We start from the raw sequence: 225181 nt of genomic DNA, 5'->3' as shown, positions 1-225181 counted from the left end.
GGTGTTCGTCTGGAAGAAGCTGGCGGGACGCAGGTGTAGGACGCGGTCGCCGAGGCGCATGGACAGGGATTCGCCGCCGCTGAGGGAGATCTCTTCGTTGCCTTCAAGGACTGCCTTGTGTTCGGGTAGAATGTTGGCGGTGACGACGGCAGCCTGCGGCAGATCACTCAGCAGGCCGGGCAGATGCTTTTGCATGCGACCGAGGGCTTCGGTTGAGCGCAGCACGAAGCGCAGCATCAGTTCGCCATCGGCGGATTCGGTCAGCAACACATATTTGAGTTCGCCGCGGCGGCTGGGAATGTCGTAGGGCGTGATGCGGGCGCGGGAGATGAAAGCCTTGATGGGCTCGAAGGCAGCGCGCAGGCCGGGGGCAAGAATACCGCAGCCGGTGAGATCGACGCCGTGCTGGGTTGTGTCGAGAATACCGAGGGTGGGTGCATCGGGCGTGCCGCCGGCCACCATTTTCGCCTTGTTGCGAAAGCTGTCGGGGCGGCTTGCCATGGGTGGGAGCCAGACTGCTTCCGGCCACGCGGCGAGCAGGTCTTGGGCGTGCGCCATCTTGCGCTCAAGCTGGGCATTGTAGGGCGTGCCCATGAGAGTGCACGAGCGGCAGACGCCTCTATCGTAGTAGCCGCATTGCATTGCGGCGCTCAGATCTGCGTCCACGCTTTTATCCCAGAGGTGTCGAGGAGGCGGGTGCCGCCCCCTCGAAACGCAAACTACTTCGTTGCGGTGGCGAGCGGAACGATATTGCTCTGGTCGCCCTTGCCGCCGAGCAGCTTCTTGATGTTGCGGGCGGCCTGGCGGATGCGCTGTTCGTTTTCGACGAAGGCGAGGCGAATGTACTGGTCGCCATATTCGCCGAAGCCGACGCCCGGAGCGACGCCGACGCCGGTTTCCTTGATCAGGAGCTTGGCGAATTCGAGTGAGCCCAAATGGGCGAACTGAGCCGGAATCGGCGCCCAGGCGAACATGGTGGCCTTTGGCACTGGAATGTCCCAGCCGGAACGGGCAAAGCTCTCGACCATGACGTCGCGGCGGTGCTTGTAGATCTTGCGCACTTCCTCGATCACGTCGTCGGAGCCGTTAAGAGCTGCAGTGGCGGCGACCTGAATGGGCGTGAATGCACCATAATCTAGGTAGGATTTTACGCGGGCCAAGGCAGCGATCAGGCGCTCGTTGCCGACGGCAAAGCCGACGCGCCAGCCGGGCATGGAATAAGTCTTCGACATCGAGGTGAATTCCACCGTGATATCGATGGCGCCCGGAACCTGCAGAACGGATGGCGGCGGCGCATCTTCATCGAAGTAGATCTCGGAATAGGCGAGATCGGAGAGGATGAAGATGTCGTTGGCTTTGCAGTACTTGACCACCTCGGTGTAAAAATCGAGGTCAGCCGTGTAGGCGGTCGGGTTGGCCGGGTAGTTGAGAACGATGGCGATCGGCTTGGGGATCGAGTGGCGCACGGCGCGGTCGAGCGAGCGCAGGAAATCCTCGTTGGGATCGGCAGGCATCGAACGCACGACGCCGCCAGCCATCAGGAAGCCGAAAGAGTGAATAGGATAGGTCGGGTTGGGCACGAGCACCACATCGCCGGGCGCCGTGATGGCCGAAGCCATATTGGCAAAACCTTCCTTGGAGCCGAGGGTCGCGACGATCTGCGTATCGGGATTGAGTTTTACGCCAAATCGGCGGCCATAATAGCTCGCCTGTGCCTTGCGCAGGCCCGGAATGCCGCGCGAGGTGGAATAGCGATGTGTGCGCGGGTCCTTCACCGTCTCCTGAAGCTTGGCCACGATGTGCTCGGGCGTCGGCATATCAGGATTGCCCATGCCCAGATCGATAATATCGACGCCCTCAGCGCGAGCCTTGGCTTTCAGCGGATCGATATGCGCAAAAACATAGGGGGGAAGGCGGCGGATTTTGTGGAAGTCGGCGCTCATTTTTTCCTCGGAAGGTCTTTTTGAGACCCTGAACTGTCGCGACGCGCGGGGAGCGCTGCGCCATGATGCGGCGTGGATTATCGCGGAATTATGGTTTTGAAGGGGTTAAAAGGACCCTTTTGGGGCCGTAACGATCTATTCGGCTCTTCCCGGCCACGCCGTGGCCATGCGGGAAGAGCTATCGGGCGCTTGCCGCCGCGAAGGCATTGGCAGCGGCAATAGCAGTCACCTTGCCGGCGAGCGAAGCTCCAACCCATGCAACAGTGAATGGAGACACCATGTCTCTTGCCCTTCGAAGGTCGTTTTTGTAAGAAATGCAACAATCGACAGGCCGTTCATAATTCCTCCGCAAGGTCTTGTAAATGGCCCGAAGCGGAACAACCTTCGGGCATAGCGGCGTATGATGAGGTTCCACACTTGAAGCGCATTGCCCTGGTGACGATCGGCACGCAAGGCGACGTCCAACCCTATATCGGGCTTGCGCTGGCTCTGCAGGAGCGCGGCTATGCCGTTGCCTTGGGCGCCACCGAAGAGTTTGAGGACCTCGTCGGCAATTACGGCCTCGAATTTCATTCGCTTGGACCCTCGATCCAGTCGTTCCTCAAGGAATCGCGCTTCGAGAATGCGATGAGCACGTCCATGCTCATCAATGGCCCTTCCCTCTTGCGGCAGGGCCAGCAAATCGTCGACACGGCGGCGCGGGCCGCATGGCGCATGTGCCAGGGTGCCGAAGCGATCGTGGTCAATATGAACACGAGCTTTGGCATCGATATCGCCGAGGCGCTGAAAGTGCCGGCGATCATGACGGCATTGCAGCCGCTCAACTCGACAAGCGAATTCCCGCTTTCGATGTATTACGTCGCCGACGATCTCGGGCCGACGCTCAACAAGCTCTCCTATACCGCGGCGACCATGCAGCAGGCCTATTGGAACCTGCCGCGCAATCGGTTGCGGCGCGAGCTGATGGGGCTTGAGGCGCGGAATATGGGTGGTGTCTTCACCAATACCGATGGTTCGCCGCTGACGACGCTTTATGCCTATTCGACGGCAGTCAGCCCGCGTCCGCGCGATTGGCCGCGCACGGCGCTGGTGACGGGCTACTGGAACCTGAGGGATCGCAGCCATTGGGAGCCGACGCCGGAATTCGAGGCGTTTTTGTCGGCGGGCGAGGCGCCGGTCTATATCGGCTTTGGCTCGATGCCGTTTGGCGCGGAGCGCAATACGCGCATCCTCAAGGAAGCCGTGGAGCTTTGGGGCGGACGCGCTGTGGTGGCGCGCGGCTGGGGCGGGATCGATCCGCGCGACCTGCCGGATACGATTTTTCCGATCGAGAAAGCGCCGCATGATCGGCTGTTCCGTTATGTGAGTGCGGTGGTGCACCATGGCGGGGCGGGCACGACGTCGGCGGGTCTGCATCTTGGGCGCCCGAGTTTTGTCGTGCCGCAGGCCATGGACCAGCCCTATTGGGGGCGGCGCGTTTATGAACTCGGGTGCGGGCCGAAGCCGATCCGGTTGCGCAAATTGACGGCGGAACTGCTGGCCGAGGCGCTCGCGGACCTCAACAGCAACGAATCCTATCGGCGCAATGCCGCTCTGGTGGCTGAAAAGCTCCGCAGCGAGGACGGCACCGACAAGGCGATCAAGGTGATCGAGCGCGTGATGGACAATTTCGTGCCGAAGGCCGCCAAAGTCGCGCGGAAGTCGAAGGCCAAGAAGCTTTCGCTCAAGAAAGCCGTCTAGCGAGAGGCATCAGCTGCGCGGGCGCAGGTCTGCCAAATCGGCTTCGATCTGTTCCAGGCGGCCGACCAGACCCGAACTCCGCGCGGACAGACGGTTTTCGAGCGCGGTCAGGCGTTGCTGCAGCTCGAGCACGCCATCCTGTGGCGCGTAGGGGCGGCTCTCCGCGATGGCCAGGATGACCGTGCCCTTGGCGACGAAGACACCACCGATGCCGGCCAGGATCAGTGCCCATTGCGTCAGGTCCGACTGACCCGTGGTGGTGAGCCAGGCCGCGATGGCTGCGCCGGCGGCAGCAAGGGCGCCGATCACGTTGGAGATCATGCCCAAGGCGAGCGCCCTGCGCCGACCGTCCCAGCCACCCGGCGATTGAGCCATTTTCGTTCCTTGGTTTGCTCGCACGCCTAGCGAGCGAGGAGGCCTCAAAGAGGCCGTGCCGCACTTTCGCGCCGGGCGAAACGGTAGCTGTAAATGATGCCGCTCAGACTCGGCGCGGCGGTGCATAGCACGATGACTGCCAAGAGCCAAAGCGGCTCCGCGATAAGCAAAGCAGCGATAGTGAGAATGATGCCGCCGAGCATCATGAGCGCCCCGGCAAAGCGGTTGGTGGCAACCCAGTTGGCCGGGCTTTCGAGCGTCCAGCGCAGGCGGAAACCGGCATAGCTGTTGGGTTGGGACTTTGGCATGACATTGCCCAAGCCGATGAACAAAAGGCCGATGCAGACGGCGATGACGCGGATCATATCCACGGGATAGCCGAGGGCTATGGCGATGGTGGCGATCTGGATGGCCGCCATCAGCATGCCGATGCCGGCAAAGGCGGCGCGAAGCCCCTGGCGGGCGCGGTCCACCTCCCCTCCCCGCTTCAAGACCAAGGCGAAGGTCAGCCAGAGTGCAGCCAGGATTGCCGGCGGCATGAGCAATGCGATGTTGCGCGGCCAGAAGGCGTCGGCCGTGCCATCCGGACCCCAATGGACCGGCATGAGAGTTTCGGGCGGCACCATGAGGTAGCCGACTATGGTCGCGGCAGCGAGGGCTGCGACGGAGACGAGAGCAAAGGGACCGACGAGACGCAACTGGTTCATTTTTCTTCTCGCAGCGAAAGGACATCGGCGAGCGCCTGCTCGAGAACCGATGTGTTGAGGTGATAGATGAGACTGGTGCCCTGGCGCTCGACGGCGACAAGGTCGGCCTCTTTCAACTTGGCGAAGTGAACCGAGAGCGTGGGGCGGCTGAGCGCGAAATGATCGGCCAGCTCGCCGGCACTTTTGGGCCCCGATTTCAGCAGCGCCAAAACCTTGCGCCGCACCGGATGCGACAAAGCTTCAAAGACAGCATTGATGCCCACGGCGTTCTCCTTCGATGTTTTTCTAATTAGTGTTTTCGCTAATTAGAGTCAAGACGAAGGATTGTGCGCCGGAAAACAAAAGGGGGAGGCATTGCCTCCCCCTTTCGACATTCGTGTTGCGACGTTTACTGAGCCGGGACGGCCTGGGCGTCGTCGAGAGCGTCGATGCTTTCGCCGCGGTCGTAGGTGGCCTGATCCAGAATGCCTTCGCGCTTGGCGACGATGGTGGGGATCAGGGCCTGGCCGGCGACGTTGACGGCGGTGCGGCCCATGTCGAGGATCGGATCGACGGCGAGGAGGAGACCAACACCTTCGAGCGGCAGGCCGAGCGTGGACAGGGTCAGGGTCAGCATGACGGTGGCACCGGTGAGACCAGCCGTGGCGGCGGAACCGATGACGGCCACGAAGGCGATGAGCAGGTAGTGCTCGATGCCGAGGGAGATGCCGAAGAACTGGGCGACAAAGATGGCCGAGATTGCCGGGTAGATCGAGGCGCAACCGTCCATCTTGGTGGTGGCCCCGAGCGGCACGGCGAAGGCAGCGTATTCACGCGGCACGCCGAGGTCCTGCTCGGTGATGCGTTCGGTGACCGGCAGGGTGCCGATGGAGGAACGCGACACGAAAGCGAGCTGGATGGCCGGCCATGCGCTCTGGAAGTACCGGATCGGGTTGAGGCCGTGGACCTGGAGCAGCACCGGGTAGACGACGAACAGCACGATGGCGAGGCCGATATAGATGGCGGCCGAGTACCAGCCGAGCTGGGCCAGCGCGTCCCAGCCATAGACGGCGACGGCATTGCCGAGGAGGCCAATGGTGCCGATGGGCGTCAGACGGATCACCCACCACAGGACCTTGTGGATGACCTTGAGGAACGAGCGGGTGAAGGCGATGAAGGGATCGGCGGCGGGGCCGACGCGCAGGGCGGCGATGCCGACAACGATGGAGATCACGAGGATCTGCAGCACGTTGAAGGAGAGGCTGGTGGTCGCGCCGCTATCGTTGACGCGGGTGGAGGCCTGGAGGCCGAGGATGTTGGAGGGGATCAGGCCCTTGAGGAAATCGAGCCAGGAACCGGTCGAAGATGGCGCCTTGGCGGCTTCCGCGGCGACTTCGGTGTTGAGGCCGGGCTGGATGATGAGGCCCAGGGCGATGCCGATGACGACGGCGATCAGCGCGGTGATGGCGAACCAGAGAAGGGTCTGCCAGACCAGCTTGGCGGCATTGTTGAGTTCACGCAGGTTGGCGATGGAAGCGACGATGGCGGTGAAGACCAGAACCGGCACCAGCGCGCGCAGCAGCGACACGAAGGACGAGCCGACGGTGGCAAGGGTCTGGGTCAGCCAATTGGCATTGCCAGCGGCATCGGGACCCATATTGCGGGCGATGAAGCCGAGGAAAAGGCCAATGACCATGGCCGCGAGGACCTGGAAGCCGAAATTGGCGTAAAACGGCTTAGGCGCCTTGGGAGCGCGCGCCGCAGCGACGGAAGTGGGAGACATTAGATGACCTTTCGGCTGGCGGCTTCATTGCCCATCGCTTGAGCATTGTGCCTGCAGATTGACCAGACCATACGCCCGCCACAGTTTTGCCGCAGCGCATGCCGTTCCATTTCTTTCCGGGTTAGAAGAATTTTCTCATTCGAAGGGCCGAAAGAGAGAATAGAAGTTGTCAGGCGCGACTTACGGCCAGACTCACCAGGGCCGCAAAGAGCGGGAGACCGAAGAGACTCGCGGCGAAGGCGACGGCGAGCACGCCAGGGCCAGCATCGATCCACGACAAGGTAGCCAGGCCTGCTCCGGCCAGCCCCGCCGCGATGCCGCTCACACGATGCACGATGATCCAGGCGCGATCGGAGCGGATGGGCCAGGGCATGCGCAGGCCGCCATAGCTGTGGCGCTCGGCGTGGAAGAGGACGAGTCCCAGGAGGATCAGGACGGCGGCGAAGAGGAAGCCGAGGCCGCGAATGAGGTCCAGGTCCGAACCTATGCCCATGAACAAGAGGCCGAACTGGTAGGCAGCCGGCACGGCCAGGGCGAGGCTGAGGGCAGGATCGAGAATGTGGCGGACCTTGGCCATGTGATTGCGTGTGAGGGCGCGGCCGAGGACGAAGAAGGCCAGCAGCAACGCGGCCTGAACGATCGGCGCGACGGCCAGAGCGGTATCGCGGGGCCACAGCCAATCGGCGCTGGAGCCATGCCAGTGGGCCGGAAAGAGAAAGTCGGCTGGCACGCGCAAGACGGCGACGGCCGTGATGGACAGCGTCACCGAAAAAATCAGCAGATGAAAGCGGGTGACGAGGCTGGGCATGGCGGGGTGGATGTAGGTCGGTCCGAGCAAAAGAAAAGGGCCGGTTGCCCGGCCCTTTCCAAGAATTTTTTGTGTGAAGCTTAGCGCTTCGAGAACTGGAAGGAGCGGCGAGCCTTGGCCTTACCGTACTTCTTACGTTCAACAACACGGCTGTCGCGGGTCAGGAAGCCACCCTTCTTGAGGATCGGGCGCAGGCCCGGCTCGAAGTAGTTCAGCGCCTTGGAGATGCCGTGACGAACGGCACCGGCCTGACCGGAGAGACCACCACCGGCAACGGTGACGTTGACGTCGTACTGGTCGAGACGGTCGGTAGCAACGATCGGCTGCTTGACGATTAGCTGAAGAACCGGGCGAGCGAAGTAGGCAGCGAATTCGCGGCCGTTCACGGTCACCTTGCCCTTGCCCGGCTTGATCCAGACGCGAGCGACGGCGTTCTTGCGCTTGCCGGTGGCATAGGCGCGGCCAAGGGAGTCAAGCTTCTGCACGTGAACCGGAGCCGAGGAGGCAACGGGAGCAGCAGCGGAAGTTCCCAGAGCTTCGAGAGAGTTGATGGTTTCAGCCATATTACTTCACCCGGACGTTCTTGGTGTTCATAGCGCCGACGTCGAGCGTGCTCGGGTTCTGCGCTGTGTGGGGGTGCTCGGAACCGGCGTAAACGCGGAGGTTCTTGAGCTGGGCGCGGGTCAGCGGGCCGCCCGGCATCATGCGGCGAACGGCATTTTCCAGAACGCGGTTCGGGAAGCGGCCTTCGAGGATCTCGCGAGCGGTGCGGTCCTTGATGCCACCGGGATAGCCGGTGTGCCAGTAAAAGCGGTGCTGATCGAGCTTGCGGCCGGTCAGCTTCACCTTGTCGGCATTGATGACGATGATGTTGTCACCCATGTCCATGTGAGGCGTGAAGGTGGCCTTGTGCTTGCCGCGCAGACGCGAAGCAATGATCGAAGCGAGACGACCCACGACCAGCCCTTCGGCGTCGATGAGGATCCACTGCTTTTCGATCTCGCTCGGTTTTGCCGAGTAAGTGGTCATTGTTGAAATCCCTAGAAAACTCTGGTTTGTGACCTCATCCAGAGGACGGATCACAGGTTTCGGAGGGGTCTCTAAGGGGGATTCTGGAAGCCGTCAAGCGCCTTTAAATAGCTCTGTAATTTCAATGACTTGTGAATGCGGTATTATATTACCGCACTCTGCGCATGTCAGCGATATAGGCGGCCGTGGCGCCGGCGAGCATGAAGGCCAGGGACTGGTGGCCGACAGCCAGCGAGATAGGAACGCTGGCGAGCAGGGTCGCAATGCCAAGGCCGACCTGGAGCAGAACCAGGATGCCGATGCGTGGCAGCCAGCCATGGACGCCGCCAAAACCGCCATCCTTGCTGCGGCGCCAGATCAGGTAGGCGATATAGGCGACAATAACATAGGCGATGCCACGGTGGATAAATTGCACCGTGAGGGCGTTTTCGAAGAGGTTGCGCCAGGCCGGGTCCATGACGAACAGGCCCTTGGGGATGATGGCGCCATCCATGAGCGGCCAGGTGTTGTAGCCCATGCCGGCATCGAGACCGGCGACGAAGGCCCCTGCCCCGATCTGTAAAATCAATAGCACGCCCAAGATGATAGCGGTGGTGAGATGCCATGGATTGACGCGACCGAGGACGCGGCCAGGTTCGATGCTGCGCGCTACATAGATGAGCGCGACGAAGAGCAGCGAGGCGGCGCAGAGGTGGGCGGCAAGTCTATATTGAGAAACCGAGGTCAATTCGGAAAGACCTGACGAGACCATCCACCAACCAAGGAAACCCTGGAAGCCGCCGAGGATGAACAGGGTGAACAGAGGCAAAGCAAGGTTGCGCGAGAGACGCTTCTGGAACAGGAAAATAACGAATGGGATGATGAAGATCAGCCCGAGTGCACGCGCCAGGAGCCGGTGGAACCATTCCCAGAAGAAGATGTATTTGAAGTCGTTGATGTCCATCCAGGAATGGACGATCGAATATTGCGGAATCTGCTGATAGGCTTCGAACTCGGCCTGCCACTGGGCGTCGTTGAGCGGGGGAATCGTGCCGGAAATCGGCTTCCAGCTGGTGATGGAAAGACCCGATTCCGTTAACCGCGTGATACCGCCGACCACAACGATCAGCAGGACAAAGCTAGCAAGGGCGTAGAGCCAGATGCGGACCGGCCGGAGAAGGTCGCTCGCATAGCTGATTTGTCCTGGTGCGGCATTGTGCTGGGTGGTCACGGCAACATTCCGGTATCGATGGGGCTGGCGGAGTGGTAATGCCACCCTCGCCCAGTCGCAACAGTCCAGATGCCGCACATGACCCAACGCAACCGCAAATTGATCGGCGCGCTTTTGTGCGTGTTCTCCATCGTCGTCTGGGCGAGCCTCGCCACCTCGGTCTATCTGGCGTTTCCGCCGGAACTGCCCTGGTATGTGCTTATCGTGTATTTCATCGTGGCGGGCATGGGCTGGCTGTTGCCGGCCATGGCGATCATTCGCTGGATGGCGAAGCCGGACGTGCAGGCTTAGCGGCACACTCTCGTGATCATCGTCACCACCGGGCTTGTCCCGGTGGTCCATGCGGAGGCGAGATGGATTGCCGGGACAAGCCCGGCAATGACGACAGAGTCAGAGCATAGAGCGCCGAACGTCAGCCGGTCAGTTTGCCTAGCACCGTAAAAATGCCGCCGCTGGCGAAGACGTCCACGTAACGTTCGGACTGGAAGTAGCCGTTGAGCGAGACGCGGGGGAGCGCGGTCAGGGTTTCGAGGTGGTGCGGGTAGAGGCCGCCGGGGCGGGTGGTGACGGCGGTTTTGAAGCCGAGGTCCTTTGCCAGCGCGAATTCCCTGGGACCGCAGGAGAGCGGGCCGCCGAGGGGATAGGAAAAGTGCTCGGGGCGAATGCCGAACTGAGCCTGGATGACTTCCACTGATTGCAGCATTTCCTGACGGGCTTCGTCTTCGGGGAGCTTTGCCAGCTCGTAGTGGTGCACGGTGTGGGCGCCGATGGTGCAGAGCCGCTCGCCGGCAAACAGGCGCAGTTCCTGCCAGCTCATGATCAGGTCGCGGCACTGCTTTTCGAGATCGTAGCCGTAGTTGTGGCAGAACTCGGCGAGGAAGGCGCGGCGCTCGGGTTCGGGCAATTTGCGCAGGTGCCAGTAGAGGCGGTTGAAGGCGTCCTTCTTCTGGGCCGTGGTGGCGGTGTCGACATATTCGACCTCGCCGTTTTCGGTGAAGGCGACGGCTTCCTGGCGGGCGATGATGTCTTCAATGGCCTGCCACCAGAGCTCACCCACGCCGTCGACGAATGCAGTGGGCACATAGAGCGTGAAGGGCGCTTCGTGACGGAGCAGGATCGGCAGGGCGTATTCGAGATTGTCGCGATAGCCATCGTCGAAGGTGAGGACGACGAAGGGCTTTCCCTTTTTGGGGGCTGCGAGGCGCTCGACGGCTTCATCGAGGGTGATGATGTCGATGCCCAGATCGCGCACGCGCTCGATGACATAATCGAGGAAATCGGGGCGGATTTGCAGGATGGCGTTGGGGGAGAACGCGGGTGGGTTTTCGGGCAGGACGCGATGCAGGGTGAAGATGACGCCGCGCGACGCGGAGAGTGCGCGCGACAAAGCCGGCAGGCGGGAGAGCCAGAGCAGTTCGAAGGCGGCGCGGATGGCGGCGTATTTCATGGGAGGCAACCTCGCGCCTTATTGGAAACGTGGCGTGATGTCCTCACACCCACCGGTGTCATCCCGGCCTTGAGCCGGGATCCATCTTGAGATCTCGGGATAGGCCCCGGCCTTCGCCGGGGTGACAATCGCGTTTGGTAAAAGGACAGTGCGACAGCTAGGCCGCAACGGCGTCTTCCAGAGCCGAGATTTCCACGCGTGGCAGGCCGGCGTCGAGAAGCTGTTTGCGCAGGGTTTCGGCGGTGTCGGCGTCTTCGTCTTCGCTGGTGACGAGCACGACGCGACCATCGAGATCGGCGAAGACCGGCAGGGTCGAGCGGGCGCCGACTCGGCCGGTCAGGACGATGACGACTTCATAGATGTCGCCAAGGGCTTCAATGAGAATGGAGGGCTTTGCGGAGGTGCGGTCTACGGTGTCGCCCTGCCCCCAGGCCACTTCGGCAAAGCTCTGGTCGGCGGATTTTTGCACGACATCGCCGAAACCGGCCTGGCCGGTGCTGAGGTCGGAAAGGCCGGGCGCGTCGCTGGTGCGGCCGCTGCCGGCATCGACGAGCACAACGCTGAGGCCCTTGGCCAGACCATCGGCGGCAAGGGCATCGGCCATGCGGCGAGAGGGTTCGCGACTGCCGTGATCGGCGAGGAGCAAGAGGTGGGTCTTGCCCAGAACGAGATCGGCCGCGAGGTCGGCATAGCGGATCATGCCGGTGATCTGGCGCGGTGCCTGAGGACGAATGGGTGTGACGGTGACAGGATTTGGTGCCGGGGCCGATTCCATGGCGGCACGGGCGGCGTCGCGCTGGTTGCGGCGGTCGGCCAGTTCCTGCAGGAGGCGACGGGCGCTTTCCGAGGCGGCCTGCGCCGGATCGGGCTCGACATAGGCGAAGGCTGCAGGTCGGGCCGGCTCCTCGTAGACAGGCTCGGTCTCAACCGCGTCGACTTCAGCGACGGGCTCTTCATAGGCTGGTTCTTCGTAGAGTGGCTCTTCCTCGTCGGACGGCGCGACTTGCTCCGGCTGTGCGTTGACAGCTGGCTCTTCGCGGCCGGCGCGTTCCCAGGCATAGGGCTCGATGGGGCGCAGGGCGCGGCCGGACATCAGCTCGCCGAAGACGACGGCGCCGAACTGCACGGCAAAGGTGACGATGCCAACACCGGCAAGGATCAGCGCGGTCTTGGGGAAAGCTGGGGTGACGGAGGGCGCGGCTTCCGTGACGACGCGCACGTCGGGCAAGGCGGAACCGGAATCGGCACGGGACGATGCTTCGTTGTAGCGCATAAGGTAGGCCTCGAGCAGGTCGCGCTGGGCCTTGGCCTCGCGCTGCAAGCTATCGAGGGCGACGGTGTCTTGCGTTGCCGTGGAGGCGGTCTGCTTGAAGCGGCTGAGGTCGGCCTGGAGCGAGGCTTCCAAATCGGCTTCGACCTGGGCTTCGGCTTCGAGGGCGGCGGCGACGCGATAGCCTTCCTGGTTGATGCGATTGTCGAGCTCGGCGATCTGGGCGTTGAGGGCCCGGATATTGGGGTGGTTGGAGAGGAGCGTCGCCGAAAGCTGGGCGAGCTGACCCTGAAGGCGGGCTTTTTCCTGGCTCAGCTGCTGCACGACTGCAGAATTGCGCGCGTCGGCGACGCTTTCGATAGGCTGACCGCGTTCCAGGAGACCGCGAATGACGGCAGCACGCGACTGCGCCGTGTTCTTGCGCTCCTGGGCGGAGGTGATCTGGGTGGTGATGGTGGAGAGCTGCTGATCGAGCAGGCTGGTATTGTTGGTGCCGATGAAGAGGTCGTTATCGACACGATATTGGGCAACGGCGGCTTCGGCATCGCCGACGACGGTGCGGAGACGCTCGATTTCCTGGCGCAGCCAATCGGAGGCTTCGGCAGTGTCGGAGAGCGAGAGCTGGGCGCGGCGAGCGACGTGGGCTTCGGCCACGGCGTTGGCGATATCGGCGGCAAGCTGCGGATCGGTCGAACGCACCAGGATAGAAATGATGCGCGAGTCGCGCTGCTGGATGACCGTCATGCGATCATAGAGCGTATTGATGACGCGCTCATCGACGCTGATGGGCGTCGAGCCACGACCGATGAGCTGCATGACGACGCCGAGCGGAGAGAAGCCGGATTGGCTGCCGTTGAATTCGGGTTTGGAACGCAGGTCGAGTTGGTCGATGACGCCAAGGAGCGTATCGCGCGACTTTATCAGTTCGATCTGGCTGGAGACGACGCTGGTATCGCCAGAACCACTGGCGGGCGCCTGCTCATTGGCAGAGCGCGTATAAACATTGGAGCGCGGCTCAACGAGAATCGAGGCCGAGGATTCATAGAGCCGCGGCAGCATTGTGAGGACGAGAAACGCAGCGGCCAGAACCAGCAGCGTGACGATAATGATGCGCGGCAAACGCTTGCCAACCGCGGCGAGAACCGCAGTCACGTCAATTCGCGCATCGCGCATTGTCGGGGCATATTCGCTCACGGCAGATCCTCAGCATGCAGCGGCACTATCGGGCTTCGTGGTCAAAAATCGGTTAATCGCAGCGGCAAATTCGGAGCAAGCTTGTCCGGCATAAGGAAAATCTTAACCATGACAGGGAATGCTAAGGGCCACTCGAAACGCGCGGATTGACCATGCGCTGGCTTCCCATTCTCGCCTTGACATTGATGATGCCGCTCGCGGGCTGCGCAACGACGCGCCCCGGAAGCTATTTCGTCGAGCCAAACGGCCCCTATACGCTCGATACGGGCGATGTGGTGCGCGTTTCGGTTTATGGCGATCAGGAGCTGAGCAATACCTACCGCGTGAGCGATAGCGGGGCGATTGCCTTCCCGCTCGTGGGACAGGTGCAGGTGCGCGGGCAGACGACGAGTGTTGCGGCATCGCGCATCGCCGGGGCCCTGGCCAATGGCTATCTGCGCAACCCGAATGTGGCGATGGAAGTGGCGGAATATCGTCCCTTCTTTATCCAGGGTGCAGTGCGGACTTCGGGGCAGTTCTCCTATGTGCCGAACATGACCGTACGCGCGGCCATCAGCACGGCTGGCGGCTATACGGAAACGGCGGACCGCAACCAGGTGACGGTCTATCGTCGCCAGGGCAATGAAATGGTTCGCGGCCCGGCGGACCTCGACTTCCCCATTTATCCCGGTGACACGATCGTCATTTCCGAACGCTGGTTCTAAGCGGGATGGAACGACCCCTGCGCATCTTGCAGGTTATGCGCGCGCCCGTGGGCGGGCTGTTTCGGCATGTCGCGGATTTGACGCGCGGGCTCAAGGCGCGCGGGCATAGTGTCGGGCTGATCGTTGATTCCCTCGCCAGCGATGCGCAGACCGAACGGCGACTGGATGCGCTGAGGGATTTTGCCGATCTTGGTGTGCATGCCATGCCTATGCCGCGTCTACTCGGGCGGGGCGATCTTTCGACGCCCTTTGCCGTGCGGAAACTGGCGCGGAATCTTTCCGTAGATATTCTCCATGGCCATGGGGCCAAGGGGGGCTTTTATGCCCGGCTCGCGCATATCGGGCGCAAGCGGCCCGTGGCGCTCTACACGCCGCATGGCGGGGTGCTGCACTTTTCAGCGCGCTCGAAGAGCGGACAGGCGTTTCACTGGCTGGAGCGGCGCCTGCTCGGGGAGACCGGGGCGATCATTTTCGAAAGCAACTTTGCTCGGGAAACCTATGGAAGGTTGATCACGCCGCCGACCTGCCGGACGGAGATCATTTACAACGGGCTTGATGCCGGTGAGTTCGAGCCGGTGACGATTGCCGAGGATGCGGCGGATTTCGTGTTTGTCGGCGAGTTGCGCGAGCTCAAGGGGATTTTTCCGCTGGTCGAGGCCATGGTGGGACTCAGGCGGCAGGGTGGAACCCCGGCCACTCTGGTGATGGCGGGGGATGGGCCGCAGCGGGCGGAGCTGGAAGAACGGATCGTGGCGCTGTCGCTCGGAGAGCGCGTGAAACTGGTTGGGTCGCAGCCGGCCCGGACGGTGTTTACGCAAGGGCGTGTTGCGGTGCTGCCGTCGCTGGCGGAGTCCCTGCCCTATGTGGTGCTGGAGGCAACGGCGGCGCAATTGCCGGTGGTGACGACAAGCGTTGGGGGCATTCCCGAGATTTTTGCCGGGACGGCGGAGACGCTGGTGCCGCCGGGCGATGCCGAGGCGCTGGCGGCGGCGATGCAGGCTGTGCTTGACCGACCAGAGGCCGGGCGGGCAGAGATGCAGGTGCGGCTCAAGCGCGTGGCCGGCGAATTCTCGCTCGAGACCATGGTGGGGCGAATCGAAGCGCTCTACCGGGACGTGCAGGAAAAAGGCTAAGAACCCGCTTCACCTGATATAAACGCATTGCGCGCATCATGCCGGCCCAGCGTGAGTGAGTTTTTGCGGTAGCGTGTGATGTTTCGTGTCGATCCTAAGCAGGCCATTGAGGACCATGCCGCGCGTCGGCCCGATGGGGATGGGGCCGGACCTGTTCTTTCCGCTGCGGCCACGGAAATCGCCAGCCGGCCGGTAGAGCGCACCTATTCGGGCAATATTATCGTTGGCGTCGCGCAGGTTGTCGAAGCCTTGCTGCTGGGCATTCTCGGCTATGGCATTCATGCCGCCTATGTCGAATCCGGGCAGGAAGGCTTTTATCTGCTCGTGACGCTGGGCGTGTGCCTGGCGACCAATATCGGGCTCAACCTGCTGCGGGCGCATCGCATCACCACCTATCGGCGCGTCGTCGGGCAATTTGGCCGCGTGCTAGCCGTGTGGCTCACGGTTATGGCCGTGGTGACGGCCGCAATCTTCTTTTTCAAGGCGGGCGATATGGTTTCGCGCGTCTGGCTTTTCAGCTGGTTCCTGTCGGGAGCGGCGCTGCTGATCGTCTATCGGTTGGCGCTGCGTTTTCTGGTGCAGCGCTGGACTGATCTTGGGCGCCTCAAGCGCCGCACCGTCATTGTCGGTGGCGGGCGCGATGCAGAAGTGCTGATCGAGCAGATCAAGAATGGCGCGGACAAGGATATCGAACTGCTGGGCATGTTCGATGATCGCTATGACGAGCGTTCGCCGGATTCGGTGGCGGGGCTGGCAAAGCTCGGAAAGGTGTCGAGCCTGATCGAATTTGCGCGGGTGACGCCGGTCGATCTCGTCATCGTTTCGATGCCGCTTTCGGCGGAAAAGCGCGTGCTGGATATGCTGACCCAGCTCTGGGTGCTGCCGGTAGATATTCGCCTCTCGGCGCATATGAGCAAGCTCAAGTTTACCGACCGGGCCTATTCCTATGTCGGCGGCGTGCCTGTGCTCGACATGGCCGACCGGCCGATTTCGGACTGGAACCTCGTCTTCAAGTGGGTGTTCGACAAGCTGGTGGCGATTACGGCGCTGATCCTCTTGTCGCCGATCATGATTGCGACGGCCATTGCCATCAAACTTGAGAGCAAGGGGCCGGTGTTCTTCGTGCAGAACCGGCACGGCTTTAACAACCAGCTGATCCGCATCTACAAGTTCCGCTCGATGCGCACCGACATGCTCGATGCGGGTGCGGCCAAGCTTGTGACCAAGGGCGACCCGCGCGTGACGCGCGTCGGTAAGTTTATCCGCAAGACGTCCATTGATGAATTGCCGCAGCTTTTCAATGTGTTGAAGGGCGAGCTTTCGGTGGTGGGGCCACGCCCCCATGCGCTGCAGGCCAAGGCCGATAACAAGCTCTATTATGAGGCCGTGGAAGGCTATTTTGCGCGGCACCGCGTAAAACCGGGCATGACGGGCTGGGCCCAGATTCATGGCTGGCGCGGCGAGACCGATACGATCGACAAGATCATGCAGCGCGTGAACCACGATCTCTATTACATCGAGAACTGGAGCCTGCTGCTCGATCTTTACATCGTGCTGATGACGCCCGTTTCCCTCGTTGCCAAGAGCGAGAACGCCTATTGACGGTCTCCGGCACATTCGATGCCGCGCTGGGATCGAGATGGGCCGGCGCTGACTTCATGCGCCAGAAGGCGCTGAAGCTGCTCGATGGTGTCGTGGCACTGTGGATCTTTGCCGGCGGCATCGTGCTCATCGAGCCATCGCCCTATGAAGTGATGTTTCTGGCTGTTCTGCCAGTGGCGATCATGGCCGGTATCGGACTCTATCGCTCGACCTTCGGGCTCTTGGCGATCATGCTGTGCTTCATCCCCTTTGCACTGATCGCCGCCATCCAGGTGCGGTTCACGCCGGTCAGCGAGGCGCTGATCTTCACCGCGGTGACGATCTTCCTGATGCTGACGAGCTATTTCGTCGCCAATTATCTGGCCCAATCCACCGAGAAGCGCATGCGCGTGATCATGCGCGCCTATACGGTGATTGCGGTGATCCTGGCTATTATCGGCACGCTGGCCTATCTGCGGCTGATGCCGGGTGCCGACCTCTTCCTGCGTTATGATCGCGCCAAGGCGACATTCAAGGACCCGAACGTCTATGCGCCCTTCCTGGTGCTGCCGGCGATGTTTGCGCTGCAGCGCGTGTTGCTGGGGCGTGGCTGGCAGTCATTTATCGCGGCCGGGGTCTATTTCGTGCTGTTTGTCGGGGTTTTCGTCAGCTTCTCGCGCGGCGGCTGGGGGCATTTTGCGGCCTCTTCGTTGATCACGCTGGTTCTGGTTTTCCTGCTGGAGGCCGGGGCGCGGGACAAGGTGCGCATCCTGCTCATGACGCTCATCGGGGCCGGCATGCTGATCGTGGCGCTGGGCGGGCTGCTCTCGGTGCCTGCGGTTGCCAATTTCTTTGAGCTGCGGGCGTCGTCTCAAAACTATGACACGGGCGAGACGGGCCGGTTTGGGCGGCAGGGCTATGCGCTGGAACTGGCGCTCGACAATCCGTGGGGTATCGGCCCCGGCGAGTTCCGAAACCTGCGCATCATCGAAGAGCCGCACAACGTCTACATCACCGTGATTCACGTCTATGGCTGGGGCGGCGGGCTGCTCTACTACCTGATGATCATCGCAACGCTCTGGAAAGGCACAGTCATGCTGCTGCGCCCTTCCCCGTATCGGCTCATGGCTATTCCGGTGATGGCGACATTTACGATGGTCGTTGCCGAGTCGGCGATCATCGACTCCGACCACTGGCGGCACTTCTTCCTGCTGATCGGGCTGATCTGGGGGCTCTCGACGGCGATCGCCAATGAGCAACGGGTTTCCGCGCGCCGCGAGCAGATGCTGGTCTAGAAAAGCGAAAGGCCGCGAGTTGATCGCGGCCAGCAGGCATTTCAGCTGATTTGGTGAAATGGTCGGAGCGGCCGGATTTGAACCGACGACCCTTTGTCCCCCAGACAAATGCGCTACCAGGCTGCGCTACGCCCCGACTGCGCGGAGACATAGACAAACAGGTGTTTTGACGCAACCCTGATTTTTCCGAGAATGGAAACAAAGGGCAATTTGCGTGTGGAAGCGCACAGTTTGGTGTGCTGGTTCCCTCAGTTCACAGCGATGAAGCTGCCGTTGAGCTGGAAATAGCAATTGAAGAAGGTCGTATCGCCGTCGCGATCGAAATAGCCCTGTGAGACGTACATGTTGCCCGTCTGGAAGGCCATGTTGGCGGTGATGTCCTGCGGGCGCACGCCGAACTGCGCGGAGGCTTCGCCGACGCAGAAGCGGGGCATGTTCGCGGTGGAAACGCTATCCACCGGCACGACTGGAAGGGGTGCAGGAAGAACTGACGGAACCGGAGCCGGCAAGGTCGTGGGACGTTGCGGAGCAGGACGCTGCGGCGCCTGGTTCATCGACTCGTGCAGATATCGCCCTGCCACCCAGCCGCTAAGGCCCCTGTTGCTCTCAATGCTGCACCAGCGGGTGCTGCCATTCATCTGGCAGCCCAGATTGCGGACGATGTCACCTTCGACGAGCCGCCCGAGGACGCTGCTGCCAGTGGAGGGAGCGGAGCGCACGTTGAGAGTGTCGCCGCCGGACAGGCCATGCACCTGCCAGAAGTCGGGCCCGCCCGCCAGGCCGTCGGCAAAATCGTTCTGGACCGAGGCTGGTGCTGCGGCGGTTGGCCTGCCTTCGACATAGATCGTCAGGTCGTAATCTGCGGTCTCGCCGCGACGCGCGGCATTGCGCATCAGGTACACGCTGATGGTGTAATTGCCGCTTGAGGGAATATCGAACGATGTGGACGTACCCGAAATCGACCCGTTGAAAAGGGCTTCGGATGCGCCCGGCGCGGTGATGTTGAAATAGTTGCTCGGGTTGTCGGTATCGAGCTGCACGTTCATGCGCTGGCCGGCGGACACGCCAAGCACGTAGTTGAACGACTGATAACCGGAGATGCTTTGCGAAACGGTGGTTCCGCTCTGGCCACGCGGAAAGCGGATCTCCACGGTGCGTGCATCCTGGGCGGCAGCCAGCTGCGCCGACCCGAGGAACAGAGCCAAGGTGGCCATAGACAAGAAGCGTCGGAAAATCGGGAACATTTGTCTATTCCTTTCTACGATCTCGGAATTCTCAGAATTTTACACGGAAGGCGAGGCGGCGCGATGACAAATGCAACGGACCTGAATGCAATTTTTTGGTTGAGCTGAGTGTCTTGCAGGCGTGATAGTGGCGCGGTTGCAGAAAGGAGCCACCGATGAAACGGATTGCTACGACCGCCTTCGCCTTTATGCTGCTCGGCGCGCCTGCATGGGCCGCCATTCCACTTGTGAACGCCACCTGCCCCGGGGACATCGAGGTTCACGCCGATGAAGGCGGGCCCATCTATATCAACGGGACGGAAGCCAAGCTTCAGGTCTTCAACGAGAATTACTACGAGGCCAAGCACAACCACACGACGATCTCGCTGACCATCAATCCGGATGGTACGCCCGACGTCTCCTATACCGGCCAGCACGGGGCCAACGGCGTCTGCCAAATTGCCGACGACTATGCTCCGCCCGCCGATGGTGAGTGCCCCGTCGATGTCAGCGAAGCGGATCGGGCCAAGTATCCGGCATGCAAATAGGGAGCCGGTAGCCGGAGTGCGGTACGTCGTTTTGTTGGCGTCACCGCTGCGTCCGCACTCCAGATCCTACCGGGCCGCCATCGTGACCAGGAGATACGAATGCTCAAAGCGTCTTGTCTTTCGCTGCTGATCGCTGTTGCCGTGCCGGGTTTGTGTGCTGCGCAGGGCGCTGACAACGGGGCCGCCGGTCCGGACTTCTGGGCCGTGAGCGGGGTGAGCGAAACAGGCAGTCTCAACGTTCGATCAGAAGCGTCGGCATCGGCACCAGTGGTGATCCAGATCGCCAACGGAACGGTTTTGCGGAATCTTGGCTGCGAGGGCCAGGGCGATGCCCGATGGTGCCGGGTCGAATCGCCCGACGGCATCACCGTCAAAGGGTGGGTGGCAGGACGCTTCCTTGTCGAGAACGCCCCACCGACGGAGGGGGACGCCCTCGTGGAGGGCACGCCTTACCATGCGACCGGCGATCTCCCCTGTGTTCTCAAGAGTTTTCCAGACGCCACGTCCTGCCCATTCGGCGTCATCCGGGTGCCCGAGAAAAGTCTCGCCAGCATTTTCATAACGCTGCCGGACGGTGGACAGCGATTGCTGGAATTCCGGGATGGCGAGCCGGTTGAGCCGGCGGGCACCACGATGACGTCGAGCCAGGTGGAGGACGTAACCGAGGTCGATCTGGACGACGGCCAGGAGCGCTATTCGATTTTTGACATAGTCTATGCCGGGGACTGAGCTTTCGTGCCAAAGGGAGTGTTCGAAAAGCCCGTCTTGCCCGCCCGACTCGTCCGAGTGATGGGGCGCCACGTTGCGCCACCGCGCTTCGTCCTGTTTGCTGCAACCCTGGTTGGCCTGCTCTTGCTGGCAGTATTGGCCGGGATTGAACTGCAGATCGGTGTTCTTGCCAGTTTCGACGTTGCTACGCTCGTCTTCCTCGTGTCGGCGCTTCCGCTGCTCAACGACGACGTTGCGACGATGCGTTCGACTTCGGCGGCCAACGATGCCAATCGCGCGGGCCTGCTGGCGATCACCGTGCTGGTTCTGCTCATCGTGCTGATTGCCGTGGGAGCGTTGATCGCACATCCGGACGCAAATTGGATTGAGGTGCCGCTGATCCTGGGCTCGCTGGCGCTCGCCTGGGTGTTCGCCAACACGGTTTTCGCCTTCCACTACGCCCATCTCTACTATCAGCAGCGCGATGGACGAGACCGGGCGGGCCTGAATTTTCCTGGTGGCGGCACGCCCGACTATTCGGACTTTTTCTATTTCAGCTTCACGCTGGGAATGACCTTTCAGACCTCGGATGTGACCATAGAGGGCACCCATATGCGCCGGATCGCGCTGGCCCAGGGAGGCGCAGCTTTCCTGTTCAACCTCGGCATCCTGGCCTTCGCGATCAACACAGTGGGCAGCCTCTATAGCTAGGGGCAAGCTGGCTCACCGCGTCAGCGCCTGCGTCAACTGCGGGACGATGTCGAAGAGGTCGCCCACAAGGCCATAGTCCGCGATTTCGAAGATGGGGGCGGACGCATCCTTGTTGATGGCAATGATGATGCGGGCGCCCTTCATGCCGGCGACGTGCTGGACGGCGCCGGAAATGCCGATGGCGAGGTAGATGTCGGGCGCCACGACCTTGCCCGTCTGGCCCACCTGAAGATCGTTGGGGGCGTAGCCGGAATCGACGGCGGCGCGGCTGGCGCCGATGGCGGCGCCCAGTTGCTCGGCCAGGGGAGCCAGCAGGGAGTCGAACGCGTCGCGCGAGGCAAAGGCTCGACCGCCCGAAACCACAACCCGCGCTGTGCCGAGATCAGGGCGGTCCGAGGCGGTCACCGTCTCGGCCAGCACACGCGGCGCATCGGCGAGCGGCGTAAAGGCGACGGGCACGATCGGCGCGTTCGCGTTGCCGACCTCGGCGGGCGCAAAGGCCGAGGCTCGAATGGTCAGGATCAGCCGCGGCTCGGAGACCGAGACGGTCTCGATGGCCGCGCCGGCATAGACCGGGTGCTCGAAGGTATTGCGGTCGATGATGGCGGTGACTTCGGATATCTGCGACACGTCGAGCAGGGCTGCGAGGCGCGGCATCACGCTTTTGCCCACGGCGTTTGCGGGCGCGAGGAAGGCGTCATAGTCGCCCGACAATTGCTGTAGCAGCGCCGCCAGAGGCTCGGACACCGAGCCGGACAATTGCGGGTGTTCGGCAACGAGTACCTTGCGTACTCCCGTGAGCACTGCCGCTGCAGCGGCCTTGGCGGCCTCTGCGCCGGCGACCAGAACATCTACGGGTGCGCCCAATTGGGCGGCGGCGGACACGACGCGGGCAACGCTCGGCCCCAGGTCGCCGGACTGTACTTCTGCCAAAACCAGACTGGCCATTTTTCTCACCCGCGATTGAGTTGTGTCTTGAGCACGCCGGCGAGTTCGCCGGCCGTTTCGAGCATGGTTCCACGCTGCCGCCGGGGCGGTTCGCGGGTTGAGAGGACTTTTAGCCGCGACGAGAGATCGACGCCGAAACTGTCTGCGGGAACGACGGCGAGCGGCTTGCTGCGTGCCTTCATGATATTGGGCAGGGAAGCAAAGCGCGGCTCGTTGAGCCTGAGATCAGTGGTGATCACCGCGGGAAGCGGCAGATCGAGGGTCTGGAGCCCAGCGTCGACTTCGCGGACTGCCACCGCCCTGCCCGAAGCAAGGGTGAGTTCGGAAATGAAGGTGGCCTGCAGCCAATTGAGGAGCGCCGCCAGCATCGAACCCGTTTGCGAGGCATCGCTGTCGATGGACTGCTTGCCCATGAGCACGAGGCCCGGCTGTTCCTGTTCCACGACGGCGCGCAGGAGCTTGGCGACGGCGAGCTGTTCGAGCCGGTCGTTGCTTTCGATGAGAATGGCGCGGTCGGCGCCCATGGCGAGGCCGGTGCGCAGGATGTCCTGTGAAACGGAGGGGCCGATCGTCACGAGAACAACTTCGCTCGCTTGACCCTTTTCCTTGAGCCGCAAGGCTTCTTCGAGCGCGATCTGGTCGAAGGGGTTGATGATCATCCGGGCGCCCGTGGTTTCGATGCCGGAGCCATCGGACCGCACTTGAATGCGCATGACAGGGTCGATGACGCGCTTGGCAGTGACGAGCACTTTCATGAGGAGGTCTCGCGATTGGAGGTGGATTGGGCCAGGGCAACAAGGCTTGCGGCAGGCTGGAAGATCGCCTTGCCGGTCTCGTCATGCCAGGCTGAGAGGGAGGCGACTATGGCGCCTAGATCCTGCCGGTGCGCCCAATGGAGCGGGCCGCCCAGCGCGCGAGGAAAGCCGTAGCCATGGACCCAGACAAGGTCGATGTCGGAGGCGCGCGCCGCAATGCCCTCTTCGAGGATTCTGAAACCCTCGTTGATCATGGGGTAGAGCGTGCGTTCGATGATCTCGCGATCGGATATGGAGCGGACGACAATGCCCCGTTCGGCGGCAATGCGGCCGATCAGTGCCGCGACTTCGGGATCGGGCATGGGTGTGCGCGAGCCGGTTTCGTAGCGGTAGTACCCTGCCCCGGTTTTTTGTCCGAAGCGCCCGGCGGCGCAGAGATCGTCGGCGACAGGAAGGCTTTCACCCTTGGCGCGGCGGTTGCGCCAGGAAATATCGAGGCCCGCCATATCCTGCATGACGAAGGGGCCCATGGCCCAGCCGAAGGCGGTGAAGGCGGCATCGACCTGCATAGGCGGTGCACCGGCCAGAAGCAGGTCGACAAGCTCGGCGTTGCGGGCACCCAGCATTCGATTGCCGACAAAGCCGGGGCAGACGCCGACGACAACTGGCACTTTGCCGAGGCGTTTGGCGAGCGCCACAGCGGTCTGGACGACGTCGGGCGCGGTTGATGCGCCACGGACCACTTCGACGAGCTTCATCACCTGCGCTGGGGAGAAGAAATGCAGCCCGAGCACGGCTTCGGGTCGGCGTATGGCCGAGGCAATGGCGTCTATGTCGAGGTAGGAGGTATTGCTGGCGAGGATGGCGCCAGGGCGCATGATGGCGTCGAGCGCGGCAAAGATGCTTTGCTTGACCGCAAGGTCTTCGAAGGCGGCTTCGACGACGAGATCGCAATCGGCCAGCTGTGGGAGTTCGGATAGAGGCCGGATGGCCGAGCGAGCTTGGTCCGCCATTTGCGCCGACAGACTGCCGCGTTTTACCGCGCTGGCATAGGTGGCGGTGATGCTGTCGAGGCCGCGCGTGAGGGCCTCGGGGTCGGCGTCGAAGAGGTGGACGGCCAGACCGGCATTGGCGAAGGCCATGGCGATGCCGCGGCCCATGGTGCCGGCGCCGATGACGCCGACGGTCTTGATGTCAGTGGCGCCCGTTGACCGATCGACCTTGGCAGCGACACGCTCGGCAAAGAAGAGATGGCGGAGTGCTGCGGATTCAGGACTGGTGCGCAGGATCGCGAAGGACTGGCGCTCGCGCTCCAGAGCCTCCGGCGGGGACAGGGTTGCGGCATTGCGCAAGGCATCGACCACAGCCAGCGGGGCCGCCTGCCCCTTGTGTCGGGCGAGAAAGGAATCGGCCGCGGCTTCGAAAGCAGCGAGATCGTCGGGCGATTCCTGAACAAGTTGCTGGGGCGGATTAGCGAGCAAGACCCGGGCAGCTTCCAGAGCATCGGCGTCCGCGGGGACCATGGCGTCGACGAGACCGAGGTCGAACGCGGGGGTGGCGGTGACCGCTTCTCCGTCTCCGATCAGGGCAAGTGCTCGGACGAGGCCGATGCGCTTTGGCAGTCGCACCGTGCCACCCGCGCCCGGAATGAGGCCGAGCTTGACTTCAGGCAGGCCGAGGCTTGCTTGCGGCGACGCCAGAATATGGCGGCAGGCCAGAGCCAGTTCGAGTCCGCCTCCGAGCGCCACACCGGCGATGAGGGCTACCGTGGGCTTGGTGCAGGCGGCGAGACGGGTGTTGAGGTCAGCAAGGCTGGGAGCCTGTGGCGGGGCGGAGAATTCGGCGATGTCGGCGCCCGCGGAAAAGGCCCGGGCGGAACCTTCGAGAATGAGCGCGGTCACCTCGGGGTCGGCTTCGGCGGCCTCGATGGCGGCGAGAATGCCAGCGCGGGTTGCGTGGTTGAGGGCATTGACCGGCGGATTGTCGAGCGTTGCTACCGCCAGCGTACCCTCGCGACGATAGCGGACCGGTCTGTCGAGGACGATCTGCACCTAGAAAAACGCCTGCAGGCCGGTCTGGGCGCGACCCAGGATCAGCGCGTGGATGTCGTGTGTGCCTTCGTAGGTGTTCACCGTTTCCAGATTTTGCGCGTGACGCATGACCTGGTAGCCGGCCTGAATGCCGTTGCCGCCGTGCATGTCGCGGGCGAGGCGCGCGATATCGAGCGCCTTGCCGCAATTGTTGCGCTTGATCAGGGAGACCATTTCATGGGCCATTTCGCCCTCGTCCATCAGCCGACCGACGCGCAGGGCGCCCTGCAGGCCGAAGGCGATGTCGGTCTGCATGTCGGCGAGCTTCTTCTGGTAGAGCTGCATGCCGGCCAGAGGCTTGCCGAACTGTTCGCGATCGAGCCCATATTGGCGGGAGCGGAACCAGCAATCCTCGGCCGCGCCCATGACGCCCCAGGCAATGCCATAGCGGGCGCGATTGAGGCAGCCGAAGGGGCCGGAGAGCCCAGAGGCATGTGGCAGCAGGGCGTCCTCGCCCACTTCCACATTTTCGAGGATGACTTCACCGGTCACCGAAGCGCGCAGTGACAGTTTGCCATCGATGCGGGGAGCGGAGAGGCCGGGATATCCCTTTTCGAGGACGAAGCCGCGGATGGCGCCATCATGGGCATCGGACTTGGCCCAGATGACGAAGACATCGGCAATGGGCGAATTGGAAATCCAGGTTTTCGCGCCATTGAGGAGATAGCCGTTGGCGGTGCGGGTGGCGCGGGTGCGCATGGAGCCCGGGTCGGAGCCAGCACCGGGTTCGGTCAGGCCAAAGCAGCCGATCCATTCCCCCGAGGTCAGGCGCGGCACGAAGTGCTGCTTTTGCGCCTCGCTGCCATAAGCAAGGATGGGATGGATCACGAGCGAGGACTGCACGCTCATCATCGAGCGATAGCCCGAATCCACGCGTTCGATTTCGCGGGCCACGAGGCCATAGGCGACATAGCTGGCGCCGAGGCCGCCATATTGTTCGGGAACCGTGGTGCCGAGGAGACCGGCCGCGCCCATTTCGGCGAAGATGCCGGCGTCGACGGTTTCGTCGAGATAGGCCTGTTCTATGCGCGGCTGGAGACGTTCGGCCGCGAAACGGGCAGCGGCGTCGCGCAGCAGGCGCTCCAGTTCCGTTAGCTGGTCCTCAAGGCGCAGGGGGTCATGCCAGGCAAAGGCAGCGGTGGAGGTCATTCGTCTTCCTCAAGCAGGCTCGCCGGACTGAGCGAAAGTTCGTGCAGGCATTGGGTGCGGTCGCACAGCTGCATCTGAGTGGTGGAGAGGCGCCGGAACAGGCGACCGGCCGGGCTTTCCAGCGTCATGCCGATGGCGCCATGAAGCTGAACGGCGGTTTCGCCAAGAAGCCGTGCCGCGCCATCGACATAAGCCTTGGCGGCGAGAACGGCGCGGCGGCGGATAGCGGGGTCTGCATCGAGGGCAGCTGTGGCGTGGTCGCGCATGGAACGGGCCTGTTCGAGCTCGATCAGCATGTCGACGGCGCGATGCTGCAGGGCCTGAAAGCTGCCGATGGCGACGCCGAACTGCTTTCGCGTCTTGAGGTAGTCGATCGTCAGGTGGTGGAGTTGCTCCATGGCGCCCACGGCGCCAGCGACGAGGCCGGCAAGGCCGTGGTCGAGGGCAGCGGCAAGGAAAGCTGCGGCGTCCGGGCCGTCCAGCAGGTTGGACGAAGAGAGTTCTGCGCCTGTCAGGGTCAGTTCTGCGCCATCGCCAAGCCAATGTGGCGACATGGTTACGCCGGCTGCGTCGGCGGGAACCAGAAAGACGTTGAGACCGGAAGGCCCGGTGGCGCTGACGAGGAAATGGGTGGCGTGCTTTCCGCCCAGGACCATGGTTTTTTGGCCGGTCAGCGAAAAGCCGGAGGCAGTCGGCTCGGCAATGGTGCCGACGGGGGCGGCGTCGAAATGCTGTCCCGGCTCGGCATGAGCCAGGGCGAGGACCATCGTGCCCGCGGTGATTTTCGGCGCCCAATGGAGACGCTGAGCGGGGCTCGCCAGATTGCGCACCAGCCGGGAGCCGATGATGGCGCTGGCGAGGAATGGCACGTCGACGTCGGCGCGGCCCAGCGCGCCCATGACCAGCGAGAGATCAGCGGCCGATGAATCGAGGCCCCCTTCCCCGGTCGCGAAGGGCATGGCGAGAAGGCCCTGTTCGGCAAAGTTGGACCAGGCATGGTCTTCGGCCACCAGCAGGCCATCGACCATGTCGACCAGCATGCGCTGTTCATCGGACTGCGTCAGCATCGCGTTCATAGCCCCAGCACCTGCTTGGCGATAATGTTGCGCTGGATCTCGTTGGCGCCGCCATAGATCGAGACTTTGCGTGCGTTGAGATAGGTTGCGAGCGCCAGGCTTGGCGCATCGTCCTCGATGTCACCGGTCATGGCGCGCAGCCCGGCAGGGCCGGCTACGTCCATCAACAGTTCGGCAGCGCGCTGCTGCAATTGCGAACCCTTGAGCTTGACGATGGAGGCCGCCGGATCGCCCTCGCCTCCGCCAGCGCGTGACGCGAGGCGCACCAGGGTGATTTCAAGGGCCTTGAGGTCGAGTTCGAGTTCGATCAGGCGCTGGTGGAAGGGCGCGTGGTCGAGCAGCGTGCCGGAGCCGAAGGGCGTGGTGGCGGCCAGCCGGCGTGCGCGAGCCGCCCGCTCCTTGGTCAGGCCAATGCGGGCAATGCCGGAGCGCTCGTTGGTGAGCAGGTATTTGGCATAGTCCCAGCCCCGATTTTCTTCGCCGACACGCTGATCGAAGGGCACCAGAACGTCGTCGAAGAAGACCTCGTTGACCTCGTGGTGGCCTTCGACGGTGATGATCGGGCGGACGGTGATGCCGGGGGAGCGCATGTCGATGAGCAGGAACGAAATCCCGGCCTGCTTGCGGACATCGGGATCGGTCCGCACCAGGCAGAAAATCCAGTCGGCATATTGGGCATAGGTGGTCCAGGTCTTCTGGCCTGTGACGCGATAACCTTGGGGCGTGCGTACGGCCCTTGTTTGCAGGCTTGCGAGATCAGACCCGGCCTCGGGCTCGGAAAAGCCCTGGCACCACCAGTCGTCCAGATTGGCCGCGCGCGGTAGAAAGCGCTGCTTCTGTTCCTCGGAGCCGAAGGCAGCGAGGACGGGGCCAAGCATGTTGCAGTTGAACTGCAGGGGCAGTGGCACGGCGGCGCGCTGCAATTCCTCGGTGAAGATATGGAGGCGCACCCGGTCCCAATCGCGGCCGCCCCAGGCGGCGGGCCAATGGGGCACCGCGAGGCCGTTCGCATTGAGGATACGCTGCGATTCCACGAAATCGGCGCGGGCCAGGGGTTGGCCGGCGCTGATCTTGGCGCGGATGCGCTCCGGGATCTGGCTGGTGAAGAAGGCCCGTAATTCCTGACGGAACGCCTTGAGCTCAGCAGAGTAAAGCGCGCTCATTTGGAAAATGCTCCATCCGGATGCAGGAGATCGGCATTGTGTTCGCCTAGCGTGGGCGGCCGGCGCACCGGCAGGCGCTCGCCATCGAAGCGCCAGGGCGAGGAGAGGACGGAGACCGGTTCGCCCGCCGGATGCTCGTAGCTGCCCACCATGCCGGATTGCTGTGTACGCGCACCGCTGAGGGCCTCGTGGAGGCCCTTGACCTCGCCGGCCGGAATGCCGGCCTGGGCCAGCGCCGGCAGAAGGTCGGCGCGCTGGTGGCGGGCGATTTCGGGCTCAAGTGCGGCCAGCAATACCGCGCGATTGGCGGCGCGCTGCACATTGGTGGCGAAACGCGGATCATCGGCGAGATCTGGGCGCTTGAGCACCTTCAGGCAGAAATTGCGATATTGCTCGTTGTTGCCCACGGTGATGACCAGCGGGCCATCGGCTGCCTCGAAGACGCCATAGGGCACGATGGAGGGATGGGCACTGCCGACCCGCGGCGGGTCGGCCTGGCGCAAAAGCGCCTCCAAACCGTAGTAGGAACTCAGCGCAATGCCGTGATCGTGGAGGGCGACATCGACGCGCCTCCCCTTCCCCGTGCGTTGCGCCTGGAAAAGGGCCGCCAGCATGGCCTGGGCCGCGGACATGCCGGTAAAAAGATCCACCGCGGCGATCCCGAGCTTGAGCGGGGGACCATCGGCTTCGCCATTGATCGACATCAGCCCGCTTTCGCCCTGGATCACCAGGTCGTAGCCCGGTCGCGCCGCTTCAGGACCCTGGCGGTCATAGCCGGCGACGGCGCAATAGATGAGGCGTGGATTGATCGTGCTGAGATGATCGTAGCCGAGGCCGAAGCGCTCCATGTCGCCAGCCTTGAAATTCTCCACCAGCACATCGGCCTCTTTGACCAGTTGCAACAGCGACTGGCGATCGCTCTCACTGGCAAGGTCGAGCGTGATCGAGCGCTTGTTGCGGTTGAAGCCGTAAAAATAGGTGGTGTCGCCGGCAGCAAGCGGCAGGCCCCAATCGCGGGTGTCGTCGCCCCGGCCGGGGCGCTCGACCTTAATCACGTCTGCGCCAAGGTCGCCCAGCACCATTGCCGACAATGGGCCCGCAAGCACCCTCGACAGATCCAGAACCTTGACACCCAGCAGCGGCAGGTCGGCCATTTGCACACCCGATTGCGTCGTTATACACCAGTCATGTAACAATAACGGTTTATTGACCGGCTGGCCGGTAATACGACACTGGATCAGCACCCGTCAATCGCGAGGATCGAATTATATGGAAAAAACCGGGAAACGCGCCCTCGGACGTCCGGCAACCATCACGGCGCCTCGCGAGACCATTCTCGCACATGCGGCGCGGCTTTTTGCCGAAAAGGGATTCGAAGGGGCTTCCCTGCAGGATGTGGCCAAGGCCGTCGGCATTTCGAAGGCCGCGGTCTATCACTATTTTCCGACCAAGCAGGTCATCTACGACGAGATCGTCATCGACCTGCTGAGTCGCCTGCGCGAGCATGTGCAGGCCGAAATCGAAGGCACGGCGCCGTTCAACGATCGGCTGCGGCAGATGATGGTGGCTCATGCCAGCTTCTTCGAGGCCAATTACGAATCCTTCGTCACGCTGCTGCACGGCTTTGGCGGCCTCAGCCGCACGCTGGCGCCGGGCCAGGTGTCGGTGCGCGACGAATATGAAACCATGATCCGCGGGCTGATGACCGATGCCAGCGCCAGCGGCGAGCTGGTGATGGCGGACCCGGCCATCGCCGCCCGTGCGGTGCTTTCAATGCTCAACTGGATGGCGCGCTGGTATCGGCCCGGTGGGCGGCTGGCAGCGCGCGACTTCGCCGAGGAATATTTCCAGCTGATCTACAACGGCCTCAGGCCACGGTGACGAGGCGCGTATCGAGATAGGCTTCGAGCGCCTCGGAGCCGCCTTCCGAGCCATAGCCGGAATCCTTGATGCCACCGAAAGGCAATTCGGGGCTGCCCAGCCCCTGATGGTTGATCGAGAGCATGCCGGCCTCGATATCGCGCGACAGGGAGCCAATCGTCGACTGCCGGGCGGCAAAGGCATAGGCGGCAAGCCCGTAAGGCAGTCGGTTGGCCTCGGCGACGGCGTCCTCGTAGCGTGAGAATGGCGCAAGGAGGGCAACGGGGCCGAACGGCTCGGTGGTCATGACCAGGGCATCGGGCGGTATGTCTTCGAGCACGGTGGGCGCGAAGAAGTTGCCGGCATTGCCGATGCGGTGGCCACCCAGGGTCAGACGGGCGCCGCGGTCGACGGCATCGGCGACCAGGGCCTCCATGTGCTCGACGCGGCGAGCATTGGCCAATGGCCCCATCGTCGTGCCGGGCTCAGCGCCATCGCCGACGACAATGCGTTGCGCGCGCTCGAGAAAGCTGTCGCGGAAACGGTCGTAGATGCTTTCGTGCAGCAGAAAGCGCGTGGGCGCGATGCAGACCTGTCCGGCATTGCGGAATTTGGCGGCGGCCAGAACCGTGGCTGCCTGTTCGATATCGGCGTCGTCCATGACGATGGCGGGCGCGTGGCCGCCCAATTCCATGGTCACCCGCTTCATATGGAGGCCGGCAAGGCTCGCCAGCTGCTTGCCAACGGCGGTCGAGCCGGTGAACGAGATTTTGCGGATCACTGGGTGCGGGATCAGGTAGGCGGAGATTTCAGACGGCACGCCATAGACGAGATTGAGCACGCCTGCCGGCAGGCCGGCATCGGCCAGGGCAGCAACGAGGGCAGCGCAACTGGCGGGCGCCTCTTCGGGGCCCTTGACGATCATGGTGCAGCCCGCTGCCAGCGCCGCAGCAATCTTGCGTGTGGCCTGGTTGATCGGGAAATTCCACGGCGTGAAGGCCGCGACAGGGCCGACCGGGGTTTTGAGCACTTGCTGCATGACTCTGGGATCGCGGCTGGGGACGATGCGGCCATAGGCGCGACGGCCCTCTTCGGCGAACCATTCTATGGTGCCGGCGGCGGCCAGAACCTCTGCCCGTGCTTCGGCAAGAGGTTTGCCTTGCTCCGCCGTCATTGTCGCGGCGACCTGTTCGGCCCGGTCGCGCAACAGGCCTGCCGCGCGCCGCATCAGGTCGGAACGGGCCATTGGGCCAAGGTCGCGCCAAGCGGGAAAGGCTCGGGCGGCGGCGGCCAGAGCCAGATCGAGATCGGCGCGACCGGCCAGAGCTAGCTGGCCGATGACGCCGCCATGGACGGGATTGACGACGTCCTGCCGGGCACCATCGATTGCCGGACGCCAGGCGCCGTCGATGAAGAGCGCGGTATCGGGATAGGTCACAGGCGCCGCCCCGTCATCGTGTCGAAGCGGTGGATATGGGCTGGATCAGCGCCGAGATGCACAACCGCGCCCGGCTTGAGATCGGTGCGGCCTCGGATGAGCACGCGGATGACCTGATTGCCCAGGCGCGTCATGATCTGCGTTTCAGAGCCGGTCGGTTCGACCACCGACACCGTTGCGGGCCAGCCGGTCTCGGCCAGTTCGAGGTGTTCCGGACGCACGCCCACAGTCAGGCGCTGGCCGGGCCGCAACCCACCGCCGGGGATGGCGAGGGAGAGGCCGTCTTCGACCTGCAATTGGCCCTGCTCATTGACGGTGCCGGCGAGAAAATTCATCGGCGGGGAGCCAATGAAGGCAGCGACGAACAGGCTGCCCGGCCGGTCGTAGAGATCGAGCGGCGCGCCGATCTGCTCAACGCGACCGGCATTCATGACGACGACGCGATCCGCCAGCGTCATGGCTTCGATCTGGTCATGCGTCACGTAGACGGTGGTGGTGCCGAGGCGCTGGTGCAATTCCTTGAGTTCGCTGCGCATCTGCACGCGCAGTTTCGCATCGAGATTCGAGAGCGGCTCATCGAAGAGGAAAACGTTGGGATGCCGGACGATGGCGCGCCCCATGGCGACGCGCTGGCGCTGGCCGCCCGACAATTGGCGCGGCTTTCGCGCCAGGAGGCTTTCGAGGCCCAGAATGCGGGCGGCATCGGCCACGCGCTCCTTGATGACCTCGCGCGAAAACCCGCGCTGCTTGAGGGCAAAACCCATATTGTCCGCGACATTCATATGCGGATAGAGCGCGTAATTCTGGAACACCATGGCGATGTCCCGATCCTTGGGCGCAAAGTCGTTCATGACCTTGCCGCCAATGGCGATCTCGCCGGCCGTGATATCTTCGAGGCCCGCGATCATGCGGAGCAAGGTAGACTTGCCGCAGCCGGACGGGCCGACAAGGGCGACGAATTCCCCGTCGGGAATATCAACGGAAACGCCATGCAGGACCGGATGGCCGCCATAGGATTTTTGAACGTCGCGGATTTCAACTGCGCTCATTAGGGATCTCCCGGTCTGTTCGTATCGCTCTGTCTACCACCGCCGCGCCACTTCCTCGGCCCAGCCATAGACATCGGCAACGCGATAGCGTTTGCCGTCATTGTCCGTCACCGTGCCGGCAAAGGTGCCGAAACACTGGTGTTCCTTGCTGCGCACGATCAGTCGGTCGAAATTGGAATAGCGGTCATATTCGGGGGTGAAGGTCAGATCGACCTGATCCCCCAGGATTTGCCATGGCTTCATGAAATCGGCGCGATCATAGCGCCATTCCAGTTCCTGGCTGATCTTGTGCAAGCGCCCGTCGATCTTGAGGGCGTTTTCGGTCGAGGGTGTGCCCTCGGTCCACTTGCCGCCGAACTGCAGGCCCAGTTCGCGGCCGTCGCTGCGGCCACTGCCCGATGCCCAATTCCAGACGATAGAATAGGGCCAGCGGCCGCGCCCATGATCGAGCGTCGCATAGGCGGAACCAACATCGAGCGTGTAGCGGCGGCCATCGAGCTCGACCCAACCGGAGGCCGGCAGGCAATTGTCCTTGCGGGTGAACTGGAAACGCTTGCTATCCCAGGGCACCAGCACGTTGAGGCTTTCGTGGCCTGGCGCTTCGTGTACCTGAATATCGGCCTTGAGCCGGCTGGTCTCGCCGGTAAGGCGGGTGCCGGTCTTGTTGATGCGCATGGCGATCTGCATGCGCTCGCCCTTGCCCACGGCGTCGTCGCGACCGGTCTGCCCGGGCATGCTGGCGCGGTCATTGTTCGGCAGCCAATGGATCTCGGCTTCCGGCACGGCCTCGCCGGTCGCACGATCATAGAAGAACGAGGCCAGCGTGACGCGATAGTCGCCATGTGAAATGTTTAGGGCGACGATCAGGTCGGGACTGGTGATGCACCAATATTCGAAGCGCTTGTTGCGGCCCCAGCCTTTGAGGTTGATGCCCTGCACGGGGTGCCGGCTCCAGCCTACAGCGGCGGGATTGAGCCGCCCATTCGGCAAAGCAATGTCGACGGGCTGATCGAGCTCGCGCTCGGGTTGAACGGGACCAGCTACCACTTGCGATGTACCTCTTCGACCAAACCATAAATATTGCGGACGGGAACGACCTTCCCGCCATCGGCGACCACCTCGCCGTCGAAATGACCGAAGCATTGATCGCCCTGGGCGGAGATGATCATCCGGTCGAACTTGTGATGGTGGTAGATCTGCGGGGTGAAGACGATGTCTACCCGCTCACCCTTGATGCGCCAGGGCGCCGTCCAGTTGTCCCGGTCATAGGTCCAGCGCAGATCTTCGCTGATCTTGTGCACGCGCCCATCGAGACGGAGGCTGTTTTCGGTCGATGGCGTGCCATCGGTCCATTTTGCCCCAAAATTGAGACCGATCTCGTGCCCGTCGGTGGTGCCGCTGCCGGCGCCCCAATTCCAGCGGGTGTCGTAGGGCCAACGGCCGCGCCCATGGTCATGAATGCCAAGGGTTGTTTCGGGCGAGACGCGCTTCTCGACGCCGTCGACGACCACTACCCCTTCTACCGGGATGCAGTTGTCTTTCCTGGTGTATTGGAAGCGCTTGTTATCCCATGGCACGAGCACGCCCATGGACTCCCGATCGGGCGCCTCAAAGGCCTGCAGCTCTGCCTGCAGGCGCTCCGCCTCGACCAGAATGCGGGTGCCCACTGCATTGGGTTCGAGCACGACGGTCAGGCCCCTGGCCTTGCCGGCCACGCGCTCGCGGCTCAGCGGATCGCTCATGGTGTCTCTCGGCGGTAGCCAGACATTTTGGCGATGGGCGAGCTTTGCGTGGCTGTTCCGGTCGATATAGGTCGAGGCCACATTGGCCCGATAATCGTGATGGGAAACATTGGCGGTGATCAGGAAATCCGGCGCGACAATGCACCAGTATTCGAACCGCTTGTTGCGCCCCCAGCCCCTCAGATTTGCACGATGCAAAGCCTTGCGGCTCCAACCAACGGCTTCCGGGTTCAGCCGGCCATCGGGGCGGCACATGTCGACCGGCTGCGTGATTTCACGCTCGATGCGATGAATGGCGTTCATCCCTTGGTCGCCCCATCGGCAAGACCCTGAACAAGCCACTTCTGCACCAGAAGGGCAAAGATGACGACCGGCACGACCATGAGCGTACCCACCGCTGTCAAGGCGCCCCAATTGGCGCCGTTGACCGTATCGCCGGCAATGCCGGCCATGGCGACGGGGACGGTGGAGGCGTTGCGGTTGGTGAGGACCAGCGCGAAGAGCAGTTCTTCCCAGGCCAGAATGACGCTGAAGATCAGGGTGGAGAGAATGCCCGGCATGGCGATGGGCACGATGATCTTGATGAAGGCGCCGAAGCGGGAGCAGCCATCGATCATGGCAGATTCTTCGAGCTCTTTGGGCAGAGCCAGGAAAAAGCCGCGCATCAGCCACATGACGTAGGGAATGAGGAAGGTGCAATAGGCCAAGATCAGCGTGATGTGCTTGTCGGTCAGCCCGAATTTGCGCGCTACGAGGAACATCGGCACGGCCAGCGCGATGGGCGGAACGCCGCGCGACAGCAGCAGCAGCGTCCCCAAAAATCCGGCGCCGCGAATGCGCAACCGCGCCAGGGCGTAGCCGGCCATGCCGCCGGCGACGATGGAAATCAGCGCCGAGCCAAAGGAGACGATCACCGTATTGAGCAGCCGCCGGGGAATATCGGCGCGCCAGATATATTCGACATAGGTGTCGATGGTGGGCTGGAAGAAGAACGTCGGCGGGGTGGTGAAGATGTCCTTGGGCATCTTGAACGAGGTCAGCACCATCCAGAAGATCGGGAAGAGGAAGACCAGCGCAATGGCCACCCCGCTCCAGATGCGGAGCTGGCGGGCGAGATTGCGGCGGAAACGATGCGTGGAGGCCGGGGTTGCGTCGAGGGTCACTGCACGTCCTCCAGCTTGCGAATGCCAAACAGGAAAGCGCCTGTCAGAACCATGGTGATGAGCAGAACGATGACGGCCATGGCCGATGATTCAGCAAAGCGCAGCGTTCGGAAGGCCTGCTCGTAGATGAAGAGATTGATGACATTGGTAGCCCCGCCAGGCCCACCCAAGGTGGCGGCGAGGACGATGTCGAACATTTTTACCGCCCCGAGCCAGCGCACGACGAAGGTGGCCGCAATGATCGGCAGCAGGAGCGGCAAGGCGATCGACCAGAGCTTGGTCCACCAGTTGGCGCCGTCGATATCGGCGGCCTCGAACACATCCTTGGGCAGGGACAGCAGGGCGGCCGTGGCGATCAGGATGACAAAGGGGGTCCAGCGCCAGGTATCGATTATGACGATGGTCGCCATGGCAAGGCTGGGCGTGCCCAACCAGTCGATGGGCCCGATACCGATCTGGCCGAGCCAATAATTCATCAGGCCCCAGAGGGGATCGAGAATCATGCGCCAGACGCCGCCGGCCACGACCGGGGCGACGACCATGGGGATGATGAAGAGCGCGCGAACCACGTCCCGCCCCTTCCAGGGCGCGTTGATGAGGTAGGCAATACCAAAACCCAGGACCATCTGAATGGGCAGGGCGAACAGCAGGTAGATGCCGGTCACCTGCATCGATTGCCAGAAGCGGTCATCGCGCAGGACCGTGCTGTAATTGTCCCAACCGACCCATTGCGAGGCCGTGAAGGAGGCGAGATCGAGCCGCGAGAAGCTGATCTGCAGGGTATAGAAGATCGGGTACACCAGAACCGCGAAGAGAATGATCGCCGCCGGCAGCATGAAGGACCAGCGGCTGGAAAAATCCGCCAGGCGAGCCCTTGTGCGACTACGCCGATGCGTAGTCTGATTGTCCATGGCTGTGATGGCCACCCGGCACCCTCCCCTCATAATGTAGGTATTGCCGGGCGCCATTCTGGGGCGCAAAATCCTTGGCAATCCGCAACAGGTCTGTTGTTGGGCATTTACTTACCGAACGGCCGGTAAAGTGTCAATGCGCCAAAACGGCGCCTACCAACGGCGCTCCACTTCCTCGATCATGCCGAAGATTTCGCGGACCGGCACGGTGGTCCCGTCGTCAGCAACAACCGTGCCGTTGAAGTGGCCGAAGCAATGGTCGGCGCGGGCCATGATCACCCAACGATCGAACAGGTAGAGTTGGTGGTGATTTGGCGTGAAGGTCAGGTCGACGCGCGCTCCAGTGACCCGCCATGGTGCTAGCCAGTCTTTGGGATCGTAGTGCCAGGTCAGATGCTCGCTGATCTTGTTGACCCGGCCATCGATGCGCACGAAATTCTCGCTCGATGGCGTGCCGTCGGTCCATTTGCCGCCGATATTGATGCCAAGCTGCCGGCCATCGCAGTAGCCGCTGCCGGCGCCCCAATTCCAGCGCGTGTGGTAGGGCCAGCGGCCGCGGCCGTGATCGTAAAGAGCCAGGGTGGTGTCGGCGCTGAGCCGGTATTGCCGGCCGGGCGTCTCGACCAAGCCCTCGACCGGAATGCAATTGTCCTTGCGGGTGTATTGGAAGCGGCTCGATGACCAGGGGACCAATACCCCCATGCTTTCGTGGCCCGGCGGCGTGTGCGCCTGCAGGTCGAAGCGCATATCGGCGGTTTCCGCTATGAGGCGCGTACCCGCAGAATTGGGTTCGAGGCGCAGGGTAAGGCCGGGGGCATCCGCTCGCATCGAGACGCCGTAAGTCGGGTCGCTGAGCATGTTAGCGCGCGGCAGCCAGACATTGGCGCCCTTCCCCGCCTTGGCTCCAGTTTCCCGATCCACCGCTGTGGCTGAAACATTTGCCCGGTAGTCGTGGTGCGAAATATTGGCCGAGACGATGAGATCCGGCGCGATGATGCACCAATATTCAAAACGCTTGTTGCGGCCCCAACCGCTGAGATTTGAGCGGTGTTGCGGGAAACGACTCCAGCCGACCGCCTCCGGATTAAGCCGGCCATCGGGGAGGCAGATATCGACACGCGCGGTAATTTCACGTTCTACGAGCTGATCGGACATCACGGGTTCCACTATGCCGGACAAAGATAAGGGCGCGCCGACTGGCACGCCCTTGCTCATTGGCTCAGGAGATGGGGTTAGTTGCCCATGATCTCGTTGATCTTCTGCTCGGCGCTGGCCAGGGCTCCAGCAACGTCCACCTGACCGGAGATGGCGCGCGAGGTTTCGTCGGCCAGGACCTGCTGCACAGCGTCGGACTTGGGATCACGCGGGCGCCACATATGGCCCGTGTCGACCATTTCATAGCCCATCTGCAGCGCGGCGAAGACCGGCTTCAGCCATTCCTGCTCAGGCGTGCTGGCCAGGGTCGACTTGCGGGCCGGGAACACGCCCAGCGTGTTGGAATGCCAGACTTCGCCTTCCTTCGAGCTCAGCCACTGCAGCAGTGCCCAGGCAGCAGCCGGATTGCGGCTCTTGTTGTTGACGGCACCGCTCCAGATGCCGCGGTGCGCGCCGGCGCTCTCGGAGCCGACCGGCATGACCTGAATGCCAACCTGATCGGTCGTCAGCGTCGTTGTCTTGGGATCGACGGCCGTGCCCTTGAACACGCTGCCCCACATGAACATGGTGGCAACCTGGCCCTGGCGGAACGCCTGCAGGGACTCGTTGAAGCTGTGGCTGGAGCCACCGGTCGGGGCAAACTTGAGCAGGTCGATATGGGTCTGCAGCGCTGCCTTGCCCAGGTCGTTGTTGAAGGCCGCCTTGTTGTTCTCATCGAGCAACTGGCCGCCATTGGAGTTGAGAATGGTCTGCCAGATGGTGGGGGTCAGTACGTCGCGGTTGAAATAGGTATCGACGCCCCAGGCATCGATCTGGCCGTCGCCGTTGGTGTCCTGCACCAACTTTTCGCCCTGCGCCATATAGTCGGTCCAGGTCAGCTCAGGGGTCGGCTGCGGCACCCCGGCCTTGTCGTAAAGCGACTTGTTGTAGAACATCAGCAGGAGATTGGAGCGTAGCGGCACGCCATATTGCACGCCGTTCCATTCGCTGGCCGCGAGCGGGGCAGCGTTGAAATCGTCCCAGTCATAGCCGGCATCGGTCCACTCTGCGGCGTCCTTTTTCAGGTCGAGCAGCACGCCCGCCTCTGCGAGCTGGGGAATCCAGGGATCGTCGGCAATGATGATGTCGTAGGTCGGCTCAGGGCCGGTCGCATCGAGCATGCTCTTGGCGAGCAGTTCGGGATAGGGCACGCCGTCAATGACAACCTTGATGCCGGGATAGTGCTTGTTGAACTCGGTGACCATCGCATCCTGCCACTGGCCGGCGAATGCTTCATTGGCGATCATGCGGATTTCAACGGGGGCTTCCGCCGTTCCGTAGAGATTGTCCTGCGCCAGAACGGCACCAACGCTGCCCGAAACCATCAGACCGAGGCTGGCCGCGAGCAGTGCCCGCCGTCCAATCACTGTGCAGACTGTCATTATTTCCTCCCAGTTGCAAAAGCATGCCCGCTCGCTCCTCGCCGGGCGGATATTTACTTACTGGTCGGCCGGTAAAGAGTCAATCGGCGACATTTCCTTAAGTGAGGAGGATGAGTGCGAAGATTTTTGGGGGCCAGCGTCGCCGCGTCACGGGGACGTCTCCCCGTCATGCGGCGGCTACGGGCATCCCGGCGAGGGCCACCAGGTGCTTGGCGGAACTATGATTTTCGGAACTTCGACTAGCTGCGCTTGATCTTTTCCATCGCCTTGCCCTTGGCGAGTTCGTCGATGATTTTGTCGAGGTAGCGGAGTTCGCGCATCATCGGGTCTTCGATCTCTTCCACGCGAATGCCGCAGACGACGCCCTTGATCAGCGAGCGTGCCGGGTTCAACTGCGGGGCGTGGTTGAAGAAGTCCTCGAAGGTGGTTTTCTTATCCAGTTCCGCCTCGAGGGTCTGCTGGCTGTGGCCGGTCAGCCAGCAGATGAGTTCGTCGACCTCGGCCTTGGTCCGCCCCTTCTTCTCCGCCTTGGTGATGTAGTGCGGATAGACGCTCGCGACGCTGATGGAGAAGACGCGGTGGCCGGCCATGGTCGTTTTCCTTTCTAGTCGAAGAGCGGCGCCAGGGTCATTTCCGGCACCTTTACCAGACCCTTGTCGGTGATGCGGATTTCCGGGATCACCGAGAGCGGGATGAGGTTGAAGCCCATATAGGGAATGGTGCAGCCGACCTGTTGCCAGGCCTTTTTGAGGGCCTGGTTTTCGGCGGCGACTTCGTGGACGCGCTTGTCGACATGAGGCCGGCGACCGGGAGGGCGACGAAGGCGAGCACCTTGCCGTCCTCGACCACGACAATGCCGCCATTGGCCGCCTCGATGGTCTTGAGGGCCAGTTGCATGTCGGCTTCGTTGGTGCCGGCGAGGATGATGTTGTGGCTATCGTGGCCGACGCTGGAGCCGACGGCGCCGTTCTTGATGCCGAAATCATGCAGGAGACCGTAGGCGATGCCACCATCGGACTTGCCATGGCGCTCGATGACGGTGACGAAGCTGAGATTGTCGCGTTCGAGGATGGTTTCCCAGTCATTGGCCGGGGCGATGTCCACCTTGCGATGCGGCAGGATGATGCCGGGCATTTCGATGCCGATGGCATTGGCCGTGACCGCGCCGCTCGGCAGGTCGGGCACGAGTTTTAGCGACTTGGGCAGGTGGACGGTGTTGTAGGCCGCATCGGAGTAGCGGTAGCGCTGGTTGAGCGTGTCTTCCAACAAGGGCGTGACCTTGCGGTCTTCGACCATCAAGGCGCCGCCATACCAGGTATTGACGGGCTTCAGGTCGTCGTCGAGGAGGACGAGATCGGCGCGGCGGCCGCCGCCGAGACCGCCGATTTCATCACCCATGCCGAAGCGGGTGGCGCCGTGGAGCGAGCCCATGGACCACGCCTGTTCAGGTTTTACGCCGCAGCGGATGGCTTCACGCACGACCCAATCGAGGCCGAAGCTGAGGAGGTCGTCGGCGTCACGATCATCAGTGCAGACGCAGTAGCGCTTGTGGCTGGCGCCGAGTTCGGTGATCGGCTTGATGGCTTCGACGATGGAATTCCATGGTGTGGCCGGGTTGCCGCCGCGGAGGAAAACCCAGATGCCGGCATCGACGAAATCGTCGGAGATGTCGCGGTCGATGGCTTCGTGCGTGTCGGTGACACCGGCCGCGGCATAGGGCGCGACGAATTCGCGGCCGTAGATGTGGCCGGAGACCGGGCGGCCGCGCTTGAGGGCCTCGGCGATGATGGCGTGGCTGCGCGGATCGCCCATGGCGACGGGCACGAAGTCCATCTTTTCGCCGAGGGCCACCGCTTCGGGCCACTTGTCGAAGAGAGCGCCGATCTTTTCGGGGGCCAGGTCACCGCCGGCGGTTTCGAGATCGGGCGAGGTGGCGGGGACGGTCGAGGGGACGGTGAGGAAGATCGAGAGCGGGGCGAGGCGTGCGTCTTCGAGCATGGCTTCGACGCCGGCTACGTCCATGACATTGCCGATCTCGTGGCTGTCGCAGAAGATCGTCGTTGTGCCGTTGAGTAGGGCCGCCTCGGCATAGGCGCAGGCGGTGACCATCGAGCTTTCGATGTGGATATGGGGATCGACGAGACCGGGCGCGATAATGCCGCCCTTGGCGTCGTAGAGGGCCTTGGGGGCGGGGCCGAGCTTGTAGGAACCGGCGGGCTTGACGGCGGCGATACGGCCGCCGGAGAGCCAGATTTCCTTATCTGTCGCGATGCGCTCGGAATAGGTCGAGAGCATGCGGGCGCCGGTGATGACGAGATCGGCAGGCGCCCTGCCCCCGGCGACGGCGGCGAGGGTCGTGATCTGGCTATGAAGCGGGGCTACGGAGAAGCGGGTAATCGCCATGGTTCAGGCCTCGGAGAAAGCGTGGAGGATGCGCACCCAGGAGCGAATGCCCTTGTGGAAGCTCGATAGGTCGTATTTTTCGTTGGGGCTATGGATGCGGTTGTCGAACCGGGCAAAGCCGATGAGCAAGCTGTCCATGCCGAGGCGTTCCTTGAATTCGCCGAGGATCGGGATTGAGCCGCCGGTGCCGGCAAGCGCGGTTTCGCGTTGCCATTCTTCGGTCAGGGCCTCTTTGGCCTTGGTGAGCAGGACGCCATCGAGCGGCATGGAGCGGGCGGCCGCGGTGCCATAGGCCTTGAAGGTGACCGAGCAATCGGCCGGGATACGGGCGCGGACGAAGTCGCGGAAAATCTCGCGGATGCGATTGGGGTCCTGACCGTCAACGAGGCGGAAGGAGATCTTTGCGCCGGCCTTGGCGGGGATGACGGTCTTGAAGCCGTCGCCGGAATAGCCGCCCCAGACGCCGTGGACTTCAGCCGTCGGACGAGCCCAGACCTGTTCGAGGACGGAGCGGCCCTGTTCGCCGGCGGGGATGGAGAGGCCGATATCGCCGAGGAATTTTTCGGCGTCGAAGGGGAGACGTTCCCACTCGGCCTTGTTGGCGGCGGGGAGTTCGGCGACGCCATCGTAGAAGCCGGGGATGGCGACGCTGCCGTCTTCGCTGCGGAGCTGGCCGAGAATGGTGGAGATGAGCTGCACGGCATTGCGGGCGGCGCTGCCGAACATGCCGGAATGGAGATCGCGGTCGGCGGTGGTTATCTCGAATTCTTCGGAGACGAAGCCGCGCCACATGGTGGTGATGGCGGGGGTTTCGCGGTCCCACATGTCGGTGTCGCAGACGAGGATGGTATCGGCGCGGAGGTCATTGGCATTGGCGGCGAGGAATGGCCCGAGCGAGGGTGAGCCGGCTTCCTCTTCGCCTTCGAAGAGCATGGAAATGCGGATGGGGAGGCTGCCGGTGACGGCCTTCCAGGCGCGACAGGCTTCGATGAAGGTCAGCAACTGCCCCTTGTCGTCGGAGGCGCCGCGGCCGGTGATGAAGGTTTCGCCATCGGGCTGGGGAACCAGCGTCGGCTCGAAGGGCGGCGTATTCCAGAGGGCCAGCGGATCGACTGGCTGAACGTCGTAGTGGCCGTAGAAGAGGACGTGTGGGCCGGGCGTGGCTGGGCCGTGGCCGACGACCATGGGGTGACCTGCCGTGTCGCGGACCGTCGCATCGAAGCCGAGGGCGGAGAGTTCATCGCGCAGCCATTCGGCGGCGCGGCGGCAATCGGCGGCGTATTGGGGTTCGGTCGAAACGGAGGGAATGCGGATCAGCTCGAAGAGCCGCTCAAGGCTCATATCGAGTTGCTGATCGGCTTGGGCAAGAACGGCATCAAGTGTGGTCATGGATGAAATCGGCTTGGTGTTTTCGCGGCATCGGCGAAGGCGGATCGAGCGAAGAATAAGAGCGAGCGGCGCCTTGGAACGGGCTCAGGGAACCAAGCCAGATTGGGAGAAGACCCAAGCGTTTGCAACGACAAACGTCCGTTATGGACAGGCGATGACGATGATCATTGATGAATTTTGCTCACAAGGGCTCGCAAATTTTTGCGGATTATCGCGAGACGCGGATGGCCTAGAGTGCTGATGGAAGGTGGTGAGCGATAAGCGAGCCGCCGATATGGCGCATGGCCTTTTGGAGGAACCAAAATGAAGAAGCGTATTCTTGGCAAAGGTGGGCTGGAAGTTTCAGCGATCGGCCTTGGTTGCATGGGCATCAGCCAGTCCTATGGCGTGCCGCTGGAGACGGCCGAGGGCGTGAAGCTGATCCGGGGCGCTTTCGAGCGCGGGATCACCTTTTTCGATACCGCCGAAGTCTATGGGCCGTACAAGAACGAGGAAGTCGTTGGCGAGGCGCTGGAGCCGATCCGGGATCAGGTGGTGATTGCTACCAAGTTCGGTTTCGATATCGATGGCAGCGGCGTGCCGGACAGCCGGCCCGAGCGTATCCGCAAGGCTGTGGAAGGCTCGCTTCGGCGGCTGCGGACCGACTATATCGACCTGCTCTATCAGCACCGGGTGGACCGCAACGTGCCGATGGAGGACGTGGCCGGGACGGTGAAGGAGTTGGTTGCCGAGGGCAAGGTGAAGCACTTCGGCATGTCGGAAGCTGGCGTCGCCAATATCCGCCGGGCCAATGCAGTGCTGCCGGTTGCGGCGCTGCAGAGCGAATACTCGCTGATGTGGCGGGAGCCGGAGGAGCAGATCATTCCCGTGCTTGAGGAACTCGGGATCGGCTTCGTGCCCTTCAGCCCGCTCGGCAAGGGATTTCTCACCGGCACCATCGACGCCAATACCACCTTCGTCGAGAAGGATTTCCGCAATACGGTGCCGCGCTTTGATCTTGAGAGCCGCAAGGCCAACCAGGTGTTGGCCGACACTGTGACCCGCATCGCCGGGGACAAGAACATCACCCCGGCGCAACTGGCGCTGGCCTGGGTGCTGGCCCAGAAGCCGTGGATGGCGCCTATTCCTGGCACGACCAAGCTGAGCCGGATTGAGGAAAATATCGGCGCCACAGACGTCGAACTCAGCGCACAGGAATTGGCAGAGATCGAGGCGGCGGTTTCGGGGATCGTCATTCAGGGCGACCGATACGCACCGATCCATCAGGCGCGCATCGATCGCTAAGAAGAAATCGAAGTGTTGCCGGGGCCGTCTGGCCCCGGCTAGAGGCGGCTGACACCCTTGGTCATGCCGTCCATGAGAGCCTGTTCGAGGTCCATCTGTTCGAGGACTTCGCGCAGGACCATATCGTCCAGCTCCCGCGCATCACGGGCGGCGATCAGGCGCTTGCGGCGCGCGTCGAGCAAAAGCCGGCCGAGCTGATAGGCTTCGTCGGGATCAAAACCCCAGCCCCGCTCCTGTGCTTCCTCCTCCTCTTCCTCCTCGGAGGCGCGATCGGCGCGCCTGGCCATGGCTTCGGCGAGGCGTTGTGATCGGGGTGAAGTGTGGGTGAGACGGAATTCTGCCAGGGCATCGGCATTGGCCTCGTGCGCCAGGCGACGGGCCAACTGGTGCTGCTCTTCGGCATAGGCCTTGTCGTCGCCGTCTTCGAGACTGAGGCGCTCGATGAGCCAGGGCAAGGAGATCCCCTGGACAAGCAGCGTCGCTATGGTGACGAGGAAAGCCAGGGCGACGATGGCTTCCCTATAGGGGAAGGATTCGCCTGATACCGTCATGAAGGGAATACCGGCGGCAGCCGCAAGCGTGACGACACCGCGCATGCCGGTCCAAGAGAGGACGGCATTTTCTTTCCACGTCAGCGGTGTTTCCGGCGTCGGAGGCGGTCGGCGCTCGGGGCGTCTACGTGGTTCGGTCAGCCTTTGCATGACGGCACGGTGACGTCGACGGGCCATGACTGCCGTGACGAAGACCCAGGCGAAACGCACCAAAACCGTGGTGACGAAAATGGCGATTCCAGCGAGTAGCAGGTCGCTGATATCGAGCCCGGCGTCGAATGCATCGTCGATGACGAAGCGCAGTTGCAGGCCGATATAGGCAAAAACGAAGGTTTCGAGCAGCGTGTCGATGGTGCGCCAGAACTGGCGTTCCTGCATGCGCTCTTCGTAGCCGGACTGCGTGCCGTGATGCCCGAGGGCAAAGCCGGCGGCGACCACTGCGAGTACGCCCGAGGCATGCAGCTCTTCGGCGACGAGATAGGCCGCGAAGGGCACGATGACCGAGACGACAGTGGCGAGGGACGGATTGGCGAGGCGCCGGCGGGCAAATTGCGCGCCGTGGCCGATGACGAGGCCCAGTATCACCCCCACCACCGATGCGTAGAGGAAATAGAGAGCCGTGTTGTCGATGAAGGCATGCGTGCCAGCCGTGGTTGCCACCGCCACGGCGAGAAGGGTCAGCGCGGCCGCGTCGTTGATGAGGCTCTCGCCTTTCAGCACGGTCATGAGACCCGATGGCAGGCCGGCCTTGCTACCAATAGCAATGGCGGTGACCGCGTCGGGCGGAGCGACGATGGCACCGAGCACGAGCGCTGCGGTGATGGGCATGCCAGGGACTGTCCAGGTGGCGACGACGGCCACTGCGACGGCGGAGGCAAAGACCAGAAACACGCCGAGATTGACGATTGAGCCGAGGCGCTTGGCAAAACTGGTGAAGGAGAAATCGGACGCGGCGGAAAAGAGCAGAGGCGGCAAAACGATGCCGAGGATGATCTCGGGCTCGAGTTCGAGGCGATGGAGACCGGGAATGAACGAGGCGCCGAGCCCGACGATGGCAACCAGCAACGCCGGCTGAAAATTGCTGCGCTCGGCGAAGGCGGAGATGCCGATGGCGACGATGATGACGACGAGGGTTTCGGCGAACATGATGGCTCCCGGAAGCGAACCCGTCTCTCGCGGCAGCGGGGCGGTGAGCCCCACTAAAGCAAATAGATCACGGTTGCATCTAGGCCATAAGCAAATCCGGCAAATTTGGCGGCGTCAGGGTGAGACGTGTGGCGGTAGGCGCCATCTCCGACAAAGGTCGCATTTCACATTCTGTCAGCAGAATTAAGAATGTTGACGCCCATTCTCCAATGTGGTGAGGTTTATGGGCAAAATCTGTCGACAGTTTTGAGCGCAACCGGAGGAGACGGCATGATGCCGCAAAACGGGCGCTCGGGAGGATCAGAATGAAGTTTTCGAAGACGCTCGCCGCGCTGGCCATGACGGCGGTGCTGGGAACTGGCGCAGCCAGCGCCCAGGTCAATGTCATGCTGCCCGCCAATCCCGGCGGTGGCTGGGATGGCACGGGTCGTCAGGCGTTCCAGGCGCTCAATGATGCCGGCATCTATACCGGTGGCGTCAATTTCACCAATACCGGTGGTGCCGGTGGTACGGTTGGTCTCGCCGAATTCCTCGGTACCTCGACGGGCCAGCCCGATGCGCTGGCTGTGTTCGGCGCCATCACCGTGGGCGCGATCAAGCTCAACAATTCGCCGATCAATCTTGCCGAGTTCCGGCCGGTTGCTCGCCTGACCGCTGAATATCTGGTGATCGCCGTTGCGGCGGATTCGCCGTACAACACGCTGGCCGACCTCGTTGCCGGCATCAAGGCTGATCCGGGTGCGGCAGCTCTCGGCGGCGGTTCTGCCGGTGGCGTCGACCACATCTCGCTCGCACTGCTGGCGCAGGCCGGCGACATTCCGGTGGCCGACCTCAACTACATTCCGCAGACCTCGGGCGCTGAAACCGTGACGGCCATCGTCAATGGCACCCTGACTGCCGGTGTTTCGGGCACTTCGGAATTTGCCCAGTTCGCTGAACAGGGTCGCATCAAGATCCTGGGCGTGACCTCTGCCGAACGTCGCCCGAACCTGCCTGACGTGCCGACCTTCCACGAAGCCGGCTATGACGTCGAGATGGCCAACTGGCGCGGTATTCTGGCCGCTCCGGGCGCTCCGGACGACAACTATGCCGTCTGGGTCGAGAACTTCACCAAGCTCTCGCAGAGCGATGCGTGGAAGGCCGTTCTCGAAGCGCAGGGCTGGGAAGACTACTTCCTCGCCGGTGACGAATTCGGCGCCTTCATTGCCGAAGAAACCGAGCGTCAGGGCCAGATCCTGAAGGACGCCGGCCTTGTCAACTGACGAGCGCAACACGACTGAAGGGGGCAGCCCAGCGGCTGCCCCCGCTTCTCCCAAACCCTATTGGATCGGCATCGGCCTGATGGCGATGGGCGCGGTGTGGCTCTATGCCGGTTTCGGACTGCCGCAGGGCGCGCGCTATGCTGCCGTGGGGCCGGGCCTGTTCGTGACGCTTGCCGGCGGGGGCTTGCTTATTCTCGGCGCCATTTTGGTGCTGCAAATCTGGCGCGGTGAGACGTTTGAGGCGCAGGACGCTGAAGATGCCGACGGCTCGACCAAGATGGACAAGCGGGCTTTTCTGACGGCCCTCGTCGCCGTCGCCTTGCCGATCGTCACCATGGGGCCGCTGGGCATGCCATTTACCGCGACGCTTTCTTTCGTGCTGGTTGCCAATGCTTTTGGCTCGCGCCGCTGGTGGCTCGACCTCATCTGCGGCGCCATACTGGCTTGCGCTGCCTGGTTCCTCTTCAACCAGCTCGGGCTGCAACTGGGCCGGTTCTTCCCGCCTCTGGGAGTGTAGGACGTGGAAACTTTCGAGCTTCTGCTGCATGGCTTCAGCGTTGCGCTGCAGCCGACAAATCTCATGTGGGCGCTGGTCGGCTCGGTGCTCGGCACCGCTATCGGCATTCTGCCCGGCATCGGCCCGGCGCTGACCATTGCGCTGCTGCTGCCGGTGACGACCGCGCTGGCACCGACTTCCGCTTTCATCATGTTTGCCGGCATTCTTTATGGCGCGATGTATGGCGGGTCGACGACGTCCATCCTGCTCAATACGCCGGGCGAAGCGGGGTCGATGATGACCGCGCTCGAGGGCAACAAGATGGCTCGGGCCGGGCGTGGCGCGGCGGCGTTGGCGACGGCGGCTATCGGATCGTTTGTGGCCGGTACAATCGCGACGCTGGCACTGACATTTGCCGCACCGGCTGTGGCTGAGCTAGCCTTCTATTTCAAGCCAACCGACTATTTTGCCATTACGGCGCTGGCCTTCTGTTCGGTGGCCGTGGTGATGGGCACGTCGCGCACGCGTGGGTTCGTGTCCCTGTTCCTCGGCATCGCCATTGGTGTCATCGGCATCGATGCGATGACGGGGCAGCCGCGTCTGACGTTTGGCAATATGCAGCTTTTGCGCGGCATTGCGCTGACGGTGGTGCTGGTATCGCTCTTTGCGGTCGGTGAAATTCTCTATGTCGCGAGCCGCTATCGCTCGACGCCGGGCGTGATGGCCCCGATCAAGGGGCAGCTCTGGATGACCAAGCAGGATTTTGCGCGGTCTTGGAAGCCATGGCTGCGCGGTACGGCGATCGGCTTCCCCATGGGCGCCCTGCCCGGCAGCGGCTCGGAAATCCCGACCATGCTGTCCTATACGCTGGAGCGGAAGCTCACCAAGTATCCCGAAGAATTCGGCAAGGGCGCCATCGAGGGCGTGGCCGGGCCGGAAGCGGCGAACAATGCTGCGGCGGCTGGCATTCTGGTGCCGCTGCTGACGCTGGGGCTGCCGACTTCGGCGACGGCGGCAGTGCTCTTGGCGGCGTTCCAGAACTATGGACTCCAGCCCGGACCGTTCCTCTTCACGTCCAACCCGGCGCTGATCTGGGGGCTGATCGCCTCGCTCTATGTGGGCAATGTGATGCTGCTGGTACTCAACCTGCCGCTGGTGGGCATCTGGGTGCAGCTGCTGCGCATTCCGCGGCCACAGCTCTATGCCGGTATTCTGGTCTTTGCCATGATCGGCGTCTGGGGGCTCGCGGGATCATGGATGGATCTGACCATCATGCTGGTCGTCGGTCTCGCCGGCTATGTGATGCGGGTTTATGACTTCCCCATCGCGCCGGTGCTGATCGGGCTCATTCTCGGGCCGATGGCGGAGACGCAGCTGCGGACGGCTCTCGCCGCCGGCCAGGGCAACCCGCTGGTTCTCGTTTCAACGCCGCTCTCGGCAATTTTCATCACCCTGGCCGTGCTGCTCCTCGCACTGCCAATTCTCCTCAAGCGCCTGCGCGCCAACGCCTAAAAGCCTGAATAGGGAAATCTTCCGACCATGAAGACCTACGACGTAAAAGTTCATCCATCCGCCGCCAACCTGCCGCGCGAGAGCCAGCTTGCCTGGCACATTGCCGAGTTTGCTGCCAATTGCGGCCCGCTCGATGCCGACGTGATCGAGATGATCGCCTGCCGTATCGTCGACAACGCCAGCGTTGGCCTTGCGGCCATCAACCGCGCACCGGTCGCTGCGGCGCGTGCCATGGCGCTGGCGCATCCGCGCAAGGGCGGTGCGACGGTTTATGGTCTTGGCAGCGGCGTGCGCGTCGATGCGGAATGGGCCGCTTGGGCCAATGCTACGGCCGTGCGCGAGCTTGATTTCCACGACACGTTCCTTGCGGCCGACTATTCACACCCGGGCGATGCGATCTCGCCGCTGATCGCCGTGGCGCAGCAGATGGGGATCGGTGGCGCTGACCTCGCCCGTGGCATTGCCGTGACCTATGAAGTGCATGTGGCGCTGGTGAAGGCGATTTCGCTGCACAAGTACAAGAAGGACCACGTGGCGCATCTGGCACCGGCGACCACTGCCGCCATCGGCGCCATGCTGGGGCTGTCGACGGAAGTGATCTTCCAGGCGGTCAACCAGGCGGTGCACCTGAGTTTCTCGACGCGCCAGTCGCGCAAGGGCGAGATCAGCTCTTGGAAGGCCTATGTTCCGGGATTCTCGGGCAAGCTTGCCATTGAATGTATCGACCGCGCCATGCGTGGCGAGGCTTCGCCTTCGCCGATCTACGAGGGCGAAGATTCGGTGATCGCCTGGATGCTCGGCGGCAAGAACGAGGCCTATAAGGTGTCCTTGCCCGCCCCCGGCGAAAGCCCGCGCGGCATCATGGAGACCTATACCAAGGCGCATTCGGCCGAGTATCAGGCACAGGCGCTGATCGACCTTGCGATCGACCTTTCGGGTCAGATCGGTGACCTTTCGAAGGTGAAGGATATCCTGCTCGAGACCAGCCACCACACGCATAATGTGATCGGCACCGGGGCCAACGACCCGCAGAAGATGGACCCGGAAGCATCACGCGAAACGCTTGATCACTCGATCATGTATATCCTCGCGGTCGCGCTCGAAGACCGCAAATGGCACCATGTCGACTCCTATACGCGCGAGCGCGCCCGCACGCCGTCGACGGTGGCGCTGTGGCACAAGATCCGCACGGTGGAAGAGCCGTCCTGGACGGTGCGTTATCTCGATCCGAATCCCGACAAGCGCGCCTTTGGTGGCAAGATCATCGTTACGCTCGATGATGGCCGCGTGATCACCGGCGAGCGTGGCGTGGCCGATGCTCATCCCAATGGCAACCATCCCTGGACCTGGCCGGACTATGCCGGCAAGTTCGAAACGCTGACCAAGGGCGAACTCGCCGATGCCGAGCGCAAGGCTTTCCTTGAAGCGGCCAAGGGTTTTGCCGGTCTCGCTGCTGGCAAGCTCGATGTGCTTATTCCCGCTCTGCCACAGGGCAACGTGACCCCGTCGAAGCCCACCGGGCAGGGCATTTTCGATCACGGTCTCTAAGGGACACAAGCCGGATCGCGCTGCTTTGCGTGGCGCGATCCATGCGCTATGGAGGCCCGCCTTTGGACTATAGCGACGCTGGAGCATGATGGATCAGGACGCCGAGACAATCGAGTTACCAGACGACCGGCTGCTGACCGATCAGTTGTTCGAGCAACTCAGCGAGGCCATTGTCATTGGCACTCTCGCGCCCGGCACCAAGCTCAGCGAACCGCGGCTTGCTGCGCAATATGGCGTCAGCCGTGGGCCACTGCGCGAGGCCATAAGGCGGCTTGAGGAGCGCAAGCTCGTTACCCGTGCGCCTCGTCAGGGTGCACGCGTAGTCGTGCCGACCCCCGGCGATGCGCTGGAGCTTTTCACCATCCGTGAGGTGCTGGAAGGGCTGGCCGCGCGGCATGCGGCGGAGAATGCGACCGAGGCGGAGATTGACCAGCTGCGCGCCATGTTGGCGCACCACCGCGATGCGCTCTCCAAGCCCGATGCCATGGTCTATTGGCAGGCCACCGCCAATTCGGACTTTCACTTCATGATCGCGCGTATCGGGAGGAACCAGCACCTGTTCGACCTGCTATGCGGCGAATATTACACGCTGTTCCGGCTCTATCGCATGCAGCATCGCATCGTGCCGGGCCGGGCGCAACGCGCGCTGGCGGAGCATGAGCGGATCGTCGAGGCGATTGCTGACCGGGATGCGGAACTATCGGAAATCCTGATGCGCCGGCACATTGCCTCGGCTCGCCACGGGCTCATCGCCCAGGCGAATGGCTGAGGGCATGTCCGGCTCGTCTGCCGGAAAGTCTGCGAGGCGAGAGGGCAACGCGGCGTAAAACTGGACCAGTTCCGGTTCGACCTTTTCGGCCAGAGCCTCGCAGCGCTTCAGCAGGCTTGCGTCGAGAGTGCCGCGCGTGAGGGCGGAGACGAGTTCCGCGTGGAGCGTCGCCAATTCTTCGAAGGCTGGGTTCGCTTTGACCGTTTCATCGCCGACGAGCAATTTGACCGGCTCACGGCCGGACATGCCTTTGAGCTCCACTTGCCCCGCATCAAGGAAGGCCAGGCCTGGGGTTTCCGCTGCCATGCCTAATGTCGCGAGGATGCTGTAGCCGACCGGCTTGCAGGCGCCTTCGATGCGGCTCGCGACATTGACGGTGTCGCCGACGCAGGAATAGTCGAAGCGTTTCTCAAAGCCCATATTGCCGACGAGCGCCGGACCCGTGGCGATGCCGATGCCGATATGGATGGGGTCGTCGCTGCCGCGATTGAGATCGCGTAGGGCATTGCGCATGGCGAGGGCGGCACGGCCGGCGAGGAGGGCATGTTCCTTCTCTTCGGCCGGGGCGTTCCAGAAGGCCATGACCGAGTCGCCCATGAATTTGTCGATGGTGCCGCGATGGTGGATGATCGCGCCGCCCAGGGCACCGAAGAGGCTGTTGAGAATCCTGACCAATTGCTCGGGTGTCGTCCGTTCGGCGAGAGCCGAAAAATTGCGGACGTCGGAGAACATCACGGTCAATTCGCGCACGTTACCCCCGAGGCGCAGCAGGCTCTGGTCGGCTTCGATCTGGGTAAGAACCGAAGGCTCGACATAGTAGCCGAAGGCGCGGCGGATGCGGCGACGGTCGAAATCGGTGACCGTGAAGCGCAGGAAGGCCATTGTGGCGTAGCTGACGAGGGCGGCAAAGAGCGGATAGCTCGGGTCGATGAGGAGGCCGGGACTCGAAAAGCTCCACCAGCTGAAGGAGACCGAGGCTGCGGCGACGGCGAGTGACACGCCGAGGCCCACGAGGGGGCCGGAAACGACGACGGCCAGAACGATGACGAAGCAGGAGGCGGCGAGAAGCAGCAGTTCGAGCCCGGATACCCAGTCCGCACGGTCAAGGAAGGTCTGGGTCAGGATCTGTTCAAGCGCCTGGAGGTGAATGGACACGCCGGGAACGGGGACGCCGAGGGGGCTGATCCGGATGTCGTTGAGGCCGCTGGCGGAACTGCCGATGAAGACGATGTGGCCGGCGATGAGCGGAGCAAGCGCGACGTAGTCATCGTCAAGGACATCGGTGGCCGGAATGTAGGTCTCGGGCGGCAGCTCGCGATAGTAGAGCCGAAGGTCGCCGGTTGGGCCGGTGGGGATGGAGAAGTCTCCTACCCTGACGGCATCAACAGTGCGGCCATCGACATTGTCGCCCATGACGACCAGTGTAGGTACGCTCATGGCGACGCGCAGGGCTTCGACGGAGAGCGTCGGAATGGCGCCGGAATCGATGCGCCAAAGGAGCGGCAGGCGGCGGGCTACCCCTGCCCCCTGGCGGTCCAAGCTGGCGATGCCGAGACCGCTTGCGGCTTCGGCGAGGATGGGAAGGGGTTGGGCCGCGCCGCCGAGTTCGGGCACGGCGGAGAGCGGATCGCTGCCGGTGGTGGCAAGGCCGGCCTTGGCCGGGGTGGTGACGGGGAGCGCGCTGCCGTTTTGGGCGAGACCCAGAATGGTGGGGCCGGCTGCCAGGGTTTTGGCGAAATTCTCGTCAGCGTCGGAACCGCGCTCAGCCTCGCTGAAGAGGATATCGAAGGCTATGGCGGCGGCGCCGAGTTCGGTCAAGCGCTCGGAGAGGCGCGCCAGGGTTTCGCGGGGCCAGGGCCATTGGCCGACTTCGGCCATGGATGTTTCATCGATATCGATGATGCGGACCGGCAGGCCGTCCGGCGCAGTGCGGGGCTTTAGCTGCTGGAAGACGTCAAAACTGGTCTCGCGCGCTACCTGGACCGGATAGGGATCGGTCACCCGGAGCGCGACGAGACCGAGAATGACGAGAAGGCCCAGAGTAAGCGCCGCAAGCCGCCTGCCCATGGCCCCTGCCCTCAATTGTAGGGCGTGCAGGCCGCGACACGCTGCGGCAGGACCGAGCTCGGGCGAGAGCGCAGATCGCGGCGGAAATCGCTGGGCGACATGCCGGCGATCTTGCGGAAGAGCTTGTTGAAGGCGCTGAGCGAGCCAAAACCGCTATCCATGGCAACCTGCAACACATTGGCATCGTCGCGCATCAAGAGGGCTTGGGCGTAGGAGAGGCGCATGAGGCTGACATAGTCGTTGAGCGTCATGCCGGTGCATTTCTTGAAGACCGTCATGGCGTATTTGGGATGCACGTCGGCGGCGACGGCGATGTCGACGGAGTCGATGTCTTCGCGGAAATTGTCGGCGATATAGTCGCAGATGCGAACGACGATGGGCGAAATGTGCTGGTCGGTCGACTGGCTGTTCGACCCGGCATGGTGGCCAGAGGACAGCTCGTAGGGCGCGAAGCGAATGCGTTCGATCCGCAGCAGCAACTCGTCCACAGCCATGCTGATTTTCAGCGGATCACCGGAACGGACATAATCGTTCCAGCGGACGAAATTGATTGGGTCGGAGGCGTCAGTGGCGCGGGTAACGAGGGCTGCGCCCTGCATCAGACCGGCCTGCACGCCCTGTGGCAGGCGCAGCCGGAAGAAGTGCACGAGCGGCAGGTGGCCGCCGGCATAGACGAGGTCTTCGGAGGCGTCGTCGAGGCGATGCGGCTGGCCGCCCCAGAAGAGGGCGAGATCGCCGGCGCCGAAACGCACCTCGTAGCCGCTCATGGCATAGTGGGCCCACCCGCGAATGATATAGTTCACCTCGACCTGCGCATGCCAATGCGCCGAGCGCATCAGCAGGGGCGAGGCATGGAACATGTTGAGTTCGGTGGGAAGGTTCTCCACGCCGTCGAGGGCCGGCTCGTAATAGCCGCGCTCCACCATCTTACTATCCGCCAATTTGAAATACCCGATAAGAGCGACGGCTCATGAGGAGTGGATAGCTTAGGTATCGCTCGGCACAAGAGCAAGGGAGGAGAATGCGCGGGGTTTTGAAACCTGCCGCGCCGCCTGTCTTGGCCGATGGATATTTGAGGAGCAGACCATGACCGACAAGAAGATTCGCTGGGGCATTATCGGGCCCGGCAGCATTGCCAAGGCATTCCGCGGCGGGGTCAACGGCTCCAAGCACGGCGTCCTGGCGGCCATTGCCACGCGCGACCCCAGCAAGCCGAACCTTGCCACGGATTTTCCGGGCGTGCGCGTGGTCAATGGCTATGACGCGCTGCTGGCCGACAAGGAGATCGACGCCGTCTATATCGCCGTACCGCATACCGGCCACGCCGAATGGGCGATCAAGGCGGCAGAAGCGGGCAAGCATGTGCTGGTGGAAAAGCCGCTGGCGCTTTCGGCACATGAAATCGACGCCGTGTTCCATGCGCACAAGAAGGCCGGCACTTTTGCCGGTGAAGCCTTCATGTATCGCCTGCACCCGCAGGTGAAGCAGTTGCTCGACCTGGTCAAATCCGGCGCCATTGGCGAAGTGCGGATGATCCAGTCGAGCTTTGGTTTCTCGATGGGCAAGTTCCAGCCGCAGCACCGTCTGTTCGCCTCGGCGCTGGCCGGCGGCGGCATTCTGGACGTGGGCGGTTATCCGGTTTCGATGGCGCGGCTGATTGCCGGCGCGACGCTGGGAAAACCGTTTGCCGATCCGGTGAAGGTTTCGGGCACTGCCAAGCTTAACGAGGAAGGCACCGACGACTGGGCGGCCGCCATCCTGACGTTCGAGAATGGCATTGTGGCGCAGGTTTCCTGTGCGGTGATGGCGAACCTCGACAATGTGCTGCGCATCCATGGTTCGGAAGGCCGGATCGAAGTGCCGGATTTTTGGTTTGCCAATGGCAATCGCGATCAGGGCCTTGGCCGCATCGACATCATCAAGGGTGGCAAGACCGAGACGGTGAGCGTCAACGAGACGGCGCATGTCTATTCCTTTGAAGCCGATGCCGCCTCGCTCGCCATTATCGAAGGCAAGCAGGAGTTTCCGGCGCCGGGCATGAGCTGGGCGGATAGCCTTGGCAATGCGCGCGTGCTCGACCAGTGGCGCCGCGATGCGGGCATCGAATATTCGGTCGAAAAATACACCAACCGCGTCAAGACCTTGGACAATCGCAAGCTTGGTCCGAATACCGGCGTCATTCCGAAGCGTTCCATTCCGGGTCTCAAGAAGCAGGCTTCGGCGGTTGCGCTGGGCTTTGAGGATTTCAAGACTTTTTCCTCGGGCGCGATCCTGCTCGATGCCTTCTGGGAACGCGGCGGCAATATTTTCGATACCGCCTTCATCTATGGCGGCGGCTATACCGAAAAGCTCTTTGGCGAATGGCAGAAGAGCCGTGGTGTACGCGAAGACGCCGTGGTGATCGGCAAGGGCGCGCATTCGCCGCTCGTCTATCCCGATGTCATCGCCAAGCAGCTGACCCAGACGCTGGATCGCCTGCAGACGGATTATGTCGACGTCTATTTCATGCACCGCGACAATCTTGATGTGCCGGTGGGTGAGTTCGTCGATGCCATGGATGCCGAGGTGAAAGCCGGGCGGATTCGCGGGCCCTTCGGCGGGTCGAACTGGACCAAGGAGCGCATGGACGAGGCGATTGCCTATGCCGAGCGCACCGGCAAGGCCAAGCCGCAGGCGCTGAGCAACAACTTTGCGCTGGCCGAAATGCTCGACCCGATCTGGGGCGGCTGCGTCACCTCGTCGACGCCGGAATACAAGCAGTGGTTGATCGACCGTCAGGTGACCAACTTCTCCTGGTCGAGCCAGGCTCGTGGCTTCTTCACCGACCTTGCCGGACGGGACAAGACCGACAACGAGGAACTGGTAAGGGTCTGGTACAACGAGCAGAACTTTGGTCGCCGCGATCGGGCCATCGAGCTTGCCAAGCAGATTGGCCACAATCCGATCCATGTGGCGCTGGCCTATGTGCTGGCCCAGCCCTTCCCCAGCGTGCCGCTGATCGGGCCGCGCCGTCTGGTCGAACTCGAAGACAGCCTCAAGGCTTTCGAGATCAAGCTGACGCCGGAACAGGTGCAGTGGCTCGAAGGCTAAATCGCGAAAAAGCTAGATAGATCAAGGGGCCCGGCGACGGGCCCCTTTTTCGTTGCGGGAGAATGACTGGCATATTCGTTTCGACTGTTCACCCTGGGAAGACAGTTTGTACCCTCTGGCCGAGTTGCCAGGGCAACGTCCCTGCCCTATGTTATCCATCGTGGGATTACGATCTCATGCAATTCTCAGGGCGGGGTGAAACTCCCCACCGGCGGTAAGGCGGAAACGCCAAGCCCGCGAGCGCTTTTGGCCGAAAGGTCGAAAGGTCAGCAGATCCGGTGTGATTCCGGAGCCGACGGTCATAGTCCGGATGAAAGAGAATGGGTTGGCCTCAAGCGCCTGACTATGCTCGCGTTTTTGCGCGGGCAGAGTTCTGCGTCGCCTTCCCGTAACCCTGGGGAAACTGGTTACGGAAAGGACGACATATGAACCAGATTTCCTCTTCTTCACATGCCAGCGCCACTTCGGGCGCCATTTTCATGCTGGCCGCAAGCCTGGCTTTTGCCGGCTCCAACACGCTGCAATCGGTTCTGCCGACGCCGATCGAATATGGCGGGTTTGGCATGAGTTCGACCGGCATGGCCTTCTGGCAATATGTCATTGCCTCCATCCTGGCGCTGCCGATCATCCTTCGCATCGGCTTCAAGAACCTGCGCACCAGTCATCCCCTCGCCCATGAAATCCGCGCCTTTGCCTCGGCATTGGGCGTGCATGTTTTCGTCTATGGTTTTGCCTCGGGCGTTCCGATCTGGCAGATGGTGACGCTGCTTGCCACCGGGCCGCTGTTCATCATTCTCGGCTCAACGCTGTTCCTGGGCGAAAAAGCCTCTACGGCCCGGATCGGGGCTGCACTGATGGGCTTTGCCGGCGCAATCATCGTCTCGGGCGTTGGTGCGGACGGGGTTACGTGGCAAACTTTCGTGCCGATCCTTGCGGCAGCACTATGGGCAACGACCGACATTCTCACCAAGTACCTGACGCAGAAGGGTGAAAGCCCTGAGACGCTGACCATCTCGCTGCTGGTGCTGATCACCCCGAACCATCTGGCCATTCTATTGCTGGTCACCCTCTTTTCGTGGGTGTTGCCGGCTGGCGCGGCCCCCGGCTTTCCGTTGGCCCTGCCCTCCGGTACCGGCCTGCTGCTGCTCCTGCTGCTCGGCGCCCTGACGGCTGCGGCACAATATCTGCTGAGCTTTGCCTACCGCGCGGCCGATGCGACCTTCCTGCAGCCATTCGGCGACCTGAAGGTGCCGCTCGGGGCGATCGTGGGCTGGGTTGTGCTCGGCCAGGTGCCGTCGATCTGGTTCTGGCCGGGTGCCGCGCTGATCATCCTTGCTTCGCTGTTCCTCTATCTCGTGGAGGGTCGCGACCGGCCCTCCAACTTCGCGGCGGCGTAGCGTTCCAAGCGTAGAATAATCCTTCCAAATCTGACGCCGGCAATGCGATATTGCCGGCGTTGGCATTTTAGGGGACTCGCATGGACCGGGGAGAGAATCAGGGCGCGCCGAAGAATTTCGAGGCGCTGCGGACGCTTATCCTGGAAAGGCGACGCGAATTGCCCAAGCGCCTGGCGCAGGTGGCGGCCTTTGCGCTGGATAACCCCGACGAGATCGCTTTTGGCACGGCGGCGAGTATTGCGACGGATGCCGAGGTGCAGCCTTCGACACTGGTCAGGTTTGCACAAACCTTTGGTTTTGATGGATTTTCGGCGCTGCAGGCGGTGTTTCGCGCGCGGCTACGCGAGCGAAATTCCAGCTATGAAGACCGGCTGGCCGAGCTTGAGGGCGGAGATGCAGTGGCTGCCGGATCGGCGGCGATTCTCAACTCGTTTGTCGGTGCGGCGCATCGCAGCCTCGATAATTTGAGTGCCGCAATCGACCCGCAAAAGTTCGAATCCGCTAGCAGACTGTTAGCATCGGCAGGCACCATTCACCTGATTGCGCGACGGAGAAGCTACCCGATTGCGACTTACATGGCCTATGCGCTCTCCCAGCTCAAAATCCGCTGCCAGATCGCCGGGACAGCGTCAGGGATCGATGACGATCTGCTCGCGCTCGCCGACGAGGGTGACGCGGCTTTCGCGGTGAGCTTTTCGGGCTATGCGCCGGAGACGGTAGCGCAGGCCTCGGCGCTGGCGGCGCGGGGTATTCCTGTGGTGTCGCTGACCGACTCGGCGTTTTCACCGCTGGCGGAATGTTCGACCATCTGGTTCGAACTGGTCGAGGCTGATCATGCGGGGTTCCGCTCGCTTTCGGCCAGCATGGCCTTTGCCATGGCGCTGGCTGTGGCCATTGCCGAAGAGCGTCGGCGGGGGTGATTTTTCTGATGGAACAGAAATTCTATATTTGAACTGATTTGGAAGATGTGTTTCAATTCCTCCCAGAGAGAAGGCCAATAATCGGCCTTCCAGTTACCGTCACCACCGGGCTTGTCCCGGTGGTCCATGCCTCCCCAAGATGGATTGCCGGGACAAGCCCGGCAATGACGACGGAGGGGAGAGCCGACCCGGGAGGAAATTGGTGAATTCTGACAAGACGCTCGATGTGATCACCATTGGCCGGGCCTCGGTGGACCTTTATGGCCAGCAGATCGGCACGCGGCTCGAAGATATCGGCAGCTTTGCGAAATCGGTGGGCGGGTGCCCGACCAATATTTCGGTTGGCACGGCGCGGCTGGGGCTGAAGTCGGCGCTGATCACGCGCGTCGGCAATGAGCAGATGGGGCGCTTCATTCGCGAGCAGTTGCAGCGAGAAGGCGTCGAGACCAAGGGGGTTGTGACCGACCCTGAACGGTTAACGGCGCTGGTGCTGCTGTCGGTCGAGAATGACAAATCGTTTCCGCTGATTTTCTATCGCGACAATTGCGCCGATGCGGCGCTGGACGAAGGCGATATCGACGAGGATTTCGTGCGGTCGGCCAAGGCGGTGCTGGTAACCGGCACGCACTTTGCCAAACCTAATAGCGATGCGGCGCAGCGCAAGGCGATGCGGATCGCCAAGGCGAATGGCTCAAGGATCGTGTTCGATATCGACTATCGACCGAACCTTTGGGGGCTGGCGGGGCACGATGCGGGCGACAGCCGCTATATCGCTTCGGATGAGGTTTCCAAGCACCTGCAGACGGTTCTGGCTGACTGCGACCTGATTGTTGGGACCGAGGAAGAGGTTCTTATTGCTTCGGGCGAGAGCGACCTTACGGCGGCGCTGAAGACCATCCGCAGCTTTTCGAATGGGACCATTGTGCTCAAGCGTGGGCCGATGGGGTGCATCGTTTATGACGGACCTATTCCTGATGATCTCGAGGATGGGATTGTCGGCAAGGGATTTCCGATTGAGGTCTACAATGTGTTGGGGGCCGGCGACGCTTTTATGAGCGGATTCCTGCGTGGCTGGTTGCGCGGGGAGCCGCATGCGACGAGCGCGACCTGGGCCAATGCCTGCGGGGCTTTTGCGGTGAGCCGGCTGCTCTGCGCGCCGGAGATTCCGACATGGACGGAGCTTTCCTATTTCCTTGAGCATGGCAGCAAGGAACGGGCGCTGCGCAAGGATGCCGAAATCAACCATGTGCATTGGGCGACCACCCGGCGGCGCGAAATCCCCAGCATGAAGGCGCTGGCGATCGATCATCGGTCGCAGCTTGAGGATATGGCCGGGGGCGATGCGCAGAAGCTGGCGCGGATACCGGATCTTAAAGTGCTGGCGGTGAAGGCGGCGGTGCAGGTGGCTGATGGTCGCGACGGGTTTGGGATGCTGCTGGACGACAAGTATGGGCGCGATGCGCTTTATGCGGCGAGCGCGATCCCGAATTTCTGGGTGGCGAAGCCGATTGAATTGCCGGGCTCGCGGCCTTTGCAGTTCGAGTTTTCGCAGGATCTGGGATCGCGGCTGGTGGAGTGGCCGGTGGATCACTGCATCAAGGTGCTGTGCTTTTACCATCCGGACGATGCGGCAGATTTGCGCGAGGTGCAGATTGCCAAGCTACGGGCCGCTTATGACGCGGCGCGCAAGGTGGGCCGTGAATTGCTGGTGGAGATCATTTCCAGCAAGCATGGCGCGCTGAAGGACGATACGGCGGCGCGGGCGCTGACGGATGTCTATGCGGCCGGGATCAAGCCGGATTGGTGGAAGCTCGAGACGCAGCCGGGGGTTGAGGCCTGGCGGCAGATTGATGCCGTTATTGAGGCCAATGATCCGTTCTGCCGGGGTGTTGTGCTCCTGGGGCTCGATGCGCCACAGTCGGAACTGGTGGCGGGATTTGCGGCGGCAAAGACGGCCAGGTCGGTGAAGGGTTTTGCCGTGGGGCGGACGATCTTTGGCGATGCGGCGCGGGCCTGGCTTGATGGGCGGATTGGCGATGATGAGGCCGTGGCGATGATGGCGCAGCGGTTTGCGGGATTGGTGGCGGCCTGGGATGGGGCTTAGCCGATAGATTTGTGGGCGCCGTCACCCCCTCCCTCCTCCCCCATCAAGGGGAAGTGTTGAGCCCGTGGGTGTGGAGGGACGGAGCCAAACACACGATGCAGCACCTCCCCCTTGATGGGGGAGGATGGGAGGGGGTGAACCCAGCCCAAAAGATAAAACGGAGGTTCCCGCTTTCGCGGGAATGACACCGAGGAATACGAGGAGTGGCCATGAGCCAGAAAACTGTTCGATTGACCATGGCGCAGGCTGTTGCGCGCTTCCTTACGGCGCAGAAGACGGTCATTGCTGGCGAAACCGTGCCGATCTTTGGCGGGGTTTTTGCCATTTTCGGGCATGGCAATGTGGCCGGGGTGGGCGAGGCGCTTTATGGCGTTAGGGATACCCTGCCGACCTATCGCGGGCAGAACGAACAGGGCATGGCGCATGCGGCAATTGCCTATGCGAAAGCCAGTTTTCGGCGGCGGTTCATGGCGGTGACCAGCTCCATCGGGCCGGGGGCGCTGAACATGGTGACGGCGGCGGCGCTGGCGCATGTGAACCGGCTGCCCGTGCTGCTGCTGCCGGGCGATGTCTTTGCCAATCGGTTGCCCGATCCTGTCTTGCAGCAGGTGGAAGACTGGGGCGACGGCACGGTTTCGGCCAATGATTGTTTCAGGCCGATCAGCCGCTATTTCGATCGGATTACGCGGCCGGAGCAGATCATTCCGGCGCTGCGGCGGGCCATGCAGGTGCTTACCGATCCGGCAGAATGCGGGCCGGTGACGCTGAGCCTTTGCCAGGATGTGCAGGCGGAAGCCTATGACTATCCCGAGAGCTTCTTTGCCGAAAAGGTTTGGGTACCGCGGCGGATCATGCCGGATGCCGATGAATTTGCGACGGCAGCGGCGGCGATCAAGCTTTCCAAGAAGCCCGTCATTATTGCGGGCGGCGGCGTGCTGTATTCCGAGGCGAGCGAGAGCCTTGCGGCCTTTGCCGAGGAGCATGGCATTCCGGTGATGGAGACGCAAGCGGGCAAGAGCGCCCTGCCCCATGGGCATGAGCTGAATATGGGTAGCGTCGGGGTTACCGGTTCGTCGGCATCGAATGTGCTGGCGGAAGAGGCCGATGTGGTGATCGCGGTCGGCACGCGGCTGCAGGATTTTACCACCGGCTCGTGGTCGCTGTTCAAGAACGAGGCGGTGAAGATCGTCGGGCTCAATGTGCAGCCTTTCGATGCAGGCAAGCATGAGGCGCTCCCGCTGGTATCGGATGCTCGCGTGGGACTTGAAGCGCTGGATGCGGCGCTGATGGGTTGGCAGGTTGATTCCGATTGGACCCATAAGGCCATGCGGGAAAAGGATAAATGGCTGCTGGACGCCGATGCTGCGACCGCGCCGACCAATGTGGAATTGCCATCTGATGCGCAGGTGATCGGGGCGGTGCAGCGGGCGCGGCAGAAGGCGACGCTGGTGTGCGCCGCAGGCGGTTTGCCGGGCGAATTGCACAAGCTCTGGAAGGCGGATGCGCCGGGGAGCTACCATCTCGAATATGGTTTTTCGACCATGGGCTACGAAATTGCCGGCGGGCTGGGTGTGAAGCTGGCGCGGCCGGAGGACGACGTGGTCGTGATGGTCGGGGACGGCAGCTATATGATGCTGAACTCGGAGATCGTTTCGTCGATCATGCTGGGGGCGAAGCTCACCATCGTGCTGCTGGATAATGCGGGCTATGGCTGCATCAACCGGCTGCAGATGGCGACCGGCGGAGCGAATTTCAACAATCTGCTGAAGGACACACAGCACGTGACGCTGCCGAACATCGACTTTGCCGCGCACGCGGCGGCGATGGGGGCGGTGAGCCGCAAGGTCGGGTCGATTGCCGAGCTTGAGGCGGCGTTGGCCGAGACGGCGGATGCGGATCGGACGACGGTGATTGTGATTGATACCGATCCGCTGGTGACGACCGTTGCCGGTGGGACCTGGTGGGATGTGGCGGTGCCGGAGGTCAGTGAGCGAGCCCAAGTGAATGCGGCGCGCGAGGGGTATTTGAAGGCGTTGCAGGCGCAGCGGATTGGGTGAGGGCCCCCTCACCCGTCTCGCGCTTTGCGCGATCCACCCTCTCCCCGAGAGGGAGAGGAATAAGAGGTGAGCGCCGATCTGTTCTTCTCCCCATCGGGGAGAAGGTGGCGCGTAGCGCCGGATGAGGGGAACGCTTTGACGAAGACGAATTCCTCTGCGGAGGAGAGATACCCCTCACCCTGACTTTTCGCTGAACGCGAAAAGTCGGTCCCTCTCCCGCAAGGGGCGAGGGAAGGTGCGGTGGACGAGGAGAGACCAAAAGAATGAAAGCCAAACTTGGGATGTCGCCCATTGCGTGGTGGAACGACGATCTGGTGGAGCTGAGCGATGATGTGTCGCTCGAAGAGTGCCTCAGGCAATCGCGGTCGGCCGGGTTTACCGGGATGGAAAAGGGGCGGCGGTTTCCGGATGATCCGGAGGTTATGCTGCCGATCCTGCGTGCCGCTGACGTGACGCTATGTGGCGGGTGGTTTTCGGGGACGCTGGTCGAGGAAGATCTCTCTGCCAATAAGGACCGCATTCTGCCGATGATCGAGCTGTTCAAGGCGGTCAACGCGCCTTGCATCGTCTATGGCGAAGTGGGTCGATCGATCCAGGGCAAGCGGGAGATTCCGCTGGCGCAAAAGCCGAAGCTTTCCGACGACGAGATGAAGGCTTATGGGCGGAAGGTCACCGCGTTTGGCGAATGGTGCGCCGAGCAGGGCATGCCGCTGAGCTATCACCACCATATGGCGGCTGTGGTTGAGACCGAGGCGGAGCTGGATGCGTTTATGGCGGCTTCGGGCGCAGGCATTCCACTGCTGCTTGATGCGGGACATCTCGCCTTTGCTGGTGGTGATCCGCTGCGGGCGATCGACAAGCACCATGGGCGGATCAACCATGTGCATGTGAAGGACATCAGACGGTCGGTTGTCGATGGACTGGATCGGACGAAGCAGAGTTTTCTGGATGCCGTGGCGCTGGGCGCCTTTACGGTGCCGGGGGATGGCTCGCTCGACTTTGGCGCCATCGTGCAGCGGTTGGCGGATCATGGCTATGAGGGCTGGTTCGTTGTCGAGGCCGAGCAGGATCCGACGGCTAATCCGCCGCTGAAAATGGCGCAGGTGGGCCACAAGGAACTGATGCGGGTGATGACGGCGGCTGGGTATACCGTCGAGACGCAAGGTTTTCCGAGCGCTTAAGTTTTGAACGGTAGTGCGCATCGGATTCGTCCGAAAACCGCTGCGCACTTTTCGGTCCAATGCTAGAGCTTGCGGCAACTGAGAAGGATTGGTGCATGGCTCTGAAAGAAAACGATCTCAACTGGTTTCGGCCGCTGTGGCGGCGGGTTGCCGTCGTGGTGTTTCTGACCGTCTGGCTCGCCTGGGAGGCGATATGGACCAAGGAGACGCTGTGGATCGTGTTGGTCGGCGCGGCGCTGGCCTATGCGCTCTATAATTTCTTCTATGCCTTCCCCAAGGAGGAGCCCAAGAATGACGAAGTCCCACCTGCTGGTCCGACCGACAGCGAAGACCGGTCGGATTCATGACGTAACGCCCGCTTCGGCGGGGTGGGGCCATGTCGGCTTCGGGTTACATCGGCTCGCGGCCGGAGAGGCTTATGGCGAGGAGACGGGCGAGCGCGAGGTTTGCCTCGTCATCGTCGGCGGCAAGGGGCGCTTTGCCGTGGACGGCGAGGACTTTGGCGAGCTTGGGGAGCGCATGACGCCCTTCGAGGGGGCGCCCTGGGCGCTCTATGTGCCGGCGGGGCGCAACTGGGCTGTGGATGCCACGACGGACCTGGAGCTGGCTGTGTGCTCGGCGCCAGGCGGCGGGGATTTCCATGCCAAGGTCATTCCGCCGGGGACGCATCCGCGGATCACGCGCGGCAAGGGCGCCAATATCAGGCATGTCTACAATATCATGCCCGAGGATGATGGCTCGGCGAACGCGCTGCTGGTGGTGGAGGTGATCACGCCCCAGGGCAATACGTCGTCCTATCCGCCGCACAAGCATGACCAGGACAATCTTCCGCACGAGAGTTTTCTGGAAGAGACCTATTATCACCGGTTCAACCCGTCGCAGGGCTTTGCGTTTCAGCGGGTGTTTACGGACGACCGGAGCCTTGATGAGGCAATGGCGGTTGAGGATGGCGATGTGACGCTGGTGCCGCGGGGCTATCATCCGGTGGCGACGACGGCGGGGTATGACCTCTACTATCTCAACGTCATGGCCGGGCCCAAGCGGGTTTGGAAGTTCCACAATGCGTCGGAACATGAGTGGATGCTGAAATGAAAAAGGGCGCCTCACGGCGCCCTTTCTGTTTCTAGCGGCCCTGGAAGACCGAGCTGTCGGCCATTGGCCCGGTGATTTCGCTGACTTTTACCGTGCGGCCTTCCCTAGCGGATTTCAGGGCGGCGTCGGCAAGGGCGAGGGCGATGAGGCCGTCGGTGCCGCTGGGCGAGGCCGGGGATTTTGATTCAACGAAATCGATGAAGCTGCTGATTTCTCTCGCGTAAGCTTCGGTGTAGCGGGTCATGAAGAAGTCGTGCAGCGGCGGGCGGGTGTAGCCGGTGGCGTTGGCGATTTCGATGGAGACCGGGCGCTGGTTTTCGGCGGCGACGGCGCCCTTAGAGCCGTGGACTTCGATGCGCTGATCGTAGCCATAGGTGGCGCGGCGGGAATTCGAAATCGTGGCGTGTTTTCCCGTGGCCGTGGAGAGCATGACCGAGACGCTGTCGAAGTCGCCGGCGGTGCCGATGGCGGGGTCGACGAGGACGGAGGCCTGGGCGGTCACGGCGTCGATCTCTTCGCCGAGGAGGAAGCGCGCCATGTCGAAGTCATGGATCGTCATGTCGCGGAAAATGCCGCCGGAGCGCTTGATGTAGTCGACCGGCGGGGCGCCGGGGTCGCGCGAGATGATGGTGACCATTTCGACGTCGCCGATCTGGCCGGTGCTGATCGCTTCCTTGACGGCCTGGAAGTGTGGGTCGAAGCGGCGGTTGAAGCCGACCATGAGGGTGGCGGCGGTTTCGTCGACGACGCGGATGCAGGCTTTTACGCGCTCGATGTCGAGGTCGACGGGCTTTTCGCAGAAGATGGCTTTGCCGGCGCGGGCGAAGCGCTCGATGAGGTCGGCGTGCGTGTCTGTGGGGGTGCAGATGACGACGGCGTCGATGTCGGCAGAGGCGAGGATGGTGTCGATGGTGCGGACTTCGGCGCCGTATTGGGTGGCGATGGCGTTCGCTGCATCGGCCATGGGATCGGCGACGGCGACGAGTTTCGCCTTGGCATTGGAGCCGATGGCCTTAGCGTGAACTTTGCCAATGCGGCCGGCGCCGAGCAGGCCAAAACGAACGGTCATAGCGGGGTTCCTCCACCCGAAAATTGGTATGGAATGAATAGGCGATTTTTGGGTCGGATGGAATGAGAATTCTAGCAGGAGTGATGGGATTCGGGCTTGCCTAACCCCCACCCTTGATCCCCCACAAAGGGGAGGGAGGCGCGGGCTGAGGCACCGCGGTTCCATCGTGGGGGCCACGCCCTCGTGGTTCGAGGTACGCTGCGCTTCGCACCTCACCATGAGGTCTACTGGGAGAGGTGAAGGGTCAGTGTTCGCGGGCGCGTTCGAGGATGCGTTTGCACTCGAGAAGCTCGCGAAGGACTTCGGAGAGTTTTTCGCGCGATTCTTCGTCTAGGCTGGGGTCGGCGGTAAGAACGGCCTCTTCGATCTCGGCCTCGTCGGCTGCAGCCTGGGCTTCCTCGATGAGAGGGATGATCTCGTCCAGGCCCTTGCCTTCGCCGACGGCGATGACATAGCGCGGACCCTGGTCCTTGAGGATCTTTTGGACGCCCTTGATCGTAAAACCTTGATCGTAGAGCAGGTGACGGATGCCGCGGAGCAGCAGGACGTCTTCGGGGCGGTAGTAGCGGCGGCCGCCGCCGCGCTTCAGGGGCTTGATGGTGGCGAAGCGGGTTTCCCAGAATCGGAGGACGTGCTGAGGAAGATCGAGCTCTTCCGCGGCCTCTGAGATTGTCCGGAATGCGTCTGGAGACTTGTCCAAACCGCCTGCCCCTCCAGTAAGAAAGCCTTACTTTTCAGAGGCGACCATAGACTTGTTGATTTTGGACTTCAACACGTTGCTGGGTTTGAACACAAGAACCTGCCGGGGGAGGATGGGCACCTCTTCGCCGGTCTTGGGATTGCGGCCGATCCGCTCGTTCTTCGAGCGCACCTGGAAGGAGCCGAATGAAGAGAGTTTCACATTGGCGCCGGTGATCAAGGCGTCGGTGATGAGTTCGAGAACACGTTCGACCAGTTCGGCCGACTCGGTTCGCGACAGGCCGACAGAGCCATAAACAGCTTCCGCCAGGTCTGCCCGCGTTACCGTCTTCTGCGTCATTCGCACCCCCGTGGTTCAGGACTGGCTTCCCGGGCCAGCGTGATATTTTTTCTTCCGCTGTCGCCAATCAGCCTCCGCAGATTGGCAGGAAAACCTTCCTTTGATCGACGCGGCCAATCGTCAATTCGCCTAGCCTTAACGTCAGGCTCCTCCACCCGGCAGGACACTAACGCCTTGAAACGCTTGAGGTCAATCGGCTCAATGCCCGACTACCAGCGAATGAGCGAGGCCCCCCAGGTGAATCCGCCGCCCATGGCTTCAAGCATGACGAGATCACCCTGCTTGATGCGTCCATCGGCCACAGCAACGCTCAGAGCGAGCGGCACGGAGGCGGCGGAGGTATTGGCGTGGATGTCGACGGTGGTCACGACCTTTTCGGGCGGCAGGCCGAGCTTGGCCCCTGCCCCGTCGATGATGCGTTTGTTGGCCTGGTGCGGCACGAACCAGTCGAGATCGTCGACCGTGTAGCCGCCCTGCTCCAGCGCCTTGTAGACGACGTCGGTGATCTTGCCGACGGCGTGCCGGAAGACTTCCGCGCCAGCCATGTGCACGTGGCCTGTGGTGCCGGTGGTGGACGGGCCGCCATCGACATAGAGCTTCTGCCAATGGTGACCATCGGAGCGCAGAGCGGACGAGAGGACGCCGCGCTCAGGCTCGCCATCGGCCAATTCGACGCGTTCGAGAATCATGGCGCCGGCGCCATCGCCGAACAGCACGCAGGTGGTGCGGTCGGTCCAGTCGAGGAGACGCGTAAAAGTCTCGGCGCCGATGACGAGGACGCGGTTGGCGAGGCCATTCTTGATGTAGCTGTCGGCCGTGGTGACGGCATAGACAAAGCCCGAGCAGACGGCCTGCAGGTCGAAGGCGAACCCGTGGTGGATGCCGAGCTTCATCTGCACGAGGGTCGCGGCGGCCGGGAAGGTATAGTCCGGGGTCGTGGTGGCGACGATGATGAGGTCGATGTCTTCCGGCGTCATGCCGGCATTGTCGAGTGCGGCCCGGGCGGCGGCGACGGCGAGGTCGGAGGTGAACTCGCCTTCGGCGGCGACATGGCGCTCCTTGATTCCGACGCGCTGCTGGATCCACTCGTCGGACGTGTCGACGGTCTTGGCCAACTCTTCATTGGTCAGGATTTTTTGGGGCAGGTAGCTACCGACCCCGCGGACAATTGAACGAACTCTGGTCACGCCGACTTGGCCTCGGAATCAGAAGGCAGCTCGGAAGCTGCAACATGGACGGGGAAGCGCTTCACGCTGTCGCTGATCTTTTCGATCAGGTTGCTGCGCGCCATTTCATAGGCAAGGCCCAGGGCGCTTTTGTAGCCGACTTCGTCGGTACCGCCATGGGATTTGATGACAACGCCATTGAGGCCCATGAACACGCCGCCATTGACGGCGCGCGGGTCCATCTTGCGGCGCAGGGCCGTCAGGGCGGAGGAGGCGAAGAAGGCGCCGAGCATGCTGATCCAGTTGGATTTGAGCGCGGTGCGGAGATATGTGGCGACCTGGCGGGCAGTGCCTTCGGCGGTCTTGAGGGCCACATTGCCGACAAAGCCTTCGGTGACGACGACGTCGACCGTGCCCTTGCCGATATCGTCGCCCTCGACAAAGCCATGATAGGTGAAGCCGGCGCCGGAGGCCTGCTGCAGGATCTTGCTGGCTTCCTTGATGTAATCGAGGCCCTTCACCTCTTCGGTGCCGATATTGAGCAGACCGACGGTGGGCTTTTCGGAATCAAAGAGCGAACGGGCCAGGGCGGAGCCCAGAATGGCGTAGTCGACAAGCTGGCGGGCGTCCGCGCCGATGGTCGCGCCCATATCCAGCACGATGATGTCGGAGCGGACGGTGGGCCAGATGGCGGCGATGCCGGGGCGAGAAATGCCTTCCATGGGGCGGAGGCAGAAGGTGGCCATGGCCATCAGGGCGCCAGTATTGCCGCCGGATATGGCGACATCGGCTTCCTTGTCCTTCACGGCCTGGATCGCCATCCACATGGAGGAGACGTTTCGGCCCTTTCGAAGGGCCTGGCTGGGCTTTTCGTCCATGGCGATCACTTCTTCGCAGTGACGCACCTGGCTCGCGGCCTTGAGCCGGGGAAATTCTTCAAGGAGCGGGTCAATCTGCTCCTTGCGGCCATGGAAGATGAAACGGGTGTTCTTACGCTCGCGCAAGGCCAGATCGGCGCCATGGATAACCGCGCGCGGGGCGTGGTCGCCCCCCATGGCATCCACGGAAATCGTTATATATTCGGTCATTTCAGCCCGTTTTTCGGCCCGCTTGGGCAGGCATTCCAACATATCCCATAGGGAAGTGGGTGCAAGCCCCGCCCAGGAAGGTTCAAGTTTCGCCCTTGTCCTTGAGCTGACGCAGGGCCGCAAAAGGACCGCTATCGTCTTCGGTGGCATCGATCCCCAGCGTCGAGAGGTCTTCGCCCTCGCGCCGCGGGTAGGGATCGATGGCCAGAGCCAGGGTTTCGATCAAGAGAGCGCTCAGGTCGACCTCCGGACCGTCGATATGATCGGGAAAATCGTCATCTTCAAGGTCGATGAAAATTTCCGTGCCGGGCGCGGGCGCATGCGCCGTCTGACCGACGGGCAGGAAGACGCGGTCGACTTCCTCATCGATATTCTGCGTGACCGGTTCGAAGCTGACGACGGAGGGCTGGACGATGCGCGCCTTGAGGCGCCCCTGTGCCCTCAGGCCGCCGCGCAGCGGGGCGACGGTGAGTTCGGCGACGAAGCGCTCGACTGCGATCAGCTTCATTTCCTCGGCGATGCGGGCGCGGGTCGCTTCATCGGCATCGACACTGACGGATCGCCCGGCTGTGGGCAGTTTGTCGATGCGAACGATCGCGTCGAAAAGGGGCTCAGGCTGGTCTTTCATGCGGCATTTCCGAATGTCACTGTGCCGCCGGTGATGGTCTCAACCGGCAGGTCGGCCAGGGCCTTGTCCTGCGCCATGAAGTAGTCAGCGAGGGTGCGGGCATGGTCCATGCCGGCGCCACCATAGATATTGCGCGAGAACACGGTGGCCAAGGCTTCCTTGTCGTCGCGATCCATAGCTTCATTGATGGCAGCAAGAAGGCCGAAAAAGAGATTGCCCATCTTCTGGATTTTCTTGGGGACACCGAGGTCCCCTGCCCCCATTTCGCGCAGGGAGCGGTCCATATCCTTGAAGAAGAGGTCGAAGACGGCCTGGCTGAAATTCTTGGTAGCCTCGGCACCGCGCAGGCGCCGGAAGAGCAGCGCCATATGGAGGCTGATCATGTCGAAGCGGCCGGTGACCGTATCGGGCACGCCCCATTCGGCATAGAAGACAGGTTGCCGGGATTGCGCCACAATGGCCCGATAGACGCCATAAACAGCGTCGGTGGCCGTGTTTTTGCGGAACAGAGACAGGATCATGGGATTGCGCTCAGCCTCGGGATGGGTCAAACACATGCAAAGTCAGCCGACCCAATGTCAGCTTGCCAAAAAGCCAGGTTGACAGCTACACATTCCGGCGACCAAAGGGCACGCGCCTTGTTGTCACGCCTATAGTCGAGAGCCATCGGGAAAGTCAAATTCATGCCCATGCGTATTGCTTCCGCTCCCTTCGCACCGATCGCCGCTGCAGCCTTGCTGGCTGTTGCGCTGGCCGCCTGCACGAGCAGCACGTCGCTCGTCACCAAGAGGACGCAGGGCTACGAAATTTCCGATAGCGCGATGCAGCAGATTCGCGTGGGCCAGAGCCAGGATCTGGTGACGCTGGTGCTCGGCTCGCCGCAGTCGACCAATACCTTTGGCGACCAGACCGCCTGGTACTATGTGCAGACCAAGGTGGCGCAGACCTCGTTCGGCATGAACACCGCGCTCGAGCGCACCGTGCTCGCGATCTATTTCGACAAGAACAAGAAGGTCGTGGACAAGGCTGTCTACACTGCTGCGGATGGCAAGGTCGTCGCGGTGGAAAGCCGACGTACCCCGTCTTATGGCGAAGACCGCACGTTTATCGACCAGATCTTGCAGTCGTTCTGACGTTTTCGGAACGCAGAGAATTAGAAAGGCCCCGGTTTTGCCGGGGCTTTTTTTGTTTTTGGGGGACGGCTCTCCCCTTATCCCTGCGTCATTCCAGCGAAAGCGGGAATCTCCACGCACAGAAACAGAGATTCCCGCTTTCGCGGGAATGACACGGTGAAAGGTCGAATGGTGTAGTGAGAGGGGTAGTACCCTCAGCTCTTCTTTTCCAGATCCACGCCGGCCGAGCGGGCGATGGAATCAAGCGCGGCGTTGACCATGCCGGAGGCGTCTTCTTCGAAGAAGGCGCGGGCGACGTCGACATATTCGGTGATGACGACGCGGGCCGGGATATCTCTACGGCGCAGGAGTTCGAAGGCGGCGGCGCGGAGGATGGCGCGGAGGGTGGAATCGATGCGATCGATCGGCCAGTCTTCGGCCAGCGCCTTGTCGATGGCGGGGTCGATCTCGAGCTGGTTCTTGGTGACGCCACGCACGATCTGGCCGAAGAAATCGGCATCCGCCGGCAGGTATTGTTCGCCCTCGACTTCGCGGCCGAGATGGAAGGCACTGAACTGGGCCAGCGTGTCTTCCAGCGTCGCGCGGCCCACATCCATCTGGTAGAGCGCCTGGACAGCCGCGAGGCGGGCAGCGCCGCGCTGGTTGGCTGGACGCGAATTGTTCGGGATGGGGGGCGTATCAGTCATTTATGCGTTCAACTTTGCCTTGAGAGCGGCGAGAGCAAGGGCGGCGCGGGCGGCATCGCCACCGCGATCGCCATCGGCGACGCGGGCGCGGGTCCAAGCCTGGCCTTCATTCTCGACCGTAAGAATGCCGATGCCAAGCGGCAGGGCATCCACCACCGCCAATTCGGCAAGGGCGCGGATGCTTTCGCTGGCGACGGACACGTAGTGATTGGACTGGCCGCGGATAACGCAGCCGAGGGCGACGTAGCCGTCGTAGTTGTCGGTTTCGAGGGCCATGGCGACGCCGACGGGCACTTCCATGGCGCCGGGGACGGCGATGACGTCAAAGGTGGCGCCGGCGGCCTTGAGGGCGGCGCTGGCGCCAGCCTTCATCTCATCGGCAATGCCGGGATAGGCCCGACCCTCGACGATGAGGAAATGGAGCCCCTCAGCCGAATTGGGCTCGATCGAAAAGCGTTCGCCGTAAGAATCCATAGCAGACATCCTTGCCTTTGCTACCCAACCCCATAGTCCGGCCCGCAACGGCGAGCAAGGCGAGACTAGATCAATCGTCCTCGGGAAGGGGCGTATTCGCGTCGGAATCAAGCTCGGCGAGGAAATCGCGGAAATCGTCGGGACCGGCGAAATTCTTGTAGACCGAGGCGAAGCGCACGAAGGCCACGTGGTCGAGGCCCTTAAGGCCGACCATGACATATTCGCCGATCTGATCAGAGGTAATTTCAACGTCGCCAAGGCTTTCGAGCTGGCGGACGATGCCCGAAATCATGCGCTCGACGCGCTCGGGATCGACCGAGCGCTTGCGCAGCGCCGTGTTGACCGAGCGGGTGAGTTTTTCGCGGTCGAAGGGGACTTTTCTGCCGGTTTTCTTGACCACCGTGAGATCGCGCAACTGTACGCGCTCAAAGGTAGTGAAGCGGCCGCCGCAGGCATTGCACACGCGGCGGCGGCGGATAGCGCCCGAATCTTCGGTCGGGCGGCTATCCTTCACCTGGGTATCGTCATTGCCACAATAGGGGCAGCGCATCCTTATGTGGCCCTTTCAGATCAGCCGTAGATCGGGAAGCGGTCGGTCAGCGTCTTAACCTTGGCGCGGACTTCGGCTTCGACGGCGCCGTTATTGTCATCGCCATTGGTCTTGAGGCCATCGAGCACTTCGATGATGTATTCGCCGACAAGCTTGAATTCGGCCGTGCCGAAGCCGCGCGACGTGCCGGCCGGGGTGCCGAGACGCACGCCCGAGGTGATCGCGGGCTTTTCCGGATCGAAGGGCACGGCGTTCTTGTTGCAGGTGATGTGGGCGCGGCCGAGGGCGTTTTCAGTCGCCTTGCCGGTGAGGCCCTTAGGACGGAGGTCAACCAGCATCAGGTGGTTGTCGGTGCCGCCCGAGACGATGTCGACGCCGCCCTTGATGAGGGTTTCGGCGAGCACCTGGGCATTGGCCACGACCTGCTGGGCGTAGAGCTTGAATTCGGGCTGCAGCGCTTCCTTGAAGGCCACGGCCTTGGCGGCGATGACGTGCATCAGCGGGCCGCCCTGGATGCCCGGGAAAATGGCCGAATTGATCTTCTTGGCGATGTCTTCATCGTTGGTGAGGATCAGGCCGCCGCGCGGGCCGCGCAGGGTTTTGTGGGTGGTCGTGGTCGCAACGTGGGCGTGCGGGAATGGGCTCGGATAGACACCGCCAGCGACGAGACCGGCAACGTGGGCCATGTCCACGAAAAGGATGGCGCCGACTTCATCGGCGATGGCGCGGAATTCGGCCCAGTCCATGATGCGCGAATAGGCCGAGAAACCGGCAACGATCATCTTGGGCTTGTGCTCGCGGGCGAGCTGACGGACCTGGTCCATGTCGACGCGGCCGTCCTGCTTGCGCAGGCCATACTGGATGGCGTTGAACCACTTGCCCGACTGGTTGGGCTTGGCGCCATGGGTCAGGTGACCACCGGCATCGAGCGACATGCCGAGGATGGTGTCGCCGGGCTGGATCAGGGCCTGGTAGACGCCCTGGTTGGCCTGCGAACCGGAATTGGGCTGGACGTTGGCAAAGGCAGTGCCGAAGAGCTGCTTGGCGCGCTCGATGGCAAGGGATTCAGCAACGTCGACATATTGGCAGCCGCCATAGTAGCGCTTGCCGGGATAGCCTTCGGCATATTTGTTGGTCAGCACCGAGCCTTGGGCTTCGAGCACGGCCTGGGAAACGATGTTTTCCGAGGCGATCAGCTCGATTTCGCTCTGCTGGCGACCGAGTTCGTCCTGAATTGCCTTGGCGATTTCCGGGTCGGTTTGAGCAACCGAGGCGGAAAAGAAATGGGGAAAGAGCGGGGTAGAAGTGGCAGCGCTCATGCGACGATTTCCTCACAAAGGATCAGGGTGACCGGCATGGCGGTGCCTTTATCACGGCGAGTAGCGCGAATCCAAGACCGATACATCTGTACTGGATCCATGGGGCTCCCCCTGATCGTGGATGGGTTGCCCAGGCGAGCGGCTCTATGAAGTTCGCGTTTCCCGATGGTTGCCCATCTCTTTCTCGCCAGTCGCGCGAACGCGGTGAATATGGCTGAAAGCGGCAGCCGTGTGAAGGCCCCAAGAGCGACATGCCATCCTACTATCAACACTCAAAATATTGAATTTTACCGAGTTCTGGCGCGGTACTTTCACCACGCCAGCGAACCCTTTCTAGAGAAGCTCTGTCCATTCTCTTGCCAACAGAGTGCGCTCATCCAGGAGGGATCAATGAAACCGCTCGTGACCAAATTGACCGCCATTGCCATGACCGGCCTATTGTCCATTTCGAGCTTTGCGCCGGTGCAGGCGCAGGACAACTCATTGAACTTCAGCCAGCGGCAGCAGGTTGTCCAAGGCTATTGCCAGCGCTTCCCGCAGGACCCCGATTGCAACGGCTGGTGGTTCTGGAGCGCGCGGGACTATGACGCGTTCTACTATCGTAACCGCAGCGACCTCGATCCGCTGGTGGCCGGTATTCTGGGCCTTGCGATCGGCGCGATCATCGGCGGCGCCATTGCCAACAGCAACAAGAGCCACAATACGAGCCCGCCTCCGACCTTTACCAGGCGCGACAGCGGCCACGTGGCGCGCTGCTACCAGCGCTACAAGTCCTATGACGAGCGGACCGATACGTTCCTTGGCTATGACGGCATTCGCCACCCCTGCACGCTCTAGTGTTTGGCGCGCCGGGGCTTCACAGGCCCCGGCCTGCGCAGGGGCGGCAGACATTCGATAGTTTGCAACCACCTGCCCTGCCCGGACATTGACTCCACAATCAGCATTGGCGGGCTTCGGCCCGGGAGTGGAGAAATGAGAAAGCTAGCTGGCCTTGCGAGTGGTCTTGCAATGAGCGGTATTTTGGCATTGAGCGCTGTCGTTCCGGCGCAGGCCCAATCGGTGACGATGAGCTTTGGTCAACGGTACCAGGTGATCGAAACCTATTGCGACCGGAACCCATGGGACCCTGACTGCCAAGGCTTTTACGGTGGCGGCTGGGACGATCGCGACTATAACAACTTCTATTACTCGCGCCGGTCTTCCATCGACAATATTGCGTCGGGGATTCTCGGTTTCACCTTTGGCGCTGCGATCGGATCGATCATTGCCAATGGCAATAACAACACGCGTGGCGGCGTCGTGGTCTATGGTGGCAACAATTACGACGCCCATGTGCAGGCCTGCTACAACCGCTACAGGTCCTATGACGAAGAAACCGACTCTTTCCTGGGCTATGACGGTATTCGTCACCGCTGCAATCTCTAGGCGTAGCGGCCTGTCGGTGGTGGCGGAGGAGGTTCGGGTTCGCCCAGCTTGCGCCTGAGCTTGGCAAGGGCAACGCGCTCCATTTGCAGGCGCGTTGCGCTGACGGGGGTGATGACAAAGACTTCGGTGCCCGTCACCTCGTCTATCGCGGCGACGCGCATGACCTGACCCATCTGCACGAATTCAAAAAGAACCCCGCCCGACATGGGACCTCCATCATTGTGAGGAGTTTAGCAGGGATTCGGGACGGCGCGGAGTCGGAATTATGCGGATGTCCCTTCCGCTGGGCGTCGCTTCCTGATGTCACCGCGGCTAGGCCCCAACGCACGATGGGCTTGAACAAGAACATCTCAGGATGGGCCCCGGCTTTCGCCGGGGTGACATCGAGTTGGATGTAAGTCTCCGCTAGTCCCTACCCTGCAAACAAAAATCCCCGCTTTCGCGGGGATTTTTGTTTAGCATTGTCGCCATTCGAGCTTAGCCCTCAAGCGTCAAACGACACCTTACCCTGTTCGTCGAACTTGTAGACGTCGTCGCGGAAGCTGACGGTGCCCTGGCGGTTGGCCCAAGCGGTAATGTAGGTCGTGTGGATCGGCACGCGGGCCTTGCACTCGACGTCAAGGCGCTGGAGCGAGTCGAAGGTCGAGTCGACCTTCTGCTGATCCCAATCGCCATTGTCGCGCAGCAGCCAGTTGACCAACTGGTTGACGCCATCAACGCGGACGCAGCCCGAGGAGTGGAAGCGGGCGTTCTCGTTGAAGAGTGCCTTGGTCGGGGTGTCGTGCAGGTAGCAGTCGTAGGGGTTGTAGAAGTTGATCTTGCAGTGGCCCATGGAGTTGGCGGCGCCGGGCTCCTGGCGATACATGTAGTTCACTTGCGCATCGGTGATGGCAGCCCAATTGATCGACTGCGGATCGACCTTGTTGCCCGCGCCGTCGTAGATGAAAATGTTCTGCTCGGTCAGGTAATTTGGGTTTTCGAGCATGTACTTGGTAAGGTCCTGGCGGACCAGCGACTTGGGCACGTGCCAATAGGGGTTGAAATTGATCTGGCTGATATTGCTGGCCATGATCGGGGTGGCGCGTTCAACGCGGCCGACGACCGCCGTGTGACGCTGCTCGACCATGCCGTCATTGACCGCCTCGATGGTGGCGGCAGGGATGTTCACCACCACATAGCGCGGGTTGAGCTTGGCGGCCATGTTCTGGACGCGCGTGTAATTGAGGTAGAGCTGCTGCAGGCGCTGCTGGGCCGGAACGGCCATGGCGTACCAGGTGGCTTCGTCGACCTGGCCATTGACCACGAGGCCATGGCGGGCCTGGAAGGCGCGGACGCCGGCATCGGTCGGGGCGTCGAACAGCTCGTTGACGTTCTCGACCATTCCCATGTCGCCGGAGGAAATCAGGCGGCGCTTGAGATTGACGACGTGGCGAGCGGACTTGCCGAGATTGAGGCCATAGGCCTCCTGCGGGATTTCTTCCCAGCCGCCGGCAGCCACGAAAGGCTCGTACTGCGAGATGGCGAGCTGCAGGTTATAGACCGTGTCGAAGGACAGGATCGGCTCATTGGTGGAGATCAGCGCTTCGGCCGCGGCAGTGGCGCCGCCCTGATCTGCATCCTTCAGCACGCGATTGCGGGCGAACATGTCCCAGATCGACTCGCCTTCCTGTGCCGTTGCCAAGCTTGGCAGCAGCGCCGTGCTGGCGCCGGCAATGGCCATGGTCTGCAGAAAGGAACGTCGATTAACCCGCATATCGTCACCCGAAGGAATCTGTCGCCACATAGGCGCGATTATCATTGCCGGCACCTGTTCCACAACGGCTGTCAACGCCTTGTGAACCATGAGGGCAGCCCCATCCATAGTCGAGGAATGGTTTAAAAACCACGTAATCGGGTGCCTTGGATTTGCGGCACAAATAAGAAAACGCCGGCCAGGGGCCGGCGTCTCCGCAGAGAGTGTGGCGTGGAGGCAACACAAGCCTACACCCGCATGCTGTTTCAATTGACGCGGAGCCCTGCCCCGCATGCAATCAGAGCTTGTAGAGAATCTGGTCGACCCAGAAGCGTTCGAGACGGGCCAGAGCCTTGTTCAGGTTGTCGAACTCTTCGTCGCCGAGGCCGCCGACCTTGTCGATGGACTTGAGGTGACGATCATAGAGTTCGTCGATCACTTCCGCGACTTCCTCGCCCTTGGGGGTGAGGCGGATGCGGACCGAGCGACGGTCGGTGCGCGAACGCTCCTGGAAGATGTAACCGGTCTCGACCAGCTTCTTGAGATTGTAAGAAACGTTCGAGCCGAGATAGTAGCCACGCGAGCGCAGCTCGCCGGCGGTCAGTTCGCTGTCGCCGATGTTGAACATCAGCAGCGCCTGGACCGGGTTGATATCGTCCCAACCCATGCGATCGAACTCGTCCTTGATCAGGTCGAGAAGACGACGGTGGAGACGTTCCACACGGGAGACGGCTTCGAGATAGAGGGGCTTGAGACCTTCCGGACGGTTCGGGATCAGGGCCTCAGCTGCGTTCGACTTGGTTGCCATTTTTGCCTCACTGTTTTTTCTCTGCGTGCGATTTTTCGCATCTCATGAGGCCAAACTACGACGGCCGAACTAAGATCGCCCTAAACAGCACGCTTAATGGCATCTTACTGGAAAGCAATGAGAATTTGGCTTAACGCTTCGTCACACCGGTGCATAAAGTTGTAACCTTTCCGAGGCGTAAACGGCTCTCGGACCAGCTTTCGGCGGGCGGCCCGTGCGACCGCCCGCATATGTGATGTCAGGCTCGCAGGGTCTTGAGGCCGGCCAGCTTGATGGCGAAAATGACCGATACGGCCAGCGCCTGGGCGATGATGAAGGTTACTCCGATCGCGGTCATTTGAGCCGAATAAAGTACAAGAAGCAAAACACTCAGCAGGACCCAAAGGCCGTCACCGAGGAGGTTGCCGAGGAGGGAAATCCTGTCGGGGCCCGTGGCGGCGCCGATGGTCCAGTTAAAGAGGGCCCAGGGCAGGAGGAAAATACCGACGCCGAGAAGGACTGTGTGCATGGGGGCCCAGCCAATGAGAGTGGTGAGTGGGGCCGCGAGGACGACAAGGCCTATGCACATGGTGAGGGAGAGCACGGCGTCGAAGCGATAGATGAGGCCGGGATCGCGGAGGATGAGGGGCTGGGTGGCGGTCGCCATGGTGGTTCTCCAAGGAACGGGTTGTCGATGGCTGGAGGGTGGCGCGCGGGAGGTCATGAAGACAATTACCTCCGGGGTAATGGAATTGCGGCGGCTCATGCGGCAGGTTGGGGTCAAGGAGACAAGCCATGTTTGAGACGGCCCTGCGCGATTGGCGCAATCAACGAGGAATGAGCCAGATGGCGCTGGCCATGGCGGCGGAAGTATCGCCGCGGCATCTGTCATTTCTGGAGTCCGCGCGGGCGCGGCCGAGCGCGGCCATGGTGCTGCGGCTCTCGGAAGCGCTCGACCTGCCGCTGCGGGAACGCAATGGCCTGCTCGTGGCGGCCGGGTTTGCGCCGCACTATGGGGACAATGACTGGCTTAGTCCTCAGATGACCGAACTTAGGCAGGCGGCGCAGCTATTGCTGAAGGCGCATGGGCCCTACCCTGCCATCGTGCTCGATGCGGCCTTTGATATTCTGGAAGCCAATGGGGCGGCGCTGGTGCTGATCGGGGTGGAGACGCTGCCGGAGGAGAGGCTTAACCTGGCCGATCTCGTGTTTGAGCCGGGCGCGGTGCGCGAGGCCATCGTCAACTGGGCGGAGGTCGCGGCCTATCTGATGCATCGCTTGCGCGAAGGCGTAAGGCGGCATGGGCCGAGCGCACCAGTGGCGCGGGTGCTCATGCGGGTGCGAAGGCATGAGGGCGTCGATGGCTTGAGCCTGCGGCCGGAAGGTATGCTTGGGCAGGTGCTGCTACCGCTGGAATTCCGGATGGGCGATCAGGTGACGCGCTGGTTCACGACGGTCACGAGTTTTGGTGCGCCGCAGGATGCGCTGGCCGAGGAGATCACCATCGAGCAGTTTCATCCTGCTTAGTCAGCTGCCTGGGCGCGTGTGAAGCGGAAGCTGAGGGCGAAGATGACAGATATGGCGACGAGCAGCACGATGCGGACGGCGAAGCCGAAGGCGGACATGCGGATGTCGGGGCTGCCGGCGAGATAGAGCGCCAGCTCGGCAGTGGTGGAGCCGACCAGGAGAACGGCGCCCCAGCTTGCCTTGAGCCACAGGCCGACACCGGCAAAGAGGCGCGCGAGCGAGAAGATGCCGAGGAGCACAAAGCCCACGGGGCCGAGAACGGCGACCGGGCTGGTGGCGCCGAGATTGACGCCGAGCAGGCGGCCGGCATCGCTGAGGCCGAGAGCCAGGCTCAGCAGAGCGACGACGCGGATATAGAGGCCGAGCTGGGGTGATTTGAACGACATGGCTCTTTAGTAGCGAGCGCGAGGGGCTGCGACAAGCGGCGGCTTGGAGGCAAGCGACGCGGCTGGTATGAGGCGAGGACACAGAGCGCGGTGTGTGGCCCCACCCCCTCCCATCCTCCCCCATCAAGGGGGAGGTGTTTGGCCGGTGGATGCCGGGGCCATGCGGCAAGGAACAGAAGAATGACGCAGAACTGGCCCAAGCATGACATGTCTTTTCTCGATGGCCGTCGGCAGCGGCGGTTGCGGCGGACGGCGTGGAGCCGGGATATGGTGCGCGAAACCGAACTGCTGCCGCGCGATCTGATCTGGCCGCTCTTCGTAATTGAAGGACAGAACGAGAAGACGCAGATCAAGACCATGCCGGGGGTGGAACGGCTGTCCGTCGACCTGATGGTGGAAGCGGCCAAGGCGGCGCGGGATGCGGGGATTCCGGCGCTGGCGATTTTTCCCAATACGCCGGACCATCTGCGGTCGGAAAGCGGCGCCGAGGCTTACAATCCGGACAATCTGATGTGCAGGGCACTGAGCGCGATCAAGTCGGCAGTGCCGGATATCGGGCTGATTGCCGACGTGGCGCTCGATGAATATTCGAGCGATGGGCAGGACGGGCTCGTGCGTGATGGGGAAATCCTCAACGACGAAACCGTGGCGGCGATGGTGAAGTCGGCGCTGGTGCAGGCCAAGGCGGGCGCGGATATCATTGCGCCTTCGGACATGATGGATGGGCGCGTGGCGGCCATTCGGGCGGCGCTCGATGCCGAAGGCTTTGAGCACGTGCAGATCATGTCTTATGCGGCGAAATATGCGTCGTGCTTTTACGGGCCGTTCCGCGAGGCCGTCGGCTCGGGCAGCCGGCTCAAGGGCGATAAGCGCACCTATCAGATGGATTATGCCAATTCCGACGAGGCTTTGCGCGAGATAGCGCAGGATATCGAGGAAGGCGCGGATAGCGTGATGGTCAAGCCGGGCATGCCCTATCTCGATATCATCCGCCGGGCCAAGGACGCCTTCAACGTGCCGATCTACGCCTATCAGGTGAGCGGCGAATACGCGATGATCGAGCTGGCTGGGGCGGCCGGGGCGATCAATCGCGATGCGGCGGTGCTTGAAAGCCTCTGGGCCTTCAAGCGTGCCGGGGTGAATGGCATTCTCACCTATTACGCGCTGGAAATGGCGCGGAAGCTGGGGCGCTAAAGGCGCCCTAGCCTGCCCGTTCTGTCGTGCCGTCTTCGGCGGCCAATTGGGCTGGACGTTCGCCGCGGCGCGGGCGGAAGGCGCTGACGATACCGGCGAGAGCCACGAGCGTCATACCGCCAAGCGCGATTGGCTCGGGGGCGTGGCCGAAGACCAGCCAGCCTAAAATGCCGGCCCAGACCAGGTGCATATAGGTCATGGGCGCGACGAGGGCCGCGGGGGCATAGCGATAGGACTGGGTGAAGAGGTAATGCCCGAGCCAGGCGGAGACACCGAGGCCGATGAAGAGGAACACTTGTAGCGGCGTGGGGGCGACGCCGTGCATGGTCCAGGGCAGGAAGATGCCGAAGCCGATGGCGCCGACCAGAGCGGAATAGAACAGCATGGCCATGGTGCGCTCAGTGCGCGCGAGAACGCGCGAGAGCAGATTGTAGGTCAGGGATACGACCACGTTGCCCAGCACGAAGATCACGCCCAGCGGATCGAGCCCGCCACCTGGGCGAGCGATGAGCAGGACGCCGGCAAAGCCGATGACCGCCGCCACCCAGGCCATGGGGCCGACCTTCTCCTTGAGCAGCGGGCCGGACAGCAAAACGACGAGAACCGGGCAGAGATAGACGATGGCCGTGGTTTCGGCGACGGGCATGCGCTGGAGTGCCAGGCTGACGAGCAGGGAGCCGATGGCGAGACTGCCGGCGCGGATGAGCACGAGGCCGGTGCGCTGGGTGCGAACCATTTCGCGGCCATGGAGCGGCGCAACAATCGCCAGCATGAGCAGGCAATGGCCGATATAGCGGATGGCCGCCACCATGGGCACATTGTACTCGGTGATGAGCAACTTGTTGGTCGTGTCGTTATAGGCAAAGAGCAGAGTTGCCCCGATGATGAGGGCAAGGCCGCGCAATGGCTGATCGGTCAGCGGCGCGGGGGCGGAAGTCGTCGACATGTGAGGTTCCGAAGGAGCGAGTGCGGCAGGGCAAGCGACTCGCGAGGGGCAGGATTGGGTCAAGGATAGGCCGGTCACGGGCCGAAGCACAGGAGAATTGCGCAGGAGGTCTTGCATTGCGGCGAGGTCGTGACAATTTCAGCATCATGACCCAGGAATATGCTCAACCCCGCCCCTACCTGCCCGACCCTGCCACCGCGCCGGAGCTGTTCGACGGCCTGCTGACGCGACGGGTGATGGCTTATTTCATTGACCTTGCCATCATGGGCGGGCTGGTCTTGGCCGCGACCATTGTCGGCGGCATATTGGGCTTTCTGACCTTTGGGCTTGCCTGGGCGGCGCTGGTCTTTGTCGTGCCGGCGGTGATCGTCCTCTATTATGCGGCGACGCTTGGCTCACCGCGGCGCGCCACGATTGGCATGCAGATGATGGATATCGTGCTGACCCCGACACGCGGGCAGCCGCTTGATGGCTGGATGGCGATCCTCCACGCGCTGGTCTTCTGGCTGACGTTCTGGATCTGCTGGCCGATCTCGCTGCTCTTCGCGCTGTTCACCCCGCGCCGGCAGATGATCCACGATTTTGTGGTCGGCACGCTGATGGTGCGGCGATCGCCGATGATCCGGCACTGGCAGAACGCCCGTAGCAGCGCATTTTACTGAAATATTGCAGGCGGGTGACGGGAGGGGTACAATCGCCGGATTGTAGCCATGGGTCGTAGATGACCGACCAGTCGCCAGAAACCACCCAACTCTTTCTTACAGCGGCCATGCCGTGCCCCTATTTGCCGGGCCACATGGAGCGTAAACTGTTCACGCACCTCAGCGGGCGCCGGGCGTCGGCGCTGCATCATGTGCTGAGCGACAATGGTTTCCGCCGCAGCCAGAACCTGATTTATCGCCCGGCCTGCGAGGGCTGCAATGCCTGCCAGTCGGTGCGAATCGTGGCGGGGGAATTTGCGGCTTCCGGGCGGTTCCGGCGCGTGTTGCGCGCCAATGCCGATATTTCCATCACCGTACGGCCGACGACGGCGACGGTGGAGCAATACGAACTGTTCAAGCGCTATCTCGACTCCCGCCATGCGGGCGGCGGCATGACGCAAATGTCGTATCAGGACTATGAATACATGGTCGAGGATACGCCGGTGCAGTCGGTGCTGGTGGAATATCGGCTGCGCGATCATCCCGAACAGACGCTGGTGGCCGTGGCGCTAACCGATGTGATGCCCGATGGGCTGTCCATGGTCTATTCGTTCTACGATCCCGATCTGGCGCATCGCAGCCTCGGGACGTTTCTCATTCTCGACCACATTGCGCAGGTGCGCTCGGCGCGGCTGAACTATGTGTATCTCGGCTACTGGGTGAAGGACTCGCCCAAGATGGCCTACAAGGCACAGTATCGCCCGCTGGAAGTGCAGCGCGGGCATGCCGGATGGTGCCGGGTCGAGGACTGAGGCATAGCGACACCGCGCTAGCGTTTCTAATAGGTCCACATTTCAGAGATTTTTCGTTGGTCGTCACCGCCGGGCTTGTCCCGGTGGTCCATGCGGAGGCGAGATGGATTGCCGGGACAAGCCCGGCAATGACGACGGGGAGGAAGCTGTCCTGAAACAGAGATCCGCGCTTTCGTGGGGATGACGCTGTGGGTGTGGGGGCGCTGATCGACGAGGGCTTAGGCTCTCAAACCACCATATCAAACACGATCAAACCGTCCCGACCGCCTTCCAAGGCGGCGACCAGTTTTGCGCCGGCGGCTTTGTGGTCGGGGTGGATGAGGTAGGCGTCGCGGGCGGCTTCGTCGGCAAAATCCATGGTGAAGCCGTCGACGAAGCCTTTGTGGAGGCCTTCGGGCGACACGTTGGGGCCGGCGCTCATGCCGAGGAAGCCCGGGACGACTTCACGCAGTGATTCAAGTTCGGCGTAGATCGCGACGCGATCTTGCTGCGTTACTTCAGGACGGAAACGGACGAGGACGCAATGGCGGATCATTTTTGTTGAGTCCTCTGAATCGGTTGGGACCGGAAGTTCATTCGGTGAGGCCCCCCTCACCGCGTCACCCCTCGGGTCAAGCCCGAGGGGTGACGAACTGCGAGCGCGTCCGGCCCTCACCCGACGAATTTGTTATTCTTCGGGAAGCCCGTCGGTGGCTGGCGGCCGGCGGTGGCGCGGTCGGCGAGCCAGTCGGTGAGTTCTTCTGTGGGCTTGGAATAGGTGCGGCCCGAACTATCAGTCCAGGTGAGACCGTCGGCGGCGTAGAAGGTCTTGATGTCGGAAATGCCGCCATCCTTGTAGCGCTGCAGGCGCACGCCCTTGCCGCGGGACATGGTGGCGAGCTGCGCAATCGGGAAGACCAGCAGCTTGCGGTTTTCGCCGATAACGGCGACGCGGTCGCCATCGCAAGGGACCATCAGGCGCGCTTCTTCTGGCAGCGAGACGTTGAGGATCTGCTTGCCCTTGCGGGTATTGGCGATCAGGTCGTCTTCGGGGACGATGAAGCCATAGCCGGCCGACGAGGCGACGATGCGCTTGGTGCCGGGGCGATAGACGAAGAGGTCGACAATGTCCTGCCCCTCTTCCATATCGACCATGATGCGAACGGGTTCGCCCTGACCGCGTCCGCCGGGGAGCTTGTCGGCGCCGAGGGTATAGACCTTGCCGCCGGTGGTGAGCATCAGCAGCTTGTCGGTGGTTTCGCAATTGAGCGCCAGTTTCAGGCGGTCACCGGTCTTGAAACCCTTTTCGTCGACCGGGGCATTGTGACCCTTGGGCGCGCGGATCCAGCCCTTTTCCGAGAGGATGACGGTGATCGGCTCGCGCTCGATGAAGGCTTCGGTGATTTCGGCGGCGTCGGCAGTCGGAGCATCGAAATAGACGGTGCGGCGGGCGCCAAGCGGATGCGGAGTTACGCCATCGGCTTCGAAGAGCGGATAGGCCTTTTTCAGCGCTTCGACCTGGCGCGAGATTTCGCCCCACTGCTTCTTGTCGGAAGCCAGAAGCGCTTCGAGCTTGCCCTTTTCGGCCGTCAGGTTCTCGTGCTCCTTGCGCAGTTCGAGCTCTTCGAGCTTGCGCAGCGAACGGAGCCGCATGTTGAGGATGGCTTCGGCCTGATTGTCCGTCAGGTCGAAGGTCGCCATCAGGCTCTTTTTGGCATCGTCCTCCTCGCGGATGATGCGGATCACCTCGTCGAGATTGAGATAGGCGACGATATAGCCTTCGAGCACTTCGAGGCGGTTGGCGATCTGTTCGAGGCGGTGTTCGGAGCGGCGGACGAGAACGATCTTGCGGTGGTCGAGCCAGGCGCGCAGGGCATCGGCAAGGCTCATGACGCGGGGCGTCGTGCCCTTGTCGAGGACGTTCAAGTTCAGCGGGAAGCGCAGTTCAAGCTCGGTGAGCTTGAAGAGCTGTTCCATGAGGATGACGGCATCCACCGTACCGGCGCGCGGCTCGAGGACGAGGCGGATGTCGTCGGCGCTTTCGTCGCGGACGTCTTTCAGCAGCGGCAGCTTCTTGGCGAGGAGCAGCTCGGCGATCTTTTCGACGAGACGCGATTTCTGCACGCCATAGGGAATCTGGGTGACGACGATCTGATAGACACCCCTGCCCTTTTCTTCCTTGCTCCAGACGGCGCGATGGCGGAAGGCGCCGCGGCCGGTTTCGTAGGACTGGACGATGGAGGAGCGGGATTCGACCAGGTGGCCGCCCGTCGGGAAATCGGGGCCGCGGACGAGGTCGTCCATGCTGGGCGGGGCGGAGAGATCGGCGTGGATCAGGTCTTCCGTCGTCGCTTCGGGATTGTAGATCAGTTTTAGCGCGGCGTTGCAGAGCTCGACGATGTTGTGCGGCGGCACGGAAGTGGCCATGCCCACGGCGATGCCGGTGGAGCCATTGGCCAGCAGGTTCGGGAAGTTGGACGGGAGCACGACGGGCTCTTCGTCTTCACCGTCATAGGTGGGGCGGAAGTCGATGGCGTTCTCGGTGATGCCTTCGAGGAGGCGCATCGAGACTTCGGTCATGCGCGATTCCGTGTATCGCATGGCCGCGGCGCTATCGCCGTCGATGTTACCAAAATTGCCCTGGCCATCGACGAGGGGATAGCGGAGGGCGAAATCCTGCGCGAGGCGGACCAGGGCGTCGTAGATCGACTGGTCGCCATGCGGGTGGAACTTACCGATCACGTCGCCGACGATACGGGCGGACTTCTTGTAGCCCTGACCGGGATCAAGCCGCAGCAGGCGCATGGCGTGGATGATGCGGCGATGAACGGGCTTCAGGCCGTCGCGGGCGTCGGGCAGCGCGCGCTGGGTGATGGTCGAGAGGGCATAGCTCAGATACCGCTCTTCAAGCGCCTGCTTGAGATCAACGATGCGCTGATCGTCGGCGGGCGGCAAGGTATCGGCGTCGGACATGCGTGGCTCAATCTGCAAGAGAACGAATCAGGAGCAGAGTATAGTCCAGCCGGCTCGGAAAGGCAGGTTTTGCGGGGTTTTACCCCGGTTTCCGCAGGTTTGGCCGGGGCAAAAATGCCCCGACCGGTGCATGCGGTCAGTTTTGGGCAAATGGGACGAATTCGCGGCCGGCAATATGGGTCAGCACGGAGTCGTTGGCGATTTCGAGCGAACGGAACGACGAAGCGTAGATCGGCGAGCGGGGCAGGATAACGAGCTGATGGTTGCGGCAGAAGTGTACGATGTCGCAGAAACCGGGGATCAGCGCCTCGAAAGCCTCGCGGATCAGCTGAGGGCTCGCCTGCTCGCTTGAGGCGATCTCATAGGTGCTGAAGGCGAAATCTGCGTCGAGTTCGGGGAGAAATTCGGGGCTGAACTCGGCGTCGCCGCTCGCGTCGGTGATGTCAGCGATGACCTTGGGCTTGGCAAAGCCGATATCGTCCAGCACCTGCGAGAGGGCGTAGTAGGTGCGCGAGCCGTTGATATAGCCGTCCTTGGGCCAGGGCTGGATGATGGAGACCGAGATGTCGGCGGCGTTGGGGACGAGACGGCGGGATTCGGCGATCTGCTCCTGATAGAGCGCCAGGCGGCGATCGTATTCGTCGGTGAGATTGGCGGCGTCGGCGACGGCGTGCATGCGGCCGAAATAATCGAGGCCGACGACGTCGATCAGTACCGTCGGGGCAATCTTGTTGAGGTTTTCGAGCAGTTTGTCGTCGTTGCCGGCGCGACCGATGATGAGGTCGGGCTCAAGCAGCGCAATCTTTTCGAGGTCGATCTCGTTGAAGATGCCGACGAATTCGATGTCCGAATTGTCGTAGTCGACGCCGTAGAGCGTGTTGACGGTGCGGATATAGGGCTCGCCGGCGTCGTCGACGCGGCCATGGCTGCCGGCGATCTTGTCGACGCCACCAAACTCGACGAGCGGCAGGGTGATACTGAGATCGTGCAGCGAGACGATGCGCTGCGGATCGGCGGGGATTTCCACGGCGCCGTTGGCGGCCTCGAAGGTGCGCGTTTCAGCAGCGGCAAGCGGCAAGGCCATCAAAACAAGCGCCACCATGGCGCCAGCAAACCTGATCATCGTCAGCTCCGGTATTGGTCGATATAAAGCTGACTAATCAAATCATATTTATACGTCAATGGTCTCTGCTGAGGATATCGATCAACGCTTCGCGGACGGATGGATGGTCGATCTGGCGCGCCGACCAGATGTGGCGATCGAGGAAATGGCCCGTAAGCTTGAAGGCATCGCGGATGTCGTCGGGCGAGGCATTGCCGCGTTCGTGGAGGAAACTGGGGAGCGGCAACAAACGATCGAGATAGGGGGCGGCGGCGGCGCGGGAGACGGCTCGACCGGTTTTGGGAGAGACGTGGGTGAGATCGGTCGTGGCGCCGGTGGCGGCGCAGCTAAAGAGGTCGAGGCCGAAGCCGAGTTCGTCGAGGAGAGCGAGTTCAAAGCGTGCCAGTGCGGGGCCGTCGGGTGGGTTGTCGATGAGCGACAGGGCCTGGCCGAGGAGGCGGTCGTGGGGATCGCGCTCGGGCAGCAGGCGCAGGTGATCGCAGACGAGTTGGGTCAGGTAGAGCTTTGTGCGGTCGGCCATGAGGTCGGCAGCGCGGCTCTGCATGAGTTCGACGGTAAAGGTGCCGAGATGATCTTCGAGGCGGGCGCGCCATGTCAGCTGGATGGTGTTGCCGACCTGCAGGGCGGGCGCGAGTTTTGACGATCGGCCGCCGCGGACGAGGCCCATGCAGCGCCCGCGGCCTGCCACCATGGCCTCGGCGATGAGGCTGGTTTCGCCGTGGCGGCGGACGCCAATAAGCAGGGCTTCACCGGTCCATTCCACGTCAGGCCGTCACGCCCGCAGGATTTGCACCTGCACCAATCCGGCGATCGACCCAGACGACGCCGAGGCCGACAATGAGGAACAGTGCGGTGATGATGAGGACGGTGACGGCGACCTGGGCCGTACCGTTGGTGCCGACATCGATGAAGGGATAGGCGAAGTGCCCTTCGGAGAAGCCGCGGGCCAGGGCATAGACGAGATAGACCAGCGGATAGATGGCCCAGAGCGTTGGATCGGTCCAGCGAAGCGTGAGCTTGGGGGTGAAGAAGAACCAGTAGATCGGGACCAACAGGGGGATCAACTGGTGGAGGAGCATGTTGGAGATGAGCTCGACGCCCGTCAGCTCCTGCAGGCCGCGCAAGAGGACGCCATAGACGACGCCGACAAGCACGATGGCCAGCATGACGCCAGCGAGGAAGCGCGGATGGATGCTGTGGCGACCGCCCAGCGCGAGGACGGTGAAGACCACGGCCACGAGGAAATTGGTGAGGATGGTGAAATAGCCGGAGAGCACCCAGAGCGAGACGAAGAACGAGCCGAACTTGACCACTTGCCCTTCGAGGGTGATGCCAAGGCCGACCCATGCGCCCAGGGCGATCGCAAGGGCGATGAGGCGGCTCAGCCAATCAGTCTGCGTCTGGGTCATTCGCGCTCACTCCGCCTGATCGCCAAGTTGCTGCTCCAGTCTTGCGCGCAAGCTCTGTAACACCTCGGCCGCGATGGCTATTTTTTCCGTTTCGAGCCCTTCCGCAAGCCCATCGACCCAGGGGCGCTGCAATTTATGGATCGCGTCGAACGAGCGGCGGCCTGCCTCGCTGAGGCAAACGAGCTTGGCGCGCTTGTGGTGCGGATTGTCCTTGAGATCGACGAGACCTGCATCGGCCAATTCGTTGACGAGACGCTGGACGCTCTGGCGGGCGAGGCCCATGTCGCGGGCGATGTGGGCGACGGGCTGCGGTGTCGGCGCCATGGCAACCGTGCCCAGCACCTGCCAGCGGGCGCTGGTGAGGCCCAACGGCGCGACGAGGTCATCGCCGGACGCCACGAGCAGGGCATTGGCGCGGAAAATATCGAGGAACAGGGCGCTCAGTGCCATGGATGATTTCATATTGACAGCACAATACCGTTTTGACAGCATACTGTCAATTCAACGGATCGGTTGAATGACTTCAGCATGGAGACCAGAGATGAACGCCCCAACGCAAGCCAAGAATGCTTCCGTTTTTCGTATCGATAGCTTTGCCGTGCCGGCGGAGGCCCGCGAAGCCTTCATGGCGCAGGTACGGGACACCAAGGATTTTCTCGACCAGCAGAAGGGCTGCCTGCAGAACCTGGTGCTGGAACACCATTCCGGCGCGCAGCGCTTCAATGTGGTGACGGTGGTGGAATGGGAAAGCGAGGCGGCCTTTGCCAATGCCAAGACCGCCATGATGGAAAAGCGGGGGATGAGTGGTTTTGATCCCGCCCAGTTCCTCAGCGCCCTTGGCATCGAGGCCAATATGTCGAACTACGCGGCCGTGCCCTGAGGGGCGCGGCTACTTCTTGTTCTGCGGAAATTCGAGGCCCATTTCCTGATAGCGCTCGGGATCATCAGCCCACTTTTCGCGGACTTTGACGAACAGGAAGAGGTGGATCGGCACCTCGTACATTTCCATCAGTTCCTTGCGGGCTTCCGCGCCGATGGACTTGATGGTCTGGCCGCCGGCGCCGAGCACGATCTTCTTGTGGCTGTCGCGGGTGACGTAGACGACCTGGTCGATCTTGTAGGAGCCGTCCTTCTGGATCTTGAAGGATTCCGTTTCGACCGTGGAGTTGTAGGGGATCTCGTCGTGCACACGCAGGAAGAGCTTTTCGCGCGTGATCTCGGCGGCGGTAATGGCCATGGTGAGATCGGTAAGGTGATCTTCCGGGAAGTGCCAGGGGCCGGGCGGGATGTGCTTGACGCACCAGTCGATGAAATCCTGCACGCCGTGACCTTTCAGGGCCGAGAGCATGAAGGTGGCTTCAAACCGCAGGCGCTCGTTGAGCGTTTGCGACAGGGTGAGCAGGCGTTCGTTTTTGACCGTGTCGATCTTGTTGAGGATCAGCACGCGCGGCTGCTTGATGTTTTCGAGACCCTCAAGGAGGATTTCGATATCGGGGGTGATGCCGCGATCGACATCGATGATGAAGGCGACGAGATCGGCATCCCCCGCCCCGCCCCAGGCGCTATCGACCATGGCGCGCTCAAGCCGGCGTTTTGGCGCAAAAATACCGGGGGTGTCGATGAAGACGAGCTGAGCCTGATCCAGCGTCAGGACGCCGCGAACCTGGCTACGCGTCGTCTGCGCCTTGTGGGTGACGATGGAAACCTTGGTGCCGACGAGGGAATTGAGCAGGGTCGACTTGCCGGCGTTCGGGGCACCGACAAGAGCGATGAAGCCGCAGGAGGTGTTGGTGAGATCGGCGGGTTCGGTCATCAGCTTTCCTTCCAAACCTTCTGGCGCTTGAGGAAGTCCTCGGCAGCCTTGTGTTCGGCAATTTTCTTCGAGGGGCCGGTCGCCGAGATGCGGTCAAAGCCCGCGAGATCGATGGCGATGGTGAATTCGGGGGCGTGGTCGGGGCCGGTGCGCTCGACCAGCGCATAGGTCGGCGGCTCAAGGCCGCGGGCCTGGGCCCATTCCTGAAGTGTTGTCTTGGCATCGGCGCGATGGGTCTGGCCGTCGGCGATGAATTCTTCGAAATAACGCTCGATGAAGGTGCGTGCTTCTTCGAGGCCGCCATCGAGATAGATGGCGCCGATGATGGCTTCAGTGACGTCGCCCAGAATGGCTTCCTTTTCTGCGCCGCCGGTGCGGGCTTCGCTGTCGCCCAGGATCAGTTCGGGGCCGACTTCGAGCTGGCGGGCGATGACGGCGCAGGTTTCCTTGCGCACGAGCGTATTGAGCGTGCGGCTCAATTCGCCCTCGTTCGCCTTGGGGAAGCGCTGATAAAGCATGTCGGCAACGACGAGCCCAAGCACGCGGTCACCGAGGAATTCGAGGCGCTGATAAGAGCGTTCGACGCGCTTGCCGGGCGAAACGGCGCTCGAATGGGTCAGCGCACGAGCGAGAAGGTCCGGATCGGCAAAATTGTAGCCGATCCGGACCTGAAGCTTTTCGTGGCTTTTGTCGCGCCGGCTCACAGCGCTTCCGTGGTGAAGAACGGCTTGTCGCTATCGACGCCCTGCATCATGCGGTCCCAACGAACGTTGGCGGGCCACTGCCAGATCTGCCAGGGCGGAATATTGTTCTTGATGGAGAAGAAGCGCGCTTCGGCCTTGGCGATCAGGTTGACGGCGGGCACATAGCCGACCTGGCTCAGGACGCGGCTATCGGCGGAGCGGTCGCGGTTGTCACCCATCATGAAGAAGTGGCCGGCGGGCACGACATATTCAGGCGTGTTGTCGAGCGGCGCGCTGTCGGAAATTTCCTGGATGATGTGCGTCGTGCCTTCCGGGAAGGTCTCGCGATAGACGGTCACTTCGCGGGCATCGCCATTGCTGTCGGTATCGATGGTTTTGCCAAGCTCTTCGCGCTCGACCATGGTGCCGTTGATATAGAGGCGACCTTCGATCATCTGGATGCGGTCGCCCGGCAGGCCGACGACGCGCTTGATGTATTCCATGTTCTGCGGAACCGGACGGAACACGGCGATGTCGCCGCGGTTGGGGTCGCGGCCCATGATCCGGTTGGAAATCGGCAGCTCGAAATCGAGCAGAGCGAAATCGCCATAGCGGCCGAGCGAGAAGGAATGCTTGCCATAGCCCCAGACGAATTTGTTGGCGACGAAGTAGTCGCCAATCATCAGCGTCTGCTGCATGGACGCAGTGGGGATGGAGAAGGGCTGATAAAGGAAGAAGCGCAGCACGATGGCGATCAGCAGCGCTTCGACAATGACCACGAAAGTATCCCACCACTCGTTGGCGGCGGATTTCTTGGCAGGTTTTTGGGCGGATTGGGTCATTGCAATTCCAGGATCAGCGCTGACGAGAGCGTTAGACGCTTGCCCTTGCAGGGTCAACCGGCAGCGCTTCGATGATGACGAAAGCCTGCGCCAGGCCCGCGTCGTCGGTAATTGTGATGTGGATATGGGGCTCGTGGCCCGCCGGGACAAGGCGCATGAGGGCGCGCAGGGCGCCATTGGTGAGTTTCATCGTGGGCTTGCCCGAGGGCAGGTTCACAACGCCCATGTCGCGCCAATAAACGCCGAAACTAAGGCCGGTGCCGAGGGCCTTCGAACACGCTTCCTTGGCTGCGAAGCGCTTGGCGTAGGACGCGGCGCGCTGGGCACGGCGGTCGGATTTCGCGCGTTCGAGTTCGGTGAAGCAGCGGTGGGTGAAGCGCTCGCCATGGCGGTCGAGCGCAGCGCCAATGCGGTGGATCTCGATGAGGTCGGAGCCGAGGCCGATGATCATTTTCTTGCTCCTCGTTCGCGGCTCCGGGCCACTATTTCACGCCCTGAATACCGCGGCTGCCGGGCTTGATGGCCGGGATGGCGGCGAGTTCGGGGGGCAATTGATCGGCCGGGTAAGCCGGGACCTTGAATTCAATCAGCGAGACCAGCGGCACGCCGACATCGGCTTCGCCGGCCGAGCGGTCAATAAGGCAGGCGGCGGCCACGACATTGGCGCCGATACCGCGGAGGGCAGCGACGCATTCGCGGATGGAGAGGCCGGTCGAGACGATGTCTTCGACGACGATCACCTTGTCGTCAGGCGAAATCTCGAAGCCGCGGCGCAGCTCGAACTGGCCTTCGACGCGCTCGGTGTAAAGCGCCGGCAGACCGAGCTGGCGGGCGGTTTCGTAGCCGGGGATGATGCCGCCGATGGCCGGCGAGACGACCTTGGTGACGCCGGGCACTTCGGCCTTGATCTTCTCGGCCAGTGCCTTGCAGAGCTTTTCGGTCTCGGCGGCGTATTGGAACACCTTTGCCTTCTGCAGGAACAGGGGCGAGCGCAGGCCCGATGACAGGATGAAGTGGCCCTCGAGCAGCGCGCCACACTTGCGGAAAATATCCAGCACTTCATCTTTCGTCACGGCGCGCACTCCTATCAATCTTGCCGTCCCATTCGAGGGTCGAGATCATGCTCGCTTCCCTCAGGCCAGCCCGCTGGACGGCGGAAAGGCCGGGACTGCGCTTGAGCGTTGCCAGAACATCGGTCAATTGCGCAAGGTCGCGGACCTCGATTTCAAAAATCATCTGGTGGAAGTCGGGCGAAATCATCCGCATGACCAGATTGTTGATGTTGGCTTCGCACGAAGCAATGGCCGCGGAAATCTGTGCGAGCGAGCCCGGGCGGTTGACCGATTCCATCGAGATGACGGTTGCGTAGAGCTTGTCTTCAGTCGCCGCGACGTCCCAGCGGACATCCACCCAGGCAACATCGCCGTCGTGCTTTTCGATCAGCGCGTCAGAATGGATGGGATAGACGGTGAGCGGCGCATTGGGTTCGAGGATGCCGACGAGCCGATCGCCGGGCACGACCCCCTCCCCCGACATGGTGACGGGGGTGTGAAAATCGAGCTGGGCGAGAGCCGCCTTGGCATTGGGGCCGGCATGCTGGCCACCGGGCACCCGGAACTTGAACTGATCGGTGGCGCGGAGAGCAAACCAGCCATCGGCCGTGTCAGCAACCGGCAGGTCGAGCTTGCGGCGGCGCTTGCGGATGCCCTTCACCTTGGCGAGGGCATTGCCGAGATCTTCGCTGCCGATCTTGCCTTCGCCCACGGCGACCAGGAATTCGCGCTTGCCGACCTGGCCGAGTTCTTCGGCGAGGGTCTTGCTCTCGCTATCGTCGAGCATGACGCCCTCGCGCTCGAGCATCATGTTGAGGACGTGTTCGCCCAGAGCATAGGCCCGCTGCATGGTCGACTGGCGCACGGCGCGGCGAATGGCGGCGCGGGCCTTGCCGGTGGCGGCAATGCCGATCCAGTTGCTTGGCGGGCGATGGTTCTGATCGCGCAGAATTTCGACTTCGTCGCCCGAGCGGAGCTGGGTGACGAGCGGCAGGATCAGGCCATTGATCTTGGCGCCGACGCAGGTGTCACCGATGTCCGTGTGCAGGGCATAGGCAAAGTCGATGGGCGTCGCGCCGCGTGGCAGGGCGATGAGGCGCCCGCGCGGGGTGAAGCAGAAGACCTGGTCCTGGAAGAGTTCGAGCTTGGTGTATTCAAGGAAATCTTCGGCGGATATGCCGGAGGTCAGGTGGCTGATCGACTGGCGCAGCGAGCCATAGGCCTGGGACTCATTCTCGATGCGGCCGAGATTGGCCGAGGAGCCGTCCTTGTAAAGAGCATGAGCCGCGATGCCGAATTCGGCAATGCGGTCCATTTCCTCAGTGCGGATCTGCAGCTCCACGCGCTGGCGGCTGGGGCCGACGATTGTCGTGTGGATCGAGCGGTAGTCGTTGTGCTTGGGGACGGAGATGTAGTCCTTGAAGCGGCCGGGCACGACTTTCCAGGTGGTGTGAATGAAACCGACAGTGCGGTAGCACTCTTCGGTCGAGCCGACGATGACGCGGAAACCGATCATGTCGGAGAGCTGTTCGAGCGCGATCGACTTGCGCTGGATTTTCGAAAAGATCGAATAGGGCGACTTTACTCGCGCTTTTACGCGCGGGGTGATGCCCTCGGCCGAAAGGCGCTCGGTCAGTTCGCGCGTGATGGTGTCGATGGTTTCCTTGTTCTCGGCCTGGAGATGCTCAAGGCGTTCGATGATCGCCTTGTAGTGATCGGGCTGGAGAATGCGGAAGGAGAGGTCTTCGAGCTCGTTGCGCATGTCCTGCATACCCATGCGGCCGGCGAGCGGGGCATAGATATCCATGGTTTCCTGCGCGATGCGCTGCTGCTTGTCGGCGCGCATATATTGCAGGGTGCGCATATTGTGCAGGCGATCGGCGAGCTTCACCAGGAGGACGCGCACGTCCTGGCTGATGGCGAGCAAGAGCTTGCGCAGGTTTTCGGCCTGGGCTTCCTCGCGGCTGACGAGATTGAGGCGCTCGATCTTGGTCAGGCCATCGACGATGGTGGCGATCTCGGCGCCAAAAATCTGGTCGATTTCAGCGCGGGTCGCGTCGGTGTCTTCCACGGTGTCGTGGAGAAGGCCAACGGCGATGGAGGCGTCGTCGAGTTTCAGCTCAGTGAGAATGGCTGCGACTTCGAGCGGATGGTTGAAATAGGGGTCGCCGGAGGCGCGCTTTTGCGAGCCATGCTTCTGCATGGCGTAGACATAGGCCTTATTCAACAACTGCTCGTCGGCGTTCGGGTTATAGGCCTGAACACGTTCGACGAGCTCATACTGACGCATCATGGAAGTCGCCGCTCTCGGAAGATTCCATACTTAGCGCGTTGAATGAAAATAGGAAGAGACGGAAGGACAGTTTCGAAGTGCAGTAAACGAAACACCCCCGGACAAGCCGAGGGTGCTTTGTAGATTTTCGCTGCGAGCGAGGAGACGACTTAGTCGTCCCGACGTTCCGGCGGAGCGAGGCTCTCGATGCCGCGCAGCAGTTCTTCTTCGCTGATCGTATCGAAGTTGATCGAGTCGTCGTCGCCGGCGCTTTCGATGAGCGGAGCAGCATGGCTCTCGGGCTCGTCGACCTCGACATACTTCTGCAGCGAGTGGATCAGGTCTTCATGCAGGTCATCGGGCGAAATGGTGCCATCGCCGATTTCACGCAGGGCAACGACGGGGTTCTTGTCGTTGTCGCGCGATACGGTGATCTGGGCGCCTGAGGAAATCATGCGCGCACGATGAGCGGCCATGAGCACGAGGTCGAAGCGATTGTCGACCTTTTCGATGCAGTCTTCAACGGTGACGCGTGCCACGAACGTCTCCAAAATTGTGGGGAGAAAGTCTCCGCATACACCACGTTAACCGGGATGGCAAGCTTGACCCCAAAAGCGACTCCTCTTGCACTGCCGATCCCGAGAAAATATACGGATAGAGAACTTAAGATAAGCGTCAGGGCGAGATTGCCTCGCCGCGCCCCGGGGCAGATGGGCGCAGTGTGATTGCAACCAACTCATTTCATTAAGGAAATTTGAAAAGCATGGCCGTAGATCCACGGGAGAAGATTGCGCTCTTCATCGATGGCGCCAATCTTTATGCCACGTCGAAGGCGATTGGCGTCGACATCGACTATCGCAAGCTGCTCAGCGAATTCAGCAGCAAGGCCTATCTTTTGCGGGCCAATTATTACACCGCGCTGATCGAGGATCAGGAATATTCCTCGATCCGGCCCCTGATCGACTGGCTCGATTATAATGGCTATACGGTCGTCACCAAGCCGGCCAAGGAATTCACCGACGCTCTCGGGCGCCGGAAGGTGAAGGGCAATATGGACATCGAGCTTTGCGTCGATGCGCTGGAGCTCTCCCCCTATTTCGACCACCTCATTCTCTTTTCCGGCGACGGCGATTTTACCGCACTGGTCGCGGCGCTGCAGCGCAAGGGCAAGCGCGTGACGGTGGTTTCGACGCTGACCACCTCGACGCCGATGATCTCGGACGATCTCCGACGCCAAGCGGACTTTTTCCTCGATGTGGCGGAACTGGCAAAGACCGTCGGCCGTCCGCAGGTGCAGAGGCCGGTCGAGGCCTAAAGCTCCGTATGCGCCTTAGTCAAAGCATCGCCGAGCGTGGTCGCGTCATCTCCGAATTTCTCGGCCCGCTCAACCATACGTTTCAGTGCATCTAGCTCTTTGTGTTCCGGAAGGGCGCGTCGTTCTATGCGCTGTATTTCCTCACGCATCTGCCCGATTGTCACGTCGCGGATGTTCCGGTTTTTCTTAACAACCTTGCCGGAAGCATCTCTGGCCTCAATCAGACGTTGGCCCTTCACTGAAAACTCTGCGAACAGATCGAAACCATCGTTCAGGACCACTGTGGCACGTCGGCGGCGACTACGCTCGACGATGGTCGCCAGTGATTTGTCGATCAGATAGTCAGTCACTTTCGCGAGCTCTTTTGAGTATTTTTCGCGAACGTGCTGTATTACTTCGTAGGTAGATTTGCCGTCCGAGCAGTTGGCGACAATTCCACGCAGCTTAACTACATCCAACTCACTCATCGAATCAGTCTCCATGCAGCATCAAGCTGCAATACTGATTCCGAGACACGGACATATCAAGAACAAACAGACGGAGCCGTGGGTTATCCCCGCCCACCCTCTTTCATGATGCGCGCCTTGTCGCGGTTCCAGTCGCGGTCGCGGCTGGTGGCGCGCTTGTCAAAATTCTTCTTGCCCTTGCCGATACCGATGAGCAGCTTGGCGCGGCCCTGATCGTTGAAATAAAGCTTTAGGGGCACGATCGTGTGGCCGGCGCGGGCAACTTCCTGATCGAGGCGGGCCAATTGCTTCTTGCTCACGAGGAGTTTGCGCGGGCGCTTTTCCTGGTGGTTGAAGCGATTGCCTTGCAGGTATTCCTGGACGTGGGAATTGATCAGCCAGAGTTCGCCCTTTTCAGGTGAGGCATAGGACTCGGCGATCTGCGCCTTGCCCATGCGCAGCGACTTAACCTCGGTGCCAGTCAGCTCGATGCCGGCCTCGAGGGTATCGCCGATTTCATAATCAAAGCGCGCACGACGGTTTTCAGCCACGAGGCCGTGGCTGATCCATCCGTTCTTGTTCTTGTCGTTTTTGGGTGTAGCCATAAAGCTTAGATAAGCCCTGCATGGCTCATTGCAAAGTCCATGGCGTCCTGGGTCGGCTTGCTGATCGGGGTCAGCGGCAGGCGCATTTCATTGGCGCAGAGATTCAAGCGGTTCGCCACATACTTGGCCGGAGCCGGATTGGGCTCCATGAACAGGTCCTTGTGGAGGAAAGCCAGCTTGTCGTTGATGTCGCGGGCGCCGGCGAAATCACCGGCCAGCGAGAGTTCCTGCATCTGCGAGCAAAGACGCGGAGCGACGTTGGCCGTCACCGAAATGCAGCCGTGGCCGCCATGGGCGTTGAAGCCCAATGCGGTGCTATCGTCGCCCGAGAGCAGGATAAAATCCTTGCCGAGCTTGACGCGCTGCATGGTGGCGCGTTCGAGATTGCCGGTCGCGTCCTTGACGCCGATGATGTTGGAATGCGCGTCGCGCAGCCGCGCGATGGTGTCGACGGTGAGATCGACAATAGTGCGGCCGGGCACGGAGTAGAGAATGACCGGGATACCCACAGCCTTGGCGACAGCCGAAAAATGCTGGAAGAGGCCTTCCTGGTTCGGCTTGTTGTAGTAGGGCACAACGGAAAGCACGGCATCCGCACCAGTTTCTTCGGCGAACTTGGCGAGCGAAACGGCTTCGGCGGTCGAATTGGAGCCCGCGCCGGCAATGATCGGCACGCGCTTGTTGGTCACTTCGACACAGATTTCGACGACGCGGCGGTGTTCTTCGTGGCTCACGGTCGGGCTTTCGCCCGTGGTGCCGACGGGAACGAGGCCATGCGAGCCTTGCTCGATCTGCCACTCGACAAAGCTTGCGAAGGCTTTCTCATCCACTGCCCCATCGCGCATGGGAGTGATGAGTGCCGTGATCGAACCTCGCAACATTTTGTCGGTATTCCTCAATTGGCCCGGAAAACCGGGCTGCGCATGATCGGGATTGTGGCCGAAGGGGCCTTCGGAGACGCGCACCATACTTTCAAGTTCAATCTGTCACAAGACGAATGGCGCGCTTGAGCCGCTCTGCGCAAAAAGCTGCGGCGCAAAAACATCAGGGGCTTGATCGTCATGCCTTCGGGCGGGCACAACAGAGCCGAGCCCGAGGGCCCGGGGATAAATCCATGTTGCGCAAACGCCGCGTCGTTCCGCCCGATCACAAGCCTTTTGCTGCTTTTCCGGTGCAATTCATCGAAACGCGCGACGCCACAGTGCGGGCGGCAGTGCATGTCACCGCGCCCCTGAGCCGGGGGAAAATACCGCTCGTATGCCTTGCGGGCCTGCAGCGGAACATGAGCGATTTTGCTGATTTCATCAGCTATTTCCGGCGTTTGGGGACGGGCAATTGGCCCGTGGTACTGATTGACCTGCCGGGTCGGGGCCGCGCCGATGACCGGACGAAGGCCGAAGACTACACCTCGCTTAGCGATGCGCGCGATGTCGCCGATATTCTGGCAGCCTTGGGCATAGGGCGAGCGATCGTTCTGGGTCAGGGCCATGGTGGGCAGGTTGCCATGGCGCTGGCCGCTGCGCATCCATTGCTGGTGGCGGGCACGATCCTGCTCGACGCCGGGCCGATGGTCGATTCGCGCGGTATTGTGCGATTACGTAACAATCATAGGCATATCGACGGGCTGAGGGGCGCCAAGCGCGTCGCGGCGGGATTCCGCCGCATGCTGGCGGGCGACTATCCTGAACTCTCGGAGGAGGCGCTCGACGCCCTGGCGCAGCGTAGCCACACCATCGACAAGCGTGGACGAGCGCTGCCGCTATTCGATGAGCGCTTGCTGGCGCCTTTGGAGGCCATCAGTTTCAACGATGTACTGACGCCGCAATGGCCACTCTTCGATGCGTTGAACGGCGTTCCGCTGATGATCCTGCGCACGCAACTGACGGACCAATTGCGGCGCGAGACCTATGAGGAAATGGTCCGGCGGCGGCCGGATGCGTTGGCGCTGACCATTGCAGGACAGGGCTCCCCTGCCCTTTTCGACCAGCACGATGAAATCGAAGCCGTTGCCGGCTTCGTTTTCAAGGTGGGTGGGCAAGTTCGGAGCAAGGCAGCCTGAACCTCAGGCGCCTTGGCGCACCGAAACGACGATGCGACGGTTTTGTGCCTTGCCGGCGGCCGTTGCGTTGTCGGCAACTGGCTGGGATTCGCCATAACCGATGGCGTAGAGGCGTTCTGGGCCGACACCCAGACCGATCAGTGCCGTGATCACAGCTTCGGCCCGCGCGACGGACAGCGCCAAGTTCGCGGCGGCTTCACCGTCAGAATCGGTGTGGCCGGCAACATCGATTGCGGCGCCCGGGCAGTGGTTGATCGCGTCCGCCATGGACGCGAGGATCGCCTCCGTCCCCTCGGCAAGAACGGCAGCGCCTGAGCGGAAGAGAATGCCGTTTTGAGCGGAGAGCGCTGCGAGCGTGGTTCGGCACTGCTCCAGGGTTTCGGGCGAGCCAGACGGTGCAGGAGCGACTTGAGCTTGCGGCGCAGCTTCGAACACGGGGGGCTCGACGGGCTCAGCTGCAGGTTGAGCCACTTCCTCGGCCGACGCTGGCTCGGCCACAACGGGTTCTGGCGCGGTCGATGCAACCTGCGTCTGCTCCGGGGCGGCCGGAGCGCTTGGCGCGGGCGCGGCAAGGGCAAGCCCCCAGCCCGCTTCGCTCAGGTGATCACGAGCGAAGGTCGCACGGATGGACTCGGCATCGGCAGCAGTTAGCGGCGTGCCTGAAAAGAGCCAAGCACCGTCAGCGAGCTTGATTTCTCCCTCTTTCAGCAGAGCGAAGAGCGGCAGGATCTTGTCGATGCTGGCTTCAAAATTCAGAGGTTCGCCCGAACCGAAGCGCAGGGTGGAACTGGCGCGCGCGCCCACTGCCAGAAGAAGGCGCTGCTCGAGCTCGGGCTTGGGGACAAAACCGGAGAGCAGCACATTGCCATTTGGTTGGCGGCGAAGCGAAAAGGCATACGATTCGACATGCGGCGCGGAAATTTCGGCCATGGCGAGGATGAGCCCCGGCGGAACCTGATCTGCCAGCGTCTGATGCAGGGCGATGAAATCTGCCTGGGTTGCCGCGACGCCGCTCACCGACAGGACGGAACCGCGCAGGGCAAAACGGCCTTCCGACAAACGGCCGAGCACATCAAGGCCGAAGGCTGTCGCGGTATCATAGCCCGAGGGCGCCCCAGAGCCGAGCTTGAGCCAGGAAATGTCGGCACCGGCATGGAGGCCAAGGGCATCACGCACAGCGACACTGGGCGCATAACCGTCGAAGACCAGCGTGCCGCCCGGCTGGCGCGAAATGCTGACCCAATAGTCGGCAACTTGCGGCGGCGGCACAGCAACGACGGAGGATTGCGCAAGGGATGAAGGGCCAGAGGCCAAAGCCAGGCCAAGCGCGATCATGCCTGATGTCACGAGGTGACGAAGGTGCCTCTTCATATCGATTCCATTAAGTGCCGCATTGCCGGGACGTTAGATGATTTGCCGCGAGGGCAAAAGCGGCGCGGCGGAGAAAGCAAGAGTTGCTCCCAAAAGCAGAAAGGCCCGGCGTGAGCCGGGCCTTTCCGTTCGGAAACCGAAGCTTCGAATTATTCGAAGGACTTGGCAGCCTTGAAGGTGACCTTGTAGGCGGATTCGGAGTTGATTTCGCCCTTGACGGACGAGGTGAAACCACCACCCGGAGCCCAAGCCAGTTCGGCAGCGCCGTAGACGATGGAGTCGTTGGCGAAGTTCACGTTTTCAGCGATGGCGTTACCGAAGTAACCGCCGAGTTCACCGGTGACCTTGATGGTTTCGGTGACGGCAGCAACGATCTGAGCAGCAACCTGAACGGTCGAAGCGTCGTCAACCGGACCACCAACGTCGTCGAAGAAGTAGCGAGCGCCGAGGTTGATCGACACGCCTTCGGTGACGGTCACGCCAACCGAACCGCCGAAGCCGTAGTCGGTGTAGTTGACCGGAACGTCGGTCACGTTGGCAACTTCACCCGAGAGGGCGATCTTGAACAGGTCGAAGGAACCTTCGGCGCTGACGAGAGCGTTCAGAACGTCAGCAGTGCCGAACTTGTGGTTGTTCAAGTAGGAAACCGCACCGCGAACCTTGAAGGCATCGAAGGTGCCGGTGGCGCCGGAGTGGATAGCCCACGATTCGACGTTACCGTCGAGGATACCGAAAGCAGCACCAGTGACGTGGGCAGTGATGCCTTCACCGGCGTAGGAGAGAACACCAACAAGGGTGCCCTGCTGGTGAGCTGGGACAGCAGTAGCGGTCGAGCCAGCTGCAGTGCTGCCAAGGCTGAAGTTGCCATCAAGGTTTTCGAGACCAACGCCGACGTTTACGCCGTTGCCAAGGTCAGAAACAACCTGGATCACAGTGTTGCCGAGGTAGTCGCTGTCACCGTCGATGCCAACACCCTTGCCATCGATGGCGTCGGAGTTGAAGAGACCGAGGAAGTTGAACGGTTCGTCATCGCCAAGGTTGGCGATCGAACCCTTCTTACCAGCCATGATCACGGTGGTGTCACCAATGGAGACATAGGCTTCATCGATTTCGAAACCAACGGTGGTATCACCGTTAACAACCGAACCCGGGAAAACAGCGACAGAGCCATTGGCCAGCACAGCGTTACGGTCGGTCTGCGCACCTTCGTTCCAAGTCTGGAGACGCTCAACAGACTTCAGCTTGATGACAGCCTTGGCAGGACCGAAGTCGGAATCAGCGGTACCAACAGCCTTGAGCCAGGCTTCAACCTTCGATTCCCAGTCCTGGTCGTAAACGCGACCGGTGGCATCGGTGTAGGAACCACCCTTGGTGATGTTGCGAGCGCCATCGAAGGTGCCAGCAACTGCGATTTCGCGGTTGAAGTCGCCCCACTGGAATTCATAGGTCACGCCGCCCGAGAGCTGCAGGCAGTTGGTGTCGGACGAGATGGTCAGGCCGGAGAGACCGAGCGCATCGCAAACGTCCAGCGAGGTGAGAACGCCAAGATCGGCAGCAAAGCCGGCGGTCGAGAGACCAGCAGCGGCAACAGAACCGAGGATAAGGCTCTTGAGTTTCATTAGTTGACCTCCAAAGTCAGTCATTTGGTGCCGGTTACCCAGCGGTTTGTCGTAACGCGACCACACTATTCGTGGTGCAGTGTGTTGCCGTCGCGTTGCGACCGACAAACGATCCCATGCATGGATTCGCAAGACCCACTCTACGCATGCAAACATCGGACGCAATCGAACAAAGCTGGATTCACCCTCGCCACAATATGGTTGCGATCCGGATGTTGCAGATTCAGCACACAGATCGAAACCACCTGTTAAGACTTCTGAAGAGGCTCTTAAAAGAGGCCTGAATTCAGGGGTTTCCGCCGTCACAATGGCGCGAGGGGCCCGTCGCAGGCAGGGATTTGACACACGTACCCCACTGCCCGACACATGGCACAACCGTGACCGACTTGTGGAGGAGTGACTATGACATCGAACGGATTCGCCCTTGTAACCGGGGGCACATCGGGCATCGGCAAGGCCGTCGCGCTGGGACTGGCGAAGGCCGGATGGACGGTGACCATTTGCGGACGGCGTGCAGAGCTCCTCGACGAAATCACCCGCGATGGACAGGTCGATGGAGCTGTTTGCGATGTGACTCGGCCTGAAGAGGTCGCGAATCTCTTTGCAGGGATTCGGGAAAAGCAGGGCCGCCTTGACCTCGTGTTCAACAATGCCGGGCGTTTTGCGCCGGCAAAGCCGTTTGGCGATCTGGACGTCGCGACCTGGCGCGAGATGATCGATACGAATCTCAACGGCGCCTTCTATGTGGCCCGTGAAGCTTTCCGGCTGATGCGCGAACAAGACCCGCAGGGCGGGCGCATCATCAACAATGGCTCGATCTCGGCCTATGTGCCGCGGCCGCAGGCGGCGTCCTATACAACCTCGAAGCACGCCATCACCGGACTGACCAAGGCGATCTCGCTCGATGGGCGCTCCTACAATATCGCCTGTGGGCAGATCGATATTGGCAATGCGGCGACGGATATGACGAGCCAGATGAACTCGGGCTCGCTGCAGGCCAATGGCTCGATGATGCCGGAGCCGACCTTTGATGTGACGCATGTCGTGGAGGCCATAACCTATATGGCCGGGCTGCCGCTCAGCGCCAATGTGCAGTTCATGACGGTGATGGCAACGAACATGCCCTATGTGGGAAGGGGATAGCTCGCCGCACACAAGGCAGCTACCATTCGAGCACAGCTCTCATGGCCTTCTCACCTCAAATCGCTCCACCGGAGCGATTTGCCCTGCGGGACGGGTCGAAGTGTGCAGTTCATGACGGGTGATGGCGACGAACATGCCCTATATCGGGCGGGGTTGATCCCCGCCCAAAGGGTTCTGCCTCAGGCGTGAAAAACTTCTACGCCGTCGATCCAGGTTGCCTTGACCTGTCTGTCATCGGACAGGTGTGCAAAGCTGCCTACGGCGCCACGCTGTAGCGTGCCATAGGTGGCTTCGATGCCCATGGCTTCGGCGGGATAGAGCGAGGCCATGCGGAGGACTTCGTCGAAATCGAGCCCGATGGTGTCGACCATGAAGTTGACGGCATCGATCATGTCGAGATCGGCGCCGGCCAGTGTGCCATCGGCGAGACGCAAGGCGCCGTCGGCGCGGGTGATGGTCCGGCCATTGAGCGTCAGGGTCTGGATGTCGGTGCCGGTCTGCGACATGGCGTCGGTGACAAGGAAGATCTTGCCTGGGCCGCGCTTGGCGCGAAGGGCCGCCCCGATGCTGGCGGGGTGCACATGGATGCCGTCGGCGATGAGGCCGGCAAAAGCTTTGGGGTTGTCGAGCGTAGCGCCGACAACGCCGGGCTCGCGATTGCCCATCTGGCTCATGGCATTGAAGAGATGCGTCGACATGGTGGCGCCGGCTTCGAAAGCCGCCATGGCGGTCGTGTAGTCGGCGTCGGAATGGCCGATGCTGACCACGGCGCCAGCTTCGGAGAGAACAGCAATCTGCTGCGGGGTCGCCGTTTCGGCGGCGACGGTGCAGATGAGATTGGGCAGCGTTTCAGCGGCGCGCTTGAGACGGGCGAGATCGGAATCGTCAATGGGGCGGATCAGGGCCGGATCGTGCGTACCCTTGCGCGCCAGCGACAAGTGCGGGCCCTCGAGGTGCAGTCCGATGAAGCCCGGCACGCGAGCCTGTTCGGCTGCGAGGCCTGCGGCGATGGCCTTCTCGTTAACCTCGGCCGTATCGGTGATCAGCGTCGGCAGGAGCGCCGTGGTGCCGAACTGGGCGTGGGCCGCGCAGATGGTGCGGATGGCGTCGAGCGAAGTGTCGTTGTTGAAGAGGATGCCGCCGCCGCCATTGACCTGCAGGTCGATGAAGCCGGGCACGATCATGCCGCCGTCGAGGGTGACGCGCTCGGCATTGGCCGGAATTTCGCTCGCCGGGGCGATGCCGGCGACATAGCCGAACTCGATCAGCAGGGCAGCATCGTCATGCCAAGTGGCGCTGTCGAAAATGCGGGCGCCAGTGATGGCGAGAAGGTCGCTCATACCGTTTCCGTGACTTTCTTGAGGGCCGGTGGCACGTCGGGATTGAGACCGCGATGGCGGGAAAGCGCCTCGACGAAGCCATAGAAGGAGACGATCAGCGCCAGCGGGTCGGTGATCGGGTGGCCGGTGGTCGCAAACGGAAGCGGCTTGGCAGCGCCCGGACGGGTGCTGGTGAGGAAGGCGAGAGCGCCCTGCCCTGCGAGCTTGTGGGCCATGTCGGCAACCGAGGCTTCGGCGGCGTCGCGCGCGGCGAGGCCGAGCACCGGATAGCCCGGGGTCACGATCGCGACGGGGCCGTGCATGACTTCGGCAGCGCTATAGGACTCGGCCTGGATATTGCAGGTTTCCTTGAATTTCAGCGCGGCTTCGTTGGCGATGGCAAAGCCCGGGCCGCGGCCCAGAACATAGAGCGCATTGTGGCCATCGAGGGCGGTGATCAGTTCGGACCAATCGCAGGTAACGGCCTTGGCGAGGCTTTCCGGCAGGGCGGCAACGGCGCGGGCGAGATCAGCATCGCCGCTCCAGCGCGCCAGCAGCGCAAGGCCAGCGACCACGGAGGTCACAAAGCTCTTGGTGGCCGCGACGCTCTTTTCGAGGCCGGCATGCAGATCAATGGTGAAATCGCTGGCTTCGGCAATGGGCGAGCCGGCGGTATTGGTGATGGCGATAGTGGTCGCGCCGCTGCGACGGGCCGACTGGGCCATGCCGACAATGTCGGGGCTCTTGCCGGACTGGGAAATGGCGATGGCCACGGCGTTGGAAAGGCGCAGATCCTTGCCGTAGATCGAGGCGATGGACGGACCGATGGACGCAACCGGCAGGCCGAGCGTCAGCTCGATGGCATATTTCAGATAGGCCGAAGCGTGGTCGGACGAGCCGCGGGCCACGGTGACGACAACGGACGGATCGACTTCGCGCAGGCGAGCGGCGGCGGCGTCGAGGGTCGGAGCAGCTTCGGTGAGGAAGCGGGACACAACCTGTGGGATTTCATCCACTTCGCGGCGCATATGCGTTTGGTTGGTCGTCATTTGATCGCTCCATTGACAGGTGCTTCGCCCAACCGGAGCTCGGCGACGAAGTCGTACGTATCGCCCCGATAGATGGAGCGGGTGAATTCGATAACGCGGCCCGAAGCCAGGTAGGACGTGCGCTCGATATGAAGGCCCGCGGACCCGACCGGCACCTGCAGCAAGTGCGCATCATCGTCGTTGAGATGGGCAGCGCGGATGCGCTGGATGGCGCGGACTGGGCGATTGCCTGAGAGATCGAGGTGCCTGTAGAGCGAATCCCCGATTGCTGCTGGATCAGGCAGGATCGAACCGGAAAGGCTGGCGCGCTCTATGGCAAGCGGCATGTCGCCAGTGAGACGCAGGCGCGAAATGCGCGCGACCTTTTCGCCCGAGGAAAGGCCGAGAATGACCGTCTCTTCCGGCGACGGAACATAGAGGCCACGATCGAGCCATTCGGCGCGCACGGCCATGCCGCGGCGGGCCATGTCTTCGGTGAAGGAGGTCAGCTGCGACAGCGACTGCTCGACGCGTTGCGTGGCGGGGGCAACAAAAGTACCCGAGCCATGGCGCTGCACGAGCACGCCTTCCTGCACCAGATGCGACACGGCCTTGCGCACGGTGACGCGCGACACGTCGACTTTTAGCGCCAGATCGCGCTCGGACGGCAGGGCATCGCCGGGATTGAGGGCGCCACTCTTGATGGCTTCTTCTACCCAGCGCTTGAGCTGGAGATAAAGCGGGCCACCCTGCGGCAGGGTAACAGGGCGATCGGAAAAGAAGGTTTCATATGTCTCGGACATGTTTTTCCTCCTGTTCTCTGTCATAGTCGGGGCTCAGACTTCGGGCGGGACCTCCCCGCGCACATGCTCAACCACAATACCAATAAAATACCATTCGCACGATCCGGTTTCCAGAGTGCTCAGTCCAAAGCGCAGGCGCGCTGGACATTTCTCAACAAAAACTTGGGTCCGACGACAAGCGGGTTATGGCCTGAGGCGTCCGGCTGGACAAGTGGTATTTTTTTGGCATTATCCGGCCAAGGAGTTTCTTATGGCCGAAAGACAAACCGAAAAGCGCCACGCGGCAGCCCAGGGACTGGAATTGCGGTCGCCGACCGAGATTCTGACGCTGTTGGCGGCTGGCCAGGCAGACGCGGCAAAAAGCGTTGCGACGGCCGTCGATGCCTTGGCCGATGGCGCTGTGCTTGCGGCCGCCAGTATCGAGGCTGGCGGGCGTCTGATCTATGTCGCAGCGGGCAGTTCGGGGCTGATGGCGCTGGCCGATGCGCTGGAATTGCCGGGAACCTATGGCATTGCTCGCGAACAGATCGTGGTGTTGCTGGCCGGCGGGCTCGACTCGCTGGTGAATATGCTCGGTGGGCCGGAAGACGATGGCGACGCGGCGAAGAAGGCCATTGAGGACCTCTATCTTGATGCCCGGGACTGCGTGATCGCGCTGACGGCGAGCGGGCAGACGCCTTTCCCGGTTTCGGCTGTTCTCGCGGCCAAGGCGGCAGGGGCGAAGACCATCGGGTTTTCGAATAATGCCGGCGCGCTGATCCTCGATATCGCCGATGTTGGCGTTTGCTTGCCGACGCCGCCGGAAGTGATTGCCGGCTCAACCCGCATGGGTGCCGGCACGGCGCAGAAGATCGCGCTCAATATGCTGTCGACGCTGATGGCCATTCACCTTGGTCACGTGCATGACGGGTTCATGGTCAACGTCATCGCGGACAATATCAAGCTGCGCGAACGGGCGCGGGGTATCGTCGCGTCGATCTCGGGGGCCAGCGAAGACCGCGCGGCGGCAGCGCTCGAAACGAGCGAAGGTGCGGTGAAGCCGGCAGTGTTGCTGGCGGCGGGGGCTGAAGACCTTGGCGCGGCAGAGGCGATGCTGGCCGAGCACAAGGGACGGTTGCGGCTGGCGCTCGCGGCGCTGCGGAGCTAACTCAGAAGACTCCGCCAGGACCACCGCATTATCCTGGATCGTCACCACCGGGCGTGTCCCGGTGGTCCATGCGGAGGCGAGGTGGATTGCCGGGACAAGCCCGGCAATGACGACGATCAAGAGAGCGGCGCCTGGGGCGGGAATACGGACGACTACTGAACCAGCTGATTGGCGCAGCGGAAAACCGGCGCGCTCGACAGCGTTTTCGCGTCCAGCTCCACCGGCGATTGCACAACGAATGTCTTGCTCTGCCCTGGCAGCAGGGTCACCAACATGTCGTCGACCGTCGCGTCTGGATGGATGCGGTCGACGAAAAAGCAGAGGTCCTTGATCAAGGTCTTGGCTGTCACTGTGACCCTGTAGCCATCCGAAGCCTTCTCAACCTTCAGGTCGAATTGCGGCTGCGGCAGGTTCAGGGCGATGTCTTCGGCAAAGTAATGAAATGCCGTGCTGTCGTGCATGGTGGCGACGAGCAGTTCGTTGGCATTGTCGCCCACCGCTGCGACGTCGGCCGGAATCGCGAGTTCGGCTGCCGAGAGCCTGTCGGCGCAGAGGCGCCAATGGGTCCATTCGGCCAGAACCGTGCCATCGAAGCGCAGGCGCTTTATTGTGACGGGTCCACGCCAGAACAGGGTGCGTTCGTTGACCGCCACGACGCTGAGACCCTCGCCGCGTGGCTGGATAGTAAGCAGATGCGGGTGATAGACGGCGCGCAGGGCGTACCAAAGCGGCTTTAGCCGCCCATAGCCGTCGATGGCGGCCCATGAGGTGACGGGCCAGCAATCGTTCAATTGCCAGACGATGGTGCCCATGTTGCGACCACGATGGCTGCGCATGTGCTCGATGCCGAATTTGATGGCGCGAGCCTGGTTGAGCTGGGTGACGAAATGCCAGTCGTCCATATTCTTGGGTTCGGGCAGATGGCCTTTCAGGCCGCGCAGCAGCTTGTCGTTGCCGATGGTCGCCTTCTGGTGGTGCCAGACGCCCGGCGAGGTCGGGGTGAGCGGATTGTCGTGCACCGATTGGGTGAGCGTCGCCCAGGTTGGCGGCGCCTGCCAGCCGAATTCGGAGCAGAAGCGCGGGACGCTATCTGCATAGTGCTCGTAGCCGATTTCGTTCCAGACGTCCCAGAGATGGGTGCAGCCATGAGCGGGATCGTTGGGGTGAATGTCCATCGAGCCCGAATAGGGGCTACCGGCCCAATAGGGGCGCGTGGAGTCCAGTTCGGCGACGAGGCGCGGCAGGAGATCGAGATAGTAGCCGAGGCCCCAGGTGCGATTCTTGAGCACGTCCTGCCAGCCCCAATCGAACCAGCCCCAGATGTTTTCATTGTTGCCGTTCCAGAGGACCAGCGAAGGATGCGGCATGAGGCGGACGATGTTTTCGCGCGCTTCGGCTTCGATCTCGGCAGGCAGATCGCCCTCTTCGGGATAGGCGGCGCAGGCGAAGAGAAAATCCTGCCAGACGAGCATGCCCTGCCGGTCGCATTCTTGGTAGAAGGCTTCGGTTTCGTAGATGCCGCCGCCCCAGACGCGGAGCATGTTGATGTTCGCGGCCTTGGCCTGGGCGATGCGGGCGGCATAGCGCTCGGGCGTGACGCGCGGCAGGAAGCAGTCGTCGGGAATCCAATTGGCGCCGCAGATATAGACCGGTACGTCGTTGATGATGAAGGCGAAGGGCGTGCCTTCTTCATCCGGGGTCGTATCGAGGCGCAGGGAGTGGAAGCCGATGTCGCGCTGCCAGGTGTCGAGCACGGTTTCGGCATCGAGCAGTTCGACGGCCAGCGCATAGAGCGGCTGATTGCCGAGACCGGTGGGCCACCAAAGTTCGGGTTTTTCGACGGTGATTTCGGCCGAACCGACGGGGGCCGTTATGGTCTCGCCGGCGACGCTGATGCGGAGGCTCAGATTGGCCGCGTCGCCCTCGACTTCGGCGTGGATGCAGACATGTCCGTCGGCGCCCGCGAGGGTGACTTCGGGACGGATCGAGCGCAGGCGAGCTTTTGACCACGATTGCAGCGAGACGCCCTGCCAGAGGCCCGATGTGACGACCGTCGGACCCCAATCCCAGCCGAAATTGCAGGCCATCTTGCGCATCAGATTGGCCGGACCGGGATAGTTGTTGGGGCGCGGCTCGTAGATTTTGTCGAGGGCTTCGCCGCGCTTCCAGGCGGATTCGAAGCTGACCGCGAGGTGGTTTTCGCCGGGGCGCAGGTGTTCGCGGACCAAGAAGCGGTAGCTCCGGTTCATACTGGCGGTTTCGCCGAGGAGCACGCCGTTGAGCGTGATAGTCGCGAAGGTGTCGAGACCAGCAAAGACGAGGTCTATGTTTTCTGCGCCGTCATCGGACCAGTCGAAGGTCGTCTCGTAGCGCCAGTCGCAGCGGCCGACCCAATCGACTGATATTTCGTTGAGGTCGAGATAGGGATCGGGGATCAGTCCGGCGGCGAGAAGATCGGTGTGGACGGTGCCGGGCACCGTGGCCGGAATGGCCTCGGGAAGGCCGGGGCGAGCTCCCTGCCCGCCAAGACAGGTCAGCGTCCAGTTGCCATCGAGCGCTCGATCTATGCGCGACATCCCCAACTCCTCCAGAGAACGGCGCTTCCATACAACAGAAGTTTCGTGCCGCGAGAAATTTTCATCGCAAAATGTCGAATGCACGTTGGGCGCTTCGTCGTTTGGGCATATCAATCTTAAATGCCTGGGAGCAAAAGATGAGCACCGACAACACTATCGATGGGGAACGCGACCTCGTTCTCACCCGCCTGATCGACGCGCCGCCATCGGCCGTCTATCGCTGCTGGACCGATCCGGCGCTGATGGTGCAGTGGTTTGCGCCAAAGCCCTGGAGCACGCCGCGGGCGACGGTCGATCTGCGCGCTGGCGGCGCCACCGAAGTGGTGATGGCCGACGAGGCGGGCAACGAATATCCCAATCCCGGCCAGTATCTCGAAGTCGTGCCGAACAAGAAGCTGGTCTTCACCGATGCCTATGTCGGCGACTGGAAACCGTCGGGAAAACCGTTCTTCACCTGCACGCTGACCTTTGACGATGAAGGCGGCAAGACGCGCTATACCGCAGTCGCCCGGCACTGGGCCAAGGAAGACAAGGAAGCCCACGAGAAGATGGGTTTTCACGAAGGCTGGGGGCTGTGTGCCGCGCAGCTTGAGGAAGTCGCGAAGACGCTTTGAGGTCAGTTCATCTTCCGCGGCGTCATTCCCGCGAAAGCGGGAATCCCTGTTCCAAAACGGAGATCCCCGCTTTCGCGGGGATGACACTGTGGGGTGGAGAGATTGTTAGGAGCGAAGGCCGAAGCACCGCGCCTAGCCGCGAACCAGCAAAATCGACGGCTTGTCGTGGTAGGAGACGGTCTTCCCCTCCACATAGCCCAAGCGCTGCGCCAGCCGGAGCGAGGGCGTGTTTTCCGGGTCGATGAGGCAGCAGGTGCGCCTCATGTTTTGGGCATCTGCCCAAATTAGCAGTGCCGTGAGCGCCTCGGCGGCAAAGCCTTTGCCGTGATGGTCGGGATGGAGCACCCAGCCCGCTTCAGGGTCCATCAGTGGCGGGTCGATGGATCGGTGAAAGTCGGCGAGGCCGAATTCGCCGATCATGGCGCCGGACTGTTTTTCGACAACGGCAAAATAGCCGTAGCCGAGCAGGTCCCAGTGGCCAGCATAACGCAGAAGCCGCGACCACACCTCTTCCGGCGTGCTGGGGCGACCGCCGATATAGCGGGTGACCTCGTCATTGCCCCAGAGCCAGCAGCTCGCCTCGAAATCGGAGACCTGATGGCGGCGAAGCAGCAGGCGCTCCGTTTCGATAACGGGTGACATCAGCCGGCGGCGACGGCCGTACGCGGCATTTCCGAGAAAATCTCGGCCTTGCCATTGCGGATGATGACGATTTCTTCGAGGCGCAGGCCAAACTTGCCCTGCAGGTAAATGCCCGGCTCGATGGAGAAGACCATTCCTTCGTCGAGCACGGTTTCGCTGGTGCCAGTGATATAGGGCGCCTCGTGCACGTCGATGCCGAGGCCGTGGCCGGTGCGGTGCAGGAAGTTGGGGCCGTAGCCGGCGGCGGTGATGACATCGCGTGCGGCCTTGTCGACGTCGCTGGCGACGGCACCGGGCTTGGCTGCGGCGATGGCGGCTTCCACGGCGCGGTCGATGATCGAGTGGATCTGGCCATAGCCTTCGGGCGCCGACTGGAAATAGCCCATGCGGGTCATGTCGGACGGGTAGCCGTCGAGGCGGCAGCCGGTGTCGATCAGCACGGCATCGCCGGCCTTGAGCTGCGTCGAGCCGGTGTGGTGGTGCGGGAAGGCGCCATTGGGACCGAAGCAGACCGAGCAGAATTCGGTGGTGGCGCCATTGGCCTTGTAGAATTCGCCGATGAACTCAGCGACTTCCACCTCGGTCATGCCAGGCTTCAGCGCGGCGAAGGCAGCGGTTACGGCGCGGTCGTTGAGGAGGTGAGCCGCCTTGATGAGCTTATATTCTGCTTCGTCCTTGCGCGAACGCAGGTAGCCGACCGTGTCCTGGGTGAAGCGGCGCTTTGCACCCGGCAGTGCGTCGAGCAGCAGTAGGGCGAAATCGGCGCGCATGGTTTCGTCGAGCACGACCGACGGGTTTTCGCGGGAAATCCCGGTTGCTTCGATCAGTTGTTCGAGCGCGGCGCTCGGACCCTCGGCATCGGCCCAGGGGAAGAAGGGCAGATCAGTGTGCTGGCGCGAGGAATCGACATTGAGCGCAGGCATCAGGAAGCCGGCATAGGTCTGGCTGACCAGCAGCATGACGGGACGCTCATCGCCATGGGGAGAGAGATCGGCCAGCCAGCGCATATGGCTCGAAGGGCCGATGGCGACGAGATCGGTGGAGGTCTCGGCCATGCGGCGACGGAGATTGGCCATGCGGGTGGTGAGCGTGGAGTTCATTGTCGGTCTCAAACTGGTTTTGGGCTTTGAAGCCCTTCACCCTAACCCTCGTCATTGAGGGCTAGGGTGAAGGGCCGGAGGAAAGAGCGGAGCCGAGCGGGAGGAGGATGCCCGGCTCCGCAAGCGGCGACCGAGGGACAATCGCCGCCGTGGGTGACCGCAGGCTTTGGCCCCGCGGTCGTGTTTGGAAAGACTACTGCTTGGTCACGAGACGGTAGTAGACGAAGTCCGAGTTCGAACCGTTCACATAGCCTTCGACATTGTTGGCCATGGCGATCTGGAGAGCCGCCTGGAACATGATGACGATCGGGCTTTCGGCCTGAACCTTCTTCTGCAGGTCGACATACAGCTCGTTACGCTTGGCCTGGTCGGCTTCAGCAAGAGCGGCGTTGACTTCGTCGTTCATCTCGGCCGGCACGGCCCAGGCGTTACGCCAGGTCGTGGTGGCGGTGTAGTTGTCGTCCGCATTGTTCGAATTGTAGGCGAAAGCCTTGGCATTCGAGTGCGGGTCCATGAAGTCCGGGCCCCAATAGAGCAGCATGGCCTGGTGGGTGCGTTCACGGTACTTCGTGATCACCTGAGCACCGGTGCCGGGCAGGATTTCGAAGTTGATGCCGGCTTCGGCAAAGCCAGCCTGCAGCGACTGGGCAATGTCGGTGAACGGGGTCGAGTTGATCACGTCGAGGGTGACGTTGATCGGCGTGGTGATGCCGGCGTCAGCCAGGATCTGCTTGGCCTTTTCGACGTCGTAGGAATACGGCGTCTCGTCATAGGAGCCGGGGAAGCCCTTGGGCCAGAAGGCCTGGTGCTTTTCCATCTGGCCCTTGAGGAAGGTCTCGGTCATCCCGTCATAGTCGACGAGGTAACGCGCAGCTTCCCAGACCGCCGGCGGGGTCAGCGATTCCGTCTTCTGGTTGAACGACAGGAAGTGGACGGCAGCCTGCGGGTAGGATTCGACCTTCACCGTGTCAGCCGGCAGACCCGAGATCTGGTCCGGGGTCAGGTTCTTGGCCATGTCGACGTCGCCCGAGGTCAGCAGCAGCTGCTGGGTCGCGGCTTCGGCAACGTGACGGATGAGAACCTGCTTCATGGCCGGAGCGCCATCGAAATAGGTTTCGTTGGCGGTGAGGCGAACGAGTTCAGCCGGACGGTAGTCGGTCAAGACGAACGGGCCGGAACCAGCCGAGTTGGTGTTGAGCCAGGCATTGCCCCAGTCTTCGCCGGTCACATGCTGGGAAACCAGCACTTCGTCGACGATGGCGGCCGGACGGGCAGCGAGTACGTTCAGCACGAAGGCCGAAGCGAAGTCGCCGGTCCACTTCACGGTGACAGTGTTGCCGTCAACGGTGACCATCTCGTCGATGTTTTCCGGGGTCCAGCCGAGCTGGGTCAGGATGAAGGCCGGGGTCAGGTTCAGCGCAATGACGCGCTTGAAGGAATAGTGCACGTCTTCGGCGCGGACCGGGTTGCCCGAGGCGAAGGTGGCGCCTTCGCGCATGGTGAAGGTCAGCGACTTGGCGGCTTCGTCGGCAGTCCATTCCGAAGCAAGGCCGGGCGCGAGAACGGTGGTGTCCTCGGCAGCATACTGCACCAGGTGGTCATAGAGGTTGGCGTTGATTTCGCCGGCCGAGAATTCATAGGCCTGTGCGGGATCAAGCGCGACGATGTCGTCGATGTTCTGGGCAATGACCAGGGCATCGGCCGGGGTCGCGGCGTAGACGGCGCCAGCTGCCAGCGGCAGGCTGAGCGCGGACGCCAGAAGGGCGGCGCGGAAGAGTTTCATGTGCGTTTCTCCTTTGAAGTGACTTTTTTTCGAACCGGCTTGTTGATGCCGGGTTTTGCTTTCGCAACCACCTGGCGCGACGGACGCGCCGTGGAGCGGAAGAGTGCGAGCGTGCCGGTCCAGAGGAGCTTGGCAGGCTGATCGGTGTGATTGGCCCAGGAATGGGGGCGGTTGCCGCGGAAATGGAGGCTATCGCCCGCGTTCATCACCATCTCCTCGCCATCGAGGCGCTGGGTGATGGCCCCTTCGAGCACGTAGAGGATTTCCTCGCCCTCATGCGACACCGTTTCCGACCGATAGCCGGGCGGCACGAGCATGATGAAGCTTGAAAGCTGGTTGCCGGGGAAGTCGGCGCCGAGACGCTCGTAAACGATGGACGAGCCATCGAGCGAGAAGCGATTGCGATCCCCTGCCCGCGTCAGCGCATTGTGCGGCGCCGGGGCGGAAACGAAATATTCAATGGAAACGCCGAGGGCCCGCGCGATCTGGGCGAGCGTGCCCAGCGAGGGTGTGGCATGATCGCGCTCGACCTGGCTGAGATAGCCCACCGAAACCTCGGCCACGGCACCCAAATCCATCAGCGTCATATGCTGCTGTCGGCGGCGCGCACGGATGAGCGCACCCACCTTCGGGTGCCCCTGCTCCACTTCTGCGAGAGCGCTCTGTGCCATCCATCCCACCAAAATTTTTTTGATATAAGCAAAGTTTCTTGTATGGTGAAAGGGAAATGTGAAGGTTTTGCAACCTGCAGGTAACTGATCCTGCGGCGATAAAACCCTGTTATTACAAGAGGATTTCGTGTGACGACTGAACAGCCGGCGCTGACCTCGCCACCGCCAGAAAAACTATCGGGCAAGCGTACAAGACGGCAGATCGGGGCCGTCGCGACCTTTCTCGTCACGCTTTTCCTCACTTTTCTGGGCCTGCTGGCGATCACATTTTTCATCGGGCGCGTGATCCCGATCGATCCAGTGCTCGCCGTGGTGGGCGACCGCGCGACGCAGGCGCAGTATGACGCGGCCAAGATTGCCATGGGGCTCGATCAGCCGCTCTACATGCAGTTCGTCACCTATGTGGGCAATGTCTTCACCGGCAATCTCGGCATGTCTGTGTCCACTGGCCGTGCCGTCGCCGACGATCTCAGCCGCTTCTTCCCGGCTACGTTCGAAATGGCGACGCTGGGCATTCTCATCGGTGTTGCCATCGGCGTGCCGCTTGGGGTGACCGCTGCGGCGCGGCAGGGAACGTGGCTCGATCAGGCCATCCGCGTCGTGGGCCTGCTTGGCTATTCCGTGCCGGCCTTCTGGCTTGGGCTTGTCGGTCTCGCAATCTTCTACGCCCGACTGCGCTGGGTTGGCGGACCGGGTCGTCTCGACATCTTTTACGACGGGCTCGTTACGCCCATCACCGGCATGATCCTGATCGACAGTCTCGTGCAGGGCGAGATCGACATTTTCTGGAACGCGGTCTGGCACATCGTGCTGCCGGCGTCGGTGCTGGGCTTTTTCAGCCTCGCCTATATCGCCCGCATGACGCGCAGCTTCATGCTCGATCAGTTGAGCCAGGAATTCGTCACTACGGCGCGCGTCAAAGGCGTGCCCGAGCGGATCGTCATCTGGCGCCACGCCTTCAATCCGATCCGCGTGCCGCTGATCACCGTTATCGGCCTTTCCTATGCGGGCCTGCTTGAAGGTTCGGTGATGATCGAGACTGTCTTTTCCTGGCCCGGCATTGGCAATTATCTGACAACGGCGCTGCTCAATGCCGACATGAATGCCGTGCTCGGCTCGACTCTGGTCATCGGCGCCGTCTTCATCGTCATCAATAAAGTTTCGGACGTGCTCTACCGCGTCCTCGATCCGAGGGCTCGCTGATGACCTCGATTTTTCAACAACCTCAGGTCGTCACCCTCGGGCTTGACCCGAGGGCTCTGCACTTTGCTGTGCTCAATCAAGTACAGTCCCCTCGGGTCAAGCCCGAGGGTGACGCGCGGTGTGAGAATCTGGAGCACGCACTATGACCACCCGTGACTGGCTTCTCGCCGACTCCCCCACTTCGCGCTGGCAGGCCAATGCCGGCCGCGCTTATCGGGTGTTCACCGCCCTCCTCCGCAATCCGCTTTCGGTGCTGGGTGGGGTCATCATCCTCGTCCTGCTGCTGACGGCCCTCTTTGCGCCGTGGATCGCGCCGTTTTCGCCTACCGGGCAGAACCTGAGCCAGCGCCTGTTGCCCCCCTCGGGCGTCAACTGGATGGGCACGGATGAGCTTGGCCGCGACATTTTTTCACGTGTGGTCTGGGGTTCGCAGATCACCCTGACCATCGTGTTGCTGGTGGCGCTGATCTCTGCTCCGCTGGGCCTCCTCATCGGCGCCATCTCCGGCTATTTCGGTGGTTGGGTCGATCGCGTGCTGATGGGCTTTACCGACATCTTCCTATCGCTGCCAAAACTGATCCTGGCGCTGGCCTTCGTGGCGGCCCTCGGGCCCGGCATCAACAATGCCATCATCGCCATCGCCATTACCTCCTGGCCGGCCTATGCGCGTATTGCCCGCGCTGAAACACTGACCATTCGCAATGCCGAATACATCTCGGCCGTGCAGCTGGCCGGTGGCGGGCCGATCCGCGTGATCGTGCAGCACATCCTGCCGCTTTGTACCTCGTCGATGATCGTGCGCGTGACGCTCGACATGGCGGGCGTGATCCTGACTGCGGCGGGCCTCGGCTTTATCGGCCTTGGCGCACAGCCGCCGCTGCCCGAATGGGGCGCGATGATTTCGCGCGGCCGTACCTTCATTCTCGATCAGTGGTGGGTCGCGACCATGCCCGGCTTTGCCATCATCATCGTCTCGCTCGGCTTCTGCTTCCTCGGCGATGGCCTGCGCGACGTGCTTGATCCCAAGAGCGAGGGCAAATCATGAGCACCCTCCTCGAAGTCGAAAATCTTCGCGTTTCGTTTCCGACCCATTCCGGTCGCGTCGAAGTGGTGAAGGGCCTGTCCTTCACCCTCGGCCGCGAGCGGCTGGGCATTGTGGGCGAGAGCGGTTCGGGCAAGTCGATGACTGGACGCTCGATCCTCAGACTCATCCGCAAGCCGGGCGAAGTGACCGCCGACAAGCTGCGTTTCGAGGGGATCGACATCCTCGACCAGAACGAAAAGCAGATGCGCGCCATTCGTGGCGCCCGCATTTCCATGGTTATGCAGGACCCGAAATTCTCGCTCAATCCGGTGATGACCGTGGGCGAGCAGATCGCCGAAGCGCTGGTGACGCACCAGAAGCTGGGCCGCAAAGAAGTGCAGCAGCGCATCATAGACATGCTTGTTGCCGTGCGCATCAACGATCCCGAGCGCGTGGCAAAGCTTTATCCGCACGAGGTTTCGGGCGGCATGGGCCAGCGCATCATGATCGCCATGATGCTAATCCCCGAGCCGGAACTGCTCATCGCCGACGAGCCGACTTCGGCGCTCGACGTTTCCGTGCAGGCGCAGGTGCTCGACATCATCGACGACCTCGTGACCCGCAAGGGCATGGGCCTGATCCTGATCAGCCACGACCTGGCGCTGGTGAGCCGCTATTGCGACCGCATCCTCGTGATGAATGCCGGCCGCGTGGTGGAAGAATGCGCCGCGGGGCAACTCGACAAGGCACAGCACCCCTATACGCGGGGCCTGCTGGCGGCCATGCCGGTGATTGACGAAACACGCGACGAATTGCCGGTGCTCGACCGGACACAATGGGCGGGCACATGAGCGCACTTACCCTCAAAAACCTCGACATTTCCTATGGCGACACCAAGGTCGTGCACGGGGTAAACCTCGACGTACCGGAAGGCGAAAGCTTTGCCCTGGTGGGTGAAAGCGGCTCGGGCAAATCGACGATCTTGCGCGCCATTGCCGGGCTCGCGCCCGAATGGACCGGCGAGATTTCGGTGCTGGGCAAGCCGCGCACCCATGGCGTTGATCGCAACGTGTCGCGCACCGTGCAGATGGTGTTCCAGGACCCCTATGGGTCGCTACACCCGCGCAAGACCATCGACTCCGCCCTCTCCGAACCGCTGGCCATTCACGGCATCGGCAATCGTGGTGAGCGGGTTGAAGCGGTGCTGAAGCAGGTCGGTCTCGACCAGCGTTTTCGCTTCCGCTTCCCGCACCAGCTTTCGGGCGGCCAGCGCCAGCGTGTCGCCATTGCGCGGGCGTTGATGCTCGAACCCAAGGTTTTGCTGCTCGATGAGCCGACCTCCGCGCTCGACGTTTCGGTGCAGGCAGAAATCCTGAACCTCCTCAAGCGCCTGCGTCGGGAACAGAACCTCACCTTCCTGATGGTGACGCATAACCTGCCCGTCGTGAGCTTCCTCTGCGACCGCCTCGCCGTGATGCGGCACGGGAAAATCGTCGAGATTGCCGACGTCGCCCAGCTCAAGCAGGGCGACCTCAAGGAGCCTTACTCGCGCGAATTGCTCGCCGCGACGGCCGCCTGATATTTCATACTAAGGACTATTCGAATGCCTGACCATTCCGCCGCCCTCGCTGCTTTTGACGCAGCCATTGCCGAGGCCAAGGGTGTCGAGGCGGCTTTCGCCGCGCTGCAGACGCTGACCGAAGCCACCGTAGGCGTGAAGCTTTTTACCTACATGACCGTCGACATGGCCAATGAACTGGCCCGCCGCGCCTATACGAGCGATGCCGTCAGCTACCCCACTTCGGGCACCAAGCCGATCCATTACGACGCCTGGTTCGACATCGTGCACAAGCAGCACGCCTATTTCGTCGCCAACACCATCGAAGACATCGCCAAGGTGTTTCCCGACTATGAGCTGATCAACTCGCTCGGCTGCCAGTCGGTGGTGAACATGCCCGTCATCCTCGGCGGCGAACTCGTTGGCACGGTCAACATGCTGCACGAGACGGATTTTTACACGCCGGAACGTGTTGCCGAGATTAAGGCCGTGCTGTCGATCCCGGCGAAGCTCGCTGCGGCGGTTGCTGCGCGCTGAAGCCGACGTTCACATAGAAGAGATAAAAGGGCCCGTGGTGATTACCACGGGCCCTTTTTTGTTTTGAGCTTCACACTAGGCTACCCCACCCCACGGTGTCATTCCCGCGAAAGCGGGAACCCCTGTTTTAGGAAACGGAGGTCCCCGCTTTCGCGGGGATGACACAGTGGAAGAGAGGAAAGCCCTCAGCTCGCCGTGGCGATCAGGGTCGCGTTGCCACCGGCCGCCGTGGTGTCGATGCAGACGTGACGTTCGTGCTGCAGGCGGGCGACGTCCTCGGTTGAGGTCAGCACCGGCAGGATCGGGCCATCGCGACCCGCAAGCGTCTTGCGAATTGTCGACAGCGTCGCGTCATCGCCGAACCAGGCGACGGCGTCGAAGGTGGTGGCGACAGCAAGCATATCCTTGTCGAGCGAGGCGACCAGCGGCACGCAGCCGGCCTGTCCGGCCATGACCTTCTGGGCCGAGATGTCGGCTTCGGTCGGGCCAAGGCACAACAGGGTGCCGCGGGGGGAAACGTGCAGCACATTGCTTTCGCCCGTTGGGCCGGGCAGCGTTTCGGCAGCTGGCTGCAGGCCGGAATGGCCCTTGGTGAAACGCGCCACATAGTGCGGGCCACCGGCCTTGGGGCCCGTGCCGGAGAGACCTTCTCCACCAAAGGGCTGGGAGCCGACGACGGCGCCGATCTGGTTGCGGTTGACGTAGATATTGCCGGCGTGAACAGCGGCCGAAACCTTCTTCACGCGGCTCGAAATGCGGGTGTGCATGCCGAAGGTGAGGCCATAGCCGGAGGCGTTGATGGCGTCGATGACGCTGTCCAATTCGTCAGCCTTGAAGGTCGCGACGTGCAGCACGGGCCCGAAGATTTCTTCCGGAATTTCCCCGATGCCACCGACCTTTACGACCGTGGGCGCAACGAAGGTGCCAGCGGCGGGCGCCTTCATGGCGTGAATCACCTTTGCCTTGTTAACATCCACATAGGACTGGATTTTCTTGCGCGCGGGCTCGTCGATGATCGGGCCGATATCGGTGGCAAGATCCCAGGGATTGCCGAGGGTCAGTTCGTCCATCGCGCCCTTGAGCATTTCAATGGTCCGCTCGGCGGCATCTTCCTGCACATAGAGAACACGCAGCGCCGAACAGCGCTGGCCGGCCGACTGGAAGGCGGAGGCGAGGATATCGCGCACTGCCTGTTCGGGCAGCGCGGTCGAGTCGACGATCATGGCGTTGAGACCGCCGGTTTCGGCGATCAGCGGCGCCTTGGCGTCGACATGTTCGGCCATGGCGCGATCGATGCGATGGGCGGTCGGCAGCGAGCCGGTGAAGGCGACGCCGGCGATACGCGCATCCGAAGTCAGCGCGGTGCCGACGTCGGGACCGCCCGGCATGAGCTGGATGGCGTCGGTCGGGATACCGGCTTCGTGCATCAGCTGCAAGGCGCGGAAGGCGATGAGCGGGGTCTGCGGCGCCGGCTTTGCCACCACCGGGTTACCGGCGACGAGCGCCGCAGCGATCTGGCCGGAGAAGATGGCGAGCGGAAAATTCCACGGCGAGATGGCGACAAAGGGACCGCGGGCGGCGGCGAGCGGCTTGGTCTCGGCTTCGGCTGCGTAGTAGCGCAGGAAGTCGACGGCTTCGCGGACTTCGGCGATAGCGTCCGCCCACGACTTGCCGGCTTCGCGGGCCAGCAGAGCGAAGAGTTCGGCGCGGTTGGCTTCGTAGAGGTCGGCCGTCTTGCGCAGGAGTTCGGCGCGGGTGCCCACGGCCGTCTGCGACCACTTGCTGGCGATGGCGGCAGAGATCGCTGCAGTCACGCCCTTGGCTGAGGCGGAAACGACCTGGCCAACAATGTCAGTGGGGTCAGCCGGGTTGATGACCGGGGTGGTCTCGTTCGAAGCCTCGGCGACCGGCAACGGCGTTGCCAGCCACTGGGTCTTGCAGAAGCTTTCGCGGGCAGCTTTGACGGCGCCAAAGGCAACCGGGTCGGTCAGGTCGAGACCAGCCGAATTGCGGCGCGCACCGAAGACAGCGTCGGGCAACGGGATGTTCGGGTTGGCAAAGCCATCGAGCGCCAGGAGCTTGGTGATCGGGTCTTCGGCGACCTTGGCGGCCGGAATGTCCTCGTCAGCGATCTGATAGACGAAGGAGCCATTGGCGCCGTTTTCGAGCAGGCGACGCACGAGATAGGCCAGCAGATCCTTGTGCGGACCGACCGGCGCATAAATGCGCGTGGTGGTGCCATGATTGGTGCGCAGCACTTCGTGCAGGCGCTCGCCCATGCCGTGGAGGCGCTGGAACTCATAGGTGTCGTTGAGGCGGCCGGCCTCAGCGGCGAGATGCAGCACGGCAGCGGCCGTGTGTGCATTGTGCGAGGCGAACTGGGGGTAGATGCGCTTCTTGGAGAACAGTTTTCGTGCCGCAGCGATGTAGCTGACGTCGGTGATGGCCTTGCGGGTGTAGACCGGGAAGCCCGGCAGGCCGAGAACCTGGGCGCGCTTGATTTCGGCGTCCCAATAGGCGCCCTTCACGAGACGCACCATGATCTTGCGATCGTACTTTTCGGCCGTCGCTTCGAGCCAGGCGATCAGCGGCAGCACACGCTTGCCATAGGCCTGCACGACGACGCCAAAGCCTTCCCAGCCGGCGAGCTCGGGCGTTGCCAGCACGGCCTCGATGATTTCCATCGAGAGATCGAGACGGTCGGCTTCTTCGGCGTCGATATTGAAGCCCATATTGGCTTCACGGGCGGCAATGGCCAGTTTCCGAGTCGCATCAACGAGTTCGGTAAGAACGCGCTCGCGCTGCGCGAACTCGTAGCGCGGATGCAGCGCCGACAGTTTTACGGAAATACCGGGATTGTCGCGCACGGCCGAGGAGTTGCAGTGCGGGGCCAGGGTCGCGATGGCGTCGGAGTAAGCCTTGAAATAGCGCTCAGCGTCTTCGGCGGTGCGGGCGGCTTCGCCCAGCATGTCGTAGGAATAGCGATAGCCCAATGACTCCGGCTTCTTCGCATTGGCGACGGCTTCATCGATAGTGCGGCCGAAGACGAACTGGCTGCCGAGGAGGCGCATGGCTTGGCCGACCGCGGTACGGATAACCGGTTCGCCCAGGCGCGCAATGGCGCGGTGCAGCGCGTTCTTGGGGCCGACTTCAGGATCGCCCAGCACGTCGGCGGTCAGGTTCAGCGCCCAGGACGAAAAATTGACCAGCGTGTTCGACGAGGAGCCAAAGTGGCTGGCCCAGTCGGAACCGCCGACCTTGTCGTGGATCAGCGCATCGACGGTTTCAGCGTCAGGCACGCGCAGCAGCGCTTCGGCCAGCGACATCAGCGCCACGCCTTCGTCGGTGGCAAGACCATATTCGGCGAGGAAGCTCTCCATCAGCCCGAGCTTGTTGCCCGTGCGGACTGATGTCACCAGCTTCTCGGCATGGCCCGAGATGGACTGGCGTTGGGCCGCGTCGAGGCCGGTGGCTTCGATCAGCTGGGGCACAAGGATGTTTTCATCCGCATAAATGCGGTTGCGCATGGTGTCGCGGAAGGCGGTCGTGTCGGTCATGGAAGAGCACTCAAAAGCGTTGCCTTAAAATGCCAGAAGCCGGGAAGTCGTTTCGCCTATTTGTATGGCCGTCTCGCGACGGCAGTGGTAATTTCAGCCCATCAAGTAGGCGAAGTGACCATGAAAACAGTCGTTCTCGAAACTTTAGACCAGATCGACCGGAAGATTCTGGATGAGCTGGCGCGCGATGGGCGGTTGAGCGTCGCTGAACTGAGCCGCAGGGTCAATCTTTCCAAGACGCCGTGCCAAGCCCGGATCAAGCGTTTGGAGGCCGAAGGCTATATCCTCGGCTATCGCGCCGTCATCGATCCCAAGCGCCTGGGCCTGCCTCACGTAGCCTTCGTGGAGGTAAAGCTTTCGGACACGCGCAAGGCAGCGTTGGCGGCCTTCAACAAGGCGGTTCGGTCCCTGCCCGAGGTCGAACAAGCGCATATGATCGCCTCAAGCTTCGACTATCTCCTGAAGGTGCGCACCAAGGACATCGCGGCCTATCGCGAGGTTCTGGGCGAGAAAATCTCCGCTCTGCCCCATGTGGCCCATACCAGCACGCATGTCTCGATGGAGGCCGTTAAGGACGACGCCGAATAGTTCTGCGATTTCATGCGGATTGCGACGGAAAGCCCAGAAATTAGTCTTGTGTTAACTCGGGCGCAAAAATAGGCTGAATTTCCGAGGGAGCACACTCAAACGCCAGCGGTCCCAAGCCTGCTGGAACAGGGAACAAGACATGTCACGTATCGTCGCAACCACTCTCGCGCTTGGCCTTGCCGCCACCGCGGCTTTTGCCACGCCTGCCTTCGCGCAGACCAAGACGCTCACCATTTCCTGGTGGGGTTTTAACGGCGAAAAGCTCGAATCCATCATCCTGGCCCCCTTCCGCGAAAAGTGCGGCTGCGAAATCCAGTTTGAAACCGGCAACAATGGCGAGCGCCTGAACAAGCTGCAGATCCGCAACGGTGCCGGCGTCGACGTGGCCTATTTCACCGACGCTTTCAGCCAGCAGGGCATCGAGCTGGGCCTGTTCCAGGAACTCGACCGCTCCAAGCTCCCGAACATTGAAGGTCTCTATGACCTCGCCAAGGACCCGCAGGGCGGTTACGGCCCGGCTTACTCCATCGGCCGCGTCGGCGTCGTCTATGACAGCGCCAAGGTGACGACCCCGATCACCTCGTGGAACGACCTGTGGCGCGAAGACCTCGCCTCCTCGCTGTCGCTGCCCGGCATCACCACCACGGCCGGCCCGATGGTCGTGGTCAAGGCCGGCGAACATCAGGGCGTCGACGCCTTCGCAGACGCCGATGGCGCCTTTGCCGGCGTCGAGGCCCTCAAGCCGAACGTCGTGAAGAACTACAACACCGGCTCGGAGATGATTAACCTCTTCTCGACCGGCGAAGTGACCGCTGCCATCGCGCAGGATTTTACCCTGGCTCAGATCCAGGCCGCCGTTCCGACCGTCGTCTGGGCCGACCTCTCGGAAGGTTCGATCGCGACGCTGAACACGGTCAATATTCCGAAGGGCGCTGCCGAGCCGGAACTGGCCTACGAGTTCATCAACTTCATCCTGTCGCCGGAAATCCAGCAGCAGCTGGCCGAGCAGGGCGTTGACGCTCCGGTCAATACCGCCGTCACGCTGACCCCGGAACAGGCTGCGCTCTGGACCTATGGTGCAGACGTGATCGCCGGCCTCCAGAACATCGACTCGGCCGCGCTCAATGCTGCCAAGGGCGGCTGGGTTGATCGCTGGAACGAAATCTTCGGCATGTAAGATTTTCGGGTGGGGGAAACGCGAGTTTTCCCCACCTCTACTTTGAGGTCATTCCCGCAACCCCGGGAATCCCGTATTGCACTGAATGAGAGATTCCCGCTACCCGCGGGAATGACGGCGGTGGTTGAGGGGCTACCAAAGAAAAAGGCCATAGGCGATGAAACGCTTTGCAGGCTGGACGCTGGCTTCGCCGGCAACCCTGCTGGTGCTGCTGGGGCTAGTCGCCCCCGTTGCAGCCACGATCTACACGACGTTCGGAACGCCGGGCGGACCATTTGCTACCTACCAGGCCTTCTTCGGCAGCGGCTTCCGTCGCACGGTGCTGCTGCGGACCATCAATGTCTCGTTGATCGTCACGGTCATCGCGCTGGTGATCGGCTTCATCACTGCCTATGTGGTGTCGCGCGCGCCCGGTTGGCTCAAATCCATCCTGATCATCGCTGCAGTCTTTCCGCTGCTCACCGGCGTGGTCGTGCGCTCCTTCGCCTGGCTGATTATCCTGGGCAAGAATGGCATTCTCAATTCGACGCTGCTCAATCTCGGCCTCATCGGCGAGCCGCTCTCCATGCTCTACACGCAGGGATCGGTGATCGTTGCCATGGTCTATCTCTTCGTGCCGCTGATGGTCCTCACCCTTGTCGGTGTGCTGGAAGCCATTCCCGATGACCTGATCCAGGCCTCGGCCTCGCTCGGCGCCAATTCCTGGGCGACCTTTACCCAGGTCATCCTGCCGCTCGCCGTGCCGGGCCTGATCGTCGGCGCCGTGCTGGTCTTTACCGGCAGCTTCACCTCCTATGCCACGCCCCAGCTACTCGGCGGCGAGCAGGTGATGATGATGGGGACGCTGATGTATCAGCAGGCCATGGTCACCTTTGACTGGGTGAGCGCCTCCACCATCGCCGCCATCATGGTGGTGATCACCATTGCCATCGTCATGGCGATGAATGCCGCGGCCCGCCGCCTCAACCCGATGACCGTCTGATGCCGACAAAGATCCATCCAGCCCTGATCGGCTTCACCGCTCTCGTCTTCCTGTTCCTTGTGGGGCCGCTCGTCATCGTGGTGGGTGCCGCCCTCAGCGATACGACGTTCCTCACCTTCCCGCCGCAGGGTCTTAGCCTGCGTTGGTTCCAGAACATTTTTGAGATCGACGCCTTCCGGCGCACCATTCTCACCAGCCTGCAGGTCGCCGTGCTTTCGACCTTCGTGGCGCTGCTGATCGGCATTCCGGCGTCCTACGCCATGAGCCGCTATCGCATCCAGCTTCCGGGCTGGCTGTCGACGCTGTTCGTGCTGCCGGTGCTGGTGCCCGAACTGGTGCTGGGTTTTTCGCTGCTGAAAAACCTCGCCTTCCAGTTCAATGCGCCGATCTTCCTGTCGCTGGTCATCGGCCACACGATCCTGATCCTGCCCTATGTGATCCGGGTGATTTCGGCTTCGCTGGCCTCCTTCGATTTCTCCATCGAGGAAGCAGCGATCAGCCTGGGTTCGCCGCCGTTGAAGACCTTCTTCACCGTGCTTTTGCCCAATGTCCGCTCGGGCGTGATTGCGGCCTTCATCCTGGCCTTCATCACCTCGATCAATGACGTGTCGATCTCGATCTTCCTCACAGGACCGGGCATTTCCACGCTTCCCATTCAGCTGCTCGCCCACATGGAGCAGTTCTTCGATCCTACCGTCGCTTCGGTTTCGGTCATGCTCATGGTGCTCACCGTGGCCGTCATGGCCATTGTCGAGCGCACGCTGGGCCTCACCTTCCTTGCCAAATAGAGGTCTGCCGTGACCAAGCCGCTTTCCATTCGCAACATCACCGCCCACTACGGCCAGACCAAAGTGCTTGAGGACCTGTCGCTCGATATCGCCGAGGGTGAACTCGTTTCCCTCCTCGGTGCTTCCGGCTGCGGCAAGACCACAACCCTGCGTCTCGTCGCCGGCTTCCTCCAGCCGACCTCGGGTAGCATTACCCTTGGCGGCAAGGACCTAACCAAGCTGCCGGCGCACCAGCGCGATATCGGTCTCGTCTTCCAGAACTACGCGCTCTTCCCGCATCTGAGCGTCGCCGAGAATGTCGGCTTCGGCCTCAAGCAGCGCGGCATTTCTGGCGAGGCCAAGACCAAGCGCGTCGGCGCCATGCTCGAACGCGTGGGTCTTGCCCATCTCGCTGACCGTCTGCCCGGCGCCCTTTCGGGCGGCCAGAAGCAGCGCGTTGCGCTTGCGCGCGCCCTCGTTATCGAGCCCCCGCTGCTGATGTTCGATGAGCCGCTCAGCAACCTCGACGCAAAACTCCGCATCGACATGCGCGTCGAAATCCGCCAACTGCAGCGCGCCAATGGCACGACCTCGGTCTATGTGACCCACGATCAGGAAGAAGCTTTCTCGATCTCGGATCGCGTGGCGATCATGCATGCGGGCAAGATCATGCAGCTCGATACGCCGGAAAACCTCTACCAGCGTCCGGCCAATGCCTTCGTCGCGCGCTTCGTCGGCTTTGAAAACCTCGTGCCGATGAAGGTCGTGGCCCGCGATGGCGCCAAGATCACGGCCGAAGCGGCCGGCGGAGTGAAACTGACGCTCAGCCTCGAGCACTTTGGTGCGATCCCGGACAATTTTGTCCTCGCTTGCCGCGCCGATGGCCTGGCGGTCACCGACAATATGGCCACCGAAGGCATTCCGACGACGCTGGGCCTGCGCACGTATCTGGGTCGCGCCTATCAGTATCAGAGCGAAACCGCGGCCGGCATGCTCGTGGCCAATGGTCCGCTCAGCAAGCCGCTGGAACCGGGCTCGAACGCCAAGCTGGTGCCGGTGCCGGATCAGTGCACCATCCTGGCGGTGGAATGAGCGTTCTCTTCACCAATGCCCTTGTCGTCACCATGGACGACGTCCTGACCGTTCATGAAAACGGTTGGGTGCATGTAGAGGGCACGACGATATCGGCACTCGGCTCCGGCACGGCGCCTGATGTTCCGGGTGCGGAAATCGTTGATTGTAGTGGCGATATCGTCATGCCGGGCATGGTCAATGCCCACTGCCACATGGGCATGTCGGTGTTCCGCGGCCTCGGCGAAGATGTCGATGACCGGCTCTATCGGTACATCCTGCCGCTCGAACGCAAGTTCGTGTCGGCGGAGATGGTCCGCGTCGGTTCGGCCATGTCGGCGCTGGAAATGATCCAGGGCGGGGTCACCACCGTGGCCGATATGTATTACTTCGAAACCGAAGTCGGCGATGTCTGCGACAAGGCGGGCCTCCGCGCCATTGTCGGGCAGACCCTGGCCGATTTCGATCCGCCGGATCACAAGAATTTCGACGAGGGTTTTGCCCGCGTCGAAGAGCTGGTTGACCGCTTCGCCCGCCACCCGCTGGTGACACCGTCTATCGCCCCGCACGCCCCCTACTCCACCGGCCGCGACACCATGGCCCGGATCGCACAGTGGTCGGCCGACCACCCCGACGTGCCCGTGCAGATGCACCTCGCCGAGAGTTCGCTTGAGGTAAAATGGGCGCTCGACACGCACGGCAAATCCACCGTCGAGGTCACCGCTGAAGCGGGGCTCCTAAAACCCAACCTCATCTGCGCGCATTGCCTGCAGCTTGATGACGCCGACATCCGCATGATGTCCGAGCACCAAGTCTGCGTCGTCACCAATCCGCGCTCCAACGGCAAGGCTGGCCGCGGCATTGCCCCGGTTGAAAAGATGCGCAACGCTGGCCTGCCGGTCGGCATCGGCAGCGACGGCGCCATGAGCGGCAATACGCTTGATCTTTTCAGCCAGTTCGCGCCGGTCTCGATGTTCGCAAAGCTCCTCGCCGGCTCGCGAAAGCCTCTGCCAGCCGTCGACGTGATCCGCATGGCGACGATCGAAGGCGCCCGGACCCTGAGCCTCAATTTGAAGACCGGCTCGCTGGAGGTTGGAAAACAGGCGGACCTGATCCGCATCAGCCTCGCCGCTCCGCGCTTCCACCCGATTTATGATCCCTATTCCGCCCTCGTCTTCGCGGCCATGCCGTCCGACGTGACCGACACCATGGTTGCCGGCCGCTGGCTGATGCGGGAGCGCAAGGTGCAAACGCTGGATGTCGGCAAGACCGTTGCCGATGCCAATCAGATCGCCCGCCAGTTCAAGGCGGAAATGGATCGGATCGATCGCCAAGGCTAGGCGATCGTCTGGAACCAAGGCCGCGAAAAGGCGGCGTTGAGGACATTTAGACCATGAAGAAGCGCGTCATCATCGACACGGATCCGGGCCTCGACGATGCTATCGCCATCCTCTTCGCGCTAGGATCAGGCCATTTCGACGTGCTTGGCCTCACGACCATTGCCGGCAATATCGGCCTCGACCGCACGACCGACAATGCCGGCGGTCTGCTCGCAGTGATGGGGCGCGGCGACATTCCGGTCATCCGCGGCACGGATATTCCGCTGACACGCGAATTGCAGGATCTGGTCGCCATCGTTCACGGCACCGATGGGCTCAAGGGCGTTACTTTGCCCGCTCCCTTAGCGCCGGCACTCGACGACGCTCCCGGCTGGATCGCGCGGGTTCTCGCAGAATCCGAACCGGGCAGCGTCGACATTCTGGCGCTGGGACCGCTGACCAATGTCGCCCATGTACTGACGGAGCATCCCGAGGTGGTTGACCGGATCGGCGAGATCATCGTCATGGGCGGGACCATCAACGAACCCGGCAATTCCGGCCCGAATTCGGAGTTCAATTTTGCCTCTGATCCCGAGGCCGCTTCGGTGGTCATCGGCAGTTCCGCCAAGGTGACGATCATTCCGCTCGACGTGACCCGCAAGGTCCGGGCGCAGACGGACTATGTCGAGGCGTTGCCCGATACGCCACACGGGCGCCTCGCCCGCGAATTGCTCACGGCCTACCTGCAGGACGGACGACTGAGCCGGCCGTTGCATGACCCCTGCGTGATGCTGGTGGCGCTCGACCCGAGCATTTTCAAGATCGAGAACATGAAACTCGATATCGACCTTGGCGATGATCCCGATGCCGGCCGGCTACTGGTCGACCGGCGCGGCAAGCCGGTCGATGTGGCGCTCGGCGTCGATACCGAGCGCGCATTGGCATTGCTGCGAACCGGTTTCGTCTGATCAGGCCGACAGTTCCTGTTCCACCAGCGTCGCCCAGAAACGGGCGCCGGTGAGAATGGCATCGTCGTTGAAATCGTAACGCGAATTGTGGTGCAGCGCGCCATCGACGGCGGGGCCATTGCCCAGCCAGACATAGGCGCCAGGCACTTCGGCGCCGAAATAGGCGAAGTCATCACCGGCGGTTGAGGGCGGGAAATCGGTGACGACAGGGCGGCCCGAGGCGGCCTGCGCTGCCTTCAAAGCCCTTGCTGTCGCGTCGCCATCATTCACCACCGGCGGAATGCGGCGCAGAAATTCGTAGTCGACCTCGATACCGAAGGTCGCAGCCACACCCCGCGCGATATTGCCAATTTCCAGTTCAAGCTGGTCGCGTACGTCGGCACGATAGGCGCGAGCCGTGCCACCGATCCGAACGATATCGGGAATCACATTGAGCGCCTTGAAGTCCCCCGCTTCGAGCGCACAGGCGCTGACAACGGCGGGCTGCAATGGGTCGACCACGCGGGCGACGATGGTGTGTATCGCCGCGAGGAAGTGCCCCGCCGCCGTCACGGCATCGCGCCCGAGATGCGGCTTGGCACCATGCGTGCCAACACCCTTGAAGGTGACGGTCCAGCTATCCGATGAAGCCAACTGCGGCCCGGCGACAACAGCCATTTCGTCGGTCGCCAGACCGGGCATGTTGTGGAGGCCATAAACGGCATCCACCGGAAACTGCTTGAAGAATCCCTCATCCACCATGGCCTTGGCGCCGCCCCTGCCCTCTTCGGCCGGCTGGAAGACAAAATGCACGGTGCCGGAGAAATTCTTCGTCCGCGCCAGATGCCGGGCTGCAGCGAGCAGCATTACGGTGTGGCCGTCATGGCCGCAGGCATGCATGGTGTTGGGCGTGCCCGACTTATAGGGACGATCGGCCAGTTCGGGCATGGCGAGCGCATCCATATCGGCGCGGAGCGCAATACGGCGGGTGCCGTCACCAATCCTAAGCGTGCCCACGAGGCCGGTTTTCCCAAGCCCGCGATGCACTTCGATACCCGCTTCTTCGAGCTTTTCGGCGACGATGGCACTGGTGCGGACTTCCTCGAAGCCCAGTTCGGGATGGGCATGAAAATCGCGGCGCAGCGCCGTCATGGCTTCGAGTTCGAAGGGATCATTGCTGCGCGATTGCATTGGCCTGCTCGTCTTGTCATAGGATCGGTGGAGAACCTTTGCTTGCACCGCATCATTGAATCAAGGACTTGGCGTGAGTTTCGAGCCGCATGAATTCTGGCAAGCCTTTGCCCAGCCCGGTACGCATGAACAAAACCCGGCTGACGGGCATCTTGGCTTTTACCCCGCGCCACTGGCCGACGGGCGGCAATTGCCCCTGCCGTTGCGGGTCTTGCCCGGCGATGGCAAATCGGCCGTCGCCTCGCTGATCCTCAACCAGGCGAGTTTCGCGGTTGAAGACGGCCTTGCGGCCGCGTTGGCGGCGCTGCTCAAGAGCAAAGATGCCGAAGTCATCATTGGCGTGCCAACGCTCGGCCTACCGCTCGCATCAAACGTGGCGCGACGGTTGGGCCATACCCGCATGGTGCCGCTCGGGACCTCGCGAAAATTCTGGTATCGCGACGATCTTTCCGAGCCGATGAAATCCATCACCAGCCCGACCGCGAGCAAGACGCTCTATGTCGATCCGCGCATGCTGCCGCTGCTGCGCGGGAAGCGGGTGGCCGTGATCGACGATGTGATCAGCTCGGGTCAGTCGATGGGCGCGGTCCTGCGGCTATTGCAGAAGGCCGAGATTGAGCCGGCGGTGATCGGCTGCGCCATGCTGCAGGGCACGAACTGGGAGGAGCCATTGGCGGCCTGGCGCGACCGGATCGTCGCGCCCCTCAACTCGCCGCGCTTCACGCTCAACGACAACAAGCGCTGGACGCCGGTCGCTTAGCCCCTGCGCTCGCCGGGCAGCGGCATGGCTTCGATTTCTCGCAAGACCTCGATCATGCCGACCACATTGGCTTCGGCGATCGTCTTGCCCTTCTCGGCCGTAGCGATGGATGCATCGCCCACCGCGCCTGACGGGTTCACATCGGACGCGATCCAGGCATAGGTGTGCCCAAAAGCCCCCGTGGGCCGCAGGTACTGGAACTGCTGTTCGTCGCTTGCGGCAATGGAAACGAAATTCTCCGCCTTCGACATGTCGACCAGATGCGGCTTGAAGTGCAGCACAAGCGAGGTCTCGGCGTCGCCACCATGGATGCCGTGGCGGCGCTCGAGATCGCTCAACACACCCGGCGGCGTGAAGCGCCAGCCGCTCTTTACGGCCAGCATGCCGGCGCGAACGCGCAGTTCGCGGGCGACGATGCCCATGATTTCCTCATTGCCGCCGTGCGAATTGATGAAGATGATCTTCTTCACACCCGCGCGCGCCACTTCGAGCCCGATCTGCGTCCAGGCTTCGATCAGGTTGGTGGCCGTGTGGGTAATGGTGCCCTTGGCCCAGATATGTTCGTTGGACTTGCCTATGGCCTGAACCGGCAGGATGCGCAGGTCCATATCCGCCGGTGCGCGCTCAATAAGAAGTTCGATCATCGAGGTGTTGATGATCGTATCGGTGCCGACCGGCAGGTGCGGGCCGTGCTGTTCCACCGCGGCGATGGGCAGGATGGCTATGGTCTTGTTCGGGTCGAGCCCGTCGAATTCGCGCGCCGCGAAATCAGTCCACCAGATCTTACGCATGCAAAAAAGTTCCTCAGGCGGGGCCGGCCGCGATGACTTCGATTTCGACGACGAATTCGGGCCGGGCAAAGCCGGAGACGATCATCAGCGTCGAGGCAGGGTATGGGGCGGAAAAGAGCGCATTGCGCACGCCCATGTATTCGGGGAGATGCTCACGCCCCGTCACATAGGCGTTGATGCGGATGATGTGTTCGAGGCCAAGCCCGGCTTCACGCAGAATGGCCGCGACATTGTCGAAGCAGAGTCGCGTCTGCCCCGCGCAATCTGGGGGAATGGTCTTGTCGACCGATATGCCGAGCTGGCCAGAACAGAAGACCAGACGCTGGCCCGGCGGAACGACAATGCCGTGGCTATAGGGCGCGAATGGCGGGTGGATGTCCTTGGGGTCTAGGGCGGTGGTCATGGTTATCCAATGCTTGCCGGGCGAATGCTAAGCCAAAGGTAAAGCGCTTGACCAGTCCTAAAGCGCATAAATTGCACGCATGGCAGGCATTCCCAAAAATTGCCTATTTTTTGGGTTCACACGAGGAGCGTCGTGCGGAATGGTGCTGCCAGGGCGAAGGAGATCGTCCGAGAAATTGGCTTCGGCGAAACGACCGGAGCACAGGGGAACGCAGTAAATGCACGCTTCAATCAAGACGACCATTCTGGCCGCCATGGCGCTCGCCGCCACGCCGGCCTTTGCGCAAGACAAGGTAACCTTTGCCACCAACTGGTTGGCCCAGGCCGAGCACGGCGGCTACTATCAGGCCGTCGCCGACGGCACTTATGAAAAGTACGGGCTCGACGTAACGATCATGCCGGGCGGACCGCAATCGCCGGGCCGTCCTTTGCTGATCTCGGGCCAGGTGCAGTTCTACATGGGCGGCTCCGGCGGCGCGATCAACGCGGTGAAGGAAGGCATTCCCACGATCACGCTGGCGTCGATCTTCCAGAAGGATCCGCAGATCCTGATGGCCCATCCCGATGAAGGCTTCGACACCTTTGAATCGCTGGCCGATGCCAGCAAGATCATCATGGGGGCCGATGGCTTTGCCGGCTACTACGTTTGGATGAAGGCCAAGTGGCCGGCCTTTGTGGATGAGAAATACGAACCCTACCAGTTCAACCCGGCCTCTTTCCTCTCCGATACAAAGGCCGTGCAGCAGGGCTACCTGACCTCGGAACCCTATGAAATCGAGCGCCAGGCCGGATTTGCTCCTGTCGTCTACCTCATCGCCGACCAGGGCGAATACAATGGCTATTCGACCACCATCGAGGCGATGAAGCCCTGGGTTGAAGAGAACCCCGATGTGGCCAAGCGCTTCGTCGAAGCATCGATCGTCGGCTGGTACAATTACCTCTATGGCGACAACACCGCGGCCAACGAACTGATCCAGTCGGACAATCCGGAAATGACCGACGAGCAGATCGCCTTCTCGATCGCCAAGATGAAGGAATATGGCATCGTGGTCTCCGGCGATGCCGAGGACAAGGGCATCGGCTGTATGACCGACGAGCGCTGGAAGTCCTACTACGACGCCATGGCCGCTATCGGCCTCTATGATACAGGCATCGACGTAACCCAGGCCTATACCACCGAGTATGTGTGCCAGGGCCTCGGCACGGATCTCGTAAAGTAGTCTGGAGACCTCGGCGCGGGCGATACTGCCCGCGCCGTTCCAGCCCTAACCCGGGTGCTTGTTTCATTGACCGATATTTCCGTTGCTCCGGCGCCGCAGGCGCCAACCGCCAGTTCACGCCGCCCCGTCGTTGCCATGCGGGAGGTCAGCAAGCTGTTTTCCAATGGCACGCTGGCCCTCAAGGGCATGTCGCTCGACGTGCAGGCAGGTGAATTCATTTCCCTCCTCGGCCCCTCGGGCTGCGGCAAATCCACTGCCCTGCGCATCATCGCCGGCCTTGGCGCCCCCTCTTCGGGCAGCATCGACTGGCCTTCGTCCAAGATCAATTCCAAGGGCCTGCCCGAAGGCGATGTCGGCTTCGTGTTCCAGGAACCGACGCTGATGCCCTGGGCAACCGTGTTCGACAACGTACACCTGCCTCTCAAACTCCGCGGCCAGGGCAAGTCGCAGGCCCGCGCGGCGGTGATGGAAAACCTCGCCAGCGTCGGCCTCGGCGATTTCGCCAATGCCTATCCGCGAGAATTGTCGGGCGGCATGAAAATGCGCGTTTCGATCGCGCGGGCACTGGTGACCAGGCCCAAGCTGCTGCTGATGGACGAGCCATTTGCTGCGCTCGATGAAATCACCCGGCAGAAGCTCAATGACGATGTGCTGCGGCTATGGCGTGAAACCGGCATCACGGTGATCTTCGTCACCCACTCGGTGTTCGAGAGTGCATTCCTCTCCAACCGCATCGTGGTCATGCGGGCGCGGCCGGGCCAGGTCTGCGCCGACTTGCCAATCGAAACCTCGGCCGTGCGAGACGAGCACTACCGCACTTCCGAGGAATATCGGGCGACGACCGACAAGGTATCGCGTGCCCTTCAAGAAGCCATCATGCTGGGAGCACAGGGCAAATGATCGACGCGGCCCCAACCCTCTCCAATCGCTCGGAAGCGGGCACCGATAGCGCCGTCGCCATTGTGGTCCATAAGGATTCAAGGCTCGAACGGATTTTGAGCATCGCCATTCCCATCTTCATGGTGCTGCTGGCGATCGGGCTCTGGCAGCTCCACATCGTCGTCAATCAGGTGCCCCGCTACATCATGCCGGCGCCGATGGACGTCATCACGGCACTGATCAATGACTGGCCGACGCTCTATCCCTCGCTGCTCGTTACCCTGCGCATCACTTTTCTCGCACTGGCGCTGGCGCTGATCGGCGGGGTGGGCATTGCCATCATCCTGGTGCAGAGCCGCTGGATCGAATTGGCCGTGTTTCCCTTCGCGGTGATCCTGCAGGTGACGCCGATGATCGCCATTGCGCCGCTGCTGCTGATCTACATGCCCGACACGCAATCGGCGCTGCTCACCTGCGCCTTCGTCGTGGCGTTCTTTCCGATCCTTTCCAACATGGTCGCGGGCCTCAAGAGCGTCGACCACAACCTGCTCAACCTGTTCGATCTCTATGGCGCGAACCGTTGGCAGACGCTGATCCAGCTGAAATTGCCGAGCTCCCTGCCCTATTTTGCGGCAGGCTTGCGCATTGGTGGCGGTTTGTCGCTGATCGCTTCAGTGGTAGCAGAGTTTGCCGCAGGCTCCGCCGGTAAGGGTGCTGGCCTGGCGTTCCGCTTGCTGGAGTCGGGGTATCGCCTGAACTACCCGCGGCTCTACGCGGCTCTGGTGCTGCTGATGCTGACCGGCGTTGCCATTTTCGCCATGACTTCGCTGGTTTCCTGGCTGCTGCTGCACCGCTGGCACGAAAGTGCCCTCAAGCGGGAGAATTGAGGTGCCGATCACTATTCCTGCCGATGGCCACTATGCCATCACCAATGCCAGCGTGCCGGTTTCGGTGCTTGGCGATGCCACTTCGGGCGATCTCGCCAAGGTCGACATCACGATCGCCGATGGCAAGATCGCCTCGATCGGCGCCCCCGGTTCGGCAACCCTGCCGCAGCAGATCGATCTCCGCGGCGATATCGTGCTGCCGGCCTTCGTTGATCTCCATACGCACCTCGACAAGGGCCATATCTGGCCGCGCAAGGAGAACCCGGACGGGACCTGGCTCGGCGCGCTGATGGCGGTGCTTCGGGATCGCGAGGCCAATTGGGCGGCGAGCGATGTCGAGCGGCGCATGGATTTTTCGCTGCGCTGTGCTTATGCGCACGGCACGGCCGCCATCCGCACCCATCTCGACATGGCCCCGCCCCAGCACGAAATCACCTGGGATGTGTTTGAGGCCATGCGCGAGCGCTGGGCCGGGCGGATCGAGTTGCAGGCTGCCGGCCTGATGGGGCCGGACACGATCCTCGACGCCGAAAAGCTGCGGGCGGTCGCGACACGAACCAAGGCATCCGGCGGCATCCTCGGTGGCTCCACCGCGGTGCATCCCGAGAATCCGACGATCATGCGCAAGCTGGTGGAGATGGCTGGAGAACTGGGCCTCAACATCGACCTCCACACCGATGAGAGCCCCGACCCGAAAGCCAATGCGCTGGAATGCCTTGCCGATGCGGTGATCGAAAGCGGATTTACCGGCTCGGTCGTCGCCGGCCACTGCTGCTCGCTCGCCGTGCAGGACAGCGAAACCGCCAAGAGCGTGATCGATAAGGTGGCGCGGGCCGGTATCGCCGTGGTGTCCCTGCCGATGTGCAACATGTACCTGCAGGATCGCGACAATAAGGACGGCGTCCGCACGCCGCGCTGGCGCGGTGTCACCCTCGTCAACGAACTCAAGGCGGCGGGCGTCAAAGTCGCCATCGCCTCGGACAATACCCGCGACCCCTTCTATGCCTACGGCGATCTCGACGGCTTCGAGGTCTTTCGCGAAGGCGCGCGCATCCTCCATTTCGATCACCCGCAGACCGAGGCTTTTGCCTGGGCGCGCGTGGTCTCCGCCGACCCGGCCGCGATTGCCGGGTTTGGCTACACAGGTGAGCTGGCCGTCGGGGCGCCGGCAGATCTGGTCCTGTTCAAGGGCCGCACCTGGACTGAACTGATGTCGCGCCCGCAGGCCGACCGGATCGTGATCCGCGCCGGCCAGGCGATTGACACTACCCTCCCCGATTACCGTGAACTCGACGACTTGATGGGCCAATCATGAGCATTGCCGCTTTCCGCGCTGACCTCAGCGACATTCCGCAAGAAGACAATCCGCGCATCGTGCAGCAGCGCAGCCGTGACCATTATTGGTATTCGCCTGTGCTCAAGGCCAAGCTCGACCACGTCACCGCCGAAGTCGTCGTCTCCCCGCGCTCCAATGAAGAAGTGAAAACCGTCCTCCGCGCCGCCTACAAGCACGGCGTGGCCATCACCCCGCGCGGCGCCGGCACGGGCAATTACGGCCAGGCCATGCCGCTGTCGGGCGGCGCCATGCTTAACCTGATGAACATGGACAAGGTTCTGGAGATCAAAAAGGACCGCGTGCGGGCCCAGGCCGGCGCAGTGCTCGAAAAGCTCGACCATGAAACCAAGGAAGCCGTTGGCGGCGAACTGCGCTTTCACCCCTCGACCTATCGCATGGCCTCGCTCGGCGGCTTCATCGCCGGTGGTTCTGGCGGCGTCGGGTCGATCCGCTGGGGTGGCTTGCGGGCGCTGGGTTCGATCCTCGGTTTGAAGATCATCACCTGCGAAGCTGAGCCGCGCGAACTCGATCTCGTGGGCGAAGACATCCTCAAGGTCGCCCATGCCTATGGCACCAATGGCATCATCGTCGAAGCCGAAATGCCGTTGACCGAGGCGCATGACTGGATCGATGTCATGGTCGGCTTCGATGATTTCATCGAAGCGGCGGCCTTTTCCGAAAAACTGGCGCGTCAGGACGGCATCCTCCTCAAGGAGCTTTCGCCCTGCGCCGCGCCCATTCCGCAGGCCTATTTCAACCGCCACAAGCCCTATATCAAGGACGGCCAATCGGTGGTGCTGATCATGGTGGCGCCGGTTTCGGTGGAAGCGCTGGCGCTGTTCGTTTCGCACCACAAGGGCGAGATGCTCTATCGCTCGGACAAGGCAAGCGAAGAGGAACTGAAGCGCCTGCCGCCGGTCTACGAGCTCGCTTGGAACCACACGACCCTGCGCGCGCTCAAGATCGATCCGACCATCACCTATCTCCAGACGCGCTATCCGACGCTGGAGCATGTGAAAAAGATCGTCGATATCCTGGGCGACGAACTGCCCATGCATATCGAGATGACCCGGCAGGATGGCCTCGTGACTTATGCCGGCCTTCCCATGGTGCGCTACACCACCGAGGAGCGCCTCGAAGAAATCATCCGCATCCACGAGGAGAACGGCTGCGACGTCTTCAATCCGCACCGCTTCACCCTCGAAGAAGGCGGGATGAAACGCACGGACCAGAAGCAACTGGCCTTCAAGAAGGAAGCTGACCCGAAGGGTATTCTCAACCCCGGCAAGATGATCGCCTGGGAAAATCCGGATTATGATTTCTCCTCGGGCAAAGCCTGGCTCTTTGACGGTCTCAACCCGGTGCATGCGGCCTGATGCGAGTTCATGTCATCCACGCCCATCCCGTCGAAACGAGTTTCAACCGGACGCTTTTTCGGACGGCCATCGAGGGATTGCAGAGCGCCGGTCACGAGGTCGATCCTCTCAACCTCTACGAGGAAGGCTTTTCGCCCGTCCTGACGCGCGAAGAGCGGCTCAACTATCATGACGTCCCCGGCAACGTGACGCCGGCCATAAAACCCTATGTCGATCGGCTGCAGGCGGCCGACGCGCTGGTGGTTGTGCATCCGGTCTGGAACTATGGCTATCCGGCGATCCTCAAGGGCTATTTCGACCGCATCTTCGTGCCGGGCGTCTCCTTCACCATGGAAGGCGGCGGGGATCGCGGCAAACTCGTGCCCTGCCTCACCAACATCAAGAAAGTCGCCTTCGTCACGACCTATGGCGGCAATCGCTGGCGGACCTGGGTGATGGGCGATCCGCCGCGCCGCATCGCCATGCGCTGGGGCTGGGTCACCTTCAAGACGCGCCCCAAATACCTGGCGCTCTACGACATGAACAATGTCTCGCCCGGCCAGCTCAATGGCTTCCTGGGCAATGTGCGGACCACTCTCAGCCAGTTCTGAAATGTGACAGTTCGGTGCACAACGGAATGGCTGTGCTTGCCAAGACCCGGGTTCTTGCTCAGAGAATGAGCAAGGGATTGCCCGGATGAAGTTTTCGACACGAGGGACAAAATGAGCAAATTTTCTACGCTTGGACGACGCAGCTTCGTAGGCGTGCTCGCTGCGGGTATGGCGCTAGCCATGAGCGGCGTGAGCATTGCGCAGGATCTGACCAAGGTCGCCGCAATCTGGACCGTGCCGGTCGAGCAGCAGTGGGCGAGTCGCCTGCACAATGCGCTGGTGGCCGCCAAGGATCGCGGCGAGATCGACTACGTCTATTCCGAGAATATCTCAAACACCGACTATGAGCGCGTGATGCGCGAATATGCCGAGCAGGGCGTGCAGCTCATCGTCGGTGAAGCTTTCGGTGTCGAGCAGCCGGCCCGCGCCGTGGCTTCGGAATATCCAGAAATCTCGTTCCTCATGGGTTCGTCGCTGCCACCGGTGGAACCGAACTTTGCCACCTTCGACAACTTCATCCATGAGCCGAGCTACCTCACGGGCATCGTTGCCGGTCTCAAGACCGAGAGCAACAAGATCGGCATGGTGGGTGGCTACGCCATCCCCGAAGTGAACCGCCTGATGAACGCCTTCAAGGCGGGCGCCCTGTCGGTCAACCCCGACGTGACCTTCTCGGTGAGCTTCATCAACTCCTGGTACGATCCGCCGAAGGCCAAGGAAGCCGCCTTCGCCATGGTCGATGCCGGTGCCGACATTCTCTATGCCGAACGCTTCGGCGTCTCCGACGCCGCCAAAGAACGCGGCATTCTCGCCATCGGCAACGTCATCGACACCTCGGCCGACTACCCCGGCACGATCCTCGCCAGCGCCCTTTGGCATGGCGAGCCGATGATCGACAAGGCCATCGCCGACGTGAAGGCCGGGTCGTTCACTGCGTCCGACTACGGCATCTATGCCTTCATGGAATATGGCGGATCGAGCGCCGTCTATGATGAAGCCCTGGCCGGCGCCGATGCGGTTGCTGCTGCCAAGGCCAAGGAAGCCGAGATCATCGCCAAGACTTTTACGGTCGAGATCGACGACACCGAACCGACTTCGACGCCGTAAGATATTTGGGAGCCGCAACATTTGTGGCTCCCTCACCCCCTCCCAGCCTCCCCCATCAAGGGGGAGGTGAAGATTTGTGGGTTTGACGAGATGATGCCACACACTCGATCGGCACCTCCCCCTTGATGGGGGAGGCTGGGAGGGGGTGGACGGCAAACACGAAGTCCGAACTCCCTCCGGAGCACCACCCATGACCGACGCCCCTGTGCTCCTCTCCTTATGCAACATCACCAAGCGTTTCGGCGCCCTCACCGCCAATGACGCCATTTCCCTCGACCTGCATCGGGGCGAAATCCTCGCCCTTCTCGGCGAGAATGGCGCGGGCAAGACGACCCTGATGAACATCCTCTTCGGGCACTACGTGCAGGACGAAGGCGACGTGTGCGTGCTAGCCGACGACGGCACCCTGTCCACCCTGCCCCCCGGTTCGCCTGGCGCCGCGCTGAAAGCTGGCATCGGCATGGTGCATCAGCATTTTACCCTGGCCGAAAACCTCTCCGGCCTCGCCAATATCCGCCTCGGCACCGAACCGCTGCTCTCGTTCGGGCGCGAGAGCGCCGCACGAGCAAAAGTCAAAAAAATCATCGCCGAGAGCGGGCTCGACGTCGATCTCGACCGCCGCGTGGCCGACCTGACAGTTGGCGAAAAGCAGCGCATCGAGATTTTGAAAGCACTCTATCGCGACGCAAAGGTGCTCATTCTCGACGAGCCCACCGCCGTGCTGACCCCGCAGGAGGCCGAGGGGCTTTTCGTGGTCCTGCGCCGGCTCGCCAGCAATGGCCTCGGCGTCATTTTCATCTCCCACAAACTTGGCGAAGTGCTCGCCGTCTCCCACCGCATTCTCGTCCTTCGCGCTGGCAAGAAAGCCGGCGAACTGGTGACCGCCCAAGCCGATCGCCGCGCCATCGCCGACCTGATGGTCGGCAAGGCCGTTGCCGAAGTGGTTCGCATCCCCGCCCTGCCCGGCGAAACCCTGATGGAATTCGATGATGTCTCGCTACACGCGGGTGGCCGACAGGCGCTGAGCGGCGTGAACCTGAAACTGCGCGCTGGCGAGATCGTCGGTCTCGCAGGTGTTTCCGGCAACGGGCAATCGGGCATCGCAGCACTGATTTCGGGCCTTGCCGTGCCAAGCAGCGGGACGCTGCGGCTCTACGGTGAAGCCGTCACCAAAGCCAGCCCGCGCGATCTCGTCACATTAGGCGTTGCCCGCATGCCGGAGGACCGACAGCACGACGGCGTTGTCGGCACCATGAGCGTCGCCGACAATATCGCCATCGAAGAAGTGCGCAGCCCCGCCTTCTCCAAAATGGGTCTCCTCGACCGCAAGGCCATGCGCGAGCGCGCGACATCAGCCATTTCCGGCTACGACGTTCGCTGCCCTGGCCCCGACGCCGAGGCGCGGCTGCTCTCGGGCGGCAATGTGCAAAAGCTCATTCTCGCCCGCGTCCTGGAGCGCGAACCGCGTGTCATCCTCGCCAATCAGCCGACCCGCGGCCTCGATGTTGGCGCGCAGGCCGAAGTGCATCGCCGCATCCTCGCCGCGCGCGACCGCGGCGCCGCCGTGCTGGTGATCTCCGAAGACCTAGACGAGCTCTTCGCTCTCGCCGACCGCTTCGTCGTGGTTCACGCTGGCGAATTGAGCGATGCCGGTTCAAGCGAGAGCCTCGACCGCGGCACGATCGGCCTGATGATGGCCGGCCAGGCCCGCACGCCAGTAGGAATTGCGTCATGAGCCTTCGTCTCGAACCGCGGGATCACGCCTCCGTCGGCCTCAAACTCACCGTGTCCCTCGCGGCCGGCGTGATCGCCCTGCTGCTGGTCGCCATTCCCGTTGTCGCTGCGGGCGGCACGCCATTGGAAGCCTACTGGCTCATGCTGCAAGGCGCCTTCGGCTCCATGTTTGCGCTGAGCGAAACGCTCAACCGCGCCACGCCGCTGATCCTGACCGGCCTTGCCGCCGCCGTCGCCTTCCGCGCAAAGCTCTGGAATATCGGCGCCGAGGGCCAGCTCTATATCGGCGCCCTCGCCGCCGTCTGTGTTGGCAGCGGCCTGCTGCAATTGCCGGCCGCCCTGATGATCCCGACCGTGATGATCGCCGGCTTCTTAGCTGGTAGCCTGATGATGGTCATTCCCACGATCATCAAGCAGCGTTTTGGTGCCGACGAGGTGGTCATCACCCTGTTGCTCAATTTCGTGGTCATCCTCTTCATCCAGATGCTGGTCGAAGGCGTGCTGAAAGACCCGCTTTCGATGGGTTGGCCGCAATCGGTGCCGCTGATTGCGGAAGCAAAGCTGCCAAAACTCCTGCCGCGCCTGCGCATGCATTGGGGCCTCATTGTCGGTCTGGTCGCCGCGCTGATCCTGTGGCTGATGGTCCGCAAAACCGTGCTCGGCTTTGAAATCCGCGCCGTCGGCGAGAACAAGGCCGCGGCGCGCTTCGCCGGCATTCCGGTCGACGCAACCATGCTGAAGGTCGCGCTGATCTCCGGTGGCCTCGCGGGCCTTGCCGGCGTCGGAGAAGTGGCGGGCGTAAAGGGCTATCTCTCCGCCGACCTGTCGCCGGGCTTTGGCTATTCCGGCATCGTCGTCGCCATGCTCGCCGGCCTCTCGCCCGTCGGCACAGTCATCGCCGCCATCTTCGTCGCCGCCGTCTTCGTGGGCGCAGACTCGATGAGCCGCGCCACCGGCATTTCGAGCTATATCGCCGATCTCGTCGTGGCCCTGTCGCTGCTCTGCGTGCTGGTGGGGAGCTTCTTCCTGCGGTTCCGCGTCAAATTCGAACGCCGGCAAGTGGGGGCCTGATCATGGACGTCCTCTTCGACATTCTCGGCTCCGCCAATTTCTGGGCCGCCGCCATCCGCATCGCCACGCCGCTGATCTTCGGCGTCCTCGGCGCCCTCATCTGCGAGCGCGCCGGCGTGCTTAATCTGGGTATCGAGGGCATTTTCGTCGCGGGCGCCATGGCCGGCTGGCTGGCCGTTTATCTTGGCGCTGGTCTCTGGGGCGGCGTTCTCGTCGCCGCGCTGGCCGGCGCACTCTTCGGCCTACTGCATGCCTTCCTCACAGTCATCCTCGGCCTCTCCCAACACGTCTCCGGCATCGGCATAACGCTCCTTGCGACCAGCGTGAGCTATTTCACCTACCGCACAGCCCTGCCCGACGTGACCTCGCCGCCGCGCATCGCCGCCTTCCAGCCGCTGAATATTCCCGGGCTCTCCGACCTACCCTTCATCGGCCCAGCCCTCTTCCAGCAGACGCCACTGACCTTCCTCGCGCTGGTCTTCGTCGTCCTCGTCGCGCTGGTGCTCTATCGCACCCCGCTTGGCCTCGCCATTCGCGCCGTCGGCGACAATCCCGCCTCGGTCGAAGCACAGGGCCTGTCCGTGGTTGGCCTCCGCGTCGGTGCCGTGGTTGTAGGCTCGGCGCTCATGGCGCTGGGCGGCGCCTTCCTCACCATGTCGGCCTTCGATGCCTTCTTCTTCGGCATGGTCAATGGCCGCGGCTGGATCTGCATCGCGCTCGTCGTCTTCGCCTCCTGGCAACCGGGCAAGGCCCTCCTCGGCGCGCTGCTGTTCGGTGCTTTCGATGCTTTCCAGATCCGCCTCCAGGCACAGATCGGCCAGGTTGTACCCGGCCAGGTCTTCCTCATGTTGCCATATCTGCTATCCATCGTGGCACTGATCCTGGTGGCACGCCGCGCGGATTATCCCCGCGCGCTGTTGCAGCCCTGGACCAAGGGGCAGCGGCACTAGTTTCCGCGCTGGCCAGGACCTATCAATCGTCGTCACTACCGGGCTCGTCCCGGTAGTCCATGCTGAGGCAAGATGGATTGCCGGGACAAGCCCGGCAATGACGACGGAGGGGAGATGACGGTGCTAGTCCGCCATCCGCCCGACCACCTTTCGAGACGAGAGACCAAAAAATGTTCGAGCTGAAAATCACGAATGCCACCCTGCCCGATGGTCGCAAAAACCTCGATATCGGCATCAAGGACGGCAAGATCGCTGCCATCGAAGCCAATCTCGGCGGCGAGGCGAGCGAGGTGATCGATGCCGATGGTCAGCTCGTTGCTCCGCCCTTCGTCGATTGCCACTTCCATATGGACGCGACCCTCTCCCTCGGCCAGCCGCGCTTCAACGAAAGCGGGCGCCTGCTCGAAGGCATCCAGATCTGGGGCGAACTGAAACCCTTGCTCACCCATGAAGCCGTCATCGAACGCGCCTTGAATTATTGCGACCTCGCCGTCGCCCAGGGCCTCCTCGCCATTCGCACCCATGTCGATATCTGCGATGAGCGCCTCCTCGGCGTCGAAGCGCTGCTTGAGGTGAAAAAGCGCGTCGCCCCCTATATCGACCTGCAGCTCGTCGCCTTCCCGCAGGATGGTTACTATCGCTATCCCGGCGCCATTGACCTGCTCAATCGCGCCCTCGACATGGGCGTCGACGTCGTCGGCGGCATTCCGCATTTCGAGCGGACCATGGCCGATGGTGCGGCGAGCGTGAAAGCCCTCTGCGAAATCGCCGAAAAGCGCGGCCTGCTCGTCGATCTCCACTGCGACGAAACCGACGACCCGCTGAGCCGACACATCGAGACGCTGACCTACGAAACCCAGCGCCTCGGCCTCAATGGCCGCGTCAATGGCTCACACCTGACGTCCATGCATTCCATGGACAATTACTACGTTTCCAAGCTCCTGCCGCTGATGGCCGAGGCCGACGTTTCGGCGACGGCCAATCCCAATATCAATATCGGCATCCAGGGCCGCCACGATACCTATCCCAAGCGCCGCGGCATGACCCGCATCCCCGAAATGCTGACCTATGGCATCACCTGCGCCTTCGGCCAGGACTGCATGATGGACCCCTGGTATTCGCTGGGTCAGGCCGACATGCTCGAAGTCGCATCGATGGGCCTCCACGTCGCGCAGATGACCAGCCGCGACGCCATGCGCCAGTGCTTTGACGCCGTCACCACTGGCCCCGCAAAAATCATGCATCTCGAAGGCTACGGCGTCGAAGTCGGCAACAAGGCCGACATGGTGCTGCTGCAGGCGACAGACTCCATCGAGGCCATCCGCCTCAAGGCAACGCGCCTTGCGGTCATCAAGCACGGCCGCGTCATCGCCCGCACCGCACCGCGCCAGACGGCGCTCGCCCTGCCCAATCGCCCGACGCGCCTCGATCCGGCCCGCGTCGGCCCAAGCGCCAACTGACTATTCTTATTGAGACGAGCCTTTTCATGACCGATACCGTTCTCGACCGTTTCCTGCGCTATGTGCAGATCGACACCCAGTCAGACCCCGCCTCGCCCACCCAACCATCGACGGAAAAGCAGAAGACGCTCAGCCGCCTGCTGGTCAGCGAACTGCGGGCCATCGGCTTTGCCGACGCCGAAATGGACAGCAATGGCTATGTCTATGCCACCGTGCCGGCCAATACCGACAAGGACGTGCCGATCATCTGCTTCTGCTCGCATGTCGATACGGCACCCGATTTCAGCGGCACCGGCGTAAAACCGCAGATCATCAAGAATTATGCCGGCGGCGACATCACCCTCGTCGGCGACAAGAGCCGCGTCATCCGCGTCTCTGAGCATCCCGAACTGAACAACCAGATCGGCAATGATCTCATCACCACCGACGGCACGACCCTGCTCGGCGCCGATGACAAGGCCGGCGTCGCCGAGATCGTGACCGCAGCGGAAATCCTCCTCAAGGACCAGTCCATCCCGCATGGCGCGATCAAACTGCTGTTCACACCGGACGAGGAAATCGGCCGCGGCGTTGACAAGGTGGACCTCAAAAAGCTCGGCGCGCGCTTTGCCTATACGATGGATGGCGAAACCGCCGGGACCATCGAAGACGAAACCTTCTCGGCCGACGGCCTCGAAATCTCCATCACCGGCGTCGCCATGCATCCCGGTTTTGCCAAGGGCCGCATGGAAAATGCCATCAAGATCGCCGGCGAAATCATCGCTCGCCTTCCCCATGACGTCTCGCCGGAAGGCACCGAAGGCCGCGAGGGTTTTGTGCATCCCGTCGGCGTGACCGGCTCGATGGAGAAGGCAACGATTTCGATGATCGTGCGCGATTTCACCGTCGCCAGCCTCCACGAAAAGGAAGCCATGGTGGACGAGATCGCCAAGGCGGTGATCGCGAACTACCCGGGCTCAAGCTATCGCATTGCGGTGAAAGAACAGTACCGCAACATGAAGGAGGTTCTGGACAAGAACCCCGAGATCGTCGAGTTCGCCGTCGAAGCCATCCGCCGTGCCGGCATGGAGCCGGTTCGCGGCTCCATTCGCGGCGGCACTGATGGGTCGCGCCTCTCCTTCATGGGCCTGCCCACCGCCAACATCTTTGCCGGCGGCCACGCTTTCCATTCGCCGCTCGAATGGATCAGCCGTCAGGACATGGAAAAGGCTGTGTCCACAATCGTCGAGTTGGCGCGACTCTGGGAAGAGCGCGCCTAAGCGGCGTGCGGTTCTCTCCGCGTCTCCTGCGGAGAAAAGCCAAACCGCCGTTTGTAGCAGGTGGCGAAATACTGGCTTGAGGAAAAGCCGCATTCCAGCGCGATTTCGGTCACGCTGGCGTCGGCCTTTTCACTCAACCACTTCTTCGCCGCCTCAAGCCGCACCATCTGCAGATAGCGCACTGGCGTCATATTGGTGAGCGCCTGGCAATGCTGGGAAAACTGCGTACGCGACAGGCTGCATTCGGCGGCCATGTTTTCGAGCGTCCAGTTTTCGTCGAGCGCATGTGGCAGGCGATTGAGAAAAATCTGCACGGTGCGCTTGGAGCTCGCCAGATCCTCATCGAGCACCGGCGCCTGGCTCTCAAGCTGCTTCATGAACTGCAGCAGCATCATCGAGATCAGCAGGCGCAGGCGCGTCTCATCGCCCGCCACATCATGCCCAGCAACGATCTCGGCAATATCGTGAAAACTGCGCATCACGTCGCGGCTGGCGGTAAGAACATGCTGCTCATTGCGTGAGAGCAGCCGCGTCAGCCGCTCGGTATCGCGTTCCGGCCAGGCCATCCAGTCGGGCCAGAGCCAATCCTCATGCGGCCGGCGCACGCCGACATCGAACAGCACCCAGATGATCTGGCTGGCCGACACATGCGGATCGCCGAACTGGTGCAATTGCCAGGGGCGCACGACGAACATCTGGCCCTCGGTCAGCTCGTGCCGCTGCCCATCGACCTTGAGCACCATGGAGCCGCGCGCCAGATAGGCGATTTTCACGCCCTCGTTGCAGTGCTCCTTGAGCCCCCAGTCCTGGCTGCGTACAGCGTCCCAACCGCCCACGGAAAGCACCTGTGGCAGCGCTTCGCCCAGCGGCTTTCCCGGATACTTCCGCCGCGTCCAGGCGTTCAGCGTCACCTTGCCGGCGAGCGAAGCCTCATAAAGGTCGGCGCAATTGCCGGCATACATCAGCGCGCCGGGCTCGGTGAATACGGCCGGCCGGGCCAAGGCGTGCAAACGGGCCTCTGCGTTCATGGTCCCCTCCATGTGCAAATTCTACCAGTGTTATCATTCGAACGCGCGAGTGCACGCAGTGCGCAATGATCGCAACGTTCGCCTCCTGGCGCTGATGCTAGAGAGTCGAACGTCCGGAAGTCAACCAGAGCAGTCATAAAGACAGCCAGACTGACATTTCGGACCGTGGAGGAGTTTAGGCCGGAGCAGGTTTCTGCGGCGTTCGAAATTCGCTGGCGAGGTGAGGTGCAACAATTGTTGTACGTGCCTCAAGGCGATTGAGAGCGGCTGCGCACCGTCCGGCGCGAGGGGAAGCATATGAAGCTCGGCATCAATCTGCTGTGCTTGACCGACTTCGTGACCGAAGCGCATCTGCCGGCAATCCGGCAGATCAAGGCGCTGGGTTATGATGGCGTCGAGGTGCCGGTTCTTTCCGGCGAGCCGTCGCATTATGCGTGGCTGGCCAAGGAGCTGGATGCCATAGGGCTCGAGCGCTGCACGACCTCCATAGTGCCGAGCCCCGATGCCAGCCCGATTTCAGACGACCGGGACAATCGCGCACGCGGCCGGAAACATCTCGATTGGGCCCTCGATTGCGCTATCGCCCTTGGTGCGCAAAGCGTTGGAGGACCGATCCATGCCCCCATCGGGCATTTTACCGGCAGCGGCCCCACCGAGAGCGAGCTTTCCTATGGCGCCGAGGCGCACCGGGCGCTGGCGACCCGCGCCGAGGCCAATGGCATCTATCTCAGCCTCGAACACCTCAACCGTTTCGAGACCTATTTCCTCAACACGACGACGCAATGCCGCGACTATGCGCGCCGCGTCGACCACCCGGCCTGCCGGATCATGTACGACACGTTCCACGCCAATATCGAGGACCGAAATCAGGTCGCAGCCTACGAAACCGTCGCTCCGCATGTCGGCATCGTGCACATTTCCGAGAACGATCGCGGCATTCCTGGTCGCGGGCATATCGATTTTCTCTCGATCATGCAGGCCGTCCGCCGCTCGGGTTACGATGGCTGGGTGACGCTCGAGGCCTTCGGCGCCGGCCTCCCCGCCATCGCGGCGGCGACCCGCGTCTGGCGCCCGCTCTTTCCCGATTACGACACGCTCTTTTCCGAAAGCGCCGATTTCATCCGCAGCACCTGGGACGCGGCCGGGAGGGAAATCGCCGCATGAGTGATGCCCCGACCATCGAGATGCGCGGCATTTCCAAGTCGTTCCCGGCCGTGAAGGCGCTGCGCGGCGTGTCCTTCACCTGCTCCCGCGGCGAAGTCCATGCGCTCTGCGGCGAGAACGGCGCCGGAAAATCGACGCTCATCAAAATCCTCTCCGGCGTCTATCGACCCGATAGCGGCGAGGTGCTGATCGACGGGCAGGAGCAACATTTCAAGCATCCGCAGGAAGCCCTGCTCGCCGGCATTTCGGTGATATATCAGGAATTTTCGCTGCTGCCCGAGCGCACGGTCGCGCAAAACCTCTTTCTCGGCCGCGAGCCGATGAAGAACGGGCTGATCGACAACAAGGCCATGGTCGCCGAGACCCAGCGCGTGCTCGGCCTTTTTGGCGTACGCCATCGCATCGAGCCGGAAACACTGGTGGCCGACCTCGATGTGGCGAGCCAGCAGATGGTCGAGATCGCCAAGGCGATTTCGCTCAATGCCAAAGTCATCGTCATGGACGAGCCGACCGCCGCGCTCAACGAAGCCGAATGCGAGGTGCTGTTCTCGCTGGTCGACCAGCTCCGCGCCTCCGGCACGGCCATCGTCTACATCACCCACCGCATGCGCGAAGTCACCCGCCTCGCCAATCGCGTCACCGTCATCAAGGACGGCGAAGTCACGGCTAGCTTTGACCATGTTCCTGCGCCCGACGTCATCGTCCGTGCCATGGTCGGCCGCGACATCTCCGAATATTACCCGGAGCCAGCGACCGCGTCTGAAATCGGCCCCGTCGTCCTCTCGGTCTCCGGCGGCGCCAATGCCGCGCTGCGCGACATCAATCTGGAACTGCGCTCGGGCGAAATCGTCGGGTTTGCGGGTCTGCAAGGCGCCGGACGCACGCCGCTCGCCATGGCGCTCTTCGGCGCCGCGCCGTTCACCTCGGGTTCCATGACTCTCGACGGCAAGGTGGTTCACCTCACCTCGCCGCGCGACGCCATCCGCGCCGGCATCGGCATGTTGCCGGGCGACCGCAAAGCCCAGGCGCTGTTCCTCATGCAATCCGTGCGCGACAATGGCATGCTCACCGCCCGCAGCTTTGCCAATCCGTTCGGCGGCCACAAAGCCAATCGTTTCACCGACCTCACCGGCATGAACGCCCTTCTCGATCAGATGAAAGTCCGCGCGCCCTCCTACGAGCAGGAAATGCGCTTCCTCTCCGGCGGCAACCAGCAAAAGGCCATCGTCGCACGCTGGCTCGCCCTGCGCCCAAAAGTCCTGATCTTCATCGAACCAACCCGCGGAATCGACGTCGACGCCAAGGCAAGCATCTACCACCTGATGCGCGACCTCGCCCGCGCAGGCACGGCCGTGATGATGGTCTCATCCGACCTGCCCGAAATCCTCGGCGCCTCGGATCGCATCGTGGTCATGCGCGAAGGCCGCATTGCCGGCGAATTCGGGCGCACAGCCACCGAAGCCGAACTCATGCTGGCCGCCACGGGCGAAACGGGAGTGGCCGCATGACCGACATGCCCCTCCCCGCCAAAAATCCCCGCCGCTTCCGCTTCGAGCGCCACGCCTCAACCATCCTGCTGCTCTCGGCGGTCGCGCTCTACATCGCCCTGATCATCATCATGGGCCAGACGCGTTTCCTGACGCTCGACAACCTCGTGGCCATTCTCAGCCGCTCGATCACCCTCGGCATCACCGCCATCGGCCAGACCTTTGCCATTCTCGTCGCCTCGATCGACCTCAGCGTCGCCAGCGTCATTTCGGCCGCCGCCGTCGTCACTTCGGTGGTGATGAATGGCGACCCGGCCATGATGCTGCCAGCGGTTGCCGCCGTCCTCGCCCTCGGCGCCGTCGTCGGCCTCGCCAATGGCCTCGTCATCACCAAACTTGAGGTCAATCCGCTGATCGCAACGCTCGGCATGTCGCTCGTCATCCAGGGCGTTTTGTCTTATTATTACAACAACTTCGCCGGCAACGTGCCGGTCGAGTTCCAGCTCTTTGCCTATGGCACGGTAGGCATCGTGCCCTTCTCGCTGATCTTCATGTTCGTTCTCGCCGGCTGCGCCTGGTTCGTCCTGCGCTTTTCCCGCTTCGGCTCCGATGTCTATTCCGTCGGCGGCAACAAGGACGCGGCCCGCCTTGCCGGCATCAAGACAGACCGCGTCGTCATCGGCGCCCATGTCATCTGCTCGCTCTGCGCCGCCATTGCCGGCATCTACCTCGCCTCGCGCCTCCGTTCGGGCGCGCCGTGGATCGGCGCCGAGGGCGTCTATGACCTTGAATCCATCGCCGTCGTCGTCATTGGCGGCACCGTCCTCGCGGGCGGCCGCGGCGGCATCTGGGGCACCATGGCTGGCGTCATCATCTTCTCGCTCATCGACTCCATCTTCAACGTCGCCGGCGTCGACGCATTCGTGAAGCAGGTGCTGCGCGGCATCATCATTGTCGCTGCCGTCGCCTTCTATGCCGCCCGTTCGAAGAGGCCCGTCGCATGAGCGCGCAATCCCTTCCGCAACCCACCGCGACGACGCGCCGCCTGCCCAAGATCAATCCGGTCTATGTGCTGGTCGTGGCGCTGATCCTCGCCATCATCGTCATGAACCCGGCCTTCGGCGAACCCACCGGCTACATGAATTTCCTCAAGCGCGTCACCGCCCTCGCCATTCTCTCGGCCGGCGCGCTCTATGTCATCGTCTCCGGAGGTTTCGACCTCAGCGTCGGCTCGATCATGACGCTGACGGTCATCGGCTCGTCCATGCTCGCCAGCAACGATCCCAATTCGACCTATTGGATTATCCCCCTGATGCTCTGCATCGGCGCCGTCATCGGGCTGATCAACGGCCTCGTCGTCAGCTACCTCAAGGTCCCATCGCTGATCGCCACGCTTGGCATGATGATCACGCTCAACGGCGTCGCTTTCATGTGGTCCGGCGGCGCGCCGCGCGGTTACCTGCCAGACACGTTCCGCTTCTTCGGCCGCTACAACATCACCGACATACCGGTGATCACGCTGCTGCCCGTCGCCGTAATCTGCCTCGTCGTCTTCGGCACCATCCTCTGGTGGGGCATGCACCGCACCAATTTCGGCCGCATGCTGCATGCCGTGGGCGACAACCAGCAGGCGGCGCGCCTCGCCGGCGTACCGGTCGAGCGCGTGCGCATCTCCGCCTTCGTCGTCTCGGCGCTGACCGCCGTTCTCGCCGGCGTCATTCTCGGTGGCCGCGCCGGCGTCTCCGTCGATATCGGTTCAGGCTTCGAGCTGCAGGCCATCACGGCGGCCGTCATCGGCGGCGCACAATTGCTCGGCGGTCGCGGCTCCGTCCCCGCGACCATTGCCGGCGCGCTGGCGCTCGAAGCCATTTTCACCCTGCTCAACCTTCTCGGGCTGGCCCAGCCGGTCCGTCTGGTGGTGCAGGGACTAATCCTCATCGGCGCAGTGGCGTTTGCGACTTACCAGCGCAAGCGCGCGGGCCGGTGAGCTGAGACAGATGGCCGATCGGCCGTCTGAGGGAAGAGTGGGAAAACCTCACGAGGGAGGAAGACGTGAAGAAGATTATTTTGGCGGCTGCCGTGTTCGGCATGCTGACCGGAGCCGCATTTTCTCAGGCTCCAAACTTTGACGATCCGGCCGAATTCGCCAAGCAGCGCGACCAGCTGACCGCAACCTTCAACGGCCCCGCGGACCAGCCGTATCTGCAATATGCCGGCGACTCCATGGCCGATACCGCCTCGTTCAAGAAGGAAGGTCCCTGGACCGTCTGCTTCTCGAACGCAGGCGTCAACAATCCCTGGCGCGTGGTCGGCTACACCGACATGACCGAAGAGGTAAAACTCCATCCGGAAATCGGCACCTTCACCCATGTCGACGCCGAAGGTTCTGATGACAAGCAGATCGCCGATATCGACGACCTGCTGGCAGGCGGCAATTGCAGCGTGCTGATCGTTTCGCCGAACTCCACCGCAGCCCTCACGCCGGCGGTCGAAAAGGCCTGCGCCGCCGGTCTTCCGGTCATCGTCTTCGACCGCGGCGTCACCACCGATTGCCCGGTCACCTTCGTCCACCCCGTGGGCGGCTACGGTTTTGGTATCCAGGCGGCCGAACACATCATCGCCAATGTGCCGGCCGGCGGCAAAGTGCTGATGCTGCGCATCCTGCCCGGCGTCGACGTGCTCGAAACGCGTGCCTCCGGCGCCCGCAACATGTTCAAGGAAGCTGGCCTTGAAGTCCTCGGTGAAGAATTCACCGACGGCGACAATGCCAAGACCAAATCCATCGTTGAAGACTATCTGCAGCGCGGCACCATCGACGCCGTGTGGATGGATGCCGGCGCTACTGCCGTCGCCGCCGTTGAAGCCTTTGAAGACCAGGGCGTCGATGTCCCGGTCGTCACCGGCGAAGACCAGCAGGATTATCTGCAGAAGTGGCGCGACCTTGGTTTCAAGGGCATTGCCCCGACCTACCCGACCTATCAGTGGCGCACCGCCATCATTGCTGCGGTGAACACGCTCAAGGGCGAACAGGTCCCGAGCCCGGAATGGGTGCTGCCGCAGCCGGCCATCACCCAGGACGTGCTCGGCCAATACATCAACGAAAAGATGCCGCCGCTCCACTACGCCATGTGCGGCTGCGAAGACATGCCGAACTATCCCCAGGCCTGGGGCGGTACGGAATAAAAACTTCCCAACGACGACTGCGGGGCGCCCAAGGGCGCCCCTTCTTCGTTCAGGAAGGGGAACGTTCATGAGCATCAAGACAGAACTGCATTGGTCTAAGCCCAAGGGCATGCTGCCCAATTCCCGCTTTCCGCTGCTGGTGCATCGCAATGCGGTGCCGGGCGGCGGCGAAGACGCCGTGATGACGCGTCTGCGCGAAAACAACTGGCTCAACAACTGGCGCTATCCCGGCATCTACACCTATCCGCATTTTCATTCGACGACGCATGAATGCCTCGGCTGCGCCCGCGGCTGGATGGAAGTGGAATTCTTCGGGGTGGGCGGGGTGAAACTGCGCGTGGAAGCGGGCGACATCGTCGTCCTGCCGGCCGGCGTCTCCCACTGCATGACCGGCAAGTCCGACGATATCCAGATGGTCGGCGGCTATCCCGATGGCCGCGACTGGGACAATGTGCAGGAGGCCAATCTCACCGAAGAGAGCCGCCGCACCGTCGCCAAGCGCATCATGATGCTGCCCATTCCGGCGCGCGATCCGGCAACGGGATTGCCGATGATCGAATGGATCGATGCGCCATCATCGGTCGACGCGGATTTGAATGACTATCGCGACGGGTTGGGGGAAGGCTGACGGTCACGCGGCTGAAGCCATTCCCCAATACCCCCCTTTCGTCATTGCCGGGCTTGTCCCGGCAATCCATCTTGGGGACCCCGGACGGTATGGACCACCGGGACAAGCCCGGTGGTGACGATGGGGTAGATTTCCCGGCAAGATCGCAGCCTGGCTAGCCGCCCAAAAAGGTCTTCACCGCCCCGGCCTGAACACCCGCCTACCCTCAACCTCAACCACGCCCGAAACCGGTAGCCTCGCCGATGTCCGCACCACCAGTTCCCCATTGAACACGCGATGCTCCGCCTCGATCTCCCCGCTATTGATCTGGCTCATCAGGATTTCCACCGTAGCCTCGACCATGCGCTTATGCGGTTGGCTCATGGAGGTGACGCCATAGGCATCCCAGCGCGCGGGTCCCACATCGTCATAGCCGACAATGGAAATGTCCTCGGGGATAGAGAGCCCAAGCTCAAATCGAGCCACATCTATCACCGCAACAGCCATGTGATCATTGGCGACAAACAACGCATCGGGGCGATCCGGTCGCGTCAGCAGTTTTCGCGCCGCCGCCTGTGCTTCGGCGCGATCGTAATTGCCAACCTCAATCAGGATTTCCGTGTGCCCCGCCTCGGCCAGCGCTTCGCGATAGCCCGCGAGACGGTCGCGATTGGTCGAAGAACTTTCAAGCCCGGCGATATAGCCAAAGCGTTTGTGACCACCGGCCAGCAGGAACTCGGCAACCCGCCGCCCGCCCTCGCGATTTCGTGTCGTCACGCTCGATACTGCGTCGCGCTCGGTAGTGCGGTTGAACAGAATCACCGGAATGCCAGCCGCGGCACACTCTTCCGACAAGGCCGAAGACAGCGAGGTCGAAGCCAGCACGATGCCATCAACCCGATATTGCATGAGCTGGTCAAAGACCGGGTCGCTGTCGCCATCAGCCAGGCCGGTAAAAAGCAGCAGGCGGTAGTCTTCCTTGGCCAGCAACCGCCCCAACTGCTCAAGCACGTCGGGATAAAAGAGATTATCGAGATAGGCCATCACCACCGCGACAATGCGCGAGCGGTTCGTCGTCAGCGAGCGGGCAATGGCATTGGGCCGGTAGCCCAGCTCCTTGGCCGCCGCCAAGACCTTGGCGCGGGTTTCCGGAGCAATAGAAGCGCCGGGGGTAAAACTGCGCGACACAGCCGACTGGGAAACCCCAGCCCGCTCCGCCACCTGCGAAGATGTGACCCCGGTTTTCCTTACTCCGCCGTCCATCCGCCATCCACCAAGAGCGCAGTGCCGGTGATCAGTGCCGCCGCATCGGAGGCGAGAAAAACCACCGGCCCCATGATGTCTTCAACCCGGCCCAGACGACCCAGCTTGATCTTGGAAAGGACCCAGGAGCGGAAATCGGGATCGCTCAGGTTCTTCGCCGTCAGCTCGGTTTCGATGAAGGTCGGACAGACCGTGTTGACGCGAATATTGCTGGCGCCCAGCTCGATGGCCATGGCCTTGGTGAGGCCTTCAACAGCATGCTTGCTCGCGGCATAGATGGCGCGGTTGGGGCCACCGACATGCCCCATCTGCGAAGAGACATTGATGATCGACCCGCCCTGCCCCGCCGCCTGCAGCTTGCCCACCACGGCCTGCGACACGAAAACGGTCGCGGCAAGATTGAGCTGCATCACCGCCTGATAATCACGCTCGGTAATGCCGGCGACCGAACTATGCCGCGCCGTGCCGGCCGAATTGACCAGCACATGGAATGGGTCGCTTTCAGCGACGAATTCGCGAATGGCGTCGAAGTCAGTGATGTCGATGGCGACGCCCTCAGCCGCCAGGCCGATATCGGCCATGGCATTGACCACGCGCTCGACATCGGCAGCGGTGCGCGCCGCCACCGTCACATGGGCGCCCGCCTCGGCGAGGGCAACCGACGCGCCCAGCCCGATCCCGCGGGTGCCGCCGGTAACCAGGGCGCGCTTGCCATCGAGACGGAAACTGGGCGTGCGGGGAAGCGTCATTATTTGGCGGCCTCTTCTGTCGGTGCGGCAGCGGTACCATAGGGCACGTTGCGACCGCCATAGCGACGCACGCGGATATTGGCTTGCTCCGCATGGCCGACAAAACCCTCAAGCATGGAGAGACGAGAACCATAGGCGCCGATCTCAGCCGAGGCCTCGTCGGTCGTCACGGTCTGCCATGTGCAGGTCTTGAGGAATTTTCCGACCCAGAGACCGCCCGTATAGCGCGCCGCCTTCATGGTGGGCAGCGTGTGATTGGTGCCGATCACCTTGTCGCCATAGGCCACATTGGTGCGCGGCCCGAGGAATAGGGCGCCGAAATTGGTCATATTGTCCCGGAACCACATATCGCGATCGGTCATGACCTGCACGTGCTCGGAAGCGATGCGATCGGCCTCAGCCAGCATTTCCTCGTAAGAGTCGCAAACGATGACCTCGCCGAAATCGGCCCAGGACTTTTTCGCGATATCGGCCGTCGGCAGAATGGCGAGAATGCGCTCAATCTCGGCCATTGTGTCGCGCGCCAGCTTTTCCGAATTGGTCAGCAGAATGGCCGGGCTTGTCGGCCCATGTTCCGCTTGCCCCAGAAGATCGGTCGCGCAGAGTTCGCCATCGACAGTCTCGTCAGCGATGACCAGGGTCTCGGTTGGGCCGGCAAAAAGGTCGATGCCGACGCGACCATAGAGCTGGCGCTTGGCTTCGGCGACAAAGGCATTGCCGGGTCCCACCAGCATGTCGACTGGCTGGATCGTCTCCGTGCCGATAGCCATGGCGCCAATGGCCTGGATGCCGCCGAGCACATAGATCTCATCGGCACCCGCCATAGCCTGAGCCGCAACGATCGCCGGCGCCGGCTTGCCATTGAAGGGCGGCGCGCATGTGATGACCCGCGGACAGCCAGCGACCTTCGCCGTCAGCACCGACATATGGGCCGAAGCCAGCAGCGGATATTTGCCGCCCGGCACATAACAGCCCACGGCATTGATCGGCACATGCTTGTGGCCCAGCGTCACGCCCGGCATGGTCTCGACCTCAAGCGGAAGCATCGTGTCCTTCTGCTTCTGGGCGAAATTGCGCACCTGGGTCTGGGCGAATTCGATGTCGTGCAGATCCTGATCGGTCAATTGCGCCACGCAATCGTCGATCTCTTTCTGGCTCAACCGAAAATCCTGGCGATCCCACTTGTCGAACTTGATCGACAGATCCCGCACGGCAGCGTCGCCGCGCTTTTCGATATCGGCCAAAATCCCCTCGACCGTCGCCCGAACCTGGCGATCCGCCTCGGCCCGCTCTTCAACATCCTTACCGCGCTTCAGCCAAACTGGCATGGATCAATCCTCCATAATGCATACGCATGCATTACCGCGATGACCAACAAAGCGCCAGTAGGACTTTCGATTGCCTCCATTGTCAGACAAAGCAAGACGCAAAACTGTGCATACGAATTCACACCCAATGGCCGCGCCTCGCCCTCCTAGTCGAAGAAACCAGCATCCTCCTCGGAGAGATATTTCTTCGCCCCTTCGGCATCGATATCGAGGCCAAGCCCCGGCGCCTCCAGGAGATCGACGTGACTATCCCGCACGATCTGTTTCGGCAGGCCAATGACGATGTCCTCCCACCAAGGGTCGGACGCACTCGGATATTCAAAGGCGATATAATTGGCCGGCAGCGTGGCGCAGACATTGATCAGCGCGCCGAGCCCAAGAAGCCCATTGGCCGTGCCATGCGGCGCCATCATGATCGAGTGCATATAGGCGTGTTCGGCCACCCACTTCAGCTCCGCAATCCCGCCAATATCAGCCGGATCTGGCCCGACGACCCGCACCGCCTGCGTCTCGATCAACTCCTTGAAATTGTGCCTGAGATAGATCTGCTCGCCCGTATGGATGGGCGTCGATGTCGACACCGTCAGCTCGCGATAGGCCTGCGGATTGACCCAGGGCACATAGTCCCCGGTCAGCATGTCCTCGAGCCACATGAGATTGTATTTTTCCGTCGCCTGCGCAAAGCGGATAGCGTCGTTGAGGAACCAGCCCGGCCCGCAATCGAGCGCCAGGCTCACCTTGTCCCCCAAGACTTCCTTCATGGCGATGACGCAGTCGATCATGTGCGCCATGCCGCGCTCGCTGATCTGCCCCTGATCCATCGCGCCGTGATAGCCGGCCTTGGTCTGGCGCGGGCCATAGTGAAAATCGTCGACGGAATCCTTCATGTTGGAGTGGAAACTGATCCCCTGCTTCACCATGAAGAAGTTTTCCGGCCGCTCCATCATCCACTTCACATCGGCCGCATAATCCTCCGGCCGATCCCCGGTACGCTTCTTACGGATGGAGCCGTTATAAACCCGCACCTTGTCACGCACCTTGCCGCCAAGCAGCTTATAGACCGGCACATTGGCCGCCTTACCGGCAATGTCCCAAAGCGCATGCTCGATGGCGCTGACCGCCGCCCCATAGGGCTTGAACGAACCACGCTGCCGGATTTTCAGCATGCAGCGCTCGACATCGGTCGGATCCTCCCCGATCAGCGCCTCGCGAAAATGCAGCACCCAGGGCTTTAGGTACGGCTTGGTATATTCCACCTCGCCCAAACCATAAATTCCCTCGTCCGTAACGACACGAACGATCGGGTGGCGCCCTATGACGGCGCAGCGCAAGTCCGTGATTTTCATTGGTTTCCTCCCTCGAATGCCCCTAGGCCGGCGTTCTCCTCGGCCCATTCCGCTTGGCAACGCCCATCTGCTCGATGATGTGCCGGCCCGACCCCTCCACATGCAGCGCCACAACCGCGGCGGCGCGATCGGCGTCCTGCGCGCGAATAGCCTCGATCAGCTCGCGATGCTCGCGCAACACAGCCTGCATGCGGCTCAGCGAGGTCGGAAAACGCCGGCTGATGGCCCGCAGGATTTCGCGATGCTTCCACCAAAGATCAGCCGCGTGCCGGTTGTAGTGGCGGTCGTAGATGAGCTGGTGAAACCGCGTATCGAGTTCGCCGTGATGCTTTGGATCGGCAAAATTGTGCGCCTCGATTGCGGCCTGCGCCGCTTCGAGATCAGCAATATCGGCATCAGTCGCGATCGAGCAAAACCACTTGGTCAGCGCCGGCTCGATCAACATCTCGATCTCGATGATGTCGCGCACGAAAGCCTCATCGATGGGCCGCACCCGCGCACCGCGATTGGGCTCCATCACCACAAAGTCTTCGCCGCGCAATTGCTGCAGCGCCTCGCGCACGGGATTGGTGGAGGTGCCATAGCGCGTCGCGAGATCGGCAACTTTCAATCGGGCATTGGGCTCCAGGCGTCCGGAAATGATGTCTTCCCGGATCAGCTCATAGATCGATAGCGGCTGCTCGGAAGCAGCGAATTCATTGGTGTCGTCGGCAGGCATCGTGGTCATGGAGCATGGTTTATGCGCCTTCTTGCGGGATGCCAAGCGGGATAATGCACATTAAATATACCAAATAATGTACGATCCAAGCTATATTGACAGATAAGTTCTGGTCTGGAACTGTCCCAAGCGGGAGACATGGGCAAAAGCCCGGCCCCGGAGGACCTAGCGGCGGGACGCCGCGGATGCCGTGCCGTAAGCGCCGGAATCCAACCGAGGAGGACTATCGATGACGAACATGCAGGACCGCGTTCGGCGGTCTGGCTCGCCGTATCGTCGGCAAGTCGTTGCCTATGCCTTGGCCGGTTTGACCACCGCCTCACTGATGTCGACGACCGTTTATGCGCAGTCGGTTGATCTCAGCCAGTGGTCGCCGGAATACATCAAATCCATTGCCGGCACGGCCACCTATGACACAGCAAAGGATTGCGGTGCCGTGGTGCCCAACGACTATGCCGGCAAGGTGAGCTACTGGTACACCGGGCCCTTCGAGGCCGATCCGCAGATCGCCCACGATCAGGACAAGGCCTTCTGGGAGGCCTTCAAGGCCGCCTATCCCAATATCCAGGCCGACGTGCAGTCGATCACCTACAACGAACTGCTCGACAAATTCCGCACCGCCCTTCTCGGCAATGCCGCGCCGATGGTCGTGCGCCTGCAAATTCTGGGTGGCGTCGAATTCGCCGCCAAGGGCTATCTCAATCCGCTGAAGCCGGAAGATGTCGGCTATACCGCAGCCGACTTCTGGCCGGGCGCCCTCAAGTCGGTCACCTGGGACGGCGAAACCTACGGCATCCCGACCAATAACGAGACCATGGGGTTCATCTGGAACGCCAAGATTTTCGCCGATGCCGGGCTCGACCCTGAATCTCCGCCCGCAACCTGGGACGACGTCGTCACCTATTCCAAGACGATCCACGACAAGCTCGGCATTGCCGGCTATGGCCTGGTCGCCAAGCAAAACGCCGGCAATACGCCCTTCCGCTTCATGCCCCAGCTCTGGGCCTATGGCGGCGGCGCGCTCGACGAAACCTCTGCGGAACCAGCCTATGAAACCGTCGAGCTCAACAACGATGGCAGCAAGGCCGCCCTGCAGGCCGCCTATGACATGTATGTCAGGGACCAGTCGGTCCCAACTTCGGCCCTGACCAATACCCAGGCCGAAAACCAGGCGCCGTTCATCGCCGGCCAACTCGCCATGATGATCGCCCACCCGGCTGAATATGCAAAAATGCTCGACCTCGCCTCCAAGGCAACCGGGGCCGACAAGGCAACCGCTGACGCCGTGGTCGAAAACATGCGCTATGGCCTGCTTCCCGAAGGTCCGGCCCGTCGTGCCGTGGTGTTCGGCGGCTCCAACATTCACGTCGTAAAGCCTGAATATGTCGATGGCGGCGCCATCGATGAGCAGGCCGTCAAGGCGCTGATCTGCATGTGGACGAGCCCGGAATGGTCGACCAAGCTCGCCTGGGTCGGTTCCAATCCCGGACATCTGGGCGGCTTCAAGACCGAATGGATGAAGGAACGTCTGGACACCATAAAATTCCTCGACGTCACCACCTCCATGCTGCCCAACGGCATCCCGTTCCCGGTCCAGCCCTACGCGCCTGAGATCATGAATATCATCGTGCCCGACATGCTGCAGAACGCGCTTACCGGCACCATGACGGTCGATGAGGCAGCCAACGACGCGGCGGCCAAGGTCGAAGAACTGATGAGCGGAATGTAGCGATCCCTCCCGCGCAGACGGCCGGCAGTCCCTGATTGCCGGCCGTTCCTTCCACCAACAGGGACAGCACAATGAGCGGCGTATCAGGGTCTGCCATCTTCACCGATCGCCCGGTGGAGCCGGCACGGCGGAGCAGTCTTCTCTCGCGCATGTGGAAGCAGCGCGCCGACTATCTCTATGTGCTCCCGGCCATCGTGGTGATGCTCATCGTCATCGCCTATCCGGTTTACTACACGATCGAACTGAGCTTCTTCAAAACCCCGGCCAGCCTGCAATTGCGGGACAAGGTGTTTGTCGGCCTCGACAACTACACCACCATCCTCACCAGCGCCTCGTTCTGGAAGGTCACCTGGCAGACGCTGATCTGGACGTTCTTCTCGACCCTCTTTGCCTTCTTCCTCGGCCTTGGCGCCGCCCTGTCGCTGCATCGCGAATTCGTCGGTCGCGGCGTGCTGCGCGCCATCCTGCTTATTCCTTGGGTCGTCAGCGCCGTTGCGGCCTCCTATGTCTGGAAGTGGCTTTATCACTCCGATTTCGGCGCTATCGGCGCCTTCATGGTGCAGATCGGCGTAACCGATCAGCCGATCAATTTCGTCGACAACACCTCCACCGCCCTCGCCTCGCTGATCGTGGTCAATGTCTGGAAGGAATTCTCCTTCGCCATGATCATGCTGATGGCCGGCCTCCAGACCGTGCCCGAACAATTGCTGCGCGCCGCCAAGGTCGACGGCGCCAATGCCTGGCAGCGCTTCTGGCACGTCACCTTCCCGCACCTTGCCGGCGTGTCCACGGTCACCGTGCTGCTACTGACAGTGCAGAATTTCAACTCCTTCATCATCCCCTTCATCATGACCGGCGGCGGCCCGGCAGGCTCGTCCGATATCTGGATCACCCAGATCTACCAGCTCGCCTTCGGTCGCCAGCGCTGGGGCGCGGCCGCTGCTTATTCAGTGCTGCTCTTCATCATCATGATGACCCTTGGCTACTTCTACGTCCGCGCCCTGACCCGCGGCGACGACAAGAGGGCCGGCGCATGAACACAGACTTCAGAGTGCCTGGCTCCACCCCACCCTCAATCCCTCCCCATCAAGGGGAGGGAGGAAGCGGCTCCCAGGCATGGGCTTTTTCGCCTCCCTCCCCCTTGTGGGGAGGGATCGAGGGTGGGGGTTCGGCGCCCACCGAGCTATCAACCGTGTCACCCCCCTCCCCAACCCTCCCCGCGAGGGGGAGGGTGCCGGGCCGGTGGCTCTCGCACAAATCCCGCCCCAAACTCCATCGGCACCTCCCCCTCGACGGGGGAGGTTGGGAGGGGGTGTCGGCACGTTCGATAGCCGAGGCCTCGTCACGTCCGCCCCAGTGGGAAGGGACCGATGGGGGAATGCCGATGCCCCCCGCGCCATCCGTCGGAGGAAACACCCCATGACCGACGCCACCTCTACCCACATCCGCCCCGTCACCAAAAAACCCGTCGACTACTGGCGCTGGTCGGGCCGCATCTTCCTCGTGCTGCTGCTGATCTTCACCGCCATGCCCATGGCGTGGATGCTGATCACTTCCCTGAAAACCGGCTTCGCGGCCATGCAATATCCGCCGCAATGGTGGCCCGCTTCCCCAACGCTCGAAAACTACGCGCGCCTGCTCGATCCGCGGAACAGTATCGGCCAGGATTTCCTGCGCTATTTCTGGAACAGCCTCTGGGTCTCCACAGCCACGACGATCCTCGCGATCATCGTCGCCGTCCCAGCCGCCTACGCCTTCTCGCGCTTCCGCTTTCCCGGCCGCACCTTCCTCTTCTTCTCGGTGCTGCTGCGCAACATGTTCCCGGCCATCGTCTTCCTCGTGCCGCTGTTCATCCTGATGCGGCTCCTCGGCCTCGTGAACACCCACGGCTCGCTGATCCTGACCTATCTCACCTTCGGCCTGCCGCTCGCCATCTGGCTGCTCAAGGGATTTTACGACAACATCCCGATCCAGCTTGAACAGGCGGCGCGCATCGATGGCGCCACCCGGTTCCAGGCCTTCCTCTACATCGTCATGCCGCTCTCGACGCCGGGGATCATCGCCACCGCGATCTACTCCTTCATCGGCGCCTGGAACGAATACATCTACGCCTACACCTTCCTCACCAAGCACGACCAGATGACCCTGCCCGTCGGCATCCAGCGCTTCTTCTCGGAGAACGCCACGGACTGGCCGGGCCTGATGGCCGCGACGTTCATGATGAGCGTGCCGGTCGTCGTGCTCTTCCTCGTTCTCCAGAAATACTTCGTGCAGGCCCTCACCGAAGGCGCCGTCAAACATTAGGAGTTTTGTCGATGGCCGAGGTGGTCCTTGAGCACGTCATGAAGAATTACGGCAACCTCTACGCCGTCAACGACGTGAGCTTTACCGTCAACGATGGCGAATTCGTCGCGCTGGTCGGCCCTTCGGGCTGCGGCAAGACCACGACGCTCAACCTGATCGCTGGCCTCTTGCCGATCTCAGGCGGCGACATCGCCATCGGCAATCGCGTGGTCAACGATCTCGACCCCAAGGACCGGGACATCGCCATGGTGTTCCAGAATTACGCGCTCTATCCCAACAAGACTGTCTTCAACAATCTCGCCTTCCCGCTGCAGATGCGGAAACTGCCCAAGGCCGAGATTGCCTCAAAAGTCGCCGAAGCCGCGCGCATTCTCGACATCACGCACCTGCTCGAACGCAAACCGCGCGAACTCTCCGGCGGCCAGCAGCAGCGCGTTGCCCTCGGCCGTGCCCTCGTGCGCGACCCCCTCGTTTTCCTGATGGATGAACCACTCTCCAACCTCGACGCCAAGCTGCGCGTGCAGATGCGCAGCGAGATCAAGCGCTTTCACCACAACCTCGGCGCCACCATCATCTATGTCACCCACGACCAGCTCGAGGCCGTCACCATGGCCGACAAAATGGCCGTGATGAATGGCGGCTTCCTGCAGCAATACGACACCCCGGCCCAGGTCTTCGCCAATCCGGTCAACATGTTCGTCGCGAGTTTCGTCGGCAGCCCGGCCATGAGTCTGATCTCGCTGCAGGCCGTCTCGCGCGGCACCGACATGGTGCTCCAGAGTGCCGAAGGCTGGGAACTGCCCCTCTCCCCCAGGAACGCGCAAAAGGCCCGTCTCTCGACAACCAAAAACGTCGTCCTCGGCGCCCGCCACTCGACCCTCAAATTGCACAAGAGCCAGGTCCCCGGTTCGGTCCCCGGAAAGATCTACACCGTCGAGCCAACGGGCGACGTCACCTTCGCCCAGGTCTTCATCGCCGAGGCCGTCGTCAACATCAGTGTCGATCCGAGCGTGCACCTCTCCCCCGACGAACCGGTCTGGATCGAGTTCGATCAGGAGCGCGTCCACCTATTCGACGCTGAAACAACCTCAGCGCTAACAGTCCGCTAACCAACTCACCTCCCAAGAGCGACACAAATGCACCGTCCCGAGGAAGCCCTTAACTACGTCAACACGCACTCAAAACCCTCTGAATTGCGCATCACCGATATGCGGGTCGCCGAAATCGTCGGCGCCCCCTTCACCAGCGCGATCCTGAAAATCTATACCAATCAAGGGCTTGTCGGCCTCGGCGAAGTCCGCGACGGCGCCAGCGCCACCTATGCCCTGATGCTCAAAAGCCGCCTCCTCGGCGAAAACCCTTGCGACATCGACAGATTGTTCAGGAGAATCAAGCAGTTCGGCGGCCACGGCCGCCAGGGCGGCGGAGTCTCCGCCGTCGAGATCGCCCTCTGGGACTTAGCCGGCAAAGCCTATGGCGTCCCGATCTACCAAATGCTTGGCGGCAAATTCCGCGACAAAGTCCGCATGTATTGCGACACCGACGCCACCGTCCCGAGCGGCACCGAAACCGGTAAGCGCTTGAAAGAACGAATGGATTTAGGGTTCACCTTCCTCAAGATGGACCTCGGCCTCATGCAAGTCGTCGACACCCCCGGCTCCGTCGTGTCCCCAGCCGGCTCCTTGGAAGGCTATCGCATCCATCCCAGCCGCGGCAGCGGCAAGACCATGGACGACCGCCGCGCCCGCAATGCCGTCTACGACGTCCACAACGTCCGCCACCCCTTCACCGGCCTCAATTTCACCGAGCAAGGCCTTGAATTGCTTGAGGAATATATCCACCAGGTCCGCGAAGTGATCGGCTACGAAATCCCCCTCGCCATCGACCATGTTGGCCACATTTCCCTGCAAAGCGGCATCCGCCTCGCCAAGCGCATCGAGAGATACGCCCCCGCCTGGCTCGAAGACGTCATCCCTTGGCAATATACCGAGCAATATCAACAGCTTCAGCAGGCCACCACAGTTCCGATCTGCACCGGCGAAGACATCTACCTCAAGGAAGGTTTCGAACCGCTGCTGAAGTCCGGCATCTCCATAATCCACCCAGATCTCCTGACCTCCGGCGGCATTCTCGAAACCAAGAAAATCGGCGACATGGCGCAGGACCACGGCGTCGCCATGGCCATCCACATGGCCGAAAGCCCCGTCGCCTGCATGGCCGCCGCCCATGCTGCTGTGGCGACTGAGAATTTCATGGCACTCGAATATCATTCGGTCGACGTCGACTGGTGGGACGACATCGCCATCGGCCTGCCGAAACCCGTCGTACAGAACGGCTTCATCACCGTGCCCGACAAGCCCGGCCTCGGCATCGATGACATCAATGACGAACTGATCAGCCAGCACCTGCAGGAAGGCGTCACCGGCATCTGGCAGCCGACGGACCAGTGGGACCACGAATATAGCTGGGACCGGACCTGGAGCTGAGCCAGCGATGAAGATCACCAACATAATCCCCTACCCCACCTGGGTCGGCACGCGGAACCAGCTCATCGTCAAGGTCGAGACCGACGAGGGTATCTATGGCTGGGGCGAAAGCGGCCTCTCCGGCCGCGAAAAGGCCGTCGTCGGCGCGCTCGAGCATTTTCGCGAGTTTCTCATCGGTCGCGACCCCATGGCCATTGGCGCGCTGTGGCAGGAAATGTATCGCAGCCAGTACTTTGAGGGCGGCCGCGTCCTCACCGCCGCCATGTCGGCGCTCGATCTTGCCTTCCACGACATCAAAGGCAAGGCGCTCGGTGTGCCGGTCTATGAGCTGCTCGGGGGGCGGCAGCGCGATCATATCCCCACCTTCGCCACCGTCCGCGGTCCCTGCGGCCCGCAGATGATCGACCAGGCCAAGGAGCTGATGGAGCTCGGCTGGAACGCCATCCGCCTCTTCCCGCACGGCCACGAAAACCCGAAAATTTTCGAGCCCCGCCAAAGCATCGCCGAAACCGCAAGGTGGTGTGTCAAAACCCGAGAAGCCCTTGGCGATGAAGTGGTTCTCGGCATCGACTATCACCATCGCCTGAGCGTCGCCGAGGCAGCCAGCTACTGCCAGAAGATGCCCAGCGGCACGCTGGATTTCCTCGAAGAACCGATCCGCGACGAAACGCCCGAGGCCTATGAAGCCTTGCGGAAAATGACCGACATTCCCTTCGCCATCGGCGAGGAATTCGCCAGCAAATGGCAGTTCCTGCCCTATATCGAGCGCGACATCCACCAGTTCAATCGCATCGACATCTGCAATGTCGGCGGGCTCACCGAAGCCATGAAAGTCGCGGGCTGGAGCGAGGCCCACTATGTCGACGTGATGCCGCACAACCCGTTGGGACCGATTTGCACGGCGGCCACGCTGCATTTCAGCGCTGCGGTGCCCAACCTCTCCTGGCTCGAAACCCGTGCTTCGCCCGGCGAGCTCTATCACGGCTTTGGGGACGGCTCGATTTTCTCGGTCCAGCCACAGTTACGCGGCGCTATCTATGACGTGCCCGCCGCCCCCGGTCTCGGCGTCGAAGTCGATGAAGAGGCGGTTAGACGCCAGACCTTCAAATTCTGGGAAGCCCCGCATCTCCGCCGCAACGACGGCTCGGTCACTAACTGGTAGGCAGCAAAAACATGACGCACACGCCTGACATCGTTCGCCCGTCCAAAGACCTCATCGCCGGCATTCTTGCGGTCGGCGCTGCCTCCGCCTCTTCGACGCTGGCGCATATGGGCATTCGCAATTGCCACATTCTTGGACCTGTGGCGCAGCAATTCGGCAAGGCGATCGCAGGCCCGGCGCTGACGCTGCAATTCATGCCCAAGCGTGAGGACCTTTATGGTGATGGGGAATATTCAGACCCCGAAAAGCAGCTCCACCGCCATGTGCTCTATCACGTGCAGGAAGGCGACATTGTCGTCGTTGATGCGCGCGGCGACATGACCGCGGGGGTGTTCGGCGATATGATGTCGACCTATTTCCGCGGTCGCGGTGGGGCCGGCATGGTGATCGACGGGGCGCTGCGCGACCGGCCGAACCTGAGCAAGCTCGACATCCCGATGTGGATACGCGGCTGGACGCCCAATTTTCACACGCAAACCAACCTGATGCCCTTTGCGGTCAACACGCCCATTGCTTGTGGCGGCGTCACGGTGGTGCCCGGGGACATCATCGTCGCCGATGACGATGGTGCGGTTTGCGTTCCCGCGGCCCTCGCCGCCGAAGTCATCGGGCGGTCAAGCCAACACCACGAATGGGAAGATTTTTCGCGAATGAAACTCAAGCAGGGCGCGCCGCTGCAACGCTACTATCCGCTGCATCAGGATGCGCGTGGCGAATACGAGGAATGGCGCAAGACCAATCCGATTGGATAGGCGTCGTCCGCCGGAGTTTGGCTTCGTCCTCCCTTACTGAAGAGCGGCTACGGCGACCTCGCCATGCACGCTTACACGGAGGGCAAAATCAAATATGAGCGAGTGTTGTCGCCAGGTACTTTGCTACTGGGGTGTTCCGGCCGCGAATGTCGCTATTGCCCATAGCCAAGTTGACAATGTCGCCGCAGCGCGACTTCTGCTGGACCTTCCATACTTCAACCGTCGTTTTGGCTCTTGATCAGCGCTTCGAGCATGTCGAGCAGCTTTTCAATTTCGGCGTGGCCGTAGCGGGCTTCGAGCTCGGCATAAATGGCCCCGCGTTCGGGTGACAATTCCTCGATCAGCGCCATGCCGGCCGGGGCGATAGCGAGCTGCACGCGCCTTCCGTCATCCTCGAACTTGCCGCGAGTGATAAAACCGCGATCTTCCAGCGCCTTGATGATGCGCGTGAGGCTGGGCGCCAGGATCGAGGCGCGTTCGGCGACTTCGGTGGCATCGAGCGGGCTCGATTCCCCGAGAACACGGATGACGCGCCATTGCTGTTCGGTCACATCGTGTCGCGCCAGCATGGGCCGGAATTTCGACATGACCGCTTCACGCGCCCTCAAGAGCGACATGGGCAGGGAACGGCGCGTATTGTGCGGCAGCAAGACGACCTCCGGCATGTCGGGCGGTTTGGACTGCCCCCTTGCGGCTATAGCGTTATCGGCCCTGCCAAGGCAACGGGCTTCCCCTGCCTCAGATGTTTGCCAGAGACCAAAAATCCATGCTTGACCTCGGCTTGCTATTTATTTAACACGTTAAATAGATTGATTGCAACCGAACGTGAGAAGGGCGCGATGCCGCATCTCTCCATCGAATATTCCGCCAATCTCGACAGCCAGGTCGATATGAAGGCCTTTTGTTCGCTTGTTGCCGGGACCATTCTCAAAAATGGCCCATTTGAAATCGGCGCCGTGCGCGTCCGCGCCTTCAGGGCGGATGCCTGGGCCGTGGCCGATGAGCTGCTGGAGAACGGCTTTCTCGATATGTCCTTCCGCATCGGCCAGGGCCGCACGGCGGAAGAAAAGGAGCGGGTCGGCGCAGCGATCTTTGCTGCCGCCAGCGACTTTCTTGCTCCCCTTTTCACCACACCTCATTTCGCTCTCTCGCTCGAAATTCGGGAAATCGACGCGGCGCTGAGCTGGAAGAAAAACGCCATTCATCCGCGGCTGCGCGGCAAATAACGGAAACCAAATGTCTGATTTTGCGGAAAATCTGAAAAAGGCGGAGCGCTATCTCGCCCGGTTCAAGACCGAGGGCGTGCTCAACCATATCAATGGCGAAGCGGTGCCGGCGCTCGACGGCGCGGTTTTCGAGACGATTTCGCCGGTCGACCTGCAACCCCTCGCCAAGGTGGCGCTGGGCAAAGCGGCGGACATCGATCGCGCCGCCAAGGCCGCCAAGGCCGCCTTCCCCGCCTGGGCGGCGATGAGTGGCACGGCGCGCAAGGCACTGCTGCACAAAATTGCCGATGCCATCGAGGCGCGGGCCGAGGAAATCGCGCTGGTCGAGTGCATGGATACCGGCCAATCGCTCAAATTCATGGCCAAGGCAGCCCTGCGTGGCGCAGAAAATTTCCGCTTCTTTGCCGATCGGGCGCCCGAAGCGCGCGATGGTGCGGCGATCCGCGGGCCCGGCCAGCTCAATGTGACGAGCCGTTCGCCTATCGGGCCGGTCGGGGTGATCACGCCCTGGAATACGCCCTTTATGCTCTCGACCTGGAAGATCGCGCCGGCTTTGGCGGCGGGCTGCACCGTGGTGCACAAGCCGGCGGAATTTTCGCCGCTGACGGCGCGGCTGCTGGTTGAGATTGCCGAAGAGGCGGGCCTGCCCAAGGGCGTCTGGAACCTCGTCAACGGTTTTGGCGAAGATGCCGGCAAGGCGCTGACCGAACATAGGGATATCAAGGCCATCGGCTTTGTCGGCGAGAGCCGCACCGGTTCGTTGATCATGAAGCAGGGCGCCGATACGCTGAAGCGCGTGCATTTTGAGCTGGGCGGCAAGAACCCAGTCGTGGTCTTTGCCGATGCCGATCTCGAGCGCGCCGCCGATGCCGCCGTGTTCATGATCTACTCGCTCAATGGCGAGCGCTGCACCTCGTCTTCGCGCCTTTTGGTGGAAGCTTCCATCTATGAGCGCTTTACCGCCATTGTGGCCGAAAAGGCCAAGCGCATTCCGGTCGGCCATCCGCTCGATCCCAAGACCGTTATGGGTCCGCTGATTCATCCCGAGCACGAAAAGAAGGTGCTCGCCTATATCGCCATCGGTCAGGCAGAGGGCGCGACCCTCGCCGCCGGGGGCGAAAAGCAGGCGGGCCCTGGCGGTGGCTGCTATGTGACGCCGACGCTCTTTACCCAGGTGCGCAACGACATGCGGATTGCCCAGGAGGAGATTTTCGGGCCCGTGCTCAGCGCCATTCCCTTTGCCGACGAGGCCGATGCGCTCGCCATTGCCAATGACGTGCAATATGGGCTGACCGGCTATCTCTGGACTTCTGACGTGACGCGCGCCCTGCGCTTCACCGACAGGCTCGAAGCGGGCATGATCTGGGTCAATTCGGAAAATGTCCGCCATCTGCCGACGCCCTTTGGTGGGGTCAAGAATTCCGGCATCGGCCGCGATGGCGGCGACTGGTCCTTCGACTTTTACATGGAAACCAAGAACGTTGCCTTTGCGACCGCGCCGCACGCGATCCAGAAGCTCGGCGGCTAGAACCCGGCCGCCCGTTCACCTGCAATCAGAGCGCACCGGGGCAGGACAAGTTTCTTGCCCCGCAAGGAGGAAAGCGTGCCGCTACCCACACCCAATCTCTACCCCGCCTTCAATATCGTCCGTTTGAGCCATGTCGAACTGGCCGTGACCGATCTCGCCAAATCGCGCGCCTTCTATGTCGACACGCTCGGCCTGCAGGTGACGGATGAAACCGCCGACACCATCTATCTGCGCGCCCTCGAAGAGCGCGGCCACCACTGCATCGTGCTGAAGAAAGCCGACAAGGCCGAAGCGCGCGATCTTGGCTTCAAGGTGTTCAGCGAGGACGATCTCGACAAGGCAGCACACTTCTTCAAGGGCAAGGAATTGCCGGTCGAATGGGTGGAGCGGCCGCACCAGTCGCGCACCTTCCGCACTCGCGATCCCCACGGCATTCCGCTCGAATTCTATGCCAAGATGGAGCGGCTGCCGCCCATCCACCAGAAATATGCGCTCTACAAAGGCGTGAAGCCGCTGCGCATCGACCACTTCAACTGCTTCTCGCCCGATGTCGACGCCTCGGTGGCCTTCTATAATGAACTCGGCTTCCGGGTTACCGAATATACCGAGGACGAGGTCAGCAAAAAGCTTTGGGCTGCCTGGACCCACCGCAAGGGCGGCGTGCACGACATCGCCTTTACCAATGGCCGTGGCCCACGCCTGCACCATGTCGCCTTCTGGGTGCCGACGCCGCTCAATATCATTGATCTGCTCGACCTGATGGCGACGACGGGCTGGTTGGCCAATATCGAACGCGGCCCGGGCCGGCACGGCATTTCCAATGCCTTCTTCCTCTATGTGCGCGATCCCGATGGGCACCGCATCGAGATCTATTGCTCGGACTATCAGACCGTCGATCCCGACCTCGAACCCATTCGCTGGGACCTCAAGGACCCGCAGCGCCAGACGCTGTGGGGGGCGCCGGCGCCAAAATCGTGGTTCGAGGAAGGCAGCAGCTTTGCCGGGGCCGAGATTGTGCCGCCGGTGCTGGACGCCCAGCCGATCATCGCACCGTGAGACGGTAAAATGGATAAAACTCTCGCTGATCCGAGCCTGTTGCGACAGGCAGCCCTTGTCGGTGGCACCTGGATTGAAGCCAGTGGCGACAATGCCATTGCCGTCAACAATCCGGCGACGGGCGAATTGGTTGGCCTCGTGCCCAAGCTCGGCACCAGGGAAGCGCGCACAGCCATCGAGGCGGCGCGCGTGGCCCAGGTGGAATGGGCCCAGCGCACGGCCAAAGAGCGCTCGGGCTTTTTGCGGCGCTGGTTCGAGCTGATGATGCTCAACCAGAACGATCTCGGCCTGATCCTGACCCTCGAACAGGTCAAACCCCTGACCGAGGCCAAGGGCGAGATTGCCTATGGCGCGAGTTTTATCGAATGGTTCGCCGAAGAGGCGCGGCGCATCTATGGCGACCTCGTGCCCGGCCACCAGCGCGACAAGCGCATCATGATCATGAAGCAGCCCATCGGCGTGGTCGGGGCGATCACGCCGTGGAATTTTCCCAATGCCATGATCACGCGCAAGGCTGGACCGGCACTGGCGGCAGGTTGCGCCATGGTGCTGAAACCGGCGTCACAGACGCCTTTTTCGGCCATTGCCTTGGCGGTGCTGGCCGAGCGCGCCGGCCTGCCGCCAGGTCTTTTCAGCGTGCTGACCGGCTCGGCCGCTGAAATCGGCGCGGAGATGACGTCGAACCCCACGGTACGCAAAATCACCTTTACCGGCTCGACCGAAATCGGCGCGCAATTGATGGCGCAGAGCGCGCCCAGCATCAAGAAGCTGGGGCTGGAACTGGGTGGCAATGCACCCTTCATCGTCTTTGATGACGCCGATCTCGACGCGGCGGTGGAAGGGGCGCTGATCGCCAAATTCCGCAATAATGGACAGACCTGCGTCTGCGCCAATCGCATCTATGTGCAGGAAGGCGCCTATGACGCCTTTGCCGACAAGCTCAAGGCAGCAGTGGCAAAACTCAAGATCGGCAATGGGCTCGAAGACGGCGTGATCCTTGGGCCGCTGATCGACAAGAAGGCGGTGGCCAAGGTCGAGGAGCATATTGCCGATGCCGTCGCCAAGGGCGCGAGCGTGGCGCTGGGCGGCAAGCCGCATGCCCTGGGCGGCAGTTTCTTTGAAACCACCATTCTTACCGGAGTGACCACGGACATGGCGGTGGCTCGCGAAGAAACCTTTGGGCCGCTGGCGCCGCTCTTCTCCTTCAAGGACGAAGCCGATGTCATCGCCCAGGCCAATGATACCGAATTTGGCCTTGCCTCCTACTTCTACGCCAATGATCTCGCCCGTGTCTGGCGCGTCGCCGAGGCGCTCGAATATGGGATGGTCGGGGTCAATACCGGACTCATCTCCACCGCCGAAGCGCCCTTCGGGGGCATCAAATCCTCGGGTCTCGGACGCGAAGGCTCCAAGTACGGCATCGAGGAATTCTGCGAGATCAAATATGTCTGCCTCGGCGGCATTGGGGGGACGAACTGATGACCGACTATGGACGCCTGGCCACGGTTACGGCCGGGGGCACAACCCGCTATGGCCTTGTGAGAGACGATGGCTTTGTCGATCTCAGCGCTCGGTTCAGCTGGCAGTGGCCGACCCTGCGCGATTCGATCAGGGCCGGTACGCTGACCCAGCTCGTCGAGGCAGGGCGCTCTCTGCCGGCCGATCTTCCGCTCGATGCCATCGACTATCAGATCCCTGTTCCGAACCCGGAAAAGATCATCTGCGTGGGGGTCAACTATCCCGACCGCAATGAGGAATATAAGGACGGCCAGGCAGCGCCCTCCAATCCCTCGCTCTTTCCGCGCTTTCCTCGCTCCTTTGTCGGCCATGGCGTGCCGCTCAACCGGCCGCCGGAATCGCCGCAACTCGACTATGAGGGTGAGGTCGTTCTGGTGATCGGCAAGGGCGGCCGGCGGATTGCCGAAGCCGAGGCGCTCGATCATGTCGCGGCGCTGACGCTTTGCAATGAGGGCACGATCCGCGACTGGGTGCGCCACGCCAAGTTCAACGTGACCCAAGGCAAGAACTTTGATGGCACTGGCGCCATCGGGCCCTGGCTCGTGCCCTATGTCGATGAAAGCCAAATTGCCGACATAGCGCTGACCACGAGCGTAAACGGTGAGGTGCGCCAGGATGATCGCACCAGCCGCATGATTTTCGGGTTCCGCAAGCTGATCAACTACATCTCGACTTTCACCACTCTCGTGCCCGGCGACATGATCGTCACCGGCACGCCGACCGGCGCAGGCGCGCGGTTCGAGCCGCCGGTCTGGCTCAAGCCTGGCGATGTCGTCGAGGTTTCGGCCACAGGACTTGGAACACTGCGCAATCCGATTGCCGATGAGGTGCTGGCATGACCCCCGATCAGATCGAGACCCTAGCGGAGCGCCTGTTCGAGGCCGAGCGGACCCGGACCCAAACCAGGGTTCTGAGCCTCGAATTTCCCGAAGCCACCATGGACGATGCTTATGCGGTGCAGGCGGCACTGATCCGTCGCAAGCTCGCCGCCGGCCGCAAGGCCAAGGGCTGGAAGATCGGGCTGACCTCAAAAGCCATGCAGTATGCGCTCAATATCAACATTCCCGATTCCGGGGTGTTGCTGGACGACATGTTCTTCCCCGACAGCGCCACCATTCCGGCCGATCGCTTCATTCAGCCGCGGGTGGAAGCGGAAATCGCCTTCGTGATGAAGGCCCCGCTCAACGGACCCGATGTCACCATCTTCGACGTGCTCAACGCCACCGACTACATCACGCCGGCGCTCGAAATTCTCGATACGCGCGTGCAGCGGGTCGATCCCGAGACGAGGAAAGTGCGGACGATTTTCGACACCATTTCCGACAATGCCGCCAATGGCGGGATCGTCATGGGTGGGCGCCCTGCCCGCCCGCTCGACGCCGATATGCGCTGGATCGGCGCCATCGTCTCACGCAATGCCGAAATCGAGGAAACGGGGCTGGGGGCCGGGGTGCTCAACCATCCGGCAGCGGGGATTGCCTGGCTCGCCAATCGGCTGGCCCAGTATGGCTCGTCCATTGCGGCCGGCGATGTGGTGCTCTCGGGTTCTTTCATCCGGCCGGTCGAGGCGCGGCACGGCGATACGATCACTGCCGATTTCGGCCCCTATGGCACTGTCAGCGTCTATTTCGCCTAGGAGAACACAATGCCCGCGCCGCACAACGCCTTCAAAAGCGCCCTGCAAAAGCACGAAAAGCAGATCGGCCTCTGGCTTGGCCTTGCCAATGCCTATACCGCCGAAATCTGCGCGGGCGCGGGCTTCGATTGGCTGGTGATCGATGGGGAACACGCGCCCAATGATCTGCCGCTGATGGTGGCGCAATTGCAGGCGATAGCGGCGTCAGGCGTGAGGCCAGTGGTGCGCGCGCCGATCGGGGAAACCTGGATCATCAAGCAATTGCTCGATATCGGGGCTCAGACCATTCTGGTGCCCATGGTGGAGAGTGCCGCCCAGGCGCGCGAACTGGTGCGGGCGGTCAATTATCCGCCCAAGGGTATTCGCGGGGTCGGCGCAGCCATGGCCCGCGCCTCGGCCTTCAACCGCATCCCGGATTATCTCACTACCGCGAATGACGAGGTTTGCCTGCTGGTGCAACTGGAAAGCCAGGTGGGGCTCACCACGCTCGAAGAGATCGCCGATGTCGACGGCGTGGACGGGATTTTCATCGGCCCCTCCGACCTTGCCGCCGATATGGGCTATCTCGGACGGCCCGGCGAGCCGGCGGTGCGGGCGGTGGTCGAAGATGGCATTGCCCGTATCCTGAAGGCGGGCAAGCCGGCGGGCATTCTAACCGCCGACACGAACCTTGCCGCGCGCTATCTGGAGTTGGGCGCGAGCTTCGTAGCTGTCGGTACCGATGTCACCCTGTTCTCACAGGCAACCTCCGCGCTCGCCACCAAATTCAAGACCGCCAACCCCAGCACATCCAAGACCAGCAGCGGCTACTGAAAGGCCTGAACCGGGACGTTTCCGCTCGTATTATTATTTAACGTGTGAAATATATTGACAGCCTCCCCCACCTAGCCCAAGCTGGATTTCAAATGAACGGTTCAAATAATGAACCAATAGAGGGCCTTACGAATGTCGACCAAGCATGCGGACCTCGTTCTGACCAATGGGCGGATCTACACCGTCGACGCGGTGGAACCCTGGGTCGAGGCCATCGCGATTGCCGATGGACGCATTCTGGCGCGCGGTAGCGCGACGGAGATGAGCGAGCTGGCAGGCGCTGCCACCCGCATTGTCGACCTCAGTGGGCGCTTCGCCATGCCGGGCATTGTTGATGTGCACAATCACGTCGTCATGGGCGGCCAGGCCGAACTTTTCGAGCTCGCTTTGCCCCGCGATGCACGGCTCGACACCATTATTGCGCTGGTCCGCGAAGCCGCTGAAAAGGCCGAGCCCGGCCAGTGGATTCTGGGCGCCGCCTGGGGCGCCGACGCCATTGCGGAACTGGATAATTCAGCGGCGCTCGCCGCGCTTGATGCGGCAAGCCTCGGGCATCCGGTCTGTCTGCGCGACGAGACGGCGCACAATCGCTGGGTCAATAGCGAGGCCATGCGCCTTTCCGGTATTACCGAAACGACGCCGGACCCGGACATGGGTTCGTTCGGCCGCGATGCCGCGACCGGCAAGCTCACCGGCATGATGATTGAGGCCGCCGCCGGCATTGTCGAGCGGGTGGCGAGCACGCATTTCACCGAAGATATGGGCATTGCCGCCGCTGCCCAGGCGATCAAGACGCTCAACTCCTATGGCGTGACCGGCTTTCTCGAAGCTGCCTCGATGCAATCGGTCATGGCGGCGGTGCATGGGCTCGACCAGCGCAACGCGCTGAGCGCCTGGGCCGTGATGGCCATGCCCGCCGTCGAACCGAACTTTCTGTTTGGTCTTGCCGGCGACGAGCTTTTTGCTCTGCGCGAAAACTATCGCGGCCCTCATGTGAAGCCGGATTTCGTCAAGATTTTCCTCGATGGCGTGCCCGGCGCGCGGACGGCGGCCTTTCACGAAGCCTATCTCGAAGACCCCATCCATGGCTGCTGCTTCCGCGGCAAGACCATGGTGACCTATCCCGACCTCGTGCGCTGGCTGGGCAAGTGCGAGGCCCAGGGGCTGGCGGTAAAGATCCACTGCGCGGGTGATGCGGCCGTGTCGCAAGCGCTGGATGCCATCGATGTGGTGCGCAGCTTTAATGGGCCGACCGATCTCATCCATCACATCGCCCACGCCTCCTATATCCACCCAGACGACTACAAGCGCTTTGCCGAACTGGGTGTCGCCGCCGACCTCTCGCCGATGATCTGGTATCCGACGACTTTCCTCGAAGGGCATCGGGCCGTTATGGGCACGGAGCGCGCGGAAAAGTTCTGGCCCAATGCCGATCTCATCAAGGCGGGCGCCCTGCTCGCGGGCGGTTCGGACTGGCCGGTCATTCCCAATCCCGATCCGTGGAACGGCATCGAGGGTCTCGTGACGCGCGAAAATCCCTCGGGGGCTTTTGCTGGCCAGGCTCTGTGGAAGGAACAGGCTGTCGATGTCGCAACTGCGGTTGCCATTTTCACGGTCAATTCGGCCAAGGCCATCGGTATCGAGGCCCTGACCGGGTCGCTGACCCCGGGCAAGTCGGCCGATATCATCGTGCTCGACCAGAACATTTTTGAGGTTCCGGCCAACCGGATTTCCCGCACCCAGGTGCTCACGACCTATTTTGAAGGTCGCGCCGTGTTTGAGCGGGCTTGAGCCATGGTTGAGGTGACCGGCAAACCGCTCGTTCCGGTGACGCTGGTCACCGGCTTTCTGGGCAGCGGCAAGACCACGCTGCTCAACCGTCTGCTCTCTGAACCGGCGCTCGATGGCACCGTTGCCATCATCAACGAATTCGGCGCCGTCGGACTCGATCACCTGCTGGTGGAAGTGACCGAGGAACGCTTTGCCCTTCTCGACAATGGCTGTGTCTGCTGCACTGTGCGCGACGATCTGGTGGAAACGCTGAAACGCCTGCCCGAGCGGCAGTCGCTCACGCGCGTCATCATCGAAACCACCGGGCTCGCCGATCCTGCGCCTATCCTCCACGCGCTGATGGTCGAGCCGGAGCTGGCGGCCACCTATCGCATCGATGGCGTGGTGACCACGGTGGACACGGTCAACGGTCTCGATACGCTTGCCCGCCACACCGAGGCGCGAAAGCAGGCCGGGGTGGCAGACCTGCTGCTCCTCACCAAGGCCGATATTGCTTCACCCGAGGCGGTTGTCGCGCTGCATACGGCGCTGGCCGGCATCAATGGCACGGCGATCCGCCGGGCGGCCGAGCACGGCGCAGTGCGGATGGACGATGTTCTGGGCGCGGGCGCTCCCCGCCATCTCGACCACGCGCTTGCCTGGTCCAAGGAGGCGGAGCACACCTGCGCTGATCCCACCTGCAACCATGCCGGGCACGCTCACCACCTCTCCGATATTGCGAGCCACGCCTTCATCATCGACGAGCCGGTGGAATGGGCGCGGTTGCGGCAATGGCTCGACCATTTTGCCGCGCTCAAGGGCGCCGACATGCTGCGCATGAAGGGGCTGGTCGCCATTGCCGAGCACCCCGAAGCGCCGCTGGTGCTGCACGGGGTGCAGCACATTTTTCACCCGCCGCAAAAGCTTGCTGCCTGGCCCTCGGCCGACAGGCGCACGCGGCTAGTGTTCATCACAAGAAATATTCCGCGCGAGACGATCGAACGAACCCTCAAGAAGTTCGTCGGGGTCTCGCCGGCAGGGATCAGAAGTGCCGCCTAGGAAGCGGCGCACTGAGTAAAGGGAAGGGAAAAACATGAAACGCCTTATCACGCTTTCCGTATTGGCAGGCACGACTTGCCTCGGTCTGGCCGCCATGACGAGTAGCGCCGCGGCCTCGGGGCCGACCTGCGATGGCGGGGTCATCCAGCTTGGCGGTGTGTCCTCGGTCACCGGTCCGGTCGTTTTTGCCGAGGTTCCAGACGCAGCCAAGGCTACGTTCGACCAGATCAACGCCAATGGCGGCATCAACGGCTGCAAGATCGAATATACGATTGCCGACGACAAGGCTGACCCACAGGTTGCGGCTCAGGCCGCCCGCGACCTGATCGACAACAAGGGCGTTGTCGCCATGGTCGGCGCCGGTTCGCTGCTCGAATGCGCCGTGAATGCCGGCACCTATGCCGACAATAATGTGATGGCCGTGCAGGGCCTCGGCGTTGATGCCGCCTGCTTTGCCAGCCCCTCGGTGTCTCCGGTCAATGTCGGCCCCTTCACGCTGACGACGGCCATGCTGCAATTCGCCGATACGCAGCTCAAGGACGAAAAGCTCTGCGCCTTCTTCTACATCGCGGGTGGCACAGCCGAGGCTTATACCAATGCCATCAAGCGCTGGGAGCAGATCTCGGGCAAGACCATCCACGTGCTCGACCTCACCCTGCCAGTGCAGGGCGACCTGACCGCCTATGCCCTCAAGGCTCGCGACGCCGGTTGTGACGCGGTGCTGACCAACCAGGTCGAGCCGCAGATCGTGCAGTGGATCAACACCGTGGATGCCCAGAAGCTCGAAGGCATCGACTGGCTGTTCCTCGCCCCCGGCTATTCGGAAGGCGTGGCATCGGCCCTGGCCACCAGCCAGCAGCCGATCTATGTCGGCACCGAATGGGAGCCCTATACCGAGGCTTCCGACGCTAACAAGGACTGGGCGGCCGCCATGGACGCTGCCGGCATGAAGAAGACCGCCTTCACCCAGGGCGGCTATCTCGCAGCCACCATCATGGCTGACGTGATCAAGTCGATCGATGGCCCGGTGACCCGTGAATCGGTTACAGCCAAGCTCAAGGAGGGCATCGAGATGCCCTACTCGATCATCGGCTCGGCCTATAAGTTCGGTGATGCGCCATCGCACGCTTCCATGCAGGCGACCAAGGTCATGCAGCTCAAGTCCGGCGCCTGGACGCTGAATACGCCCGAATGGGTTATTCTGCCCTAAGGGCTGATCGCCTCAGCTGAACAGGTGGCCCTGCGCGCTCAATGCAGTCGGGCCACCTGAATCACCTAGCCATCTGGAGACGCGATGAACTCGCTCCTGACTCCCGCCGTGGCCGGCCTGTCGGCTGGCGGCGCTTATGCCATCTTAGGCGTCTGCGCCATCTTCACCTACCGGCTCGTTGCCGTGGTGAACTTCACCGGCGCTGCAATTGGTGCTGCCGGCACCTTCGTCATGGTCGCCCTGACCGAACACGGCATGCCGCTCTTTCCTGCCGTCATCATCGGCATTCTGGCCGGCGCGCTTGTCGGCGTGGTGATCGGCGGCGTGATGACCAAATGGTTTTCCGGCGCTTCCGCCACCACCAAAGCCGCCGTCACCGCGGCGCTGCTGGTCGGCATCATCGCGCTCGGCCTGCGCCTGACCGGCGGGCAGCGCCCGCATCTCTTCCCCGATCTCGTTTCCGGCTCGGCCTTCCGCTTCGCCGGCGTCGAGGTGACCTGGGGCTCGGTGCTAACAGTGACGCTGGCCGTGGGCCTGACCATTGCCTCGGACCTGTTTTTGGCGCGGACCCGGACTGGCCTACAGATGCGGGCGCTCTCCGAACGCCCCATGGCGGCCGAACTGATTGGCATTCGTGTGCGTGTCCTTGCCTTGGCCGTCTGGGGCATCATGGGGGCGGTCACCGCCTTTGCCATGATGATCATCGCCCCGCTGCGCTCGCCCGATTTCATGTCGCTGAGCCTCTTGGTCGTGCCGGCCCTGGCCGCCGCGCTGATCGGCGCCTTCCGCTCGTTCCGCGCCGCGCTTCTGGGTGGCGTGCTGATCGGCATTGTCGAAGGCATGGTTTCGGCACTCGAATTCGGGGCGCGCTTCCGCGGCGTTGTGCCCTTCCTCGTCATCCTGATCGTTCTTTTGTGGTCGCAACGTGGAGCCCGCTGGGATGCCGCACGCTAGCACTCGGGCGGCCCTTTCGACCGCTATCTCGATAGCCGTTGTCGCCGCACTGATCTATTTCCTCCTGCCCAAATACTGGGTCTATATCATCACGCCGGTCTTCATCGTCGGCGTTACGCTGCAAAGCCTCGGGCTCGTTACCGGCCGCACTGGAATGATCTCGCTGGCGCAGATGTCCTTTGCTGGTGTCGGCGCCTGGGTCACCGGCTATCTCAATGTCGCCCAGTTTCCCGGCGGTCTCATCGTCTGGATGATCATCGGGGGTCTCGCCGCCGTTCCTGTCGGCATTGCCATCGGCCTGCCGGCGCTGCGCCTGCGCGGCATCAACCTCGCCATTGTCACGCTCGGTTTTGCCGCGGCCTTTGACTCGGTGCTGGGGACCATCACCTATCCAGGCCAGACCGCTTTCATCAAAGTAGCGCAGCCGGCCTGGTTCAAGGGCGACTATGGCTATTTCACCCTGGTGGTGCTGGTCTACATCGTCATCGCCGTGGGGCTCGAATATATCAGCCGCTCGCGCCTCGGCGCGTCGTGGCTCGCCGTGCGCCATTCGGAACGCGCGGCCGCCGCGCTCGGGGTTTCGGTGCCCAAGGCCAAGCTCTCGGCCTTTGCGCTTTCCGCCTTCATTGCCGGTGTTTCCGGGGGCCTGCTGGCCGGTTATCTTGGCACGCTGGTCGCCGACAATTTCAACATGATGCAGTCCCTGGCGCTCTTTGCCGTGGCGACCATGGCCGGTGCGCATCTGACCCAGGGCGCCATTATCGGCGGCGTGCTGATCACACTCTTCCCAGAACTGCTGCGCCGGCTAAACCTGCCGCAGGACGTGGGCAGCGTGTTCTTTGCCCTTGGCGCGGTGCAGGCACTATCCACGGGGGAAACCATCGGGGAAACCTGGGCCCGGCTCTTCCGCAAGGTAGTGCCGCGGCGCAAGGGAGCTGACCTGACCGGCGCGGCCACTGGCCTCGCTCCGGCAACCAAGCACGCCAGGGGCGTTGCCCTTGAGGTGAAGGACGTCACGGTCCGCTATGGCAATGTGGTGGCGCTCGATGGGGTCAATCTCACCGTGCCGGCCGGCAAGGTCGTCGGGCTAATCGGGCCCAATGGCGCGGGCAAGTCGACCATGGTTGATGCGATCACCGGCTTCTTCCCCTCCTACAAGGGCTCGGTGCTGCTGAACGGCACCGCGCTAGAGGGCAAGTCAGCGACAGCACGGGCCCTCTTGGGCATTCGTCGCACCTGGCAGACGACGCGGATCGCGGCGGAACTGACGGTGGGCGAATATATCAGGCTCGCTGCAGGTCCCATCAGCCATACCGAACTGACGGCCGTGCTCGACTGGATCGGTTGCCCCGGTCCGGATACCCCGATTGCGTCGGTCGATGCGGGTACGCGCCGGCTGCTCGATGTGGCCGGCGTGGTGGCGGCGCGTCCGCCAGTCATCCTGCTCGATGAGCCCGCTGCCGGGCAATCCTATGCCGAAGCGATCCGGCTCGGAGCGCGCATCGCCGAAATCCCGGAAAAATTCGGCTCGGCCGTGCTGCTGATCGAACATGACATGGATCTGGTGCGCCGCGCCTGCTCGAGCATAACCGTGTTCGATTTCGGCCGCGTCATCGCCTCGGGACCGCCGCAACTGGTGCTGGCCCTGCCTGTCGTCCAAAAAGCCTATATGGGCATCGAGCCGGAAGGAGCGGTGGCATGAGCGCGCTCGCTATCGAAAACCTCGTCGTCAATCGCACCGGCATTCCGGTGGTGCGGGGCGTCAATCTCATCGCCAAGGCCGGCGAGATCAGTGTGTTGCTCGGCTCCAATGGGGCCGGCAAGACCACGCTGCTCGAAGGGATTTCGGGGGTCATTCCGGCCAGCGGGCGCATTGCGCTCGATGGCGCCGATCTCACCCGCAGCCTTGCCGGCCATCGCGCCCGCGCCGGGCTCAGCCATGTCGAACAGGGGCGCACCGTGTTCGGCGAAATGACCACCGAGGAAAACCTGCGCGTGGCGCTGCATCCCAGTGCCAGCCTCGACCAGGCCTATGCGCTCTTTCCTGAACTCGTACAGCGGCGCACGGTGCTGGCCGGCATGCTTTCGGGCGGCGAACAACAGATGCTGGTCATTGCCCGCTCGCTTGTCGGCCTGCCCAAAGTGGTACTGATCGATGAAATGTCAGCAGGACTCGCCCCGGTCGTTGTCGGTCGATTGATGAGCGCGGTGCGCAAACTGGCCGATAGCGGCGTGGCCGTGGTGCTGGTGGAGCAGTTTGCCGCGCTGGCCCTCGCCATCGGCAATCGCGCCTATGTGCTTCGGCGCGGGCAGATGGTGTTTGAAGGTGGCTGTGCGGAATTGGCCAAGGACCCGGCCCGGTTGCATCATCTCTATCTCGGTGACGCCGGGGAAACGGGCGCCGAGGAAACGAGGCAACACGCCTAAAGCTAAAAATCAAAACCCTGTGGACGCCAGGGACAAAAGAAACGGGAGGGCTTGGCCCTCCCGTTTTGCTTCAGAGGCTTGCTAGAGCCGTATTGAGGGCGGCGATGATGGTGCCGACTTCGTCCGATGTCAGGATCAGCGGCGGGGAGAGGATGATATTGGGACCCGAAATGCGGATCATCACGCCCTCTTCATAGGCCGCCTCGGCAACCCGGGCCATGACCTTCTTGTCGGCCGATTTCTTGCTCGCGCGGTCGGAGACGAGTTCGATAGCGGCCATCAGGCCCTGCGAACGCACGTCGCCAATCACCTCGTGGCGGGCCAGCAAGTCCTGCAGCCCGGCCGCAAGTTCGACGCCACGACGCTGGGCATTGTCGGCAAGGCCGAGCCGCTGCGTTTCAGCGAGGGCCGCAAGGCCGGCAGCGCAGCCTACGGGGTGGCCGGAATAGGTATAGCCATGACCGATGGCGCCAAAGCTGGTTTTGTCGGTCTCGAAGGCATCGGCCATTTTCTGGCCGATCAGCGTGGCGCCGAGCGGGAAATAGCCCGAGGTAATGGCCTTGGCGATGCACATCATATCCGGCTTTACGCCCCAGAGGCGCGAGCCCGACCAGGCGCCGGTGCGCCCAAAACCGGTCACCACTTCATCGGCAATGAGCAGAATATCGTGCTTGTCGCAAATGGCGCGGACCGCCGGCATGAAGGTTTCGTGCGGGACGATGACGCCGCCTGCCCCCAGAACCGGCTCCATGATGAAGGCGGCAATGGTGTCGGCACCCTGGAAGGCGATTTCGTCTTCGATGGCGGCGATGACGAGCTGGGTCAGCTTGGCCGGGTCAGTCTCGTTGAAGGGATTGCGATAGGTCCAGGGAGCCGGCGCGTGGAAGAAACCCGGCATAAGCGGTTCGTAGTTGCGGCGGAAATTGGCATTGCCATTGGCCGAAGCGCCACCGAAATGGGTGCCGTGATAGCCCTTTTTCAGCGCCAGGAATTTGGTGCGGTCAGCCTGGCCGCGGATCTTCCAATATTGCCGGGCAAGACGCAAGGCCGTTTCAACCGAATCCGAACCGCCCGAGGTGAAGAAGGCACGCACCATGCCTTCGGGAGCGAAGAACTGGCTCAGTTCATAGGCCAGTTCGATCGAGGGCGCGGTGGAGGTGCCGCGAAAACCCGAATAATAGGGCAAGGCGTCGAGCTGACCGGCAATCGCCGCTTTGATCGGGGCCGAGCTATAGCCGAGATTGACGTTCCAGAGCCCGCCGACCGCGTCGAGCAATTCGCGGCCGTGAATATCGGTGACGCGCGTACCCGTGCCACCGGTGATGATCTTTGGCGGGTTGGCATGCATATCGGCCGGATGGGCCATGGGGTGCCAGATCGCGCGTGCGTTCTGCTCGATCAGGAAATTGTCGTCGCGCATGAAGATGCCCTCATTTGATTGCGAGGCCGAAATAGGCCAGCGCCTCGCCATAGGATTGGGATGGATTGGTGACGTCGAAATGCACCGCCTTCATGCCGACACGCCGCGCGCCATCGACATTGCGCATCTGGTCATCGACGAAGACACAGGCCTCGGCCGGCAGGCCGAGCGCGTCGGTGACAAAGCCATAGGCGCGCGGATCGGGTTTCAGGATACCGGTATAGGTGGCATCAACCACCAGCTCGAAATGTTTGAGGAGCGGCAGCTTGCTGCGGAAATCGGCGCCGTAGAAAAGGTCCAGCTCGTTGGAAAGAATGGCGAGGCGATAGCCGGCCGCATGGACGGCCTTGATGGCGCGACGGGCTTCGGGGCGGATCACCGCATCGGGATCGGCACCACGGGCGCGGATGACGAAGGTCTGCATGTCCTTCCAATCCTCGCCGACCAGCTGGCCGACCTCATGGGTGCGGCGGTGCCAATAGTCGCGCTCGGAAATCTCGTCGCGCTGCATGCTCTGCCAGAGCGGATCGGAACTGGTATCGAACGGCCCGCGCCAGGAGAGCGTGCCGGGAGATAGGCCGAGGCTCGCTTCGGTGAGGTCATGGGTTTCAAACAGCGTCTTGGAAATGACGCCGCCGAAATCGAGAACAAGCGCCTTGGCGCCGAACGCGCTCATGCTGCGACCTCATTGGGCTGGCCGGCGGGGACAACACCCTCGGCAATCCAGCGGTCGAGAATTTCGAGCGCCTTTTCGACAAAGAGCGTGCTGTTGATATGGGCGTCGATGACGTGGAGGGTGGCCGGCTCCACGATGGATGTTTTCATTTCATCGACAAAGGCGGCGAGCGCCTCTGGATCGTGGAAAGGCTCGCCTTCCTGATCCCATTGTTCAATGCCGGCCGAGGGCAAGATGACCGCCACGGGGGCCTTGGCCATGGACAGTTTCGCCCCGATCTTGCGGGCGACGGCGCGCCGCACCTCGGCATCGGCGGTGACCATGCCGATGAGGCGATTGTGGGCATAATAGGTGCGATCCCCAAGATGGGCCGGAGGCGGCTGCCAGGCGGGCATGTCGATCATGTCGATGGCGCCGGGGGCGACGATCTGCGGAATGCCGGCAAGCCCGGCATTTTCGAGCCGATCCGGCCCGGAATTGACCACCGAGCCATTGTGAAAATTGGCCAGTTCCTGCAGGGAGAAATCCATGACGGCGGCAAAACCGTTCTGGGCGGCGATGGCTTCGAGCGCCCGCCCGCCCATGCCCGTGGTGTGAAAAACCACCAGCTCATAGCCGCGCTTTTCGAGCGCCGGCTTGAGATCGACCATGTAGTTGAGGCAGGCTTTTCCCAATGAACTCATGCCAATGACCGGCCTTGTGCGCACCGGCGCAACGACGGCACGGGCTGCGCCCACCACGGCACCAGCGGCTTGCGACAGCACGGCCTTGCACACGCTATTGAGCCCATAGAGCCCGCCGGCCCAGAGGATCATCATCAGGTCGGTGGCAATGCGGTCGGGCGGTAGCAGATGGGAATAGGCAATGGTCGAAACCACGAATTTGGGCACGCCCAGCGGCAGGGCCAGAGCGACGTCGAGCGCCAGATCGGTGCCCATGGTGCCGCCAAGGGCAATAAAGCCATCGATGCGGCCTTCGGCATGAAGGGTTTTGGTGAGCTTGGCCGCTCCCTCGGCCATCAGCGTCATGGCCGAGAGTTCATCGCCCCCGGCTGTCGCGGCGGCAATGGAGGTACCGGCGGCGGCAAGCACGGCGTGCTTGTCGAAATCAGGGCGATAGGGCGGATCGCCCAAAATGCTCACATCCATGGCGATGGGCTCGCCACCGGCTTCCTTTATGCAATCGGCGATAAAGCGCAGTTCTTCGGCCTTGGTGTCACCCGTACCGATAACGAGAATTCTGGGACGGCTCATCGTGTCCTGTCTTTGGTGTTGGTGGCGCGGCCGTTGAGGCGGGCCGAAATCTTGCCGGCGGCGAGCATGACGGCGCGGCCATGGCGTTCCGCCGTATCGCCGCTGGCGCGGACCGCCGGGGAAGCGACGGCCAGGGCGCCAATCGGCAGACCCCCACCATCGAGAATGGCGGCGCCGACGCTGAACACGCCCTGCGCCCGGCCCTGATCGCTGATCGAATAGCCACGCTGGCGGATCTCGCCGAGATGCTGGCGCAGGAGGTTGGGGGCAGTCAGCGTGAAGCGCGTGTGTCGCTCCAGCGGCCGGCTCAAATAGGCGTCGACGTAGTCGGGACGCGCCGCCGCCAGAAAGGCGAGACCAGAGGCCGTGGCATGGAGGGGAAAGCGGTCGCCGATCGACACCGATATCCGGTTGGCCTGCGGCGATTCCTCGACATAGACGGACGTCAGAAAGTCCGTGTCGAATTCGGAGAGATGCGCGGTTTCGCCGGTTTCTTCGGCGAGAGCAACGACGAAGGAGCGGGCGCTTTCGAGGAATGGAAAATGCGCTTCGCGAATGCGGGCAAAGCGCACCAGGGCCGGCCCCAGGCGATAGAGCCGCGTCGTCTCGTTCTGCTCGATCATGCCGTGGCTGGCGAGCGACAGCAGCAGGCGCCTGGCGGTCGCCTTGTCGAAGCCGGTGAGGCGCGCCAGCTCGGTCAACCCCAATTGCGGGCGATGCACATCGAAGGCTTCCAGCAGGGTGACGGCCTTGCCAACTGTACTCATGTTCGCCCCTTCAAAACCTGCCGGTAGAAGCCTCAAGACCACGCCAGGCCCTGGATTTTGGCATGCTTGATTATTTAACGTGTGAAATATATTGACACCCCATGAGGAAGTTTGCAAGGCTCATGTTGAAATCGAGGTTCAACTAATGAACCCAAGCAGAAGCAGCTTTCACGGAGGACGACATGCTCGATCAGGCAGGTATCGACAGGCTCGCCAGCGCGCCCATTACGCCGCAGGAGCACCTGATCAACGGGGTCCGCGTGAGCGCGGAACAACGTCTCGACGTGGTCAGCCCGATCGATGGCAAGGTCATCACTTCAATTGCCGATGCCAGCGCCGAGGATGTGGATCGGGCCGTCGTGGCGGCGCGGGCGGCCTATGACAAGGGCACATGGTCGCGCTCGGCCCCGGCCTTTCGCAAGAAGGTGCTGCATCGGCTGGCCGATCTCATCGAAGCCCATGCCGTGGAACTGGCCGTGCTCGGCGTGCGCGACAATGGCACTGAGATCAGCATGGCCTACAAGGCCGAACCACTCTCGGCAGCGGGCAGCTTCCGCTACTATGCCGAAGCCATCGACAAGATTTACGACCAGATCGCCCCGACAGCGCCTGATGTGCTGGCGCTGATCCACCGCGAGCCATTGGGCGTTGTGGGCGCCATCGTGCCCTGGAACTTTCCGCTCATGATCGGAGCCTGGAAGATCGCTCCGGCGCTGGCGGCAGGCAATTGCGTGGTGCTGAAGCCGGCAGAAATAGCCTCACTGAGCCTGTTGCGACTGGGCGAACTGGCGTTGGAAGCGGGATTGCCGCCGGGCGTTTTCAATGTGGTTACCGGGCGCGGCGCCAGTGCCGGCAAGGCGCTGGGCCTCCATATGGATGTCGATGCCCTCGCCTTTACCGGCTCGGGTCCGGTGGGCCGGAAACTGCTGGAATATTCGGCCCAGTCGAACATCAAGCGGGTGTTTCTCGAACTGGGCGGCAAATCGCCCAATGTGGTTTTTGACGATGTCGCCGACATCGACAAGGCGGTGAAGGTGAGCGCGGCCGGGATTTTCCGCAATTCGGGACAGGTTTGCGTCGCCGGCTCCCGCCTCATCGTGCAGGAGGGCATTTATGATGCCTTCATGGAAAAGCTCGTGGCAGCGACAGGCAAGATGAAGGTCGGCAATCCGCTTGATCTTGCAAGCGACATCGGGGCCGTTGCCAGCGCCGAGCAATTGCAAAAGGACCTCGGCTTTGTCGAAACCGCCCGAACCGAAGGCGGCACGGTGCTTACGGGTGGCGCGCGAGTGAATGTGGAAAGCGGCGGCTTCTATATGGCGCCAACCATTGTCGCCGATGTTACGCCCGAAATGGCTCTCTCCCGCGAAGAAGTCTTTGGCCCCGTATTGGCCGTAACCCGGTTCAAGACGGCGGAAGATGCGGTGCGCATTGCCAATTCCACCGTCTATGGCCTGGCCTCGGCGGTCTGGACCTCAAGCCTGACGACGGCGCACAGCATGGTTCGCGCCATCAATGCCGGCATTGTACACGTCAATACCTATGGGGGCTCCGACATGACGGTGCCGCTGGGCGGGTTCAAGCAATCCGGCTTCGGGCGCGACAAGTCCCTGCATGCCCTCGACAAATATACCGACCTCAAGACTGCCTGGATCGATCTCAAATGAGCATTGCCGCTTCCAATACGACCAGCATTGACGCCCTGATCGACATCGAGCAGCAGCGTTTTGCCGATAACCATCCCCGCTCGCGGGCGCTGTGGGAGGAGGGCAAGGAGCACTTTCTCTATGGCGGCCCCTCGCACTGGATGCGGCGTTGGGCCGGCGGTTTTCCCGTCTATGTCGAGAGCGCTCGCGGGGCGCATCTCACCGATGTCGATGGCAAGAACTATGTCGATTTCTGCCTCGGCGATACCGGCGGCATGTGCGGCCATGCGCCCGAGGCCGTCACGGCGGCGGCCGTAGCGCAATTGCAGCGCGGCACCACGACCATGCTGCCGACCGAGGATAGTCTCTGGGTCGGCAAGGAACTGGCGCGCCGCTTTGGCCTGCCCTATTGGACCCTGACCACTTCGGCCACCGACGCCAATCGCGGCGCCATCCGCTTTGCCCGCATGGTCACCGGCCGCGACAAGGTGCTGGTCTTTTCCGGCTGCTATCATGGCGGGGTCGAAGAGGCCCATGTCGAAATCCGCGACGGCAAGGTGGGCCTGCGCAACATGATCCATCCCAATGGTGTCGATCATGCCCGAGTCTCGAAGGTAGTCGAATTCAACGATGCCGAGGGGCTGAAGGCGGCGCTGGCGGACCGCGACGTCGCGGTCGTGCTGATGGAACCGCTGATGACCAATTTCGGCATGATCCCGGTGGCCGAGGGTTTTCTTGATCTCGTGCGGGAAGAGACGCGAAAAACCGGCACGCTGCTCATCATCGACGAGACCCATACCATATCGAGCGGCCCCGGCGGCTATACGCGCAGCCATGGCCTTGAGCCTGACTTCTTCGTTGCCGGCAAGGCCATTGCCGGCGGCATTCCGGCCGGCATATTCGGGGTTTCGCAGGAAACCGCCGAGCGCATCTGGCAGGCCGTGCCCTATGTCAATCCGCGCCAGCGCCAGTCGGCGCATCTGGGCATTGGCGGCACGCTGGCCGGCAATGCGCTGACCATTGCCACCATGCGGGCCGTGCTCGAATCCATTCTCACCGAGGCCAATTTCGAGGTGATGATCGCCAACGCGCAGCGCTTGGCCGAAGGCGCGCGCGGCATTATCGCCAAATACAACCTGCCCTGGCATGTCACCCAGATCGGCGCGCGGGCCGAAATCATGTTCACGCCCACGCCACCACGCAATGGCGCCGATGTCATCGCCACGCGACGCGGCGATCTCGAAACGCTGCTGCATGCCTTTTACATGAACGAGGGCATTTTGGTGACCCCGTTCCACACCATGTTCCTGATGTGTCCGGCGACAACAGCGGAAGATGTCGATCACCACACGCACGTGTTCGAGAAATTCGTGCAGCACATTTCCGCTGCGGGCGTGCTGTGATGGCTTTTTCGCTGGCGGGCAAGGTGGCGCTGGTTACCGGCGGCGGACGCGGCATTGGCGCGGCGATCGTAACGCGCTTTGCCGAGGCCGGCGCCAAAGTGATCGTGGCGAACCGGACGGTGGAGCACGCCCAGGACCTGGCGGAAGCGCTGGGCGCGCAGGGGCTCGATGTAGGCCCCCTGCCCCTGCCCGGCACGAGCCGCGCGGAACTGACCCGGCTTGTCGATGGGGTCGCCGAACAGTTTGGGCGGCTCGACATTCTGGTCCACAATGCTGGCGGCTGCCCCTGGGCCAGCCTTGAAGAGCTTGACGAAGAAAAACTCGATGCCGCGCTCGACATCAATCTCAAGGCGACGTTCTGGCTGGCGCAAGCCGCCGTTCCGCACATGAAGCGGCAGAAGCATGGGCGCATTCTTGTGACGTCGTCGGTTTCGGCGCGCGTGGCCATGGGCGGTGGCGCGCATTATTCGGCCGCCAAGGCCGGCGTAAATGCCTTTATCAGGGGTGCAGCACTGGAGCTGGCGCGCACCGGGATTACCGTCAATGGCGTCGAGCCCGGTTTCATCGCGAAGCCCGGCCGAGGCAAAATGGGAACGCCGGAGATGATGGCCAAGCTCGGGGCGGCCATCCCCATGGGGCATATGGGTGAGCCCGACGACATCGCCTATGCCATGTTGTTCCTCGCCAGTGATGAGGCCAAATACATGACGGGCCAGACCATTGTGGTCGATGGCGGCTCGACCCTTCCCGAAACCGGTTTTGCCGTGGAAGCGCTCTTTGGAGACCAGCAATGAGTGGTCGTTTGCATGGCAAGACCGCCATGATCGTCGGCGCTGCCACCGGCATGGGCCGCGCCACCGCTGAACGCTTTGCCGCCGAAGGCGCCGATCTCGTGCTGTTTGGGCTCGGCGGAACAATGCTCGACGAGGTTGCCCGCGCCACCAATGGGCGTGCGGTGCATGGCGACGTCACCAAGCGGGCCGAAGTCGAAGCGGCTATCGCAGCCTGCAAGGACACGCTCGACATCGTGGTCAATGCCGCCGGCATCATTCTCACTGATGATCCCGAAACGGTGACCGATGAAGGCTGGGAACGCACCTTTGCCGTTAACACGACCGGCGCCATGAATGTATGCCGCGCGGCGCTGCCACAGCTCCGGCAGCGGGGTGGCGCAATCGTCAATATCGCTTCGGTTGCGGCCTTCAATAGCGGCCCTGGCATGGCGAGCTATGCCGCGAGCAAGGCGGCGCTGGTTGCCTATACACGTTCCATCGCCAATGCCTATGGGGCCGATGGCGTGCGGGCCAATGTGCTGGCGCCGGGCTGGGTCAGAACGCCGATGAGCGAAATGGAAATGGACGAATTGGCGCGTCGCAATGGTACGAGCCGCGAGGAAGAATTCGAACTGGTACGCCAGCGCATCGGCCTCAAGCGCATCGCCGACGCTTCCGAAATCGCCGCCTGCTGCCTGTTTCTCGCCAGCGATGAGGCTTCGTTCGTCACGGGGGCCGTCCTGCTCGCCGATGGCGGCGGGCGCGCTCCGGTGAGCAATCGGGCGGTGTAGGACTTGACCCAAGGGATCGGGCGCTATTGTCTGATCCCATCCAACGGCTGTGGGAGGCGAAGTTGGAACTGCTGCATAATCAGAGCCTTGTCCGGCAGAACTGGACCGCGACGCCCTATGACCAATGGGCGGACGATCTGCATTCGATCTGCGGCCATTTCAATCCGGTGACCGTTGCCCGTGGCGACAAGGTTTTCGGGGCCGCGCGCGGTATCGATGTGGGCGGCATGAGCTTTGCCCATGTTTCCAACAATCTCGACCGCGTGCATCGCTCAATGGAAGACATCAGGCGCGACAGCAATGAACACCTGTTCCTCATTGTCCAGATCGAGGGCTGGTGCGGCGTCGAGCACTTTGGGCGACAGAACCGGCTGGAAGTCGGCGATTGCATTCTGGTGGATTCCACCAAGCCCACAACCTTCCATTTCGAGGGGCAGTTTTCCAACCACCTCTCCATGCACCTGCCCCGCCAGGTGATGTATTCCGATGTGCGGATCGACTTCGATATCGCGCGAAAGCTCAACTCTGGCGATCCCATGGCGATCATGCTGCGTGCCCTCATCGCCAAGATCATGTCCGCCCCAGCCTCAGGCGCCGGCTCGCCGCATTTGCGCGAACTGATCTTCAATGCCACACGCCAAGCCTTCATTTCCGAAGGCGAGCCGGAGCCGGTAGGCATCAATGACGGTGCGACCAAGCGGCTCGAAATCGTCGATGTACTGATCGACCGGCACCTGACCGAAAGCGATCTCGGCGCAAAATGGCTGGCGACACAGGTGGGCGTGTCGATCAGGACGCTGCAGGAGGATTTTCAGGGACTCGGCGTGACCTGCACCACCGTCATTCGCGACAAGCGGCTCCGCCTTGCGCGGGAAAAGATCGAGCAGATCCGTAGCGGGCAATCGAACCTGACCATTGCCGAGGTGGCCTATTCCACCGGCTTCAACGACATCTCCTATTTCAACCGCAGTTTTAAGGAGATGTTTGAATGCGCCCCGCGGGACCTGCTGCGCTGAGGGGCTACCGCGCTTTTGTCCAAATCGCGCCGCGCCCGTTTCCAAGACGGAGCCAATTCACCGTCCCATAGTGCTCCCAAAAATCGGGGGAGAAACCGGACATGAATTCTTACAACCTCTTCATTGGCGGTCGGTCTGTACCGACGGCCCAGTATGCCGAGGTCAAAAACCCGTCGACGGGGGAAGTCGTCGGCCTGATGCCGCTGGCGGGCAAGGAGCAGCTTGACGAGGCCGTTGCCGCAGCGCGTGAAGCCTTCAAGAGTTGGAGCAAGACCGATGACGCGGAGCGGCAGCGGGCCTGCCACGCCATTGCCGATCAGATCCAGGCCAATTCCGAAGACATCGCGCAGCTTCTTACCCGCGAACAAGGCAAGCCGCTCAATGGCCTGGGCTCGCGCTTTGAAATGGGCGGCGCCTATGCCTGGACGCGCGCCACCGCTGATCTCGCTTTGCCCGTGGAAGTCTTGCAGGACAGCGAAGACGGAAGGGTAGAGCTGCACCGCAAACCCATTGGCGTTGTCGGTTCGATCACGCCCTGGAACTGGCCGGTGATGATCGCCTGCTGGCACATCATTCCGGCAGTGCGGGCGGGCAATACCGTGGTCATAAAACCATCGCCGCTGACCCCGCTTTCCACCATCCGGCTGGTTGAACTCATCAGCCAGGTCTTGCCGCCCGGCGTCGTCAATGTGGTCACCGGCGAAAACAGCATTGGGGCAGCGCTCTCGGCCCATCCCGATATCGCCAAGATGACCTTTACCGGCTCGACCGAGACCGGCAAGAAAATCATGTCTTCGGCCGTTGCGACGCTGAAACGCCTGACGCTTGAGCTGGGCGGCAATGATGCCGGTATCGTGCTGCCCGATGCCGATCCCAAGGCGATTGCCGAGGGGCTGTTCTGGGGCGCTTTCATCAATAATGGCCAGACCTGCGCGGCCCTGAAACGCCTTTATGTGCATGACAGCATCTATGACGCGGTCTGCGAGGCGCTGGTTGATTTTGCCCGTACCGTGCCGGTGGGTGATGGGCAGGATGAAGCCAATCTGCTGGGCCCCGTGCAGAACGAAATGCAGTTCAACAAGGTGCGCGACATGGTGGAGGACGCCAGGGCGAAGGGCGGGCGCGTTCTCCTTGGTGGCACGCCCGCCAATGGGCCGGGCTATTTCTATCCCATTACGCTTGTGGCCGATGTCGATCATGGCGTGTGGCTCGTTGACGACGAGCAGTTTGGTCCGGTGCTGCCGATCATCCGCTATAGCGATATTGACGAGGTCATTGCCCGCGCAAATGCCAATCCGGCGGGGCTCGGCGGCTCGATCTGGTCGGCGGATGCCGCCAAGGCCAAGCGCTATGCCACCCAGCTCGAATGTGGCTCGGTCTGGATCAACAAGCATGGCGCCATCCAACCCAACGCGCCCTTTGGCGGGGTCAAGCAATCCGGCTTCGGGGTGGAATTCGGTGCCGATGGCCTGAAGGAGTTCACCATTCCCCAGACGGTGCTGAGCTGACCATGGCGCAGTTTGACTATATCATCGTCGGCGGCGGATCGGCCGGCTGCGTCCTGGCCAACCGGCTTTCGGAAAACCCGGCGCATAGCGTCCTGCTGATTGAATCGGGCAAGCGCGACAGCGATCCCTGGATTCACATTCCGGCGACATTCTTCAAGGTTATCGGCAAGGGTGAGGCCATTCACCCCTATGCCTCGGAATCAGAGCCGGGCCTCAATGGCAGGCCCAGCATCGTGCCGCAGGGCAACGTGCTGGGCGGCGGCAGTTCGGTGAATGCGATGATCTATATTCGCGGCCATCGCAACGACTATGACCATTGGGCCGAACTGGGCTGCAAGGGCTGGTCCTATGATGATGTGCTGCCTGCGTTCAAATCGCTGGAGAATAACGAAACTCTCGATGGGCCCTTCCACGGGCGCAAAGGCAGCCTCTTCGTCTCGAACCCACGCCACCGCCATCCGCTGAGCCAGGCATTTGTTACCGCCGCCACCGAAACGGGCATCCCCGCCAATGCCGATTTCAACGGCGACAACCAGGCCGGTGCCGGCTTTTATCAAAGCACCACGCATAATGGACGTCGCTGGAGTTCGGCCCAGGCTTTTCTGCGCGAGGCGGAACAGCGGAAAAACCTGACCATCCTTACCGAAACCAGGGTGCAGCGCATTGTCATCGCCGACAAGCGCGCCGTGGCGGTCGAACTGCAGGATGGCACAGGGCACGAAGCGCGGCGCGAAATCGCGCTCACGGCCGGCGCTATCGCCACGCCGCGCATTTTGCAGCTTTCCGGCATCGGCAATGGGGAGGAGCTGTCGGCTCTCGGCATTGCGGTGGCGGCCGACCTGCCCGGCGTGGGTGAGAACTATCAGGATCATCTCGAAGTGCCGGTGCAGGGCGAGACACGCGATCCGCTCTCTATCCTTGGCCATGATAAGGGCATTACCGCTGCCCTCCATATGCTCAACTACCTGGTGCGCCGTCAGGGCCTGCTCACCTCCAACGTCGTGGAATGCGGCGGCTTCGTCGATACATCGGGCAGCGGCCAGCCGGATGTGCAGTTTCATGTCCTGCCGACGTTGATCGGCTTTGTCGATCGCGAGCCCGAGCCCGGCCACGGCCTCTCGATCAATCCCTGCTTCCTGCGCCCGCGCTCGCGCGGCACGATCAAGCTGCGTTCGGCCGACCCGCATGAAAAGCCGCTGTTCAATGCCAATGCGCTCTCGGACCCGGCGGATGTCGAAACGCTGGTGCGCGGGGTAAACCTCAGCATTCGCATTCTCGAAGCGCCGGCCCTCAAGAGCATTCTGAAACGTCGCGTGCTGCCCAAGCCGGGCGTCGAAAGCGATCCGCAGGCACTGCGCGACTATATCAGGCAAACGGCCAAAACCGTGTTCCATCCCTCGGGAACCGCCCGCATGGGCGCCAGGGAGGACCGCATGGCCGTGGTGGGACCGGACCTCAAAGTGCATGGCATCGAGGGCCTGCGCGTCTGCGACGCCTCGGTCATGCCCACCCTGGTTTCGGGCAATACCAACGCCCCGGTGATGATGATCGCGGCGCGGGCCGCCGCCTTCATGACCGGCAAGGCCATCGCGCGCTGACCACGGAGGGAAACAATCTTGGCCGAAATCCTGCTCGAGCGTGGCACCGGCCGGGATTTCGGCCGCGTTGCCCAAAACCTCTTCGGCAATGTTCGCCTCGATTTTCTGGGCGGCGATGAGAATGATAGCGACCTGACCTCAGTGCGCCTGGGCGAGTGCCGGCTATCCCGGCTCTCGGCCGGCGCGCATCTGGTTTTTGGGGAGGACGTGGCGCGCCATTCCTATGACCCGGATGCGATCAAGCTGATCATCCAGTCGCACGGCCTCTCCGAAATCGTGCAGGGCGGGAAGAAGGCCCGCGTCAGCCGCGATGCTGCGATCATCTATGATCCGACGCGGCCCTATATGCTCGCCAATCCCGAGCCGGTGGAACTGCTGCTGCTGCAAATTCCCCGGGCCGCCCTGCCCGCCGAAACTGTCGCGGGCCTCGACCAACCGCGCACCGCTGGCCCGAGCCAGCTCGGGCTGCAAGCCGTGCTGCTCTCCCTGATGCGCTCGACCTTTGACGAGGTCGAGCGGCTCGATGCTGTCGCCCGCGCGAGCATAGGCCAGACCATGACTGGCCTCGTGCGCACAATGCTTGAGGCCGATCCCATGACCGAGGAGAATGACACTACGGGCCTCGATCTGCTGCGCCGCCGCGTCGAAGCCTATTTCCGAGCTAATCTGGATCGCAGCGATCTTTCCATTGCGGAAGTCGCCCGCCGCATGGGCTGCACACCGCGCTATGTGTTTCGCGCCTTTGCTGCCGAGGCCACGACGCCTTCGGATTATCTGTGGAACCTGCGGCTCGAAGCGGCGCATCAGCGCCTGCTCTCAGGCCAATATGCCGGCCAATCCATTTCGGAAATTGCCTTCGGTGTCGGCTTTTCCTCCAGCGCGCATTTTTCCCGCGCTTTTCGCAGCCGCTACGATATGGCCCCCCGCGACCTCCGCCGTCAGGCGGAAGGTCGCTGAAGGCTTTTGGCACTAGCGCATCGCTTCGGCGACGCGCAGCGTATCGGTGAACTGCTCGAAACGCCTGAGCAGGCCGCCACCGGCGCCCCAGACATGGACGACGCGGGCATTGAAAGTCTTGCCGGTGCCCTTGTGCTTGGCCGTATAGGTGCCGATAGCCACGGCATCGTCGCCGGCATCGAGCAGGCGCTCGAGCGTGAAGGTGTAGCCATCGAATTGCTGGCCAAGCACCTCGAAGACATTTTTGAAGATTTCGTCCTTGCCGACATAGGTGCCGGCGCAGGGAAAACCATCCATTTCCGTCCAGCGGCAATCGGGCGCTATATCGGCCAACATGCCGTCGAGGTCATGACGCAGATTGGCGTCGTAGTGGGCTCTGGCGAGTTCGTAGGTGCTGCGCATCCCTGAAAATCCTCAGACTGGGTCCCGGCCCGGCAGGTAGAAGGTCGTGGAAGCCTTGCGGATAAAGGCGCCGGCTGGGCTATTTTGAATGCGGCCATCTCCGGCAATGCCCAGGAACTTGCCGGTCGAACGCATGTCCTTGAAATTGTAGAAGAAGGTCGAAGCCACCGCGATCTTGAACTCGCGGAAGGTGAAGACATATTGGTCCTCGTCGAACTTGTAGGTCGTGGTCAGATCGACATCGCCATGGCCGCGCTGCACACCCACAAGGCATTGCCAGCAATAGCGCTGTGAGGAGAGGTAGGTGTGTTCATAGACATGGTTGGGGCTATAGGTGAAATGCGCGCGTAGACCGATGAGGTCGCGCGTTTCGGCGGGCACTGGCCCAGTCGGAGGCACCGAAATATCGCCGACGATGCCGGCGCGAAACACCTGCGCCACCTGCGGTTCGCCCACCGACACGTCCTTGTCGCGCACGACGGAATAGATCGAAAGCGCGCGGCGGGAGACGGTATTGATGACAATGGTTTCCGCCTCGGTGGGGCGGGAGGCGAAGATGATCTCGACAAAGTAGGTGCTTGGAGCGACCTCGACGACCTCGCATGCGTCCTCCGCGCTCGCGCCGCCATCCGACCAGGTCACTTTGCCCTTGCCAAAGCCGAGGGTAAGCACGCGCCCATCCTCGAAGGTCACTGTGTGGCTGGCGCCAACCAGCGCGTCGCTTGCCGGCAACCGATTGGTGTCGATGCCATAGGCGAACTGATCGTAAGTTTTCCAATCCTTGGGGTTTTCGACCGCCATAAAGATCTCCTCCAGTTTTTTATTGAACGAAGGCGAGCGTGGGCAGATCGACGGTGCCCGCACCGCCATCCACCGTCACCACCGCGCCATTGACCATCGCCGCCTCACCTGAGGCGAGGAAGCACACCACATTGGACACATCCTCGGCATCGGCCGGACGGCCGAGCGGCACATCCTTGGTCACGAGGGCATAGGCATCCTCGATGCTGGCAAGGCCGCGCATCTTGGCGAGAGCCGCCATCTGGTCGTCGGCCATGGCCGTGGTGACCCAGCCGGGACAGACCGTATTGGTACGCACGCCAAAACGGCCATAATCGCGGGCGAGGGACTTTGCGAGGCCGATGCAGCCATGCTTCATGGTGACGTAGCCGGCAGCATCGGGCCCGGCGAAAAGTCCGGCAATCGAGGCCAGAACGACGATATTGCCCTTGCGCTCGATAAGAGCGGGCAAGGATTCGCGTGCGCTGACAAAGGCGGTGTTGAGGTTGAGTTGGACCGCCAGGGCCCAGGTTTCATCGCTCATGGAAATGGTGGGGCCGACGCCATGCCCGCCGGCATTGGCGATGAGAATATCGAGCCCGCCGAACTGTTCGACAATACCTGATACCGCCGCCTTCATGCTGGCGCCATCGGAGGCATCGGCGGCAAAGACCGCAGCGCCGATTTCATCGGCCACGGCTTGCAGGGGTTCGCGGCGACGGCCGACCAGGGCGACATTGCCACCCTCGCTCCTGATCCGCCGCGCCACGGCAGCACCGATGCCCGTACCCCCGCCCGTTATCAACGCCGTCTTACCTGCGAAACGCATGAAACCCTCCCTGGTTATGCAAAAGGTGGCCGCAAACGGCTCTCCTGTCTCGTCTGGGAGCGAATTGAAACTTGACTGAAAGCGAACTCGCCCCGCCTTCGCGCCAGCTTTTGGCAATGCTCCCTATCCCTGTCGAATTTTTTCTTCTACATTGGTGGAATATAGAACACGATTCAGGATTTGACCATGACCACCGCCCCGCAAGCGACACGCAGCGCTCCCATCGGGGGGCCGGCCGATCTGATCCTGCGCGGCGGCCCGGTCATCACGCTCGACGCTGCCAACACGGTAGCGGAGGCGCTGGCGATCCGGGGTGGCGAGATCATCGCGGTCGGTGGTACGGCGGATATTTCGGCGCTCAAAGGGCCTATGACGCAGGTGATCGAACTCGACGGGAGGGCTGTTCTGCCGGGGATCAACGACGCGCATCTGCATGGCAGCTGGCTGGGCGCGCGCTGGCCGAGCCTGTTCTTCGGCGGCGGCGATAGCGGGCATGATGGCCGGCTGCTTGATAGCGCCGAAGCGCGTCGCGCCGCCTTGCGAAAAACCTGGGCGCTGCTCGCAGCCCACGGCATTACCAGCTATACCGAGCCGGGCATCGGGCCGGGTGAGGACCAGGGCGAAACCGGCTGTTTTGGCACCGCCATGCTCGACACCTATGTCGAACTGGCCGGCACGGAAGCGCAGACGGCGCGGGTGACCATGCTGCGGCTTTTTGGTTTCCTCGATGGCGCCAGCACTTTCGCCGATATGCGCGCGGGTCTCGCCGTCCCCGCCCCCAGCACCGACCCGCGTTGGCTTGCCATTCCCGGCGTGAAAATTTTCGCCGATGGCATTCCGCCTATGCACAGCGCCTGGACCCGCACACCCTATCCCAAGGGCGGCTATGGCGGGTTGATGACCGGCACGGGCAACGAAGCCGAACGCCTCGCTGAATTCACCGCCATGGTCGAAATGGCTCACGGCATGGATCTGCAGATTGGCGTCCACGCTACAGGCGACCGGACCATCGAGGAATTTGTCGGCATCATCGAAAGGCTCGGCGGCGCCGGAGCACGGCGGCACTATCTCATTCATGTCGATCTGGTTTCGGGCGAGCAATTGCGCCGCATGACCGCAGCCGGCATTGGCCTGGCGCTGCAGCCGCTGATTGCCGATCACACGGCCGGCTGGCTCGCGGGAGCGGTGAGCCCCGAAACGGCCGCATCGGCTTGGCCGATCCATCTGATGCTCGAAGACGGTCTGCGCGCCGTGTTGAGTTCGGATGCGCCAATTGCGAGCTTTGACTGGCGTCGCATCATTGCCTCGGCCGCGGGTCTGCTCGAACAGCGCGGCGTGGCCGTAGGTCCTGCACAACTCACCCGCCTGCTGCGCATGTATACGAGCATTCCGGCCGAACAGGATGGGGCGGAGCACTGGAAGGGCACGCTGGAGCCAGGAAAAGTCGGTGATCTCTGCGTGTTGAGCGCCGATCCCCATGCCGTCGGCGCGGCCAATCTGCCAGAACTCACTGTCGAGCTGACGATCGTGGATGGGCGTGTGGTCTTCGACCGTTCAAATGCGCCGGCCGAAAGCGTCATTGCCTGAAGAAAGCGCGGGGGCCCCAGGGGCCCCCGCTTTTTGTCAGATCGCTTCGGCGAGCAGCACGCGTGGGCTGCCGGGCAGAGCCACGGTTTCGAGCGGACGCCAGCCGGCTTCCAGCAGCCAGGAGCGAACCTCGGCCTCGGGGAACACCACGGTGCCGTCGATCACCAGATATTCGGCGGCATGGAGCGCATCAATGGCGCGCTGTTCGGCATTGTCATCGAGATAGAAATCGAGCACGGCGAGGCGCGCGCCTGATACTGCCGCAGCACGCGCATGGCGGAAGATGGCGCGGTTCTGTTCCACGGTGAAGCGATGGACGACGTGGTTGACGAAAACCAGGTCGAATTCGCCTTTCGGTTCCGCCGTTTCGGTGGCGGCGCCAATCAGTTCGACGCGGTCGACCAGGCCGGCTTCTGTCACCGCCTGACTTACGGATTCGATGAAATCGGGCGCATAGACGAAGGTGGTACGCAGGTTAGGATTGGCTTCCATCGCCCGCATGGCGAAATTGGGCGCGAGACCGCCGAGATCGAGTGCCTTCCGATAGGCGGAAAAATCCAGCGCGCCGACGAACATGTCGGCATGGAGCTTGTTATAGGTCATGACGCCGGCCATGAAGGTCGCCCAACGCGCCTCGGTCATACCCAGATCACCCGGCTGGTCGGTATCGACCGTCTTGGGGAATTGTAGCCAGTGCGGATAGCTGATTTCTGCGAGGAAGGTCAGGAAGGGCGCGAGATCGAGTTGGGCTTTTCCGCCGGTGAGATAGGCGGCGGCACTGGGCGTCAGTGAATAAGAGCCGTCGCGGCGGGTAAGCAGGCCGAGGCCGGCCATGGCATCGGCCAGGATACGTGCCATGCGCTCGCTAACGCCGGTGGTCTTGGCGAGATCAGTGACCTTGCGCTCGCCTTCGGCAAGGGCGGCGAAAAGGCCGATGCGGCTGGCAGCGAACAATTGCTGTGCACCCATATAGCCGGTGGCAATATCGAGAATGCGGCTGGGATCGGCAGTGGCCGGGGTGGAAACAGACATAGGAGCCCCTCTCTGGCTAGGCTGTCTTAAAAAAGTTCGGGCGGAAAAGGCCTTCAGAGGAAGGCCAGGGCCTCGTGGCGGAACGCCTCGGAGGCGAGCGCGCCCATGTGATCGCCGGGCACGCGCAGGGTGCGCGATCCGGGAATGAAGGGTTCGAGCGTATCGACGGCACCGGCCATGGGATCTTCGGTGCCGGCAAGGAAAAGCACGTTTTTGGCTGGCGCTTCCCGCTCGGGATCAAAAGCCTCTGCGGCAAGGCCTTCGGCAAGATTGAGCAGCGAATGCGGATCGGGCGCGCGTGCGACCATGCCAGCGATAAAGCCGGTCAGCGGATCGGCCGGAGCAACGCCCTCATCCACAAGGCGGCGAGCCGCCGGGAAATCAAGGGCAGCAAAGGGTTCATTGGGAGCAAGACCGCCGAGCACGAGTTTTCCCACGAGATCGCCGCTCTGCGCGGCCAGCGACCAGGCGAGGCGAGCGCCCAGCGAATAGCCGATGACATCTGCAGGGCCGCTGGCTTCCGCCAGAGTATCGGCCAGGGCGGCGACGATGCGGGAGGGACGCGCAGCCTCGGCATTTTCGACCCGCGCACTGGCGCCATGGCCGGGCAGATCAACTACGATCACATCGCGTCCGGCAACCAGCAGCGGCTCGACCCAGGCGGCCGCAGGCCAGTCGGCCGCGCTATTCGACATGAAGCCATGGAGGAACAAAACCGGCGCATGCTTTGGCGCGGGGCTGCGAAAGTGCTGGACAGCCAGAAAATTTGCTTGTGCGGTCAAGGTCGGTCTCTTCTCAAAAATGCTAGGTCGGACTGGTGACGCGCCGAATGATGTCGTCGACATAGGCGCCATAGGTGGCGATGTGCTGCCCGTCGGGATGCATCAGGTTGACGACGTTGGCGCCGATGACCACGGAGCGGATTTCGAGCGCATAGCGGGTCAGATCGGCCTGGCTCAGCGCCGGCAGATCACGGCGAGCATCGCGCAGGAGACGCGCGATCAGCTCGCCCCAATTGGCGAAGAACTGGCGATAGAGTTCGGCAAGTTCGCCATTGGACGCGGCATGCTCCCACAGCACCAGCAGCACGCGGCCGGCATTGATCTCGTGCTCTTCCGAGGGTAGCCACGTATCGATGGCTTCACGCAGATACGCGACCGGGTCGCGGTCGGGGGGCGGCGCTTCCTCATCGAGCAATTGCCTGGGATCGATCTCGGCCAGTACGCTCTGGAAGGTCGCGGCAATGATACTTTCCTTGCCGGGAAAATAATGTTTGAGCGCGCCATTGGCAAAGCCAGCCTCGGCCGCGAGGCTGCGCATGGTGGCCGCCTCAAAACCGCCTTGCAGGATGAGGCGCTTGGCGACCTCGATGATGTCGCGGCGGCGTTGGTCGTGATCGATGATTTTTGGCATGAAGTTCTTTCGAGGCTCCGTTGGCGCTCACTGCCCCGCGGGAAGAACGCGGTCGGCCTCCCGCAGCGCCAGCCAGGCGGCGCGGCGCCGGGCCTGGGCCTGAGGATTGGCGACGGGCGAGGCGAGAAGCAGCCGGGCGCTATAGGGATGGGCCGGCGCGCGGGTCACCTGTTCCCCTTCCCCGAACTCGACGATCTCGCCCCGCTGCATGACGGCGACGCGATGGCAGATGCGGCGCACGACCCCAAGATCGTGCGAAACAAACAGATACGACACGCCGATGTCGCGCTGCAACTCGATGAACAGATCGATCACCGCCGCCTGGGTGGTCAGGTCAAGCGCGCTGACCGGTTCGTCGCAGACGATCAGTTTTGGCCGCCGCACCAGGGCGCGCGCAATGGCGAGACGCTGGCGCTGGCCGCCCGAAAATTCGCTGGGATAGCGGTCGATAGCGCTGGCCGGCAGACGCACTCGCTCGATCATTTCGGCAACTGCCGAACGGGCCGTGCGCCGGGACTGTCCGGCAGCTTCGAGCGGCTCGGAGAGGATGTCGCCGACATTCATCATTGGATCGAGAGAACCATAGGGGTCCTGAAAAACGACCTGAATGCTGCTGGCAAGGCGCCGCCGCGCAGCCCCGCGCGCATGGGTAATGTCCTCGCCCTCGAAGAAGATGCGCCCGTGCCGCACCGGGGCTAGGCCCAGAATGGCCTTGCCGAGGGTCGATTTGCCCGAACCGCTTTCGCCGACGACGCCGACGCATTCGCCGACGCCGACGTCGAGCGACACCTCATGCAGCACACGGAAGCTGCGCTTTGGGTCACCGTACTCGACCACGAGATTTTCGACGGAGAGGATGGGGTTGGCCATGATCCGGAACTCCTAGGCAGTCGCCGCCGTCTGCGCGGCATGGACAGCGTCCAGTTCGCGGCGGCCCTTGGTGTCATCGAGCGAAGCGGCGATCAGTTCGCGTGTGTAGTTCTGCTCGGGGGCAGCGAAAACGGTCTCCACCGCGCTCGCCTCGACGATCGCCCCATCGCGCATAACGATCACGCGGTCGCATATGTCAGCAACGACGCCGAAATTATGGGTCACCAGCACCAGGGCCATGCCGAGTTCGGCCTGCAATTCGCGCAGCAGTTCCAGCACCTCGGCCTGCACGGTCACATCAAGTGCCGTGGTCGGCTCGTCGGCGACCAGCACCGAGGGACGCCCGGCGATCGCTCCGGCGATCAGCACGCGCTGCGCCATGCCGCCGGAAATCTGGTGCGGATAGGATTTCATCACCCGGTCGATGTCCACAATGCCGACGCGGTTCAGCACGGCGCGAGCAATTGCATCGGCTTCGGCGCGCGACTTTTTGTGAACGGTACGCAACGGCTGGGTCAGCTGGAAACCTATGGTGTAGGAGGGGTCGAGATTGGACATCGGCTCCTGCGGAATGTAGCCGATCTCGGTGCCCAGCATGCCGGCCCGCTCGCGCGGCGACATGGTGTGCACGGCACGCCCGCCGATCCACATGCCGTCTACGCTGCTCGAACCGCCCGTCGGCAGCAGGTCGAGGATAGAGAACACGGTCTGCGATTTGCCCGAGCCGGATTCCCCGACAATGCCCAGAACCTCGCCCGGTGCAATGTCTAAGGAAATGCCGTGGACGACCTCGACCGCACCATCACCGGCGGCGTAGCGCACGCGCAGATTGTCGACGCGCACGGCGGCAGCTTCCGGGGCATAGGCAAAGCTACCGGTGACCACGTCTGCGGGAGCGGCATTAGTGACCTGGCCGCTACTACCAGCGCTTGGAGCATCGGTTCTGATACGCACGACATCGGCCAAAGTCGAACCGGCGACCGCGAGGGCGGCAATGGTGATGCCGAGCACTGCCGAAGGCCAGAGCAGCAGCAATGGCGTCGACAGCATATGCCGAAAACCTTCGTTCATCATGGCGCCCCAGGCGGGCACGCTGGCCGCGCCAATGCCGAGGAATTGCAAGCCGGCCTGAATGCCCATGGCAATGCCGGTGGCAAGCGCAGTCTGGATGATGATGGGCGCGCCTATGCCGGGCAGGATATGCCGCAGGATGATGCGCGGATGGGTGAGCCCAGCGACGCGGGCGGCGTCGATAAACGGCTCATTGCGAATGGCAAGGGTCGTCGAGCGCGCAATACGGAAATAGCCGGGCGCAAGGAAGGCGCCCACTGTGGCCATGATCAGCACGAAGTTCGAGCGCGTTCCGGCGGCGACGACGAGCAGGATAATCATGCCGGGCACGGCCTGCAGGGCATCGCTGACCCAGGACGAAAGGCGGTCGAAAAACCCGCCGAAATAGCCCGCGGCAATGCCGGCCGGCGCGCCGATGATGAGGGCCGTGATGATGGTCACGAGAGCCCCGAGCAGGGTCGTGCGCGCGCCCCAGATGAGGCGGCTCAACATGTCGCGGCCGGTGGCGTCGCCCCCCAGCCAGTGTTCCGCGCTGGGCGGTGCCTTGGCGCTGGCAAGATCGACAAAATTGGGATCGTGCGGGGCAAGCCAGGGCGCAAAAACCGCGATGGCGATAACCACGATGACGACCGAGAGCGAAACGGCGCCGGCCGGCACGCTGAGGAAACGCGAGAGAATGGAGCGCCGGCGCGGCGCGCTGGGAGCGAGATCGGACATGACGGAAAGGGAACTCATCGCACGCGCACCTTGGGATTGATCCAACCCAGGGCGATGTCGAGCAGGAAATTGACGATGACGACGAAGATGACCGACACAACGGTAATGCCAAGCAGAATGGGAATATCGCCATTCTGCGAGGAGGCATTGGTCAACTGGCCGATACCCGGCAGGCTGAAGATCGCCTCGACCACGATAGCGCCGCTGAGAAGGCCGACGAACATTACGGCGAGCACCGTCAGGGCAGCCGGCGAGGCGTTGCGCAGGATATGAAGGGTCACCCGCCCGCGCGACAGCCCACGGCTGCGCAGGGTGCGGACAAAATCCTGCTTGTTGACGGCGATCACCTCATTGCGGAGCTGCTCGGCGACCACGACTATGGCGCCCAGCGCCAACGAAAAGGCCGGCAGGGTGATTGAGCGGAGCCAGCCGCCCAGCGACTGGGCCGACGGCACATAGCCGACCGCGGGAAACCATTTGAGCTGGATGGCGAACCAGACGACCAGCACGAGACTGATCCAGAAGCCCGGCAGCGCGAAGAGCACGACCGACACGGTCTTGATGATGCGATCGAAAAGGCTAGTGGGGCGCAGGCCGGCGATGAGACCGAAGGCGGTGCCGACCACAGCGGTGATCAGGGTAGCGAAGGTGACCACAGACAGCGTCACCGGTAGCTTTATGGCGATCTGCTTGTTGACCGACTGGAAATTGCGCCAGGAGACGCCGAAGTCACCCACAAGGGCGCCACGGAACCAATCCCAGAATTGCACCATGAGCGGACGGTCGAGCCCGATTTTTGCAGCCAGCGCCGCGCGCTGGGCCGGCGTTGCCGTTGTTCCCAGAAGACCCGCCGTGGGGTCGCTGATCGCGGCATGAGCGAGGAAAAACGTTCCGATGGACACGGCGAGCAGCAGGATAATACCAGCGACAAGCCGCTTCACGATGAAGCCGATCACGACGTTTCCTCCAAAGACAATTCAGGGTGGCGGCCGGGCCGGAGTCCGGCCGCCGGCTTCGTCACTGCGTCGGTTGGATCGAGCGCAGGGTCGGGAACATCATGCCGATGACCGGGGTCACGGCAATTTCGGGGACCGAGTAGTAGGTGTTGTCGGCCTGATACCAGACGGACCACCAGGCCAATTCGGTGAGCTTCTGATTGGCGGCGGCAATCTTGGCGACCTGTTCGTCGCCGACCGCAGCGAGGGCGTCATCGACCAGAGCCTTGAGCTCGGGAACGTCAGCGAATTGCGGGGCCGGATTGTACCACTGCTGGGTAGAGACCTGCCGGGCCAGGGTCGCGACCGGGTCGTTGTCCATGGCGATAAGGGCGACAAACATGGGATAGTTCGGGGCGTTGACCTGATAATCCATCATCTGCATATCGTCCCAAGTGACGCGGATACCCAGTTCGCCAAAAGTCTGGTCGACCACTGGCTGCCAGAGCGCGAAAATGGGCGACATGGGCATGCTCACGTCAAAGCCATCGGCATAGCCGGCTTCGGCGAGCAGTTCCTTGGCCTTGTCGAGATTGAAGGCGTAGAGGGCGTTGAGCGCGGGATCATTGCCGCTCTGCCCGGCCGGAAACACCTGATTGGTAACCTGACCAGCGCCGGCGCCGAGCGAATTGAGGATGGCAGCGCCATCGAAGGCATAATTGAGCGCCTGGCGCACGCGGACATCGCCGAGTGGGGCCAGCGTCGTCCCCATGTGATCGACAAATTGCAGCCCCACCCAGGCCGAAACGCCCGAGGTGATGTTCCAACCCATCTGCTTGGCCTGCTCGAGGTTGAGCGGATCGGCAAAATTGACATTGATCTGGCCCGACAACATGGCGTTGTGACGCGCGGTCTGGTCAATGATCGGGAAGATGGCGATATTCTGGAAGGGATAGGTGGCGCTATCCCAGTGTTCGGCAACCTTGGTGAAGTGATATTCCGAGCCGGCAACGCTCATGCCCTCATCGAGGAGATAGGGCCCGGAACCGACCGGCGCCGTCACCAGCGTGCCGGCCTCGATGGTTGCGGGCGAAGCCATGTAGCTGCGACCCAGACCCATGAGATAGAGCATGGTGTCGTCGCGCTCGCTGAGGGCGATCTCGATGGTATCGGCATCGACAGCGGTGATGCCGGTGACGTTGAGATAGGCTTCGCCAGACCGGGCGCCAGCCTTGAGATGATTGAGATTGGCCACTGCCGCTTCGGCGTCGAAAGCCACGCCATCGCTAAAGGTGACGCCGGTGCGCAGATCCATGGTCAGGGTGAGAAGATCGTCCGAATAGGTCCAGGCCGTTGCCAGCACCGGGATCGGCTTGCCGGCGGCATCGAGCGCCACCAGCGGATCATAGACCGCCGACAGATAGGGCCCGTCGAAACCGATATCGGCCAGGCTCGGGTCCCAGGAGGTAATGTCGAGGAAATTGCCGATATTGAGATCGGTCGGCGCATCCTGAGCTACAACCCAGGAGCCAATACCCAGCGTGGCGACTACAAAGGAAAGGGCGGCTAGTGCCCTGAATTGGTTCATCGTTCTCTCCCTTTTGCTGCCGGAGGCCCCTCGCCTCCCAGCATGCCGAACCACGGTTCGATTGGGTCTATCCGTGGTTTATTCTACATACGTTGACAAGAAGCACAAGGCGGCTTCCCCCAGCGATTTCAGCTACCAGACGCCATCCGAGCGGACGTGCTGATCGAGCCGGAGGTCGGCCAGAGCTGGCCTGATCCGGCCCCCAGCGCGGTTCAGCAACGCGATGGTGCCGAGATTGTCTTCGAGCTGTTCCAGGCGCGATGCGCCGAACAGCAGATTGGCGACATTTGGATTGGCGAGGCAGAAGGCCAGCGCCAATTGCACGGGACTTGCCTCAAACTCATCGGCAATCTGCTTGAGCTTTGGCGCAGCCGCATAAATGCGCTCGCGAATGGCCCCGACATCGGCCCCAATCTTGCGGGCGGGCACGCCACGCCCGGCAAGAATGCCGCCTTCGAGGCAATCGGAAGCCTGCAAGCCCAAAGTGCCATCGGCAAAGAGCGCGCTGTACTCGGCCCCCTCGGCCATGGAGCGGCGCACGACGCTATATTTCAATTGCGCAAAGCTTGGGCCTACGAGGCTGGCCTTATCGGCAAAATCCAGCGCCTGCCGCGTATGCACAAAATGCCAATTGTTGATGCCCCAGCTGTCCACTAGCCCGGCAGCGATCAGCTCATAGACCCCCGCCACCACCGGCTCCATGTCGGGCGCGCCAAAATAGTCGCCGACCACCAGCGTGTCGAAACGGTCAAGACCCGCGCGTTCGAGACTGGTCTCGATCTGCTGGCGGAAATTGAGTTTGGGATATTCCCAGAGCCAGAGCTTGCCGCAGACCTGATAATCCTTGCGCGCGACACCGGCAGCGCGAATAGCCTCGCCGAACAGAATGTCCGTCCGCGAATGCTCCTCGTGCGGCCCCATATTATAGTAGGCAACATCGAAGAAGGCGACGCCGACTTCGACCGCTCGGCGCACCATGGTCACGGCATCGTCGGGTCTCATCCGATCCCAGGTGTTCCACGATCCCAACGCAAAGGCCGGAACCAGCGGTCCATTCTTTCCGAGCCGGCGCTTGGGCACATCGATTCCTGGCATGTAATCCCCCCATGTTCCGTGCTACCGGATAGTGGACTTATTTTCTACACATGTATAATAAACATGTTAAGGGTCTTTTGGCGACCCCAAAAATCAACGAGGGGGAAGAGGACATGTCAGTCCCAAGAAACATCGTCGTCACCGGGGCCGCGCAGGGCCTGGGCAAGGGCATTGCCGAAGCTTTTGCCGCGCTTGGAGACAAGGTTGTGGTCATTGATCGCGACGGCGAGGGAGCCACGCGGACGGCCGCCGCCATTGGTGGCGAGGCCGTGGCGCTCGACATTTCCGACGCCGCGACCGTGAAAAGCGCCGTGGCCGCGATCGTGGCGCGGCATGGCAGAATCGACGTCCTCGTCAACAATGCCGGTGTGGTCGGCGGCGGCGGCACGGTTGTCGATCTCGACATTGCCCTCTTGGACCTCACCTATCAGGTCAATGTGCGCGGCACCTGGCTGATGAGCCAAGCCGTCGGCAAGCGCATGATCGCTCAAGGCAAGGGCACCATCGTCAATGTTTCGTCCATTGGCGGCCGCCAGCCGACGCCCGGCATGGGCCATTATGAATGCACCAAGGCCGCCGTCGATGCGATCACCCGCTCGACCGCCATCGAAATGGCGCCCCATGGCATTCGCGCCAATGCAGTTGCGCCCGGCCCGGTGATCACGCCGCTGACCGCGGGCTTTGCCGCCCATCCCGAAGCGCGCGCCGCCTGGGAAAAGCGTATTCCGCTCGCCACCATTGCCGAGGTCGAACAGATCGCACCGGCCGTGGTGTTCCTGGCGAGCGACGCCGCCTCGCACATTACCGGCGTCAGCCTCGCCGTCGATGGCGGGCAATTGCTGGCCTGATCGTTTCTGGAGGAGAGAAGATGATCCCGACCTCGACCCGAGCTGCCGTGCTGACCGGGCACGGCAAGCCGCTTGAACTGACCACCCTGCCCCTGCCGGAAAAGCTCGATCCCGGCGCAGCCCTGGTGCGCATCGTCTGCGCCACGCTTTGCGGCACCGATATTGAAATCTGGGAAGGCAAGATGAGCTTTCCGGGCATGCTGCCCATGGTGCTCGGCCACGAAATGGTGGGCGAAATCATCGCCCTGGGCGAGCACACCCATGATGCCCTCGGCACCGAACTCAAGCTCGGCGACCGCATCGGCTGGTCGGAATCGACCTGCGGGGAATGCTATGGCTGCGTCATCCTGCGCGAGCCCGTCGCCTGCGAAAAGCGCGGCTATGGCTTCTTGCAGCGCTCCGACAATTTTCCCTTCTCGACCGCCGGCCTTGCCGAATACAGCTATGTCGCCCCCGGCTCGGCCAAATTGCGCATTCCTGACAATGTGAAGGACACCTGGGCCTCCATGGCCGGCTGCGCCGCCAAAACCGTGCTGCGCGCCGTGGACCGGGCCGGCGGCATCAAGGTCGGCTCCAAGGTCGTCATTCAGGGTTCCGGCGCGCTCGGCATTTTTGCTACGGCCGCAGCAAAACTCTCGGGCGCCGCCGAGGTGATCACCGTCGGCTCACCAGCCCCACGCCTCGATATGGCCAAGCGTTTCGGTGCGGATCATGTGGTCGATATAGCCATGGGTTCGGAGGCCGTGGTCGCAAAAGTGCTCGAACTGACCGGCGGCCGGGGAGCCGACTATGTCTTCGATTTTGCCGGAGCCAAATCGGTCGGCAAGGAAGCGGTCGGCATGGCGGCACAGCGCGGCAAGGTGGTTGTCGTCGGCTCGACCGCCCGCGACGACTATCCCCTGCCCTTGGGCATGCTGATGGGCAAGGAACTGACCGTGCTCGGCTCGCTCAATGGCGATATTGCCGACTACGCCCGTGCCATCAACTTCTTCAGGGCCTTCGCCAGTGCCATGCCCTGGGACGAGCTTTTTGCCGCTCCCGTCGGTCTCTCGGAAGCCTCCGCCTGTGTCGATGCCATGTGCAAGCACCACATGATCAAAGCCGTCATCGATCCCCGCATCGCCTGAATTTTGGGAATTTTCAGCATGAACGTAACCGTCCCTCATCAGGCGCTTGGCGATACCGGCCTCAGCCTACCGCTCCTCTCCATGGGCTCCTGGCACATTTATGACCGCATGGATTTCGGCCTCGCCGTTCGCATGATCCGGCAGGCCGTCGATGCCGGCATCAACATGTTCGATGTCGGCGTCTATGGCACACCCGACACCCAGCCGCCGCCGCTGACCGACATTCTGTTCTCGGCCATCGTCCGCGCCGCCGGCCTGCAACGGCACGACTATCTGTTGTCGGAAAAACTCTGGCTCGAAGGCTTTGACCCCGACAAGGGTTTCAGGCCGCAGCTCGAAAATGCCCTCTTCCGCGTCGGCGCCGACCATGCCGACATGGTTGTACTGGGCGACTTGCGGCGCGACGATCTGGAATTGCGCGATCTCGTCCTCTCGCTCGCCGAACTCAAAAGGGCTGGCCTTATCCGGGCCTGGGGCGTCAACAACTGGTCGGCGGCCAATATCGCCGCGGTCATCGACATCGCCCGCGCCGAGGGCGTCGACGCCCCCGTCATGGCGCAGCTCAAGTATTCGGTTTCGCGCCGCTCGATTCCTGATGGCGCGCCCTTCGCCAAACTGTTCGCCCAGGGTTTTAGGATGCAGGCCTCCGACGTGATGGAGGGCGGCGTCTTGGTCAAGCCGACGCCGCTCGAACGCGAAGTGGGACGCGACCCAGGCAATATCCGCGAGAAAATCTCGGCCTCGGTTCCGGCCCTCGCAAATATTGCCGCCGATTTCGGGGCCACCCCGGCGCAGCTCTGCGTCGCCTTTACCCTCACCCACAAGCACAACGTCAACACGCTCTTCGGCGCGACAAAACTCACCCAGCTCGAACAGGCCATTGCGGCCATTGGACTGGTTGAGCGCATTGGCGCCGAAGCCATCCGCGCCGCCGTGGAACCGCTCTGGGCGGACCGCGATGTCGTCAATCCCGAAGGCCCCTGATCCGAGGATCCCTCATGAGCACCCCCACCTCGCGTCCCGTTCCCTATGCCCGCGAAATGCTCGCAACCCTGGCGCTGATCGCCCCAGAGGATGCCCCCGAAATGACTGCCGAGGGCCTTGTGGCCGAGCGCGCGGCCATGGACCAATGGTTCCCGTCCTTCGAGGCGGCCATCGGCGACCATCCCATCGACTTCGCTGAATATGCCGTGCCCGGCCCCCAGGGCGCACCCGACGTGATTGTCTCGGTACTCTCACCCCGCGGCCTCAAGGAACGGATGGCTGCTGGCGCCGCCCCCGTTGGGGCCATGTACAACATCCATGGCGGTGGGATGATGGTGGGCAATCGCCGCATGGATGTACCGCGGCTTGTCGATCTCGTCCTCGAGTTCGGCATTGTTGCTGCCACAGTCGAGTATCGGCTGGCCCCTGAACATCCCGATCCTGCCCCCGTGGAAGACTGCCACGCGGGTCTTGTCTGGATGTCGGCTTCGGCCGAAATGCTGGGGATCGATCCCGAGCGCATCGTCATCATGGGCGGCAGCGCCGGTGGCGGCCTCTCCGCGGGCGTTTCGCTCATCGCCCGCGACCGCGGCACAGTTAAAATCGCCGGACAGATGCTGCTCTGCCCGATGATCGACGACACCAACACGACGCCTTCGAGCTATCACTATCTCCGGGGCAATACGTGGACACGGCAACGCAATCTCCTCGGCTGGCAATCGCTTTTGGGCGACCGGGTCGGCACCGACGCCGTCTCCATCTATGCCGCCCCCTACCGGGCCACAGACCTGACCAATCTGCCTCCCGCCTTCATCGAGGCCGGCAGCGCCGAAATGTTCCGGGACGAAAATGTCGAATATGCCAACCGCATCTGGGCATCAGGCAGCAGGGCCGAACTCCATATCTGGTCAGGTGGCTTCCACGGCTTTGACTTTTTTGCCCCCGAAACCGAGCTGGCGCGCGCCGCACTAGATGCGCGACGATCTTGGCTCAAACGGATTTGGGCCCAACACGCTTGAGTGGAAACGCGAATGGGCGAGCGTGTAGCTTGCTCATTCGCGAAACGCCCCTGCCAGTTCCATGCCTGCGCATCTAGTTAGCGGATATCGCGACTTGGGCCGGCTTCGTCCACCTTGCCCGGAGTGTCAGTGCTGCTGCCGGACGCAGACGACCGCAAGCGGCTGTTTCATGGTTTTATGGGCGCATGCCGTCTGCCGATACCACTGCCTCTGGCGGTGATGGCAATTCCGGCACAGGTCGAAACTGGCGCAAGACTGCTCGTCTCCGACTCCGGAGCCGATAGGCCGGAGAGCGGAACGACACAAGCTGTAGGATACCTAGGATCCTTCGGAATCTAAGCTATTGAAAACGCTTTGTTTCAGGAGAATGGCGGAGAGGAAGGGATTCGAACCCTCGAGGCCCTTCCGGACCTGCACCCTTAGCAGGGGTGTGCCTTCGACCACTCGGCCACCTCTCCAACGCGGTCGGGTCTAGCGGGAGGGGCCTTTTATGGCAAGAGGTTTTTGGGTGGGGGGCGAGATTGTCGGGCAAATCGGGGTCCGGACGGTTTTGGCTGGCCCCGTGCCGATTTGTTTGGCCTTGGCGCGGAGGCGCGGATAGGCTTCTCGGCGGCGATCAGAGACGAATCGCGGCTCAAAGCGGCTGAGGCGGACATGACGATTTGTGGCAGAGCGATGAGCCTGGTGCAGTGGACCATGGCGTGTTGGCTGGGTGTTGCGGGCCTTGCGCTGGCGCAGACCGAGGCGCCGCAATATCCGTTTCCGGCTTCGCCGATTGAAGGCGTCTGGCGCGCGCAGCTTTTGTCCGAGGTTACGATCCAGGTCTGTGAACTGGGCTATTGCGGCTTTCTCACCACGATCGTGGTGCCCTCGGAGGGGCTGAGCGCAGAGGAAGCCGAGGCCGCAGCGGCCATGTCGCCGGAACAGTTTTTTGACTATCGCAATGAGGACCCCGCGCTGCGCAATCGGCCGATGCAGGACCTTCATTTGCTCACTCTGCGGCCGGGGAACAAGCCGACGATCTTCGACGGGGAAATCTACAACCCGCAGGACGGCAAAACCTATTCGGGCTATGTGGAACTGACTGGGCCGGACACGATGCGGCTCAATGGCTGCGTGCTCTACAATGTCATCTGCCGCGGCGAAGACTGGGTGCGTGTGCCTCAGGCTGAACTCGATGCGCGCCTGGCGGAAGAGCAAGCGACTCAACAATAGCGCGGAATACGCCCCCGAGGATAAGTCGGGGGCGCCTTGATTTAGCGAGCGCGCTGGTTGAACAGAACCTTCTGCGCTTCCTTGTCGTCGGCGAGGCTTTTGGCCTGCACGTCCTTACCCCAGTTCAGACCAGCGGCGACGGCGGGGCGGGCCGCGAGGCGTTCGAGCCAGGCGTGGACATGGGGGAATTCGTCCCTGTGGATGCCATAACGGTCCCAGGCCTGGGCCCAGCCGATGGCAGCAATGTCGGCGACCGAATATTCGCCCGCGATGTATTCCCTGCCGGCCAGCTGCTTGTTGAGGACGCCGAAGAGACGGTGCGTTTCGTCATTGTAGCGCTTGATGGCGTAGGGAATCTTTTCGGGCGCATAGACCGAGAAGTGATTGTTCTGGCCGAGCATGGGGCCAAAGCCACCGACCTGCCAGAAGAGCCATTCATCGACCTTGACCTGTTCGCGCGGGTCGGTCGGATAGAGCTTGCCGAATTTCAGGCCGAGATACTTCAGAATAGCGCCGGATTCAAAGATCGAGATCGGCTCGCCGCCCGGACCTTCGGGATCAACAATGGCGGGAATCTTGTTGTTGGGCGAAATGGCCAGGAATTCAGGGGTGAACTGCTCGCCCTTACCGATGTCGATGCGATGGTAATTCCACGGCACGCCAAGCTCTTCGAGCATGATGTGTACCTTTTGCCCGTTGGGCGTGGGGAGGGAATAGGCTTCGATCGGCTTGGTCTGGGTGGTCATGAGCACCGTCCTCGTTTGGATGAAACAGGTATATCGGTGTTTTACGATGAAGAGCAAGGCCGGGCGCGGAGGGCATCGGCCGTTTGGGGTTTGGGGTTTGGGGTTTGAGTGTGGGGGTTGGATTGGGGGGATTAGGGGAAGACGGTGGATGTCGGTGGATGTCGGAGGAGGTTGGTTAGAACGATTGTGTTGGCCTGGTTCCGGCCCTCGTTCTCTCGGGTGTCATTCTCACAAAAGCGGGCATCTCATGCCACTAGACAGAGATTCCCGCTTTCGCGGGAATGACGCTGTGGGTGGACGAAGGAGACATGGGCAGACTGGAACGGGCCGTCACCATGAAAGCGTACCCTGGGTTGATAAGCGCAATTGATGAAAAGGCCTCCTGAACCATTGGAGTACCTAGTTTAGTCGCTTGGGTAGAAGCGGGGATAAGTTGCCTGACCAACGGGAGGGCCACCGAGGTTTCGATCCCCCGTGGGAGTGCTTTGGGCTCCAATGGAGTGCCACCCACCGGCTGTCATCCCGGCGAAGGCTGGGATCCATCTTGATATCTCAGGATGGGCCCCGGCCTTCGCCGGGGTGACAACCGGGTGTAGGAAGGTCCTATTCCCGCATCAATCGCATTTGCGGCTGGCCGTTGCCGCGGAGGGCGGGCGAGAGGCCGTGGATGTTGACCGTGGCGGTAACACGCTGGCGATGGGCGGCGAACATGAAGGTCGGGGTGACGTTGACGGGTTCGTCGAACTGGATAGTCACCTTGTGGTGCTGCATGTCGGTGGACAATTGCAGGCCGATGAGCAGGCCGCGGAAAGGCTGTTCCAGATAGAAGCCTTTGACGCGCATGCCGACCTGGAAGGGTACGGCGACACGATCGGGCAAGGCCGCGCGGGCTGTGTTCCAATCGCGATAACCGTGGGTGCGGGCGACCTCTTCGAGGGCGGCGCTGTGGGTGATCGGCTGGCCGGATTTGGCGCGAGTTTCGCGCAGGTTCTTGGCCTCGGATTTGAGGGTCTGGGCCGAAGGGGTGTCGAGAGAAAAAGACATGAAAGGTCATCTCCTGAAAGGAGGCGACTGGTCCATGGGTGCCCGCTTTGCCATGATGCGCCTCGGAGAGAACCGAAGTGTCACGTTTTTGCCGCTGAGCTTCACCATGGACAGATGTCCGCGAGCGGCAGGCGCCAGCAACCGGAGGCGTAAATGCGCTTCATGGGCCGCGAAGTCAAGATCAGCCGATCAATCGGGGTGATGGGAGAGATCAGACAATTGTGTTGGGCTGACGGAGCGGGTCGGTCTAGGAACATGTGTCTGCCTTGGGTGACCTTCCGATGACTGAAATTCTGCTGCTTCTTGCCGGCCTTCTTGGCGGCGCCGTCAATTCTCTGGCCGGTGGCGGCTCGTTCATCGTTTTCCCGGCGCTGCTCTTTGCCGGTGTGCCGCCTGTGCTTGCCAATGCGTCGAACACCTATGCGGCCCTCCCCGGCTATGTGAGCGGCGCGGCGGGCTATTGGAAGTCGGTCGCGCCCTACAAGGACCGGCTGGTCATCTATGGGCTGATCGCGGCCGTCTTCGGCTATATCGGGGCGGAACTGCTGCTGGTGGTTTCGGACGAGCAATTTTCCAAGGTGGTTCCCTGGCTGATGGCCTTTGCGGTGCTGTCCTTCATCTTCGGTAATCGCATCAACGCAACGCTGCGGGCGCGGGGTGGCGGGCGCAGCGGAATGAAGCTGCTGGGGACAGTGCTTATCCTTTCGCTGCTGGCGGCGGTGTCGGTCTATGGCGGGTTCTTCAATGCCGGCCTCGGCATTCTGCTGCTGGCGTTCCTTGCCATGGCGGGGATGAGCGACATGCACGCGATGAACGGGCTGAAGCTGTTCATCTCCTCGACCATTGCGCTGGTGGCGGTGGTCCGGTTTGTCCTCAACGGCACGATTGACTGGCACCATGGCTCGATCGCGCTGGTGGGGGTGACGACCGGCGGCTATGTCGCGGCGCGGTTGGCGCAGTACATTCCGACGCAATGGATCAGGATCGGCGTGATCGTCTATGGGATCGCCATGACGCTCTATTTCTTCTGGACGGCTTACGGCGCGCAGGGCTGAGCGCCGGACGGCGATCTTCGCCTCCGGTTTGGCTGGTGGACGGGCTCCCGAGGCGTCTCTCGCCCCTGAAGTGTGAAAAATGAGGCGTGACCACCTCGGGAGCGCCCCTTTTTCGGGCAAGTAGGCAGGGCCTCTTTGATCGCTCGTCGCGAGGCGGCCTGTCTTGAACGGCCATGGGAGACGAACCCATGTAGGGCCCACCCCGCCACTGTCGCCTGCAGGCCGCCCGTGCGGGGATGGATGAGGGGATTATGGCGGAGATTTCGAGGGCGGGGATAAGAGGGATAGATTTGCTGTCCCTACCTGCCACGGCGTCAGCCCTGGGTGGGAGATTCCCGCTTTCGCGGGAATGACGTGGTGATTGAGGGGTCGAGATGGATTGCCGGGACAAGCGCGGCAATGACGACGGCAGTGGGAGGTTGTGCGGACCTCGGCCCCCCTCACCGACTCCGCTTCGCGGAGCCACCTCTCCCCAAGAGGGAGAGGAATAAGAGGTGACCACCGACAGAGTCACGGACGCCGACCTGTTCTTCTCCCTCTCGGGGAGAAGGTGGAGCGAAGCTCACCGAATTCGCAAATGCGAATTCGGTTGGATGAGGGGGACAGCGACCCTAAATGAGTACGAGAACTTCAAAGCCCGAAACCTTCAACGCCTCTGCCAGCGCCCTGCCCTCGGCTCTCCACTCTTCACCCGGCAACACGCTCGCCAGAGGGTCTTCGCGATTGAAGGTGGCCTGAAACACGTCGTCCCAGGCGACGAGGCGGGCCAGCAGGGCTGGTGGCAGGTCGAGGGCGCCAGGGTCGAGATTGTTCCCCGTTTCATCGTCCCAAAGGGGCCAGCATTCCCATTCGGGCGCAAGGCGAAGGCGCATCAGTTGGATTTTCGGATCCAGACGGCCGCGTCGTGGAATGGGGCGCCACCGAAGGGTGGCGCGGGTTGGGCTGTGGTGAGCATGTTGATGCCCTGACCGCCGCGATGGGCCTTGTTGCGATGCAGGCCCTCGGCGATGAGCGTGCCGGTGGGGAGGCCATCGAAGAGGCGCGCTGTAAGCTGCACTTCGCCGCGATGGTTGCCGACGGTTACAGGCTCGCCATCTGCGATGTGCTGGGCGGCGGCATCTGAGGGGTGGATGAAGACGGAGGGTTCGCCTTCGCGCTTCAGGCTGCCCGGAGTCTGGTTGAACGAGGAGTTCAGGAACGCACGGGCGGGGCTGGTGGCGAGCTTGAAGGGATGCTCGGCATCGGTCTTTTCGGTGATGTCCCAATGGTCGGCGAAGCGCGGCATGATCGAAGGGTCGCAAACCCAGCGATAGCCCTTCTTCCTAGCCACTGCGTCCCAATCGGGTTCGAAGCGGAAGCGACCGTCGGGCCAGCCAAAGCCTTTGGCAAAGCGGGCGACGTCGTCGGGGCGTTCCTTGTCGATGAAGCCGGTCTTCTGGACTTCCTCGATGGTGGGGAGGCCCGAGCGCGCAAAGGTTTCGGCGACGACTTCGCGGTCGGTGGTAGCGAAAGTCGGGTCGTCGCTGCCGAGGCGCTGGGCCAGGGCGTTGATGACTTCGTGATTGGAGCGGGCTTCGCCGGGCGCTTCGACGACGGCGGGGCCGAAGAGAATGCGAGTGTGGCCGCCGCGGGTGTAATAGTCGTTGTGTTCGAGGAACATGGTGGCGGGCAGGACGATGTCCGCCAGTTCGGCCGTTTCGGTCATGAACTGCTCGTGGACGACGAGGAAGAGATCGTCGCGGAGGAAACCCTGGCGCACCAGTGTCTGGTCGGGGGCGACGCAGGCGGGATTGGTGTTTTGCACGATCATGGCGTGGACCGGGGCGCCGTTTTGCAGGGCGGCGGCATTGCCGGTGAGGATCGGGCCGACTTCGGACATGTCGAGGAGGCGCGGCGTGCCCTTTTGCAGGTGCGTGCCTTCGAGGCGCGACTTGTCGAGGCCCCAGGTGCCGGAATTGGAATGGAAGGCGCCGCCGCCGCGATGCTGCCAGGCACCCGTCATGGCGGGGATGGAAAGCGCCGCGTGCATGGCCGTGGCGCCATTGGTCTGGCGGGAGAAGCCGTAGCCGAGGCGGAAGAAGGTTCTGGGCGTCGAGCCTACGAGGTGGGCGAAGGCTTCGATCTCGGCGACGGAAAGGCCGGTGATTTCGCTCGCCCATTCGGGGGTGCGCGTTTGCAAATGCGCTTCTAAGTCTGGCGAGAAGTCGGTGTAATCAGCCATGTACTCGCGGTCGGCGAGACCGTCGCGCAGGAGGACGTGCATCGTCGCGGCGGCCAGCGCACCGTCGGTGCCGGGGCGGAGGACGAGGCCCATATCGGCCTGGTCCATGGTGGCCGTGCGATAGATGTCGACGACCACGATCTTGGCGCCGCGGGTTTTGCGGGCCTTCATGGCGTGGGTCATGACGTTGACCTGGGTGTGCACCGCATTGGTGCCCCAGATGACGACGCAATCGCTCTCGGCCATCTGCTCCGGGTTTACGCCGCCCAAAAGGCCGGTGCCGGCGATATAGCCGGGCCAGGCAAGGCCGGTGCAGATGGTGTCGTATTGGTGGGAATAGCCACGGACGGCGCGCAGGCGCTCGATGCCGTCGCGATGCACGTGGCCCATGGTGCCGGCATAGAAATAGGGCCAGATGGCTTCCGGGCCGTGCTGTTCCTCAATGGCAAGGAAGCGGGTGGCGATTTCGTCGAGGGCTTCGTCCCAGGAGATGCGCTGCCACTGCCCTGCCCCCTTGGGGCCGACACGGCGCATGGGGTGGGTCAGACGCTCGGGGTGGTGGATGCGCTCGGCGTAGCGGGCGACTTTTTCGCAGATGACGCCGGCCGTATAGGGATCGTCCTTGGCGCCGCGGACGCGGCCCACCTTGCCATCAGGGAGAATGTCCACATCGAGCGCACAGACCGATGGGCAGTCGTGCGGGCAGACGGAGCGGATGGTGTGGTGGGGCGTGGGGGCGTTCATGGGGCCAAGGTATTAGAGGCTGGCCGCCCGGACAATCGCATTGTGCTTATGGGTGGAATAAGGGGCGCTGATGCGCCCCCGTTTCGTCATAGCGCGGCAAAGGCCTTGGTGGCCGTTTCCGCATTGCGTATGGCGCGGGTGGCGGCGTGCTTGGCGAGCTGGGAGGCGCCGCTGTGGAACTGGGAGAAGGTGATGCGGCCTGACGTGCCGGTTATGGTGATGCCGCGCCAGTTGGGATTGACGGAGCGGACATCGGCCCAATCGAGGGTGGTCTCAGTGCCACGGGCGGTGCGCTGCATCACCTGGCGATTGTCCCAGCGGGTATTGGTGAAAAGACCGGCCAAGCCGATGCCGATGGAACCGGCGGCCAGGAGGAGCACGGCGAGATAGGTGGCGATGAGCTGAGTGGTGTCCGCCGCTTCGCCCATGAAGATGACGGCAAAGAGCAGCACGGCGGCCAGGGCGGCCGAGCCGTAGCAGGCGAAATACTCGACGAGCGACGGCCGCAGTTCGGACCAGCCGCCTTCGACCGTGATGCCCTCTTCAGGCTGGACGAGGCGCAGGGCGAGGAATGCCGCATAGCCAAAGGCCACCACGCCGGCGGCGCGGGAGAGCGGCAAATGGGCCGTCATGGGCAAGTATTTGAGGGCAATGAGAAGGGTAATCACGAAAAGCGGCAAAGCCACTTCCTGCCAACGCAAGGGCACGCTTGTATCTCCGTAAGGTGCAAGCCGGTGACGCAATTTCGGCGAGTGAATATCGTGAAGAGTACAGAGCCAACGTGATTTGACTATTCACATTTCCGCCATGAGCCCCGTGGCGGCGTCGCGGGGCGCGCGATGTTGCGAAAGCGCAACCTTGCCCTTTGAGTCAAATGCCTCAAATAGTGATTCAAGCGCTTGGCATCGAGATTCCGCTGGCGAAGGCAACATATTGAAATAGCGCCACTATTTTGACGCGAACTACGCCTCGACTGCCGTAACTTGACCGGGTGTGCGGGCCAGCCAATATTTGCGACGGACGTTGTGCGCGAGCCATCGTAGTGGGGCTAGCTACCACATGCCTCTCATCTTGGCGGCGATATCGACCACGGCCGACTGGGCCGGGCGAATATCGTCACGGATCGGTGTTACCGGTGGCCAGAGAATGTCTTCAAAAAATGCCGTCATCGACCTCGGAATGAATCGCGTGCGCTGCGCATAGAGGTGGCGATCACCGCTTCTGGTCTGCTGGGTGACATAGAAGCGCTGCGGCACCATCAGATGCAGCTCGTCCTTGGCGCGGGTCATGGCCACATAGAGGAGACGCCGCTCCTCTTCGAGTTCGTGGGTGGAGCCCGTGCCCAGGTCCGAAGGAATGCAACCGTCCACGACGTTGAGGACATGCACGGACTTCCATTCCTGCCCCTTGGCCGAATGGATGGTGGACAAAATGAGATAGTCTTCGTCGCGAAGGGGGACGCCCGGCTGATCACTGGTGGCATCAGGAGGATCGAGTGTCAGTTCCGTGAGGAACCGCTCTCGGCTGGCATAGCCGGCGGCGATCTGTTCGAGCTGGACGATATCGGCAACGCGAACTGCTGCGTCCTCATGAGCCATTTCAAGCAGAGGTTCGTACCATTGCCTGACATAGGCAAGCTCGAGCGGCCAGGTGGTTTCCCTGGCCGAGAGGCGGCCAACCAAAGTGACAAGATCGGTCCAATGTGATCCGGACTTGGCTGGAACTGGAATTTCGGAAAAGGCCCAGACCGGGTCGGCGCTGGCGCCTAAAGAGTCGAGAGCGCGACCCGCCGTGCCCGGCCCGACGCCCGGCATCAGCTGCAACACACGAAACCCCGCGACGCGATCGCGCGGATTTTCCACCCAGCGCAAAATGGCCAGCAGATCCTTGATATGCGCTGCATCCAGGAATTTCAGGCCCCCGAACTTCACGAATGGAATGTTCCTGCGCGTCAGCTCGATCTCCAGCGGCCCCGAATGGCTCGATGTGCGGAACAGCACAGCCTGCTGTTTCAACGGCGTGCCGGCTTCCCGCGCCTCAAGAATGGACTTGGCAACATAGCCGACCTGGTCGGCCTCATCCTTCACGGTGACGAGGAGTGGCTTTGCATCGGAAACCCGTTCAGACCACAGGTTCTTGGTGAAGCGTTCCGAAGCCTGTTCGATGACGGCATTGGCAGCGGCAAGGATCGGCTGGGTGGAGCGATAGTTTCGATCAAGCGTGACAATATCGGCGGCCGGCGTGAAGGCGCCCGGAAAGTCGAGGATGTTGCGCACGGTCGCGGCGCGGAAGGAATAGATCGACTGGGCATCATCGCCCACAACCGTCATCCCTCGTCCATCGGGCCGCATGGCAAGCAGGATCGAGGCCTGCAGCCGATTGGTGTCCTGATACTCGTCCACGAGGATATGGTCGAACAGATCTGAAACCTGCCGGGCGATCATGGGCTCGGCCATCATGCCGGCCCAGTAGAGCAGCAGGTCGTCGTAATCTAGCACATTCTGCTGCTGCTTGGCCTCGACATAGGCGCCGAACAAAATGCGCAATTCCTTCGACCACATGGCACACCAGGGAAATACCGTCTTCAGCACGTCGTCGAGATCGGCCTGCGCGTTGACCACGCGTGAATAGATCGCAAGGCAGGCGCCCTTGGTTGGAAAGCGCGTTGCCGCTTCACTGAATTTCAGCTCGTGGCGAACCAGATTCATCAGGTCAGCCGAGTCTTCGCGGTCATGGATCGTGAAAGCAGGGTCGAGACCGATCTGGTGGGCATGCTCGCGCAAGAGCCTCGCGCCGATGCCGTGGAAGGTGCCGGACCAAGTCAGCGCATCGGACACTGCCCCAGAACTGATACCGAGAATTTTGCCGGCAATCCTCTCGACCCGTCGCGCCATTTCGCTGGCGGCGCGGCGCGAGAAGGTCAGGAGCAGTATTCGCCGGGGATCGGCGCCATTGGCGATGAGATGAGCAACGCGATGGGCAAGCGTATTGGTTTTGCCTGAACCGGCACCGGCGATGACGAGAAGCGGCTTTGGGGTCGGTTCACCGACACCGTGCACGACGGCCGCACGCTGATTGGTGTTGAGCGCATCGAGATAGGTTGTGTCGGCAGGCACGAATCGTTCCCCGGTATTTGGCTCCTAAGGGAAGTCATTCTCCTTTTGTTCGCAAGCACTCCGCGGGCACCGCCCCATCACAATCGCGACCGGTGCCTCTCAGATGATCCCGGCTGGTGCGGTC

At 62.3% G+C, this 225181-nt stretch carries 211 protein-coding genes, 2 tRNA genes, 1 pseudogene and 2 riboswitches (1 of these 216 only partly in view); of the genes and pseudogenes, 103 read left to right on the top strand and 111 right to left on the bottom strand.

Going from position 1 to position 225181, the window contains the following annotated elements; all coding sequences use genetic code 11:
• Window positions 1-666 carry the 5' portion of a 23S rRNA (uracil(747)-C(5))-methyltransferase RlmC gene (gene rlmC / locus ACSQ2A_RS04905; protein ID WP_436071306.1) on the bottom strand. Its footprint begins 489 nt before the window's first position, so only the first 666 of its 1155 coding nucleotides appear in the window; its start codon is at window positions 664-666; its stop codon lies off the left edge, out of view.
• Window positions 667-719: 53 nt separating this feature from the next.
• Window positions 720-1943 (bottom strand): LL-diaminopimelate aminotransferase, encoded by a 1224-nt coding sequence (locus tag ACSQ2A_RS04900; RefSeq protein ID WP_436071305.1) that lies wholly within the window; start codon window positions 1941-1943, stop codon window positions 720-722.
• A 417-nt stretch (window positions 1944-2360) separates the two neighbouring features.
• Here ACSQ2A_RS04900 and ACSQ2A_RS04895 point away from each other — a divergent pair, with 417 nt between their 5' ends.
• Window positions 2361-3683 (top strand): glycosyltransferase, encoded by a 1323-nt coding sequence (locus ACSQ2A_RS04895; protein ID WP_295410046.1) that lies wholly within the window; start codon window positions 2361-2363, stop codon window positions 3681-3683.
• 9 nt (window positions 3684-3692) lie between these two features.
• Here ACSQ2A_RS04895 and ACSQ2A_RS04890 read toward each other — a convergent pair whose 3' ends face one another.
• The 8 genes from ACSQ2A_RS04890 to ACSQ2A_RS04855 form a co-directional block, all read right to left on the bottom strand.
• The gene (locus ACSQ2A_RS04890) at window positions 3693-4058 is read right to left on the bottom strand and encodes a hypothetical protein (protein ID WP_436071304.1); all 366 of its coding nucleotides are present in this window, start codon (window positions 4056-4058) and stop codon (window positions 3693-3695) included.
• Window positions 4059-4102: 44 nt separating this feature from the next.
• Window positions 4103-4765 (bottom strand): SdpI family protein, encoded by a 663-nt coding sequence (locus ACSQ2A_RS04885; RefSeq protein WP_436071303.1) that lies wholly within the window; start codon window positions 4763-4765, stop codon window positions 4103-4105.
• Entirely contained in the window at window positions 4762-5028 is a 267-nt protein-coding gene (locus ACSQ2A_RS04880) for a metalloregulator ArsR/SmtB family transcription factor (RefSeq protein WP_436071302.1), read from the bottom strand. Before ACSQ2A_RS04880 ends, ACSQ2A_RS04885 begins: the two co-directional genes overlap by 4 nt.
• Window positions 5029-5153: 125 nt before the next feature.
• Window positions 5154-6527 (bottom strand): dicarboxylate/amino acid:cation symporter, encoded by a 1374-nt coding sequence (locus ACSQ2A_RS04875; protein ID WP_436071301.1) that lies wholly within the window; start codon window positions 6525-6527, stop codon window positions 5154-5156.
• A gap of 169 nt (window positions 6528-6696) precedes the next feature.
• Window positions 6697-7335, bottom strand: coding sequence for a hypothetical protein (locus ACSQ2A_RS04870; protein WP_436071300.1), 639 nt, complete (start codon window positions 7333-7335; stop codon window positions 6697-6699).
• Window positions 7336-7415: 80 nt separating this feature from the next.
• Entirely contained in the window at window positions 7416-7898 is a 483-nt protein-coding gene (gene rpsI / locus ACSQ2A_RS04865) for a 30S ribosomal protein S9 (protein ID WP_295410059.1), read from the bottom strand.
• 1 nt (window position 7899) lies between these two features.
• Complete coding sequence (gene rplM, locus ACSQ2A_RS04860; RefSeq protein WP_295410062.1) at window positions 7900-8364, bottom strand: 50S ribosomal protein L13; 465 nt, start codon at window positions 8362-8364, stop codon at window positions 7900-7902.
• Between the two features lie 148 nt (window positions 8365-8512).
• Window positions 8513-9574, bottom strand: a complete 1062-nt coding sequence (locus tag ACSQ2A_RS04855) for a COX15/CtaA family protein (RefSeq protein WP_436071299.1) — start codon at window positions 9572-9574, stop codon at window positions 8513-8515.
• 78 nt (window positions 9575-9652) lie between these two features.
• Between ACSQ2A_RS04855 and ACSQ2A_RS04850 the strand changes: the two genes are divergently transcribed.
• Window positions 9653-9865 carry a DUF2842 domain-containing protein gene (locus ACSQ2A_RS04850; RefSeq protein WP_295410067.1) on the top strand — a complete coding sequence of 71 codons (213 nt, stop codon included), beginning with the start codon at window positions 9653-9655 and terminating at the stop codon, window positions 9863-9865.
• A gap of 121 nt (window positions 9866-9986) precedes the next feature.
• Here the strand turns inward: ACSQ2A_RS04850 and ACSQ2A_RS04845 are convergent, their stop codons facing one another.
• The gene (locus tag ACSQ2A_RS04845) at window positions 9987-11021 is read right to left on the bottom strand and encodes a polysaccharide deacetylase family protein (RefSeq protein WP_436071298.1); all 1035 of its coding nucleotides are present in this window, start codon (window positions 11019-11021) and stop codon (window positions 9987-9989) included.
• A 157-nt stretch (window positions 11022-11178) separates the two neighbouring features.
• Window positions 11179-13485, bottom strand: a complete 2307-nt coding sequence (locus ACSQ2A_RS04840) for a Wzz/FepE/Etk N-terminal domain-containing protein (RefSeq protein WP_436071297.1) — start codon at window positions 13483-13485, stop codon at window positions 11179-11181.
• Window positions 13486-13637: 152 nt separating this feature from the next.
• Between ACSQ2A_RS04840 and ACSQ2A_RS04835 the strand changes: the two genes are divergently transcribed.
• The 4 genes from ACSQ2A_RS04835 (at window position 13638) to ACSQ2A_RS04820 (ending at window position 18198) form a co-directional block, all read left to right on the top strand.
• On the top strand, window positions 13638-14189 hold the full coding sequence (locus ACSQ2A_RS04835; RefSeq protein ID WP_295410075.1) for a polysaccharide biosynthesis/export family protein: 552 nt from the start codon (window positions 13638-13640) through the stop codon (window positions 14187-14189).
• A 5-nt stretch (window positions 14190-14194) separates the two neighbouring features.
• Window positions 14195-15322: a glycosyltransferase family 4 protein gene (locus ACSQ2A_RS04830; protein WP_436071296.1), complete on the top strand. Its 1128-nt coding sequence runs from the start codon at window positions 14195-14197 to the stop codon at window positions 15320-15322.
• A 78-nt stretch (window positions 15323-15400) separates the two neighbouring features.
• Window positions 15401-16924, top strand: a complete 1524-nt coding sequence (locus tag ACSQ2A_RS04825) for an undecaprenyl-phosphate glucose phosphotransferase (protein ID WP_295410079.1) — start codon at window positions 15401-15403, stop codon at window positions 16922-16924.
• Window positions 16921-18198, top strand: coding sequence for an O-antigen ligase family protein (locus ACSQ2A_RS04820; protein WP_436071295.1), 1278 nt, complete (start codon window positions 16921-16923; stop codon window positions 18196-18198). Before ACSQ2A_RS04825 ends, ACSQ2A_RS04820 begins: the two co-directional genes overlap by 4 nt.
• Window positions 18199-18257: 59 nt before the next feature.
• On the opposite strand, the gene ACSQ2A_RS04815 is transcribed toward ACSQ2A_RS04820, so the two are convergent.
• Together ACSQ2A_RS04815 and ACSQ2A_RS04810 are read right to left on the bottom strand one after the other, a co-directional pair.
• Window positions 18258-18334, bottom strand: a tRNA-Pro gene (locus tag ACSQ2A_RS04815).
• A gap of 112 nt (window positions 18335-18446) precedes the next feature.
• On the bottom strand, window positions 18447-19442 hold the full coding sequence (locus ACSQ2A_RS04810; RefSeq protein ID WP_436071294.1) for an SH3 domain-containing protein: 996 nt from the start codon (window positions 19440-19442) through the stop codon (window positions 18447-18449).
• A gap of 155 nt (window positions 19443-19597) precedes the next feature.
• Here ACSQ2A_RS04810 and ACSQ2A_RS04805 point away from each other — a divergent pair, with 155 nt between their 5' ends.
• From ACSQ2A_RS04805 to ACSQ2A_RS04795, 3 genes are all read left to right on the top strand, one after another.
• A complete protein-coding gene (locus tag ACSQ2A_RS04805; protein WP_295410086.1) occupies window positions 19598-19969 on the top strand; it encodes a hypothetical protein in 372 nt (123 codons plus the stop codon).
• Window positions 19970-20068: 99 nt separating this feature from the next.
• Window positions 20069-20698, top strand: coding sequence for an SH3 domain-containing protein (locus ACSQ2A_RS04800; RefSeq protein WP_436071293.1), 630 nt, complete (start codon window positions 20069-20071; stop codon window positions 20696-20698).
• Between the two features lie 36 nt (window positions 20699-20734).
• Window positions 20735-21388: a DUF1345 domain-containing protein gene (locus tag ACSQ2A_RS04795; RefSeq protein WP_436071292.1), complete on the top strand. Its 654-nt coding sequence runs from the start codon at window positions 20735-20737 to the stop codon at window positions 21386-21388.
• 12 nt (window positions 21389-21400) lie between these two features.
• Here ACSQ2A_RS04795 and ACSQ2A_RS04790 read toward each other — a convergent pair whose 3' ends face one another.
• The 7 genes from ACSQ2A_RS04790 to ACSQ2A_RS04760 are packed head-to-tail and all read right to left on the bottom strand — an operon-like array spanning window position 21401 to window position 29723.
• Window positions 21401-22336: an electron transfer flavoprotein subunit alpha/FixB family protein gene (locus ACSQ2A_RS04790; protein ID WP_436071291.1), complete on the bottom strand. Its 936-nt coding sequence runs from the start codon at window positions 22334-22336 to the stop codon at window positions 21401-21403.
• 5 nt (window positions 22337-22341) lie between these two features.
• On the bottom strand, window positions 22342-23091 hold the full coding sequence (locus tag ACSQ2A_RS04785) for an electron transfer flavoprotein subunit beta/FixA family protein (protein ID WP_436071290.1): 750 nt from the start codon (window positions 23089-23091) through the stop codon (window positions 22342-22344).
• Window positions 23088-25142, bottom strand: a complete 2055-nt coding sequence (locus tag ACSQ2A_RS04780) for a 3-hydroxyacyl-CoA dehydrogenase NAD-binding domain-containing protein (RefSeq protein ID WP_436071289.1) — start codon at window positions 25140-25142, stop codon at window positions 23088-23090. Before ACSQ2A_RS04780 ends, ACSQ2A_RS04785 begins: the two co-directional genes overlap by 4 nt.
• Window positions 25143-26330, bottom strand: a complete 1188-nt coding sequence (locus ACSQ2A_RS04775) for an acyl-CoA dehydrogenase (protein ID WP_436071288.1) — start codon at window positions 26328-26330, stop codon at window positions 25143-25145.
• A complete protein-coding gene (locus ACSQ2A_RS04770; protein WP_436071287.1) occupies window positions 26327-27406 on the bottom strand; it encodes an acyl-CoA dehydrogenase family protein in 1080 nt (359 codons plus the stop codon). The genes ACSQ2A_RS04775 and ACSQ2A_RS04770 overlap by 4 nt, the downstream gene beginning before the upstream one ends.
• Window positions 27403-28569: an acyl-CoA dehydrogenase family protein gene (locus ACSQ2A_RS04765; protein WP_436071286.1), complete on the bottom strand. Its 1167-nt coding sequence runs from the start codon at window positions 28567-28569 to the stop codon at window positions 27403-27405. Before ACSQ2A_RS04765 ends, ACSQ2A_RS04770 begins: the two co-directional genes overlap by 4 nt.
• Complete coding sequence (locus ACSQ2A_RS04760) at window positions 28566-29723, bottom strand: CaiB/BaiF CoA transferase family protein (RefSeq protein ID WP_436071285.1); 1158 nt, start codon at window positions 29721-29723, stop codon at window positions 28566-28568. Before ACSQ2A_RS04760 ends, ACSQ2A_RS04765 begins: the two co-directional genes overlap by 4 nt.
• A 115-nt stretch (window positions 29724-29838) precedes the next feature.
• Here ACSQ2A_RS04760 and ACSQ2A_RS04755 point away from each other — a divergent pair, with 115 nt between their 5' ends.
• Window positions 29839-30450 (top strand): TetR/AcrR family transcriptional regulator, encoded by a 612-nt coding sequence (locus ACSQ2A_RS04755; RefSeq protein WP_295410105.1) that lies wholly within the window; start codon window positions 29839-29841, stop codon window positions 30448-30450.
• On the opposite strand, the gene ACSQ2A_RS04750 is transcribed toward ACSQ2A_RS04755, so the two are convergent.
• The 11 genes and pseudogenes from ACSQ2A_RS04750 to ACSQ2A_RS04700 form a co-directional block, all read right to left on the bottom strand.
• Entirely contained in the window at window positions 30437-31867 is a 1431-nt protein-coding gene (locus ACSQ2A_RS04750; RefSeq protein ID WP_436071284.1) for an NAD-dependent succinate-semialdehyde dehydrogenase, read from the bottom strand. The two genes, ACSQ2A_RS04755 and ACSQ2A_RS04750, sit on opposite strands and share 14 nt — an antisense overlap.
• The gene (locus ACSQ2A_RS04745; RefSeq protein ID WP_436071283.1) at window positions 31864-32916 is read right to left on the bottom strand and encodes an ABC transporter ATP-binding protein; all 1053 of its coding nucleotides are present in this window, start codon (window positions 32914-32916) and stop codon (window positions 31864-31866) included. Before ACSQ2A_RS04745 ends, ACSQ2A_RS04750 begins: the two co-directional genes overlap by 4 nt.
• 33 nt (window positions 32917-32949) lie before the next feature.
• A complete protein-coding gene (locus ACSQ2A_RS04740; protein ID WP_436071282.1) occupies window positions 32950-33963 on the bottom strand; it encodes a DUF2804 domain-containing protein in 1014 nt (337 codons plus the stop codon).
• Window positions 33957-34961: a DUF2804 domain-containing protein gene (locus ACSQ2A_RS04735; RefSeq protein ID WP_436071281.1), complete on the bottom strand. Its 1005-nt coding sequence runs from the start codon at window positions 34959-34961 to the stop codon at window positions 33957-33959. Before ACSQ2A_RS04735 ends, ACSQ2A_RS04740 begins: the two co-directional genes overlap by 7 nt.
• The gene (locus tag ACSQ2A_RS04730) at window positions 34958-35821 is read right to left on the bottom strand and encodes a carbohydrate ABC transporter permease (protein ID WP_436071280.1); all 864 of its coding nucleotides are present in this window, start codon (window positions 35819-35821) and stop codon (window positions 34958-34960) included. The genes ACSQ2A_RS04735 and ACSQ2A_RS04730 overlap by 4 nt, the downstream gene beginning before the upstream one ends.
• Entirely contained in the window at window positions 35818-36747 is a 930-nt protein-coding gene (locus ACSQ2A_RS04725) for a carbohydrate ABC transporter permease (RefSeq protein WP_436071279.1), read from the bottom strand. The genes ACSQ2A_RS04730 and ACSQ2A_RS04725 overlap by 4 nt, the downstream gene beginning before the upstream one ends.
• A gap of 138 nt (window positions 36748-36885) precedes the next feature.
• On the bottom strand, window positions 36886-37887 hold the full coding sequence (locus ACSQ2A_RS04720) for a DUF2804 domain-containing protein (protein WP_436071278.1): 1002 nt from the start codon (window positions 37885-37887) through the stop codon (window positions 36886-36888).
• Between the two features lie 77 nt (window positions 37888-37964).
• Window positions 37965-39308: an ABC transporter substrate-binding protein gene (locus ACSQ2A_RS04715; RefSeq protein WP_436071277.1), complete on the bottom strand. Its 1344-nt coding sequence runs from the start codon at window positions 39306-39308 to the stop codon at window positions 37965-37967.
• A 239-nt stretch (window positions 39309-39547) separates the two neighbouring features.
• Window positions 39548-39898 (bottom strand): DUF2200 domain-containing protein, encoded by a 351-nt coding sequence (locus ACSQ2A_RS04710; protein ID WP_436071276.1) that lies wholly within the window; start codon window positions 39896-39898, stop codon window positions 39548-39550.
• A gap of 14 nt (window positions 39899-39912) precedes the next feature.
• Window positions 39913-41711 (bottom strand): annotated as a pseudogene (locus ACSQ2A_RS04705) (adenine deaminase C-terminal domain-containing protein).
• Window positions 41712-41714: 3 nt separating this feature from the next.
• The gene (locus ACSQ2A_RS04700) at window positions 41715-43100 is read right to left on the bottom strand and encodes a M20/M25/M40 family metallo-hydrolase (RefSeq protein WP_436071275.1); all 1386 of its coding nucleotides are present in this window, start codon (window positions 43098-43100) and stop codon (window positions 41715-41717) included.
• Between the two features lie 303 nt (window positions 43101-43403).
• Here ACSQ2A_RS04700 and ACSQ2A_RS04695 point away from each other — a divergent pair, with 303 nt between their 5' ends.
• Window positions 43404-44384: an aldo/keto reductase gene (locus tag ACSQ2A_RS04695; protein WP_436071274.1), complete on the top strand. Its 981-nt coding sequence runs from the start codon at window positions 43404-43406 to the stop codon at window positions 44382-44384.
• 38 nt (window positions 44385-44422) lie between these two features.
• Here the strand turns inward: ACSQ2A_RS04695 and ACSQ2A_RS04690 are convergent, their stop codons facing one another.
• Window positions 44423-46081: a Na+/H+ antiporter gene (locus tag ACSQ2A_RS04690; protein ID WP_436071273.1), complete on the bottom strand. Its 1659-nt coding sequence runs from the start codon at window positions 46079-46081 to the stop codon at window positions 44423-44425.
• A gap of 305 nt (window positions 46082-46386) precedes the next feature.
• Here ACSQ2A_RS04690 and ACSQ2A_RS04685 point away from each other — a divergent pair, with 305 nt between their 5' ends.
• The 5 genes from ACSQ2A_RS04685 to ACSQ2A_RS04665 all read left to right on the top strand — a co-directional run bounded on the left by ACSQ2A_RS04685 (window position 46387) and on the right by ACSQ2A_RS04665 (window position 51668).
• Window positions 46387-47343, top strand: a complete 957-nt coding sequence (locus ACSQ2A_RS04685) for a Bug family tripartite tricarboxylate transporter substrate binding protein (RefSeq protein WP_436071272.1) — start codon at window positions 46387-46389, stop codon at window positions 47341-47343.
• Window positions 47333-47860 (top strand): tripartite tricarboxylate transporter TctB family protein, encoded by a 528-nt coding sequence (locus ACSQ2A_RS04680; protein WP_295410130.1) that lies wholly within the window; start codon window positions 47333-47335, stop codon window positions 47858-47860. The genes ACSQ2A_RS04685 and ACSQ2A_RS04680 overlap by 11 nt, the downstream gene beginning before the upstream one ends.
• A 3-nt stretch (window positions 47861-47863) precedes the next feature.
• The gene (locus ACSQ2A_RS04675; protein ID WP_295410132.1) at window positions 47864-49351 is read left to right on the top strand and encodes a tripartite tricarboxylate transporter permease; all 1488 of its coding nucleotides are present in this window, start codon (window positions 47864-47866) and stop codon (window positions 49349-49351) included.
• Window positions 49352-49378: 27 nt separating this feature from the next.
• Window positions 49379-50899: an MmgE/PrpD family protein gene (locus tag ACSQ2A_RS04670; RefSeq protein ID WP_436071271.1), complete on the top strand. Its 1521-nt coding sequence runs from the start codon at window positions 49379-49381 to the stop codon at window positions 50897-50899.
• Window positions 50900-50984: 85 nt separating this feature from the next.
• On the top strand, window positions 50985-51668 hold the full coding sequence (locus tag ACSQ2A_RS04665; RefSeq protein WP_436071270.1) for a GntR family transcriptional regulator: 684 nt from the start codon (window positions 50985-50987) through the stop codon (window positions 51666-51668).
• On the opposite strand, the gene ACSQ2A_RS04660 is transcribed toward ACSQ2A_RS04665, so the two are convergent.
• Window positions 51597-53735, bottom strand: a complete 2139-nt coding sequence (locus ACSQ2A_RS04660; protein WP_436071269.1) for a CHASE2 domain-containing protein — start codon at window positions 53733-53735, stop codon at window positions 51597-51599. The genes ACSQ2A_RS04665 and ACSQ2A_RS04660 overlap by 72 nt on opposite strands.
• Before the next feature lie 11 nt (window positions 53736-53746).
• A complete protein-coding gene (locus ACSQ2A_RS04655) occupies window positions 53747-54661 on the bottom strand; it encodes a helix-turn-helix domain-containing protein (RefSeq protein ID WP_436071633.1) in 915 nt (304 codons plus the stop codon).
• 160 nt (window positions 54662-54821) lie between these two features.
• On the opposite strand from ACSQ2A_RS04655, the gene ACSQ2A_RS04650 reads away from it, so the two are divergent.
• The 8 genes from ACSQ2A_RS04650 to iolB all read left to right on the top strand — a co-directional run bounded on the left by ACSQ2A_RS04650 (window position 54822) and on the right by iolB (window position 65576).
• The gene (locus ACSQ2A_RS04650; protein WP_436071268.1) at window positions 54822-56825 is read left to right on the top strand and encodes an aldo/keto reductase; all 2004 of its coding nucleotides are present in this window, start codon (window positions 54822-54824) and stop codon (window positions 56823-56825) included.
• 177 nt (window positions 56826-57002) lie between these two features.
• Window positions 57003-57151: riboswitch (FMN riboswitch) on the top strand.
• 99 nt (window positions 57152-57250) lie between these two features.
• A complete protein-coding gene (locus tag ACSQ2A_RS04645; protein WP_436071267.1) occupies window positions 57251-58222 on the top strand; it encodes a DMT family transporter in 972 nt (323 codons plus the stop codon).
• Between the two features lie 80 nt (window positions 58223-58302).
• On the top strand, window positions 58303-59142 hold the full coding sequence (locus ACSQ2A_RS04640; RefSeq protein WP_436071266.1) for a MurR/RpiR family transcriptional regulator: 840 nt from the start codon (window positions 58303-58305) through the stop codon (window positions 59140-59142).
• A 139-nt stretch (window positions 59143-59281) separates the two neighbouring features.
• Window positions 59282-61246, top strand: coding sequence for a bifunctional 5-dehydro-2-deoxygluconokinase/5-dehydro-2-deoxyphosphogluconate aldolase (locus ACSQ2A_RS04635; protein WP_436071265.1), 1965 nt, complete (start codon window positions 59282-59284; stop codon window positions 61244-61246).
• Between the two features lie 209 nt (window positions 61247-61455).
• A complete protein-coding gene (gene iolD / locus ACSQ2A_RS04630; protein ID WP_295410151.1) occupies window positions 61456-63303 on the top strand; it encodes a 3D-(3,5/4)-trihydroxycyclohexane-1,2-dione acylhydrolase (decyclizing) in 1848 nt (615 codons plus the stop codon).
• Window positions 63304-63566: 263 nt separating this feature from the next.
• Window positions 63567-64484, top strand: coding sequence for a myo-inosose-2 dehydratase (gene iolE / locus ACSQ2A_RS04625; RefSeq protein ID WP_295410153.1), 918 nt, complete (start codon window positions 63567-63569; stop codon window positions 64482-64484).
• A 95-nt stretch (window positions 64485-64579) separates the two neighbouring features.
• A complete protein-coding gene (locus ACSQ2A_RS04620; protein ID WP_295410155.1) occupies window positions 64580-64831 on the top strand; it encodes a hypothetical protein in 252 nt (83 codons plus the stop codon).
• Window positions 64776-65576 carry a 5-deoxy-glucuronate isomerase gene (gene iolB / locus ACSQ2A_RS04615; protein WP_436071264.1) on the top strand — a complete coding sequence of 267 codons (801 nt, stop codon included), beginning with the start codon at window positions 64776-64778 and terminating at the stop codon, window positions 65574-65576. Before ACSQ2A_RS04620 ends, iolB begins: the two co-directional genes overlap by 56 nt.
• Before the next feature lie 31 nt (window positions 65577-65607).
• Here iolB and iolG read toward each other — a convergent pair whose 3' ends face one another.
• From iolG to ACSQ2A_RS04580, 7 genes are all read right to left on the bottom strand, one after another.
• Entirely contained in the window at window positions 65608-66645 is a 1038-nt protein-coding gene (gene iolG / locus ACSQ2A_RS04610; protein WP_436071263.1) for an inositol 2-dehydrogenase, read from the bottom strand.
• A gap of 244 nt (window positions 66646-66889) precedes the next feature.
• The gene (locus tag ACSQ2A_RS04605; protein WP_295410161.1) at window positions 66890-67345 is read right to left on the bottom strand and encodes a MerR family transcriptional regulator; all 456 of its coding nucleotides are present in this window, start codon (window positions 67343-67345) and stop codon (window positions 66890-66892) included.
• A 27-nt stretch (window positions 67346-67372) separates the two neighbouring features.
• Window positions 67373-67684: an integration host factor subunit alpha gene (locus ACSQ2A_RS04600; RefSeq protein WP_035081618.1), complete on the bottom strand. Its 312-nt coding sequence runs from the start codon at window positions 67682-67684 to the stop codon at window positions 67373-67375.
• Between the two features lie 209 nt (window positions 67685-67893).
• The gene (locus ACSQ2A_RS04595) at window positions 67894-68871 is read right to left on the bottom strand and encodes a beta-ketoacyl-ACP synthase III (protein WP_295410163.1); all 978 of its coding nucleotides are present in this window, start codon (window positions 68869-68871) and stop codon (window positions 67894-67896) included.
• On the bottom strand, window positions 68868-69938 hold the full coding sequence (gene plsX, locus ACSQ2A_RS04590) for a phosphate acyltransferase PlsX (RefSeq protein ID WP_295410165.1): 1071 nt from the start codon (window positions 69936-69938) through the stop codon (window positions 68868-68870). Before plsX ends, ACSQ2A_RS04595 begins: the two co-directional genes overlap by 4 nt.
• A gap of 82 nt (window positions 69939-70020) precedes the next feature.
• Complete coding sequence (locus tag ACSQ2A_RS04585; RefSeq protein WP_436071262.1) at window positions 70021-70566, bottom strand: YceD family protein; 546 nt, start codon at window positions 70564-70566, stop codon at window positions 70021-70023.
• The gene (locus ACSQ2A_RS04580) at window positions 70563-71087 is read right to left on the bottom strand and encodes a ubiquinol-cytochrome C chaperone family protein (RefSeq protein WP_436071261.1); all 525 of its coding nucleotides are present in this window, start codon (window positions 71085-71087) and stop codon (window positions 70563-70565) included. The genes ACSQ2A_RS04585 and ACSQ2A_RS04580 overlap by 4 nt, the downstream gene beginning before the upstream one ends.
• 162 nt (window positions 71088-71249) lie before the next feature.
• Here ACSQ2A_RS04580 and ACSQ2A_RS04575 point away from each other — a divergent pair, with 162 nt between their 5' ends.
• Window positions 71250-71699 carry an outer membrane protein assembly factor BamE gene (locus tag ACSQ2A_RS04575; protein ID WP_295410171.1) on the top strand — a complete coding sequence of 150 codons (450 nt, stop codon included), beginning with the start codon at window positions 71250-71252 and terminating at the stop codon, window positions 71697-71699.
• Between the two features lie 194 nt (window positions 71700-71893).
• Here the strand turns inward: ACSQ2A_RS04575 and nusB are convergent, their stop codons facing one another.
• The 4 genes from nusB to glyA all read right to left on the bottom strand — a co-directional run bounded on the left by nusB (window position 71894) and on the right by glyA (window position 74728).
• The gene (gene nusB / locus ACSQ2A_RS04570; protein ID WP_436071260.1) at window positions 71894-72385 is read right to left on the bottom strand and encodes a transcription antitermination factor NusB; all 492 of its coding nucleotides are present in this window, start codon (window positions 72383-72385) and stop codon (window positions 71894-71896) included.
• Entirely contained in the window at window positions 72386-72859 is a 474-nt protein-coding gene (ribH, locus tag ACSQ2A_RS04565) for a 6,7-dimethyl-8-ribityllumazine synthase (RefSeq protein ID WP_295410174.1), read from the bottom strand.
• Window positions 72860-72929: 70 nt separating this feature from the next.
• A complete protein-coding gene (nrdR, locus tag ACSQ2A_RS04560) occupies window positions 72930-73409 on the bottom strand; it encodes a transcriptional regulator NrdR (RefSeq protein WP_295410177.1) in 480 nt (159 codons plus the stop codon).
• A gap of 20 nt (window positions 73410-73429) precedes the next feature.
• Window positions 73430-74728: a serine hydroxymethyltransferase gene (gene glyA / locus ACSQ2A_RS04555; protein ID WP_436071259.1), complete on the bottom strand. Its 1299-nt coding sequence runs from the start codon at window positions 74726-74728 to the stop codon at window positions 73430-73432.
• A 121-nt stretch (window positions 74729-74849) separates the two neighbouring features.
• Window positions 74850-74933, bottom strand: a riboswitch (ZMP/ZTP riboswitch).
• Between the two features lie 185 nt (window positions 74934-75118).
• Between glyA and ACSQ2A_RS04550 the strand changes: the two genes are divergently transcribed.
• The gene (locus tag ACSQ2A_RS04550) at window positions 75119-75565 is read left to right on the top strand and encodes a BA14K family protein (RefSeq protein ID WP_436071258.1); all 447 of its coding nucleotides are present in this window, start codon (window positions 75119-75121) and stop codon (window positions 75563-75565) included.
• Between the two features lie 135 nt (window positions 75566-75700).
• Window positions 75701-76153 carry a BA14K family protein gene (locus tag ACSQ2A_RS04545; protein WP_436071257.1) on the top strand — a complete coding sequence of 151 codons (453 nt, stop codon included), beginning with the start codon at window positions 75701-75703 and terminating at the stop codon, window positions 76151-76153.
• Here the strand turns inward: ACSQ2A_RS04545 and ACSQ2A_RS04540 are convergent.
• The 4 genes from ACSQ2A_RS04540 to ACSQ2A_RS04525 all read right to left on the bottom strand — a co-directional run bounded on the left by ACSQ2A_RS04540 (window position 76150) and on the right by ACSQ2A_RS04525 (window position 79339).
• Window positions 76150-76359: a DUF6898 family protein gene (locus ACSQ2A_RS04540; RefSeq protein ID WP_436071256.1), complete on the bottom strand. Its 210-nt coding sequence runs from the start codon at window positions 76357-76359 to the stop codon at window positions 76150-76152. The two genes, ACSQ2A_RS04545 and ACSQ2A_RS04540, sit on opposite strands and share 4 nt — an antisense overlap.
• A gap of 278 nt (window positions 76360-76637) precedes the next feature.
• Window positions 76638-77951, bottom strand: coding sequence for a L,D-transpeptidase family protein (locus ACSQ2A_RS04535; protein WP_436071255.1), 1314 nt, complete (start codon window positions 77949-77951; stop codon window positions 76638-76640).
• A 232-nt stretch (window positions 77952-78183) separates the two neighbouring features.
• Window positions 78184-78693: a transcriptional regulator LdtR gene (gene ldtR, locus ACSQ2A_RS04530; protein WP_035081594.1), complete on the bottom strand. Its 510-nt coding sequence runs from the start codon at window positions 78691-78693 to the stop codon at window positions 78184-78186.
• A 238-nt stretch (window positions 78694-78931) separates the two neighbouring features.
• The gene (locus tag ACSQ2A_RS04525) at window positions 78932-79339 is read right to left on the bottom strand and encodes a hypothetical protein (RefSeq protein ID WP_436071254.1); all 408 of its coding nucleotides are present in this window, start codon (window positions 79337-79339) and stop codon (window positions 78932-78934) included.
• A gap of 128 nt (window positions 79340-79467) precedes the next feature.
• Between ACSQ2A_RS04525 and ACSQ2A_RS04520 the strand changes: the two genes are divergently transcribed.
• Entirely contained in the window at window positions 79468-80199 is a 732-nt protein-coding gene (locus ACSQ2A_RS04520) for a helix-turn-helix domain-containing protein (RefSeq protein WP_436071253.1), read from the top strand.
• On the opposite strand, the gene ACSQ2A_RS04515 is transcribed toward ACSQ2A_RS04520, so the two are convergent.
• Window positions 80196-80585, bottom strand: coding sequence for a hypothetical protein (locus tag ACSQ2A_RS04515; protein WP_295410197.1), 390 nt, complete (start codon window positions 80583-80585; stop codon window positions 80196-80198). The two genes, ACSQ2A_RS04520 and ACSQ2A_RS04515, sit on opposite strands and share 4 nt — an antisense overlap.
• Window positions 80586-80765: 180 nt before the next feature.
• Here ACSQ2A_RS04515 and hemB point away from each other — a divergent pair, with 180 nt between their 5' ends.
• Entirely contained in the window at window positions 80766-81779 is a 1014-nt protein-coding gene (gene hemB, locus ACSQ2A_RS04510; RefSeq protein WP_436071252.1) for a porphobilinogen synthase, read from the top strand.
• Window positions 81780-81786: 7 nt separating this feature from the next.
• On the opposite strand, the gene ACSQ2A_RS04505 is transcribed toward hemB, so the two are convergent.
• Window positions 81787-82725 (bottom strand): DMT family transporter, encoded by a 939-nt coding sequence (locus tag ACSQ2A_RS04505; protein WP_436071251.1) that lies wholly within the window; start codon window positions 82723-82725, stop codon window positions 81787-81789.
• Between the two features lie 116 nt (window positions 82726-82841).
• Between ACSQ2A_RS04505 and ACSQ2A_RS04500 the strand changes: the two genes are divergently transcribed.
• Complete coding sequence (locus ACSQ2A_RS04500) at window positions 82842-83387, top strand: RDD family protein (protein ID WP_436071250.1); 546 nt, start codon at window positions 82842-82844, stop codon at window positions 83385-83387.
• Window positions 83388-83446: 59 nt separating this feature from the next.
• On the top strand, window positions 83447-84178 hold the full coding sequence (locus tag ACSQ2A_RS04495; RefSeq protein ID WP_436071249.1) for an arginyltransferase: 732 nt from the start codon (window positions 83447-83449) through the stop codon (window positions 84176-84178).
• A gap of 226 nt (window positions 84179-84404) precedes the next feature.
• Here ACSQ2A_RS04495 and ACSQ2A_RS04490 read toward each other — a convergent pair whose 3' ends face one another.
• The 6 genes from ACSQ2A_RS04490 to ACSQ2A_RS04465 all read right to left on the bottom strand — a co-directional run bounded on the left by ACSQ2A_RS04490 (window position 84405) and on the right by ACSQ2A_RS04465 (window position 90112).
• A complete protein-coding gene (locus ACSQ2A_RS04490) occupies window positions 84405-84713 on the bottom strand; it encodes a Dabb family protein (RefSeq protein WP_436071248.1) in 309 nt (102 codons plus the stop codon).
• 116 nt (window positions 84714-84829) lie between these two features.
• Window positions 84830-87130, bottom strand: coding sequence for a DNA topoisomerase IV subunit A (gene parC, locus ACSQ2A_RS04485; RefSeq protein ID WP_295410210.1), 2301 nt, complete (start codon window positions 87128-87130; stop codon window positions 84830-84832).
• Between the two features lie 136 nt (window positions 87131-87266).
• Entirely contained in the window at window positions 87267-88253 is a 987-nt protein-coding gene (locus ACSQ2A_RS04480) for an ABC transporter substrate-binding protein (protein WP_436071247.1), read from the bottom strand.
• A gap of 55 nt (window positions 88254-88308) precedes the next feature.
• Window positions 88309-89016 (bottom strand): DNA repair protein RecO, encoded by a 708-nt coding sequence (gene recO, locus ACSQ2A_RS04475; protein WP_436071246.1) that lies wholly within the window; start codon window positions 89014-89016, stop codon window positions 88309-88311.
• Between the two features lies 1 nt (window position 89017).
• Window positions 89018-89662, bottom strand: coding sequence for a Pr6Pr family membrane protein (locus tag ACSQ2A_RS04470; protein ID WP_436071245.1), 645 nt, complete (start codon window positions 89660-89662; stop codon window positions 89018-89020).
• Window positions 89663-89668: 6 nt separating this feature from the next.
• On the bottom strand, window positions 89669-90112 hold the full coding sequence (locus tag ACSQ2A_RS04465) for a MarR family winged helix-turn-helix transcriptional regulator (RefSeq protein WP_436071244.1): 444 nt from the start codon (window positions 90110-90112) through the stop codon (window positions 89669-89671).
• 91 nt (window positions 90113-90203) lie between these two features.
• Here ACSQ2A_RS04465 and ACSQ2A_RS04460 point away from each other — a divergent pair, with 91 nt between their 5' ends.
• The gene (locus ACSQ2A_RS04460; RefSeq protein WP_436071243.1) at window positions 90204-90542 is read left to right on the top strand and encodes an antibiotic biosynthesis monooxygenase family protein; all 339 of its coding nucleotides are present in this window, start codon (window positions 90204-90206) and stop codon (window positions 90540-90542) included.
• A 9-nt stretch (window positions 90543-90551) separates the two neighbouring features.
• On the opposite strand, the gene era is transcribed toward ACSQ2A_RS04460, so the two are convergent.
• The 7 genes from era to rpoZ all read right to left on the bottom strand — a co-directional run bounded on the left by era (window position 90552) and on the right by rpoZ (window position 96863).
• Window positions 90552-91475 carry a GTPase Era gene (gene era / locus ACSQ2A_RS04455; RefSeq protein ID WP_295410224.1) on the bottom strand — a complete coding sequence of 308 codons (924 nt, stop codon included), beginning with the start codon at window positions 91473-91475 and terminating at the stop codon, window positions 90552-90554.
• On the bottom strand, window positions 91475-92179 hold the full coding sequence (rnc, locus tag ACSQ2A_RS04450) for a ribonuclease III (protein ID WP_436071242.1): 705 nt from the start codon (window positions 92177-92179) through the stop codon (window positions 91475-91477). Before rnc ends, era begins: the two co-directional genes overlap by 1 nt.
• Entirely contained in the window at window positions 92176-93000 is an 825-nt protein-coding gene (lepB, locus tag ACSQ2A_RS04445; RefSeq protein WP_436071241.1) for a signal peptidase I, read from the bottom strand. Before lepB ends, rnc begins: the two co-directional genes overlap by 4 nt.
• Window positions 93001-93031: 31 nt before the next feature.
• On the bottom strand, window positions 93032-93451 hold the full coding sequence (gene acpS, locus ACSQ2A_RS04440) for a holo-ACP synthase (RefSeq protein ID WP_436071240.1): 420 nt from the start codon (window positions 93449-93451) through the stop codon (window positions 93032-93034).
• Window positions 93452-93482: 31 nt separating this feature from the next.
• Entirely contained in the window at window positions 93483-94073 is a 591-nt protein-coding gene (pyrE, locus tag ACSQ2A_RS04435; RefSeq protein WP_436071239.1) for an orotate phosphoribosyltransferase, read from the bottom strand.
• Window positions 94060-96345, bottom strand: a complete 2286-nt coding sequence (locus ACSQ2A_RS04430) for a RelA/SpoT family protein (RefSeq protein ID WP_295410234.1) — start codon at window positions 96343-96345, stop codon at window positions 94060-94062. The genes pyrE and ACSQ2A_RS04430 overlap by 14 nt, the downstream gene beginning before the upstream one ends.
• Before the next feature lie 149 nt (window positions 96346-96494).
• Window positions 96495-96863, bottom strand: coding sequence for a DNA-directed RNA polymerase subunit omega (gene rpoZ, locus ACSQ2A_RS04425; protein WP_056309918.1), 369 nt, complete (start codon window positions 96861-96863; stop codon window positions 96495-96497).
• Window positions 96864-97087: 224 nt separating this feature from the next.
• On the opposite strand from rpoZ, the gene ACSQ2A_RS04420 reads away from it, so the two are divergent.
• Window positions 97088-97639, top strand: coding sequence for a LabA-like NYN domain-containing protein (locus ACSQ2A_RS04420; RefSeq protein ID WP_291420536.1), 552 nt, complete (start codon window positions 97088-97090; stop codon window positions 97637-97639).
• Here ACSQ2A_RS04420 and ACSQ2A_RS04415 read toward each other — a convergent pair.
• The 3 genes from ACSQ2A_RS04415 to dapA all read right to left on the bottom strand — a co-directional run bounded on the left by ACSQ2A_RS04415 (window position 97636) and on the right by dapA (window position 99571).
• Window positions 97636-98106, bottom strand: a complete 471-nt coding sequence (locus ACSQ2A_RS04415; protein WP_436071238.1) for a hypothetical protein — start codon at window positions 98104-98106, stop codon at window positions 97636-97638. The two genes, ACSQ2A_RS04420 and ACSQ2A_RS04415, sit on opposite strands and share 4 nt — an antisense overlap.
• A gap of 83 nt (window positions 98107-98189) precedes the next feature.
• The gene (gene smpB / locus ACSQ2A_RS04410) at window positions 98190-98690 is read right to left on the bottom strand and encodes an SsrA-binding protein SmpB (RefSeq protein WP_295410238.1); all 501 of its coding nucleotides are present in this window, start codon (window positions 98688-98690) and stop codon (window positions 98190-98192) included.
• A gap of 5 nt (window positions 98691-98695) precedes the next feature.
• On the bottom strand, window positions 98696-99571 hold the full coding sequence (gene dapA, locus ACSQ2A_RS04405; protein ID WP_295410594.1) for a 4-hydroxy-tetrahydrodipicolinate synthase: 876 nt from the start codon (window positions 99569-99571) through the stop codon (window positions 98696-98698).
• A 233-nt stretch (window positions 99572-99804) separates the two neighbouring features.
• Here dapA and ACSQ2A_RS04400 point away from each other — a divergent pair, with 233 nt between their 5' ends.
• Window positions 99805-100749 (top strand): alpha/beta fold hydrolase, encoded by a 945-nt coding sequence (locus ACSQ2A_RS04400; protein ID WP_436071237.1) that lies wholly within the window; start codon window positions 99805-99807, stop codon window positions 100747-100749.
• Between the two features lie 3 nt (window positions 100750-100752).
• Here the strand turns inward: ACSQ2A_RS04400 and ACSQ2A_RS04395 are convergent, their stop codons facing one another.
• Complete coding sequence (locus tag ACSQ2A_RS04395) at window positions 100753-102120, bottom strand: OmpA family protein (protein WP_436071236.1); 1368 nt, start codon at window positions 102118-102120, stop codon at window positions 100753-100755.
• Between the two features lie 149 nt (window positions 102121-102269).
• Window positions 102270-103739: a hypothetical protein gene (locus ACSQ2A_RS04390; protein ID WP_436071235.1), complete on the bottom strand. Its 1470-nt coding sequence runs from the start codon at window positions 103737-103739 to the stop codon at window positions 102270-102272.
• Window positions 103740-104141: 402 nt separating this feature from the next.
• Here ACSQ2A_RS04390 and ACSQ2A_RS04385 point away from each other — a divergent pair, with 402 nt between their 5' ends.
• The gene (locus ACSQ2A_RS04385; RefSeq protein WP_436071234.1) at window positions 104142-104882 is read left to right on the top strand and encodes an SDR family oxidoreductase; all 741 of its coding nucleotides are present in this window, start codon (window positions 104142-104144) and stop codon (window positions 104880-104882) included.
• A 179-nt stretch (window positions 104883-105061) separates the two neighbouring features.
• On the opposite strand, the gene nagA is transcribed toward ACSQ2A_RS04385, so the two are convergent.
• Genes nagA through ACSQ2A_RS04370 form a run of 3 tightly spaced genes read right to left on the bottom strand, consistent with a single transcriptional unit; the run spans window position 105062 to window position 108032 of the window.
• Window positions 105062-106222 (bottom strand): N-acetylglucosamine-6-phosphate deacetylase, encoded by a 1161-nt coding sequence (nagA, locus tag ACSQ2A_RS04380; protein ID WP_436071233.1) that lies wholly within the window; start codon window positions 106220-106222, stop codon window positions 105062-105064.
• Window positions 106219-107250: an SIS domain-containing protein gene (locus ACSQ2A_RS04375; protein WP_436071232.1), complete on the bottom strand. Its 1032-nt coding sequence runs from the start codon at window positions 107248-107250 to the stop codon at window positions 106219-106221. Before ACSQ2A_RS04375 ends, nagA begins: the two co-directional genes overlap by 4 nt.
• Entirely contained in the window at window positions 107247-108032 is a 786-nt protein-coding gene (locus ACSQ2A_RS04370) for a GntR family transcriptional regulator (RefSeq protein WP_436071231.1), read from the bottom strand. The genes ACSQ2A_RS04375 and ACSQ2A_RS04370 overlap by 4 nt, the downstream gene beginning before the upstream one ends.
• Before the next feature lie 250 nt (window positions 108033-108282).
• On the opposite strand from ACSQ2A_RS04370, the gene ACSQ2A_RS04365 reads away from it, so the two are divergent.
• A complete protein-coding gene (locus ACSQ2A_RS04365; RefSeq protein WP_436071230.1) occupies window positions 108283-109179 on the top strand; it encodes an N-acetylmuramic acid 6-phosphate etherase in 897 nt (298 codons plus the stop codon).
• A 152-nt stretch (window positions 109180-109331) separates the two neighbouring features.
• On the opposite strand, the gene ACSQ2A_RS04360 is transcribed toward ACSQ2A_RS04365, so the two are convergent.
• Window positions 109332-111755, bottom strand: a complete 2424-nt coding sequence (locus ACSQ2A_RS04360) for a glycoside hydrolase family 2 protein (RefSeq protein WP_436071229.1) — start codon at window positions 111753-111755, stop codon at window positions 109332-109334.
• Between the two features lie 137 nt (window positions 111756-111892).
• Here ACSQ2A_RS04360 and ACSQ2A_RS04355 point away from each other — a divergent pair, with 137 nt between their 5' ends.
• Window positions 111893-112369 carry an SRPBCC family protein gene (locus ACSQ2A_RS04355; protein ID WP_436071228.1) on the top strand — a complete coding sequence of 159 codons (477 nt, stop codon included), beginning with the start codon at window positions 111893-111895 and terminating at the stop codon, window positions 112367-112369.
• A gap of 132 nt (window positions 112370-112501) precedes the next feature.
• Here the strand turns inward: ACSQ2A_RS04355 and ACSQ2A_RS04350 are convergent, their stop codons facing one another.
• The 4 genes from ACSQ2A_RS04350 to ACSQ2A_RS04335 form a co-directional block, all read right to left on the bottom strand.
• On the bottom strand, window positions 112502-113011 hold the full coding sequence (locus ACSQ2A_RS04350; RefSeq protein WP_436071227.1) for a GNAT family N-acetyltransferase: 510 nt from the start codon (window positions 113009-113011) through the stop codon (window positions 112502-112504).
• Entirely contained in the window at window positions 113011-114111 is a 1101-nt protein-coding gene (locus ACSQ2A_RS04345) for a M24 family metallopeptidase (protein ID WP_436071226.1), read from the bottom strand. Before ACSQ2A_RS04345 ends, ACSQ2A_RS04350 begins: the two co-directional genes overlap by 1 nt.
• Before the next feature lie 193 nt (window positions 114112-114304).
• Window positions 114305-115894, bottom strand: coding sequence for an ABC transporter substrate-binding protein (locus tag ACSQ2A_RS04340; protein WP_436071225.1), 1590 nt, complete (start codon window positions 115892-115894; stop codon window positions 114305-114307).
• Window positions 115891-116565, bottom strand: coding sequence for a helix-turn-helix domain-containing protein (locus ACSQ2A_RS04335; RefSeq protein WP_295410270.1), 675 nt, complete (start codon window positions 116563-116565; stop codon window positions 115891-115893). Before ACSQ2A_RS04335 ends, ACSQ2A_RS04340 begins: the two co-directional genes overlap by 4 nt.
• Before the next feature lie 201 nt (window positions 116566-116766).
• On the opposite strand from ACSQ2A_RS04335, the gene ACSQ2A_RS04330 reads away from it, so the two are divergent.
• From ACSQ2A_RS04330 to ACSQ2A_RS04310, 5 genes are all read left to right on the top strand, one after another.
• Window positions 116767-117768 (top strand): ABC transporter permease, encoded by a 1002-nt coding sequence (locus tag ACSQ2A_RS04330; RefSeq protein ID WP_436071632.1) that lies wholly within the window; start codon window positions 116767-116769, stop codon window positions 117766-117768.
• A 142-nt stretch (window positions 117769-117910) separates the two neighbouring features.
• Window positions 117911-118813: an ABC transporter permease gene (locus ACSQ2A_RS04325; RefSeq protein WP_035081519.1), complete on the top strand. Its 903-nt coding sequence runs from the start codon at window positions 117911-117913 to the stop codon at window positions 118811-118813.
• A complete protein-coding gene (locus ACSQ2A_RS04320; protein ID WP_436071224.1) occupies window positions 118810-119643 on the top strand; it encodes an ABC transporter ATP-binding protein in 834 nt (277 codons plus the stop codon). The genes ACSQ2A_RS04325 and ACSQ2A_RS04320 overlap by 4 nt, the downstream gene beginning before the upstream one ends.
• Window positions 119640-120371, top strand: a complete 732-nt coding sequence (locus ACSQ2A_RS04315) for an ABC transporter ATP-binding protein (protein WP_291420552.1) — start codon at window positions 119640-119642, stop codon at window positions 120369-120371. Before ACSQ2A_RS04320 ends, ACSQ2A_RS04315 begins: the two co-directional genes overlap by 4 nt.
• Before the next feature lie 24 nt (window positions 120372-120395).
• On the top strand, window positions 120396-120887 hold the full coding sequence (locus tag ACSQ2A_RS04310) for a GAF domain-containing protein (protein ID WP_436071223.1): 492 nt from the start codon (window positions 120396-120398) through the stop codon (window positions 120885-120887).
• 185 nt (window positions 120888-121072) lie between these two features.
• On the opposite strand, the gene putA is transcribed toward ACSQ2A_RS04310, so the two are convergent.
• Window positions 121073-124444, bottom strand: a complete 3372-nt coding sequence (gene putA / locus ACSQ2A_RS04305; RefSeq protein WP_436071222.1) for a bifunctional proline dehydrogenase/L-glutamate gamma-semialdehyde dehydrogenase PutA — start codon at window positions 124442-124444, stop codon at window positions 121073-121075.
• A gap of 120 nt (window positions 124445-124564) precedes the next feature.
• Here putA and ACSQ2A_RS04300 point away from each other — a divergent pair, with 120 nt between their 5' ends.
• The 7 genes from ACSQ2A_RS04300 (at window position 124565) to ACSQ2A_RS04270 (ending at window position 131316) form a co-directional block, all read left to right on the top strand.
• A complete protein-coding gene (locus tag ACSQ2A_RS04300) occupies window positions 124565-125032 on the top strand; it encodes an Lrp/AsnC family transcriptional regulator (RefSeq protein ID WP_295410279.1) in 468 nt (155 codons plus the stop codon).
• A gap of 139 nt (window positions 125033-125171) precedes the next feature.
• Entirely contained in the window at window positions 125172-126209 is a 1038-nt protein-coding gene (locus tag ACSQ2A_RS04295; RefSeq protein WP_436071221.1) for an ABC transporter substrate-binding protein, read from the top strand.
• Window positions 126210-126366: 157 nt separating this feature from the next.
• Window positions 126367-127191: an ABC transporter permease gene (locus ACSQ2A_RS04290; RefSeq protein WP_436071220.1), complete on the top strand. Its 825-nt coding sequence runs from the start codon at window positions 126367-126369 to the stop codon at window positions 127189-127191.
• Window positions 127191-127979: an ABC transporter permease gene (locus tag ACSQ2A_RS04285; protein ID WP_436071219.1), complete on the top strand. Its 789-nt coding sequence runs from the start codon at window positions 127191-127193 to the stop codon at window positions 127977-127979. The genes ACSQ2A_RS04290 and ACSQ2A_RS04285 overlap by 1 nt, the downstream gene beginning before the upstream one ends.
• A gap of 9 nt (window positions 127980-127988) precedes the next feature.
• A complete protein-coding gene (locus ACSQ2A_RS04280; RefSeq protein ID WP_436071218.1) occupies window positions 127989-129050 on the top strand; it encodes an ABC transporter ATP-binding protein in 1062 nt (353 codons plus the stop codon).
• The gene (locus ACSQ2A_RS04275) at window positions 129047-130369 is read left to right on the top strand and encodes an amidohydrolase family protein (RefSeq protein WP_436071217.1); all 1323 of its coding nucleotides are present in this window, start codon (window positions 129047-129049) and stop codon (window positions 130367-130369) included. Before ACSQ2A_RS04280 ends, ACSQ2A_RS04275 begins: the two co-directional genes overlap by 4 nt.
• Before the next feature lie 53 nt (window positions 130370-130422).
• Window positions 130423-131316 (top strand): nucleoside hydrolase, encoded by an 894-nt coding sequence (locus ACSQ2A_RS04270; RefSeq protein ID WP_436071216.1) that lies wholly within the window; start codon window positions 130423-130425, stop codon window positions 131314-131316.
• Here the strand turns inward: ACSQ2A_RS04270 and ACSQ2A_RS04265 are convergent, their stop codons facing one another.
• Window positions 131317-132486: a M20 aminoacylase family protein gene (locus tag ACSQ2A_RS04265; protein ID WP_436071215.1), complete on the bottom strand. Its 1170-nt coding sequence runs from the start codon at window positions 132484-132486 to the stop codon at window positions 131317-131319. It abuts the gene before it with no gap.
• A 73-nt stretch (window positions 132487-132559) separates the two neighbouring features.
• Here ACSQ2A_RS04265 and ACSQ2A_RS04260 point away from each other — a divergent pair, with 73 nt between their 5' ends.
• Window positions 132560-133246 carry a phosphoribosyltransferase gene (locus ACSQ2A_RS04260; protein WP_436071214.1) on the top strand — a complete coding sequence of 229 codons (687 nt, stop codon included), beginning with the start codon at window positions 132560-132562 and terminating at the stop codon, window positions 133244-133246.
• On the opposite strand, the gene ACSQ2A_RS04255 is transcribed toward ACSQ2A_RS04260, so the two are convergent.
• On the bottom strand, window positions 133243-134037 hold the full coding sequence (locus tag ACSQ2A_RS04255; protein WP_436071213.1) for a creatininase family protein: 795 nt from the start codon (window positions 134035-134037) through the stop codon (window positions 133243-133245). The genes ACSQ2A_RS04260 and ACSQ2A_RS04255 overlap by 4 nt on opposite strands.
• Before the next feature lie 13 nt (window positions 134038-134050).
• Entirely contained in the window at window positions 134051-134440 is a 390-nt protein-coding gene (locus ACSQ2A_RS04250) for a RidA family protein (RefSeq protein WP_436071212.1), read from the bottom strand.
• Between the two features lie 217 nt (window positions 134441-134657).
• Here ACSQ2A_RS04250 and ACSQ2A_RS04245 point away from each other — a divergent pair, with 217 nt between their 5' ends.
• The 12 genes from ACSQ2A_RS04245 (at window position 134658) to pepT (ending at window position 148308) form a co-directional block, all read left to right on the top strand.
• Entirely contained in the window at window positions 134658-135659 is a 1002-nt protein-coding gene (locus tag ACSQ2A_RS04245) for an ABC transporter substrate-binding protein (RefSeq protein ID WP_436071211.1), read from the top strand.
• Window positions 135660-135794: 135 nt separating this feature from the next.
• The gene (locus ACSQ2A_RS04240) at window positions 135795-136559 is read left to right on the top strand and encodes an ABC transporter ATP-binding protein (RefSeq protein WP_295410596.1); all 765 of its coding nucleotides are present in this window, start codon (window positions 135795-135797) and stop codon (window positions 136557-136559) included.
• Window positions 136556-137425 carry an ABC transporter permease gene (locus ACSQ2A_RS04235; protein ID WP_436071210.1) on the top strand — a complete coding sequence of 290 codons (870 nt, stop codon included), beginning with the start codon at window positions 136556-136558 and terminating at the stop codon, window positions 137423-137425. Before ACSQ2A_RS04240 ends, ACSQ2A_RS04235 begins: the two co-directional genes overlap by 4 nt.
• On the top strand, window positions 137421-138740 hold the full coding sequence (locus ACSQ2A_RS04230; protein WP_436071631.1) for a cytosine deaminase: 1320 nt from the start codon (window positions 137421-137423) through the stop codon (window positions 138738-138740). The genes ACSQ2A_RS04235 and ACSQ2A_RS04230 overlap by 5 nt, the downstream gene beginning before the upstream one ends.
• The gene (locus tag ACSQ2A_RS04225) at window positions 138734-140137 is read left to right on the top strand and encodes an FAD-binding oxidoreductase (RefSeq protein WP_436071630.1); all 1404 of its coding nucleotides are present in this window, start codon (window positions 138734-138736) and stop codon (window positions 140135-140137) included. The genes ACSQ2A_RS04230 and ACSQ2A_RS04225 overlap by 7 nt, the downstream gene beginning before the upstream one ends.
• Window positions 140137-140727, top strand: a complete 591-nt coding sequence (locus ACSQ2A_RS04220) for an NAD(P)H-dependent oxidoreductase (protein WP_436071209.1) — start codon at window positions 140137-140139, stop codon at window positions 140725-140727. The genes ACSQ2A_RS04225 and ACSQ2A_RS04220 overlap by 1 nt, the downstream gene beginning before the upstream one ends.
• Window positions 140728-140838: 111 nt before the next feature.
• The gene (locus ACSQ2A_RS04215; RefSeq protein WP_353922223.1) at window positions 140839-141834 is read left to right on the top strand and encodes a BMP family protein; all 996 of its coding nucleotides are present in this window, start codon (window positions 140839-140841) and stop codon (window positions 141832-141834) included.
• A 190-nt stretch (window positions 141835-142024) separates the two neighbouring features.
• The gene (locus tag ACSQ2A_RS04210) at window positions 142025-143569 is read left to right on the top strand and encodes an ABC transporter ATP-binding protein (RefSeq protein ID WP_436071208.1); all 1545 of its coding nucleotides are present in this window, start codon (window positions 142025-142027) and stop codon (window positions 143567-143569) included.
• Window positions 143566-144639 carry an ABC transporter permease gene (locus ACSQ2A_RS04205; protein ID WP_436071207.1) on the top strand — a complete coding sequence of 358 codons (1074 nt, stop codon included), beginning with the start codon at window positions 143566-143568 and terminating at the stop codon, window positions 144637-144639. The genes ACSQ2A_RS04210 and ACSQ2A_RS04205 overlap by 4 nt, the downstream gene beginning before the upstream one ends.
• 2 nt (window positions 144640-144641) lie before the next feature.
• Window positions 144642-145589 (top strand): ABC transporter permease, encoded by a 948-nt coding sequence (locus ACSQ2A_RS04200; protein ID WP_353922220.1) that lies wholly within the window; start codon window positions 144642-144644, stop codon window positions 145587-145589.
• A 170-nt stretch (window positions 145590-145759) separates the two neighbouring features.
• Window positions 145760-147049 carry an amidohydrolase family protein gene (locus ACSQ2A_RS04195; protein ID WP_436071206.1) on the top strand — a complete coding sequence of 430 codons (1290 nt, stop codon included), beginning with the start codon at window positions 145760-145762 and terminating at the stop codon, window positions 147047-147049.
• Window positions 147050-147075: 26 nt separating this feature from the next.
• On the top strand, window positions 147076-148308 hold the full coding sequence (pepT, locus tag ACSQ2A_RS04190; protein WP_436071205.1) for a peptidase T: 1233 nt from the start codon (window positions 147076-147078) through the stop codon (window positions 148306-148308).
• Here the strand turns inward: pepT and ACSQ2A_RS04185 are convergent.
• Window positions 148305-149336 carry an AraC family transcriptional regulator gene (locus tag ACSQ2A_RS04185; protein ID WP_436071204.1) on the bottom strand — a complete coding sequence of 344 codons (1032 nt, stop codon included), beginning with the start codon at window positions 149334-149336 and terminating at the stop codon, window positions 148305-148307. The two genes, pepT and ACSQ2A_RS04185, sit on opposite strands and share 4 nt — an antisense overlap.
• A 297-nt stretch (window positions 149337-149633) precedes the next feature.
• Between ACSQ2A_RS04185 and ACSQ2A_RS04180 the strand changes: the two genes are divergently transcribed.
• The 6 genes from ACSQ2A_RS04180 (at window position 149634) to ACSQ2A_RS04155 (ending at window position 155798) form a co-directional block, all read left to right on the top strand.
• Window positions 149634-150500 (top strand): sugar phosphate isomerase/epimerase family protein, encoded by an 867-nt coding sequence (locus ACSQ2A_RS04180; protein WP_436071203.1) that lies wholly within the window; start codon window positions 149634-149636, stop codon window positions 150498-150500.
• On the top strand, window positions 150497-152008 hold the full coding sequence (locus tag ACSQ2A_RS04175) for a sugar ABC transporter ATP-binding protein (RefSeq protein ID WP_436071202.1): 1512 nt from the start codon (window positions 150497-150499) through the stop codon (window positions 152006-152008). The genes ACSQ2A_RS04180 and ACSQ2A_RS04175 overlap by 4 nt, the downstream gene beginning before the upstream one ends.
• A complete protein-coding gene (locus ACSQ2A_RS04170; protein ID WP_436071201.1) occupies window positions 152005-152991 on the top strand; it encodes an ABC transporter permease in 987 nt (328 codons plus the stop codon). Before ACSQ2A_RS04175 ends, ACSQ2A_RS04170 begins: the two co-directional genes overlap by 4 nt.
• The gene (locus ACSQ2A_RS04165; protein WP_436071200.1) at window positions 152988-153974 is read left to right on the top strand and encodes an ABC transporter permease; all 987 of its coding nucleotides are present in this window, start codon (window positions 152988-152990) and stop codon (window positions 153972-153974) included. Before ACSQ2A_RS04170 ends, ACSQ2A_RS04165 begins: the two co-directional genes overlap by 4 nt.
• 65 nt (window positions 153975-154039) lie before the next feature.
• Window positions 154040-155170: a substrate-binding domain-containing protein gene (locus ACSQ2A_RS04160; protein WP_436071199.1), complete on the top strand. Its 1131-nt coding sequence runs from the start codon at window positions 154040-154042 to the stop codon at window positions 155168-155170.
• A gap of 67 nt (window positions 155171-155237) precedes the next feature.
• Window positions 155238-155798, top strand: a complete 561-nt coding sequence (locus tag ACSQ2A_RS04155) for a cupin (RefSeq protein ID WP_436071198.1) — start codon at window positions 155238-155240, stop codon at window positions 155796-155798.
• Between the two features lie 174 nt (window positions 155799-155972).
• Here ACSQ2A_RS04155 and ACSQ2A_RS04150 read toward each other — a convergent pair whose 3' ends face one another.
• From ACSQ2A_RS04150 to ACSQ2A_RS04130, 5 genes are all read right to left on the bottom strand, one after another.
• A complete protein-coding gene (locus tag ACSQ2A_RS04150; protein WP_436071197.1) occupies window positions 155973-157040 on the bottom strand; it encodes a LacI family DNA-binding transcriptional regulator in 1068 nt (355 codons plus the stop codon).
• The gene (locus ACSQ2A_RS04145; protein ID WP_436071196.1) at window positions 157025-157789 is read right to left on the bottom strand and encodes an SDR family NAD(P)-dependent oxidoreductase; all 765 of its coding nucleotides are present in this window, start codon (window positions 157787-157789) and stop codon (window positions 157025-157027) included. Before ACSQ2A_RS04145 ends, ACSQ2A_RS04150 begins: the two co-directional genes overlap by 16 nt.
• On the bottom strand, window positions 157789-159117 hold the full coding sequence (gene hisD, locus ACSQ2A_RS04140) for a histidinol dehydrogenase (RefSeq protein WP_436071195.1): 1329 nt from the start codon (window positions 159115-159117) through the stop codon (window positions 157789-157791). Before hisD ends, ACSQ2A_RS04145 begins: the two co-directional genes overlap by 1 nt.
• A 146-nt stretch (window positions 159118-159263) precedes the next feature.
• On the bottom strand, window positions 159264-160463 hold the full coding sequence (locus ACSQ2A_RS04135; RefSeq protein ID WP_436071194.1) for a mandelate racemase/muconate lactonizing enzyme family protein: 1200 nt from the start codon (window positions 160461-160463) through the stop codon (window positions 159264-159266).
• A 22-nt stretch (window positions 160464-160485) separates the two neighbouring features.
• Window positions 160486-161190 (bottom strand): GntR family transcriptional regulator, encoded by a 705-nt coding sequence (locus tag ACSQ2A_RS04130; protein WP_295410339.1) that lies wholly within the window; start codon window positions 161188-161190, stop codon window positions 160486-160488.
• A 220-nt stretch (window positions 161191-161410) separates the two neighbouring features.
• Here ACSQ2A_RS04130 and ACSQ2A_RS04125 point away from each other — a divergent pair, with 220 nt between their 5' ends.
• From ACSQ2A_RS04125 to ACSQ2A_RS04095, 7 genes are all read left to right on the top strand, one after another.
• Window positions 161411-162910: an extracellular solute-binding protein gene (locus ACSQ2A_RS04125; RefSeq protein ID WP_436071193.1), complete on the top strand. Its 1500-nt coding sequence runs from the start codon at window positions 161411-161413 to the stop codon at window positions 162908-162910.
• A gap of 149 nt (window positions 162911-163059) precedes the next feature.
• Complete coding sequence (locus ACSQ2A_RS04120; protein WP_436071629.1) at window positions 163060-163947, top strand: carbohydrate ABC transporter permease; 888 nt, start codon at window positions 163060-163062, stop codon at window positions 163945-163947.
• Between the two features lie 382 nt (window positions 163948-164329).
• The gene (locus ACSQ2A_RS04115; protein WP_436071192.1) at window positions 164330-165214 is read left to right on the top strand and encodes a carbohydrate ABC transporter permease; all 885 of its coding nucleotides are present in this window, start codon (window positions 164330-164332) and stop codon (window positions 165212-165214) included.
• A gap of 11 nt (window positions 165215-165225) precedes the next feature.
• Window positions 165226-166323 (top strand): ABC transporter ATP-binding protein, encoded by a 1098-nt coding sequence (locus tag ACSQ2A_RS04110; protein ID WP_436071191.1) that lies wholly within the window; start codon window positions 165226-165228, stop codon window positions 166321-166323.
• Between the two features lie 27 nt (window positions 166324-166350).
• A complete protein-coding gene (locus ACSQ2A_RS04105; RefSeq protein WP_436071190.1) occupies window positions 166351-167700 on the top strand; it encodes a mandelate racemase/muconate lactonizing enzyme family protein in 1350 nt (449 codons plus the stop codon).
• Between the two features lie 7 nt (window positions 167701-167707).
• Window positions 167708-168862 carry a mandelate racemase/muconate lactonizing enzyme family protein gene (locus ACSQ2A_RS04100; protein WP_436071189.1) on the top strand — a complete coding sequence of 385 codons (1155 nt, stop codon included), beginning with the start codon at window positions 167708-167710 and terminating at the stop codon, window positions 168860-168862.
• A gap of 11 nt (window positions 168863-168873) precedes the next feature.
• Complete coding sequence (locus ACSQ2A_RS04095) at window positions 168874-169614, top strand: ribonuclease activity regulator RraA (protein ID WP_295410349.1); 741 nt, start codon at window positions 168874-168876, stop codon at window positions 169612-169614.
• A 215-nt stretch (window positions 169615-169829) separates the two neighbouring features.
• Here the strand turns inward: ACSQ2A_RS04095 and hpaR are convergent, their stop codons facing one another.
• Window positions 169830-170279: a homoprotocatechuate degradation operon regulator HpaR gene (gene hpaR, locus ACSQ2A_RS04090; protein ID WP_436071188.1), complete on the bottom strand. Its 450-nt coding sequence runs from the start codon at window positions 170277-170279 to the stop codon at window positions 169830-169832.
• A gap of 174 nt (window positions 170280-170453) precedes the next feature.
• On the opposite strand from hpaR, the gene ACSQ2A_RS04085 reads away from it, so the two are divergent.
• The 13 genes from ACSQ2A_RS04085 to ACSQ2A_RS04025 all read left to right on the top strand — a co-directional run bounded on the left by ACSQ2A_RS04085 (window position 170454) and on the right by ACSQ2A_RS04025 (window position 184811).
• Window positions 170454-170840: a 5-carboxymethyl-2-hydroxymuconate Delta-isomerase gene (locus ACSQ2A_RS04085; RefSeq protein WP_436071187.1), complete on the top strand. Its 387-nt coding sequence runs from the start codon at window positions 170454-170456 to the stop codon at window positions 170838-170840.
• 10 nt (window positions 170841-170850) lie between these two features.
• On the top strand, window positions 170851-172368 hold the full coding sequence (gene hpaE, locus ACSQ2A_RS04080) for a 5-carboxymethyl-2-hydroxymuconate semialdehyde dehydrogenase (protein WP_436071186.1): 1518 nt from the start codon (window positions 170851-170853) through the stop codon (window positions 172366-172368).
• A gap of 75 nt (window positions 172369-172443) precedes the next feature.
• The gene (gene hpaD / locus ACSQ2A_RS04075; RefSeq protein ID WP_436071185.1) at window positions 172444-173424 is read left to right on the top strand and encodes a 3,4-dihydroxyphenylacetate 2,3-dioxygenase; all 981 of its coding nucleotides are present in this window, start codon (window positions 172444-172446) and stop codon (window positions 173422-173424) included.
• Window positions 173425-173433: 9 nt separating this feature from the next.
• Window positions 173434-174903: an NADP-dependent succinate-semialdehyde dehydrogenase gene (gene gabD / locus ACSQ2A_RS04070; RefSeq protein ID WP_436071184.1), complete on the top strand. Its 1470-nt coding sequence runs from the start codon at window positions 173434-173436 to the stop codon at window positions 174901-174903.
• Window positions 174903-175781: a fumarylacetoacetate hydrolase family protein gene (locus ACSQ2A_RS04065; protein WP_436071183.1), complete on the top strand. Its 879-nt coding sequence runs from the start codon at window positions 174903-174905 to the stop codon at window positions 175779-175781. The genes gabD and ACSQ2A_RS04065 overlap by 1 nt, the downstream gene beginning before the upstream one ends.
• The gene (gene hpaH / locus ACSQ2A_RS04060) at window positions 175778-176578 is read left to right on the top strand and encodes a 2-oxo-hept-4-ene-1,7-dioate hydratase (RefSeq protein WP_436071182.1); all 801 of its coding nucleotides are present in this window, start codon (window positions 175778-175780) and stop codon (window positions 176576-176578) included. Before ACSQ2A_RS04065 ends, hpaH begins: the two co-directional genes overlap by 4 nt.
• A gap of 9 nt (window positions 176579-176587) precedes the next feature.
• Entirely contained in the window at window positions 176588-177391 is an 804-nt protein-coding gene (gene hpaI, locus ACSQ2A_RS04055) for a 4-hydroxy-2-oxoheptanedioate aldolase (protein ID WP_436071181.1), read from the top strand.
• Window positions 177392-177523: 132 nt separating this feature from the next.
• Window positions 177524-179182, top strand: coding sequence for an amidohydrolase (locus tag ACSQ2A_RS04050; protein ID WP_436071180.1), 1659 nt, complete (start codon window positions 177524-177526; stop codon window positions 179180-179182).
• Between the two features lie 3 nt (window positions 179183-179185).
• Window positions 179186-180220, top strand: coding sequence for a CobW family GTP-binding protein (locus ACSQ2A_RS04045; protein WP_436071179.1), 1035 nt, complete (start codon window positions 179186-179188; stop codon window positions 180218-180220).
• A gap of 34 nt (window positions 180221-180254) precedes the next feature.
• Window positions 180255-181430, top strand: a complete 1176-nt coding sequence (locus ACSQ2A_RS04040; protein ID WP_436071178.1) for an ABC transporter substrate-binding protein — start codon at window positions 180255-180257, stop codon at window positions 181428-181430.
• 84 nt (window positions 181431-181514) lie between these two features.
• Window positions 181515-182384, top strand: a complete 870-nt coding sequence (locus ACSQ2A_RS04035; protein WP_436071177.1) for a branched-chain amino acid ABC transporter permease — start codon at window positions 181515-181517, stop codon at window positions 182382-182384.
• Window positions 182371-184086, top strand: coding sequence for a branched-chain amino acid ABC transporter ATP-binding protein/permease (locus ACSQ2A_RS04030; protein WP_436071176.1), 1716 nt, complete (start codon window positions 182371-182373; stop codon window positions 184084-184086). Before ACSQ2A_RS04035 ends, ACSQ2A_RS04030 begins: the two co-directional genes overlap by 14 nt.
• Window positions 184083-184811, top strand: coding sequence for an ABC transporter ATP-binding protein (locus ACSQ2A_RS04025; RefSeq protein ID WP_295410374.1), 729 nt, complete (start codon window positions 184083-184085; stop codon window positions 184809-184811). Before ACSQ2A_RS04030 ends, ACSQ2A_RS04025 begins: the two co-directional genes overlap by 4 nt.
• 70 nt (window positions 184812-184881) lie before the next feature.
• Here the strand turns inward: ACSQ2A_RS04025 and ACSQ2A_RS04020 are convergent, their stop codons facing one another.
• From ACSQ2A_RS04020 to ACSQ2A_RS04005, 4 genes are read right to left on the bottom strand one after another with little or no spacing between them, the layout of a single operon-like run.
• Window positions 184882-186231 carry an aminotransferase class III-fold pyridoxal phosphate-dependent enzyme gene (locus ACSQ2A_RS04020; RefSeq protein WP_436071175.1) on the bottom strand — a complete coding sequence of 450 codons (1350 nt, stop codon included), beginning with the start codon at window positions 186229-186231 and terminating at the stop codon, window positions 184882-184884.
• 10 nt (window positions 186232-186241) lie between these two features.
• Window positions 186242-186907, bottom strand: coding sequence for an HAD-IA family hydrolase (locus ACSQ2A_RS04015; protein ID WP_436071174.1), 666 nt, complete (start codon window positions 186905-186907; stop codon window positions 186242-186244).
• Entirely contained in the window at window positions 186904-188160 is a 1257-nt protein-coding gene (locus ACSQ2A_RS04010) for a Tm-1-like ATP-binding domain-containing protein (RefSeq protein WP_436071173.1), read from the bottom strand. The genes ACSQ2A_RS04015 and ACSQ2A_RS04010 overlap by 4 nt, the downstream gene beginning before the upstream one ends.
• Window positions 188157-188927, bottom strand: coding sequence for an IclR family transcriptional regulator (locus tag ACSQ2A_RS04005; protein ID WP_436071172.1), 771 nt, complete (start codon window positions 188925-188927; stop codon window positions 188157-188159). Before ACSQ2A_RS04005 ends, ACSQ2A_RS04010 begins: the two co-directional genes overlap by 4 nt.
• Window positions 188928-189109: 182 nt before the next feature.
• On the opposite strand from ACSQ2A_RS04005, the gene ACSQ2A_RS04000 reads away from it, so the two are divergent.
• The 8 genes from ACSQ2A_RS04000 (at window position 189110) to ACSQ2A_RS03965 (ending at window position 198619) form a co-directional block, all read left to right on the top strand.
• Window positions 189110-190594, top strand: a complete 1485-nt coding sequence (locus ACSQ2A_RS04000) for an aldehyde dehydrogenase (RefSeq protein WP_436071171.1) — start codon at window positions 189110-189112, stop codon at window positions 190592-190594.
• Window positions 190591-191976 (top strand): transaminase, encoded by a 1386-nt coding sequence (locus ACSQ2A_RS03995; protein ID WP_436071170.1) that lies wholly within the window; start codon window positions 190591-190593, stop codon window positions 191974-191976. The genes ACSQ2A_RS04000 and ACSQ2A_RS03995 overlap by 4 nt, the downstream gene beginning before the upstream one ends.
• Window positions 191976-192770 carry an SDR family oxidoreductase gene (locus ACSQ2A_RS03990; RefSeq protein WP_436071169.1) on the top strand — a complete coding sequence of 265 codons (795 nt, stop codon included), beginning with the start codon at window positions 191976-191978 and terminating at the stop codon, window positions 192768-192770. The genes ACSQ2A_RS03995 and ACSQ2A_RS03990 overlap by 1 nt, the downstream gene beginning before the upstream one ends.
• On the top strand, window positions 192767-193540 hold the full coding sequence (locus tag ACSQ2A_RS03985) for an SDR family NAD(P)-dependent oxidoreductase (RefSeq protein WP_436071168.1): 774 nt from the start codon (window positions 192767-192769) through the stop codon (window positions 193538-193540). Before ACSQ2A_RS03990 ends, ACSQ2A_RS03985 begins: the two co-directional genes overlap by 4 nt.
• 62 nt (window positions 193541-193602) lie before the next feature.
• A complete protein-coding gene (locus tag ACSQ2A_RS03980; protein ID WP_436071167.1) occupies window positions 193603-194556 on the top strand; it encodes a helix-turn-helix domain-containing protein in 954 nt (317 codons plus the stop codon).
• A gap of 101 nt (window positions 194557-194657) precedes the next feature.
• Window positions 194658-196064 carry an aldehyde dehydrogenase family protein gene (locus ACSQ2A_RS03975; protein ID WP_436071166.1) on the top strand — a complete coding sequence of 469 codons (1407 nt, stop codon included), beginning with the start codon at window positions 194658-194660 and terminating at the stop codon, window positions 196062-196064.
• Window positions 196065-196066: 2 nt separating this feature from the next.
• Window positions 196067-197662, top strand: coding sequence for a GMC family oxidoreductase (locus tag ACSQ2A_RS03970; RefSeq protein ID WP_436071165.1), 1596 nt, complete (start codon window positions 196067-196069; stop codon window positions 197660-197662).
• An 18-nt stretch (window positions 197663-197680) separates the two neighbouring features.
• Entirely contained in the window at window positions 197681-198619 is a 939-nt protein-coding gene (locus ACSQ2A_RS03965; RefSeq protein ID WP_436071164.1) for a helix-turn-helix domain-containing protein, read from the top strand.
• A 12-nt stretch (window positions 198620-198631) separates the two neighbouring features.
• Here the strand turns inward: ACSQ2A_RS03965 and ACSQ2A_RS03960 are convergent, their stop codons facing one another.
• Genes ACSQ2A_RS03960 through ACSQ2A_RS03950 form a run of 3 tightly spaced genes read right to left on the bottom strand, consistent with a single transcriptional unit; the run spans window position 198632 to window position 200630 of the window.
• Window positions 198632-199021 carry a nuclear transport factor 2 family protein gene (locus ACSQ2A_RS03960; protein WP_436071163.1) on the bottom strand — a complete coding sequence of 130 codons (390 nt, stop codon included), beginning with the start codon at window positions 199019-199021 and terminating at the stop codon, window positions 198632-198634.
• Between the two features lie 12 nt (window positions 199022-199033).
• Window positions 199034-199822 (bottom strand): MoaF C-terminal domain-containing protein, encoded by a 789-nt coding sequence (locus ACSQ2A_RS03955; RefSeq protein WP_436071162.1) that lies wholly within the window; start codon window positions 199820-199822, stop codon window positions 199034-199036.
• A gap of 19 nt (window positions 199823-199841) precedes the next feature.
• The gene (locus ACSQ2A_RS03950) at window positions 199842-200630 is read right to left on the bottom strand and encodes an SDR family NAD(P)-dependent oxidoreductase (RefSeq protein ID WP_436071161.1); all 789 of its coding nucleotides are present in this window, start codon (window positions 200628-200630) and stop codon (window positions 199842-199844) included.
• Window positions 200631-200816: 186 nt separating this feature from the next.
• Between ACSQ2A_RS03950 and ACSQ2A_RS03945 the strand changes: the two genes are divergently transcribed.
• Window positions 200817-202217, top strand: coding sequence for an amidohydrolase (locus tag ACSQ2A_RS03945; RefSeq protein ID WP_436071160.1), 1401 nt, complete (start codon window positions 200817-200819; stop codon window positions 202215-202217).
• A gap of 36 nt (window positions 202218-202253) precedes the next feature.
• Here ACSQ2A_RS03945 and ACSQ2A_RS03940 read toward each other — a convergent pair whose 3' ends face one another.
• From ACSQ2A_RS03940 to ACSQ2A_RS03905, 8 genes are all read right to left on the bottom strand, one after another.
• Entirely contained in the window at window positions 202254-203249 is a 996-nt protein-coding gene (locus ACSQ2A_RS03940; RefSeq protein ID WP_436071159.1) for a class I SAM-dependent methyltransferase, read from the bottom strand.
• 53 nt (window positions 203250-203302) lie between these two features.
• Window positions 203303-204031 (bottom strand): alpha/beta fold hydrolase, encoded by a 729-nt coding sequence (locus ACSQ2A_RS03935; protein WP_436071158.1) that lies wholly within the window; start codon window positions 204029-204031, stop codon window positions 203303-203305.
• A 22-nt stretch (window positions 204032-204053) separates the two neighbouring features.
• Window positions 204054-204662 (bottom strand): TetR/AcrR family transcriptional regulator, encoded by a 609-nt coding sequence (locus ACSQ2A_RS03930; protein WP_436071157.1) that lies wholly within the window; start codon window positions 204660-204662, stop codon window positions 204054-204056.
• A gap of 27 nt (window positions 204663-204689) precedes the next feature.
• The gene (locus ACSQ2A_RS03925) at window positions 204690-205532 is read right to left on the bottom strand and encodes an ABC transporter ATP-binding protein (protein WP_436071156.1); all 843 of its coding nucleotides are present in this window, start codon (window positions 205530-205532) and stop codon (window positions 204690-204692) included.
• A gap of 12 nt (window positions 205533-205544) precedes the next feature.
• Complete coding sequence (locus ACSQ2A_RS03920) at window positions 205545-207338, bottom strand: dipeptide/oligopeptide/nickel ABC transporter permease/ATP-binding protein (protein WP_436071155.1); 1794 nt, start codon at window positions 207336-207338, stop codon at window positions 205545-205547.
• Entirely contained in the window at window positions 207335-208276 is a 942-nt protein-coding gene (locus ACSQ2A_RS03915; protein WP_436071154.1) for an ABC transporter permease, read from the bottom strand. The genes ACSQ2A_RS03920 and ACSQ2A_RS03915 overlap by 4 nt, the downstream gene beginning before the upstream one ends.
• A gap of 61 nt (window positions 208277-208337) precedes the next feature.
• Window positions 208338-209843, bottom strand: a complete 1506-nt coding sequence (locus tag ACSQ2A_RS03910; protein ID WP_436071153.1) for an ABC transporter substrate-binding protein — start codon at window positions 209841-209843, stop codon at window positions 208338-208340.
• A gap of 132 nt (window positions 209844-209975) precedes the next feature.
• Window positions 209976-210938 carry an aldo/keto reductase gene (locus ACSQ2A_RS03905; protein ID WP_436071152.1) on the bottom strand — a complete coding sequence of 321 codons (963 nt, stop codon included), beginning with the start codon at window positions 210936-210938 and terminating at the stop codon, window positions 209976-209978.
• Between the two features lie 113 nt (window positions 210939-211051).
• Here ACSQ2A_RS03905 and ACSQ2A_RS03900 point away from each other — a divergent pair, with 113 nt between their 5' ends.
• From ACSQ2A_RS03900 to ACSQ2A_RS03885, 4 genes are read left to right on the top strand one after another with little or no spacing between them, the layout of a single operon-like run.
• Entirely contained in the window at window positions 211052-211786 is a 735-nt protein-coding gene (locus ACSQ2A_RS03900) for an SDR family NAD(P)-dependent oxidoreductase (protein WP_436071151.1), read from the top strand.
• 20 nt (window positions 211787-211806) lie between these two features.
• On the top strand, window positions 211807-212913 hold the full coding sequence (locus ACSQ2A_RS03895) for a zinc-binding dehydrogenase (RefSeq protein ID WP_436071150.1): 1107 nt from the start codon (window positions 211807-211809) through the stop codon (window positions 212911-212913).
• An 18-nt stretch (window positions 212914-212931) separates the two neighbouring features.
• Window positions 212932-213897, top strand: coding sequence for an aldo/keto reductase (locus ACSQ2A_RS03890; protein WP_436071149.1), 966 nt, complete (start codon window positions 212932-212934; stop codon window positions 213895-213897).
• A gap of 14 nt (window positions 213898-213911) precedes the next feature.
• Window positions 213912-214916, top strand: coding sequence for an alpha/beta hydrolase (locus ACSQ2A_RS03885; protein ID WP_436071148.1), 1005 nt, complete (start codon window positions 213912-213914; stop codon window positions 214914-214916).
• Window positions 214917-215284: 368 nt separating this feature from the next.
• On the opposite strand, the gene ACSQ2A_RS03880 is transcribed toward ACSQ2A_RS03885, so the two are convergent.
• Window positions 215285-215374 (bottom strand) — tRNA-Ser (locus ACSQ2A_RS03880).
• A gap of 196 nt (window positions 215375-215570) precedes the next feature.
• Here ACSQ2A_RS03880 and ACSQ2A_RS03875 point away from each other — a divergent pair.
• Window positions 215571-216131, top strand: coding sequence for a DUF2147 domain-containing protein (locus tag ACSQ2A_RS03875; RefSeq protein ID WP_436071147.1), 561 nt, complete (start codon window positions 215571-215573; stop codon window positions 216129-216131).
• Between the two features lie 41 nt (window positions 216132-216172).
• On the opposite strand, the gene ACSQ2A_RS03870 is transcribed toward ACSQ2A_RS03875, so the two are convergent.
• Together ACSQ2A_RS03870 and ACSQ2A_RS03865 are read right to left on the bottom strand one after the other, a co-directional pair.
• Window positions 216173-216877 carry a glutathione S-transferase family protein gene (locus ACSQ2A_RS03870; protein ID WP_436071146.1) on the bottom strand — a complete coding sequence of 235 codons (705 nt, stop codon included), beginning with the start codon at window positions 216875-216877 and terminating at the stop codon, window positions 216173-216175.
• 603 nt (window positions 216878-217480) lie between these two features.
• The gene (locus ACSQ2A_RS03865; protein WP_436071145.1) at window positions 217481-217921 is read right to left on the bottom strand and encodes a glyoxalase superfamily protein; all 441 of its coding nucleotides are present in this window, start codon (window positions 217919-217921) and stop codon (window positions 217481-217483) included.
• Window positions 217922-218202: 281 nt separating this feature from the next.
• On the opposite strand from ACSQ2A_RS03865, the gene ACSQ2A_RS03860 reads away from it, so the two are divergent.
• Complete coding sequence (locus tag ACSQ2A_RS03860) at window positions 218203-218976, top strand: sulfite exporter TauE/SafE family protein (protein WP_436071144.1); 774 nt, start codon at window positions 218203-218205, stop codon at window positions 218974-218976.
• A 611-nt stretch (window positions 218977-219587) separates the two neighbouring features.
• Here the strand turns inward: ACSQ2A_RS03860 and ACSQ2A_RS03855 are convergent.
• The 4 genes from ACSQ2A_RS03855 to ACSQ2A_RS03840 form a co-directional block, all read right to left on the bottom strand.
• On the bottom strand, window positions 219588-219848 hold the full coding sequence (locus ACSQ2A_RS03855) for a hypothetical protein (protein WP_436071143.1): 261 nt from the start codon (window positions 219846-219848) through the stop codon (window positions 219588-219590).
• Window positions 219848-221941: a molybdopterin-containing oxidoreductase family protein gene (locus tag ACSQ2A_RS03850; protein ID WP_436071142.1), complete on the bottom strand. Its 2094-nt coding sequence runs from the start codon at window positions 221939-221941 to the stop codon at window positions 219848-219850. The genes ACSQ2A_RS03855 and ACSQ2A_RS03850 overlap by 1 nt, the downstream gene beginning before the upstream one ends.
• An 86-nt stretch (window positions 221942-222027) precedes the next feature.
• Window positions 222028-222648, bottom strand: coding sequence for a hypothetical protein (locus ACSQ2A_RS03845; protein WP_436071141.1), 621 nt, complete (start codon window positions 222646-222648; stop codon window positions 222028-222030).
• Between the two features lie 345 nt (window positions 222649-222993).
• Window positions 222994-225057, bottom strand: a complete 2064-nt coding sequence (locus tag ACSQ2A_RS03840) for an ATP-dependent helicase (protein ID WP_436071140.1) — start codon at window positions 225055-225057, stop codon at window positions 222994-222996.
• Between the last annotated feature and the right edge of the window lie 124 nt (window positions 225058-225181).

Source organism: Devosia sp. LjRoot3 (assembly GCF_964252865.1).
Classification (GTDB): domain Bacteria; phylum Pseudomonadota; class Alphaproteobacteria; order Rhizobiales; family Devosiaceae; genus Devosia.
Note: the sequence above shows the minus strand (reverse complement) of the source record. Positions and strands in the feature narration are given on the sequence as shown.

Coding starts and splice junctions, on each gene's coding strand:
- ACSQ2A_RS04900 (WP_436071305.1), bottom strand. CDS start 1,943: ATGAGCGCCGACTTCCACAAAATCCGCCGCCTTCCCCCCTATGTTTTT.
- ACSQ2A_RS04890 (WP_436071304.1), bottom strand. CDS start 4,058: ATGGCTCAATCGCCGGGTGGCTGGGACGGTCGGCGCAGGGCGCTCGCC.
- ACSQ2A_RS04885 (WP_436071303.1), bottom strand. CDS start 4,765: ATGAACCAGTTGCGTCTCGTCGGTCCCTTTGCTCTCGTCTCCGTCGCA.
- ACSQ2A_RS04875 (WP_436071301.1), bottom strand. CDS start 6,527: ATGTCTCCCACTTCCGTCGCTGCGGCGCGCGCTCCCAAGGCGCCTAAG.
- ACSQ2A_RS04870 (WP_436071300.1), bottom strand. CDS start 7,335: ATGCCCAGCCTCGTCACCCGCTTTCATCTGCTGATTTTTTCGGTGACG.
- rpsI (WP_295410059.1), bottom strand. CDS start 7,898: ATGGCTGAAACCATCAACTCTCTCGAAGCTCTGGGAACTTCCGCTGCT.
- rplM (WP_295410062.1), bottom strand. CDS start 8,364: ATGACCACTTACTCGGCAAAACCGAGCGAGATCGAAAAGCAGTGGATC.
- ACSQ2A_RS04850 (WP_295410067.1), top strand. CDS start 9,653: ATGACCCAACGCAACCGCAAATTGATCGGCGCGCTTTTGTGCGTGTTC.
- ACSQ2A_RS04845 (WP_436071298.1), bottom strand. CDS start 11,021: ATGAAATACGCCGCCATCCGCGCCGCCTTCGAACTGCTCTGGCTCTCC.
- ACSQ2A_RS04835 (WP_295410075.1), top strand. CDS start 13,638: ATGCGCTGGCTTCCCATTCTCGCCTTGACATTGATGATGCCGCTCGCG.
- ACSQ2A_RS04830 (WP_436071296.1), top strand. CDS start 14,195: ATGGAACGACCCCTGCGCATCTTGCAGGTTATGCGCGCGCCCGTGGGC.
- ACSQ2A_RS04825 (WP_295410079.1), top strand. CDS start 15,401: ATGTTTCGTGTCGATCCTAAGCAGGCCATTGAGGACCATGCCGCGCGT.
- ACSQ2A_RS04810 (WP_436071294.1), bottom strand. CDS start 19,442: ATGTTCCCGATTTTCCGACGCTTCTTGTCTATGGCCACCTTGGCTCTG.
- ACSQ2A_RS04805 (WP_295410086.1), top strand. CDS start 19,598: ATGAAACGGATTGCTACGACCGCCTTCGCCTTTATGCTGCTCGGCGCG.
- ACSQ2A_RS04800 (WP_436071293.1), top strand. CDS start 20,069: ATGCTCAAAGCGTCTTGTCTTTCGCTGCTGATCGCTGTTGCCGTGCCG.
- ACSQ2A_RS04790 (WP_436071291.1), bottom strand. CDS start 22,336: ATGGCCAGTCTGGTTTTGGCAGAAGTACAGTCCGGCGACCTGGGGCCG.
- ACSQ2A_RS04785 (WP_436071290.1), bottom strand. CDS start 23,091: ATGAAAGTGCTCGTCACTGCCAAGCGCGTCATCGACCCTGTCATGCGC.
- ACSQ2A_RS04775 (WP_436071288.1), bottom strand. CDS start 26,330: ATGACCTCCACCGCTGCCTTTGCCTGGCATGACCCCCTGCGCCTTGAG.
- ACSQ2A_RS04770 (WP_436071287.1), bottom strand. CDS start 27,406: ATGAACGCGATGCTGACGCAGTCCGATGAACAGCGCATGCTGGTCGAC.
- ACSQ2A_RS04765 (WP_436071286.1), bottom strand. CDS start 28,569: ATGAGCGCGCTTTACTCTGCTGAGCTCAAGGCGTTCCGTCAGGAATTA.
- ACSQ2A_RS04760 (WP_436071285.1), bottom strand. CDS start 29,723: ATGGCCGACCTGCCGCTGCTGGGTGTCAAGGTTCTGGATCTGTCGAGG.
- ACSQ2A_RS04755 (WP_295410105.1), top strand. CDS start 29,839: ATGGAAAAAACCGGGAAACGCGCCCTCGGACGTCCGGCAACCATCACG.
- ACSQ2A_RS04745 (WP_436071283.1), bottom strand. CDS start 32,916: ATGAGCGCAGTTGAAATCCGCGACGTTCAAAAATCCTATGGCGGCCAT.
- ACSQ2A_RS04735 (WP_436071281.1), bottom strand. CDS start 34,961: ATGAACGCCATTCATCGCATCGAGCGTGAAATCACGCAGCCGGTCGAC.
- ACSQ2A_RS04720 (WP_436071278.1), bottom strand. CDS start 37,887: ATGTCCGATCAGCTCGTAGAACGTGAAATTACCGCGCGTGTCGATATC.
- ACSQ2A_RS04715 (WP_436071277.1), bottom strand. CDS start 39,308: ATGACAGTCTGCACAGTGATTGGACGGCGGGCACTGCTCGCGGCCAGC.
- ACSQ2A_RS04710 (WP_436071276.1), bottom strand. CDS start 39,898: ATGGCCGGCCACCGCGTCTTCTCCATCAGCGTCGCGAGCGTCTATCCG.
- ACSQ2A_RS04700 (WP_436071275.1), bottom strand. CDS start 43,100: ATGACCACACTTGATGCCGTTCTTGCCCAAGCCGATCAGCAACTCGAT.
- ACSQ2A_RS04695 (WP_436071274.1), top strand. CDS start 43,404: ATGAAGAAGCGTATTCTTGGCAAAGGTGGGCTGGAAGTTTCAGCGATC.
- ACSQ2A_RS04690 (WP_436071273.1), bottom strand. CDS start 46,081: ATGTTCGCCGAAACCCTCGTCGTCATCATCGTCGCCATCGGCATCTCC.
- ACSQ2A_RS04685 (WP_436071272.1), top strand. CDS start 46,387: ATGAAGTTTTCGAAGACGCTCGCCGCGCTGGCCATGACGGCGGTGCTG.
- ACSQ2A_RS04670 (WP_436071271.1), top strand. CDS start 49,379: ATGAAGACCTACGACGTAAAAGTTCATCCATCCGCCGCCAACCTGCCG.
- ACSQ2A_RS04665 (WP_436071270.1), top strand. CDS start 50,985: ATGATGGATCAGGACGCCGAGACAATCGAGTTACCAGACGACCGGCTG.
- ACSQ2A_RS04660 (WP_436071269.1), bottom strand. CDS start 53,735: ATGGGCAGGCGGCTTGCGGCGCTTACTCTGGGCCTTCTCGTCATTCTC.
- ACSQ2A_RS04655 (WP_436071633.1), bottom strand. CDS start 54,661: ATGGTGGAGCGCGGCTATTACGAGCCGGCCCTCGACGGCGTGGAGAAC.
- ACSQ2A_RS04650 (WP_436071268.1), top strand. CDS start 54,822: ATGACCGACAAGAAGATTCGCTGGGGCATTATCGGGCCCGGCAGCATT.
- ACSQ2A_RS04645 (WP_436071267.1), top strand. CDS start 57,251: ATGAACCAGATTTCCTCTTCTTCACATGCCAGCGCCACTTCGGGCGCC.
- ACSQ2A_RS04640 (WP_436071266.1), top strand. CDS start 58,303: ATGGACCGGGGAGAGAATCAGGGCGCGCCGAAGAATTTCGAGGCGCTG.
- ACSQ2A_RS04635 (WP_436071265.1), top strand. CDS start 59,282: ATGGATTGCCGGGACAAGCCCGGCAATGACGACGGAGGGGAGAGCCGA.
- iolD (WP_295410151.1), top strand. CDS start 61,456: ATGAGCCAGAAAACTGTTCGATTGACCATGGCGCAGGCTGTTGCGCGC.
- iolE (WP_295410153.1), top strand. CDS start 63,567: ATGAAAGCCAAACTTGGGATGTCGCCCATTGCGTGGTGGAACGACGAT.
- ACSQ2A_RS04620 (WP_295410155.1), top strand. CDS start 64,580: ATGGCTCTGAAAGAAAACGATCTCAACTGGTTTCGGCCGCTGTGGCGG.
- iolB (WP_436071264.1), top strand. CDS start 64,776: ATGACGAAGTCCCACCTGCTGGTCCGACCGACAGCGAAGACCGGTCGG.
- iolG (WP_436071263.1), bottom strand. CDS start 66,645: ATGACCGTTCGTTTTGGCCTGCTCGGCGCCGGCCGCATTGGCAAAGTT.
- ACSQ2A_RS04600 (WP_035081618.1), bottom strand. CDS start 67,684: ATGACGCAGAAGACGGTAACGCGGGCAGACCTGGCGGAAGCTGTTTAT.
- plsX (WP_295410165.1), bottom strand. CDS start 69,938: ATGACCGAATATATAACGATTTCCGTGGATGCCATGGGGGGCGACCAC.
- ACSQ2A_RS04585 (WP_436071262.1), bottom strand. CDS start 70,566: ATGAAAGACCAGCCTGAGCCCCTTTTCGACGCGATCGTTCGCATCGAC.
- ACSQ2A_RS04580 (WP_436071261.1), bottom strand. CDS start 71,087: ATGATCCTGTCTCTGTTCCGCAAAAACACGGCCACCGACGCTGTTTAT.
- ACSQ2A_RS04575 (WP_295410171.1), top strand. CDS start 71,250: ATGCCCATGCGTATTGCTTCCGCTCCCTTCGCACCGATCGCCGCTGCA.
- nusB (WP_436071260.1), bottom strand. CDS start 72,385: ATGACTGATACGCCCCCCATCCCGAACAATTCGCGTCCAGCCAACCAG.
- ribH (WP_295410174.1), bottom strand. CDS start 72,859: ATGGATTCTTACGGCGAACGCTTTTCGATCGAGCCCAATTCGGCTGAG.
- nrdR (WP_295410177.1), bottom strand. CDS start 73,409: ATGCGCTGCCCCTATTGTGGCAATGACGATACCCAGGTGAAGGATAGC.
- glyA (WP_436071259.1), bottom strand. CDS start 74,728: ATGAGCGCTGCCACTTCTACCCCGCTCTTTCCCCATTTCTTTTCCGCC.
- ACSQ2A_RS04550 (WP_436071258.1), top strand. CDS start 75,119: ATGAAACCGCTCGTGACCAAATTGACCGCCATTGCCATGACCGGCCTA.
- ACSQ2A_RS04545 (WP_436071257.1), top strand. CDS start 75,701: ATGAGAAAGCTAGCTGGCCTTGCGAGTGGTCTTGCAATGAGCGGTATT.
- ACSQ2A_RS04540 (WP_436071256.1), bottom strand. CDS start 76,359: ATGTCGGGCGGGGTTCTTTTTGAATTCGTGCAGATGGGTCAGGTCATG.
- ACSQ2A_RS04535 (WP_436071255.1), bottom strand. CDS start 77,951: ATGATAATCGCGCCTATGTGGCGACAGATTCCTTCGGGTGACGATATG.
- ldtR (WP_035081594.1), bottom strand. CDS start 78,693: ATGGCAACCAAGTCGAACGCAGCTGAGGCCCTGATCCCGAACCGTCCG.
- ACSQ2A_RS04525 (WP_436071254.1), bottom strand. CDS start 79,339: ATGGCGACCGCCACCCAGCCCCTCATCCTCCGCGATCCCGGCCTCATC.
- ACSQ2A_RS04520 (WP_436071253.1), top strand. CDS start 79,468: ATGTTTGAGACGGCCCTGCGCGATTGGCGCAATCAACGAGGAATGAGC.
- ACSQ2A_RS04515 (WP_295410197.1), bottom strand. CDS start 80,585: ATGTCGTTCAAATCACCCCAGCTCGGCCTCTATATCCGCGTCGTCGCT.
- hemB (WP_436071252.1), top strand. CDS start 80,766: ATGACGCAGAACTGGCCCAAGCATGACATGTCTTTTCTCGATGGCCGT.
- ACSQ2A_RS04505 (WP_436071251.1), bottom strand. CDS start 82,725: ATGTCGACGACTTCCGCCCCCGCGCCGCTGACCGATCAGCCATTGCGC.
- ACSQ2A_RS04495 (WP_436071249.1), top strand. CDS start 83,447: ATGACCGACCAGTCGCCAGAAACCACCCAACTCTTTCTTACAGCGGCC.
- ACSQ2A_RS04490 (WP_436071248.1), bottom strand. CDS start 84,713: ATGATCCGCCATTGCGTCCTCGTCCGTTTCCGTCCTGAAGTAACGCAG.
- parC (WP_295410210.1), bottom strand. CDS start 87,130: ATGTCCGACGCCGATACCTTGCCGCCCGCCGACGATCAGCGCATCGTT.
- ACSQ2A_RS04480 (WP_436071247.1), bottom strand. CDS start 88,253: ATGATCAGGTTTGCTGGCGCCATGGTGGCGCTTGTTTTGATGGCCTTG.
- ACSQ2A_RS04470 (WP_436071245.1), bottom strand. CDS start 89,662: ATGACCCAGACGCAGACTGATTGGCTGAGCCGCCTCATCGCCCTTGCG.
- ACSQ2A_RS04465 (WP_436071244.1), bottom strand. CDS start 90,112: ATGGCACTGAGCGCCCTGTTCCTCGATATTTTCCGCGCCAATGCCCTG.
- ACSQ2A_RS04460 (WP_436071243.1), top strand. CDS start 90,204: ATGAACGCCCCAACGCAAGCCAAGAATGCTTCCGTTTTTCGTATCGAT.
- era (WP_295410224.1), bottom strand. CDS start 91,475: ATGACCGAACCCGCCGATCTCACCAACACCTCCTGCGGCTTCATCGCT.
- lepB (WP_436071241.1), bottom strand. CDS start 93,000: ATGACCCAATCCGCCCAAAAACCTGCCAAGAAATCCGCCGCCAACGAG.
- acpS (WP_436071240.1), bottom strand. CDS start 93,451: ATGATCATCGGCCTCGGCTCCGACCTCATCGAGATCCACCGCATTGGC.
- ACSQ2A_RS04430 (WP_295410234.1), bottom strand. CDS start 96,345: ATGATGCGTCAGTATGAGCTCGTCGAACGTGTTCAGGCCTATAACCCG.
- ACSQ2A_RS04420 (WP_291420536.1), top strand. CDS start 97,088: ATGGCCGTAGATCCACGGGAGAAGATTGCGCTCTTCATCGATGGCGCC.
- ACSQ2A_RS04415 (WP_436071238.1), bottom strand. CDS start 98,106: ATGAGTGAGTTGGATGTAGTTAAGCTGCGTGGAATTGTCGCCAACTGC.
- smpB (WP_295410238.1), bottom strand. CDS start 98,690: ATGGCTACACCCAAAAACGACAAGAACAAGAACGGATGGATCAGCCAC.
- dapA (WP_295410594.1), bottom strand. CDS start 99,571: ATGTTGCGAGGTTCGATCACGGCACTCATCACTCCCATGCGCGATGGG.
- ACSQ2A_RS04400 (WP_436071237.1), top strand. CDS start 99,805: ATGTTGCGCAAACGCCGCGTCGTTCCGCCCGATCACAAGCCTTTTGCT.
- ACSQ2A_RS04395 (WP_436071236.1), bottom strand. CDS start 102,120: ATGAAGAGGCACCTTCGTCACCTCGTGACATCAGGCATGATCGCGCTT.
- ACSQ2A_RS04390 (WP_436071235.1), bottom strand. CDS start 103,739: ATGAAACTCAAGAGCCTTATCCTCGGTTCTGTTGCCGCTGCTGGTCTC.
- ACSQ2A_RS04385 (WP_436071234.1), top strand. CDS start 104,142: ATGACATCGAACGGATTCGCCCTTGTAACCGGGGGCACATCGGGCATC.
- nagA (WP_436071233.1), bottom strand. CDS start 106,222: ATGAGCGACCTTCTCGCCATCACTGGCGCCCGCATTTTCGACAGCGCC.
- ACSQ2A_RS04375 (WP_436071232.1), bottom strand. CDS start 107,250: ATGACGACCAACCAAACGCATATGCGCCGCGAAGTGGATGAAATCCCA.
- ACSQ2A_RS04370 (WP_436071231.1), bottom strand. CDS start 108,032: ATGTCCGAGACATATGAAACCTTCTTTTCCGATCGCCCTGTTACCCTG.
- ACSQ2A_RS04365 (WP_436071230.1), top strand. CDS start 108,283: ATGGCCGAAAGACAAACCGAAAAGCGCCACGCGGCAGCCCAGGGACTG.
- ACSQ2A_RS04360 (WP_436071229.1), bottom strand. CDS start 111,755: ATGTCGCGCATAGATCGAGCGCTCGATGGCAACTGGACGCTGACCTGT.
- ACSQ2A_RS04355 (WP_436071228.1), top strand. CDS start 111,893: ATGAGCACCGACAACACTATCGATGGGGAACGCGACCTCGTTCTCACC.
- ACSQ2A_RS04350 (WP_436071227.1), bottom strand. CDS start 113,011: ATGTCACCCGTTATCGAAACGGAGCGCCTGCTGCTTCGCCGCCATCAG.
- ACSQ2A_RS04345 (WP_436071226.1), bottom strand. CDS start 114,111: ATGAACTCCACGCTCACCACCCGCATGGCCAATCTCCGTCGCCGCATG.
- ACSQ2A_RS04340 (WP_436071225.1), bottom strand. CDS start 115,894: ATGAAACTCTTCCGCGCCGCCCTTCTGGCGTCCGCGCTCAGCCTGCCG.
- ACSQ2A_RS04335 (WP_295410270.1), bottom strand. CDS start 116,565: ATGGCACAGAGCGCTCTCGCAGAAGTGGAGCAGGGGCACCCGAAGGTG.
- ACSQ2A_RS04325 (WP_035081519.1), top strand. CDS start 117,911: ATGACCACCCGTGACTGGCTTCTCGCCGACTCCCCCACTTCGCGCTGG.
- ACSQ2A_RS04320 (WP_436071224.1), top strand. CDS start 118,810: ATGAGCACCCTCCTCGAAGTCGAAAATCTTCGCGTTTCGTTTCCGACC.
- ACSQ2A_RS04315 (WP_291420552.1), top strand. CDS start 119,640: ATGAGCGCACTTACCCTCAAAAACCTCGACATTTCCTATGGCGACACC.
- ACSQ2A_RS04310 (WP_436071223.1), top strand. CDS start 120,396: ATGCCTGACCATTCCGCCGCCCTCGCTGCTTTTGACGCAGCCATTGCC.
- putA (WP_436071222.1), bottom strand. CDS start 124,444: ATGACCGACACGACCGCCTTCCGCGACACCATGCGCAACCGCATTTAT.
- ACSQ2A_RS04300 (WP_295410279.1), top strand. CDS start 124,565: ATGAAAACAGTCGTTCTCGAAACTTTAGACCAGATCGACCGGAAGATT.
- ACSQ2A_RS04295 (WP_436071221.1), top strand. CDS start 125,172: ATGTCACGTATCGTCGCAACCACTCTCGCGCTTGGCCTTGCCGCCACC.
- ACSQ2A_RS04290 (WP_436071220.1), top strand. CDS start 126,367: ATGAAACGCTTTGCAGGCTGGACGCTGGCTTCGCCGGCAACCCTGCTG.
- ACSQ2A_RS04285 (WP_436071219.1), top strand. CDS start 127,191: ATGCCGACAAAGATCCATCCAGCCCTGATCGGCTTCACCGCTCTCGTC.
- ACSQ2A_RS04275 (WP_436071217.1), top strand. CDS start 129,047: ATGAGCGTTCTCTTCACCAATGCCCTTGTCGTCACCATGGACGACGTC.
- ACSQ2A_RS04270 (WP_436071216.1), top strand. CDS start 130,423: ATGAAGAAGCGCGTCATCATCGACACGGATCCGGGCCTCGACGATGCT.
- ACSQ2A_RS04265 (WP_436071215.1), bottom strand. CDS start 132,486: ATGCAATCGCGCAGCAATGATCCCTTCGAACTCGAAGCCATGACGGCG.
- ACSQ2A_RS04255 (WP_436071213.1), bottom strand. CDS start 134,037: ATGCGTAAGATCTGGTGGACTGATTTCGCGGCGCGCGAATTCGACGGG.
- ACSQ2A_RS04250 (WP_436071212.1), bottom strand. CDS start 134,440: ATGACCACCGCCCTAGACCCCAAGGACATCCACCCGCCATTCGCGCCC.
- ACSQ2A_RS04245 (WP_436071211.1), top strand. CDS start 134,658: ATGCACGCTTCAATCAAGACGACCATTCTGGCCGCCATGGCGCTCGCC.
- ACSQ2A_RS04240 (WP_295410596.1), top strand. CDS start 135,795: ATGCGGGAGGTCAGCAAGCTGTTTTCCAATGGCACGCTGGCCCTCAAG.
- ACSQ2A_RS04235 (WP_436071210.1), top strand. CDS start 136,556: ATGATCGACGCGGCCCCAACCCTCTCCAATCGCTCGGAAGCGGGCACC.
- ACSQ2A_RS04220 (WP_436071209.1), top strand. CDS start 140,137: ATGCGAGTTCATGTCATCCACGCCCATCCCGTCGAAACGAGTTTCAAC.
- ACSQ2A_RS04215 (WP_353922223.1), top strand. CDS start 140,839: ATGAGCAAATTTTCTACGCTTGGACGACGCAGCTTCGTAGGCGTGCTC.
- ACSQ2A_RS04210 (WP_436071208.1), top strand. CDS start 142,025: ATGACCGACGCCCCTGTGCTCCTCTCCTTATGCAACATCACCAAGCGT.
- ACSQ2A_RS04205 (WP_436071207.1), top strand. CDS start 143,566: ATGAGCCTTCGTCTCGAACCGCGGGATCACGCCTCCGTCGGCCTCAAA.
- ACSQ2A_RS04200 (WP_353922220.1), top strand. CDS start 144,642: ATGGACGTCCTCTTCGACATTCTCGGCTCCGCCAATTTCTGGGCCGCC.
- ACSQ2A_RS04195 (WP_436071206.1), top strand. CDS start 145,760: ATGTTCGAGCTGAAAATCACGAATGCCACCCTGCCCGATGGTCGCAAA.
- pepT (WP_436071205.1), top strand. CDS start 147,076: ATGACCGATACCGTTCTCGACCGTTTCCTGCGCTATGTGCAGATCGAC.
- ACSQ2A_RS04185 (WP_436071204.1), bottom strand. CDS start 149,336: ATGAACGCAGAGGCCCGTTTGCACGCCTTGGCCCGGCCGGCCGTATTC.
- ACSQ2A_RS04180 (WP_436071203.1), top strand. CDS start 149,634: ATGAAGCTCGGCATCAATCTGCTGTGCTTGACCGACTTCGTGACCGAA.
- ACSQ2A_RS04175 (WP_436071202.1), top strand. CDS start 150,497: ATGAGTGATGCCCCGACCATCGAGATGCGCGGCATTTCCAAGTCGTTC.
- ACSQ2A_RS04170 (WP_436071201.1), top strand. CDS start 152,005: ATGACCGACATGCCCCTCCCCGCCAAAAATCCCCGCCGCTTCCGCTTC.
- ACSQ2A_RS04165 (WP_436071200.1), top strand. CDS start 152,988: ATGAGCGCGCAATCCCTTCCGCAACCCACCGCGACGACGCGCCGCCTG.
- ACSQ2A_RS04155 (WP_436071198.1), top strand. CDS start 155,238: ATGAGCATCAAGACAGAACTGCATTGGTCTAAGCCCAAGGGCATGCTG.
- ACSQ2A_RS04150 (WP_436071197.1), bottom strand. CDS start 157,040: ATGGACGGCGGAGTAAGGAAAACCGGGGTCACATCTTCGCAGGTGGCG.
- ACSQ2A_RS04145 (WP_436071196.1), bottom strand. CDS start 157,789: ATGACGCTTCCCCGCACGCCCAGTTTCCGTCTCGATGGCAAGCGCGCC.
- hisD (WP_436071195.1), bottom strand. CDS start 159,117: ATGCCAGTTTGGCTGAAGCGCGGTAAGGATGTTGAAGAGCGGGCCGAG.
- ACSQ2A_RS04135 (WP_436071194.1), bottom strand. CDS start 160,463: ATGAAAATCACGGACTTGCGCTGCGCCGTCATAGGGCGCCACCCGATC.
- ACSQ2A_RS04130 (WP_295410339.1), bottom strand. CDS start 161,190: ATGACCACGATGCCTGCCGACGACACCAATGAATTCGCTGCTTCCGAG.
- ACSQ2A_RS04125 (WP_436071193.1), top strand. CDS start 161,411: ATGACGAACATGCAGGACCGCGTTCGGCGGTCTGGCTCGCCGTATCGT.
- ACSQ2A_RS04120 (WP_436071629.1), top strand. CDS start 163,060: ATGTGGAAGCAGCGCGCCGACTATCTCTATGTGCTCCCGGCCATCGTG.
- ACSQ2A_RS04115 (WP_436071192.1), top strand. CDS start 164,330: ATGACCGACGCCACCTCTACCCACATCCGCCCCGTCACCAAAAAACCC.
- ACSQ2A_RS04110 (WP_436071191.1), top strand. CDS start 165,226: ATGGCCGAGGTGGTCCTTGAGCACGTCATGAAGAATTACGGCAACCTC.
- ACSQ2A_RS04105 (WP_436071190.1), top strand. CDS start 166,351: ATGCACCGTCCCGAGGAAGCCCTTAACTACGTCAACACGCACTCAAAA.
- ACSQ2A_RS04100 (WP_436071189.1), top strand. CDS start 167,708: ATGAAGATCACCAACATAATCCCCTACCCCACCTGGGTCGGCACGCGG.
- ACSQ2A_RS04095 (WP_295410349.1), top strand. CDS start 168,874: ATGACGCACACGCCTGACATCGTTCGCCCGTCCAAAGACCTCATCGCC.
- hpaR (WP_436071188.1), bottom strand. CDS start 170,279: ATGCCGGAGGTCGTCTTGCTGCCGCACAATACGCGCCGTTCCCTGCCC.
- ACSQ2A_RS04085 (WP_436071187.1), top strand. CDS start 170,454: ATGCCGCATCTCTCCATCGAATATTCCGCCAATCTCGACAGCCAGGTC.
- hpaE (WP_436071186.1), top strand. CDS start 170,851: ATGTCTGATTTTGCGGAAAATCTGAAAAAGGCGGAGCGCTATCTCGCC.
- gabD (WP_436071184.1), top strand. CDS start 173,434: ATGGATAAAACTCTCGCTGATCCGAGCCTGTTGCGACAGGCAGCCCTT.
- ACSQ2A_RS04065 (WP_436071183.1), top strand. CDS start 174,903: ATGACCGACTATGGACGCCTGGCCACGGTTACGGCCGGGGGCACAACC.
- hpaH (WP_436071182.1), top strand. CDS start 175,778: ATGACCCCCGATCAGATCGAGACCCTAGCGGAGCGCCTGTTCGAGGCC.
- hpaI (WP_436071181.1), top strand. CDS start 176,588: ATGCCCGCGCCGCACAACGCCTTCAAAAGCGCCCTGCAAAAGCACGAA.
- ACSQ2A_RS04050 (WP_436071180.1), top strand. CDS start 177,524: ATGTCGACCAAGCATGCGGACCTCGTTCTGACCAATGGGCGGATCTAC.
- ACSQ2A_RS04045 (WP_436071179.1), top strand. CDS start 179,186: ATGGTTGAGGTGACCGGCAAACCGCTCGTTCCGGTGACGCTGGTCACC.
- ACSQ2A_RS04040 (WP_436071178.1), top strand. CDS start 180,255: ATGAAACGCCTTATCACGCTTTCCGTATTGGCAGGCACGACTTGCCTC.
- ACSQ2A_RS04035 (WP_436071177.1), top strand. CDS start 181,515: ATGAACTCGCTCCTGACTCCCGCCGTGGCCGGCCTGTCGGCTGGCGGC.
- ACSQ2A_RS04030 (WP_436071176.1), top strand. CDS start 182,371: ATGCCGCACGCTAGCACTCGGGCGGCCCTTTCGACCGCTATCTCGATA.
- ACSQ2A_RS04025 (WP_295410374.1), top strand. CDS start 184,083: ATGAGCGCGCTCGCTATCGAAAACCTCGTCGTCAATCGCACCGGCATT.
- ACSQ2A_RS04020 (WP_436071175.1), bottom strand. CDS start 186,231: ATGCGCGACGACAATTTCCTGATCGAGCAGAACGCACGCGCGATCTGG.
- ACSQ2A_RS04015 (WP_436071174.1), bottom strand. CDS start 186,907: ATGAGCGCGTTCGGCGCCAAGGCGCTTGTTCTCGATTTCGGCGGCGTC.
- ACSQ2A_RS04010 (WP_436071173.1), bottom strand. CDS start 188,160: ATGAGCCGTCCCAGAATTCTCGTTATCGGTACGGGTGACACCAAGGCC.
- ACSQ2A_RS04005 (WP_436071172.1), bottom strand. CDS start 188,927: ATGAGTACAGTTGGCAAGGCCGTCACCCTGCTGGAAGCCTTCGATGTG.
- ACSQ2A_RS04000 (WP_436071171.1), top strand. CDS start 189,110: ATGCTCGATCAGGCAGGTATCGACAGGCTCGCCAGCGCGCCCATTACG.
- ACSQ2A_RS03995 (WP_436071170.1), top strand. CDS start 190,591: ATGAGCATTGCCGCTTCCAATACGACCAGCATTGACGCCCTGATCGAC.
- ACSQ2A_RS03990 (WP_436071169.1), top strand. CDS start 191,976: ATGGCTTTTTCGCTGGCGGGCAAGGTGGCGCTGGTTACCGGCGGCGGA.
- ACSQ2A_RS03985 (WP_436071168.1), top strand. CDS start 192,767: ATGAGTGGTCGTTTGCATGGCAAGACCGCCATGATCGTCGGCGCTGCC.
- ACSQ2A_RS03975 (WP_436071166.1), top strand. CDS start 194,658: ATGAATTCTTACAACCTCTTCATTGGCGGTCGGTCTGTACCGACGGCC.
- ACSQ2A_RS03970 (WP_436071165.1), top strand. CDS start 196,067: ATGGCGCAGTTTGACTATATCATCGTCGGCGGCGGATCGGCCGGCTGC.
- ACSQ2A_RS03960 (WP_436071163.1), bottom strand. CDS start 199,021: ATGCGCAGCACCTACGAACTCGCCAGAGCCCACTACGACGCCAATCTG.
- ACSQ2A_RS03955 (WP_436071162.1), bottom strand. CDS start 199,822: ATGGCGGTCGAAAACCCCAAGGATTGGAAAACTTACGATCAGTTCGCC.
- ACSQ2A_RS03950 (WP_436071161.1), bottom strand. CDS start 200,630: ATGCGTTTCGCAGGTAAGACGGCGTTGATAACGGGCGGGGGTACGGGC.
- ACSQ2A_RS03945 (WP_436071160.1), top strand. CDS start 200,817: ATGACCACCGCCCCGCAAGCGACACGCAGCGCTCCCATCGGGGGGCCG.
- ACSQ2A_RS03940 (WP_436071159.1), bottom strand. CDS start 203,249: ATGTCTGTTTCCACCCCGGCCACTGCCGATCCCAGCCGCATTCTCGAT.
- ACSQ2A_RS03930 (WP_436071157.1), bottom strand. CDS start 204,662: ATGCCAAAAATCATCGATCACGACCAACGCCGCCGCGACATCATCGAG.
- ACSQ2A_RS03925 (WP_436071156.1), bottom strand. CDS start 205,532: ATGGCCAACCCCATCCTCTCCGTCGAAAATCTCGTGGTCGAGTACGGT.
- ACSQ2A_RS03920 (WP_436071155.1), bottom strand. CDS start 207,338: ATGAGTTCCCTTTCCGTCATGTCCGATCTCGCTCCCAGCGCGCCGCGC.
- ACSQ2A_RS03910 (WP_436071153.1), bottom strand. CDS start 209,843: ATGAACCAATTCAGGGCACTAGCCGCCCTTTCCTTTGTAGTCGCCACG.
- ACSQ2A_RS03905 (WP_436071152.1), bottom strand. CDS start 210,938: ATGCCAGGAATCGATGTGCCCAAGCGCCGGCTCGGAAAGAATGGACCG.
- ACSQ2A_RS03900 (WP_436071151.1), top strand. CDS start 211,052: ATGTCAGTCCCAAGAAACATCGTCGTCACCGGGGCCGCGCAGGGCCTG.
- ACSQ2A_RS03895 (WP_436071150.1), top strand. CDS start 211,807: ATGATCCCGACCTCGACCCGAGCTGCCGTGCTGACCGGGCACGGCAAG.
- ACSQ2A_RS03890 (WP_436071149.1), top strand. CDS start 212,932: ATGAACGTAACCGTCCCTCATCAGGCGCTTGGCGATACCGGCCTCAGC.
- ACSQ2A_RS03885 (WP_436071148.1), top strand. CDS start 213,912: ATGAGCACCCCCACCTCGCGTCCCGTTCCCTATGCCCGCGAAATGCTC.
- ACSQ2A_RS03875 (WP_436071147.1), top strand. CDS start 215,571: ATGACGATTTGTGGCAGAGCGATGAGCCTGGTGCAGTGGACCATGGCG.
- ACSQ2A_RS03870 (WP_436071146.1), bottom strand. CDS start 216,877: ATGACCACCCAGACCAAGCCGATCGAAGCCTATTCCCTCCCCACGCCC.
- ACSQ2A_RS03865 (WP_436071145.1), bottom strand. CDS start 217,921: ATGTCTTTTTCTCTCGACACCCCTTCGGCCCAGACCCTCAAATCCGAG.
- ACSQ2A_RS03860 (WP_436071144.1), top strand. CDS start 218,203: ATGACTGAAATTCTGCTGCTTCTTGCCGGCCTTCTTGGCGGCGCCGTC.
- ACSQ2A_RS03855 (WP_436071143.1), bottom strand. CDS start 219,848: ATGCGCCTTCGCCTTGCGCCCGAATGGGAATGCTGGCCCCTTTGGGAC.
- ACSQ2A_RS03850 (WP_436071142.1), bottom strand. CDS start 221,941: ATGAACGCCCCCACGCCCCACCACACCATCCGCTCCGTCTGCCCGCAC.